The organism is Qipengyuania triglochinis, assembly GCF_054655615.1.
The window spans coordinates 1-229488 of record NZ_BAAHND010000003.1; the positions used below are offsets into that span (position 1 = coordinate 1).

The 229488-nt window shown below is 60.3% G+C and carries 208 protein-coding genes, 3 tRNA genes and 1 riboswitch (1 of these 212 only partly in view); of the genes, 104 read left to right on the forward strand and 107 right to left on the reverse strand.

From position 1 onward, the window contains the following. Window positions 1-72 precede the first annotated feature (72 nt). Window positions 73-2781 (reverse strand): TonB-dependent receptor, encoded by a 2709-nt coding sequence (locus tag ACYQ0G_RS11795; protein ID WP_460102874.1) that lies wholly within the window; start codon window positions 2779-2781, stop codon window positions 73-75. Window positions 2782-2979: 198 nt separating this feature from the next. Here ACYQ0G_RS11795 and infA point away from each other — a divergent pair, with 198 nt between their 5' ends. From infA to ACYQ0G_RS11825, 6 genes are all read left to right on the forward strand, one after another. Continuing rightward, window positions 2980-3225, forward strand: coding sequence for a translation initiation factor IF-1 (infA, locus tag ACYQ0G_RS11800; protein ID WP_007163491.1), 246 nt, complete (start codon window positions 2980-2982; stop codon window positions 3223-3225). A gap of 18 nt (window positions 3226-3243) precedes the next feature. Continuing rightward, complete coding sequence (locus ACYQ0G_RS11805) at window positions 3244-3819, forward strand: Maf family protein (RefSeq protein ID WP_460102877.1); 576 nt, start codon at window positions 3244-3246, stop codon at window positions 3817-3819. After that, on the forward strand, window positions 3812-4771 hold the full coding sequence (locus ACYQ0G_RS11810; RefSeq protein ID WP_460102879.1) for an Rne/Rng family ribonuclease: 960 nt from the start codon (window positions 3812-3814) through the stop codon (window positions 4769-4771). Before ACYQ0G_RS11805 ends, ACYQ0G_RS11810 begins: the two co-directional genes overlap by 8 nt. Then, on the forward strand, window positions 4764-4943 hold the full coding sequence (locus tag ACYQ0G_RS11815) for a DNA gyrase inhibitor YacG (protein WP_460102880.1): 180 nt from the start codon (window positions 4764-4766) through the stop codon (window positions 4941-4943). The genes ACYQ0G_RS11810 and ACYQ0G_RS11815 overlap by 8 nt, the downstream gene beginning before the upstream one ends. A gap of 88 nt (window positions 4944-5031) precedes the next feature. Next, window positions 5032-5107: transfer RNA gene (locus ACYQ0G_RS11820), tRNA-Phe, on the forward strand. 164 nt (window positions 5108-5271) lie between these two features. After that, a complete protein-coding gene (locus tag ACYQ0G_RS11825) occupies window positions 5272-6567 on the forward strand; it encodes a cation:proton antiporter (protein ID WP_460102881.1) in 1296 nt (431 codons plus the stop codon). Here ACYQ0G_RS11825 and ACYQ0G_RS11830 read toward each other — a convergent pair. From ACYQ0G_RS11830 to ACYQ0G_RS11840, 3 genes are read right to left on the reverse strand one after another with little or no spacing between them, the layout of a single operon-like run. Further along, window positions 6564-7820: an adenosylmethionine--8-amino-7-oxononanoate transaminase gene (locus tag ACYQ0G_RS11830; protein ID WP_460102883.1), complete on the reverse strand. Its 1257-nt coding sequence runs from the start codon at window positions 7818-7820 to the stop codon at window positions 6564-6566. The two genes, ACYQ0G_RS11825 and ACYQ0G_RS11830, sit on opposite strands and share 4 nt — an antisense overlap. Beyond that, complete coding sequence (gene bioD, locus ACYQ0G_RS11835; protein ID WP_460102884.1) at window positions 7817-8437, reverse strand: dethiobiotin synthase; 621 nt, start codon at window positions 8435-8437, stop codon at window positions 7817-7819. The genes ACYQ0G_RS11830 and bioD overlap by 4 nt, the downstream gene beginning before the upstream one ends. Beyond that, a complete protein-coding gene (locus ACYQ0G_RS11840) occupies window positions 8434-9579 on the reverse strand; it encodes an 8-amino-7-oxononanoate synthase (RefSeq protein ID WP_460102886.1) in 1146 nt (381 codons plus the stop codon). The genes bioD and ACYQ0G_RS11840 overlap by 4 nt, the downstream gene beginning before the upstream one ends. Before the next feature lie 141 nt (window positions 9580-9720). Between ACYQ0G_RS11840 and purC the strand changes: the two genes are divergently transcribed. Next, the gene (purC, locus tag ACYQ0G_RS11845; protein ID WP_221542036.1) at window positions 9721-10527 is read left to right on the forward strand and encodes a phosphoribosylaminoimidazolesuccinocarboxamide synthase; all 807 of its coding nucleotides are present in this window, start codon (window positions 9721-9723) and stop codon (window positions 10525-10527) included. Here purC and ACYQ0G_RS11850 read toward each other — a convergent pair whose 3' ends face one another. Next, complete coding sequence (locus ACYQ0G_RS11850; RefSeq protein ID WP_460102888.1) at window positions 10528-11409, reverse strand: diacylglycerol/lipid kinase family protein; 882 nt, start codon at window positions 11407-11409, stop codon at window positions 10528-10530. It abuts the gene before it with no gap. Window positions 11410-11573: 164 nt separating this feature from the next. Here ACYQ0G_RS11850 and ACYQ0G_RS11855 point away from each other — a divergent pair, with 164 nt between their 5' ends. Further along, window positions 11574-14456 (forward strand): M16 family metallopeptidase, encoded by a 2883-nt coding sequence (locus ACYQ0G_RS11855; protein ID WP_460102890.1) that lies wholly within the window; start codon window positions 11574-11576, stop codon window positions 14454-14456. Window positions 14457-14522: 66 nt separating this feature from the next. On the opposite strand, the gene ACYQ0G_RS11860 is transcribed toward ACYQ0G_RS11855, so the two are convergent. After that, window positions 14523-16679 carry a TonB-dependent receptor gene (locus tag ACYQ0G_RS11860; RefSeq protein ID WP_460102891.1) on the reverse strand — a complete coding sequence of 719 codons (2157 nt, stop codon included), beginning with the start codon at window positions 16677-16679 and terminating at the stop codon, window positions 14523-14525. Between the two features lie 364 nt (window positions 16680-17043). On the opposite strand from ACYQ0G_RS11860, the gene purS reads away from it, so the two are divergent. Together purS and purQ are read left to right on the forward strand one after the other, a co-directional pair. Beyond that, window positions 17044-17277: a phosphoribosylformylglycinamidine synthase subunit PurS gene (gene purS / locus ACYQ0G_RS11865; protein ID WP_460102893.1), complete on the forward strand. Its 234-nt coding sequence runs from the start codon at window positions 17044-17046 to the stop codon at window positions 17275-17277. Next, window positions 17277-17954 (forward strand): phosphoribosylformylglycinamidine synthase subunit PurQ, encoded by a 678-nt coding sequence (purQ, locus tag ACYQ0G_RS11870; protein ID WP_460102896.1) that lies wholly within the window; start codon window positions 17277-17279, stop codon window positions 17952-17954. The genes purS and purQ overlap by 1 nt, the downstream gene beginning before the upstream one ends. An 18-nt stretch (window positions 17955-17972) precedes the next feature. Here the strand turns inward: purQ and ACYQ0G_RS11875 are convergent, their stop codons facing one another. From ACYQ0G_RS11875 to ACYQ0G_RS11885, 3 genes are all read right to left on the reverse strand, one after another. After that, complete coding sequence (locus tag ACYQ0G_RS11875) at window positions 17973-20294, reverse strand: putative bifunctional diguanylate cyclase/phosphodiesterase (RefSeq protein ID WP_460102898.1); 2322 nt, start codon at window positions 20292-20294, stop codon at window positions 17973-17975. Window positions 20295-20434: 140 nt separating this feature from the next. Continuing rightward, window positions 20435-22258 (reverse strand): glutamine--fructose-6-phosphate transaminase (isomerizing), encoded by a 1824-nt coding sequence (gene glmS, locus ACYQ0G_RS11880; protein WP_460102900.1) that lies wholly within the window; start codon window positions 22256-22258, stop codon window positions 20435-20437. A 54-nt stretch (window positions 22259-22312) separates the two neighbouring features. Next, window positions 22313-23215 (reverse strand): DMT family transporter, encoded by a 903-nt coding sequence (locus ACYQ0G_RS11885; protein WP_460102902.1) that lies wholly within the window; start codon window positions 23213-23215, stop codon window positions 22313-22315. Between the two features lie 182 nt (window positions 23216-23397). Here ACYQ0G_RS11885 and ACYQ0G_RS11890 point away from each other — a divergent pair, with 182 nt between their 5' ends. After that, on the forward strand, window positions 23398-24924 hold the full coding sequence (locus ACYQ0G_RS11890) for a TadA family conjugal transfer-associated ATPase (RefSeq protein ID WP_460102904.1): 1527 nt from the start codon (window positions 23398-23400) through the stop codon (window positions 24922-24924). Window positions 24925-24927: 3 nt separating this feature from the next. Here ACYQ0G_RS11890 and ACYQ0G_RS11895 read toward each other — a convergent pair whose 3' ends face one another. Further along, window positions 24928-25152: a hypothetical protein gene (locus ACYQ0G_RS11895; RefSeq protein WP_460102906.1), complete on the reverse strand. Its 225-nt coding sequence runs from the start codon at window positions 25150-25152 to the stop codon at window positions 24928-24930. 134 nt (window positions 25153-25286) lie between these two features. Between ACYQ0G_RS11895 and ACYQ0G_RS11900 the strand changes: the two genes are divergently transcribed. Together ACYQ0G_RS11900 and ACYQ0G_RS11905 are read left to right on the forward strand one after the other, a co-directional pair. Beyond that, window positions 25287-25418 (forward strand): entericidin A/B family lipoprotein, encoded by a 132-nt coding sequence (locus ACYQ0G_RS11900; protein ID WP_460102907.1) that lies wholly within the window; start codon window positions 25287-25289, stop codon window positions 25416-25418. A gap of 12 nt (window positions 25419-25430) precedes the next feature. After that, on the forward strand, window positions 25431-25562 hold the full coding sequence (locus ACYQ0G_RS11905; protein WP_221542048.1) for an entericidin A/B family lipoprotein: 132 nt from the start codon (window positions 25431-25433) through the stop codon (window positions 25560-25562). Between the two features lie 33 nt (window positions 25563-25595). Here the strand turns inward: ACYQ0G_RS11905 and ACYQ0G_RS11910 are convergent, their stop codons facing one another. The 12 genes from ACYQ0G_RS11910 to ACYQ0G_RS11965 all read right to left on the reverse strand — a co-directional run bounded on the left by ACYQ0G_RS11910 (window position 25596) and on the right by ACYQ0G_RS11965 (window position 35031). After that, entirely contained in the window at window positions 25596-26219 is a 624-nt protein-coding gene (locus ACYQ0G_RS11910) for a DUF938 domain-containing protein (RefSeq protein ID WP_460102909.1), read from the reverse strand. 7 nt (window positions 26220-26226) lie between these two features. Continuing rightward, window positions 26227-26697, reverse strand: a complete 471-nt coding sequence (locus ACYQ0G_RS11915; RefSeq protein ID WP_460102911.1) for an ABA4-like family protein — start codon at window positions 26695-26697, stop codon at window positions 26227-26229. An 11-nt stretch (window positions 26698-26708) separates the two neighbouring features. Further along, on the reverse strand, window positions 26709-27404 hold the full coding sequence (locus tag ACYQ0G_RS11920) for an NAD(P)H-binding protein (protein WP_460102914.1): 696 nt from the start codon (window positions 27402-27404) through the stop codon (window positions 26709-26711). After that, window positions 27397-28557 (reverse strand): deoxyguanosinetriphosphate triphosphohydrolase, encoded by a 1161-nt coding sequence (locus ACYQ0G_RS11925; protein ID WP_460102916.1) that lies wholly within the window; start codon window positions 28555-28557, stop codon window positions 27397-27399. Before ACYQ0G_RS11925 ends, ACYQ0G_RS11920 begins: the two co-directional genes overlap by 8 nt. A gap of 105 nt (window positions 28558-28662) precedes the next feature. Continuing rightward, complete coding sequence (locus ACYQ0G_RS11930; RefSeq protein WP_460102918.1) at window positions 28663-29370, reverse strand: aspartate/glutamate racemase family protein; 708 nt, start codon at window positions 29368-29370, stop codon at window positions 28663-28665. Window positions 29371-29404: 34 nt separating this feature from the next. Then, entirely contained in the window at window positions 29405-30406 is a 1002-nt protein-coding gene (locus ACYQ0G_RS11935) for an alpha/beta fold hydrolase (protein WP_460102920.1), read from the reverse strand. 226 nt (window positions 30407-30632) lie between these two features. Next, window positions 30633-30974, reverse strand: coding sequence for a hypothetical protein (locus ACYQ0G_RS11940; protein WP_460102922.1), 342 nt, complete (start codon window positions 30972-30974; stop codon window positions 30633-30635). A 4-nt stretch (window positions 30975-30978) separates the two neighbouring features. Next, the gene (locus ACYQ0G_RS11945; protein WP_460103358.1) at window positions 30979-32460 is read right to left on the reverse strand and encodes an NAD(P)(+) transhydrogenase (Re/Si-specific) subunit beta; all 1482 of its coding nucleotides are present in this window, start codon (window positions 32458-32460) and stop codon (window positions 30979-30981) included. Window positions 32461-32585: 125 nt separating this feature from the next. After that, on the reverse strand, window positions 32586-32870 hold the full coding sequence (locus tag ACYQ0G_RS11950) for an NAD(P) transhydrogenase subunit alpha part 2 (RefSeq protein ID WP_460102924.1): 285 nt from the start codon (window positions 32868-32870) through the stop codon (window positions 32586-32588). A 128-nt stretch (window positions 32871-32998) separates the two neighbouring features. Beyond that, entirely contained in the window at window positions 32999-33571 is a 573-nt protein-coding gene (locus ACYQ0G_RS11955; RefSeq protein WP_460102926.1) for a fasciclin domain-containing protein, read from the reverse strand. Between the two features lie 199 nt (window positions 33572-33770). Next, entirely contained in the window at window positions 33771-34892 is a 1122-nt protein-coding gene (locus ACYQ0G_RS11960; protein ID WP_460102928.1) for an NAD(P) transhydrogenase subunit alpha, read from the reverse strand. Between the two features lie 13 nt (window positions 34893-34905). After that, a complete protein-coding gene (locus ACYQ0G_RS11965) occupies window positions 34906-35031 on the reverse strand; it encodes an aa3-type cytochrome c oxidase subunit IV (RefSeq protein ID WP_460102929.1) in 126 nt (41 codons plus the stop codon). A gap of 199 nt (window positions 35032-35230) precedes the next feature. Here ACYQ0G_RS11965 and ACYQ0G_RS11970 point away from each other — a divergent pair, with 199 nt between their 5' ends. Beyond that, on the forward strand, window positions 35231-36646 hold the full coding sequence (locus tag ACYQ0G_RS11970; protein ID WP_460102931.1) for a sigma-54-dependent transcriptional regulator: 1416 nt from the start codon (window positions 35231-35233) through the stop codon (window positions 36644-36646). Window positions 36647-36777: 131 nt separating this feature from the next. Further along, window positions 36778-37557 (forward strand): SDR family oxidoreductase, encoded by a 780-nt coding sequence (locus ACYQ0G_RS11975; protein WP_460102933.1) that lies wholly within the window; start codon window positions 36778-36780, stop codon window positions 37555-37557. Here the strand turns inward: ACYQ0G_RS11975 and folP are convergent. The 4 genes from folP to ACYQ0G_RS11995 all read right to left on the reverse strand — a co-directional run bounded on the left by folP (window position 37554) and on the right by ACYQ0G_RS11995 (window position 42462). Then, on the reverse strand, window positions 37554-38666 hold the full coding sequence (gene folP / locus ACYQ0G_RS11980; RefSeq protein ID WP_460102935.1) for a dihydropteroate synthase: 1113 nt from the start codon (window positions 38664-38666) through the stop codon (window positions 37554-37556). The two genes, ACYQ0G_RS11975 and folP, sit on opposite strands and share 4 nt — an antisense overlap. 178 nt (window positions 38667-38844) lie before the next feature. Next, window positions 38845-40167, reverse strand: a complete 1323-nt coding sequence (locus tag ACYQ0G_RS11985) for a chloride channel protein (protein WP_460102937.1) — start codon at window positions 40165-40167, stop codon at window positions 38845-38847. A gap of 78 nt (window positions 40168-40245) precedes the next feature. Then, window positions 40246-41217 (reverse strand): sensor histidine kinase, encoded by a 972-nt coding sequence (locus tag ACYQ0G_RS11990; RefSeq protein ID WP_460102939.1) that lies wholly within the window; start codon window positions 41215-41217, stop codon window positions 40246-40248. A 90-nt stretch (window positions 41218-41307) separates the two neighbouring features. After that, window positions 41308-42462 carry a site-specific DNA-methyltransferase gene (locus ACYQ0G_RS11995; RefSeq protein WP_460102941.1) on the reverse strand — a complete coding sequence of 385 codons (1155 nt, stop codon included), beginning with the start codon at window positions 42460-42462 and terminating at the stop codon, window positions 41308-41310. Window positions 42463-42767: 305 nt separating this feature from the next. Between ACYQ0G_RS11995 and ACYQ0G_RS12000 the strand changes: the two genes are divergently transcribed. Then, on the forward strand, window positions 42768-43748 hold the full coding sequence (locus tag ACYQ0G_RS12000; protein ID WP_460102943.1) for a sensor histidine kinase: 981 nt from the start codon (window positions 42768-42770) through the stop codon (window positions 43746-43748). A gap of 29 nt (window positions 43749-43777) precedes the next feature. Here the strand turns inward: ACYQ0G_RS12000 and ACYQ0G_RS12005 are convergent, their stop codons facing one another. Together ACYQ0G_RS12005 and rnhB are read right to left on the reverse strand one after the other, a co-directional pair. Next, window positions 43778-44695 (reverse strand): oxidoreductase, encoded by a 918-nt coding sequence (locus ACYQ0G_RS12005; protein WP_460102946.1) that lies wholly within the window; start codon window positions 44693-44695, stop codon window positions 43778-43780. Beyond that, window positions 44692-45318, reverse strand: coding sequence for a ribonuclease HII (gene rnhB / locus ACYQ0G_RS12010; RefSeq protein WP_460102948.1), 627 nt, complete (start codon window positions 45316-45318; stop codon window positions 44692-44694). The genes ACYQ0G_RS12005 and rnhB overlap by 4 nt, the downstream gene beginning before the upstream one ends. Between rnhB and ACYQ0G_RS12015 the strand changes: the two genes are divergently transcribed. From ACYQ0G_RS12015 to ACYQ0G_RS12040, 6 genes are all read left to right on the forward strand, one after another. Next, on the forward strand, window positions 45317-46501 hold the full coding sequence (locus tag ACYQ0G_RS12015; protein ID WP_460102949.1) for a PQQ-dependent sugar dehydrogenase: 1185 nt from the start codon (window positions 45317-45319) through the stop codon (window positions 46499-46501). The genes rnhB and ACYQ0G_RS12015 overlap by 2 nt on opposite strands. 48 nt (window positions 46502-46549) lie before the next feature. Next, complete coding sequence (locus ACYQ0G_RS12020; protein WP_460102951.1) at window positions 46550-47092, forward strand: GNAT family N-acetyltransferase; 543 nt, start codon at window positions 46550-46552, stop codon at window positions 47090-47092. A gap of 49 nt (window positions 47093-47141) precedes the next feature. Continuing rightward, window positions 47142-47690: a DUF1285 domain-containing protein gene (locus ACYQ0G_RS12025; protein WP_460102953.1), complete on the forward strand. Its 549-nt coding sequence runs from the start codon at window positions 47142-47144 to the stop codon at window positions 47688-47690. After that, complete coding sequence (locus ACYQ0G_RS12030; RefSeq protein ID WP_460102956.1) at window positions 47687-48280, forward strand: CoA pyrophosphatase; 594 nt, start codon at window positions 47687-47689, stop codon at window positions 48278-48280. Before ACYQ0G_RS12025 ends, ACYQ0G_RS12030 begins: the two co-directional genes overlap by 4 nt. A gap of 114 nt (window positions 48281-48394) precedes the next feature. Beyond that, a complete protein-coding gene (locus tag ACYQ0G_RS12035) occupies window positions 48395-49570 on the forward strand; it encodes a CCA tRNA nucleotidyltransferase (RefSeq protein ID WP_460102957.1) in 1176 nt (391 codons plus the stop codon). 260 nt (window positions 49571-49830) lie between these two features. After that, complete coding sequence (locus ACYQ0G_RS12040; RefSeq protein ID WP_460102959.1) at window positions 49831-50370, forward strand: hypothetical protein; 540 nt, start codon at window positions 49831-49833, stop codon at window positions 50368-50370. 98 nt (window positions 50371-50468) lie between these two features. Here ACYQ0G_RS12040 and parC read toward each other — a convergent pair whose 3' ends face one another. Continuing rightward, entirely contained in the window at window positions 50469-52766 is a 2298-nt protein-coding gene (gene parC / locus ACYQ0G_RS12045) for a DNA topoisomerase IV subunit A (RefSeq protein ID WP_460102961.1), read from the reverse strand. A gap of 99 nt (window positions 52767-52865) precedes the next feature. Between parC and ACYQ0G_RS12050 the strand changes: the two genes are divergently transcribed. Together ACYQ0G_RS12050 and ACYQ0G_RS12055 are read left to right on the forward strand one after the other, a co-directional pair. Beyond that, window positions 52866-53423, forward strand: a complete 558-nt coding sequence (locus ACYQ0G_RS12050) for a type 1 glutamine amidotransferase domain-containing protein (RefSeq protein WP_460102963.1) — start codon at window positions 52866-52868, stop codon at window positions 53421-53423. 154 nt (window positions 53424-53577) lie between these two features. Then, window positions 53578-55215 (forward strand): mechanosensitive ion channel family protein, encoded by a 1638-nt coding sequence (locus ACYQ0G_RS12055; RefSeq protein WP_460102965.1) that lies wholly within the window; start codon window positions 53578-53580, stop codon window positions 55213-55215. 35 nt (window positions 55216-55250) lie between these two features. On the opposite strand, the gene ACYQ0G_RS12060 is transcribed toward ACYQ0G_RS12055, so the two are convergent. From ACYQ0G_RS12060 to ACYQ0G_RS12070, 3 genes are all read right to left on the reverse strand, one after another. Continuing rightward, complete coding sequence (locus ACYQ0G_RS12060) at window positions 55251-55577, reverse strand: 2Fe-2S iron-sulfur cluster-binding protein (protein ID WP_460102967.1); 327 nt, start codon at window positions 55575-55577, stop codon at window positions 55251-55253. Further along, on the reverse strand, window positions 55574-56668 hold the full coding sequence (locus ACYQ0G_RS12065) for a cysteine desulfurase family protein (protein WP_460102969.1): 1095 nt from the start codon (window positions 56666-56668) through the stop codon (window positions 55574-55576). Before ACYQ0G_RS12065 ends, ACYQ0G_RS12060 begins: the two co-directional genes overlap by 4 nt. Before the next feature lie 141 nt (window positions 56669-56809). Then, window positions 56810-57856, reverse strand: a complete 1047-nt coding sequence (locus ACYQ0G_RS12070; RefSeq protein WP_460103361.1) for a cysteine desulfurase family protein — start codon at window positions 57854-57856, stop codon at window positions 56810-56812. 130 nt (window positions 57857-57986) lie between these two features. Between ACYQ0G_RS12070 and ACYQ0G_RS12075 the strand changes: the two genes are divergently transcribed. Continuing rightward, window positions 57987-58643 (forward strand): alpha/beta hydrolase, encoded by a 657-nt coding sequence (locus ACYQ0G_RS12075; protein ID WP_460102970.1) that lies wholly within the window; start codon window positions 57987-57989, stop codon window positions 58641-58643. 160 nt (window positions 58644-58803) lie between these two features. Further along, window positions 58804-59493 carry an energy transducer TonB gene (locus tag ACYQ0G_RS12080; RefSeq protein WP_460102972.1) on the forward strand — a complete coding sequence of 230 codons (690 nt, stop codon included), beginning with the start codon at window positions 58804-58806 and terminating at the stop codon, window positions 59491-59493. Window positions 59494-59513: 20 nt separating this feature from the next. On the opposite strand, the gene ACYQ0G_RS12085 is transcribed toward ACYQ0G_RS12080, so the two are convergent. Next, complete coding sequence (locus tag ACYQ0G_RS12085) at window positions 59514-59723, reverse strand: hypothetical protein (protein WP_460102974.1); 210 nt, start codon at window positions 59721-59723, stop codon at window positions 59514-59516. A 121-nt stretch (window positions 59724-59844) separates the two neighbouring features. Between ACYQ0G_RS12085 and ACYQ0G_RS12090 the strand changes: the two genes are divergently transcribed. The 3 genes from ACYQ0G_RS12090 to ACYQ0G_RS12100 are packed head-to-tail and all read left to right on the forward strand — an operon-like array spanning window position 59845 to window position 63504. Next, window positions 59845-60222, forward strand: a complete 378-nt coding sequence (locus ACYQ0G_RS12090) for a DUF3597 domain-containing protein (RefSeq protein WP_460102976.1) — start codon at window positions 59845-59847, stop codon at window positions 60220-60222. A 38-nt stretch (window positions 60223-60260) separates the two neighbouring features. Then, window positions 60261-62099: a DUF885 domain-containing protein gene (locus tag ACYQ0G_RS12095; protein WP_460102978.1), complete on the forward strand. Its 1839-nt coding sequence runs from the start codon at window positions 60261-60263 to the stop codon at window positions 62097-62099. Between the two features lie 58 nt (window positions 62100-62157). Beyond that, window positions 62158-63504, forward strand: a complete 1347-nt coding sequence (locus ACYQ0G_RS12100) for a DUF1570 domain-containing protein (protein WP_460102979.1) — start codon at window positions 62158-62160, stop codon at window positions 63502-63504. A 215-nt stretch (window positions 63505-63719) separates the two neighbouring features. Here the strand turns inward: ACYQ0G_RS12100 and ACYQ0G_RS12105 are convergent, their stop codons facing one another. After that, complete coding sequence (locus ACYQ0G_RS12105) at window positions 63720-64541, reverse strand: glutaminyl-peptide cyclotransferase (protein WP_460102981.1); 822 nt, start codon at window positions 64539-64541, stop codon at window positions 63720-63722. A 175-nt stretch (window positions 64542-64716) separates the two neighbouring features. Beyond that, window positions 64717-66306, reverse strand: a complete 1590-nt coding sequence (locus ACYQ0G_RS12110) for a phosphoenolpyruvate carboxykinase (protein WP_460102983.1) — start codon at window positions 66304-66306, stop codon at window positions 64717-64719. A gap of 183 nt (window positions 66307-66489) precedes the next feature. On the opposite strand from ACYQ0G_RS12110, the gene ACYQ0G_RS12115 reads away from it, so the two are divergent. The 7 genes from ACYQ0G_RS12115 (at window position 66490) to ACYQ0G_RS12145 (ending at window position 71731) form a co-directional block, all read left to right on the forward strand. After that, the gene (locus ACYQ0G_RS12115) at window positions 66490-67239 is read left to right on the forward strand and encodes a response regulator (protein WP_460102986.1); all 750 of its coding nucleotides are present in this window, start codon (window positions 66490-66492) and stop codon (window positions 67237-67239) included. Next, the gene (locus tag ACYQ0G_RS12120) at window positions 67232-68800 is read left to right on the forward strand and encodes a sensor histidine kinase (protein ID WP_460102988.1); all 1569 of its coding nucleotides are present in this window, start codon (window positions 67232-67234) and stop codon (window positions 68798-68800) included. The genes ACYQ0G_RS12115 and ACYQ0G_RS12120 overlap by 8 nt, the downstream gene beginning before the upstream one ends. After that, entirely contained in the window at window positions 68797-69255 is a 459-nt protein-coding gene (locus ACYQ0G_RS12125; protein ID WP_460102990.1) for an HPr kinase/phosphorylase, read from the forward strand. The genes ACYQ0G_RS12120 and ACYQ0G_RS12125 overlap by 4 nt, the downstream gene beginning before the upstream one ends. Continuing rightward, window positions 69252-70148, forward strand: coding sequence for an RNase adapter RapZ (gene rapZ, locus ACYQ0G_RS12130; RefSeq protein ID WP_460102992.1), 897 nt, complete (start codon window positions 69252-69254; stop codon window positions 70146-70148). The genes ACYQ0G_RS12125 and rapZ overlap by 4 nt, the downstream gene beginning before the upstream one ends. A 64-nt stretch (window positions 70149-70212) precedes the next feature. Then, entirely contained in the window at window positions 70213-70638 is a 426-nt protein-coding gene (locus tag ACYQ0G_RS12135; RefSeq protein WP_460102994.1) for a PTS sugar transporter subunit IIA, read from the forward strand. Further along, window positions 70635-70913, forward strand: coding sequence for an HPr family phosphocarrier protein (locus tag ACYQ0G_RS12140; protein WP_460102996.1), 279 nt, complete (start codon window positions 70635-70637; stop codon window positions 70911-70913). The genes ACYQ0G_RS12135 and ACYQ0G_RS12140 overlap by 4 nt, the downstream gene beginning before the upstream one ends. Window positions 70914-70915: 2 nt before the next feature. Continuing rightward, window positions 70916-71731, forward strand: coding sequence for a TrmH family RNA methyltransferase (locus tag ACYQ0G_RS12145; RefSeq protein ID WP_460102997.1), 816 nt, complete (start codon window positions 70916-70918; stop codon window positions 71729-71731). Window positions 71732-71756: 25 nt separating this feature from the next. Here ACYQ0G_RS12145 and ACYQ0G_RS12150 read toward each other — a convergent pair whose 3' ends face one another. The 4 genes from ACYQ0G_RS12150 to recR all read right to left on the reverse strand — a co-directional run bounded on the left by ACYQ0G_RS12150 (window position 71757) and on the right by recR (window position 75057). Then, entirely contained in the window at window positions 71757-72068 is a 312-nt protein-coding gene (locus ACYQ0G_RS12150) for a PilZ domain-containing protein (protein ID WP_460102999.1), read from the reverse strand. Between the two features lie 117 nt (window positions 72069-72185). Continuing rightward, complete coding sequence (locus ACYQ0G_RS12155; protein WP_460103363.1) at window positions 72186-73625, reverse strand: DNA recombination protein RmuC; 1440 nt, start codon at window positions 73623-73625, stop codon at window positions 72186-72188. 205 nt (window positions 73626-73830) lie between these two features. Beyond that, a complete protein-coding gene (locus tag ACYQ0G_RS12160; RefSeq protein WP_460103001.1) occupies window positions 73831-74397 on the reverse strand; it encodes a peptide deformylase in 567 nt (188 codons plus the stop codon). Window positions 74398-74460: 63 nt separating this feature from the next. Further along, window positions 74461-75057 (reverse strand): recombination mediator RecR, encoded by a 597-nt coding sequence (gene recR / locus ACYQ0G_RS12165; RefSeq protein WP_460103002.1) that lies wholly within the window; start codon window positions 75055-75057, stop codon window positions 74461-74463. Between the two features lie 53 nt (window positions 75058-75110). Between recR and fmt the strand changes: the two genes are divergently transcribed. The 3 genes from fmt to ACYQ0G_RS12180 all read left to right on the forward strand — a co-directional run bounded on the left by fmt (window position 75111) and on the right by ACYQ0G_RS12180 (window position 77959). Further along, window positions 75111-76019, forward strand: coding sequence for a methionyl-tRNA formyltransferase (gene fmt, locus ACYQ0G_RS12170; RefSeq protein WP_460103004.1), 909 nt, complete (start codon window positions 75111-75113; stop codon window positions 76017-76019). Further along, window positions 76016-76765 carry a tRNA pseudouridine(38-40) synthase TruA gene (gene truA, locus ACYQ0G_RS12175; protein ID WP_460103006.1) on the forward strand — a complete coding sequence of 250 codons (750 nt, stop codon included), beginning with the start codon at window positions 76016-76018 and terminating at the stop codon, window positions 76763-76765. The genes fmt and truA overlap by 4 nt, the downstream gene beginning before the upstream one ends. Window positions 76766-76849: 84 nt before the next feature. Continuing rightward, a complete protein-coding gene (locus ACYQ0G_RS12180; RefSeq protein ID WP_460103008.1) occupies window positions 76850-77959 on the forward strand; it encodes a zinc-binding dehydrogenase in 1110 nt (369 codons plus the stop codon). A 1-nt stretch (window position 77960) separates the two neighbouring features. On the opposite strand, the gene ACYQ0G_RS12185 is transcribed toward ACYQ0G_RS12180, so the two are convergent. Next, window positions 77961-78953: an asparaginase gene (locus tag ACYQ0G_RS12185; protein WP_460103010.1), complete on the reverse strand. Its 993-nt coding sequence runs from the start codon at window positions 78951-78953 to the stop codon at window positions 77961-77963. Between the two features lie 68 nt (window positions 78954-79021). Between ACYQ0G_RS12185 and ACYQ0G_RS12190 the strand changes: the two genes are divergently transcribed. Next, window positions 79022-79097: transfer RNA gene (locus ACYQ0G_RS12190), tRNA-Val, on the forward strand. Window positions 79098-79115: 18 nt separating this feature from the next. On the opposite strand, the gene ACYQ0G_RS12195 is transcribed toward ACYQ0G_RS12190, so the two are convergent. The 4 genes from ACYQ0G_RS12195 to ACYQ0G_RS12210 form a co-directional block, all read right to left on the reverse strand. Further along, window positions 79116-79259, reverse strand: coding sequence for a DUF2474 domain-containing protein (locus ACYQ0G_RS12195; protein WP_460103012.1), 144 nt, complete (start codon window positions 79257-79259; stop codon window positions 79116-79118). Further along, window positions 79259-80266 carry a cytochrome d ubiquinol oxidase subunit II gene (cydB, locus tag ACYQ0G_RS12200; protein WP_460103014.1) on the reverse strand — a complete coding sequence of 336 codons (1008 nt, stop codon included), beginning with the start codon at window positions 80264-80266 and terminating at the stop codon, window positions 79259-79261. Before cydB ends, ACYQ0G_RS12195 begins: the two co-directional genes overlap by 1 nt. After that, window positions 80256-81713: a cytochrome ubiquinol oxidase subunit I gene (locus tag ACYQ0G_RS12205; RefSeq protein ID WP_460103016.1), complete on the reverse strand. Its 1458-nt coding sequence runs from the start codon at window positions 81711-81713 to the stop codon at window positions 80256-80258. Before ACYQ0G_RS12205 ends, cydB begins: the two co-directional genes overlap by 11 nt. A gap of 115 nt (window positions 81714-81828) precedes the next feature. Then, window positions 81829-82386, reverse strand: coding sequence for a TlpA family protein disulfide reductase (locus tag ACYQ0G_RS12210; RefSeq protein WP_460103018.1), 558 nt, complete (start codon window positions 82384-82386; stop codon window positions 81829-81831). A gap of 16 nt (window positions 82387-82402) precedes the next feature. Here ACYQ0G_RS12210 and argH point away from each other — a divergent pair, with 16 nt between their 5' ends. The 4 genes from argH to ACYQ0G_RS12230 all read left to right on the forward strand — a co-directional run bounded on the left by argH (window position 82403) and on the right by ACYQ0G_RS12230 (window position 86113). Beyond that, window positions 82403-83776, forward strand: a complete 1374-nt coding sequence (gene argH, locus ACYQ0G_RS12215; RefSeq protein ID WP_460103364.1) for an argininosuccinate lyase — start codon at window positions 82403-82405, stop codon at window positions 83774-83776. A gap of 5 nt (window positions 83777-83781) precedes the next feature. Beyond that, window positions 83782-84018, forward strand: a complete 237-nt coding sequence (locus ACYQ0G_RS12220; protein WP_460103020.1) for a hypothetical protein — start codon at window positions 83782-83784, stop codon at window positions 84016-84018. Between the two features lie 62 nt (window positions 84019-84080). Next, on the forward strand, window positions 84081-85343 hold the full coding sequence (lysA, locus tag ACYQ0G_RS12225) for a diaminopimelate decarboxylase (RefSeq protein WP_460103023.1): 1263 nt from the start codon (window positions 84081-84083) through the stop codon (window positions 85341-85343). Then, window positions 85343-86113, forward strand: a complete 771-nt coding sequence (locus tag ACYQ0G_RS12230; protein ID WP_460103025.1) for a precorrin-2 dehydrogenase/sirohydrochlorin ferrochelatase family protein — start codon at window positions 85343-85345, stop codon at window positions 86111-86113. Before lysA ends, ACYQ0G_RS12230 begins: the two co-directional genes overlap by 1 nt. Here the strand turns inward: ACYQ0G_RS12230 and ACYQ0G_RS12235 are convergent. After that, window positions 86110-87240, reverse strand: coding sequence for a MarR family transcriptional regulator (locus ACYQ0G_RS12235; protein WP_460103027.1), 1131 nt, complete (start codon window positions 87238-87240; stop codon window positions 86110-86112). The two genes, ACYQ0G_RS12230 and ACYQ0G_RS12235, sit on opposite strands and share 4 nt — an antisense overlap. Between ACYQ0G_RS12235 and obgE the strand changes: the two genes are divergently transcribed. From obgE to ACYQ0G_RS12250, 3 genes are read left to right on the forward strand one after another with little or no spacing between them, the layout of a single operon-like run. After that, window positions 87239-88294 carry a GTPase ObgE gene (gene obgE, locus ACYQ0G_RS12240; RefSeq protein ID WP_460103029.1) on the forward strand — a complete coding sequence of 352 codons (1056 nt, stop codon included), beginning with the start codon at window positions 87239-87241 and terminating at the stop codon, window positions 88292-88294. The genes ACYQ0G_RS12235 and obgE overlap by 2 nt on opposite strands. 5 nt (window positions 88295-88299) lie before the next feature. Continuing rightward, a complete protein-coding gene (gene proB, locus ACYQ0G_RS12245; RefSeq protein ID WP_460103030.1) occupies window positions 88300-89421 on the forward strand; it encodes a glutamate 5-kinase in 1122 nt (373 codons plus the stop codon). Then, window positions 89418-90323: an NAD-dependent epimerase/dehydratase family protein gene (locus ACYQ0G_RS12250; RefSeq protein WP_460103032.1), complete on the forward strand. Its 906-nt coding sequence runs from the start codon at window positions 89418-89420 to the stop codon at window positions 90321-90323. Before proB ends, ACYQ0G_RS12250 begins: the two co-directional genes overlap by 4 nt. Window positions 90324-90327: 4 nt before the next feature. Here the strand turns inward: ACYQ0G_RS12250 and ACYQ0G_RS12255 are convergent, their stop codons facing one another. The 9 genes from ACYQ0G_RS12255 to ACYQ0G_RS12295 all read right to left on the reverse strand — a co-directional run bounded on the left by ACYQ0G_RS12255 (window position 90328) and on the right by ACYQ0G_RS12295 (window position 98654). Further along, window positions 90328-91083, reverse strand: a complete 756-nt coding sequence (locus ACYQ0G_RS12255) for a phosphoadenylyl-sulfate reductase (RefSeq protein ID WP_460103034.1) — start codon at window positions 91081-91083, stop codon at window positions 90328-90330. Beyond that, window positions 91080-91526: a DUF934 domain-containing protein gene (locus ACYQ0G_RS12260; protein WP_460103036.1), complete on the reverse strand. Its 447-nt coding sequence runs from the start codon at window positions 91524-91526 to the stop codon at window positions 91080-91082. The genes ACYQ0G_RS12255 and ACYQ0G_RS12260 overlap by 4 nt, the downstream gene beginning before the upstream one ends. Further along, window positions 91519-93150: a nitrite/sulfite reductase gene (locus ACYQ0G_RS12265; RefSeq protein WP_460103039.1), complete on the reverse strand. Its 1632-nt coding sequence runs from the start codon at window positions 93148-93150 to the stop codon at window positions 91519-91521. Before ACYQ0G_RS12265 ends, ACYQ0G_RS12260 begins: the two co-directional genes overlap by 8 nt. Further along, window positions 93150-93446: a DUF2849 domain-containing protein gene (locus ACYQ0G_RS12270; protein WP_221542116.1), complete on the reverse strand. Its 297-nt coding sequence runs from the start codon at window positions 93444-93446 to the stop codon at window positions 93150-93152. Before ACYQ0G_RS12270 ends, ACYQ0G_RS12265 begins: the two co-directional genes overlap by 1 nt. After that, window positions 93443-94198 (reverse strand): uroporphyrinogen-III C-methyltransferase, encoded by a 756-nt coding sequence (gene cobA / locus ACYQ0G_RS12275; RefSeq protein WP_460103365.1) that lies wholly within the window; start codon window positions 94196-94198, stop codon window positions 93443-93445. The genes ACYQ0G_RS12270 and cobA overlap by 4 nt, the downstream gene beginning before the upstream one ends. 97 nt (window positions 94199-94295) lie before the next feature. After that, window positions 94296-95351 (reverse strand): mechanosensitive ion channel family protein, encoded by a 1056-nt coding sequence (locus ACYQ0G_RS12280; RefSeq protein ID WP_460103041.1) that lies wholly within the window; start codon window positions 95349-95351, stop codon window positions 94296-94298. 13 nt (window positions 95352-95364) lie between these two features. Next, window positions 95365-96576 carry a cystathionine beta-lyase gene (gene metC / locus ACYQ0G_RS12285; RefSeq protein ID WP_460103044.1) on the reverse strand — a complete coding sequence of 404 codons (1212 nt, stop codon included), beginning with the start codon at window positions 96574-96576 and terminating at the stop codon, window positions 95365-95367. A 71-nt stretch (window positions 96577-96647) separates the two neighbouring features. After that, window positions 96648-97475: a sulfurtransferase gene (locus tag ACYQ0G_RS12290; protein WP_460103046.1), complete on the reverse strand. Its 828-nt coding sequence runs from the start codon at window positions 97473-97475 to the stop codon at window positions 96648-96650. A gap of 51 nt (window positions 97476-97526) precedes the next feature. Continuing rightward, on the reverse strand, window positions 97527-98654 hold the full coding sequence (locus ACYQ0G_RS12295; protein ID WP_460103048.1) for a hypothetical protein: 1128 nt from the start codon (window positions 98652-98654) through the stop codon (window positions 97527-97529). A 102-nt stretch (window positions 98655-98756) separates the two neighbouring features. Between ACYQ0G_RS12295 and queF the strand changes: the two genes are divergently transcribed. Continuing rightward, window positions 98757-99215, forward strand: a complete 459-nt coding sequence (queF, locus tag ACYQ0G_RS12300; RefSeq protein WP_460103050.1) for a preQ(1) synthase — start codon at window positions 98757-98759, stop codon at window positions 99213-99215. Next, window positions 99215-100096 (forward strand): DUF1499 domain-containing protein, encoded by an 882-nt coding sequence (locus ACYQ0G_RS12305; RefSeq protein WP_460103051.1) that lies wholly within the window; start codon window positions 99215-99217, stop codon window positions 100094-100096. The genes queF and ACYQ0G_RS12305 overlap by 1 nt, the downstream gene beginning before the upstream one ends. Before the next feature lie 6 nt (window positions 100097-100102). Here ACYQ0G_RS12305 and ACYQ0G_RS12310 read toward each other — a convergent pair. Together ACYQ0G_RS12310 and ACYQ0G_RS12315 are read right to left on the reverse strand one after the other, a co-directional pair. Then, window positions 100103-100178, reverse strand: a tRNA-Ala gene (locus ACYQ0G_RS12310). 54 nt (window positions 100179-100232) lie between these two features. Further along, a complete protein-coding gene (locus ACYQ0G_RS12315) occupies window positions 100233-101150 on the reverse strand; it encodes an ABC transporter permease (protein WP_460103053.1) in 918 nt (305 codons plus the stop codon). 74 nt (window positions 101151-101224) lie between these two features. Between ACYQ0G_RS12315 and ACYQ0G_RS12320 the strand changes: the two genes are divergently transcribed. Both ACYQ0G_RS12320 and ACYQ0G_RS12325 read left to right on the forward strand, forming a co-directional pair. After that, the gene (locus tag ACYQ0G_RS12320) at window positions 101225-101920 is read left to right on the forward strand and encodes a GcrA family cell cycle regulator (RefSeq protein WP_460103055.1); all 696 of its coding nucleotides are present in this window, start codon (window positions 101225-101227) and stop codon (window positions 101918-101920) included. Between the two features lie 63 nt (window positions 101921-101983). Further along, the gene (locus ACYQ0G_RS12325; protein WP_460103057.1) at window positions 101984-102517 is read left to right on the forward strand and encodes a DUF1993 family protein; all 534 of its coding nucleotides are present in this window, start codon (window positions 101984-101986) and stop codon (window positions 102515-102517) included. Here the strand turns inward: ACYQ0G_RS12325 and ACYQ0G_RS12330 are convergent. Next, a complete protein-coding gene (locus ACYQ0G_RS12330) occupies window positions 102514-103194 on the reverse strand; it encodes a spermidine synthase family protein (RefSeq protein ID WP_460103058.1) in 681 nt (226 codons plus the stop codon). The two genes, ACYQ0G_RS12325 and ACYQ0G_RS12330, sit on opposite strands and share 4 nt — an antisense overlap. A gap of 99 nt (window positions 103195-103293) precedes the next feature. Between ACYQ0G_RS12330 and ACYQ0G_RS12335 the strand changes: the two genes are divergently transcribed. Beyond that, entirely contained in the window at window positions 103294-104397 is a 1104-nt protein-coding gene (locus ACYQ0G_RS12335) for an NAD(P)-dependent alcohol dehydrogenase (protein WP_460103060.1), read from the forward strand. Window positions 104398-104471: 74 nt separating this feature from the next. Here ACYQ0G_RS12335 and pnp read toward each other — a convergent pair whose 3' ends face one another. The 12 genes from pnp to pspF all read right to left on the reverse strand — a co-directional run bounded on the left by pnp (window position 104472) and on the right by pspF (window position 117313). Then, complete coding sequence (gene pnp / locus ACYQ0G_RS12340; RefSeq protein ID WP_460103061.1) at window positions 104472-106766, reverse strand: polyribonucleotide nucleotidyltransferase; 2295 nt, start codon at window positions 106764-106766, stop codon at window positions 104472-104474. Between the two features lie 177 nt (window positions 106767-106943). Next, on the reverse strand, window positions 106944-107213 hold the full coding sequence (gene rpsO / locus ACYQ0G_RS12345; RefSeq protein WP_460103064.1) for a 30S ribosomal protein S15: 270 nt from the start codon (window positions 107211-107213) through the stop codon (window positions 106944-106946). Between the two features lie 5 nt (window positions 107214-107218). Then, window positions 107219-108139 carry a tRNA pseudouridine(55) synthase TruB gene (truB, locus tag ACYQ0G_RS12350; protein WP_460103066.1) on the reverse strand — a complete coding sequence of 307 codons (921 nt, stop codon included), beginning with the start codon at window positions 108137-108139 and terminating at the stop codon, window positions 107219-107221. Beyond that, window positions 108136-108825: a site-2 protease family protein gene (locus ACYQ0G_RS12355; RefSeq protein ID WP_460103069.1), complete on the reverse strand. Its 690-nt coding sequence runs from the start codon at window positions 108823-108825 to the stop codon at window positions 108136-108138. The genes truB and ACYQ0G_RS12355 overlap by 4 nt, the downstream gene beginning before the upstream one ends. Before the next feature lie 38 nt (window positions 108826-108863). Then, window positions 108864-109469, reverse strand: coding sequence for a thymidine kinase (locus tag ACYQ0G_RS12360; protein WP_460103071.1), 606 nt, complete (start codon window positions 109467-109469; stop codon window positions 108864-108866). Between the two features lie 112 nt (window positions 109470-109581). Next, window positions 109582-109983, reverse strand: coding sequence for a 30S ribosome-binding factor RbfA (gene rbfA / locus ACYQ0G_RS12365; RefSeq protein ID WP_460103072.1), 402 nt, complete (start codon window positions 109981-109983; stop codon window positions 109582-109584). Continuing rightward, a complete protein-coding gene (locus ACYQ0G_RS12370) occupies window positions 109983-110519 on the reverse strand; it encodes a DUF1697 domain-containing protein (protein WP_460103074.1) in 537 nt (178 codons plus the stop codon). The genes rbfA and ACYQ0G_RS12370 overlap by 1 nt, the downstream gene beginning before the upstream one ends. A gap of 21 nt (window positions 110520-110540) precedes the next feature. Further along, window positions 110541-113108: a translation initiation factor IF-2 gene (gene infB / locus ACYQ0G_RS12375; RefSeq protein WP_460103075.1), complete on the reverse strand. Its 2568-nt coding sequence runs from the start codon at window positions 113106-113108 to the stop codon at window positions 110541-110543. Window positions 113109-113128: 20 nt separating this feature from the next. Further along, window positions 113129-113872 carry a DUF448 domain-containing protein gene (locus tag ACYQ0G_RS12380; protein WP_460103077.1) on the reverse strand — a complete coding sequence of 248 codons (744 nt, stop codon included), beginning with the start codon at window positions 113870-113872 and terminating at the stop codon, window positions 113129-113131. Next, complete coding sequence (gene nusA / locus ACYQ0G_RS12385) at window positions 113853-115517, reverse strand: transcription termination factor NusA (RefSeq protein ID WP_460103079.1); 1665 nt, start codon at window positions 115515-115517, stop codon at window positions 113853-113855. Before nusA ends, ACYQ0G_RS12380 begins: the two co-directional genes overlap by 20 nt. Continuing rightward, complete coding sequence (rimP, locus tag ACYQ0G_RS12390; RefSeq protein ID WP_460103081.1) at window positions 115517-116074, reverse strand: ribosome maturation protein RimP; 558 nt, start codon at window positions 116072-116074, stop codon at window positions 115517-115519. Before rimP ends, nusA begins: the two co-directional genes overlap by 1 nt. Window positions 116075-116287: 213 nt before the next feature. Further along, on the reverse strand, window positions 116288-117313 hold the full coding sequence (gene pspF, locus ACYQ0G_RS12395; protein ID WP_460103366.1) for a phage shock protein operon transcriptional activator: 1026 nt from the start codon (window positions 117311-117313) through the stop codon (window positions 116288-116290). 156 nt (window positions 117314-117469) lie between these two features. Between pspF and ACYQ0G_RS12400 the strand changes: the two genes are divergently transcribed. The 12 genes from ACYQ0G_RS12400 to ACYQ0G_RS12455 all read left to right on the forward strand — a co-directional run bounded on the left by ACYQ0G_RS12400 (window position 117470) and on the right by ACYQ0G_RS12455 (window position 121899). After that, a complete protein-coding gene (locus ACYQ0G_RS12400) occupies window positions 117470-117622 on the forward strand; it encodes a hypothetical protein (protein WP_460103083.1) in 153 nt (50 codons plus the stop codon). Then, window positions 117595-118524: a phage shock protein PspA gene (pspA, locus tag ACYQ0G_RS12405; RefSeq protein WP_460103369.1), complete on the forward strand. Its 930-nt coding sequence runs from the start codon at window positions 117595-117597 to the stop codon at window positions 118522-118524. The genes ACYQ0G_RS12400 and pspA overlap by 28 nt, the downstream gene beginning before the upstream one ends. 3 nt (window positions 118525-118527) lie before the next feature. Beyond that, the gene (gene pspB / locus ACYQ0G_RS12410; protein ID WP_221542142.1) at window positions 118528-118824 is read left to right on the forward strand and encodes an envelope stress response membrane protein PspB; all 297 of its coding nucleotides are present in this window, start codon (window positions 118528-118530) and stop codon (window positions 118822-118824) included. Continuing rightward, window positions 118821-119198, forward strand: a complete 378-nt coding sequence (pspC, locus tag ACYQ0G_RS12415; RefSeq protein WP_460103085.1) for an envelope stress response membrane protein PspC — start codon at window positions 118821-118823, stop codon at window positions 119196-119198. Before pspB ends, pspC begins: the two co-directional genes overlap by 4 nt. A 25-nt stretch (window positions 119199-119223) precedes the next feature. Next, on the forward strand, window positions 119224-119532 hold the full coding sequence (locus tag ACYQ0G_RS12420; RefSeq protein ID WP_460103087.1) for a hypothetical protein: 309 nt from the start codon (window positions 119224-119226) through the stop codon (window positions 119530-119532). Further along, window positions 119532-119867: a hypothetical protein gene (locus ACYQ0G_RS12425; protein WP_460103089.1), complete on the forward strand. Its 336-nt coding sequence runs from the start codon at window positions 119532-119534 to the stop codon at window positions 119865-119867. Before ACYQ0G_RS12420 ends, ACYQ0G_RS12425 begins: the two co-directional genes overlap by 1 nt. Beyond that, window positions 119867-120178, forward strand: a complete 312-nt coding sequence (locus ACYQ0G_RS12430; RefSeq protein WP_460103090.1) for a hypothetical protein — start codon at window positions 119867-119869, stop codon at window positions 120176-120178. The genes ACYQ0G_RS12425 and ACYQ0G_RS12430 overlap by 1 nt, the downstream gene beginning before the upstream one ends. Then, window positions 120178-120474, forward strand: a complete 297-nt coding sequence (locus ACYQ0G_RS12435) for a hypothetical protein (RefSeq protein WP_460103092.1) — start codon at window positions 120178-120180, stop codon at window positions 120472-120474. Before ACYQ0G_RS12430 ends, ACYQ0G_RS12435 begins: the two co-directional genes overlap by 1 nt. Beyond that, window positions 120471-120731, forward strand: coding sequence for a hypothetical protein (locus ACYQ0G_RS12440; protein WP_460103095.1), 261 nt, complete (start codon window positions 120471-120473; stop codon window positions 120729-120731). The genes ACYQ0G_RS12435 and ACYQ0G_RS12440 overlap by 4 nt, the downstream gene beginning before the upstream one ends. A gap of 41 nt (window positions 120732-120772) precedes the next feature. Further along, window positions 120773-121009, forward strand: coding sequence for a hypothetical protein (locus tag ACYQ0G_RS12445; RefSeq protein ID WP_460103097.1), 237 nt, complete (start codon window positions 120773-120775; stop codon window positions 121007-121009). A gap of 133 nt (window positions 121010-121142) precedes the next feature. Further along, the gene (locus ACYQ0G_RS12450; protein ID WP_460103099.1) at window positions 121143-121550 is read left to right on the forward strand and encodes a SufE family protein; all 408 of its coding nucleotides are present in this window, start codon (window positions 121143-121145) and stop codon (window positions 121548-121550) included. A 1-nt stretch (window position 121551) separates the two neighbouring features. Next, window positions 121552-121899 (forward strand): YbaN family protein, encoded by a 348-nt coding sequence (locus ACYQ0G_RS12455; protein ID WP_460103102.1) that lies wholly within the window; start codon window positions 121552-121554, stop codon window positions 121897-121899. A 66-nt stretch (window positions 121900-121965) separates the two neighbouring features. Here ACYQ0G_RS12455 and ACYQ0G_RS12460 read toward each other — a convergent pair whose 3' ends face one another. Genes ACYQ0G_RS12460 through ACYQ0G_RS12470 form a run of 3 tightly spaced genes read right to left on the reverse strand, consistent with a single transcriptional unit; the run spans window position 121966 to window position 123699 of the window. Next, the gene (locus tag ACYQ0G_RS12460; RefSeq protein WP_460103104.1) at window positions 121966-122466 is read right to left on the reverse strand and encodes a sterol desaturase family protein; all 501 of its coding nucleotides are present in this window, start codon (window positions 122464-122466) and stop codon (window positions 121966-121968) included. Then, on the reverse strand, window positions 122463-123368 hold the full coding sequence (locus ACYQ0G_RS12465; RefSeq protein ID WP_460103106.1) for a fatty acid desaturase: 906 nt from the start codon (window positions 123366-123368) through the stop codon (window positions 122463-122465). Before ACYQ0G_RS12465 ends, ACYQ0G_RS12460 begins: the two co-directional genes overlap by 4 nt. Then, window positions 123277-123699: an acyl-CoA thioesterase gene (locus ACYQ0G_RS12470; protein WP_460103107.1), complete on the reverse strand. Its 423-nt coding sequence runs from the start codon at window positions 123697-123699 to the stop codon at window positions 123277-123279. The genes ACYQ0G_RS12465 and ACYQ0G_RS12470 overlap by 92 nt, the downstream gene beginning before the upstream one ends. Window positions 123700-123788: 89 nt before the next feature. Here ACYQ0G_RS12470 and leuC point away from each other — a divergent pair, with 89 nt between their 5' ends. The 10 genes from leuC (at window position 123789) to ACYQ0G_RS12520 (ending at window position 132964) form a co-directional block, all read left to right on the forward strand. Beyond that, window positions 123789-125225 carry a 3-isopropylmalate dehydratase large subunit gene (gene leuC / locus ACYQ0G_RS12475; RefSeq protein ID WP_460103109.1) on the forward strand — a complete coding sequence of 479 codons (1437 nt, stop codon included), beginning with the start codon at window positions 123789-123791 and terminating at the stop codon, window positions 125223-125225. Window positions 125226-125264: 39 nt separating this feature from the next. Beyond that, a complete protein-coding gene (locus tag ACYQ0G_RS12480; RefSeq protein WP_460103112.1) occupies window positions 125265-125423 on the forward strand; it encodes an isopropylmalate isomerase in 159 nt (52 codons plus the stop codon). After that, window positions 125423-126034 carry a 3-isopropylmalate dehydratase small subunit gene (gene leuD, locus ACYQ0G_RS12485; protein WP_460103114.1) on the forward strand — a complete coding sequence of 204 codons (612 nt, stop codon included), beginning with the start codon at window positions 125423-125425 and terminating at the stop codon, window positions 126032-126034. The genes ACYQ0G_RS12480 and leuD overlap by 1 nt, the downstream gene beginning before the upstream one ends. Next, entirely contained in the window at window positions 126031-127029 is a 999-nt protein-coding gene (locus ACYQ0G_RS12490; RefSeq protein WP_460103116.1) for an NADPH:quinone oxidoreductase family protein, read from the forward strand. The genes leuD and ACYQ0G_RS12490 overlap by 4 nt, the downstream gene beginning before the upstream one ends. A gap of 70 nt (window positions 127030-127099) precedes the next feature. Continuing rightward, window positions 127100-127426 (forward strand): DUF1476 domain-containing protein, encoded by a 327-nt coding sequence (locus tag ACYQ0G_RS12495; protein ID WP_460103118.1) that lies wholly within the window; start codon window positions 127100-127102, stop codon window positions 127424-127426. A gap of 4 nt (window positions 127427-127430) precedes the next feature. Beyond that, window positions 127431-127664 (forward strand): BolA family protein, encoded by a 234-nt coding sequence (locus ACYQ0G_RS12500; RefSeq protein ID WP_460103119.1) that lies wholly within the window; start codon window positions 127431-127433, stop codon window positions 127662-127664. 39 nt (window positions 127665-127703) lie between these two features. Next, window positions 127704-128036, forward strand: a complete 333-nt coding sequence (gene grxD / locus ACYQ0G_RS12505; RefSeq protein ID WP_460103122.1) for a Grx4 family monothiol glutaredoxin — start codon at window positions 127704-127706, stop codon at window positions 128034-128036. A 376-nt stretch (window positions 128037-128412) separates the two neighbouring features. Continuing rightward, on the forward strand, window positions 128413-129099 hold the full coding sequence (locus ACYQ0G_RS12510) for an NUDIX hydrolase (RefSeq protein WP_479685289.1): 687 nt from the start codon (window positions 128413-128415) through the stop codon (window positions 129097-129099). A 202-nt stretch (window positions 129100-129301) separates the two neighbouring features. Continuing rightward, on the forward strand, window positions 129302-131833 hold the full coding sequence (locus ACYQ0G_RS12515; protein ID WP_460103126.1) for a glycoside hydrolase family 3 protein: 2532 nt from the start codon (window positions 129302-129304) through the stop codon (window positions 131831-131833). A gap of 99 nt (window positions 131834-131932) precedes the next feature. Next, the gene (locus tag ACYQ0G_RS12520; protein ID WP_460103129.1) at window positions 131933-132964 is read left to right on the forward strand and encodes a glycoside hydrolase family 5 protein; all 1032 of its coding nucleotides are present in this window, start codon (window positions 131933-131935) and stop codon (window positions 132962-132964) included. A gap of 79 nt (window positions 132965-133043) precedes the next feature. On the opposite strand, the gene ACYQ0G_RS12525 is transcribed toward ACYQ0G_RS12520, so the two are convergent. Next, a complete protein-coding gene (locus ACYQ0G_RS12525) occupies window positions 133044-134702 on the reverse strand; it encodes a glycoside hydrolase family 43 protein (RefSeq protein ID WP_460103130.1) in 1659 nt (552 codons plus the stop codon). Between the two features lie 91 nt (window positions 134703-134793). Here ACYQ0G_RS12525 and ACYQ0G_RS12530 point away from each other — a divergent pair, with 91 nt between their 5' ends. The 5 genes from ACYQ0G_RS12530 to ACYQ0G_RS12550 are packed head-to-tail and all read left to right on the forward strand — an operon-like array spanning window position 134794 to window position 140448. Then, window positions 134794-135918 (forward strand): fumarylacetoacetate hydrolase family protein, encoded by a 1125-nt coding sequence (locus ACYQ0G_RS12530; protein ID WP_460103132.1) that lies wholly within the window; start codon window positions 134794-134796, stop codon window positions 135916-135918. A 57-nt stretch (window positions 135919-135975) separates the two neighbouring features. After that, entirely contained in the window at window positions 135976-136761 is a 786-nt protein-coding gene (gene xylB, locus ACYQ0G_RS12535; protein ID WP_460103134.1) for a D-xylose 1-dehydrogenase, read from the forward strand. Next, a complete protein-coding gene (locus ACYQ0G_RS12540; RefSeq protein WP_460103136.1) occupies window positions 136761-137636 on the forward strand; it encodes an SMP-30/gluconolactonase/LRE family protein in 876 nt (291 codons plus the stop codon). The genes xylB and ACYQ0G_RS12540 overlap by 1 nt, the downstream gene beginning before the upstream one ends. Then, window positions 137633-139543 (forward strand): sialate O-acetylesterase, encoded by a 1911-nt coding sequence (locus tag ACYQ0G_RS12545; RefSeq protein ID WP_460103138.1) that lies wholly within the window; start codon window positions 137633-137635, stop codon window positions 139541-139543. Before ACYQ0G_RS12540 ends, ACYQ0G_RS12545 begins: the two co-directional genes overlap by 4 nt. Before the next feature lie 56 nt (window positions 139544-139599). Beyond that, window positions 139600-140448, forward strand: coding sequence for an aldose 1-epimerase (locus ACYQ0G_RS12550; protein WP_460103140.1), 849 nt, complete (start codon window positions 139600-139602; stop codon window positions 140446-140448). Between the two features lie 28 nt (window positions 140449-140476). Here the strand turns inward: ACYQ0G_RS12550 and ACYQ0G_RS12555 are convergent, their stop codons facing one another. From ACYQ0G_RS12555 to ACYQ0G_RS12565, 3 genes are read right to left on the reverse strand one after another with little or no spacing between them, the layout of a single operon-like run. Next, window positions 140477-142258 (reverse strand): IlvD/Edd family dehydratase, encoded by a 1782-nt coding sequence (locus ACYQ0G_RS12555; RefSeq protein ID WP_460103142.1) that lies wholly within the window; start codon window positions 142256-142258, stop codon window positions 140477-140479. After that, entirely contained in the window at window positions 142255-143367 is a 1113-nt protein-coding gene (locus ACYQ0G_RS12560) for a LacI family DNA-binding transcriptional regulator (protein ID WP_460103144.1), read from the reverse strand. Before ACYQ0G_RS12560 ends, ACYQ0G_RS12555 begins: the two co-directional genes overlap by 4 nt. Window positions 143368-143410: 43 nt before the next feature. Next, window positions 143411-145477 carry an alpha-glucuronidase gene (locus ACYQ0G_RS12565; protein WP_460103146.1) on the reverse strand — a complete coding sequence of 689 codons (2067 nt, stop codon included), beginning with the start codon at window positions 145475-145477 and terminating at the stop codon, window positions 143411-143413. Between the two features lie 104 nt (window positions 145478-145581). Between ACYQ0G_RS12565 and ACYQ0G_RS12570 the strand changes: the two genes are divergently transcribed. The 3 genes from ACYQ0G_RS12570 to ACYQ0G_RS12580 are packed head-to-tail and all read left to right on the forward strand — an operon-like array spanning window position 145582 to window position 151564. Then, window positions 145582-147987, forward strand: a complete 2406-nt coding sequence (locus tag ACYQ0G_RS12570; protein ID WP_460103148.1) for a glycoside hydrolase family 3 N-terminal domain-containing protein — start codon at window positions 145582-145584, stop codon at window positions 147985-147987. Next, complete coding sequence (locus ACYQ0G_RS12575; RefSeq protein WP_460103150.1) at window positions 147984-150371, forward strand: glycoside hydrolase family 3 N-terminal domain-containing protein; 2388 nt, start codon at window positions 147984-147986, stop codon at window positions 150369-150371. Before ACYQ0G_RS12570 ends, ACYQ0G_RS12575 begins: the two co-directional genes overlap by 4 nt. Beyond that, window positions 150371-151564 carry an endo-1,4-beta-xylanase gene (locus ACYQ0G_RS12580; protein WP_460103152.1) on the forward strand — a complete coding sequence of 398 codons (1194 nt, stop codon included), beginning with the start codon at window positions 150371-150373 and terminating at the stop codon, window positions 151562-151564. The genes ACYQ0G_RS12575 and ACYQ0G_RS12580 overlap by 1 nt, the downstream gene beginning before the upstream one ends. Window positions 151565-151744: 180 nt before the next feature. On the opposite strand, the gene ACYQ0G_RS12585 is transcribed toward ACYQ0G_RS12580, so the two are convergent. Beyond that, complete coding sequence (locus ACYQ0G_RS12585; protein WP_460103153.1) at window positions 151745-155053, reverse strand: TonB-dependent receptor; 3309 nt, start codon at window positions 155051-155053, stop codon at window positions 151745-151747. A 247-nt stretch (window positions 155054-155300) separates the two neighbouring features. Here ACYQ0G_RS12585 and ACYQ0G_RS12590 point away from each other — a divergent pair, with 247 nt between their 5' ends. Genes ACYQ0G_RS12590 through ACYQ0G_RS12600 form a run of 3 tightly spaced genes read left to right on the forward strand, consistent with a single transcriptional unit; the run spans window position 155301 to window position 159432 of the window. Continuing rightward, window positions 155301-156878: a tryptophan halogenase family protein gene (locus ACYQ0G_RS12590; protein WP_460103155.1), complete on the forward strand. Its 1578-nt coding sequence runs from the start codon at window positions 155301-155303 to the stop codon at window positions 156876-156878. Then, a complete protein-coding gene (locus ACYQ0G_RS12595; RefSeq protein WP_460103156.1) occupies window positions 156878-158410 on the forward strand; it encodes a tryptophan halogenase family protein in 1533 nt (510 codons plus the stop codon). Before ACYQ0G_RS12590 ends, ACYQ0G_RS12595 begins: the two co-directional genes overlap by 1 nt. Continuing rightward, a complete protein-coding gene (locus ACYQ0G_RS12600) occupies window positions 158407-159432 on the forward strand; it encodes a cupin-like domain-containing protein (protein ID WP_460103158.1) in 1026 nt (341 codons plus the stop codon). Before ACYQ0G_RS12595 ends, ACYQ0G_RS12600 begins: the two co-directional genes overlap by 4 nt. On the opposite strand, the gene ACYQ0G_RS12605 is transcribed toward ACYQ0G_RS12600, so the two are convergent. The 3 genes from ACYQ0G_RS12605 to ACYQ0G_RS12615 all read right to left on the reverse strand — a co-directional run bounded on the left by ACYQ0G_RS12605 (window position 159401) and on the right by ACYQ0G_RS12615 (window position 163894). Further along, entirely contained in the window at window positions 159401-160876 is a 1476-nt protein-coding gene (locus ACYQ0G_RS12605) for a tryptophan 7-halogenase (RefSeq protein ID WP_460103160.1), read from the reverse strand. The two genes, ACYQ0G_RS12600 and ACYQ0G_RS12605, sit on opposite strands and share 32 nt — an antisense overlap. Further along, entirely contained in the window at window positions 160873-162414 is a 1542-nt protein-coding gene (locus ACYQ0G_RS12610) for a tryptophan halogenase family protein (RefSeq protein WP_460103161.1), read from the reverse strand. The genes ACYQ0G_RS12605 and ACYQ0G_RS12610 overlap by 4 nt, the downstream gene beginning before the upstream one ends. A gap of 73 nt (window positions 162415-162487) precedes the next feature. Next, the gene (locus ACYQ0G_RS12615) at window positions 162488-163894 is read right to left on the reverse strand and encodes a sugar porter family MFS transporter (protein WP_460103371.1); all 1407 of its coding nucleotides are present in this window, start codon (window positions 163892-163894) and stop codon (window positions 162488-162490) included. 122 nt (window positions 163895-164016) lie between these two features. Here ACYQ0G_RS12615 and ACYQ0G_RS12620 point away from each other — a divergent pair, with 122 nt between their 5' ends. Both ACYQ0G_RS12620 and cobU read left to right on the forward strand, forming a co-directional pair. Then, entirely contained in the window at window positions 164017-165579 is a 1563-nt protein-coding gene (locus ACYQ0G_RS12620; RefSeq protein ID WP_460103163.1) for an aldehyde dehydrogenase (NADP(+)), read from the forward strand. A gap of 187 nt (window positions 165580-165766) precedes the next feature. Further along, window positions 165767-166285, forward strand: coding sequence for a bifunctional adenosylcobinamide kinase/adenosylcobinamide-phosphate guanylyltransferase (gene cobU / locus ACYQ0G_RS12625; RefSeq protein WP_460103165.1), 519 nt, complete (start codon window positions 165767-165769; stop codon window positions 166283-166285). Here the strand turns inward: cobU and cobD are convergent. From cobD to ACYQ0G_RS12695, 14 genes are all read right to left on the reverse strand, one after another. After that, window positions 166266-167267, reverse strand: coding sequence for a threonine-phosphate decarboxylase CobD (gene cobD / locus ACYQ0G_RS12630; protein ID WP_460103167.1), 1002 nt, complete (start codon window positions 167265-167267; stop codon window positions 166266-166268). The two genes, cobU and cobD, sit on opposite strands and share 20 nt — an antisense overlap. Then, on the reverse strand, window positions 167264-168211 hold the full coding sequence (gene cbiB / locus ACYQ0G_RS12635) for an adenosylcobinamide-phosphate synthase CbiB (protein WP_460103169.1): 948 nt from the start codon (window positions 168209-168211) through the stop codon (window positions 167264-167266). The genes cobD and cbiB overlap by 4 nt, the downstream gene beginning before the upstream one ends. Further along, complete coding sequence (locus tag ACYQ0G_RS12640; RefSeq protein ID WP_460103372.1) at window positions 168208-169668, reverse strand: cobyric acid synthase; 1461 nt, start codon at window positions 169666-169668, stop codon at window positions 168208-168210. Before ACYQ0G_RS12640 ends, cbiB begins: the two co-directional genes overlap by 4 nt. Window positions 169669-169675: 7 nt before the next feature. Continuing rightward, window positions 169676-170449: an ABC transporter ATP-binding protein gene (locus ACYQ0G_RS12645; RefSeq protein ID WP_460103171.1), complete on the reverse strand. Its 774-nt coding sequence runs from the start codon at window positions 170447-170449 to the stop codon at window positions 169676-169678. After that, entirely contained in the window at window positions 170446-171423 is a 978-nt protein-coding gene (locus ACYQ0G_RS12650; protein WP_460103173.1) for a FecCD family ABC transporter permease, read from the reverse strand. Before ACYQ0G_RS12650 ends, ACYQ0G_RS12645 begins: the two co-directional genes overlap by 4 nt. Beyond that, window positions 171420-172259, reverse strand: coding sequence for an ABC transporter substrate-binding protein (locus ACYQ0G_RS12655; protein ID WP_460103175.1), 840 nt, complete (start codon window positions 172257-172259; stop codon window positions 171420-171422). Before ACYQ0G_RS12655 ends, ACYQ0G_RS12650 begins: the two co-directional genes overlap by 4 nt. After that, window positions 172259-174151, reverse strand: coding sequence for a TonB-dependent receptor plug domain-containing protein (locus tag ACYQ0G_RS12660; protein ID WP_460103177.1), 1893 nt, complete (start codon window positions 174149-174151; stop codon window positions 172259-172261). The genes ACYQ0G_RS12655 and ACYQ0G_RS12660 overlap by 1 nt, the downstream gene beginning before the upstream one ends. A gap of 159 nt (window positions 174152-174310) precedes the next feature. After that, a riboswitch (cobalamin riboswitch) is annotated at window positions 174311-174531 on the reverse strand. A gap of 32 nt (window positions 174532-174563) precedes the next feature. After that, the gene (cobO, locus tag ACYQ0G_RS12665; RefSeq protein WP_460103179.1) at window positions 174564-175169 is read right to left on the reverse strand and encodes a cob(I)yrinic acid a,c-diamide adenosyltransferase; all 606 of its coding nucleotides are present in this window, start codon (window positions 175167-175169) and stop codon (window positions 174564-174566) included. Beyond that, on the reverse strand, window positions 175166-175699 hold the full coding sequence (locus ACYQ0G_RS12670) for a histidine phosphatase family protein (RefSeq protein ID WP_460103181.1): 534 nt from the start codon (window positions 175697-175699) through the stop codon (window positions 175166-175168). Before ACYQ0G_RS12670 ends, cobO begins: the two co-directional genes overlap by 4 nt. Then, window positions 175690-176442 (reverse strand): adenosylcobinamide-GDP ribazoletransferase, encoded by a 753-nt coding sequence (gene cobS, locus ACYQ0G_RS12675; RefSeq protein ID WP_460103183.1) that lies wholly within the window; start codon window positions 176440-176442, stop codon window positions 175690-175692. The genes ACYQ0G_RS12670 and cobS overlap by 10 nt, the downstream gene beginning before the upstream one ends. After that, window positions 176439-177440: a nicotinate-nucleotide--dimethylbenzimidazole phosphoribosyltransferase gene (gene cobT, locus ACYQ0G_RS12680; RefSeq protein ID WP_460103185.1), complete on the reverse strand. Its 1002-nt coding sequence runs from the start codon at window positions 177438-177440 to the stop codon at window positions 176439-176441. The genes cobS and cobT overlap by 4 nt, the downstream gene beginning before the upstream one ends. Window positions 177441-177542: 102 nt before the next feature. Further along, complete coding sequence (locus tag ACYQ0G_RS12685) at window positions 177543-178376, reverse strand: pirin family protein (protein ID WP_460103187.1); 834 nt, start codon at window positions 178374-178376, stop codon at window positions 177543-177545. After that, a complete protein-coding gene (locus ACYQ0G_RS12690) occupies window positions 178373-179353 on the reverse strand; it encodes a glutathione S-transferase family protein (protein ID WP_460103190.1) in 981 nt (326 codons plus the stop codon). The genes ACYQ0G_RS12685 and ACYQ0G_RS12690 overlap by 4 nt, the downstream gene beginning before the upstream one ends. An 11-nt stretch (window positions 179354-179364) precedes the next feature. Further along, window positions 179365-180846: an aldehyde dehydrogenase family protein gene (locus ACYQ0G_RS12695; protein WP_460103191.1), complete on the reverse strand. Its 1482-nt coding sequence runs from the start codon at window positions 180844-180846 to the stop codon at window positions 179365-179367. A gap of 135 nt (window positions 180847-180981) precedes the next feature. Between ACYQ0G_RS12695 and ACYQ0G_RS12700 the strand changes: the two genes are divergently transcribed. The 13 genes from ACYQ0G_RS12700 (at window position 180982) to ACYQ0G_RS12760 (ending at window position 202390) form a co-directional block, all read left to right on the forward strand. Further along, on the forward strand, window positions 180982-182148 hold the full coding sequence (locus ACYQ0G_RS12700) for a Gfo/Idh/MocA family protein (protein ID WP_460103194.1): 1167 nt from the start codon (window positions 180982-180984) through the stop codon (window positions 182146-182148). A gap of 136 nt (window positions 182149-182284) precedes the next feature. Further along, complete coding sequence (locus ACYQ0G_RS12705) at window positions 182285-183745, forward strand: efflux transporter outer membrane subunit (RefSeq protein ID WP_460103197.1); 1461 nt, start codon at window positions 182285-182287, stop codon at window positions 183743-183745. Beyond that, a complete protein-coding gene (locus tag ACYQ0G_RS12710; protein WP_460103199.1) occupies window positions 183742-185040 on the forward strand; it encodes an efflux RND transporter periplasmic adaptor subunit in 1299 nt (432 codons plus the stop codon). Before ACYQ0G_RS12705 ends, ACYQ0G_RS12710 begins: the two co-directional genes overlap by 4 nt. A gap of 7 nt (window positions 185041-185047) precedes the next feature. After that, complete coding sequence (locus ACYQ0G_RS12715) at window positions 185048-185758, forward strand: ABC transporter ATP-binding protein (protein WP_460103201.1); 711 nt, start codon at window positions 185048-185050, stop codon at window positions 185756-185758. An 8-nt stretch (window positions 185759-185766) separates the two neighbouring features. Then, complete coding sequence (locus tag ACYQ0G_RS12720; RefSeq protein WP_460103375.1) at window positions 185767-186963, forward strand: ABC transporter permease; 1197 nt, start codon at window positions 185767-185769, stop codon at window positions 186961-186963. 167 nt (window positions 186964-187130) lie between these two features. After that, complete coding sequence (locus ACYQ0G_RS12725) at window positions 187131-188807, forward strand: BCCT family transporter (protein ID WP_460103203.1); 1677 nt, start codon at window positions 187131-187133, stop codon at window positions 188805-188807. 401 nt (window positions 188808-189208) lie between these two features. After that, the gene (locus tag ACYQ0G_RS12730) at window positions 189209-191695 is read left to right on the forward strand and encodes a TonB-dependent receptor (protein WP_460103206.1); all 2487 of its coding nucleotides are present in this window, start codon (window positions 189209-189211) and stop codon (window positions 191693-191695) included. Window positions 191696-191778: 83 nt separating this feature from the next. Next, the gene (locus tag ACYQ0G_RS12735) at window positions 191779-193737 is read left to right on the forward strand and encodes a tetratricopeptide repeat-containing sulfotransferase family protein (RefSeq protein ID WP_460103209.1); all 1959 of its coding nucleotides are present in this window, start codon (window positions 191779-191781) and stop codon (window positions 193735-193737) included. 166 nt (window positions 193738-193903) lie between these two features. Further along, complete coding sequence (locus tag ACYQ0G_RS12740) at window positions 193904-197455, forward strand: autotransporter domain-containing protein (protein WP_460103211.1); 3552 nt, start codon at window positions 193904-193906, stop codon at window positions 197453-197455. A gap of 88 nt (window positions 197456-197543) precedes the next feature. Then, window positions 197544-197978: a hypothetical protein gene (locus ACYQ0G_RS12745; RefSeq protein ID WP_460103213.1), complete on the forward strand. Its 435-nt coding sequence runs from the start codon at window positions 197544-197546 to the stop codon at window positions 197976-197978. A gap of 429 nt (window positions 197979-198407) precedes the next feature. Beyond that, window positions 198408-198635, forward strand: coding sequence for a hypothetical protein (locus tag ACYQ0G_RS12750; RefSeq protein WP_460103215.1), 228 nt, complete (start codon window positions 198408-198410; stop codon window positions 198633-198635). Between the two features lie 57 nt (window positions 198636-198692). After that, window positions 198693-200972, forward strand: coding sequence for a TonB-dependent receptor (locus tag ACYQ0G_RS12755; protein ID WP_460103217.1), 2280 nt, complete (start codon window positions 198693-198695; stop codon window positions 200970-200972). Next, window positions 200972-202390, forward strand: a complete 1419-nt coding sequence (locus ACYQ0G_RS12760) for a PepSY-associated TM helix domain-containing protein (protein ID WP_460103218.1) — start codon at window positions 200972-200974, stop codon at window positions 202388-202390. The genes ACYQ0G_RS12755 and ACYQ0G_RS12760 overlap by 1 nt, the downstream gene beginning before the upstream one ends. 37 nt (window positions 202391-202427) lie before the next feature. Here the strand turns inward: ACYQ0G_RS12760 and ACYQ0G_RS12765 are convergent, their stop codons facing one another. From ACYQ0G_RS12765 to ACYQ0G_RS12800, 8 genes are all read right to left on the reverse strand, one after another. Further along, entirely contained in the window at window positions 202428-203723 is a 1296-nt protein-coding gene (locus tag ACYQ0G_RS12765) for an Nramp family divalent metal transporter (RefSeq protein ID WP_460103220.1), read from the reverse strand. Window positions 203724-203784: 61 nt separating this feature from the next. Further along, window positions 203785-205665 carry an ABC-F family ATP-binding cassette domain-containing protein gene (locus tag ACYQ0G_RS12770; protein WP_460103222.1) on the reverse strand — a complete coding sequence of 627 codons (1881 nt, stop codon included), beginning with the start codon at window positions 205663-205665 and terminating at the stop codon, window positions 203785-203787. Window positions 205666-205799: 134 nt separating this feature from the next. Further along, the gene (locus ACYQ0G_RS12775; protein WP_460103225.1) at window positions 205800-207722 is read right to left on the reverse strand and encodes an FUSC family protein; all 1923 of its coding nucleotides are present in this window, start codon (window positions 207720-207722) and stop codon (window positions 205800-205802) included. 325 nt (window positions 207723-208047) lie between these two features. Then, window positions 208048-209484 carry an efflux transporter outer membrane subunit gene (locus ACYQ0G_RS12780; protein WP_460103227.1) on the reverse strand — a complete coding sequence of 479 codons (1437 nt, stop codon included), beginning with the start codon at window positions 209482-209484 and terminating at the stop codon, window positions 208048-208050. Between the two features lie 11 nt (window positions 209485-209495). Beyond that, entirely contained in the window at window positions 209496-212684 is a 3189-nt protein-coding gene (locus ACYQ0G_RS12785) for an efflux RND transporter permease subunit (protein ID WP_460103229.1), read from the reverse strand. 50 nt (window positions 212685-212734) lie between these two features. Beyond that, window positions 212735-214063, reverse strand: coding sequence for an efflux RND transporter periplasmic adaptor subunit (locus ACYQ0G_RS12790; protein WP_460103231.1), 1329 nt, complete (start codon window positions 214061-214063; stop codon window positions 212735-212737). A 224-nt stretch (window positions 214064-214287) separates the two neighbouring features. Beyond that, window positions 214288-214887, reverse strand: a complete 600-nt coding sequence (locus ACYQ0G_RS12795) for a TetR/AcrR family transcriptional regulator (protein WP_460103378.1) — start codon at window positions 214885-214887, stop codon at window positions 214288-214290. 98 nt (window positions 214888-214985) lie between these two features. After that, window positions 214986-215603, reverse strand: coding sequence for a flavin reductase family protein (locus ACYQ0G_RS12800; protein WP_460103233.1), 618 nt, complete (start codon window positions 215601-215603; stop codon window positions 214986-214988). Window positions 215604-215908: 305 nt separating this feature from the next. Between ACYQ0G_RS12800 and ACYQ0G_RS12805 the strand changes: the two genes are divergently transcribed. Further along, a complete protein-coding gene (locus ACYQ0G_RS12805; protein WP_460103235.1) occupies window positions 215909-217477 on the forward strand; it encodes a DUF5597 domain-containing protein in 1569 nt (522 codons plus the stop codon). Further along, on the forward strand, window positions 217474-220287 hold the full coding sequence (locus ACYQ0G_RS12810) for a TIM-barrel domain-containing protein (RefSeq protein WP_460103236.1): 2814 nt from the start codon (window positions 217474-217476) through the stop codon (window positions 220285-220287). Before ACYQ0G_RS12805 ends, ACYQ0G_RS12810 begins: the two co-directional genes overlap by 4 nt. 119 nt (window positions 220288-220406) lie before the next feature. Here the strand turns inward: ACYQ0G_RS12810 and ACYQ0G_RS12815 are convergent, their stop codons facing one another. Genes ACYQ0G_RS12815 through ACYQ0G_RS12830 form a run of 4 tightly spaced genes read right to left on the reverse strand, consistent with a single transcriptional unit; the run spans window position 220407 to window position 226101 of the window. Beyond that, window positions 220407-221675 (reverse strand): TolC family outer membrane protein, encoded by a 1269-nt coding sequence (locus tag ACYQ0G_RS12815; RefSeq protein ID WP_460103239.1) that lies wholly within the window; start codon window positions 221673-221675, stop codon window positions 220407-220409. Continuing rightward, entirely contained in the window at window positions 221668-224094 is a 2427-nt protein-coding gene (locus tag ACYQ0G_RS12820) for an ABC transporter permease (RefSeq protein WP_460103241.1), read from the reverse strand. The genes ACYQ0G_RS12815 and ACYQ0G_RS12820 overlap by 8 nt, the downstream gene beginning before the upstream one ends. A gap of 13 nt (window positions 224095-224107) precedes the next feature. Then, window positions 224108-224788 (reverse strand): ABC transporter ATP-binding protein, encoded by a 681-nt coding sequence (locus ACYQ0G_RS12825; RefSeq protein ID WP_460103243.1) that lies wholly within the window; start codon window positions 224786-224788, stop codon window positions 224108-224110. A 17-nt stretch (window positions 224789-224805) separates the two neighbouring features. Beyond that, window positions 224806-226101 carry an efflux RND transporter periplasmic adaptor subunit gene (locus ACYQ0G_RS12830; protein ID WP_460103244.1) on the reverse strand — a complete coding sequence of 432 codons (1296 nt, stop codon included), beginning with the start codon at window positions 226099-226101 and terminating at the stop codon, window positions 224806-224808. A 147-nt stretch (window positions 226102-226248) separates the two neighbouring features. On the opposite strand from ACYQ0G_RS12830, the gene ACYQ0G_RS12835 reads away from it, so the two are divergent. Both ACYQ0G_RS12835 and ACYQ0G_RS12840 read left to right on the forward strand, forming a co-directional pair. Beyond that, window positions 226249-227463 carry a sigma-54-dependent transcriptional regulator gene (locus ACYQ0G_RS12835; protein WP_460103246.1) on the forward strand — a complete coding sequence of 405 codons (1215 nt, stop codon included), beginning with the start codon at window positions 226249-226251 and terminating at the stop codon, window positions 227461-227463. Next, window positions 227460-228593 carry a sensor histidine kinase gene (locus ACYQ0G_RS12840; RefSeq protein WP_460103248.1) on the forward strand — a complete coding sequence of 378 codons (1134 nt, stop codon included), beginning with the start codon at window positions 227460-227462 and terminating at the stop codon, window positions 228591-228593. Before ACYQ0G_RS12835 ends, ACYQ0G_RS12840 begins: the two co-directional genes overlap by 4 nt. A 233-nt stretch (window positions 228594-228826) precedes the next feature. Here the strand turns inward: ACYQ0G_RS12840 and ACYQ0G_RS12845 are convergent, their stop codons facing one another. After that, window positions 228827-229488: the end of an ABC transporter permease gene (locus ACYQ0G_RS12845; RefSeq protein ID WP_460103249.1), read on the reverse strand. It continues 721 nt past the right edge of the window; the window shows 662 of its 1383 coding nt (coding positions 722-1383); the start codon falls outside the window, past its right edge; it ends in the stop codon at window positions 228827-228829.

The following is a 229488-nucleotide window of genomic DNA, read 5'->3' on the forward strand; positions in this document are numbered from 1 at the left end:
AATTTCAAGTGGGGGGGGGGGCCGGGGGGGGGGCGGCCGCCCCCCCCACCCCCCCCACGGCCTGATCCTGCCCTAAAACGCCTTGCGGATATCGATGCCCAAGTAACGCCCTGTCGGGTCGATCCGGAAGGGTTCATAGGCAGTGGGCACATCGCCATTCCCGTCAGTCACGCGGCGGCGCGCATCGAAGACATTGTCAGCGACCAGCGACACACGCAGCCCATCGAGCCAGCCGTCTTCCTTCTCGAAGACCTCGCCCAGATTGGCGAACAGGCGCAGATCGAAGGTCGCAAGATCGGAGAAGAACAGGTCGCTCGACCCGGGGAAGTCGCCACCCCTCAGAGTGGCATCACCGACATATTGTCCCGAAAGGCGCAGGCCATAGCCCTGCCAGAAGATACCGCCTTCAAGCCGCGATGTGTGACGCGGCAAGGCGCCGCCACCCAGCACGAAGCCGTCAAGCTGATCAAAAAGCGGACCGTCTTCGGACAACAGGACTTCGTTTTCCAGCGTGACATCGTGGCTGAGGCTGAGGAAGTACCGCGCGCGCTTGTCTTCGCGATCGCCGCCGAACATCATGCCACCGCCACGGCGCCCGCCGCCTTGCGCGTTCTGACCGCCTTCGGCGCTGCACATGCGTTCGCGCATGGCCTTGAGCTTTTCAGCATCGATTTCGCCATCCTCGTTTTTCAGCCGGGCGAGCATCTCTTCCGGCAGATCGTCGAGCTTTGGCGGATCGGCGCAGATCGCGGTTCGGATAGCCGCGAAACGCTCGCCGCGCTGTTCGGCATCCGCACCGCAAAAGCTTGCGCGGGCAGAAGCGATTTTCTGCGGATCGGGATTGCCATTTTCGTCGAGCAGGCGCGCGCGGAACATCTCGGGTATCTGCGACAGATCGGGCGTCTCGCCTTCCGGCGTGTCGCAGAAGACCTTGCGTACCGCTTCCATGCGAGCCGGGTCGAGGCTGAGTGTAGTCGCGCCGCTTGAACGGCCCTCAGCACGTTCACCGCGCGGGGCGGATTGCGGCTCTTTCCCGATCTCCCCGCGTGTGTTCAGCCCGAAGGAAAGGATGCGGCTGCGGGTCTGGTAGAGCGTGAGCGGACGGCGATCGATGGCAAGCAATTCACCCGCATCATTGCGGTCGACACGGTCGGGAAACGCCTGTTCGAAAGCCGAACTGAAGCCCGGCGATGAGGTTACGTCACGCGAACGGTTGATGCCGTAATCGACATTGAAACGGGTGTTCTCCCAGAACGGAAGTTCCCAATTGGCGCTGAATTTCCAGTCGGACTGCGTTTCTTCCTGAAGATCGGGATTGCCGCCCGTGATCACCGTCGCCAGCACGGTCTGCCCGGTCCGGTAATCGAATACGGTGGAATTCAGCTCGTCGATGCGCGGGCTGCCCAGATTGGTCAGCGACGGGGCAACCTGACGCCAGATGCGCGTCCCGCTGAGACTGAGATTCTCGAACGGCGACCAGTTGACGCCGAGCGACCAGTTCGCGAGCGTGCCGAAATCGGATAGATCGTCCACCCCGGCGACAGCAGTCACGCCGATATCCCCCAGCGCACCCAGCGGATCCCCCCGCCGCGCAACCGGGAGATTGACCGTCAGGCCCGCGCCAAGGCGGCGGCGGGAGAGTCCGAGATCAGCGTCGCTGCGCGTGTCTTCGCTTTCGATCCGGTTCCAGTCGAGGTTAAGATCGAGAGTGGTGCTGAGTTCGCCCGCCGGCAATGCAAGCGGAAAGCCGTTGAGGGTGAGCTTGTTGGCAGTCGTGTAATTGCGGCTGCGTGCGGTATCGAAGCCAGTGGCATCGTTGCGGTCGATTTCGGTCAGCGCGCGCGTGTAATTGTTGTCGCTGGTGAAGGTGGCGATCCAGTCGCCCAGCGGCTTGTTCACGCTCAGCCCGGTGGAGAAGCTGTCGGTATTGCCGCGCCGTTCGAGAGGCGTCGTGCCATCGATCGCCAGCCCGGATAGGCTGCGGGTCTCGTTATGGCCGAAGGTGCCGTTGAGGTTGAAGGAGGTTCCGCTGTCGATGAAGGCACGGGCATAGTTCGCCTCTGCCTGCACGCCGAAGGTATCCGAAATCAGGCTGCGAAATGGCGCTTCTTCGGGCGCCCCAGCGGGTGTTACGTCGCGCTCGGCCTCGGTCAGCGGGCTGCGGTCTTCCGCCTCAACACTTATATTGAGCCTGCCCTTCTCGCCGATTCTGAGCCAGGTCGCTTCCTGTTCGTTACGCGAATAGCCGCCGATACCGGGCTGTTCGTATTCGACTTCCGCGGTCAGGCTCTGGAAATCGGGCTTAAGCACGATGTTCACCACGCGCTGGTCGGCCGAATAGCCGAAGCGCTGGGCGACTTCCTCCGGAAACACCTCCACCTTGGCGACCGCCTCGGGGGGATAGCTGCGGAACTCGCGCCAGCTGGATACGCGAATACCATTGATCAGGAACACGGGCCGCCCGCCCCCGCGCCCCCCCCTGGCGCCGCTGCCGGTCGCAGGTTCGATGGCAGCGATCAGGTCGGCGATGGAATTGGCGCCGAAGGCAGCGATATCGGCCTCGTTATATTCGGCGATCGGCGGTTGATCGACAATCAGCTGTCCCTTGAGCCTAGTGCCGTAAACCACGATATCGCCATCTTCGACGGTCGGTTCGTCGCTGGCGGGGGCCGGACGCTGTTCCCCAGTAGGCTGTTCCTCTTGTGCCATTGCAGAAGGGACCTGCCATACCCATATGGCAGTGAGCGCGAGAAGCGCGGATTTCCGGGATTTGTGGATCATCAGGATCTTCCGATTTCTTGTCGTTGCCCCCTCGCCTCGTCTGATCGACGAACCGCAGGGTCGGCACAAGATGGGTTAGCGTAACATTTCGTCGCAGCAGGCTTGCACGCGGCTGAATGCCACACTCTTTCCTTTTATCCCGCCTCCCGCTATGGGCGCGCGACAATACTCGACCAACTGCATGACTTAAGGACACGAATGGCCAAAGAAGAACTTCTCGAAATGCGCGGGCGCGTTGTGGAACTGCTGCCCAACGCCATGTTCCGCGTCGAGCTCGAGAACGGCCACGAAGTTCTCGGCCACACTGCCGGCAAGATGCGCAAGAACCGCATCCGCGTGCTGGTGGGTGACGAAGTGCTGTGCGAGCTGACGCCTTACGATTTGACCAAGGCGCGGATCACATATCGCTTCATGCCGGGACGCGGCGGCCCCGGTCCCCAGTAAAACCTGCAGTAAGTCAGATTGGGCCAGCCCACTCTCATTCTTGCATCCGCCAGCCCGCGCCGCCGCGAATTGATCGCGCCGCTCGGTGTTGTGCCCGGCGCCATCAATCCTGCCAATATCGACGAGACGCCTGCCAAGGGTGAGCTTCCGCGCGCCTATGCCAAGCGGATGGCGCGAGAAAAGGCCGAAGCTGCCGCGAGCAGGGATGGCTTCGTTCTGGCAGGCGATACGGTGGTGTCGGTTGGACGCCGCATCCTGCCCAAGGCAGAGGATGAGGCGACGGCGCGCGAATGTCTGGCCCTTCTTTCCGGGCGCAGGCACCGGGTGCTTTCCGCGATCGCCCTGCGAGCACCCGACGGGACCTTGCGTGAGCGATTGAGCGAGACCATCGTCATGTTCAAGCGGCTCTCGCCGGACGAGATCGATGCCTACATCGCGAGCGGCGAGTGGGACGGCAAGGCCGGGGGCTACGCCATTCAAGGCATCGCCGAGGGGCTTATCAGCCGCATTCAGGGAAGCCATTCAGGCGTCGTCGGCCTCCCGCTTTACGAAACGCGCACGCTGCTGAAGGCAGCCGGGTTCGCAATTGCCTGACAACGGGCCCGCATGGGTCGTCGAAGACGGCGTGGGCGAAACCCGCGCTCTCCTGATCGACGGAGACAAAGTGCTGGCCGCCAAACTACGCTGGCCGGGCGAACTCTATCGCGGGCAGGAACTGACTGCGAAACTTGCCAGCAAACGCGGTGCCCGCGGCACTGCCATCACCGCCGAAGGCCGCGAACTGCTGGTCGACCGGCTCCCTCGCGAGGTGTCGGAAGGCAGCGAGCTGGATCTGGTGGTGACCCGCGCGGCGCTCACCGAACGCGGACGCTACAAATTGCCCTCCGCTCGCCTGGCCTCACAGCTATCGCCCGTAACCGATCCGATCGAGACGGGCAAACGTGTTCATCGCTTTCCGCCAGGAATGTGGGAGGATGTCTGGCAGGCCGCGAGTGCGGGCGAAGTGGCCTTCGATGGCGGATCGCTGCTGTTTGCCGTGACGCCGGCCATGACGCTGGTCGACATCGATGGCGCTCTCGATCCGCGCTCGCTTGCCTTGGCTGCAGTCGAACCGCTGGCACGCTCGCTAGCGGACTTCGATCTGGGTGGCTCGATCGGGATCGACTTTCCTACTCTAGAAGCCAAAGCCGAGCGCAAGGCCGTGGACACCGCATTGGGAGACGCGCTGGGCGACTGGTCGCACGAACGCACCGCCATGAATGGCTTCGGCTTCGTGCAATTGGTCGCACGGCTCGAAGGGCCATCACTGCTTCACCGCTTCGCCACCTCGCGTCTGGGTATGGCGGCCCGCATGGCGCTGCGCCGCGCGGAAGTGGTCGAGGGCGCTGGGGAAACCCTGCTTACCGTGCATCCCGCGCTCAAAGCCAAGCTAAGGCCCGAATGGCTGGCCGAGGTCGAGCGGCGCACCGGCAGGCCGCTGCGGATAGAAACCGATCCCGGTCTTGCCATCGAGGCGGCGGCTGCCCAGATCGTGGGCCATGAATAAAGTCTGCCCGATCTGCAAGAAACCACGCGTGGAAGAGCATAAACCCTTCTGCTCCAACCGCTGCCGCGACCGCGATCTCGCCCGGTGGTTCGGCGATGGCTATGCCCTTCCCGGACGGCCCGCCCTGCCCGAAGAAATCGCTGCGGAAGTGGTGAAGCCGCAAGACGATTGAATTAGGCCCTTGCCAAGCACGCGCGCCTTCGCCATAGGCGCCCACTCCAACCGCTGGTGAGCCTTCGGAAAGGCCTCAGCGACGGTAAGCCCGGGTAGCTCAGTTGGTAGAGCATGCGACTGAAAATCGCAGTGTCGGCGGTTCGAATCCGTCCCCGGGCACCACTTCTCTCCATGATACGCGACTGCACCGATCCGGCTTGCTGCCGGATGTGTTGATGCCTTTGGGCCAGCCGCAATGTGACCGGTAGTTACGGGCGTCCACAGGCGTGCTTCCCGTAACGCGATCTCCGCGCTATCCCCCGTGGATGCACGAAGAAACCGCGACCATGCTTTCCGCCTTCGATATAGCTGCCCTGCTCGTGGTGGCTGCGGCACTGCTAGGCTGGTTCAACCACCATTTCATCAAATTGCCGCATGTCATCGGCCTGACCGTGATGGGCGCGCTGGCAGCAATCGGGCTGATGGTGGCCGATCGGGTAATCCCCGGCATCACCCTGTATGATCAGGTGACCGAATTCCTCCAGCAGATGAATTTCACCGAGACACTGCTGCAGGGAATGCTCAGCTTTCTCCTGTTCGCCGGGGCGCTCCACGTCGATCTGGACCGGCTGAAAACGGCGTGGTTGCCCGTCCTCCTTCTTTCGACTTTAGGTGTGGTCATATCCACCGTCCTCGTTGGCGCCGCGATGTGGGGCGTGGGCTCGGTTCTGGGGCTGTCCTTCGCGCCTATCTGGTATTTCGTCTTCGGCGCTCTCATCGCCCCAACGGATCCGGTTTCGGTACTGGGCGTGCTGAAGGAGGAGAACGTCCCGCAATCCCTTCAGAGCGCGGTTGCCGGCGAAAGCCTGTTCAACGATGGCGTCGGCATCGTCGTCTTCATCATTCTTCTCGGCGCAGCGGTCAGCGGGAACGAGTTCTCCCTTTCGGAAGGCGCGCGGCTGTTCGCGATCGAAGCTGGCGGCGGTATCATCGTCGGCCTTGTTGCCGGTTACTTCGGGTACCGCGCGATGGCCGGAATGGATGAATACACTCTGGAAGTGCTCATTACGCTCGCCGTAGTCATGGGCGGCTATGCCTTGTGCAGCGAACTTCATATCTCCGGCCCACTGGCTATGGCTGTTGCGGGTCTTCTGATCGGCAACCAGGGCGTGACCTTTGCGATGAGCGATGTGACGCGCGATTATGTCATCAAGTTCTGGGAACTGGTGGACGAGGTGCTGAACTCGGTGCTCTTCCTGCTGATCGGGCTGGAAATGATCGTGCTCACCATCACCGGTGAAGTCCTGCTCTTCGGCCTGCTGGCCATCCCGCTGACCCTGATTGCCCGTGCAATCGGCATTTTCGTTTCGACCAAGACCATTCCCGCTGCCCGCCTGCAAGACAAAGGTGCGGGCCGCGTATTGTGGTGGGGTGGCCTGCGAGGCGGGATTTCGGTCGCGCTCGCTCTGTCGCTTCCGCCGGGCGAAACCCGCGACTTCATCCTGGCCGGCACCTTTGCCGCTGTGTTGTTCAGCGTGCTGGTCCAGCGCGCGACGCTGGGCATGCTGATTGACAAGCTCAAGGACGACAAGGCCCCGGCGATCGAAGGCGACGGCAAGCCCACCGCCCCATCAATTCACTAGGCTTGGGCCAGCTCGTCCGCTGCCGCGCCGATTTCGCCCCACACGCGATCAAGGTCGCCATCCTCAATGCAATAGGGCGGCATAACGTAAACCGTATTGCCTAGAGGCCTGAGCAGAAGACCCGCCTCGCGGAACCGACGCAGCAATCGAGGGCCGAGGTCGGAAAGGTAGCTACCTTCTGCATCGCCAACTTCGAGAGCCGCGATCGTGCCGCAGCGCCGCGAGTTGCGCACCACCGGATGGCCAGCAAGCTTGGAAAGGTGCTGCTCCTGCTTCGCGCCGAGGGCGGCGATCCTTTCCAGCACAGGCTCGTCGCGCCAGATCGCAAGGTTGGCATTCGCTGCTGCACAGGCAATGGGGTTCGCCGTATAGCTGGACGAATGATAGAAGGTGCGCTTCCGGTCTGTCGAATGATGCGCGTCCCAGATCGGTTCGCTCGCCATCGTAACCGCCAGCGGCATGGAACCGCCGGTCAGGCCCTTCGAAAGGCACATCATGTCGGGTACGACATCGGCCTGCTCGCAAGCGGTGAGCGTTCCTGTCCGGCCCCATGCAGTCATGACTTCATCGGCGATGTACAGCGTACCGTGCCTCGCGCAAATCTGGCGCATTTCGGCCAGAACATGCGGAGGATACATGAGCATCCCGCCTGCCCCTAGGACGAGTGGTTCGACGATGAATGCCGCGGCTCCTTCTGCGCACTCTCGCTCCAGAGCATCGAAGGTTGATTGAGGATTGTCTGCAGGGAAAGGCACCCTCCCGACATCGAACAACATGGGCGCATAGGCAGCATTGAACACACCGCGCGCGCCGACCGACATCGCCCCGATGGTATCCCCATGATAGGAGTGCTCCATCACGACGATGCGTTTGCGCTCTCCGCCCCGATGCTTCCAGTAGCCCAAGGCCATTTTCAGGGCGACTTCCACCGCCGTGGATCCGCTGTCGGAGAAGAAGGCGCGACTGAGTTCACTCGGTAGAATACGCGAAAGTTCGCGCGCCAAATTCTCTGCCGGTTCATGAGTCCACCCGGCAAAAATCATCTGATCTAGCTTACCGGCCTGTTCTGCAATGGCGGCGGAAATGCGAGGATTGCAATGACCGTGGGTCGTGACCCACCAGCTCGAAATGGCATCCACGATGCGGCGACCGTCACCAGTATGAAGGATAGCTCCTTCGGCCCGCACGATCAGCGGGATAGGGTCGCCGAGGCCATGCTGCGTGAACGGGTGCCAGACGGGCGATTGTGTCATTTAAAATCCGAGATATCGAAGTTGTTGGCAAATGCAGTGGCAAGGGATGGTGCATCGAGAGTGGCCAGAAATGGCAGGCGCCCAAGCCGACGAACATTGCCCAAGCGGCTGATCGTAGCCTCGCTGTCCTCGACCGCGTCGCCGATAAAGGTAACGCCATGCACAGACACACCGCGCGAGCGCAGCGCCTCCAAGGTCAGCAAGGAGTGGTTGATGGTACCGAGCGAGGTGCGCGCAACGACGACGACCGGCAGATCCCACCGCGCGAACATATCGGCGTAAAGGAGGTCCTCATTTAGAGGTACAAGAGCCCCGCCCGCGCCCTCAACTATCAAAGGCCGCTGCGGTGGAAGGGCGAGGCGATCGGGGTCGATCCTGACGCCATCAATCTGCGCGGCCAGATGCGGCGAACAAGGCGTGGTGAGCCGATAAGCTTCAGCAATTATTCGATCGGGCGAAAGCGCCGCCAATTTTGCTACGCGCGAGAGATCACCTTCCTCTTCCAAGCCTGCCTGCACCGGCTTCCAGTAATGAGCGCCGAGCGCTTGCGTCAGCGCTGCAGAAAACACGGTTTTCCCGATTTCCGTGTCGGTTCCGGTAACAACATATGCGGTCATCGAATTATCTCTTCCAGAGCGCCACCCAAGGCGTCGATCTCGTCTCTTACTACATTCAGGGTCAAGGAAATGCGCAGTCGGCTGCTGCCTTGGGGTACTGTGGGCGGCCTAATTCCCCGAACATCGAAACCGCGTCTTTGCAAGGCTTCAGCGGCGGCCATCGTGCGAGCTTCGCTGCCGAGTACGAAGGGCATGATCTGAGATCCGGTTTTTTGGATGCCCAGGGAGGTGAGGCGCTCGCCCGCGTAGTTTACCAGGGAGGCCAAGCCCTCTCTTCGCTCAGGTTCTTCCGCCACGATCTTCAAGGCTTCCCGCACACAGGCCGCCATCAATGGCGAAGGCGCAGTGGAGAAAATGAAGCCCCGAGCGCGATTGACCAGATGATCGCGCATGATGGCGGGCCCGCACAAAAGCGCTCCTTCGCATCCCAAGGCTTTGCCACAGGTGCGCAAGACAATGGAGTTGGTTCGGCCATCCAGATCGGCGGCCAGCCCTCTACCCCCCTCACCCCAAACGCCCGTAGCATGGGCATCATCGGCATAGAGCACGGCACCGTAGCGATCTGCGAGTTCCAGAAGATCGGTCAGCGGCGCACGATCGCCATCCATGCTGTAGAGGGTTTCAACGGCAATCCACGGAGTGCCTGCTGCACTGTTGTCTCGCCAGTGGCGAAGCACATCGGCAAAAGCTTGCACATCATTGTGAGCAATGCTGCGCGTCTCAGCCCGGGCAAAGCGCATGCCTTCATGCGCGCTCGCATGGATGAGTTCATCGTAACAGATGATGTCCCCGCGCTGCGGCAAAGTTGAGAGAAGCGCACTGTTGGCAGCGTAGCCGCTAGCCATAAACAATGTGCTTTCACATCCGAAGAAGTTGGCGGCCTCCATCTCCAGCCGTTCATGCTCCGGGTGGTTGCCCCGCAATAGCCGCGACCCTCCCGATCCAACCGAAACGCCTCGCCCCATGGCCTCGCCGACAGCAGCCTTCAGTCGCTCGCTGTCCGCGAGTGCCAGATAATCGTTCGAAGAGAAGTCGATCCCGGTCGGTGTACAGAGTGAGCGCAGCCGGGACAATTCCCGCAACCCATCCAGGTCGCCCGCCAGTTTTGCGAAGGGACTGCGCAGTGTTTCCGCTTTTTCCATGTGCGCTCCCGCTAACGGGGTCATGCCGCGCCTGCAATTGCTTTCGCCGCTCACGCTCTGTATGGCCCCGCCCACATTACGGTGCGGGGTTGCGAGTGGCGATTCTGCGGCCGAAGGCTTTTCCAGCGAGGGAACATACGCATGGCACGTCGCCGCCAGATCTACGAAGGTAAGGCCAAGATACTCTATGAAGGTCCCGAGCCGGGCACGATCATCCAGTATTTCAAGGATGATGCGACCGCCTTCAATGCCGAGAAAAAAGGCACGATCAACGGCAAGGGCGTGATCAACAATCGCATCAGCGAATATGTGTTCACCCGCCTTTCGCATATCGGCATCCCGACCCACTTCATTCGCCGCCTCAACATGCGCGAACAGCTGGTGCGTCAGGTTGAGATCATTCCGCTTGAAGTTGTGGTCCGCAACGTCGCCGCAGGGTCGCTCAGCAAGCGGCTTGGCGTGGAAGAAGGCGAGCTTCTCCCTCACACATTGATCGAATATTGCCTCAAGGACGATGCGCTGGGCGATCCGAAGGTCTCGGAAGAGGAAATCGCCTGCTTCAACTGGTGCAGCCATGAAGAAATGCAGGACATGTCGTCCATGGCCATCCGCATCAACGACTTCCTCTGCGGGATGTTTGCCGCCATCGACATCCGGCTGGTTGACTTCAAGCTGGAGTTCGGCCGGATCTGGGACGGAGACTACAGCCGCACGATCCTGGCAGACGAGATCAGTCCGGACGGTTGCCGCCTGTGGGATATCAACACCGGCGAAAAGCTCGATAAGGACCGGTTCCGCCGGGATATGGGCGGCGAAAGCGAAGCCTATCAGGAAGTCGCGCGGCGGCTTGGGCTGTTGCAGAACGAGGACAACGGCCCCGGAGAAGTACTGGACATGAACGCACACCGCGGCCGGCTGCGCAGTCCCGCGAAGCCCGCCAAGAAGTGATTAGACCACGTATCGCAAGGTGAGGCCGCTAGGCGCGATTGCATAGGCGCAATCCGGCATGTGATCGCCATCGACCTGCACGGGGGTCACGCAACGGTCGAACTCTATCCTACGGCAGGAGCGGACATTTGCCTTGGCAAAGCGCTCCACAGGAAGGCCGAGCATTGCTGCAAGACTGAGGGCCATGATGCGTAGTCGTGTGCCCTCACCCACCGTGATGAGTTCCACCGAATCTGCATGTAGAGCCGCCTCGGGACTGAGGCGGAAAGGACCTGCATAAAGCGCAGCGTTGGAGACGATCACTGCCTCCGCCTCGCCTGCAAATTCCTCTCCATCTACCGTTGTTCCGCGAATACGCATCGGAGCACGCGGCCATTCGCGCAATTGCTGCATCATCGCGACGACATAGGCGTAGCGCCCGATCCGTTTTTTCAGTTCCCCCGATACCCGAGCGACCGCGTGGCTATCAGGCCCTATCGAGAGGCACGATACGATAGGCATGTCTCCCAGCCGGTAAAGCGGCGCCTCCACCCAGCCTTCCGGCCCACGCGCCCACGCGCCGGCCAGCTTTTTGGCGAACGACTTTGGATTGCGGGGATAGTTCAATTCGCGCGCCACAAGATTGATCGTTCCCGAAGGTGCAATTGCCAGCGGAATTCGATCGGCATCGGCTCCTAGCGCCTGCACTGTATCGCGCAGCGTTCCATCGCCGCCGTGAACACATACAAGGTCGGCAGTTCCAGACAGGACTGTCCCCTCAGCAGTTGTCGGCAGTACGTTCACTTCGAACCCAGAATCCACAAGTGCGGACGCCAGTTTATCACAAACGTCTTGGCTGAAACTTCCTGAGACAGGGTTGAAGACGAGGTCTAGCTTGGTCACCTGATGCTCCTACCCGCAGGAGCGTTCAACGCAACCGCCGGGAATTCTTGCTGCCTTCAAGAGCCGGAGAAAATGGGAGATTCCAGCTTTCACTACCCACTTCTTTTATCCTAGCACCGAAACCGATGAACCTGCGAAACGGCAGCTAGGATGGGGATACAGATATGACACGCAAGAAACTCGCTCATGTGCTGGCAGCGCTACCGCTTTTCGCACTCACCGTTCCTGTAGGAGTATTCGCCCAAGATTCCGGGGGCGCGTTAGTCACGGCCTCACCATCGGGCGAAACAGCATGGGGGATACCGGTTTACGACATACCGGCTGATGCCGATGTGCGCTTCGGCGTTTTGCCCAATGGTATGAAATACGCGATCGCGCATAACGAGACTCCGGAGAACACGGCAGTAGTCCGTTTCGGTTTCGATGTCGGCTGGGTGGATGAGCGCGAAGAAGAACTCGGACTGGCTCATGTCATCGAACACATGGCGTTCAACGGATCGACCAATGTCCCTGAAGGCGAGATGATAAAGCTGCTCGAGCGGCTCGGCCTCGCATTCGGGGCTGACACGAATGCTTCGACCGGTTTCGAAGATACGATCTACAAGCTCGATCTCCCGCGGGTGGATGATGAACTCGTCGATACAGCCTTGATGCTGATGCGCGAGACTGCGTCCGAAATCACCATCGCGGATGAAGCGGTCGATCGTGAGCGGGGCATTATCCAGTCTGAAACGCGCACCCGCAACAATTACCAAATTCGCAGGCTCAAGGATTACTTCAATTTCGTCGCCCCCAATACTTTATATGCAAAGCGATTCAGGGCTGATGGAACAGTAGAGAACATCGATACCGCTCCCGGTTCCGTCGTCCGGGATCTCTACAGACGCTATTATCGCCCGGATAATGCAACGCTGGTCGTAGTCGGCGATGTCGATCCGGAAGCGATCGAAGCCAAGATCGTCGATAAATTCTCCAGCTGGCAGGCGCCCGCCGCACCGATTGCCGAAGTAGACAAGGGCTTGGTCGATATTCAGCGCGGCCGGGCAGCAGGAAATTTCGTCGATCCAGATGTGCCCTACATCGTGACCATCGATCGTTTTGCTCCTTATAAGGAACGCGAAGAAACCATTGCCGAATTGCGCCAGCAGTTGCTCATCAATCTCGGCACCATGATCCTCAATCGCCGTTTCCAGCGAATTGTCACCAGCGAAAATGCGCCAATCGTCGGTGGGAGCGCCAGTGCCAGCGACTTTTTCGACATCAACCGGCAGGCCACAATGCAAGTACAAGCCAAGGAAGGCGAATGGCAGCAGGCGTTGGCAGTTGCCGAACAGGAATGGCGGCGTGCGGTCCAATATGGTTTCACGACCGCCGAACTGGCCGAGCAATTGGCCAATCTTGAAAAAGCCCTGCGGGACGGGGCCGCACAGGAAGGCACACGGCCTAACCAGCAGCTCGCCGACACGATCCTGGCAACTTCGCGCGCCGAAGATCTGTTCGTCAAGCCGAGCACTTATTACGAGCTGTTCGAACGCTTGAAGCCTGAATTGACCGCAGATGCCGTGAGCGCTGCTCTGGCCGATCATTACACGCTTAGCGATCCTCTAATCCATGTTTCGACCAAGGAACCAATTGCGAACGCGGAAACCACCATTCTCGCAGCCTACGATACTTCACAACGGCTGGCTGTGTCTGCGCCGGAAGACAGTGATGTCGCCGAATTCGCTTATGCGCCCTCCACAAGCACTGCGAAAATCGTATCGGACGCTGTCATCGATGACTTGGGAATCCGTACGATTCGGTTTGCCAACAATGTTCTGCTGAATCTCAAGCAGACCACTTTCGAAGACGACACCTTGCGGTATTCGATACGCGTGGGTTCCGGCCAGTTGGCATTTCCGGATGACGATCTTGCCGAAGCCGTTCTGCTCTCGAACCTGAGCGCCCAAGGCGGTCTCGGACAGCACAGCTTCGATGAGTTGCGGCAGATTTTTGCAGGACAGAGCCTTACTTACGGCTTCAACGTTGCCGAGGACAAGTTCGTGGTGTCCGGCGCCGGGACCATGGCCGACCTACCAGCGCAAATGCAATTGAGCATGGCCTATCTGACCGATCCAGGCCTTCGCCCCGAAATGATCAGCCAGTGGCTCGGCCTGATCCCGCCTTTCATAGCGCAAATCGATTCGACTCCGCAGGCGGTGGCTCAGTTCAAAGCCGGCGAAGTCGTAACGGGAGGAAATCCCCGCTTCGCATTTCCGGACCAAGCCGAACTAGAAGCTGTAAGCGCAGATCGTGCACGCGAGCTTATTTCGGGGGAACTCGCCAGCGCACCGATAGAAATCGCGGTAGTAGGTGAATTCGACATGGATGCGGTCATCGCAGCCGTCGCATCGACCTTTGGCAGCCTGCCAGCTCGCAAAACAGAACTCGCGCCGCATGAACAGCGCCGAATGGCCAGTTTCACCAATGATCGCGGCGAGCGCGTATTGACCCATGCGGGGGCTCCGGATCAGGCTCTGGCGCTCACCTATTGGCCCACGACCGACGATGCTGACGCCCAGGAAGAGGCGACGCTGGAGCTGCTTGCCCGCATCCTGCGTCTCGAAATGACGGATACGATCCGCGAACAATTGGGAGCATCCTATTCGCCCACCTCCGGCTCATCGATGTCTAATATTTATGATGGGTACGGCACGTTCTCCACCTCGGTTATTGTCGAACCGTCACAGGCGTCAGAAGTCTTCGGGGTTGTCGATCAGCTGGCAGAAAAGCTGCGTACCGCACCGGTGGACGAGGACACGCTAGCCCGCGCGCGTAAGCCACTGCTCGAGCAGATCGCGCAGGCGAAGAAAAGCAATGGCTGGTGGCTCGGCGTTGCCGACGACGCGCAGTTGGAGGCGGATCGGCTCGACCGCATCCGTACGCAAGAGGCGCGCTACAATGCGGTCACGCCACAAATGCTTCAGCGGGCGGCGCAGGAATATCTCGATCCTGCCCACGCCTTGCGGATCCGCATCGTGCATGAATCATTGGCCGACAGTCAGTAGGAACGACATCCATAAAAAAGGGCTGCGAGGAAATCCCTCGCAGCCCCTTTCGTTTTTTTGCGTGACTTAATGCTGGAAGCGAACGGAGACCCCGATCACGCGTGGATCGTTTACGAAAGCGGTATTGTTATTGAAATCGATACCGCCCTTTACATTGTCCTCGTTGGTGATGTTTCGAGCGAAAAGCGCCAACTCCAGACTCCCGTCGAACTTGGCATAGCCGATCCGCAGCCCGCCTTCGATCTGGTCTTCCGCGTTGAATTCGGCACTTTCGTACAGAAAGAAGTTCGTCGCGCCTTGGTAAGTCCAATCGGTGTAGGCGAAAAGCTCACCCTGCGCAGAAATTGGAACGGCATAACGCGCTGTAAGATCTGCGATCCATTCCGGAGCGTTGGGGAACGGGTTTCCGTCGACCAGCGCACGGCTTGTGCCGCCGATGTCCACCAGCGGATCAAGAACCGTACATTGCAGACAGGTGCCCACCGCCAGCTGATCGTCCTGAATTTCGGTCTTGTTCCAGCTTGCACCGCCCGTGATCAGGAAATCGGGCGTGACCTGAAACGCGGAATCCATCTCGAATCCGTAACCGCGGCCTTTATTGGCATTTACGAGCTGGACCAGATTGTCGGCTCCTCCGATTGCCGAAAACTGCGGATCGTCGATCGTGTAATAATAGCCTGCTAGGTTGAACCGAACACGACGGTTGAGAAGCTCGGATTTGAGACCGGCCTCATAGCTCATGATCTTTTCGCTGGTCGCGATGGAGGGCGGATTGAAGAAAGCAACGTCGCGGCCCTGAATTGTCGGCGCACGAAAACCACTGGCCACGCGAGCATAGAAGCTTGCATCCCCCGTCAGTTCATAAAAGGCAGCAAGGTCCCAACTGATGCGCTCGTCCGATACGGACCGCGCTTGCGGATCGGCAGCGTCACGTACGAAGAAATCCTTGTCGTCCTCTGTATAGCGCAATCCGCCTGTAAGCTTGAGTTCGGGCGTTACTTCGCCTGTTACCTGGCCGAATACGGCCCAGCTTTCGTTGGTGTGGTTCACTGTCACTGGCGGAGGGAAATCGAACCCGACTGTTGTCACGTCGAAATCGCTATCGAAATAGAACCCGCCAATCTGCCATTCGAAAGCTCCGCCAATATTGGAGGCAAGACGAACTTCCTGGGTGAACTGGTCGAGCGACAACGAATCCTTCGTGTCCGACTGGAAAGGGATGACGCCGGGACCATCGACCGCGTTGCCGCCATCGATGTCACCGCGGCTCGAGCCTTCACTGTCGGCCCAACTCGTGATGCTGGTCAGCGTTGCGAAGTCAGAATCGTATTCGGCTTTGAGCGTCGCGATTTCCGCTTTGTATATCGCTTCATTGCCGCCGCCGGCGTCATAATAGACAGTATCGCGGTCATAGTTGTCGTTCAGATCGTTCGAACCGGGACCAAGGATGTTCGCCCGGAAAAGAGTCGACGTGCCATCGAGATCGCGGACCGAATAGCTGCCGAGGATAGACAGGCGATCGGTTGGCGTCAGCAATAACTGAGCGCGGCCCGCGATATCGCTATAAGCACCGTAAGCGTTTTTCTCGCCGGTAAAGCCATTGTCGACCCAGTCATCGCGCTGCTGCCAAAGGCCCGAGAGACGCACGGACGCAATTCCCGGGACCAGCGGAACGGTTACGCCGCCGTCGATCGATACCGTGTCGAAGCTGCCATAGCTGAGTGATCCAGTGACCGAGAACTCGTCCCCCGGCTTGGTCGTGTCGATCTTGACGATACCGGCCGGAGTATTGCGTCCGAATAGCGTACCTTGCGGGCCACGCAGGACTTCGATGCGCTCTACGTCGAAGATGGGGAAGCTCTTGAGCGACACGTTTTCGAGCACGACGTCGTCCATGACAACCGAAACCGGTTGAGATGCCGCAAGGTCGAAATCCGTATTGCCGAGTCCGCGTATATAAAAACGCGGAGCAGCGCGGCCATTGGAGCTTTCAACGAACAGCCCGGGTACCCGGCCGGCGAGAGCGGTGATATCCGCTCCGGCGTCGAAGATCGTCCTCGCTGCATCCGCAGAGATTGTGGCAGCAGAAACGGCGACGTCCTGCAGATTTTCTTCGCGGCGGTTGGCCGTGACGACGATGACATCGAGCATCGAATTGTCGGGCTGTTCGGCACCGGTGGCGTCGATGTCGGAACTGTCGACGCTTTGCTGTGTCTGGGCCATTGCTGGCTGTGCACAAGCGATTGCAAGCACGCTCGCCGATAGGGAACGGAGAATAAAGGAGCGGTCAATCATCGGAGAGATAATCCTTTTGACCCGGTACGCTAAAATTCGAGAGCGCGGGGCTGGTGGACGGAAATGTAAATTGACCCAGACGCCTGTAATGAGAACGTCACAAAATTGCAGTTCCGAAAGTCCTCAAAGGCGTGGTTTTCCTCCTATGTTGCAATGCAGCAACATTTAATTGACCTAGGTTGACGGCTTACCGTTTCTTAATTGGTGGATTTCTCGCCAAGCTTGCTCTCGGAGCCCGTTGACGGCATAGGCCCGCGCAATCTGCCAACACGGTAAAACCGAAAGGCCGCTAATGAAGATTCGCGTTCTCGTAAGCCTCAAGCCCGGCGTGCTCGACCCTCAGGGACGTGCCGTGCACCATGCGCTCGAAGGTTTAGGCTTCAAGGGTGTCGACGATGTTCGCATCGGCCGCACAGTGGAACTAGATGTCGCTGACGATACTTCCGACCAAGCATTGAACGACATGTGCGAGAAGCTGCTCGCCAACACTGTGATCGAAAATTACAATATCGAGAAGCTGGGCTGATGGCTTTTCGTTCGGCAGTCATCACCTTCCCCGGCTCGAACTGCGACCGCGATATGGCCGTGGCGCTGGAACGGGTTTCGGGCGCTGCTCCGGTCCGCGTTTGGCATGGTGAAGCCGAATTGCCCGATGGACTGGATTTCATAGCGCTTCCCGGTGGCTTCTCCTACGGCGACTACCTGCGATCGGGCGCAATGGCGGCGAACAGCCCGATCATGCGAGAAGTGGTCCGTGCCGCCGATCGTGGGATACCAGTTCTGGGTGTTTGCAATGGGTTCCAGGTCCTGACCGAAGCGCGCCTGCTGCCGGGCGCACTGATGCGTAACGCGAGCCAGCATTTTATCTGCCGAACGGTGTCGTTGAAGGTCGAGAATTCCCAATCACTGTTCACTCAGGGATACGAGGCCGGGCAGGAAATCCGGATACCGGTCGCGCATCACGACGGAAATTACTTCGCCGACGACGCCACTTTGGACGAATTGGAATCTGAAGGCCGTGTCGCATTCCGCTATGTCGAAAATTGCAACGGATCGCAGCGGGATATTGCAGGCGTTCTCAACAAGGCCGGCAATGTGCTTGGCATGATGCCCCATCCGGAACGCGCAGTGGATGCCGCGCATGGTGGAACAGATGGTGCCGCACTATTTGAAGGTGCAATGAACGCGCTGGCCAGCGCCTAAACGCTGTTACAATCGCCGCTAGGCGATCTTGCGAGTATCCGAAACGCGGCGATCGAAAATGCGGCGGACATCTTCGGACGGCATCGGCCGGCCGAAATGGTACCCCTGGATTTTGGTGCAACCCAGCTGGCGGATCAGCTCAGCCTCCTCCTCGTTTTCAACACCCTCTGCCGTGGTCGACATGCCGAGACTGTCCGCCATGGCGACGACCGCGCGGATGATCGCGAGACTTTCCGGACTATTCTGAGCCGCTCCCTGCACGAAACTGCGATCGACCTTGATGGTGGTGAACCGCAATTTCCGAAGATAGCCGAGGGACGAATACCCTGTCCCGAAGTCATCCAATGCTACCGAACAGCCTAAAGCCATGCACTGCTCGAGGGCCTTCCGCGCGACATTGGCGTCACGCATGAAAATACTCTCAGTAACCTCTATTTCGAGACGCCGCGGATCCAATCCGCTGTGTGAAAGGGCACGCACCACAGTGCCGGCAAAGTCTGGCTCTACCAACTGTTCCGGCGAGACATTTATGTTGACCTTGACGTGTTCTGGCCAGTTCTGCGCAGCTTCGCGGCAAGCTTCGCGCATCACCCAAGTTCCGATCGGAACGATCAGGCGCGTATCTTCCGCCAGGGGAATGAATTTGGCTGGGCTTACAAAGCCGTGCTCTGCGCTGTCCCAGCGAATGAGAGCTTCGAAGCTCACAACCTGTTCCGACTGGGCGTCCACTACAGGCTGGTAATGCAATACGAATTCGTTTCTCTCCAATGCGCTGCGCAGCGAGAATTCGAGCACTCGCCGTTCCTCCGCATCGAAATGCAAGGAAGGTTCGAACTCGAAATGAACCCCGCCACCTTCGTCCTTGGCACGATAGAGCGCGAGATCCGCATTTCGGAGCAACTCCTCGACTTTCTGACCATCACGGGGGCCGATGCATGACCCTACGCTGGCTCCGACATAAAGGACCTGATTGTCGAGATAATAGGGCATCGACAGCGTGGCGATTATTTCTCTGGCTAGGGCATCAATACGATGGCGATCGCTCGCGTCGCGAATCACTACCGCGAATTCGTCACCGCCAAGCCTTCCGCACAATTCACCTTCGCGCATCAGCGGCAGCAGCCGTGCCGCAACCTGTCCCAGCATTCGGTCGCCGACAAGGTGTCCCAGCGAGTCGTTAATAGCCTTGAAGCGATCGAGATCGATCATAAGGAGCGCACAGCGCGAGCGCCACCTTTCAGAGTAAGCTAGTGCCTGCGATAAAGATTCATTTACCTGTGTGCGGTTGGGCAACTGGGTCAGGGTATCGTAGCGAGCGAGATATTCGATCTTTTCGCTACTTTCACGCTGCACGGTGACGTCAGAACCTACGCCACGGAACCCCAGCCATTGCCCGTCTTCGTCGAACATGGGTGTGCCCGACATTTCCCACCAACGCAGTTTCTCGCCGGCCGTTACTTTTACGATCAGATTGGAGAAACTTTCTTTCTTTTTGAGCTTATCAGCCAATTCATGCAGACTTCCGTGAAACTCGCCCGACTTCCAACCATCGCCGGAGATGAGTTGTAAGAGCGACTTCCCCTCGATTTCGGAAATTTCGCCGCCAATCGCATAGGCGAGCCGCGGGCTTACGGAGCGCAAGCGGCGATTTGTATCGATCTGCCACAGCCAGTCGGCCTGACCATCCTCGAATTCCCGCAGCAGCATCGAGACGGTTTCGCTCTTCTCGTGCATTTCCAGCTCGGTCGTGTGCATGTCCCAAGCTGCGCGCGCGCATTCGATCACGCCGAGGCAGCCGAAGGCTGCTGTGGCTACAATTATCGCTGCAATCCCGAAGTAACCGCTGGCTATGGCGGTGACCAGCATTCCCGTACATGCACTTAGGGTGAAGGCAATGATCGTGAGAGGCGCACAAAAGCGACTGACCGAACCGACCATCACGACGAACGCGAGAAAGGCCCACAACTGCGCGACTATTCCTTGCGCACCTGTGAAAACGAAAACGCCGAGCCCCCCGGACCAGATCGCTCCCTTGGCGGCCCCCATCAGGGCGTGGCGCCGCAATTCGGCGCTAGTGAGCGTGCGCTCATCTGCATCCTTCAATTTGCGATCGAGCACGAAGCCCATTGCAAGAACACTGCCCAAGAGGCCAGCCCATGCCCATAACAACGGATGAGGGACGCGCGACCAGCACAGCCATAAAACCGCACACATCGCGATTCCGTGTATGAGAACGCGGGTGTAGGCTCGCTGGGCAACGAGTTGATATCGCTTTCCATGGAAACGGCCAAAGTCGCCACGATCTGGATCTTCCAATCCGATCACCTGCCGAATGCTCATGGCCGAGCTATCTATCGATGGCATGTTTTTCGCTTCGCTCACGCGGTTGCAATTAAGCTTAAAAGGTTATTTCCCGGTAAAATTCCGCGGGTGCCAACATTTGTACGTTGGATCGATTAACCAAGAACGCGAGAAACAATCTATTCGACGGTCACCGATTTGGCCAGATTTCTAGGCTGATCGACATCGGTACCCTTAACGCAGGCGACGTGATAGGCCAAAAGCTGCACAGGGATCGCGTAAACCAGCGGAGCGATCAGCGGGTGTACCTCGGGCATTTCGATGGTCGCGATGCAACCTTCACCCGCCTCCTCGAGACCTCTGGCATCCGAGATCAGCACGACTTGACCCCCACGAGCGCGCACCTCTTCCATGTTGGAAATGCTCTTTTCAAAAAGCGGGCCTGAGGGAGCTAGGACGATGACCGGCACGGCGTCATCGATAAGTGCTATCGGGCCATGTTTCATTTCGCCGCTGGCATAGCCTTCGGCGTGAATATAACTTATTTCCTTGAGCTTAAGCGCACCTTCGAGTGCCAATGGGAAGTCGGGACCGCGCCCCAGATAAAGAACATCGCGGGCAGGAGCGATGAGATGGGCCATGCTGGCGATATCGTCATCGTGGTCCAAGGCTTTATTAAGGCACGCGGGCGCCTCGAGAAGGTGGGCAACAACCTGCTGTTCTTCTTCTCGGCTCATTAGCCCTTTCTTAACCGCCATGTGAGCTGCCAAAGCTGCCAGAACGGCAAGTTGGCAGGTGAACGCCTTGGTGGAAGCAACGCCAATTTCCGGTCCGGCATGGGTCGGCAAAAGCAAATCGGCCTCTCGTGCCATAGTGCTCGTGGGCACGTTCACCACGGCGCCGATCGTCTGGCCGTTTTCCTTGCAATGGCGGAGTGCGGCCAGGGTATCGGCCGTCTCACCGCTCTGAGAAATGAATAGCGCGAGGCCGCCGTCTTCCAAGACCGGTTCGCGATAGCGGAACTCTGATGCGACATCGATATCGACCGGTACGCGAGCGAATTGCTCGAACCAGTACTTGGCGACCATGCCTGCATAATAGGACGTGCCACACGCCACGATCGTGATACGCCGAATAGACGAGATGTCGAAATCGAACTGCGGAAGCGCTACTGAATTATCGGCCTGGCGCAGATAGGAAGAGAGCGTTTGCGCCACGACCGTGGGCTGCTCGAATATCTCCTTCTGCATGAAGTGACGATAATTGCCCTTTTCGACGGCTGCAGCGGAAGCGCCGGATGTTCTGATTTCGCGTTCGACGACGCTCCCGTTTTCGTCACGGATGGTCACGCCGCCACGCTGGACAACGACCCAATCCCCTTCTTCCAGATAAGAAATCTGTTGCGTCAGCGGAGCGAGAGCCAGAGCATCCGAACCCAGATACATTTCGTCCGAGCCGTAACCTACGACCAATGGTGAACCGCGGCGCGCACCGATGATAATGTCCGGATGAGACCGAAAAACGATTGCGAGTGCGAAAGCGCCCCGCAGACGCGGCAGAACCTGTGCGACGGCGTCTTCTGGTGTCGCGCCATTTTCGACCCCAATCGAAACAAGGTGCGCGACTACTTCGCTATCTGTGTCGCTTTCGAGCGTGCGGCCCTTGTCGCGCAGTTCCGCCCGCAGCTCCTTGTAATTTTCGATGATCCCATTGTGAACAAGCGCTACGTGATCGGTCGCGTGCGGGTGGGCGTTCTTAGCCGTCGGCGCGCCGTGGGTCGCCCAACGCGTATGGGCAATACCAATGTCACCGGGCGCAGGGTTTTTGACGAGTTCTTCAACGAGATTGTTGAGTTTCCCTTCGGCCCGGCGGCGGATCAGTTCTCCGTCATCGATCGTACAAATACCGGCACTATCGTAGCCGCGGTATTCCATCCGCCGCAGCCCGTCGACAAGCCGATCGACTACGGCGTTCTTGCCCACGATTCCGATAATTCCGCACATATTTAGAGACCCTTCAGATTAGCAAAATCCGCTATAACGCCTGTGGCTTATCGATCAATCGGCGCGCGCCATGATCCGCTTCTGCGGGGTGGTCCACCACAATATCAATCCGGCACCGATGATGATCGCTGCGCCGGCCAACGTTACTATGTCCGGCACATCACCGAACCACCACCAGCCCAATACCGTGGCAACCAGCATCTGGATATACGTAGTGGGAGCAATGGTCGCGGCCCCTGCCCGCTGAGTACCGATGTACACCAGCCAGTGTGCACTGCTCGCGGTGCAGGCCACGAACGCGCAACGCGCCAGAACCGTCCAGTCCGGTACACCGAGCCGCAAACTGTCAATTCCCGAGATGTGCCCCCCAAAGGCTGCTATCAACAATATGGGCATCGCGACCACTTGCACGTAAGCCTGCATCGAAAGGGCACTACCCTGGCCCGCGCTTGCCCGATTGGCGATGATCATCAGGGCAAAGAAGGTGGCAGAAAGCAGCGGCAAAAGAGTAACAATTCCCAATGCTGCAAGGTTGGGGCGTAATATCAGCGCGACTCCCACCAGCGCGATTAGAGAAGCTCCCCAGACCGCTGGCCGAACTTTTTCTCCAAGCAACGGTGCACTTAATAGGGCGACGATCACAGGGGAAACAAAGGCCAGAGCCATCGCAGTGGCCAGAGGAAGAACGAATATAGCCGAGAAAAAGCAGAGTGTTGCCGCGGCCAGACAAAAGCCGCGCGCAGCTTGCAACCGAGGATTGCGTGGCCGGAATCCCTTTCTCCCCTCTTTCACTCCCAATAATGCGGACAGCCCGGCTGCACCCAAAGCGAAACGCATGGCCGCCACCCCGAGTGGTGAGAATTCACCAGCCATTGTTTTTATGACAGCATCGCCGACGCTCAACAGAGCGAAGCCACATAAAGCGATGATAATGCCGCTTCGTTCGGAAGGCTGCATGAGATCAGGTTCTTTTATGAAGAAGAGAAGGTTCGCCGCATCGCGGCAAATGTCTTTCCGATCAAGTCCGAGATTAGGGAAAAATCAAGGTTTCCGAATTATTCACCAAAGCTGCAAACGCACCATTGCCCTTGAGAACATAGGGCGCGGCGCATGGAAATATCAACGCTGAGGATTAAGCGATGAGTGCATTCGGGCGAAAGAACGGACCTGCAGGAATGGGCGCGGGAGCGCGGCCGCAGTTCGGTGTGGCTCGCCCGATGTCCGGCGTAGCGAGCCCAGAAAAGGGGCCGATACGCGAAAAAGGCGGTGAACAGTTCCCGCCCCTTCCACAAGATCCCCCCTCCCCGGGAGGAGCGCCGGCGTCGCCGCAGAACAGCGACGCGATGTCCCGTCTCGACGAGCGCATGAATACTGTCCATTCCGGCGAATCGGAGGTGGGCGGGTTCGAGGCATCAGTTCACAAGATCAAGGAGCAGGTGCTTCCGCGGCTCCTCGAGCGCGTAGACCCGGAAGCGGCCTCCACTCTCTCAAAAGATGAGCTTTCGGAAGAATTCCGGCCCATCATCATGGAAGTGCTCGCGGATCTCAAGGTTACGCTGAACCGGCGCGAACAGTTCGCGCTGGAAAAGGTTCTGGTCGACGAACTGCTTGGCTTCGGTCCGCTGGAAGAGTTGCTCAACGATCCCGACGTAACCGATATCATGGTCAACGGTCCCGACCAGACCTACATCGAAAAGAAGGGCAAGCTCACCATCGCCCCGATCCGCTTCCGGGACGAGACCCATCTTTTCCAGATCGCGCAGCGTATCGTGAACCAGGTCGGCCGCCGCGTCGACCAAACAACACCGCTGGCCGACGCCCGCCTGAAGGACGGTAGCCGTGTAAACGTCATCGTGCCACCGCTCTCGCTCAAGGGTACGGCCATCTCGATCCGTAAGTTCTCCGAGAAGCCGATCACACTCGATATGCTCCAGGGCTTCGGATCGATGAGCGAGAAGATGTGTACCGCGCTCAAGATCGCGGGCGCCTGCCGGATGAACATCGTGATCTCGGGTGGTACGGGTTCGGGTAAGACGACAATGCTCAATGCCTTGTCGAAGATGATCGACCCGGGCGAACGCGTGCTGACGATCGAGGACGCCGCCGAACTTCGGTTGCAACAGCCGCACTGGTTGCCGCTCGAAACGCGCCCGCCGAACCTTGAAGGACAGGGCGCAATCACCATCGGCGACCTCGTGAAGAACGCCCTGCGTATGCGACCCGACCGCATCATTCTGGGCGAAATTCGTGGCGCGGAATGTTTCGACCTTCTGGCCGCCATGAACACGGGCCATGATGGTTCGATGTGTACGCTTCACGCCAACAGCCCGCGCGAATGCCTTGGCCGTATGGAGAACATGATTCTCATGGGCGATATCAAGATCCCGAAAGAGGCCATCAGCCGTCAGATCGCTGAGTCGGTCGATCTCATCGTCCAGGTCAAACGTCTTCGCGACGGTTCTCGCCGCACGACCAACATTACCGAGGTGATCGGGATGGAAGGCGACGTGATCGTGACCCAAGAATTGTTCAAGTTCGAGTATCTGGACGAAACCGACGATGGCAAGATCATCGGCGAATTCCGGGCTTCGGGTCTGCGCCCCTACACACTCGAAAAAGCACGTCAGTTCGGCTTCGACCAAGCGTATTTGGAAGCTTGCCTTTAAAGTCTAGCCGCGCAACATCCCGGGTATCGCTACTGCCAGCAGGCCCCCGCCTATTACCGCGAAGGTGAGGAACAAACCGGTCCACGGCATCCAGCCGATCCGGTCGATGCGCGCCCGGCGGTTTCGGCGGCGATCCATGACAAGCGTGAAAAGAGCCAGCATCAAAAAGCCCGCCCCCCACATGGAAAGGATGTCGGCGTCGCTGGCGAAGGTGAGAAACTCGTGCATCGGCGCGCCATATGGTGTGGATTGGAGAGAGCGCCAAGGCTAACGTTCAGCTTTAACCGAACGGAACGCGTATTATGGAAAGGCGTTGTTAAGCCTCAGAAGGCCACCAACAGGTTCTTCGAGAAGGAAAACCTATGATCAAGAAACTCTTACTCGCGTTTGGCGCAACCTCAATCGCTTTGACCGCAGCGGCCTGCAACACCGTTAAGGGTGTCGGCAGGGATATCGAATCCGTTGGCAATGCCGGTGAAGACGCGATCGACTAAGGATCGATTTCAATGACCAGAAAACTGACGCTTCTCATTTCTGCCTTGACCATGTCGGTGGTGGTGGCTGGCTGCAATACGGTCAAGGGCTTGGGCGAGGACATCCAGTCCGTCGGTCGTGCCGGAGAAGAAGCAATCAACTGAGGCCAGTCGACTGGTTGTCAGGTAACGCCCGCCCTAACCGGCGGGCGTTTCGGTTTTGGGGGTAGCGTTCTTTCGGTAAACAAGTACCAAGTTATTGGCCGGCATTTGGTATCGAGCGGTTCGCTCGAACCCAGCCGCATTCGCCACCGAATCCACGTCATCCAAGTTCCGCAGCCCCCATTCGCTGTCGCGGCGCCTTAGATCGGCGTCGAATGCGATGTTTGAAGGCGCTGTTTCGACATCATTCTCTAGATAGGGTCCGTAGAGTATCAGGGGAGCGCCCTCTGTAAGCAGTTCTGCGCCGCCGCGGAATAGTCCGGCCGTTGCGGCCCATGGACTGATGTGGATCATGTTGATGCAGACGACTGCTTCAGCTCTGTCTACCGGCCAGACCGTATCACGCACATCCAACAGCAACGGCCGCTCAAGGTTGGGAAGACCTGCTTCACGAGCCCATTGCTCTGTCGACGCCAAAGCATCGGGATGCGGATCGGTTGGTTGCCACTGAATGGACGGGAAGCGGCGCGCCATGAAGACCGCATGTTCACCAGTGCCGCTAGCAACCTCAAGCACCGACCCAATCTCGGGAAGTTCTTTCGAGAGAACATCGGCAATGGGTGCGGAGTTGCGAGCAACTGCAGGTGATACGCGTTTCATGCGATCCTCATCGAGGAACTCGCAGATTGCTTCTTACCCCACCGGCCCGCGCTCGCCGTTCCCGGATGATCAGCCAAAGCAACAGTCCCAAGGGACCAGCAAGAAACGTGGCGAGCAAAATGGGCGCCTGCAACAGGCGCCCAAACGCCTTCGCATCAGCATCCCGTACAATCCAGATGCCGACGAACAGGTCGAAAGCGAGATAGTGGATCCAGCCAATAGTTACCCCGGCATCGGTAGCAAAGATCGACCGAATTCCCTCGATCGAGCCGAAATCCATACCCGACGAGTTTCCCCCCGACGATACGAAGAAACCGGTAAGTACGCCCGCCAGTGACACCGTGTAGGTGAAGCAAATCAGACCCACCCCCAGATAGAGGGCTGCCGAAAGCAATGCTGGCCAGCGCGGCAGGAAAATCAGAGCAGCCCACATCACCAAGGCGAGAACGTTAGCTGCGGCGAAAAGATTGTCCCACATTTCGATGTCTCTCAATCCTCGACCAGCGTCGGCAATGAATGAGCCGCCCGCATAATGGCGTCGTTATCATGGACGAACCTTCCCCGCGCGGCCCGCTTCGCCAGAGAGAGGGCAGCCTTCGCCACAAGTTCGGCGTCAATTCCGCGATATTGCCGATATTTGCCGTGCATGAAGAGGTTGGCAATCGGTGAGGCAGCAATGCCCAACCGCTCTGCAGTGCGACGATCATTATCGCGGCTCCCAACCAGCAGGCCGGGACGCAGAATATCGAGACGATTGAAACGCAGCCGCGTCAGATCACGCTCAACCTCGCCTTTCACGCGGAGGTAAAAGGTTTTCGACGTAGGGTCTGCCCCAACCGAACTAACATGGACAAACCGCTCAACCCCGTTGTCCAGCGCCGCATGTGCCGTCTGAAGCACGAGATCTTGATCCACAGCACGAAACGCCGCCTCGTCCTCGCCTGCCTTTTTCCATGTGGTTCCAAGTGCGCAAATGACCGCCTTTGGACGCAAAGCCTCAAATATTTCACCCCATTTGGCAGGATCGGCAACGAAGTATTCAATCCTGATACCATGAGGAAGGTTGGCTTCGCGCCGTGCAACGGCCTGAATGCGGACGTCCTCTCTACCCACACATGCTTCGAGGACCTTGCCTCCGACCAAGCCGGTTGCACCGACAAGACAGAGGCGCAGCGCATCAGACATTGGATAGGCCTTCCGGCGCACGACCATAGATTTTCCGGCACTGGTCGATCGCGAAACGGTCGGTCATGCCCGCGATGAAATCAGCGATATGCCGGCTCTTCTCCGGTTCGCTTGACGGTAATCTTTCGAACCAGTCGTCGGGCATGGTGCTGGGTTCCTGTTGATATGCGACGAACAGCCGCGCCACGACATCGCGGGCCTTTTCTGCCGTGGCGATCTGTTCGGCATGATAATACAGGCGTTCATACATGAATTTCTTAAGCCGCCGTTCCTCGTTCGCCAAATCGGGCGAGAAGCCGGCCAGTTGTCGGCCCGCGCCGCGAATTTGCCCGATATTCTCGATCCCTGATACATTGGCGCGGGTGTGGTCGATCACGTCGTTCACCATCAGCCCGATCTGGCTGCGGATCAGTTCGCGCAGCTGAATGTCGCGGGTGACGTGAGGGAAGCGCCGTTCGACCTTGCGGAACTGATCCGCCAGGAAATCGAGCTCCATCAGATCGTCGATATCGAGGAAGCCTGCACGCAAGCCATCGTCGATATCGTGATTGTCATATGCGATGTCGTCAGCGACAGCGGCGACCTGCGCTTCGAGCGAGGGCCATTCTCCCAGTTCGAGCGGAAAGGCGCCGTCGACTTCAGCGAGTGCCCAGTTTGCGGCCTCGACCGGTCCATTGTGCTTCGCCATTCCCTCGAGCATTTCCCAGGTCAGGTTCAGCCCGACGCGATCGGGATAGGGGCTTTCCAGCCGCGCAAGGGTGCGAATGCCATGCGCATTGTGATCGTAGCCTCCGGCATGGCTCATCGCCTCTTCCAGCGCCTTTTCTCCGGCATGGCCGAAGGGCGGGTGCCCTATATCATGCGCAAGGCAGAGCGCCTCGGTCAGATCCTCGTCCAGCCCCAGCTCACGTGCGATCACGCGACCGATCTGTGCCACCTCGATGCTGTGAGTGAGGCGGGTACGGTAATGGTCGCCATCGGGCGCGACGAAGACCTGTGTCTTGGAGCGCAGGCGGCGGAACGAGATCGAGTGGATGATCCGGTCCCTATCCCGCTGGAATTCGCTGCGCGGCCCGCGCGCGCCGTCGCGGTCTTCGATGAATTCGCGCCCGCGCGATGTGGCGGGGTCGGCAGCGTAAGGGGCTTTTTGCATGTGCGAGCGGCTTAGGTCAGCCGACTCATCGCGACAACGTGAACGAAAAGCGAACCTTCCCGCTTTTCGGCAGGAAGGTTCGCACTATCGGGCAAAAGCCCGGTTCTAGCCGAAGATCCAGTCAGCCGCGGCGCGGCAGTGGATGTCGGTGGAATCGAACACCGGCAGGACATTGGCATCGGTATCGACGACCAGTTCGAGTTCGGTGCAGGCCAGCACGATGGCGTCGGCGCCTTGCTTGTCCTTCATGGTGATCAGGCTCTTGAGCGCCCGTTCCGCATCGCGGGTCACGCGGCCCAGCATCAGTTCCTTGTAGATGATGCCATCGACCAGTTCGACATCGCCCGGATCGGGCGGCAGCAGATCGACGCCGTGCGAGACCAGCCGCTGGCGATACCAGCTTTCGGTCATCACGAAGCGCGTGCCCAGCAGCGCAGCGCTTTCGCACTTCGCCTCGGCCATCGCCTCGCCCACTGCATCGGCAATGTGGATCACCGGGATCGAGATCCCTTCGGCCACGCGGTCATAGACCTTGTGCATGGTGTTGGCCGCGATCACGAGGCCTTCGGCACCGGCGGCTTCCAACTTGCGGGCGCTTTCGACGAGGATCGAGGCAACACCGTCCCAGTCATCGGAGTTCTTGGCCGCGGCAATGCGCGAATAGTCCAGGCTTTCGATGACCATCGGCGCGCTGGCCATGGGCTGCGCCCGTTGCTGGACCAGCTTGTTGATCCGTTCGTAATAGGCGCGGGTGGAAATCCAGCTCATCCCGCCGATGAGACCCAATGTGCGCAAAGTCCGCGCTCCCTTCATGTTTGTTACGCCGCCCCTGTGCGGCCCCTCATGTTCAAGGGGTTAGAACGGACTCGGCACCTGCCGGTTCCGCGATCGGCAGATCGGGCGGAACAAGCGCCTCCGGCAGCCAGATCGCCAGGTCGGTGGCGCTGCGTTCCGCCGCCTCTTCCATCGGCAGATGGCCCACCTGGTCATAGGCAACCAGCGTGGAGCGCGGCAGATGCCGATCATACCAAAGCGCCGCCTCATAAGGGATCAGCGAGTCCTCCTTGCCCCAGATGATCAGCGTGGGCACCTGAACCCGCGCCAGATCCTTTGCATCGAAACTGCTGCGCGGCGTGCCGAACCGCTTGCGGGTGGCGCCGCGATTGCCCGGATAGCGCGCCAGTTCCCAATAGCGATCGATGGCAGCATCGGTAACGATGGCCTGATTGGACACGCTCTGCCGCAGGCTCTTGGCAACCAGGCTGCGCGGCAACAGCTGGCTCATAATGTCGCCCACCACCGGCACGCCCGCCAGCGTGAAGGCGACATTGCCGCCCCCTTCCCGCTTCACCGGCGCGCCTGCGGCATCGACCAGCACCAGCGCGTCGAGCCGCCACGGCTTGGCGATCGCGTAGGCCATGGCGATGCCGCCCCCCATCGAATTGCCCGCCAGCGTGAAGGTGTCGACACCAAGCTTGGCAGTCACCGCGTCGATATCCGCGCCGAATGCTTCGGGGCTATAGTCATCGTCCGGCGCGGGGCCGGTCAGGCCGTGGCCGCGCTGGTCGAAACGGATCACGCGGTAATCCGCCTTCAGCATGTCGGCCCATTCCTGCCACGTGTGCAGGTCGGAGTTCGATCCGTGAAGCAGCACGATCACCGGCGCATCGCGCGGCCCTTCGTCGCGGACATGGATCGCCCGCCCTTCCCCAACCGGGATGAACTGCGACGGGGCCGCGCCGTATTTGGCGCGCATCGCCGCAGGGTCGGTATCGGGTACGCGGAAGACCAGCACGGCGATCACAAGCACCGCGACCAGAATCAGCAGACCGCGCCAGACCCACTTCATCGACCCCCTCCCCGTTCAGCTTCGCACGCCCATTCCTGAAGGATGGAGCGGCTGGAGCACAGTCCAGGGGAGAAAATCCCCGCTACGCATCGGGTGCCCCCACAGCCTGGTTTGGTCATGCTCATGACGGGGAAGATAGGCGAATTGGTCAGGAGTAGGAAAGGGCCGAAGCGGCCTTTGCCCCCGCCCCATCCCGTTCTCATGATCGCTTTCGTGCGCTACCGGCCTAGCGGAAAGTGAAGGAGCAGATCGCGGCAGAGGTGCCGACCACCTCAATCGCTTCGGGATCGTCCACCCTCCGCAGCCGCTCGAGAAATTCAGCCATGGTCAGCGGCACGTCGCTTTCGCCCTCGCGCGCCTGCAAATTCTCCAGCTTGCGCAATTGGTTAAGCGAAAGGCGTTCCGACATGCGCTGGCCCATGCAGGCGGCCACCGGCTGGGGAATACCCTTGTCGACCAGCGTGGTCTCGATCCTGTCGGAAGTGACCTGCTCCACCCCGCCAAGAGCCCCCCACAGAAACAGGCCGCCAATGGCGAGCAGGGCGATGATAATAATGATTTTACGCATGAATTCAGTCGAGTGCCTTCACGATTTCTTCGACCATCTTCTTGGCATCTGACAGCAGCATCATGGTCTGGTCCATGTAGAAGACGTCATTGTCCACGCCCGCATAGCCCACCCCGCCCATGCTGCGCTTGATGAAGAAGACCTGTTTGGCCTTGTCCACATCGAACACGGGCATGCCGTAGATGGGGCTGGACTTGTCCGTCTTGGCCGCCGGGTTCACTACGTCGTTTGCCCCGATGATGAAGGCTACGTCCGCCTGCGCGAATTCGCTGTTGATGTCTTCCAGCTCGAAGACGTTCTCGTAAGGCACCTGCGCTTCGGCCAGCAGCACATTCATGTGCCCCGGCATACGCCCGGCAACGGGGTGGATGGCGTATTTCACCTCCACGCCCTTTTCCTCCAGGACATCGGCCATTTCGCGCAGCGCGTGCTGGGCCTGCGCCACCGCCATGCCATAGCCGGGGATGATGATGACCTTTTCCGCCTGTTCCAGTATGAAAGCCGCATCGGCCGCGCTGCCCTGCTTGTAGGGGCGCTGTTCCTTCGCCTCGCCACGGGCACCGCCGCTATCGTCCGCGCCAAAGCCGCCTGCGATCACGCTGATGAAGCTGCGGTTCATGGCGCGGCACATGATGTAGCTGAGGATCGCGCCCGAGCTGCCCACCAGCGCGCCAGTGATGATCATCGCCGTATTGCCCAACGTGAAGCCCATCGCCGCTGCGGCCCAGCCCGAATAGCTGTTCAGCATCGACACCACGACCGGCATATCCGCCCCGCCGATCGGGATGATCAGCAGGAAGCCGATCACGAAGGCCAGCACGGTCAGCGCAATGATCAGCGGCATGGTTTCGGCGGGCGCTGCCATGGCGAACAGCGCAGTCAGTGCGATGATGGCAACCAGCGTGCCGAGGTTGATGACATGGCGCGCGGGGAGAAGGATAGGCGAACCGCTCATCCTGCCCGACAGCTTGAGGAAGGCGATGACCGAGCCGGAGAAGGTGATCGCGCCGATAGCGATGCCCAGGCCCATTTCGACTTTGGAGACCGCGCCGATCTGCATGGGCAGACTGTAGTCCGTGCCGATCGTTTCCATCGGCACCAGCAAGCCGAATGCGCCCGGGTTGAGATAGGCCGCCCAGCCCACCAGCACTGCGGCAAGGCCGACGAGCGAGTGGAAGGCCGCGACCAGCTCGGGCATCGCGGTCATGGCGATGCGCCGCGCGATGGTGATGCCGATGATTGCGCCGATGGCGATGGCGATGAGGATTTCGCCGAGGTTCGCGATATCGTGCGTCACAAGCGTCGTCACCACCGCGATCAGCATGCCCACCATGCCGAAGCGGTTGCCCGTTCGGCTCGTCGCGGGGGAGGACAGGCCGCGCAGCGCGAGGATGAAGAACACGCCCGACACCAGATAGGCGAGCGCGACCCACGGGTTCACCGCCTCGCCGGTTGCGGCATGGGCAGGTGTGGCAAAACCAAGCATCGTCATCGCGAGAAGCGCAGCGACGACGCGATCCATCGACCGGCCGCGAGGCTGCTCGGAATGGTCATGGATTGCCGCAGCGACTACGTCGCCTCGCAATGACGAGGTGGAGAGGAAGCGCGTCATCACTTCTTCTCCTTCTTCTTGTACATCGCCAGCATCCGCGCCGTCACCGCAAAGCCGCCGAAGATGTTCACGGATGCGAGGACGATACCGAACAGCCCCAGCCACTTCGCCCCCGGCACATCCGCCGCCGCCGCCGCGATCAGCGCACCGACGATGATCACGGAGGAAATCGCATTGGTCACCGCCATCAACGGCGTGTGCAGCGCGGGCGTGACCGACCAGACCACGTAATAGCCGACGAAACACGCCAGCACGAAAATCGACAGGATCGAAATGAAATCCATCTGTCCGCCCCTTCCCTTGAACTTGCCCGATGTTGTGCAAGAGGATGGGAGCAAAGTCGAGCGCCGAAACGAACAGGGCCGCCAATGCACTCTGCACTCGCGGCCCCGAACTATCGTCTGAAGATGAATTACATGGTCGGCGTCAGCACACCGTTCACGACATGGATCACGCCGTTCGACTGCATGACGTCGGCCTGCGTGACATAAGCGGAACTGCCGTTCTTGCCCATAATCATGACATTGCCGTCACGCATGGTGAAGGTCAGCGGTTCACCCTCGACCGTGGTGACCGTGGCCGTTCCATTGCCGGCGCGGATGCGATCCATCAGATCGGCTGCGGTCACGCGGCCCGGGACGACGTGATAGGTCAGCACTTTCTGCAGCGCAGGCCTGTTGCTGTCCATCATCAGCATGTTGCGGGTCGCTTCGGGCACACGGGCAAAGGCCGCGTCGGTCGGAGCGAAAACGGTAAAGGGTCCCGGGCCCGAAAGCGTGTCGACCAGTTGCGCCTGTTTCACGGCAGCGACAAGCGTGGTGTGGATCGGCGAATTCACCGCGTTTTCGATGATGTTCTGATTGGCATACATGGCCGCGCCGTCGACATAAGCGACATCGTTATCCATTCCGCCATTCATCGTGGTTGCGCATCCGGCGAGTGTCAGTGCCGAAGCAGCGATGCCTGTTAGAAGTACTTTGTTCATTATAGGGTCCCTTTTCATCTCCCGACCCCATTACGGTTTAGCGATCACTAATGTTCCGAAAGGTAGGGAGTTAGGGTCCCGCCCGAATGGCTTGTCGCGCTTACCGACCCGCCATCATGGGAAGAGAGGCGGCGGCTCGATCCATTTATCCGCATTGGAAGGTGGCGATGCTGAACGACAGCCCTGATCGTTAAGCGTTTCAGTTTACCAAGCGTTCGTTCACCACTTTGCCGCCCTGCGTCAGCCGCACGGCATCGCCGATTTCCTCGTCGAGCACCGGTTTGCCCGCCTCCTTGTCCCAGAAGGCCGAGAGGAAGTTGTAGAGATTGCGCGCAAACAGGGCCGAGGCGTCGGCGGCGAGATGCCCGGCGGTGTTCGAATAGCCGACGATCTTTACGCCATGCTTCTCCACTACCTCGTCCGGTTTCGACCCTTCGACGTTTCCGCCCTGCGTCACGGCGAGGTCGAAGATCACGCTGCCCGCTTTCATGCTGGCGATCTGCGCGTCCGAGATCAGTTTCGGTGCGGGTCTTCCGGGGATCAGCGCGGTGGTGATGACGATGTCCTGCTTGGCGATATGGCCGGACACCAGTTCGGCTTGCGCCTTCTGGTATTCCTCGCTCATCTCGGTGGCATAGCCGCCCGAGCCTTCGCCCTCGATGCCCGCGACTTCCTCGACGAACACCGGCTTTGCGCCCAGCGACTGGATCTGTTCCTTGGTGGCCGAGCGCACATCGGTGGCGGAAACCTGCGCGCCGAGCCGCTTGGCCGTGGCAATCGCCTGAAGGCCCGCCACGCCCACGCCCATGACGAAGACCTTGGCAGCCTGCACCGTACCGGCGGCAGTCATCATCATCGGGAATGCCCGGCCATATTCATTGGCCGCCGTCAGCACCGCCTTGTAGCCTGCCAGGTTCGACTGGCTGGACAGCACATCCATGCTCTGCGCGCGCGTGATGCGCGGCATGAATTCCATCGCCAGCGCTTCGAAACCGCCCTTGGCATAGGCTTCGACACGCTCTTTCTCGCGGAAGGGATCGAAGGTCGCCGCGACCCAGGCGCCCGGCTTCGCGCCGGCCAGCGCCATCACGTCGGGCGCCTGCACGCCGAGCACGATGTCCGCGCCTTCCACCGCCGTGGCGGCCGGAACGACTTCGGCCCCGGCCTCGCGATAGGCTTCGTCGGTGACGGAGGCGGCGAGACCCGCCCCCTCCTCTACCGCGATCGTGGCACCCAGGGCGGCGAATTTCTTCACCGTTTCGGGCGTGATTGCGACCCGGCTTTCACCGGGCGCCCGCTCCTTCAGTGCCGCGATCCGCATCCGCCTCGCGCGCTTAGCTGGCGATCATCAGGACGACGATGGCAGCGATGGCCACGATGAGCGGCACTGCCCATTTGAGCATTCCGATGAAAGAGCCGTAAGTCTTTTCGTGAGCCTTGCGGTCGTTGGCGGTTTCCATGTCGTGTACCCTTATCGATGTGATTGTTGCAGCTGGCGGTCTAGAATGGAGTGCTTCGCTCGACAAGAGCGTTAGCCCTGTTGGCTGCGCGTCGCATGATTCCAGGGGGGGGTGAGGGTTAATCCGCTCTTTACCGAACCCTTATAGAGGTTAGGGTCGTTAGGGGAGCGGGCAGAAGATGAATTGGGGAGCACGGAAAATGGCAGGGCTGGAAACCAGACTGCTCATGCTGATCGACGAGGATGCACCTCAGCTCAGCTGTATCTCCCCCATCGCGGAGCATGAGGGGTTCGATATCCTCACCGCGAAAACCTACGCGGCAGCGCTGGAAACGCTAGGCGCGGAAGATGGTCCGCAAATCGACATCCTGATGTTCGACGGCGAAGTCGCCGGGGACAACGCCCGAACATTCATCCAGCAGGTCCACGATCTCCAGCAGGATTGCACGGTGCTGGTCATCGGCAACCGTAACGCACCCGAGATCGTGTTCGATGCGATGCAGGCCGGCGCGAACGACTATCTGGTCAAGCCGATCAGGCCCGAACGCCTGACCACGGCCCTGCGGAATTCCAGCCTCGTCGCCCTTCCCCGCGACGAACTGCTGCCGCTGTCGGAAAAGCTCGTCTCCATTCTCGAATTCGATGCGATGGTTGGCTCCGACGCGCAATTCCGTATCGCGCTCGCCAAGGCGGCTGCCGCCTCGCGGGGCAATGGCCATGTCCTGGTCGAAGGGGAAAGCGGCACCGGCAAGGCCATGCTGTTGAAAGCGATCCAGCACTCTTCAGCGCGGGCCAAGGGGCCCACAGAACTGCTCGAATGCGCGGTACAGCAGCCCGATATGCTCGAAGCGCTGATCTTCGGCCGCGAGAACGGCGCGGTGCCAAACGCGCCCGAAAGGCAGGAGGGCATTCTTGCCCGGTGCGACGGCGGGACCGTGATGATCGGATCGATCGACGCGCTTCCGTTTCCGCTACAAGAGCGATTGGACGCTGCGCTCGAAACTGGCATCGTGCGTCCATCCGGGGCGGCTCACGGCTTCAAGATCGACGTACGCATCCTGGCGACTTCGCAGCAGCCGCTCGATGAACTTGTCGAGGACGGCCTTTTCTCGCCTGCGCTTTACGAGAAACTGTCCCTCACCAATATCGTGATGCCCCCTCTACGGGAAAGGACCGGCGATATTCCCGCGCTCACGCGTTTCTTCCTCGCGGCTTTTGGCGAGGTCGACGGAGTGAAGCACCACTCCATCGCCGATAGTGGCCTTTCGCTGCTCGAAGCCTATGACTGGCCGGGCAACGTCCGCCAGTTGCAGAACGTCCTGTTCCGCGCCTGCATCAACGAACAACGCGAGGCGCTGACTGCGCACAGTTTCCCGCATCTCAGCGAATTGCTGGGCGATGCCGATCGCGGGGAAAGCCGGGCGCGTGGTCTGGGCGTGCTACTTTACAAGGAAGACGGCAACCTCCGCACGCTGGCCGAGATCGAGGCCGACGTCATCCGCATCGCCATCGGCCAATATCACGGCAAGATGAGCGAAGTCGCCCGCCGTCTGGGCATCGGCCGGTCAACCCTCTATCGCAAGCTGCAGGAACTCGGGATCGACAATCCGGGCTGATCGCGCCATGATGCGCGCGCACAAAGAGGAGCAAGTCAGGTGAACTAAGGCAACCGCCATGGCGGATATTTCATGCTTCCGGCCCGCATTGGCCGGACCGCCAGACCTGATTCCTTTTCGAAAGACACCTCATGCAAAAACTGAACGACATGCTCTGCGTGGTTACCGGCGGTGCGCGCGGCATTGGCGAGGCCGTTTGCGCCGCCTTCCTGGCAGAAGGTGCGCGCGTGATCCTGACCGACATCGACCAAACCGCCGGTGCTGCCACTGCCGACCGGTTGGGCTGCGAATTCCACCGGCTGGACGTGGCGAGCGAAGCGGACTGGACCGCGCTGCAGGACCAGCATCCCGCAATCGACGTGCTCGTCAACAATGCCGGCATCACAGGCTTCGAGACCGCCACCGCGCCGCACGATCCCGAAACTGCCAGTCTGGCTGACTGGCGCCGGGTCCATGCCGTGAATACAGACGGCTGCTTCCTCGGCTGCCGCTATGCGCTTCAAGCCATGAAAGCGCGCGGTGCGGGTTCGATCATCAACATCTCCTCACGCTCCGGCATGGTCGGCATTCCCGGTGCGGCGGCCTATGCCGCGAGCAAGGCAGCGATCCGCAACCATACCAAATCGGTGGCGCTTTACGCCGCGCAGCAGGGCTGGCGCATCCGCTGCAATTCGGTTCACCCCGCTGCCGTGCTCACCCCCATGTGGGAGCCCATGCTGGGGACCGGGCCGGAACGCGAGGCTACCATGGCCGCGCTGGTCGCGGATACCCCGCTCAAGCGGTTCGGCACGCCCGAGGAAGTGGCCGCGCTCTGCGTCTACCTCGCTTCGCCCGAGAGCGCTTACATGACCGGCACGGAACTGACCCTGGACGGCGGCCTGCTTGCCGGAAGCGCAGCTTCTCCCGGCTAGCCCGGCAGATCGCCGAAATCGGTCAGCGCCGCATCGCGCAGGCCGCGCCAGACATTGCGTGCCTGCACCGTTTCCGCGACATCGTGGACGCGGTGCAGTTGCACACCCGCATCCATGCCTTTGAGCGCCAGCGCGACACTGCCGCCCAGACGCTGGTCGGCAGCCGCCTCATTCGAAAGCGCTCCGATCAGTCGCTTGCGGCTGGCCCCCAGAAGGACGGGATGGCCCAGCGCATGGAGCAGCGGCAGCGCGTTCATAAGCGCCAGATTGTCGGCCAGCGATTTGCCGAAACCGATGCCCGGATCAAGCAGGATACGGCCCGGGGCTACGCCCGCTTCCAGCGCCGCATTGCGCCGCGCCCGCAGCTCGTCGAACACGTCCAACACCACGCTGGCGTAGTCGCCGCCCTCGTGCAGGTCCTGCCCCGTGCCGGGCGCGTGCATAAGCACCACCGCGCATTTCGCGCCCGCAACCACCTCGGCGCTTCGCGGATCATGGGTGAGGCCCGACACATCGTTGATCAGCGTGGCACCGGCAGCAAGGGCAGCCTCCATCACCGCGGCCTTGCGCGTATCGACACTGACCGCGGCGCCCATCCCGGCGCACATTTCGATGGCAGGGACCACGCGCTTGATCTCGTCGCCTTCCCAGACCGCTTTTGCACCGGGCCGCGTACTTTCGCCGCCCACGTCGATGATCGCCGCACCGGCCTCGATCATCGCAGCGGCCTGTCCGCGCTGCGCATCGGGATCGTCCATGAAGGACCCGGCATCGCTGAAGCTGTCAGGCGTGACGTTGAGAATACCCATGATTTGCGGCTGGTCGAGGCGGACGGTCCGCGCCCCCAGTTCCAGCGGCGGATGGGCCAACGTTAGGTTGGACCACTGGCGTTCCGCCTCGCCCCCAACCGCATCGGGCAACTGGCCCAGCACTTCTGCGATCGTGTCGGGCGCGGCGAGCCAACGCTCGACGATCTGGCCATCGCGGCGCAATATCACCGCGAACCGGCTGGCATAGACCATGCCGCCGGCAAGCCGCATGGCATTGCCGTGTTCGCTCTGCGGGCCGGGAACGAGGCCGATGGGGCGGATGTAGATGCGATCAGTCATTGTTGGATTGTCCTAGGGCATTTCCAACAGGATGGAACACATGGAGCACGGTCTTGGTGAGAAAATCCAAGGCCCATATGCGTACAGCGAACGCGGCCAGATTGCTGCGATCAATACCAGTATGAAACGTCCTGCTCATGCCCCTTCGCCTAGCGCGAGCGCCGCGTGTAGGACAGCCTCAATCCGGCTGCTGCTCGCGCGGGTCCTTCGCCATGAAACCACGCGAAAGGGCTAGGTAGAGCTTCTCGCGGCATACCATGCTGCCTGCCCAGTCTCCGATCAGAGCGGTTGCGAACAAAGGCAGGATCACGTGGCTGCTGCCGGTCGCTTCGCCCAGGATGATGACTGCGGTCAATGGTGCCCGCACGACACCGGTGAAATACCCTGCCATGCCGAGCAGCACTATCAGCCCGGCTTGTTCTGCCGGGAAAAGCGGTGTCAGGATCTGGCCGAAACCGGCCCCAGCCGCCAGCGAGGGCGCGAAAATTCCGCCGGGTATCCCGCTGGCACTGGTCGCCAGGGCGGCAATGAACTTGGCCGGGCCGAACCAGTAATCACCCTGCTCGCCTTCGAGCAGAGAAGTAGTCGGTTCGTATCCCGTACCCGCCGCATCTCCATCGGTCAGGAAGATCAGCAGGCCGACGATGGCACCGCAGATAAGCGCCGTGAGCAGTGGCCGCCCGCCCAGCAGCGCCGACCAGCGCCCTTCGGGACCGCGCAGCATCAGGAAGGCACGCGAGAACAGTCCGCCCAGCACCCCGCCGAAAAGCCCGGCCAGCGGCGCGGCGATGAGCACGGTCGATAATGGCAGACTGCCCTGAAGCAGGCCGAAATAGATATAATCGCCAGCCAACCCCTGAGCGGTGAGGCCCGCGATCATGACTGCACCCATCACCAGTACGGCGACGCGCTGTTCATAGGCGGTGGCAAGCTCCTCAATGGCAAAGGCAATCCCGGCCAGTGGCGTGTTGAATGCCGCCGCGACCCCGGCTGCCCCGCCCGCAATGACCACGCCGGGCGTAACGCGCAGCCGGAACAGCCGGTGGATCTGGACCATGATGGATCCTGCCAGTTGCACGGTCGGCCCTTCGCGCCCGACCGATGCACCGCCGCACAGGGCAACCACGGTCAGCACGATCTTGGCAATCGCCGCGCGCAGCGACATGAGCGCGCGCGCCGCAGGCCCCATCGGATTGCGGCTGGCGGCCATGACCTGCGGAATGCCCGAACCACCAGCCTCGCTCGCAAAGCGGCGGGTAAGCGCTGCGACGATTACGAAGGTGACCGGGGTCAGGACGAGCGGTAGCCAGACGTATTCGCTGCGAACGGAAGAAAAGAGAGCCTGCGCATGGTCGCCCAGCTCTGCAAACAGCAGCGCGGCAAGCCCGATCAGCACGGCCGAGACCAGCATGGCCATGCGCCGCTTCCAGTCTTCGGCGCTGACCAGTTCCTGCGGCATCTTGCCATCGAGGAAACGAGGTCTGCGCGGAAGGAGGGCCATTGCCGCCCCCCTATGCCGCCTGCGGGGATTCGTCCAGCGCGGCGCACCGACCGACCGGTGGTCTGAAAATCGAAGAGGCTAAACCAGCTTCAAGCAGATATCGCATTCCACGCCGGTAGTGGGGAAGCGCAGGTCGATCTGGCCTGCAGAACCGATGGCATCGGCGATCAGGGTCGATCCAAAGCCATTGGCCTCGCACGCTTTTACCGGCGGTCCGTCGAATTCGCGCCATTCGATGAGAAGCATCTCGCCTTCGCGGCAGATGTCGACCCGGATCCGGCCCTCCTCGTTGGACAGCGATCCGTATTTCAGCGCATTGGTCGTGAGTTCGTGGAAAATGAGGGCGAGGCCCTGTCCGATTGCGCCGGTAAGCGGCACTTCGTCCTTCACCGTTATTTCGACGCGCTGGTCCAGATTGGGCAAGGCCGCGACTTCTGCGTCGAGGATAGCGCTGGGGGTCAGCGAGGCCGAGCCATCGCCCACCAGCAGCTGGTGGCTGCGCGCAAGGGCGCTGACGCGTCCCTCGAGCGCATTGGCGAAGGTGGGCAGATCATCCGCCTTGCGCGATGAGAGCCGCACGATCGACTTGATCACCGAGAGCATGTTGCGCACGCGGTGGTTGAGTTCGTCCGTCAGCAGCCTCAGCCGCGCTTCGCGCTGCTTGGTCTCGGTAATATCGATAACATGGCCGATAATCTTCTCGACCTTGCCGCCGTCCGTAACGAGCGGCTGTCCTGCAGCGCTGATCCAGCGCTTGTCACCGTGAGCATCGCGAATAGCGCAGTCGAAAGACCAGATGCTCTGGCTGGCTATGGCCGCGCGCTGCTTAGCCTCGACCTCGCTGCGCTGATCAGAAGCCACGTGGTCGATGAACATGTCGAATGTCCACTCATCCAGCGGCTGGTCATAGCCGAAAATGGCATCGTGCCTTCGATTGCGGACCGCCACTCCGCTCGCAATGTCGAGCTCCCAGATGCCGATCTGTCCTGCTTCGAGGATTAGGCGCAGGTGATCGGCGCTGAGTTTTTCAAATGGTAGGACATCGGGCATTGCGGCGGACGCGTAAGCAAAGCCGCGACGCAAGTCATCAAAATACGTTAAATTCCGGTCCTTGATTACCGGCCAGTGATGTTAAGTCGCTCAATCCTCGACCGCGAGCAGGTAAAGCTGGCGTGCAGCATCGATGGGCTTCACCTCGCCTTCCACCTCGTAATGCCAGAAGGTCCAGCCGTTGCAGCTGGGCGCGCCCTGCAAGTCCTTGCCGAGGCCGTGGATGCTGCCCGTTTTCTTCTCATGGGCGAGCGAGCCATCGGCGCGCACCGTCGCGGTCCAGCGGCGTTTCTTGTCGAATACCTTTGTGCCGGGCGCGATGAAGCCGTTCTCGACCAGAGCACCGAAGGCTACCTTGGGGGCGCTGCGCCCAGCCTGCATGGTGGTGAGCGCGCTTTCGTCGAGCGGGAGTTCCTTCTCGATCCGCTTCAGCGCGGCGTCGCGATAATTGCCCTCGCGCTCGCAACCGATCCACTGGCGGCCCAGGCGCTTGGCGACCGCGCCGGTGGTGCCGGTGCCGAAAAACGGATCGAGCACGACGTCGCCCTTCTCGGTGGTCGAAAGCAGCACGCGATAAAGGAGTGCCTCCGGCTTCTGCGTCGGGTGGACCTTGTGGCCGCCTTCCTTCAGCCGTTCGGCCCCGTTACAGATCGGCAGGACCCAATCGCTGCGCATTTGGAGCTCGTCGTTGAGCGTCTTCATCGCGCGGTAGTTGAAGTGATACTTCGCCTTTTCTCCCTGCGAACACCACAGCAGCGTTTCATGGGCGTTGGTGAAGCGCGTGCCGCGGAAATTGGGCATGGGGTTGGACTTGCGCCACACGATATCGTTGAGGATCCAGAAGCCCAGATCCTGCAGGATCGCGCCGACGCGGTAGATGTTGTGATAGCTGCCGATCACCCACAGCCCGCCATCGGGCTTGAGGATGCGCTTGGCCTCGGTCAGCCACTCGCGCGTAAATTTGTCGTACAGCGCGAAGCTGTCGAACTGGTCCCAATGATCGGTGACCGCATCGACATGGCTGCCATCTGGCCGGTTGAGATCGCCGCCCAGCTGGAGGTTGTAGGGCGGATCGGCAAAGACCAGATCGACGCTCGCGCTCGGGATCGAACGCATCGCTTCGATGCAGTCCCCATCGAGGATCTGCCCCACTGGCAGATCGCGTGCGATTTCGCCCGTGACCGGCTTCGCTTTTGCTTTCGCAACCGTCTGGCTGCGCGTTTTCGTGGTCTCGAGGACCGCCATCACATTACCCCCGCTTGAAGTTATCCACAGGGTGAGTCCAAATGGATTCCGGGTCAAGTCAGATATTTAGGTAACGCGTTGCAAGACGATGTTAACCATGCGGGAACGAAACGAGTCCCCCACCAGATATAGAGTCCGACAGCCGCGCGCAGACTCCAGATACTGGGGTGTGTCTTTCCGGACTCGGATCGCAACTTTTGCTTCCGCACGCGGATCCGCCAAAATCCGCCAAACTTGCAAAATCGCCTCGACCTATCATATCAAGATACTGAATTGAGGGGCGTTTTTAACAAATGATGCAATCGATGGAACAGCGCGGTAGCGCTGACGAGCATCTCGACATGGCTGTGGCCGCCGGTCACATCGGGATCTGGGAACTGGATACCGTCACGGGCAAGGCGTGGCGCAACCTCACGCATGACCGTATCTTCGGCTATGAAACGCTGCGCGACAGCTGGACCTTCGATGATTTCCTCGACCACATCGTGGAAGAGGATCGCGAGGAGGTCGAAGCCACTTACTCCGCAGCGCTTGCTGATGGGGTGGACTGGGCCTTCCAGTGCCGCATCAAGAGGGCCGATGGGCTTGTCCGCTGGATCGATGCGCATGGTCGGCATTTTCCCGGCGATGACGGAAAGAATGACCGGCTGATCGGCCATGTGATCGACATCACCGAAACCAAGCGGGCGGAAGAGCATCTGCGGCTGGTTACCGCCGAGTTGAACCACCGGCTGAAGAACATCATCGCCTCGATCAGCGGACTGGTAGGCGTGGCAACAAGGCAGGAAGGAGACCGGGCCGAGATCGCAGAAACGCTGAAGGCGCGGCTGGCGGCAATCGGCAGAAGCCACGATCTTGCCTATCGCGACAGAAGCACGATCGTTTCTCTCAGACATATCCTGCAGTCAGAACTGGATGCCGCGCCGAAGCTTGCCTCGCAGTTCCGGTTCGACATCGATCCCGAGCTTCACGTCAGAGCGTCGCTCGCGGAGCGGCTTACATTGGTGCTCCACGAATTGATGACCAATGCGATCAAATACGGGGCGCTCTCCACGGACGATGGCCGCGTCCATCTCGATACCCGAGCCGGGTCGGACGGAGAAGTCATCTTGGAATGGGTGGAACGCGGTGGTCCCGCAGTTACCGAGCCTTCGGGTCAAGGCTTCGGCAGCAAGCTAATCCGCAGCTCGCTGAGCGCAGACGCGACGGTGGAGCAGACATTCCCGCCTGAGGGTGCAAAATGTACGATCACATTTCCTGCCAGCGCGTTCGTGCAGAAGGAATGATACCAGCGCTTGCGCCGCAACGAGCAGGCTCAGTTTGCCGCGGCGAGTTCCGGGTCGACACCGGTCAGCTCGATCGATTTCGCCCAAAGCCGCCCAGCCAACAACGGATCCTGCGCGGTTTCGGTAGGCACGGCAGGCCCTGAAACTGTTCCGCTCATCTCGCGGAAACCATAGGGTCCGAAGAATTCCCCGCCCTCTACACCGGGATCGGTCGCCGCTTGCAATGCCGGAAGCGCGCCTTCTGCAGAAGAGTTCAGGAACAGGCCGATCGCAGGGCCGAACAGTTTGCCTGCCACGCCCATGTGCCGCGTGAGATCGGTCTGCGCGATTCCCGGATGGGCTGCGACCGATTTTACCGATGAGTTCGCCGCGCGAAGTCGACGATCAAGTTCGAAAGCGAACAGCAGGTTCGACAGCTTGCTCTGCCCGTAAAAGGTGTTGCGCGAATAGCCTTGCGCTGCATCGAGATTATCGAAATCCAGCGCGGCGCCGCGATGGGCGAGCGAAGATTGGCTCACCACCCGGCCGCCGCCATTGTCGGCCAGCTTGTCGAGCAAGAGGCCGGTGAAGGCGAAATGGCCGAGGTGGTTGACCGCAAACTGCAATTCGCAACCGGTCGATCCGTGCGACAGGGGCGGAAACATGACGCCCGCGTTGTTGATCAGCAAATCGATGCGGTCTTCCTTGCCCGCCTCTTCGGCGGCATCGCGCACCGACGCGATATTGGCGAGGTCGAGATGAAGATAGGCGAGATCGGCGCGCTCGGGACCGCTGGAAATGTCATCCATCGCGGCATTCGCCTTGTCCGCATCGCGGCAGGCCAGCACCACTCTTGCGCCTTTTCGTGACAGACCCCGTGCGATTTCCAGCCCTATGCCGGTGTTGGCCCCGGTAACGATAGCGGTCTTGCCCGTGAGGGTTGGAATATCGGAAAAAGCAAAGGTCACGCGAACATCTCCATCTGGCTGACCGGGGCGAAGCTGCGGCGGTGCAGCGGGCTCGGTCCATATGTTCGCAATGCTTCCATGTGCTGGGCCGTTCCGTAGCCCATGTTGCGATCCCATCCATAATGGGGATACGCAGCGGCCGCCTCGCGCATCAGGCGGTCACGATATTCCTTGGCCAGGATACTAGCGGCAGAGATGCAGGCTTCCTTGCCATCACCGCCGACGATGGCGCGTGCAGGCCAGCACCATTCCGGCCGACGACCGGCGGGCGTGAGATTGCCATCGATCAGGACTTCTGCGGGTTCCGCGCCCAGCGCCTGAATGCAGCGCTGCGTCGCCAGCGTCATTGCCAGCATGGTTGCGCCAAAGATATTGAGGCGATCGATTTCGTCAGGATCGACCACCGCCAACCCCCAGGCGCAGCGACGCTGAATCTGTGGTTCGAGCTTGGAACGCTTCACTGCGGAAAGTTTTTTGGAATCGTCGAGCCCGCCAGGACATGGCTTGCACAAAACCACCGCAGCGGCCACCACTGGTCCGGCCAGGGGACCGCGCCCGGCCTCGTCCACGCCCACAATGAGCGGAGCCGTGCCTAAACCTTTCTCGGGAGTTGATGAAAACATGAAGCGACTATCCGTTATTGCCGCCACCCTATCGCCTGTCGCGCTGCTCGCAAGTTGCGGAAGCGGATATTCCACCGGAGAACCAACTGGCGAGGCAGTTTCGACCCCCAGCCAGAATGGCGATTTCGAGGGCGAATTTGCCATCACCGAACATGGCACCTTCAACGAACCCTGGGCTTCGGCCTTCGTACCCGGCACGCAAAAGCTGTTCATCACCGAAAAGCCCGGCACTGCGAAGGTATACGATGTTGCCACCAAGCGCACCGCGACGGTCAGCGGCCTTCCGCAGGTCGATTACGGCGGTCAGGGAGGCCTTGGCGATGTCGCTTTCCTGCCATCGGAAAGCAGCAGTTCGATCAATGGCCGTACCATCTATCTCAGCTGGGTCGAAGCCGGCAGCGGCGATACGCGCGGCGCGGTCGTCGGGCGTGGTCAGTTGACCTGTTCACAAGCAGACGCCTGCAGCATTCAGGGCCTCGATATCATCTGGCGTCAGACGCCCAAGGTGACCGGGCGCGGGCATTATTCGCACCGCATCGTTTTCAGCCCGGACGAACAATATATGTTTGTGACCAGCGGTGAGCGTCAGAAGAAGGATCCAGCACAGGATCGCTCGAACACGCTGGGTACGATCGTCCGCCTCAGCCTCGACGGTTCTCCTGCTGCGGGCAATCCCTTCGCCGGTGAAGGCAGCCCGACCGACGAAATTTGGACCTATGGCAATCGTAACATGCTGAGCATCGATTTCGACAGCGCAGGCCGCTTGTGGGAGATCGAGCACGGTCCTCAGGGTGGTGACGAACTGAACCTGGTCGAGCCTGGCAAGAATTACGGCTGGCCGGTACGCTCCAACGGCATCAATTACGACAACTCCAACATTCCCGATCACACGGCCGATGACGGTTTTACCAAGCCGGTCATCAGCTGGTCCCCCGTTATCGCGCCGGGTAACATGATCTTCTATCGGGGCGACCTGTTCCCCAGAATGGATGGGGATCTGATCGTGGCGGGTCTGAAGACCCAAGCACTGATCCGCGTAGCCGTCGATGGAACCGATGCACGTGAAGTTGCGCGTTACGACATGGGTGAGCGCATCCGCCAGGTTGTCGAAGGGCCGGACGGCGCCCTGTGGGTGCTGGAAGACGGCGAGGGCGGCCGCTTGCTGGAGCTTCGCCCCGAATAAGGCGATTTTGTTCGACAGCTTTGGGCTGCGCCCCTAACGGCGCGGCCCATGGCGACTCTGGTTCCCCTCGACGCAATCGACCCGGCTCTGGTCGAACAACTTCTCGACGCTGCTTTCGGCGATGGCCGCCATGCGCGAACGGCCTACCGTATCCGCGAAGGCGTGGGGCATTTGCCGGGCCTAAGTTTCGCCGCGCTGGACGATGACGATTATCTCGCCGGGTCGATCCAGCTGTGGCCCGTGGCCCTCACCGATCCCAAGGGCCGCCCTCATCCCCTGATCATGGTCGGCCCGGTTGCCGTCATGCCCGGCCGCCAGGGCGAAGGCTTCGGCAAGGCGCTGATGGCCGCCAGCCTCGGCGCGATCGATGCCGCTTTCGAGGACGGCGCCCCGCCCTATCCGCAAGTGATGATCGGCGATCCGGATTATTACGATCGCTGGGATTTCACCGCCGAGCATACCGGCGGATGGCATTGTCCGGGACCGTTCGAACGCGAACGTCTGCTTCTGCGGACCGGCAATCCTGCCATCCTGCCGCCCGAAGGCATGCTGGGCCCGTGGACGCCGGAAACGAGCCAGGCGGCCGGCTGACGCATTCGCTTGCGCGGCACGAAGCGCCGCGTCATCCATTGGTGCAACGATGGTCTATACCCCGCCCCCCGAACTCGCCGGAATGAGCCTTGCCGATATCGCCGAGGCTGTGGCCGAGCGCCGTCTGCCGCCGGTCGAACAATGGTCTCCCGACAATGTGGATGACAGCCACATGGTCATTCGCGCCGATGGCACCTGGCTTCATGACGGCAGCCCCATCACCCGCCCCGCCATGGTCCGCGCCTTTTCCGGCCTGCTGAACCGCGAGGAAGATGGCAGCTACTGGCTAGTGGTGCCCTATCAGAAGCTTTCGATAAAGGTGGATGACGCCTGTTTCATTGCCACTGACGTCAGCCGCAAGGACGGCGATCTCGCCTTCCGTCTGAATACGGACGAACTGGTGGTGGCAGGGCCGGACAACCCGATCCGTGCGCAGGGCGATCCTGACAACCCGGCCTTATATGTGCATGTCCGCCGTGGCTGCGAGGCGCGCCTGAACCGCTCCACCTACGAACAGCTGGCGCAGATCGCCTTGGCCGAGAGCGATGACTGGACCGTAACCAGCGGCGGCGATAGTTTTTCCCTCATCCCCGCATGAGCGCCATATTCGAGCGGCTGACTGACCTGTTTACGCAGGGGCACGAGCGTGATGTCGCCGATCTGCTGACCGATGCGACCTTCGCCGATCTCGATCGTACTGCCGATGCCGCTGTGCTGATCGCGGTCACCGAATGCGACAATCCCACTGTCCTGCTCACCCAGCGCCCGCGCACCATGCGCGACCATCCCGGCCAGGTCGCTTTTCCGGGTGGCAAGATCGAGGAAGGCGAAGACGCGGTCGAGGCTGCCTTGCGCGAAGCATGGGAAGAACTCGGCATCGAAGGCGAGAAGGTCCGCGTAATCGGCACCACCGACCGTTATCAGACGGGTACGGGGTTCGACATCACTCCGGTGCTCGCAACCGTGCCAGCCGATCTGGCCATCCGCCCCGACCCGCGCGAGGTCGAAAGCTGGTTCGAGGCACCACTGGCCAAGCTGATGGACCGTTCCGCATGGAGCGAGAACGAAGTATTCTGGAAAGGTTCGATGCGCCGCTATTACGAGATGGACCACGAAGGTTATCGCATCTGGGGTGTCACCGCCGCCATCTGCATCAATCTGTCGCGTCGTCTGGCGTGGTTCGATTAGAGCAACAGCCATAATCCGTTCGCACTGAGCTTGTCGAAGTGCCGCACTTCACTTAGGCGCTGCGCTCGAAGAAAGAGCGGTGCTTCGACAAGCTCAGCACGAACGGAACGAAGGTTGGCCACTTTACCCCAAGCAGACTGGACGAAGCGCGACGATCTGGCGCAGCTTATCGCTGCGCTTGGCGCGGACAATACGCGCTATGTCGGCGGAGCCGTGCGCGACAGCCTGCTGGGCAAGGACATTCACGACATCGATTGCGCAACCCCGCTGCATCCGGCCGAGGTCATCGACCGTTGCAAGGATGCAGGGATACGGACCATCCCCACCGGCATCGACCATGGCACGGTCACAGCGATCCTCCCGCACGGCAATGTCGAGATCACCACGCTGCGCCGCGATGTTTCCACCGATGGCCGCCGCGCCACGGTCGCCTTTGCGACCGAGTGGAAAGAGGATGCTTCACGCCGCGATTTCACCATCAACGCGCTCTATGCCCACCCGGAAACGCTGGAGATCGACGACTATTTCGGCGGTGTGACCGATCTGGAAGCAGGCCGGGTACGCTTCATCGGCGATGCGCGCGAGCGGATCCGGGAAGACCATCTTCGCATCCTGCGTTATTTCCGTTTCCAGACCCGCTTTGGCGATGACTGGGACGATGAAGCTACCGCAGCGTGCGAAGAACTTGCCTCGACGCTGAAGGGCCTGAGCCGCGAGCGGGTTGGCTGGGAATTGCAGAACCTGCTCGCTTTGCCCGATCCTTCGCCAACCGTCTTCAAGATGCGCGAACTCGGCGTGATGCAGCAAGTGCTGCCCGAATGCAGCAAGCGCGAGGCGGAGAACCTTGCTCAGCTCGTAAAGACCGAGCGCGATTATGAGATCAGTCCCGACGCGATGCGCCGGCTGGCCGCGATGCTGCCCCCCGTTCCGCCGGTCGCCGAGGCAGTATCCGCCCGCCTGCGGCTTTCGCGAAGCCAGCGCGAACGGCTCGCCTGCGTCGCGGCACGAGACACGCGCGATATGAAGGGCCCGCTCGCACTTGCCTATTATGAAGGGGTAGACTGCGCACGTGATCGCCTGCTCATTCTTCGTTCCGATCCCAGTATGCTGGACGATTGGGTAGCGCCGCAACTCCCACTCAAGGGCGGCGAGATCGTTGAACGGGGCGTTGCCAAAGGACCGCAGGTCGCGCGTATGCTGCAAACGGTGGAGCGGCGCTGGGTAGATGCAGGATTTCCCGATCGCAAGCACGTCCTTGCCATGCTGGACGAGGTTCTGGCCGCGGAATGATGCAGCGCAAAACCACAGATTACGTCCTTCAAAACACCATCTTCAGCTTCGCTTAAGCTGCGGTGCAGCATAAGGCTTGGTGAAGCGGTTGCCTCTCGGGGACCGGTTTGCCATAGAGCAGGTCGTTTCCTCGGAGGGGGAACTGGCGGCCTTTGACAGAGACTTACAGTCTTCCCGCCGCTCTAACAATTCAGATTTGTCCGCCGGGCGTCCTTTTGCGCGCAGCGGACCCGTAAGTTCAACACGTCCAGGAGATACACATGAAATTCGCGAAGCTGGCCATCGCCTCCGTCGCTCTTGCTGCAACCCCAGCGCTTGCCAACGACCAAGTCGTCAGCGGCGCCACCGTGACCGGCCCCGAAGGCAATGCCGTGGGCACAATCGTTGCAGTCGAAAACGGCACCGCCGTCCTCGACACCGGCAAGCACAAGGTTCCGCTGGCTGTCGACATGTACGGCCAGGGCGAAACCGGCCCAACCATCACCGTGACCCAGGCGCAGCTCAACAGCATGATCGATGCTCAACTGGCCGAAGCGTCTGCCAAGCTCGACGCCGCACTTGTTCCTGGCGCCACCGCCATGGATGCGGAACAGGCTCCGCTCGGAACGATCGTTTCGGTTGAAGGCAATAACGTGGTTGTCGCCCGCGGCGGTGACGAGACCAAGAAGGTCGCCCTGCTGCGCGAACACTTCGCGGCCACCGACAACGGCCTTATCGCCCTGCTGACCAATGCCCAGATCGATGCGGCAATGGCGCAGGCAGCTGCCGCAGCACCGGCTGCCGACGGTGCAGGTCAGTAAACACTAGTCAGAGCTTCTCTGGAGCCACCGAAAAATCCAGAGAAATCCCCGCAAGGGGACTTGGGCCGGAAGCGATCACCGCTTCCGGCCTTTTTTTGTCAGCTGAAGGTATTGTCGCGGGGGAAGCCTTGTGGCGGCAACCGTCCGGCGCCGCCGCGCGCGACCTTCCACTGCCACATCTCGGTTTCTGTCCGGGTGCGGCCTTCCTTGCCGCCCATGGTCCAGCTGAGCCCTTCTTCCATCGTGAACGTAGTGGCATCGGAAAGCCCGCCATCGCGATAGTTCTGCAGCTTGTTGCCCTGCCCGCGCGTCATCTGTGGCAGTTCTTCCAGATTGAACACCACCAGCTTGCGGTTCTCGCCCACCACGGCAACGTGATCGTGCGCCTTGTCGATCGGCCGCGCCACGCGCAGCACCGCCTTGCCGGGCAGGTTCACTACCTGACGGCCTTTGCGGGTTTCGGCCAGCAGATCATCGGTTACGGCGGCAAAGCCCTTGCCCGTGCTTGCCGCCAGCAACAAACGCTTGCCCGCTTCGTGCACGATGACCGAGATGATGTGGGCGGTGGTCTCTATATCCAGCGTATTGCGCACCGGTTCGCCGAAACCGCGCGCGCCGGGCAGCTTATCCGCGCCGAGCGTGAAGAAACGGCCCTGATCGGTGGCGAGCAGCAATTTGTCGGTAGTCTGCGCATGGAAGACGAAAGCCGGGCCGTCGCCTTCCTTGTATTTAAAGTCCTGATCCAGGGGCAGATGCCCCTTGGCACCGCGAATCCAGCCCTTCTGCGACAGGATGATCGTGACCGGTTCTTTCTCGATCATCGCATCCATGCTGAATTCCACCGCCGGGGCAGCTTCTTCGATGGTGGTACGGCGGCGGCCGAGATCGGTATCCTCGCCATATTCCTTGCGCAGCGCATTCAGATCGCGCTTCAGGCGGGTGCGCTGGCGGGCCGGACTGCCGAGCAGCTTTTCCAGCTCGTCCTGCTCTTTCAGCAGCTCGTCCTTCTCGTTCCTGAGCTGCATCTCCTCCAGCTTGCGCAAGCTTCGCAGGCGCATGTTGAGAATGGCTTCGGCCTGCCGGTCGGTCAGGCTGAACTCCGCCATCATCACCGGCTTTGGCTCGTCCTCGGTCCGGATGATCTCGATCACCCGGTCGAGGTTGAGGAAGGCAATGATATAGCCTTCGACCAGCTCAAGACGCCGGGCGATCTGGTCGAGGCGGTGCTGGCTGCGACGTTGCAGAATGTCGATCTGGCTGGCGATCCAGTTGTCGAGCAGTTCCTTTAGCCCCATCACCATCGGCGTGCGGGTCGCATCCAGCACGTTGAGGTTGAGGCCGAACCGCGTCTCCATATCGGTGAGCTTGTAAATGCTCTCCTTCAGCAATTCCGGATCGATATTGCGGCTGCGCGGGATCAGCACGATGCGGATCTGCTCGTCGCTCTCGTCGCGAACATCTTCGAGGATGGGCAGCTTCTTGTCCGAGATCGCCGCCGCGATCTGCTCGATCAGCTTGCCCTTGGCGACCTGATAGGGAATTTCGGAAATGACCAGCTGCCACTGCCCCCCGCCAAGCCGTTCGACACCCGCTTCGCGATCTTCGGCCTTCTCAGCCTCTGCCGCATGGAAGCGGCCGCGCACGCGGAAGGATCCGCGGCCGGTTTCATAGGCATGGCTGATGGTCTGCGCGCTTTCCGGCACGACACCGCCAGTGGCAAAGTCGGGCCCCTTGAAGATTTCCATCAGCCGCGCGTGTTCGACATGCGGATTGTCGATCACTTCCAGCGTCGCATCCACGATCTCGGCGACGTTGTGGCTCGGGATGTTGGTGGCCATGCCGACCGCGATCCCGCTTGCCCCGTTGGCCAGCAAATTGGGGAAGAGGCCCGGCATGATCTCCGGCTCTTCTTCCTCGTTATTGTAGGTCGGGATGAAATCGACCGTACCGGCGTCCAGCCCTTCCATCAGACGCATCGCCGTCTTCGTTAGGCGCGCTTCTGTATAACGATAGGCGGCGGCGTTATCGCCATCGATATTGCCGAAATTGCCCTGCCCTTCGACCAGCGGATAACGCAGCGCGAAGTCCTGCGCGAGGCGCACCATTGCATCGTAAGCGGCCGTATCGCCATGCGGGTGATATTTACCGATCACCTCGCCCACGACGCGGGCCGATTTCTTGAACCCGCTGGCCGGATCGAGTTTCAGCTGCCGCATGGTCCATAGCAGGCGCCGATGGACCGGCTTCAACCCGTCGCGCAGGTCCGGCAGCGAACGCGCCGTAATCGTCGACAGAGCATAGACGAGATAGCGTTCGGACAGCGCGGAATCGAAGGGCGCGTCGACAATAGCGTCGAACGGATCAGCGCCGGAATCGTCAAGGTTGGTAGTGGCCATGAAGCCTGCCCTATCAGAGCCACGGCTCACCTGTCACCGCGGAACGGCACGTCATCCCCACACGTTGCATGGGTAACACGAAATCGAAGGAATACACCCATGACCAAGCACGTAATGATCCTCGCCACTGACGGCTTCGAACAATCGGAATTGATGAAGCCTAAGGCCAACCTCGAAAACGCCGGTTTCAAAACGACCGTTGTCAGTCTCGAAAAGGGCGAAATCAAGGGCTGGGACCAGAAGGACTGGGGCGAAAGCGTTGCTGTAGAGAAGACGGTCGATGAAATCGCCGACTGTTCGGGCTACGACGCGCTTCTCCTTCCCGGTGGTCAAATGAACCCCGACATCCTTCGCATGAATGATCGTGCCGTCGCGATTGTCCGCGAATTCGGAATGGCAAACAAGCCCGTTGCAGCAATCTGCCATGCGCCATGGCTTCTTGCAGAAGCCGACCTTGTGAAAGGCAAGACTGTAACAAGCTGGCCTTCCATCCGCACCGATCTCAAGAACGCGGGCGCAAATGTCGTCGATCAGGAAGTTGCTGAAGATGGCAATTTAATTACCAGCCGTAATCCCGACGATATTCCTGCATTCAGCAAGGCATTGATTGAAAAGCTAGGCGCCACTGCTGATAAGAGCGCGATGGAAGCCGCCTAACTGATTTGAAATCACTCGGAACCCCGCTGTCGCTGACGGCGGGGTTTCGTATTGCGTGGGACCCATTTCAATCGCAATTCATTAGAGCGGCATGGGGAATTCATTCAATCGCACGATAAAAAGCCTGTTTCTGTTGATATTGGCATGCTTCGCCATGCCCCTTGCGGCTCAAGCCAGTCGGGAAGTCGCTTCGGGTTCGGAAGCCTATGTTTACGAAATCGAGCGCCTCCAGAATGCAACTCCGCCCGGAGAAACCCCTCTCGATCTCGATACGCCCCTGGGGCTACTCGAAAGCTTCATGGCTGCTGGCGAGCGTGAAGAATGGTCGAAGGCTGCCGCGGCTCTTGACCTGGCCAATGTCGAAGGCAGTTCTCGCGAACCGGAGGTGCTAGCAGCTGAGCTCTATGATTTGCTGAATCGATCGCTTGTAGTTGACTGGGGCAGCCTGCCCGATCGCCCTGATGCAGTCGATACAAAGACAACTTCCAAGGATCCCATGGCCGGCGTCCCTCGCCGAAGCCTGACATTAGGAGTGCTTGAACTCTCGAATCGAACCGTGCCGATCCGTATCTCTCGCGTTCTTGCGCCCGGAACCGAGCCTGTCTGGGTTTTCAGCCGGCAAACCGTCGAGAACGTCCCCGCGCTCTACGATATTTACGGCCCAACGAATTTCGAGAAGTCACTGCCTAATTCGCTCCGCAAACAGGCTTTCTGGACGCTGGCATGGTGGGAGGTCATCGCCTTGCCGCTCATCCTCCTGGCGGCAGCGCTTGCGGCTGCGCTGACCTATCTCGCTATCGATCGCCTCCGGAAAAGGCACGACGAGGAATCGAAGTTCCACAGCGTCCTGCAGGCGATCCATCTACCTGCCACTTTGCTCGCCTTTGCAGGTACGTTCGCGATAGTCAGGGCTACCTTCTTCAGGCTTTCGGGGCCGGTCAAGGATCTGCTCGACCCCCTTCAGCTCATCCTGATTATCCTCGCAATCATTGGCATCGCGCTATCGGTAATCGAGGCGCTGTTCGATCTAGCTACATCACGGCGGACGAAGGAACTCGAAGCGCCGGACAATAACGAAGATCGCAATTTCTACACCAAGATGAGCGCCATTCGGCGTATCGTTACCGTTCTAATACTTCTTGCCGGGATCGGCTTCCTGCTGGTCGCGAGCAATCTGTCGAATACTCTCGGGTTTTCCATTATTGCTTCAGCGGGTGTTCTTGGCATCGTACTGGCCTTCGCCGCGCGGAAAGTTCTGGGCGACATCATGGCGAGCGTACAGATCGCTTTCGCTCAGACCGCCCGGATCGGCGATGCCATCTTTTTCGATGGACAATGGTGCTTCGTCGAAAAGATTGGTTTTACCCATTTGCGTCTGCGGACATGGGACGAACGCCGCGTTATTGCCCCTGTCAGCGACTTTACCAGCAACAGTTTCGAGAACTGGACCAAGCAGGATGCCTCTCTGATGATGCATGTCGAGCTTGAACTGGATAACCGGGCTGACGTCGAAAAACTGCGCGGTCCATTCCGCGAATTCATCGAAAACGATGAAGATGTGGTCGATCCAGAAGATGCGGAATGTCAGGTTGTTTCGCAAAACGCAAAAGCCATGGTGGTGCGTTTCATGGCACGATCATCCGATCCCAAGTGCGGTTGGGACATGCATTGTCGCCTGCGCGAGCATATGCTTGCGGCCGCTTCCCGGCTGGATGCAGCTTCCGGCAACGAACCTGTCCCCGCCTTTATCCCCAGAGAACGTGAAGTCCGCATGGATGCGACAGAAGATTAAGCTCTCTGCTTATTTCAGTGATCCTGACGCCCCTTTTACCGGGACATATCGTGGCTCTCGACGGGAATGGATACGGTCAAACCTTCTAGATCAGGGGTTAGGACGATCTGGCAGGACAATCGGCTCGTCCGGCGAACACCGGCGGCCAAGTCGAGCATGTCCTCCTCTTCCTCGCTAGCTTCGGGAATCCGGTCGAACCATTGGCTGTCGACGACCACATGGCAGGTCGAGCATGCCATCTGCCCTTCGCACGTTCCCTCAAGCGGCATTCCGGCAGCCTGGGCGACGCGGAGAAGCGTATTGCCCTCTTGACATTCGGCAACGACGCGATTGCCTTCGCTGGTGATGAAATAAACCTTCATAGTGAACCTTGCGCCTTTGCAGCTTCGTTGATGGTCCGGCCCGCTTCTTCAATTTCCTCAAGCGTCGTGTAGCGGCCGAACCCCAGCCGGATCGAACATTTCGCCAGTTTCTGAGGCAAGCCGATCGCCTCCAGCACATGGCTGGTCCGGCCCGATCCGCTGGCACAGGCCGAACCGGCAGAGAACATGACATTGCGGCACTCGCTCATCAGCCGGTTCACATCCAGCCCGCCGCCATTGGGGCCGCGCGGACGGATGTTGAGATTACCGTGATAGCGCGCCTCGGCGCTGCCGTTCAGATCCCAGTCCTCGAATATCTGCGCGGCGCGTTGCCAGAGCTTCTGCACATGTTCGGCATCCTGCTCCATCCGGTCTTTCGCCTCTGCGGCCGCCGCGCCCATTCCCGCGATCAGGGCCGGGGAAAGCGTGCCCGACCGCAGGCCGAATTCCTGCCCGCCGCCGGTCTGCACTTCTGCAAGCTCCACCCCGTTGCGCACCCACAGCGCGCCCACGCCTTTGGGGCCGTGGAACTTGTGCGCGCTGATCGCGATCATATCGGCGCCGGTCACTTCGATCTTGCCATAGGCCTGCACCGCATCGCAGAAATACAAGGCGTTGTTTTCCTTGGCCTTGCGATGCCATTCGACCGTGGGCTGGATCGTCCCGATTTCGTTATTGACCTGCATCAGGCACACGAGCCGCGTGTCCTGCGGCAAATCCTGCTTGGTATTGCACTGCCCGTTCTTGGCAACGTTGAGGACGTGGCAGGTGCCTGCGTCGCGCGCCGTGTCCAGCACCGCGGCATGTTCGATGGCCGACACCGAAACCGTCCCGCCCGTACCGCTGCCGCGAATGGCCAGATTGATGGCTTCGGTTGCCCCGCTGGTGAAGATCACCCTGCCCCCGCCGGGAAACAGCGCGGCGACCTGATCGCGGGCGAACTCGATCGCTGCCTTCGCCTGACGGCCCATCTTGTGCGGCGAATGCGGATTGCCGAAGCCAGTTCCGCCCGGCCCGTCGAGCCAGCGCAGCATGGCATCGCGCGCTTCGGGGGCGAGCGGGGTGGTGGCTTGGTAATCGAGGTAAATCATCGGTGCGCAAACGTCCCTATCCGTTCGCCCTGAGCTTGTCGGAACCGCAGGTGGGCAAACGCCCTACGGCCGTACTTACTGCGGGTGCCGCGCCAGTCAAAAAGAACAGCGGTGCTTCGACAGGGTCAGCACGAACGGACACTACTGTTTCGCCAATTCAAGCCACACCGCGCAGAACCGTTCCACCTCTTGGCGCGAGGTACTCCAGCCGAAGCTGGCGCGGATTGTGCGGTCGGCGATTTCGGGTTCGACCTGCATGCCCTGCAGCACGTGGCTGGTCTTCATCGTGCCGGACGAACAGGCAGAGCCCTGGCTGACCGCGATCCCTGCCATGTCGAACCGCATGACCTGCGCACTGCCGCTCATCCCGGGCATTGCAATCGCGCGGACGAAGGGCGTGGGGTTGGAAAGCCGGTCGGAAAGCCAGGTGCCGCCCACCTCGCGGCATTTCTGTGCCAGCGCGCCGAGCGGTTCGAGAACGGCCGCATCGATATAGGGTTCGCCGCAAGCCTCCAGCGCCGCCGCCATGCCCAGCGCGCCGGGCATATTCTCAGTCCCGCGCCGATAGCCGCGTTCCTGCCCACCGGCGGGATCAAGCATGGCGAAATCCCTCACCAGCAGCGCACCGACACCGATCGGGCCGCCGAACTTGTGCGCTGACACGATCGCCATCTCGCAGTCCGGCAGCACAAGCTTTCCGGCGGACTGCGCGCAATCGGCCAGCAGCATGCCGCCGGCACCGCGCACGATATCGGCAATGGCCGCCATATCCTGCCGATTGCCGGTTTCCGAATTAATCTGCTGCACCGCTACCAGCGGGCGTTCGCGCTGCACCGCTTCGGCCAGCAATTCCAGATCGAGCGCGCCATCCGTCTGCACGAACAGCCGTTCGGCATCCGGCGCGGCCTTCAGCACGGCATCATGTTCGATCGCCGAAACCAGCCGCGCCCCGGCCTTGGCATGGTTCAGCGCCAGCGCCGCCGCCTCGCTCGCGCCGCTGGTGAAGATCACTTCCCCCTCCCAGCCAAGCGCGCGCTTCACCCGCTCGCGCGCATCCTCCAGCGCGGCGCGGGCCTTGCGGCCTTCGGCGTGCGGACTGCTGGGATTGGCCCAGCGGGCGAAGCCTTCTTCCATCGCCGCCCGCGCTTCGGGGCGCAGCGGAGTGGTTGCGGCATGGTCGAGATAGATGCGGTTATTGACGGGACATGCTCGAATTTATTGCGATTTCGGTGGTAAACACTATATAGCCCGCGACCCCGCGCAAAGCCCTTCCCGGGATCAGCGCCCCGAAAATTTCTGCCGAGGTACTTTCACCTTCATGCCTACCGTGATTTTTCCCGGCCCCGAAGGCCGCCTAGAAGGCCGCTTCTCTCCTGCCCCCCGGCCCCGCGCCCCCGTGGCGATGATCCTTCATCCGCATCCGCAGGGCGGCGGCACGATGAACGAACAGATCACGCAGCGTCTGTACAAGACCTTCGTGAATCGCGGTTTTGCCACCCTGCGCTTCAATTTCCGCGGTGTCGGCCGCAGCCAGGGCAGCTTCGACAACGGCGTGGGCGAATTGTCCGATGCGGCGTCCGCGCTCGACTGGGTCCAGCAAATTCATCCCGAAGCGCAGGTAACCTGGATTGCAGGCGTCAGCTTCGGCTCTCTGATCGGCATGCAGCTGCTGATGCGTCGGCCGGAAATTCGTGGCTGGCTGTCGATCGGCGCGCCGGCCAGCATGTATGATTTCTCTTTCCTCGCGCCCTGCCCCGCTTCGGGTATCTTCATCCACGGTGCGCAGGATACCGTCGTCCAGCCGAATGCAGTGACCAAGCTGGTCGAAAAGCTGCGCACGCAGAAGCACATCACCGTGCATCACGAAGAAATCCCGCGCGCCAATCACTTCTTCGAGAACGAGCAGGAAGAACTGATGAAGTCGGTCGACAATTATCTCGACTTCCGCCTGGATCCGTCCTGCCCCATCACCTGACGGTTCAGGCATTTCTGATGTAATCAAAAAGGGGCCCTGCGGGGCCCTTTTTATTGCCGCCACACCTGCCGCAGTGATGCAATCCATCAAACCCTTGCCATATGCTCGTAATGTTGTAACATTGCCGAGTCATGGGTTGCAATGGAAGAGGAGGCATCAAATGGCATATGTCGATCAGAAGCAGGGACCATCGCCGGCCGGGCTGGCCGGTGCCATCGTTACACAGGCCGCGATCGGTGCCCTGGTGATTGCGGGGCTGTCGGTGGCCACAGGGGTCGCCGAACCTGAAAAGATCATCGATACCTTCGATCTCCCCAAGGTTGTCCCTCCCTTGCCCGAACCGGAGCCGCTGCCGGAACCGGAAACGACCGCCGAGCCAAAGGTTGAGGCAGACCCGCCGGTCACGGTGCCGAATCCCAAGCTTGAACTCAGCGATGACAAATCGCAGTCTAAAACGACGACCACGATCCCGGATCTTCCACGGTCGCCCGTGCCGATTCCCGTGCCGGAATCGCTACCCGTACCCGCCCCTCCGGCGCCGGTGGCCACTTTCGATCCCGTCAGTGCCAAGCCGCGCAATGATCCGGGCCGATGGCTGGGAGATCGCGATTACAAATCGAGCTGGGCCCGGCGCGAGCTGACCGGCGTCGCCAAATTCCAGTTGGACATCTCGAAGGCCGGGGCCGTGACCGGCTGCCGTATCCTGGGCTCGACCGGGCATTCCGAACTGGACCAGGCGACCTGCTCGCTGGTTACCAAGCGTGCGAAATTCGAGCCTGCCCGCGGTTCGAATGGCGAACCTGTCGCTGGAAAGTTCGTCTCATCGGTGAGGTGGCAATTGCCCCGGTAATCCGCCGCTTCAAGTGAGATTTAGCGCGAGCCTCGTTCGACCTTGTCGAGCGGGGCTTCGCCGTCTGTGGTGGGCACCGTCCAGATCGCCACATTGATCAGCGCGATGAAGGCCAGTACCACCATGAGGGCGGCGTTCTTCGCATTGCCCGTCCGCCGCCACAGGAAGAATGCGCCTGCCAGCAAGGCAATGGCGGCAAGCACGACGATCGAAAGCACGAGATCCAGCATGCCGCCTGCCTAGCGGGCGCGGTGCGATTCGCGCAATCCATCGGAACGCGCACGTCGGCCTGCCGTTGATCGGGCAAGCATGCGGCATTTCGCCGCGAGCCGTATTACGGAGCATATTCGAATGGGCATTTTCAGCAGCATCAAGGACGCTATTTTCGGGAGGGAAGCAAAAGCCAAGACGCCTCCGGTCCAGACCAAGACAGGGAATGCGTGGGCCGATGCGCCTGTCACCCAGCCCCAGGCAACCCCGGTTGTCGATGTTGAAAACAGCCTCGATTCCATGCCGGGTGCCGATCGCCTGAACTGGCGGACCTCAATCGTCGATCTGATGAAGTTAATCGGGGTCGATTCCTCTTACGAAAACCGCAAGGCCCTTGCTCAGGAACTGGGCCGCCCGGAATACTCTGGCAGTGCCGAAGACAATGTCTGGCTGCACAAACGCACCATGCGCGAATTGTCCGCCAATGGTGGCAAGGTCCCGGCGGAATTTCTCGATTGATTTGACTTGGTTATGAGAGGGGCGCACATGCTCCTCGCATGACCACACCGACATTTAATGCCACCCGCCGCCAACTTCTTGCAGGTCTTGGCGCGTCGACTGCTCTTACCCTCGGCGGATGCGCCACCCTCCCCAGGGGAGCTAGCTCCCAGTCGGTAGACCAACTGCTTGAAAGCGTCGCTTACAATTTACTTCAGCATGAACCTGAGCGCGCCACTGGACTTGGCGTCGACACGGGCGAACATGCGGCGCTCAGAAGCAAACTGGAAGATCAGTCGCCCGCCGGACAGCGAGCCTATGCCGCTACGCTCAAGCAAGATCTAGCGCGCGTTAGTGCATTCCCGCGCGATGGTCTTGATAGCACCAGCATAACCAATCTGGAGGTCGTACAAAGCGCCTATCAACTAGCCTTGGATGGCTTTGCCCTGCCTTATGGTGACACACCAGTCGGCAACTGGCGTACGGCCCCTTATGTCGTAATTCAGAATGTCGGTGAATATATCGGCTTACCCCGCTTCATGCAGTCGACACACATGGTCGAAAGCATGGCAGATGCAGACGCCTATGTTGAGCGCCTCCAGCAGGCTCCCGCCACTTTCGACGGTGAACTGGCGCGGATACAATCGGCACGTCGTATGGGCGTGGTTCCGCCGGATTTTCTGCTCGACAAGACCATCCGGCAGATGGAACAGACCATCGAGAGTGCAGGCAAGGGAGAGCTTTTTGCTGCTGACCTGCGCGCGAAACTTGTGGCCAAAGGCCTCCCCGAAACTCGGGCTGACCAGGCACTTGCGCTTGAACAGGGCCCAATCGCGGAAGCCCTCGGCCGCCAACTTGCGGAACTCAAGGCCGAACGCGCTGTCGCAACCTCGGCCCCAGGCATTTCCGCTCGCCCCTATGGCGATGAATTTTATGCCTGGGCATTACGCAACAGCACGACCACCATTTTAAGCCCTGATGAAGTCCACCAGCAGGGACTTGAAGAACTCGAAGCCCTTCATGCGCGCATGGACCCGATATTGCGTAAGATCGGCTACACCGACGGCAGCGTCGGTGCTCGCATGAGCGCGCTGGCCGAAGACCCACGCTATCAATTCGCTGACGGCGATGCTGGCCGAGAGCAGATCATGGAATTCATCGAAGAGCGCGTTGACTGGATTCGCGCCCAGATGCCCCGCGCATTCAACACTCTGGTCGATCCCAATCTCGAAGTCATGCGCATTCCGGTAGCCGAAGAGGCTGGCGCCCCAGGCGCTTACGGGGGTGCAGGGAGCAAGGACGGTACAATTCCAGGGCGTTTCTGGATCAACCTGCGCACCACCGATCTGCACCGCAAATACGACCTTGCTGATCTTACCTATCACGAGACTATTCCCGGTCATGTCTGGGAAGGCGAATATTCCAACCGCTTACCGCTCATTCGTTCGGTACTGGCCTTCAACCCGTTCAGCGAAGGCTGGGCTCTCTACGGCGAACAGCTTGCGGATGAGTTGGGAGCCTATGACGGTTTCGAGGTGGGGCAGCTTGGCTACCTGCAGTCCCTCGCCTTCCGCGCCTGCCGCATGGTCGTGGATACAGGCCTCCACTCCAAGGGGTGGAGCCGGGAGCAGGGCCGCCAGTTTTTCATCGAGCGCAACGGTTCGAAACCGGAGGAAGTGCAAAGCGAAGTGGACCGATATTGCAGTTGGCCGGGCCAGGCGACCGGCTACAAACTCGGCCACAGCCGTATCGTTGCCCAGCGGGAACGGGCGCAGGCGGCCTTGGGCAGCGCTTACGATTTCAAAGCCTTTAATGATGCCGTCGTCTTGGGCGGCAATGCACCAATGGATGTAATGGAGCACAATATCGGAAAATATATCTCTCAAGCACAGAGCTGATTACTCTTTAAGTTTTTTCCGGACTTGATAAATCCGGAAGAAACAACGGGGGTTGAACGTGCGGGGTAAGCTCTTTCTTCTGGCGACGCTTTTTATCTTTGCGTCACCGGTGCAGGCCAAATGGCATCGCGCCAGTAGCGAACATTTCGTTATCTATGCCGATGACAGCGAAGATGATGTCCGGGAGTTTGCGGAGAACCTAGAAAAATACCACGCCGCAATGGAAGTGGTGACGGGAAGAGAGGTAGATACACCTAGCCCCTCGAACCGCGTCACCATTTTCGCTGTGGGAAGCCAGCGTGATATTCGCAAGCTTGCAGGTTCCGACGACAACAATGTTGCAGGTTTCTATATGCCACGCGCCGGGGCTTCACGCGCATTCGTCCAGGATATTCGAAACAAGAGCGGGTATCCGGATTTCTCTACCGTAGTTTTGCTCCACGAGTATGCCCATCACTTCCTTATTTCTTCATCGCGATATGCGATGCCGCGGTGGCTGAGCGAAGGAGCCGCAGAATTCTTAGCGTCGGCTAGTTTCGGTCGCGACGGCTCCGTCCAAATCGGGCGGCCCGCGATGCATCGGGCCGGAGAACTCGCTTATGCAGACGATGTTTCGGTCGAAGAACTCCTCGATCCAGACCTATATGAAAAACGACGGGGAAACCGGCAGGATGCTTTTTACGGCATGAGTTGGGCTCTCTATCATTATCTGTCTTTCGAAGAATCACGTCGAGGCCAACTGACACAGTATTGGCAACTAATCAGGGAGGGACAATCATCGATCGACGCCGCCGAGAACGCTTTCGGCGATATTAAAGAGCTCGACCGCGAGATTTCCCGATATCTCCGAAAAAGCAGGATGTTTAGCTACAACCTCAAGCCTGACATGATTTCTTATGGGCCCATCTCGATCGAGGAGTTGCCCGAAGGCGAAGCAGAAATGATGGAAGTGCGCATGAGATCGCAGCGGGGCGTCAATCGCGAACAAGCGCTGGAACTCGTCAGCGAAGCGCGAGACGTAGCTGAGAGATATCCCGCCGATCCAGGAGTCCTTGCCGCACTTGCCGAGGCTGAATTCGACGCGGGGAATGATGACGCAGCGATAGCCGCTGCCAATGCCGCGATTGCCATCGATCCATCGCGTCCCAATGCCTATGTCCAGAAGGGGTTCGCTTTATTTCGAAAAGCTGCGGAGGCCGATGATGGAGAGGCCGGCTACAGAGAAGCCATGAGGCCTTTCTCGGCACTCAATAAAATCGAGAATGATCACCCGCTTCCTCTTATCTTCTATTATCGCAGCTTTGTGGCTCGCGGCCCCCCCCAACCGAACAGGCCAGGGCAGCACTCGAACGAGCTTCGGAGCTATCGCCTTTCGATCAAAGTCTCGCGGTCAATGCCGGGATAATGCTTGCTGGCGAGGGAAAGATCGCGCTGGCGCGCCAGACCTTAATGCCCGTAGCTTCAAGCCCCCATATCGGATCACTCGGTGAATTAGCACGCGATACACTGGAGGCGCTAAAGAGCGCAGAAGAAGGCGTCGCGTGGACCCCGACGAACTCGACTACCTTCGAATCCACTCTCATGAATGACGAAGAGGCTGTGGCCCCGAGCAGTTGAAGTTTACCGAACCTCACTTTCGGTTTCGACCAGACTGATCTCGAACAGCGTTGGCCAGAGTTTGCCCGTTACAAACAGTCTGCGGTTCGCCGGATCCCAGGCGATGCCGTTCAAGACAGCGTCGCCCTCTGAATTAGGTATAGCCTGCACGACTGACCGAAGATCGATGAGCTTCCTCACCACGCCATCAGCAGGATCGATAGCGACGATGAACGGTGACATCCAAACATTGGCAAACACCAGACCATCGATCATCTCCAACTCATTAAGCCGCCTCAGCGGGCGTCCATTGAGCGTGACCTCTACACTTCTACGCACTGCATAGGTTTCGGGATCGAGTATACGCAAAAGAGCGCTGCCGTCGGAATGGATCAGGCCTTCAGGAGAGGATGTAAGGCCCCAGCCTTCCAGCGGATAGTCCGAATACGTGGAAACATGTTCAAGTGTATCGGCATTCCAGCGGTGGATCGCGCCGTTACGCCAAGTAAGACTGACAAACTCGTTCTTCCACAGAGCCAAGCCTTCACCGAATTGTTCGCTCGGGATCGCGCTTTCGGCAAGCGCCTTACCTGTGGCGAGATCGACCCTGCGCACGACCGACCGACCTTCCTGCCCCGTACTTTCGAACAAAGCGCCATCGTGCCACACTAGTCCCTGTGTGAACGCTTGTTCGTCATGCGGATAACGAGCGACTATATCGGCAGTGTAGACAGTCGGCCCAGAATATGGTGCCTCCGCGAGACTCGTCGATGGCTCCTGTGCCGTAGCCGCAGAAGGCACTGCGAGCGCAAACAGCAGAGAAGGTAGTGTCTTGCGAAACAGCATCGAGGGAAGATGTGCCTTTTTAAATCTTGCCGCAAGCTGAAGCTAGCAAGACGAGTTGGCGTCGGGGGCAGAAACCACCTTCTATGCGCGATGCCGAAATTAAAACCCCCGGTCCACACCTAAGTATGGCCGGGGGTCTCCTCTCCAACTGTGTGCCCGCAAGCAGGCTATCAGGTCAGGCGGCTGCAGGGGCCGCGTCGCGCACACCTTGGTCGACGTGGGCGGCAAACGGTTCGAAATTATCTACAAACAGGTGAACCAGCTTCGTCGCTGTGCGATCGTATTCTTCCTTGTCGTCCCAAGTGGAACGCGGGTCAAGGATTTCGCTATCGACGCCGGGCACGCTCACTGGAACTTCAAACCCGAAATTAGGATCCTTGCGGAACTCCGCGTCATTAAGCGAACCGTCGAGAGCGGCATTGAGGAGCGCACGGGTCGCCTTGATCGGCATCCGGCTTCCAGTTCCGTATTTCCCGCCAGTCCAGCCGGTATTGACCAGCCAACATTGGGCCCCGCCTTCTGCAATGCGTTTTTTCAGCAGGTTTCCGTACACACTTGGGTGGCGCGGCATGAAAGGTGCCCCAAAGCAGGTCGAGAAAGTCGCCTCTGGCTCGGTGACTCCGATTTCCGTCCCGGCGACCTTGGCAGTGTAGCCGGACAGAAAATGATACATTGCCTGATCCGGCGTCAGACGCGCAATCGGGGGCAGAACCCCAAAAGCATCTGCGGTAAGCATGATAACATTACTCGGGGGCGGCCCCATGTTCTTGTCGGACGTATTCGGGATCGACGAGAGCGGATAGGCACCGCGCGTATTCTCCGCGAGGCTGTTGTCGTCGAGATCAATTTCGCCGTTCTCGTCCATCACCACGTTTTCGAGAACAGTGCCTTCCATCTTGGTAGTGGCATAAATTTCCGGTTCGGCTTCCGGGTTCAGACGGATCATCTTGGCGTAACAACCGCCCTCGAAATTGAAGACCGCCGTGTCGGACCAGCCATGTTCGTCATCACCGATCAGCGTTCGGCTAGCATCTGCGGACAGTGTGGTTTTACCGGTGCCAGATAGGCCGAAGAACACCGCGCTCTTGCCGTCGGGACCAATATTCGCCGAGCAATGCATAGGCATCACGCCCTTGGGCGGCAAAAGGTAGTTGAGAACACCGAAAACGCTCTTCTTCATCTCACCGGCATATTTGGTACCGCCAATAAGGATCAGTTTCTCTTCGAGATTCACTGCAATCACGGTCTCGCTGCGGCAGCCGTGACGTTCCGGATCGGCAGTGAAGCTGGGGAGATCGATGATCGTATATTCCGGCGTGAAGCTGGCAAGTTCCTGTGCCGTCGGGCGGACCAGCAAGGTCCGGATGAACTGGTTATGCCACGCAAGTTCGTTGATGACGCGCACATTCACTCGGTATTCCGGTTGCGAGCCGCCAAAGAGGTCCGCCACGAAAAGATCGCTCTTCTCGGCAACCGCTTTCATGAAGTCTTTCTTCAGCGCCGCAAAATGTTCGGGCTTCATCGATGCATTATTGTCCCACCACACCGTGTCCTCTGTTTCGGCGTTGCGGACGATAAACTTGTCCTTGGCGCTGCGCCCCGTGTGTTTCCCCGTCTCCACTACCAGCGGCCCATGCTTGGCACGGCGCCCCTCGCCCCGCTCGAGCGCGGAGGCAGCCAATTGCTCCGAGGTCAGGTTGGGGTGGATGTTGGCGGCGGTCTCGATGCCCTGCGCGGCAAGCGAGTGGGAAAGCTCGGTGGTCACTGAATTCTCCGGCGCAAAAGAGGCGGTAACGTAACGGGACTCGTCGGCGCATACGAATGCGCCGCTCTTGCCGCTGCCATTACGCGCCGATCATGCGAACGTCAAATCGCATCCGATAGAATTCGCTGGCGATTGAATGGAGCGCGTTGTCTTGCCCCTGCAACTGCGTTAACCGCTGCAATTATGCAAAATGGAGCCGGACAGGGTACGCCCCCTCAGGAAGACGATCGCACGGTCATCGCGCTGGTCGACGACGATCGCAATATTCTCACCACCGTATCGATCGCGCTACAGGCGGAAGGATTCGCAACCCGCGTATACTCGGACGGTGAGGCTGCGCTCTCCGCATTGCTGGGAAATCCGCCAGACCTTGCCATTTTCGATATCAAGATGCCCAAGATGGACGGAATGGAACTGCTTCGGCGACTGCGTGAGCAATCTCCCCTGCCGGTGATTTTCCTCACCAGCAAGGATGACGAGCAGGATGAAGAGGCCGGCCTTCAGATGGGCGCGGACGACTATATCGCCAAACCGTTCAGTCTGCGCCTTTTGCTTGCCCGTATCCGCACTATCCTGCGGCGTTCCGACGCCCGGCGGCCTATGCCTGTCGACCCGGGTGAAGAGCCCGCGGAAATCATTGAGCGCGGCCGGCTGCGGATGGATCCTGCGCGCCATCACGTAACTTGGGACGAGAAACCCGTCTCGCTCACCGTGACGGAATTTCTGTTGCTCGAGGCGCTCGCCGCGCATCCAGGTGTAATAAAGAGCCGCAATCAATTGATGGATGCTGCCTATCCAGACGACGTCTTTGTCGATGATCGCACGGTAGACAGCCATATCAAGCGCATGCGCCGCAAGTTTCGCAGCGTTGATGACGAATTCTCCGCCATCGAAACTTTATACGGCGCGGGCTATAGCTTCAGCGATGGCTGAACGGAAAAGCGTCCTTCGGGGCGATCCAAGGCTGGACAAGCTGCGCTGGTCGCGGCGATTGACGCTCACCAGCCGTATTCTATTTGTGAATGTATTGCCGCTCGTCCTGCTGGGCGGTGGTGTCCTTTATCTTGACAGTTACCGAACCCAACTCCTCGACGAGCGGTTCAAACTGGCATTGGTCGAGGCCCAAATCACGGCTGAGGCTCTCGCGGGCGCTACACCACAGCGTCAAGAAGCCCTGCTGATCCAGATCGGTAAAGAGCAGAGGCTCCGCATCAGGGTCTATGGGCCTGAAGGCAATCTGGAATCCGACAGCTTCCAGCTCGCGCCCCCAAGCTTCGAGCTTCCCGACCCGGCGGATGTAGACCAGACCGATTTTGCTCTGCGCACGGATCGTTGGTTCGATCGCGTGGTTGGCGCCCCCGCCCTGCCCGACTATCGCGAACCCGCCTCCGACAGCGTTGAAGCATGGCCAGAACTGGTTCGTGCCCGCGAGGAAAGCCTGACGCAGATCGTGTTGCGCGATGCGCCAGATGGCACCCATGTCATCAACGCCGCAGCGCCAGTTGGGCTCGATGGCGATACCTTGCTGATTACGCGCAACCCTGTCGATATCACACAGAGCGTCCGCGAAGCGCGCACCACGGTAGCCATGATCGTGTTGCTGTTCCTGCTCGTTTCAACTTTGCTGAGTTTCTTTCTCGCACAAACAATCGTGCGGCCTTTGCGCGAACTGGTGCAGGCCGCCGTGCGCGTGCGCCAAGGTCGTGATCGCCAAGTAGAGGTTCCCCGCCTCCCCGACCGGCGGGACGAGATCGGCATGCTGGCCAGGGCCGTATCAGATATGACCGCCGCCCTGCGACACCGGATAGACGCGGTTGAAAGTTTTGCTGCCGACGTGGCGCACGAAATTAAGAACCCGCTAGCGAGCCTTCGCAGCGCAACCGAATCGCTGGGAAAGGTCGAGGATCCCGAACTGCGGCGCCAACTGCTCGATATTGCGGTACATGACGTACGCCGCATCGACCGGCTGGTAACGGAGATTTCAGATGCTAGCCGTATAGATGCTGAAATGTCGCGTACGGAATTCGAGCGGGTGGACATGGCGGAATTGCTGCGCAATGTTGCCGCCAGCCGTGAAGAGCGCGGCGAAAACGAGGGGCGCATAGTCAACGTGTCCGCCGCCGAAAGCGGACTGGTCGTCAACGGCGTCGGGATTCGGCTGGAACGCATCATGGAGAATTTGCTCGACAACGCCGTTTCATTCTCGCCTGTGGGTGGCTCTATTGACGCAAGCCTAAACCGGCGCGAAGGGCGCGTTATCCTAACAGTGTGCGACGAAGGCCCGGGCATCCCGGAGGAGAAGCGAGAAAAAGTGTTCCAACGTTTTCATTCGGATCGCCCTGAAAGCGAGGATTTCGGCAACCATTCCGGGCTTGGTCTCGCGATCGGTCGGACAATTGCCGAAGCGCACGAGGGAACACTTCATGTTGAGAACCGCGCCGATGCCAAGAACGGCGCATGCTTCGTCCTGAACCTCCCGGCCTTGGCCAAATGAAGACTAAACTCCCTAACGTTACGGCCGTCTCTATCGATGGTCGTGGGCTGCTGATTGCGGGTGAGCCGGGCGCCGGTAAATCCTCGCTGGCTCTTGCCCTGATTGATCGCGGCGCCACGCTGATCGGTGACGATGGACTCATCATCGATGATGAAGACGGCTTTCCCCTCGCCTGCCCGCCAAAGACTACACGCGGTCTACTGGAAGTTCGCAATGTCGGACTGGTTGAATTTACGCCAAGCGAGGCACCCGTTTCGCTGGTGCTGCAGCTTACTACCCTTGCTCCGCGCTACCCTATGGAACTCGCCACCACTAATCTCGGTGGAACAGCGGTTCCGGTCCTCCTGTTTCGCCCCGGCGATGCGACGCAGGCTTTGCGTGCGGAATTCGCGCTCGGCAAGCACGGGCTCCCGCTGCCAGAAACTCTCAACTCTTTCGACGAAGTCGAGCAGTGAACAAGACCGGCGCGACCCAGCAAATCCTTCTGGTCACCGGAATGTCGGGTGCGGGGAAATCGACTGCACTTCAGGTCCTGGAGGATCTCGGTTGGGAAACGCTGGATAATTTCCCCCTGCGGCTCTTAGCAAACCTGCTCGATACCTATGGTGAATCGCAGATGCCCATCGCCATAGGTCTCGATTCCAGGACCCGCGGTTTTGCTCCGCAAGACATCATCCGCGAATGCGAGGGACTGGGAGCACGAGATGGGGTCAATCTGACGACGCTCTTCATCGACAGTTCCGATGGAGAACTACAGCGCCGCTATAATGAAACCCGGCGCCCTCACCCAATGGCTCGTGAACGGCAGGTTGCGGAAGGCATTAGGGACGAACGGAGCCTCCTCGAACCGTTGCGAAATTGGGCCGAAGTCCTAATCGATACGAGCGAATATTCGACCAACCAACTCCAGCAGGTCATCCGTGAACGCTTCGGCGAGAAAGATGTTCAGGGGATGACGATTACGGTGACAAGCTTCGGCTTCGCCCGGGGTATGCCGCCACTTGCTGATCTGCTGTTCGACATGCGGTTTCTCGACAACCCTCACTGGATCGGCGAATTGCGAGACCTGACTGGCCTCGACAAACCGGTGGCCGACCACATCCGCAGCGATCCCGCATTCGACCCTGCGTTTGCCAGCATCTGCAATACACTACTCGAACTGCTCCCGCGGTATGCAGCACAGGATCGGAGCTATTTGAACATCGGCTTCGGCTGTACCGGAGGGAGACACCGTTCAGTATTCAGTGCGGAAGCCGCCGCGCAAGTCTTGCGTGAGGCCGGATTTTCGCCCACGGTTGTGCATCGCAACCTGGAAAGCCGGCCCGCCGATCCGTTCGAGCGCAGCTAGCCCAAGCAATGGTTAATACGCAAAGTCTACAATTTCGATACACGAAACGGATATCGATAACCGCATGATCGGCATGATCCTCGTCACCCACGGCAAACTAGCCGAACACTTCATCGATGCGATGGAGCATGTCGTCGGTAAGCAGGAATCCGTGGCCACCATCTGTATAGGCCCCAATGACGACATGGAGCAGCGGCGAAAGGACATCGCCGATGCCATCGCCAGTGTCGACACCGGAGAGGGTGCGATCATCCTGACCGACCTTTTCGGGGGAACACCGTCCAATCTGGCGATCTCGCTGCTGGATACGGGACGGATCGAGGTCATCGCTGGAATCAACCTGCCGATGCTCATCCGCCTCGCTGGCGCCCGCAAGAGTATGAATGTGGTGGATGCTGTACACGCGGCGCAAACGGCCGGGCGAAATTACATTACCGTGGCAAGCGAATTCCTCGGCCAAGACCTCGATAGCGCGCGGAAAGCAAGTTGAGCGAAGTCAGGAAAAAGGTCGAGGTTGTCAACCAGCGAGGGCTGCACGCCCGGGCAAGCGCGAAATTCGTCGGCGCCGTAGCCGAACTTCCCGACAGTTGCAGCGTGCGCGTGGCGAAAGGTGACAATGAAGCTGCCGGAGGGTCCATACTTGGCTTGATGATGCTAGGCGCCGCCAAGGGTGACACGATCGAAATCATCGTAGACGGCCACAGTGCGGATGCGGTGTTGGCGGATCTTTCCGCGATGGTCGAGGACGGTTTCGGGGAGCCCTGAGAATGTCGGCGGACCGCCGGATAATCACCGGCTATTCAAATCCAACCGTGAAAGCGCTGCGCGCTCTGCGCGAAAAGAAGCATCGCAAGCGTGAGAAGAAGTTCCTCGCGGAGGGGCTGCGTTTGCTTACGGATGCGCGCGAGTGCGGGCACATCCCGGAGATATTGGTTCTGGCCGATAGGCGCGATCCTCATCCCCTGCTTACGGCGCTTGAAGATGCTGTCGATGCGAACGGGGGCGAAGTGATCGAAACCTCGCCGGACATCCTGTCCAAGATCACTGGCAAGGACAACCCGCAAGCTGTTACCGGGGTTTTTGCAGAGTTCGACACGTCTCTCAGCTCGCTGAAGCGGGACGCCTCAAATATCTGGCTCGTTGCGCAAGCCCTGCGCGATCCGGGCAATCTGGGCACTATGCTCCGCACCGGTGATGCGATCGGTGCAGGCGGACTAATCCTGATCGACGATTGCGCCGATCCGTTCAGCGTGGAAGCGGTGAGAGCGAGTATGGGTGCCGTATTCACCCAGGCAATCGCACAGACCGAATGGGCTGAGTTCGAACAGTGGCTGCGACAGGGATCAGGGCAATTGGTGGCGGCGAGTTTACGCGAAGCTCAGCCATATCGCGGCGCGCCCTATGCGGCGCCTTGCTTTGTAATGGTTGGTAATGAGAGCCGCGGTCTGCCTGAAGAATATGAGATGGCTTGCGATCTGAGGGTGACGATGCCGATGATGGGCCGTGCCGACAGCTTGAACGCTTCAGTGGCTGCTGCGGTGCTGGGCTATGAAGTGCTGTCTGGGCTAGGTTTGGATAAGTAGTTTTTTGAGAGACCAGCCTTTCGGATTAACCGAAAGTGCGAAGTTCGTCTGTGCCACCTTCAGCGATGATGTGTTCGAGGACCGCAGGGTAAAGCGGCTGGTCGAATTCCACCCCTGCCTGACGCTTTTCGATCCATCGCACCTTGGCATGCAATGGGCCAATCTTTCCGATGCGCAGCGTGATTGCGTCCCCTACCTCCAATCGCCCGACGATATCGTAGAACTGGCATCCGTATTCGGACAAGTCCTTGATTGATATATCGAAACGGATCCCTGTGCCACGCCGGTATCGCCCCAACGTAGAGATGGAATATCGAGGTTCTCTGCGTAGTTCCATCGGTCTGTTCCGGACCCCCTATCCAGCCGCGACCCAGGATTGCCGTCATTATTAAGGGTAAACGATACCGCAATTTTCTTTAAAAATGACTAATCAAAGGCGGATCGCTCTGATGCGCTAATGATCGTCCTTAATTTGGGCCGCGTCTTCGCTGCTGTAGCGTGGGCCAGCTTCGACGAGCGGCACTTCGGGAATTTCGGCTTTCCCGATCTCAATGCCCTTATCGGCCATTCGTCGACCAGAGGACAGGACGTTGCGCTCGAAACTGCCGACGAATTTGTTGTAATTGTTCACGGCGCTTTCCAGCCCGCCGCCGACGCGTTTGAGATGCTCGGACGCGGCGCGCAGGCGATCGTAGAGTTCGGCACCCATTGCGCCAATTTCCCGTGCCTCGTCGGCCATTTTGTCCTGGCGCCAGACCTGCGCGACCGTGCGCGCGATCGCGACAAGGTTGGTCGGGGTGGCCAACAGCACCTTGTTGCGGAAGGCGAAATCCCACAATTCGGGATCATGTTCGAGCGCGGCCGCCACGAAATGTTCGCCCGGTACAAACATGACGACATAGTCCGGCGCGTCATCGAACTGGCTCTGATACCCCTTGCTGCCAAGCGTCTGGACATGGTTGCGCATCGACTTGGCATGCAAATCGAGATGCCGCTTGCGCTCCTGATCATCCTCCGCCTCGAAGGCTTCCTGATAGGCATTGAGCGAGACCTTGGCATCGATGACGAGCTTCTTCTGCCCCGGGACATTGACGATGGCATCAGGACGCAGGCGCCCCTCGTCCGTTTCGATGGAATGTTCGAGGATGAAATCGGTATGTTCGGACAGCCCGCATTGTTCGAGCACATTCTGCAGCGCGCGTTCGCCCCAGCGCCCGCGCGCCTTAGGGGCATTGGTCAGGCTGTTACCCAGCCGCTGTGCCTCGCGCCGGACCTCTTCCTGCCCGCGCTGCATCTCGGTAATTTGCTGGTGCAGCCGGCCAAAGGCATCGGTGCGCTTTTCTTCCAGCGCGGCGACCTGTTTCTCGTAAGCTTCCAGCCGCTTGCCGACCGGATCGAGCAAGGCGCGCAGCTTTTCCTCGCTGGTTTTCTCCGAATGCCCCAGCCGCTCGTTCGCGCGTTCGAGGAAGGCATCCTGCGCCTTGGTCAAAACGGCAGAGCCGGTGTTTTGAAATTCTCTCAGCAGTTCTTCCCGCGCCTCGATCAAGAGACGTTTCTGCTCGTCGAAATTGGCGGTCTTCTCCTTCAGCGTGGCAAGCTCTGCACCCTGCGCTGCCTTCTCACGACGAAGGGCTTCCATACCCTCTTCATGGATGCGCCGTGTTTCGCGCAGTTCAGCATCGAGCGCATCGGCACGCTGGGCCCGGACAGTCGCATTTTCCAGATCGACAATGGCGCGGCGGAATTTATCATCCAGTTCCCTCGCCTCGGCATCGCGCTCACCATGGCGCGCCTGCCAATCCTTGGCAGGGGCCGAGCCGAAGCGATGGCCGAGAAAATAACCCAGGCCGAGGCCCAGGATGAGGCAAATGATAGCGATTAGAGTCGGATCCATCATTCCAACCTATGGGGAACACATAAGGAACACCAGCCCCGTTTCCAACGGTTTCCCCATGAGAGTGCGTGGCTTCGATATTTGATAGCCCTATTCGCCTGAGCGCGTTCGCGTGGACCAACACCACACGATCAAATTGTCCGACGAAAAAGGCGACCAGCTTCGCGCGGATCGCCTCTTCGAATTCCGGTACTTCTCGAAAGTATTAAGCCGCCTCGCGCAGCTTCTTCAGTTTCTTCAGCGCCATTCCGCGCTTTAGGCGCGATAAATGGTCGATGAAGAGAATGCCTTCCAGATGATCCATCTCATGCTGGATGCAGGTAGCCATCAGACCGTTCAGATCTTCTTCGTGCGTTTCGCCTTCCAGATCCTGATAGCGGACACGGCAGGTTGCGGGCCGGTCGACATCTGCAAAGATATCGGGGACCGAAAGACAGCCTTCCTGATAGGTGGCGAGTTCTTCGGCCGGATCGAGTATCTCGGGATTGATGAAGACGCGCGGCTCTTTCCGGGTGGGATAGTGCACGTGTTCATGGCCGCCGTGATTGCAGACTTCGCCCTCTGCATCTTCGTCCTCAGGCTGAAGGTCGATCACCAGCACGCGCTTGGGCACACCGACCTGAATCGCAGCCAAGCCGATGCCGGGCGCATCATACATGGTTTCGAACATATCGGAGACGAGCGTGCGGAGTTCGTCGTCGAACTCGGTAACCGGTTCGGACACGACTTTGAGCCGGGGGTCCGGCACTTCAAGAATTTCACGGATAGCCATGACAGGTCAAATAAGCGCGAAATGCGCGATTTTCAATCCACTTGGACCGGTCAGAGTGATCGCCTAGCCAAGAGGACGTCTCGCCCTCAAAGCTTGCGCCAGCGTTCCCTCATCCAGATAGTCCAGCTCTCCGCCTACCGGCAGGCCATGTGCGAGCTGAGTTATGCGGACCGGGTATTCGTCCAGCCGCTCAGCCAGATAATGCGCGGTGGTCTGTCCCTCCAGCGTGGCATTCATCGCCAGAACCACTTCGTCCACCCCGCCCTCTTCGACGCGGGAGAGAAGGCTGGCGATGTTCAGATCTTCGGGCCGGATGCCATCGAGTGCCGAGAGCTTGCCGCCAAGGACATGGTATTTGCCGGTAAACAGCTTGGCGCGATCCAGCGCCCACAGGTCCGCCACATCTTCCACCACGCACAGTCCCTTGCCATCGCGGCGCGGGTCGGCGCAGATTCCGCAAGGATTGGTGGTATCGACATTGCCGCAGACATCGCATTCGACCAAAGCTTCGCCCACGGTTGCCAGCGCTTCCAGTAGCGCGGGCAAAGCGCTTTCCCGGCGCTTCACCAGCCATAGCACGGCACGCCGCGCGCTGCGCGGGCCAAGCCCGGGAAGGCGGGCCAGCGCGGCCGCCAGCGTCTCGATCTCTTGCGATGCCATGACCGCACAGATAGGGGCCTTGATGGAACAGAGAAAGACCAGACAGGGACTTCATGCGCATTATCTTCATGGGATCGCCGGAATTTGCCGTGCCGACGCTAGAGGCGCTGGTTCATGCCGCGCATGACGTAGTGTGCGTTTACACCCAGCCGCCGCGCCCCGGTGGTCGCCGTGGCAAGGAACTGACCAAGACGCCCGTGCACCAACTGGCTGACCGGCTCGGGATCGAGGTTCGCCATCCTACTTCGCTGAAATCGACAGAAGAGCAGGAAGCCTTCGCCGCGCTGGGCGCCGATGTCGGCGTGGTCGCTGCCTATGGACTCATTCTCCCGCAAGCTATCCTCGATGCACCCAAGCATGGTTGCCTCAACGTTCACGCCTCGTTGCTGCCCGACTGGCGCGGAGCCGCACCGATCCACCGCTCGATCATGGCTGGTGACGAGGTCACGGGTGTCACGATCATGCAGATGGAAGCAGGCCTCGACACTGGGCCGATGCTGGCCACTGTGCGCACACAGGTAGAGGACAAGACGACCGGCGAACTGACCGAGGAACTGGCTGAATTGGGTGCACAGTTGATGGTTGGCACGCTTATTGACATCGATGCCCTGCACGCGGTCGAACAGGATGACGATGTAGCGAGTTACGCCAAGAAAATCGACAAGTCCGAGGCGCGGATCGACTGGGCGAAGCCTGCCGCAGAGGTACTGCAGCACATTCACGGCCTTTCGCCCTTTCCCGGCGCATGGTTCGACATGGACGGCGTTCGGGTCAAAATATTGCGCGCCGAACTGGCGGACGGATCGGACGAGCCCGGCGCGGTGCTGGACGATGATCTTGCCCTAGCCTGTGGCGATGGAGCCATCCGCCCCACCCGTCTTCAACGCGCGGGCAAGCCGGCAATGGATCGCGCCGATTTCCTGCGCGGCAATTCGGTTTCGAAGGGCGCCGTGCTGGCGTGACCCGCTTCGCGCTCACCATAGAATTCGACGGCACACCTTTCTTTGGCCTGCAACGTCAGGACAATGGGCCCAGTGTTCAGCAGTCGCTCGAAGATGCAGCTTTTCGCGTCACCGGAGAAGAAGTGCGCCTTCATAGTGCAGGCCGCACCGATACCGGTGTCCATGCACTCGCCATGCGCAGCCACATGGATGTTGAAAAGGATATCGCACCTTTCAGGCTGATGGAGGCTTTGAATGCGCAAGTCCGGCCCGACCCGATTGCGGTAACCCACTGTGAAGTGGTCGCCGATGATTGGCACGCCCGGTTTTCGTGCACGGGCCGCAGTTATGTCTATCGCATCGCCAATCGCCGCGCACCGCTGACGCTGGAGCGCAACCGTCTCTGGCAAGTACCGCAAGATCTGGATCACGATGCCATGGACCGTGCTGCGAAGGCACTGGTCGGCCTGCATGATTTCACCACCTTCCGTTCGGTCCAGTGTCAGGCGCAAAGCCCCGTCAAGACGCTCGACCGGCTCGATGTCGAGCGCGTGGGTGACGAAGTGCGCATCCACGCAGCGGCGCGAAGTTTTCTTCATCATCAGGTACGCTCGATGGTGGGCTGTCTTGCGCTGGTCGGCATGGGCCGCTGGCGCGAAGAGCAGATGGCAGAGGCGCTGGAGGCTCGCGATCGGCAGGCGCTGGGGCTCAATGCGCCACCCCACGGCCTCTACTTCATTGAGGCGACCTATCCGGACGATGCCTGACGTAACGGCACCCTAGCCAACTCTCCTTTCGAGGCGTAGCGAGACGACCAAACAGGTTTCAATAACGCACCGAAAGGGAACAGGATGACTACTGGCAAGCAGCTTTTCACCACGCTTGAAAGCGACGGCACGCTCACTCTCGCGATCGAGGAGGTCACCTTCCCCGAGCCGAAAGGCAATCAGGTTCTGGTCAAGATGGAAGCGGCGCCGATAAACCCTTCCGACCTGGCTATTCTGACCGGCGCTGCCGATTTCGAGAACGCCGAATATTCGCCGGGCAAGGTTGTCGCCAAGATGCCCGAACCGTTCAATTCCGGCCAGAAATCGCGGCACGGCAAGAAGCTTCCTGCAGGTAATGAAGGTGCCGGCACCGTTGTCGCCACGGGCGATAGCGACACTGCGAAGGCGCTGATGGGCCAGCGGGTTTCCTGTGTCCCGGGCAACGCGTTCAGCCAGTATGCCATTGCCGATGCGAACATGTGTCTCCCGCTGGGCGATCACAGCGCCGAAGCGGGCGCATCGAGCTTCGTAAACCCGATGACCGCCCTCGGCTTCGCGGAGAATACGAAGATGGAAGGACAAAGCGCCATCCTCCACACGGTCGGCGCATCGAACCTTGGCCAGATGCTCAACCGTATCTGCATCGAAGACGGGCTTGGCCTCGTGAATATCGTGCGCAAGGATGATCAGGCCGACCTGCTGAAATCGCAGGATGCGACTCATGTCGTGAACTCGTCGGGCGATGATTTCATGAAGAAACTTCGCGATGCGATCGAAGATACGGGCGCTTTCTTCGGCTTCGATCCGATCGGTGGCGGCAAGATGGTCGACAGTTGCTTCAAGGCCATGGAGCAGGTCGCAGTGGCGAACATGAAGGAATATTCGCGCTACGGTTCGAACCAGGCGAAACGCATGTTCATTTACGGCCGCCTGGATGTCAGCCCGACCACGCTGACGCCGTCATACGGTTTTGGCTGGACCTTGTCCGGCTGGCTCCTGTTCCCCTTCCTCCAGCAGGCGGGTCAGGAAACGATGGCGCGGATGCGTAAGCGCGTGCTGGACAACCTCACCACCACCTTTGCCAGCAGTTACAAGGCGAAGGTCGATCTTGAGGCGATGCTGACCAAGGATGCCATCCTAGACTATCGCGAGATGAAAACCGGCCAGAAATATCTGGTCACGCCCCAGGGCTGACCTAACGACGGTCGAACTTTTGCTGGATGGCGGCGGGGTCGGTGATCCCGTACGCCAGAAGCAATTGCAGAAGTACGCGCGCTTTCTGGGGGTTCAGGGCACGCGCTGCGATGAAGCCGTTTTCCTCATCTTCCGGCTCACGGTCGACAAGACCTTCGTCGGTTCGGCTAGCCCGGACTACGGGCAGGCCATTGCGAGCCTGGGCAAGCAGAGCCTGGCGAACCGGGTCCGGCATATTGCCCTCTCCCAGTCCGGCAACGACGATGCCCTTGGTCGCCTCGCCAATTTGGCGCCTCACGACCGATTCATCGAGTCCGGCATAGGCGTAGACAATCACGACTTCGGGAAGGTGGTCGCGCCACGCGAATGCCGGCCCCCTGCCCTTCCGCCATGGCGCACCGAACCATTCCAGACTGGCAGGCGTGACGAGACCGATCGATTCGCGCGGAAAGCCACGGAAGGCTTCCGTGCCGCGCGTGCGAACCTTGCGCACATCGCGCGCGGCAAACACCCGGTCCCCCATCACTACGAGTACACCGCGCCCCGCAGCATCCGGGTCGCTGGCAACCCGCACTGCACTGGCGAAGTTCCTCAGGCCATCGTAGCCGACCGCATCGGCAGGCCGCATCGCGCCCACTACGACTACCGGTTTGTCCGCCGGTAATGTCAGGTCGAGCAAGAAGGCAGTTTCTTCCAGCGTATCGGTGCCATGCGTAACGATGATGCCGCGGCAGTTATCGTCAGCCATCGATTCCATGATCGCCGCATGGAGCGGATTCCAGACCGTAGGCCCCATGTCGGCCGAATCGATATTGGCGATCTGACGGCCTGAAAGGTCGGCGCCCAGCCCCAGACCACCGACTTTTTCGAGATAATCTTCGATCCCGATTTCACCCGCGCGATACTCTTTGGCTATCGCAGAACCGGCGATTCCCGCGATTGTGCCGCCGGTGGCAAGGACGGTAAGGCTGGTCGAATTCGTGCTTGTCATCATAAAGCGCACTAGCGGGAATTGATTTATGCGTCACGCACGCTATGTGGCGCTTCACCCGATGCTGGTCGGGGCGATTAGCTCAGTTGGTAGAGCATCTCGTTTACACCGAGAGGGTCGGCGGTTCGAGCCCGTCATCGCCCACCAGTTCAACGCTTCGGGTCTTCATTTCAGCCACAGCCTGAGCCCGTAGGCCACCGCGCCGAGAACGGCGACGCTGGCAATCCAGATCATCACCATCCACCCCACCCGGCGCCAAAGCGGGGCTTTCTCCGCGTCTTCAGCGCCGGAGAGCGGGTCGAACTTCATCAGTGGTAGCCTTCCGTACCCACCTTGCCGCGGAAGACCCAATAGGCCCAGGCGGTGTAGGCAAGGATGAGCGGCATCGTGATTGCCACGCCGATCAGCATGAATATCTGGCTTTTCTCCGGTGCGGCAGCGTCCCAGATCGTCACGCCCGGCGGGATGACATTGGGCCAGATGGTCAGACCAAGACCGGCCATGCCAAGGAAGAACAGCGCGATGGATAGCCAGAACGGCTTGCTGTGCCGCTCCTTGCGGAGCGCCCCCAGCAGCGAAAGCGCAATCACGGCGGTCACGATCGGCACCCATGCGGTGATGTAAATCTCGGGCGCGGTCAGCCAGCGGTCGGAATATTCGGGGTTGAGAACGAGGTTGTAGGCACTGACGGCCCCCATCAGGGCGAGTGTCGCCAGGAACGCTTTCTTGGCGAGTCCACGGGCATGGTGCTGCGCGTCGCCTTCCAGCTTCCAGATCAGCCAGGTTGCACCCAGCAGGGCATAGCCTGCTACGGTGCCCACGCCGGTCAGCAGCGTATAGGGTGTCAGCCAGTCCCACCAGCTGCCCGCATAAGCGCGGTCCTGCACCTCGATCCCCTGCAGCATCGCGCCAAGGATCATGCCCTGCGACATGGCCGCAAGGAAGCTGCCCGCGGTGAAGCTGATGTCCCAGAATTTCTCATGTGCCTTGTCGCGCCAACGGAATTCGAAGGCCACACCCCGGAAGACCAGCCCGAGCAGCATGGCGATGATGAGCGGATAGGTTGCGGGCAGGATCACCGCATAAGCTAACGGAAAGGCCGCAAACAGCCCTCCGCCGCCAAGCACCAGCCAGGTTTCGTTGCCATCCCAGACGGGAGCGATGGAGTTCATCGCCTGATCCCGCTCCTGCCCCGGTTTGAAGGTCGGGAAGAGAATGCCGATGCCGAGATCGAACCCGTCCATCACCACATAGGCGAAGACGGCGAAGGCGATGATGAAGGCCCAGATGACCGTGAGGTCGAAATCAATTCCCATCGGTCGCTTCCTCCTGGCTATCGGGCAGCACGTCCGGGTCAGAGCCCGGGTTCTGGGTCGGTCCCGGGGTAATACCCGCAGTACGGACCGGGCCCTTCTCCGTGCGCTTGACGCCCTTCTCACCAAGGTGCGGCGGATGGCTCATCAGGCGGAGGATGTACCAGGTGCCCACGCCGAAGACGGCAAAATAAACCACCACGAAGGCGATGAGCGAGGTTGCCACGGCCGGCGCGTCGAGCGGGCTGGCGCTGTCCGCCGTGCGCAACACGCCATAAACGGTCCAGGGCTGCCGGCCCACTTCGGTGGTTATCCACCCCGCGATCACCGCCACGAAGCCGGATGGCCCCATGATCACAGCGGCGCGGTGGAGCCAGCTCCAGTCGTAAAGCTTTTTCCGCAACCGCGCGAACAGGCTCCACGCGCCAAGGCCCAGCATCAGAAAACCGATGCCGACCATGATGCGGAAAGCCCAGAACACGGGAAATACCGGCGGCTGATCTTCATCGGCAATCGTGTCCAAACCTGCCAGCGGAGCGTCGAGCTCATGCTTCAGGATAAGGCTGGAAAGCTTGGGAATGCCCACCGCATAATCCAGCCGCTGCTCCTTGTCGTTGGGAATGCCAAACAGATAGAGCGGCGCGCCATCCGGGTGGCTTTCATAATGCCCTTCCATCGCCATGACCTTGGCCGGTTGATGTTCCAGCGTATTCAGCCCGTGCATGTCGCCCGCGAAGATCTGTATCGGCGCGACCAGGGCAGCCATCCACATGGCCATCGAGAACATCTTGCGCGCATGCTGGTTGGTGCGATCCTTGAGCAGGTGCCACGCGCCCACCCCGCCCACGACCAGAGCGGTCGTGAGGTAAGCAGCGATCACCGTATGCACCAGCCGGAACGGGAAGCTGGGATTGAAGACGATGTCGAACCAGCTCGCTTCGGGCAGAAGTTGGCCCGCGTCACTCACGCTCCAGCCGACCGGCGTCTGCATCCAGCTGTTGACCGACAGTATCCAGAATGCGGAAATGAAGGTACCCAGCGCCACCATGAAAGTGGCGAAGAAGTGCAGGCCCTTGCCCACCCGGTTCATTCCGAACAGCATGACCCCGAGGAACCCAGCCTCGAGGAAGAAGGCGGTCAGCACTTCATATGCCATGAGTGGCCCCAGGATCGGGCCCGTCTTGTCGGAAAATACCGACCAGTTGGTGCCGAACTGGTAGCTCATCACGATGCCGGAAACGACGCCCATCGCAAAGGCGATGGCGAAAATCTTCAGCCAATATTTGAACAGATCCTGGTAAAGTTGCTTGCCGGTTTTCAGCCACAGCGCTTCCAGCACTGCGAGATAGCTCGCCAGCCCGATCGAAAACGCCGGGAAAATAAAATGGAAACTCACCGTAAAGGCGAACTGTATGCGAGCTAGCAGAAGCGCGTCGGCATTTTCGAACATGGCTGGAGCCTATAGCGCGAAATTGTCCAAACCGCGATGAAAGCTGTGCATCACATGATGCGCGCGGCGCACCAGCTTATTCTACGCAGTCGGTGAGAACAGCCAAACGGCCGCTCTAACCCGCTAAAGCCTGATCGATAGTCGCGCGAGCTTCCTCGCTTCCCCAGTCGTAATCCCCCCGCACACGCCAGACTTCCTGTCCGCTTGCATCGTAGAGAACCGTGGTCGGCAGCACCGTGTCACCAAGAGCATATCCAAGCCCGGCCTCTGGATCGAGCCACGGCTCGAGATGCTCATAGCCACCCTCCTTGAAGAAAGCGGCAACCTTGTCTGCGCTGCCCATATCCTGGCTGACCGTGACCACTCGCAAATTGTCGCCATAGTCAGCCGCCAAGTCATCGAGCAGGGGCATTTCCTTGACGCAGGGCGCGCACCACGTGGCCCACAGGTTGAGCAGCACGGGCTGCCCCTGCAGCGCCCCGAGATTGAGATCGCGGCCATCCGGGTCCTGCACATTCATCACCGGCATCAGCGTGCCTGCAGTGGAGGTGTCGATTTCCCCGGTTGCCGCATTTGAAGCACCGCTTTCTTGCGCCTGCTCGGGCGCGCTCCTATCGCAGCCGGCAACAGCCAGACCGAGGATACAGACGAACGTGAGCAACAAGCGGGACAATAAGGGCTCCAACAGCATGTGGGGCGGAAGGTTCGCCGAAGGGCCTAGCGCGATCATGCGTGAAATCAACGCCTCAATCCCTTTCGATAAGGCGCTGTGGCGGGAAGATATCGCGGGCAGCCGCGCGCATGTCGCCATGCTGGCGAAGCAGGGCATCGTGAGCGAAGCCGATGCCAAGACGATCGATGACGGACTGCAGCAGGTTGCCGCCGAATATGAAACCGACGGGGTGCCCGAAGACTGGGATCTCGAGGACATCCATATGACGGTTGAATCGCGGCTTACCGAAATCGTCGGCCCGGCGGCGGGTCGCTTGCACACTGCCCGTAGCCGCAACGACCAGGTGGCAACCGATTTCCGCATGTGGGTCCGCACGGCGATGCAGCGCGCCATTGCCGGGATCGACGCGGTTCTCGGCGGACTGGTCCAGCGTGCCGAGGAACATGCCGACAGCATCATGCCCGGCTTCACCCATTTGCAGACCGCGCAGCCGGTCACACTCGGCCATCACCTGCTCGCCTATTTCGAGATGCTGGTCCGCGATCGCTCGCGCTTCTCCGATGCGCTGGCGCGGATGGACGAATGCCCGCTGGGCTCTGCGGCGCTGGCAGGCACCGGCTTCGATCTCGATCGCGACATGACCGCGCAGGCGCTCGGCTTTGCCCGCCCGACGCGCAACAGCCTTGACGCCGTGTCGGACCGGGATTTCGCGCTCGATTACTTGGTGGCGGCCAGCCAATGTTCGCTGCACCTCAGCCGTCTGGCGGAAGAATTCATCATCTGGGCCAGCCAGCCCTTCGGCTTCGTGAAGCTGCCCGACACGCTTTCTACCGGCAGTTCGATCATGCCGCAGAAACGCAATCCCGATGCCGCCGAACTCGTGCGCGGTCACGCGGGCCGCGTGATTGGCTGCGCCACCAGCCTGATGGTGACCATGAAGGGCTTGCCGCTGGCCTATTCGAAGGACATGCAGGACGACAAGCCGCCCGTGTTCGAAGCGGCAGGCCTGCTCGATCTCAGCCTTGCCGCCATGGCCGGCATGGTCGCCGACAGCGGCTTCAACACCGACCGGATGCGCAAGGCGGCCGAGGCTGGACATGCGACAGCCACCGATCTTGCCGACTGGCTCGTGCGCCAGGCCGACGTTCCCTTTCGCGAGGCGCATCATATCACCGGCGCAGCCGTAAAGCTGGCCGACGAGAAGGGGGTCGCTCTGGACAGCCTTGCGATCGAGGATCTGAAAGCCATCGACGAACGGATCGACGAACGGGTTTTCGATGCCCTGTCGGTCGATGCCTCCGTGGCTGCCCGCGCTTCCTATGGCGGCACGGCACCCATCCGTGTAAGGGAACAGGCGAAAGAAGCCCGCAAGCGGCTGGAGGAATTCTGATCTCTATGCGTACAATCGCCATTCTCGGCCTGGCCGCCCTGCTGGGGGCCTGCGGACAGAAAACGGATCTGAAGCCGCTGGCGGGTGAGACCTTGCCCCCCACACCCTATGGCGCGGAAGTGCAGCCGGATTCGCAGGATCTGCTGGCCCTCGACCCGCAGGCTGCACCGGACCGTTCGGTTGAATTGCGGACCCGTTCCGAAGAACGGGAAGACGATCCTTTCGACCTTCCGCCCGAATGAATTGCACCCTCACAAGCACACATTGTTAGACACACCGCTCGGGATTGGGCAGAGGCGCCGGCATGGACCATTTCCAGCTTCGTAACGGCGCACTTTACGCCGAGAATGTCCCGCTTTCCGCGATTGCCGAAGATGTCGGCACGCCGGTCTATGTCTATTCGCGCGCCACGCTGGTGCGCCATGCGCGCGTCTTTCGCGATGCTTTGGCAGAGCTGAAAAACCCGCATATCGCCTTTGCGGTAAAGGCGAACCCTAACCTCTCCGTTCTGCATGTACTCGCCAATGAAGGCTACGGTGCCGACGTGGTGTCGGGCGGGGAACTGCGCCGCGCGCTGGCTGCCGGGATGAAGGCGGAAGACATCGTGTTCTCCGGCGTCGGGAAAACCCACGCCGAACTGCAGGAAGGCCTCGAAGCGGGCATCGGCCAGTTCAATGTCGAGAGCGAGGAAGAAGGCTACGAGCTCGCTGCCATCGCCCGGCGGCTGGGGATGAAGGCCGCCTGTGCCTTGCGGGTGAACCCCGATGTCGATGCGCGCACGCATGAGAAAATCTCAACCGGCAAGCGTGAGAACAAGTTCGGCGTCCCGCTCGACCGGGCGGTGGAAATCTACACTGCGCTGTCGAAGGAAGACGGTCTCGACATGCGCGGCATCGCCGTTCACATCGGCAGCCAGCTTGCCGATCTGGAACCGCTGGAAACAGCCTTCGGGAAAGTCGGCGCGCTTATCGCGGAACTCCGCGATGGCGGCTGCAAGGTCAGCCATGCCGATCTTGGAGGAGGCTTGGGCGTTCCTTACAAGGCTGGCGAAGAACTACCCGCCCCGGCGGAATACGGCGCCATGGTTGCGCGCGTTACCCGCGACTGGGACGTGCAGCTGATGTTCGAACCGGGCCGGGTGATCGCGGGCAATGCGGGTGTCTTGCTGACGCGGGTCATCCGGGTGAAGCGCGGGATCGAGCGGCCGTTCGTCGTGGTCGATGCCGCTATGAACGATCTTGCCCGCCCTGCCATGTACGGCGCTTGGCACGATTTCGAAGCGGTGGAGCCCAGCGGCGCAACGACCGTGGCGCATATCGTGGGGCCGATCTGCGAAACCGGCGATACTTTCGCGATGGACCGCGAATGCGATGAACTTGTTGCCGGCGATCTCGCCGTATTCCGCACCGCCGGGGCCTATGGCGCCACCATGGCGTCGAGCTACAATTCGCGCGGTTTCGTGGCCGAAGTGCTGGTGGACGATGACCGCTATGCCGTGGTGGCAGAGCGGATCGGAGCGGATTCGATCATGGACGCCGAACGCGTGCCCGACTGGCTCGAAGGCTGATGCATTCGCTTCCCCTCTTCCACCGGATCGGGGGTGAGCGTGTCGTCGTGGTCGGCGACGGCGAAATGGCCGATGCAAAAGCGCGGCTTGTCGTGCGGGCGGGAGGCATTCCTTGCCCGGAAACCGAGGCTCATTACGCGCGGCTCGCCTTCGTGGCGCTGGACGACCCGAAGGCGGCGGCTGCCGCGCATTTGCGGCTGAAGCGCGCCGGGTTGCTGGTGAATGTCGCCGACCAACCAGAGCTGTGCGATTTCACCCTGCCCAGCGTGCTCGACCGTGATCCTGTGCTGGTGGCCGTGAGCACTGGCGGTGCTTCGGCGGGGCTGGCCAAGCATCTGCGCCTGCGGCTCGAGCGCCTTCTGCCCCAGTCGCTCGGCGGGCTGGCGCAGGCGCTATCCGATGCACGCGAGGCTATTCGGCGCAAATTCCCCGAAGCTTCGACACGGCGCAGGGCGCTCGACGATGCGCTGGCGGAAGGGGGCGCGCTCGATCCGCTCGAGAGCCGCGAAACTGCCGGCGTCGGGGAATGGCTTGCCAGTCCCGCGACCACTGGCGGCATGGAATTGCATGAATTCGTGTTGGCGAGCGATGATCCCGACGATCTGACCCTGCGCCAGGCACGCCTGCTGGGCAAAGCGGATGCGGTGCTACACGATCCCGCCATTCCCGAAGCGATTCTGGTGCGCGCCCGGGCCGATGCGCAGCGCATTGCCCTGCCCGCCGACCCGCCGGGTGACGGGATCGCCGTGATCCTGCGCCGCAAAGCCTAGGCCGCGACAGCCTCACCCGCAGTAACAAACCCGATCGCCGCGAAATAGCGGGCCATGCTGTCCGCTGTCCTGTCCGCCAGCGCGATATGGGCACGCCTACGGTCATGCGGATCGGGAATGCGGAGCAGCAGGTCGGCTTCGACCATCTGGCCGATCCAGCGCAGTGCCGTGGTGGCGGGAACGCCCGCTGCGATACACAGCGAACTGACGCTGACCTGCTGGCGTTCGGCCCGCGCGGCGGCGAGGTCGAGCAGGATGTCCCACGCCGGATCGGCGAAGAGTTCCGCATCGAAGAAATTGCTGCGCAGCTGCCGGTGGTGGATCAGCTTGCGGATCGTTTCGGCGGGCGGCAACTGGGGCGCCATATCGCGCGCTCTGGTGCCCGGTTCATCGCTTTCGCCGCGGAACGTCTGCCTAGGCGATTCGAAGCGGAAGGCGCCCCCGTCCGCCGTGCGGCCCGCGAAGACCTGCGCCGAGAGCCCTTCCACCCGCTGCGCCACGCGGCCGACCTGTTCGGTCAGGCGCAGCAGCATCAGCCGGTCGGTTTCCGACAGTTCGCGCAGGCGCAGGTTCGGCACGCTGGCCAGCACGCGCCCGATCGCGATCACCCGGTCGGCGCGGCCCGGATCGACCAGGATCTGCGCCGGCGAGATTGTGAAACAGCCGAACACCACGTCGAGCGAGTCCATGATGGTGGAGACGACCAGCTGCGCGCCTGACTTGGCCGCGCGCACATCCAGCCGCGAAAGCAGCGCCATGGCCTGCGCGTCCATTGCCGTGCAATCGACCAGCACCAGATCGCCCAGCGCCCCGCTCGACCCGCTGCCGAATTCATCGAGGCCGCAGCATTCCAGCACGCGGAAGCCCGCGCCTTCGGCATCGGCGCGCATTTCGCCCCGCACCGTGTCGCGATCGGCCAGGATCGTGACCGTCAGCTGGCAACCGGCACCATCGTAAACCGGCTCGTAAGCGAAATCCTGCATCGAATCAGCCCCTTCAAGTTGCAGGAACAGAAGTAGAACAGAGCGTGAATTTGTCAATATCTCACCATGCATGCAGCCCGGATGCGCGCGCCACGCACCACGGCGCTCGCCAAGGGCGGCAAAAGCGATTAGGGGCTGGACCATGCATTTTCTCGACCAAGCCAAGATCTATCTGAAATCCGGCGGGGGCGGCCCGGGTGCGGTCAGCTTCCGGCGCGAGAAGTATATCGAATATGGCGGCCCCGACGGCGGCAATGGCGGCAAGGGCGGCGATATCATCTTCCGCGCCGTGCAGGGCCTCAACACGCTGATCGACTTCCGCTATGCCCAGCATTTCAAGGCACCGCGCGGCTCCCACGGCATGGGCAAGGACCGCACCGGCGCAGGCGCGAACGATCTCATCATCGACGTGCCGGTGGGCACGCAGATCCTGTCGGAAGACAAGGAAGAGGTGCTGGCCGATTTCACCGAAGTGGGCCAGGAAATCGTCTTCCTCGAAGGCGGCATCGGCGGCCGCGGCAATGCGAGCTACAAAAGCTCCACCAATCGCGCCCCTCGCCAGCACCAGCCCGGCATGCCGGGCGAGGAAATGTGGGTCTGGCTGCGGCTGAAGCTGCTCGCCGATGTCGGCCTGCTGGGCCTGCCCAATGCGGGCAAGAGCACGCTGATCAACCAGGTCACCAACACCAAGGCCAAGGTCGGCGATTACGCCTTCACCACGCTGATCCCCAAGCTGGGCGTCGTGCGGCACAAGGGCCGCGAATTCGTGCTGGCGGATATTCCCGGCCTGATCGAAGGCGCGGCGGACGGTGCCGGTATCGGTGACCGGTTCCTGGGCCATATCGAGCGCTGCCGCGTGCTGATCCATTTGATCGACATTGCAGGCCAGGATCCGGCCGAAGCCTATAACACCGTCAATGCCGAGCTGGACGCATATGGCGAAGGGCTGGCCGACAAGCCGCAACTGGTCGCGCTGAACAAGCTCGACCTTGCCGATGCCGAACTGGGCAAGGCCTTTGCCGACGAATTGCTGGCCGCCGGTGCCGACAAGGTGTTCAACATCTCCGGCGCGACCGGCGAAGGCATGGAAGAACTGCTCGACGGCGTTTTGTCCTACCTGCCCGATCGCACCTCCACCGAAACGCAGGCCGAAGAGGTCGAGGACGAGGCCGACGAGCCCGACTGGTCGCCCATCTGACGCCCATGGGCATCGCCAGCCTATCCGATCTCGCGCAGGCGAAGCGCATCGTCATCAAGGTCGGTTCGGCCCTGCTGATCGAACGCGGGCAGGCGCGGGCCGAATGGCTGGCCACTCTGGTCGAAGAGATTGCCGGGCTGGCGAAGAACGGCACGCAGGTTATCGTGGTGTCATCGGGCGCAATTGCGCTGGGTGCGGCAAAGCTGGCCCTGCCCAAGGGCGGACGCGCCAGCCTTGCCGATGCGCAGGCGGCGGCATCCGTGGGCCAGGTCGAACTGGCGCGGCTATGGTCCGAAAGGCTGGCCGATCACGGGCTGACAGCAGCGCAGATGCTGGTCACGCTGGATGATCTGGAAGATCGCCGCCGCTATCTCAATGCCTCCGCCACGCTCGAACGGCTGATCGAGGCCGGGGCGATCCCCGTCATCAACGAGAACGACAGCGTGGCGACGGAGGAAATCCGCTTCGGTGACAATGACCGCCTGTCCGCCCGCGTAGCGCAGGCCGCGCAGGCACAGGCCGTGCTGCTCTTGTCCGATGTCGACGGGCTGTACGATCGCGACCCTGCCGATCCCGAAGCCAGCTTCATCCCCACGGTCGAAGGTGTGACTCCTGAAGTCATCGCCATGGCCACCGGCGATTCAGTATCTGGCATGGGTTCTGGCGGCATGCTGGCAAAGCTGCAGGCCGCCCGCATTGCGGAGCGGGCCGGAATTGCGCTCGCGATCATCAATGGCACGCACAACGCCCCGATCAACAAGGCGCTATTCGCCGGTCGCGGCACGATCTTCCTGCCGCAGGGCGATGAAAGCGCGCGCAAGGCTTGGCTCTCTGGCCGTCTTGCCCCCGCAGGCGTGCTGACAGTCGATGCCGGTTGTACCGAAGCTTTGGCGAAAGGCGCCAGCCTGCTGGCCGCAGGGCTGACCGAAATCGAAGGGGATTTCCGGCGCGGCGATCTGGTGGCGATCTTCGGGGCCAAGGGTGAGCGTCTGGGACAGGGTCTGGTCGAATATACTGCTGCCGAATGCCAATCGATCCTCGGCCTGCGCGAGGAAGAACAGGCGGCAAAGCTCGGCTATTCACCGCGCGCGGCTGTGGTTCACCGCGATCACATGGTGAAGGCATGATCGTTGCGCTGACCGGGGCGACCGGCTTCGTCGGTCAGGCGGTGCTCGATGCGGCTGCGCGGCAGGGTATTGCCGTTCGCGCACTAACCCGGCGGCCGCAGGAAGATCGCGACGGCGTGTTCTGGATTGCTGGCAGCCTAGATGATCCCGCCTCGCTCGAAAAGCTGTGCGATGGCGCGGACAGCTTGGTGCATGTGGCGGGCCTGACCAATACGCCCGATCCGCGTGAGTTCGAACAAGCCAATGTCGTCGGCACGCGCAATCTGCTCGATGCGGCGCGCAAGGCGGGCGTGTCGCGCTTCGTCTTCACCTCCTCGCTCTCGGCGCGTGAGCCGTCGCTGTCACAATACGGCGCCTCCAAGGCGAGCGCCGAAGGCTATGTCGAAACCTCGGGCATGGATTTTACCATCGTGCGGCCCCCGGCCGTCTATGGCCCGCGCGATATCGACATGTTCGAACTTTTCCGCACTGCCAAATACGGCGTCGTGCCGGTGCCGCCCGAAGGCCATACCTCGATCATCCATGTCGACGATCTGGCCGAATGCCTGCTGGCTCTGGCCCCCGCAGGTATCGCGTCCGGCGCCACGCTGGAACCCGATGACGGGCGGCAGGGCGGCTATGAACATGGTGAACTGGCGCGGCTGATCGGCCAGGCGATGGGCCGCCGCGTCTTTGCCCCGCATCTCCCCGGTGCGGTCCTTGGCCTCGCCGCCCGCGCCGATCAATTGCTGCGGCGGGACAAGGCCAAGCTCACGCCCGATCGCGTGGGCTATATGGTCCATCCCGACTGGGTGGCCCGCCCTGCCCGCCGCGTCCCGGAAAATGTCTGGACCCCGCGGCTCGACGGCCCGGCCGGGCTTGGCGCCACGGCGCGCTGGTACGAACGCGAAGGCTGGCTCTAGCCTTTTAGAGGAAGGGTTCTTCGCCCGGTTTGTGAATGCCGCATTCCACCTTGTCCCAGCCGGCCCAGCGTCCGGCGCGCGGGTCTTCACCCTCGCCCACCGGCCTTGTGCAGGGCGAACAGCCGATAGAGGGAAAACCGCGTTCCACCAGCGGATGACGGGGCAGGTCGTGTTCTTCGAAATAGGCGGCGATACGGTCCGCATCCCAATCGATCAGCGGGTTGATCTTCAACCGGCCCTGCTCGTCCGACGTGTCGATCTCTATTCGCGGCAAATTGGCGCGGGTCGATGACTGGAACGCCTTGCGACCGGTCAGGCTGGCATCATAGGTCGCCAGCGCCTTGGCCAGCGGACGCACCTTGCGCAATTCGCAGCAGCCATCGGGATCGTAGGACCAGCGCAGCCCGGTCTCATCGCGCGTCTTCAGATCGTCGAGATCGGGATACAGATTGACGAGGTTGAGGCCGAAGCGGTCCGCCAGCTCGTCCCGATAGGCCAGCGTTTCGGGAAAATGCTTGCCGGTGTCGAGGAACAGCACGGGCACGCTCGGATCGATCCGCGAAACCAGATGCAGCAGCGCGGCACTTTCGGCGCCGAAGCTGGACACGATCGCCGCATCGCCGGCCAGCCCGTCCCGCAGGACCGCGCTCAGCCACTCTTCGGTCTCGCTGCCGCAGAACATGCGATTCAGGCGAATCGCATCATGCTCCGAAAAGCGGGGGGCCGTGTCGAGCCGGTCGATGGCGCGCAGCTGGTTCACGCGTGCCTCTTGCTCCAGATCGTCGTGCGACCGTCGGCAGCCTTCTGGTACACTTCGGGCCAGCGATCGAGCGCGGCTTTCAGATCGCCTTCGTCGAGCGCGCTGTCCGGCTCGAACGCATCGAAGCCGCAGCGGCGCATATAGGCCACCTGGTCCACCAGCACATCGCCCACGGCGCGCAGCTCGCCATCATACCCGGCTTCGCGCAGGATCTGGGCAGAGGAATAGCCGCGGCCATCGCCGAATGCGGGGAAGTTCACCTCCACCAGCGAAAGCCGTTCCAGATGAGGGATAAGCTCGCGCGCATCGTCGCCCGGTTCGATCCGGACGGCGGAAGCGTTGGACTGGTCGAGGAAAGCATCCACGGTCACCGCGCCGTGATCGACCGGCTGATCGTCACGATAGCGGATGAGGCGGTCGGTTTCGGAAGACAGGTCAGCCATAGAGCGCCTCCTTGAAAGGGTTCATGCCGATGCGGCGATAGGTATCGAGGAAGCGCTCTCCGTCCTGGCGTTCGCGTAGATAGACATCGGCGGCGGTTTCCACCGCGTCGACAATGCCCGCCTCGTCGAAGCCGGGGCCGGTGATTTTGGCCAGGCTGACATCTTCGGCCTCGCTCCCGCCGAGAAGGAGCTGGTAATTCTCCACCCCTTTGCGGTCGACGCCCAGGATGCCGATGTGGCCGGCGTGATGATGCCCGCAGGCATTGATGCAACCGGAGATTTTCAGCTTCAGCTGGCCCAGCGCCTCGGTCTTGCCGTTGGCGGCGAAGCGCTCGGATATCTGCTGCGCCACCGGGATCGACCGCGCATTGGCCAGGCTGCAATAATCGAGCCCCGGGCAGGCGATGATATCTTCCACCGTATCGAGATTGGGGCTGCCCAGCCCGGCTCCGTCCAGCGCGGTCCACAGCGCATGGAGATCGGCCTTGCGGACATGCGGCAGGACGATGTTTTGCGTGTGCATCACGCGCAGCTCGTCGAAACTGTAATCCTTCGCCAGGTCGGCCATCAGGCGCATCTGCTCCGACGTGGCATCGCCGGGGATGCCGCCGACGGGCTTCAGGCTGATGACGGCCGACACATAACCGGGTGCCTTATGCGCCACAGTGTTGCGATCGACCCACAGTGCGAAGTCCGGATCGGTGCGATCGATCGTTTCGCTCGCATCTTCCTCGAACAGGGGGTCCTCGAAGAACGTCCGGATGCGTTCCAACTCTTCGACCACCCGATCAAGAGGGTGTTCGGCCAGTTTTCCGTACACTTTTTCAACCGCCTCGGCATAGGCCTCGGCGCCCATTTCATGGACCAGGATCTTGATGCGGGCCTTGTACTTATTGTCGCGCCGGCCTTGTAGATTGTACACGCGCAGACAGGCTTCGGTGTATGTAACCAGCTGATCCAGCGGGACAAATTCCTTGATGCAGGGCGCCACCATCGGGGTGCGTCCCATGCCGCCGCCGACATAGAACTTGGCGCCTAGCTCGCCATCGCGCTCCACGATCTGGATCCCGATGTCATGCAGCCGCATCGCCGCCCGATCGCTGTCGCTGGCAATCACCGCAATCTTGAACTTGCGCGGCAAGTAACTGAATTCAGGGTGGAAACTCGACCACTGACGAAGCAATTCGGCATAGGGCCGCGGGTCGACAACCTCGTCCGCGGCAGCGCCAGCGAAGTGATCCGAACTGATATTGCGGATGCAATTCCCGCTGGTCTGGATCGCATGCATCTCGACCTTCGCCAGATCGGCCAGGATATCCGCCGCATCCTCCAGCTTGATCCAGTTGTACTGGATGTTCTGCCGCGTGGTGAAATGCCCATACCCGCGATCATACTTGTCCGCGATATCCGCCAACGCATGCATCTGCCGGCTGTTGAGCGTGCCATAAGGTATCGCAACCCGCAGCATATAAGCGTGCAGCTGGAGATAGAGCCCGTTCATCAGCCGCAGCGGCTTGAACTGGTCTTCGGTCAGCTTTCCGTCGAGGCGGCGTTGCGCCTGGTCGCGGAATTCCTCCACGCGGGCATCGACCATCGTCTGGTCATATTGGTCGTAAAGATACATCAGATAACCCAGTTGCCGATATCGGGATCGGCCGGTTTGAGGGTGAGGTCCTGCCGCACGGTAGGCCCGAGAGCGCGGACGCGGTCCTTGATATGCGCAGGGCGCGGGCTGCCCTCGTGCAATTCGGCATCGATGGCATAGGGCACGTTAACGCGGCGAGCGGCTTCCTCGCGGCTTGCGATTTCGTCTTCCTTGCCGGTGACATCGACGGCATCTTCTACATGCAACGACCAGTCGCTGCCCGTCCACCAGGTGACGAAGCCGGTCTTCAAATCATTTCCGGTGAGTATTCTCATATCGCCGCCTCCTGCGCGAGAGCCGCCAGCGCATCGTCACGTGCAGTCACTTCGCCAATTACGATAAGTGAAGGGCTGATCACATTTTCGCGCTCCACCAGATCGGGCAAGCCGGCCAACGACGCCCTCAGGACGCGCATAGTTGGCCGTGCACCATTTTCGATGACCGCAACTGGCATTTCGGGCGAAAGGCCATCGGCCATGAGCTTTTCGGCGATCAAAGGCGCAGTCTTCACGCCCATGTAGATCACCAGCGTGCGGCCCTTTCCGGCCAGCCCCGCCCAATCCTGATCCGCCAGCCCCTTGCATTGCCCGGCCACGAAGCTGACGATCGACGAAGCATCGCGGTGCGTAAGCGCGATCTGCGCCGCCGCTGCCGCACCATTGGCCGCACTGATACCGGGTACGATCTCTACCGATACGCCCGCGGCACGTGCAGCTTCCGCCTCTTCACCGCCGCGTCCGAAGACGAAGGGATCGCCGCCCTTCAGACGCAAGACATCCTGCCCGCTTCTTGCAATGGAGATCAGCAATTGATTGACCTCTTCCTGCGGCATCGTGTGCTTCGAACGTCGCTTCGCGACCGAAATCAGTTCCGCACCACGCGGTGCAAGATCAAGAATCGACCGATCGACGAGGCCGTCGTGGACGATGACACGAGCGCTCTCGATCAGCCGCGCTGCGCGCACGGTGAGAAGGTCGGTATCGCCCGGTCCTGCGCCGACGAGATAGATGGTTCCAGCTTTTGCCATGACTGGAAGATGTGCGAGCGAGCGGAACTTCGCCAATCAGAATGCGTGTGCCCCAAGGTAGCGGAGATTTTGAAATCCCCGCTGTAGATGCTCCAACCTAATCTTTTGCAGGCAATTCACCATTACGCGCGGCGAACCACCGATCCAGCTGATCGCTGGAGCGGATGTGGATGTCGCGCTGTGGGAATGGGATCTCCACCCCATTCTCCTTGAAAAGCCACCACAGTTTCTTCAGCACGGCACTCCGAACATTGCCCACACCATCTTCAGGGTCTTGGATCCAGCAGTGGATGATGAAATTGACTGAATTGTCTCCATATTCGCTCATCCAGACCGTGGGCGGAGGAGCCTTCAGTATTCGGTCGCAATTGGCTGCGGCTTCGAGCATCAGCTTTTCGGCCAGATTCATGTCGGCTTCGTAACTTACCCCCACCGGCACCTGCATCCGCACGTTCTTGCTGGAATAGGACCAGTTCTCCACCTGATTGATCATCAGATTTTCGTTCGGAATGAGATATTCGCGCTGGTCACGGGTCGTAACGGATACGGCGCGGACACCGATCTTGCGGATCTGGCCGAAAGTTTCGTTACCAGCCATGTCCGCCACTGCAATGACATCGCCTGGCTTGATCGACTTGTCCATCAACAAGATGATCCCGGCGATCAGATTACCGAAGGTTTTCTGAAGGCCGAAACCGATCGCAAGGCCGAATGCGCCAGAGAACACTGCCAGCGCGGTAAGATCGATACCGAGCAAATCGATGCCGAGGAAAAATGCGGCCGCCCACACGACGATGGTGAGTATCTTTTCGGCCAGCAGTTGCTGCGTTTCGTCCAGCTTGGTGAAACGGCGTACCCCGCGACGTGCAAGCTTGCTGAAGAACCAGGCAAAGAACAGCACACCAGCCACGATCGCAGCGACTAGCAGCACGTCGAGCAGAGAGATCCGCATGTCGCCCATGCTGAGTGCCACCGCATCGAGACCATCCAAGACGGAACCGACCGTTTCATTCTGACTGCCGACCGCTTCCTTGAACCCCTCGGCGGCGGCGACACCGCCTTGATCCGGCGCATTTTCGGCCAGGCTCCAGGCTTGCTCTACCGGAGCTGCGTCTTGGGTAGGAGTGGCAGTGGGGGGTGTATCGCCTTGCACGTAAGTCCCGTATCTATCCCTGATTCATGACCGCGAAGGCCTGCTCCAGATCGGCGATCAGATCGTCCGTATCTTCGAGCCCGATGGATAAGCGTATACCGCAGCGATCCTCAACCCCCCAGCCCTCTTTAGGCCAAGACATCTTCTTGCGGATCGGTTCAACGTCGAAGGGAAGCGCAAGGCTTTCGAAGCCGCCCCAACTGTAGCCTATGCCGAACAGATCCAATGCGTCGATCAGGCGGCAGCGAGCCGCATCGTCCCGCCCACGCAGGACAAAGCTGAAAAGGCCGCACCCTCCAGTGAAGTCACGCTGCCACAGATCGTAGCCCGGCGCGTCGGGGAGCATCGGGCACAACACATGCGCCACTTCGTCGCGCCCGCTCAGCCAGCGTGCAATTGCAAGCGCGCTTTCGCTTTCCTGTTTCAACCGTACGCCCATCGTCCGTAGCCCACGCAGAGCGAGTGCGGCATCGTCAGGCGATACAACATGCCCGAGTTGCTGCGCAGTCTGACGCAAGCGGCGGTGCCATTTTTCGCCTGCGCTGGCAGCACCCATCATCACGTCGGAGTGGCCTCCGACGTGCTTGGTCAATGCCGTGATCGAGATATCGCAGCCGTGCTCCAACGCGGCAAACCCTATCGAGGTTGCCCATGTGTTGTCGATCAACGTTACGGCGCTCTTTTCGCGAGCCACTTGTGCAAGCGCCGGAACATCGCAGATTTCCATTGTCAGGCTGCCCGGATTTTCGAGCATGACGGCCTTGGTCTTTTCGCAGAAGGCAGTGGCGTAGGTGTCTAAATCGAGCGGGTCGAAAAAGCGATGCTCTACTCCGTAGCGCTTTAGCAATCCCATTGCCGTGTTGCGGGTTGGATCATAGGCATTGTCCTGCACCAGAAGTACATCGCCCGCGCGCAAAACTGCCATAAGCGCTCCAACGAGCGCAGCCAGTCCGCTTGGATAGAGCACGGTTCCATCGGCGCCCGGCTCAAGCTCCGTCAGCGCCTCAGCCAAGGCCCATTGCGTGGGCGCGCCCCGCCTTCCGTAGAAGAAGTGGCCATCCGCATTGCTTTTGACGCCTTCACGCAGAGCACCGCAGTCGGAGTAGAGATGCGTACTGGCACGCCAGACAGGGGGGTTGACGACATGCTCTCCGAAGGCGCCGGAACGCCCGCCGGTAACCAGCTTGGTACCCTTACCTATCGCATCGCCCTTATGAGAACTCATTTATGCTCCGGTCATCCTGCGGTTCAGACGCAATTGGCTGTGGCCGTATTCAGCAAGAGAGGTGGCAAGTCTCACTCACCGCTTTCCTTTGGCAATTCGGGATCGCTGCCCCATTCCATCCAGCTGCCGTCATAGAGCTCAACGTCCTCCTTGCCCGTCAATTCCAATCCGAACAGCAAGACCGCTGCGGTCATACCACTGTTACAAGTGGTAACCACTGGCCGCTCAAGATCAACACCAGCGCGCTCGAATTCGGTACGAATGGCATTCCGGTCCTTGTAGGTACCATCGTCATTCAGCAGGCGAACGAAGGGTACATTGCGTGCACCCGGGATATGCCCTTCCGATCCGCTACCTTCCTCGCCTTCGAACCGAGCCGTATCGCGCGCATCGACCACCTGCCACTGCGCGTCCTCAAGGTTCTCGCGGATTTCCTCCTTGGTCCTGATCTCGCGCGTCGGCTCCGGTTCGGTACGGTGGCGCGGCGCGTTTTCTACATGACGTTGGGATAATTCACGGCCTTCAGCCCGCCATTTAGCCAGACCGCCATCTAGAACCGCAAGATTGTCTTCCCCGTACCTATCGAGGATAAACCAGGCACGCGCCGAACTGCGGATCGCGCTGTCATCGTAGAGAATTATCCGGCTTCCCGGTGCGATACCCAGATCACCCATGCGCTCGGCGAACTGTTCGGCGCTCGGCACGGCTTTGGGGACATCGGATTCTTCGTCCACGAAGCTCGCCAGATCGAGAAAGCGCGCACCCGGAATGTGCCCATCCTCGAATTCAGCGCGTGCATCACGGCCCGCATCGGGGAGATGCTGAGTGGCATCGAGGATCACGATGTCATCGGAACTCATCCGCGCGGCAAGCCATTCGGTAGAAACAAGTTTGTCCATGTCCGGCACGCTAGCGTGCGCTTTGAGGACTGTCGATGATGTCGGCCTTCCTTAGTCTAGGGCGCGAGCGGAAATCGGTTCGTAACTGCGAGGCCCTTCATCGATACGGAAGGGCATCACCCTTCCACCGCCGGGCACACCAAGACCTACTACAAAGGTTTTAACCAACGGCTCGGCGGTTGCCCTATCGACGCGCAGGCGCAGAAGGGGCACGAACAGCGCGGCGTTGTTCTGACGGATAGCGCGCACCTGCGAAAGCGGGATCGTTATCTGGCCTTCATACCGGACATTCTGGCCCGGCGCGATGCGGTCGAACTGGTGACGCTTCTCCAGCGGTTGGTTAGCGCTGGCAACCTGCTGCTCCATCGGCACGCCGCCATGCGCAGAAACCATATCAGCCCCGATCGTGACGTTCGACAGTGCTCGGGTAGCCTTGTTGATCAGCGATACGCGGTAGTGAAGCGTAGCGTTCATTACCGAACGCGTAAGTTTGATAGCATCTGTGCGGATATGGATATCGGTTACCGCGATGGGGCCGCCCGAACTAACCATAGGCCGCTCTATCATCGGTGGAGGCGCGCTCCGGCGCCGTCGCGAAAAGGCGTAGCCAAGGCCAAGCAGCGCCAGGACGCTTCCTCCCACGGCAGGCCAGATCCAGTTCGAATTTTCACTTCCGAGGTCGGGCTCCGACGCAGGAACGATCGGGTCGGCTTGGATCGGTGCAGGCGCTGCTGTCGTGTCAGCGGATGGAGGCTCAGCCTGGGATGCTGGCACGACCGGCCCGTTTTCAGCCGGATCAATCGGCGAGCGTTCTTGCGGTGTGGGCGAGGTGCGTGGCTGGTCCTGCGTGGCACGAGGCTGGCGATCAGCTGGTACAACTCGTGTCGGTGCAGGGCGCACCGACGGCGATGGGCTCGGAGCCGGCTGCTCGATTATAGGCTGAACCGGGGCTGTTTGCCGCGGTGTGGGGACTGGAGCGGGAGTGGGGGTCGGGGTGACGATGACCCGTGGGCGTACTGGCACCGCATCGCCCTCGGTATCGACGGGTCCTTGAACGCGCGGAGTCGGCGTAGGCGTCGGATTTGGCGGCAGCTGGAAATCCTGCACACTCTGCGCGAGCAGCGGAGACGGCGCAGCGAGTGTAAGCGCGATGAATGGAAGGTATTTGCGGGTAAACATGGGCGTGGTTGCCTGATTTGATCGGGCCGCTGAATAGGCACTGAAGCCCGCGCTTCCAAGCCCCGCCTTGCGCCAAACCGACATTCGCGGCAGATGCGCTGCATGAGCGACACAGTGACACCCAAATTTCTCGGAGAGAATAGCCCCCTTCCTGCGTCCCCCGAAGACGCGGAACTGGACTATGTTTCGAACCCACGAACCGGACAACTCTACATGGTGAGGTTCGCGGCGCCCGAATTCACTTCATTGTGCCCGGTCACTGGCCAACCTGATTTTGCACATCTCGTGCTCGATTACGCACCCGATGCGACCATAGTTGAATCGAAAAGCCTGAAGCTATTCCTTGGATCTTTCCGCAATCATTGCGGGTTCCATGAGGACGTGACGGTCGGGATCGGCCAACGCCTGTTCGAAGAAATGAAGCCGAAATGGCTGCGCATCGGTGGCTACTGGTATCCTCGAGGAGGCATACCAATCGACGTTTTCTGGCAGAGCGGTGCTGCTCCTGACGGCCTGTGGGTGCCTGATCAGGGTGTTTCGTCATATAGGGGTAGAGGGTGATGCAAGACAAAGATCAGTCGGACCGGGTGACCAAGCCAAACGAAGAGGCCCACTCTAACTCAACACCCGTAATTGAACGCCGCGAGTGGCGCCGTCGCCTCCCCAAATATGCACTCTGGCTTTCACTCGCCGTGCTTGCGTGGTTCGGGCTAGCGGTCTTCGGCCCGAAATTCGGACTGATTGATTGGCGTACGGGCCTGGGGTTCATGATCCGTGACGCTGGAATAATCTTGATTGCAATCGCCGCCCTGGTAGCGGCGGTCGCCTTTCTGCTGGCATTTTTCAAGACACCACGAGGACCTTGGTGGAAGGCTGCATTGGCGTTTGCCATCCCTGCCCTGCTTTTTGTTGGACTTCTGTCAATGAAGTCCCAGGCAGAGTCCGCCCCGCCGATCCACGATGTCGCAACCGATCTGCGGGACCCGCCGGCGTTTTCCGATCAGACCATGGCAATGCGTTCGCAGGCGGGCGCCAATCCGGTAAACGATTATGGCACCCCACTCGGCAGGATCGAGATGTGGGCAAATTCAGATGATAGTGCCCTGAAGGTCAAGAATCACGCCGACATCATTGCAGAAGAATATCCCGAACTGCGCCCGATCGTCCTTGGCCAAGCCAACGACGATGAAGCTCTGGACGCTATCGTCGCGGCGATGGGCGCAATCGGATTGCAGGATGTGCACCGGGTAGCAGGCAGCAACTCTGTCGAGGGCGTGGCCGAGACATTCGCTTTCGGGTTCAAGGACGACGTGGTGGCGCGTGTCGCAGATGGTCAGATAGACTTGCGATCGGTAAGCCGGGTGGGTGTGTCGGACCTTGGTTACAATGCCGCCCGAGTTAAGGAACTGCGTGAGGCGATCGAGGATCGATTGAAGAACTGAACCGCCTGGTGGAGCCGAGCGGGATCGAACCGCTGACCTCGTCATTGCGAACGACGCGCTCTCCCAACTGAGCTACGGCCCCGTTCCAGGTGTATGCGCAGAATTAGCTAACCCAGACGCCAATTTGAAGCATCTCTCAGCTGCGGATTTTCCAGCCCGAAGCAAGGATGCGGTAGACCACGAAGGCGAAGACCAGATTAAAGAGGCCCAGGCCGACAGCGCTATGAATGACGGCCTGATTGGTGTCGCCGATATCACTTTGCCCCAGGAAGCCGAAGCGGAAGCCGCTGATCACATAGAAGAATGGGTTGAAACGGCTGATCGTCTGAAAAAGCGGCGCCAGATTATCGATTACATAGAAAGTGCCCGAAAGGAGGCTCAGCGGCGCAATCACGAAGTTCGTCACTGCGGCATTGTGATCGAACTTTTCAGCCCAGATCGAAGCAAGAAGCCCCATAAGCGCCAACATTACCGCTCCCATCAGGCCGAACCAGACCACTGCCCAGGGATGGGCCGTCGCCAGGCTTACTCCAGGATAGAAAGCCATGGCGAGAGCCACTGCAAACCCGACAGCTACGGCTCGCGTAACTGCGGCAGCCACGATGCCCGTCATCAGTTCGCCGGTCGAAAGCGGCGGCATGAGCAAATCGATGATGGTCCCTTGAATCTTGCCGGAAAGGAGTGAAAAGCTGGAGTTGGCGAAGGCATTTTGCATCATGCCCATCACGATCAGCCCCGGTGCAACGAAAGTTGCGAAATTCACGCCGAGGATTTCCCGGTCCGAACGGCCCAATGCTACGGTAAAGATTACCAGAAAAAGCAGTGTCGTTACGGCTGGAGCCCAGATCGTCTGCGTCTGGACCTTGAGAAACCGGCGAACCTCCTTAATATAGAGGCTCCATAACCCCACGCGGTTGATCCCGGTGATCACCGGTTCTCCGCGTTTCGGGAAACTGCCCCTCCCCTTGCCCGTGATTTCGGTGAAAGAGGCATCCTCGCTGGACTGACCACGGTCGGGATTTACGGCGGGAGAGGGTTGGACTTGATCGGCCATGGCCCTGCGCCTAGGGCCAAGCACTTCCGCTGGCAAGACAGCCGTGGCGGAGACATGAAGGATACAGGATTCGCATGAGCTGGACCGACGAACGGATCGCGACGCTGAAAAAGATGTGGGAAGGCGGTTCAACTGCCAGCCAGATCGCCGAGGAATTGGGCGGTGTCAGCCGTAATGCCGTAATCGGCAAGGCGCATCGTCTTGGCCTCAAATCGCGCCCATCGCCGGTAAAAGCAGCGGAAAAGAAAAAACCAGCGCCCAAGCCCAAGCCAGCGGCGAAGCCCGCTGTAAAAAAGGCCGCACCTCGCCCTGCTGCGCCCCCCGCACCAACGCCTGCGCCAGCAGCTGCCCCCGCTCAACCGACCGCGCAGCCGGCACCAAGAGCGGATGCGGCAATCCCTTCTCAGCCGATGCCCAACAAGAATTCGGACCTTCCCAAGATCGTTTCCGTCGGTCCGGGCGGCTTCTTGCGTCAGGGTCCGGGCGATCAGCAGCCCCCTATCCCGCCGGCCCCGCCCAGGCGCCTCGTTCCGGCAAAGCCCGACCCTTCGATCGCAGACAAGACCAGCCTGCTTGATCTTTCCGACAAGGTCTGCCGCTGGCCGATGGGCCACCCGGGCGAGCCCGATTTCCATTTCTGCGGTGAAGCGGTAAACCCCGGCTTCCCCTATTGCGTCGAACATTGCGGCAGGGCGTATCAGGCACAGCTGCCTCGCGGTGCCCGCCGCCCCCCTCCGCCGCTGCCTTTCGGCGGACCGAGGGTTCGCTAGGAACATATTCGTGGGCCCGTCGGAGCAATTCCGGCGGGCCCTTTTTATTGACCGGAGGATATCTTGGCTTTCGATCTCTACGCCGCCTTCGTACCGACCATCCGCCAACTACTGGACGCTTTGCCCGGCCTGATCGACAAGGGTGAAGCCTTTGCAGGAAACGGTGGCTGCTCGGACGCCGAAATGTATGAAGCCAGATTGGCCGAAGACATGTGGCCACTCCCTTGGCACATACGCTCTTGCTGGATGCATAGTGCCTATGCACTCGACCAGCTTCCCGACGGCGCATTCACGCCCGACTTTACGGACATTCCTACAGACTGGGACGCGATGCGCGCCATGGTTGCTTCAGCTCAGAAACGCATGGATGAATGCAAGCCGGACGAAATCAAGGCGCTCGCCGCGAAAAATATAGACTTCGTGCTAGGCGGCGAGACTCGTTTTTCCCTTCCGGGAGAGCGTTTTCTGCTTGGCTTCAATATGCCAAATTTCCAGTTCCACGCGACCACCTTTTACGGACTTTTGCGGATGAAGGGCGTTCCGCTGGGCAAGCGGGATTACATGGGCAATCCAGCGGGCCCAATGTTCCAGCGCTAAGGCTTTCTTGCGAACCAGATCGTGTGGTGCGGCCCTTTATTGTTGGGCCGCGCCCGCACCCTGCGCTCCTCAACGTCGAAGCCTGCTTCTTTAAGCCGCGTGCGGAACTTATGGTCCGGTGCGGCGGACCAGACAGAAAGCACCCCGTTCGAATTGAGGGCGTCACGCGCCTTGGCAAGACCCGTGCGCGAATAGAGTCGTTCGTTTCCATCGCGCACGATACCGTCAGGTCCATTGTCCACGTCGAGCAGGATTGCATCCCACTTGGCGCATGTACCGTCATTGGCATCGTCGATCAGGGCTGCCACATCGCACAAGACTACTTCGCCACGCGGGTCTTTGAGCGTGTCGCCGGTCAGATGGGCCAGCGGCCCTTTTGCCCATTCAAGAATTTCAGGCACAACTTCTGCGACTACTACTTCCGCGCCCTCGCCGGTCTTTTCCAGAGCCTTGCGGAAGGTAAAGCCCATTCCGTAACCGCCGATCAACACTCGCGGGCTTTTCTTTCCCACTTCTTCCAGCGTCAACTCGGCCAACTGCTCTTCGCTGAATTGCATGCGCGTGCCCATCAGCTCGTTCCGGGCGAGCATGATGATGAAGTCACGGCCGTGACTGACGAGCGTAAGAGTTTCCCCTCCGGGTATATCGGCGGTGGCTATGGTTTCGCGGGGAAGCATTCACGCTCCCTAGCACCGGTCGGCACGCGAGCAACGTCTAATAGCGGAACGAGGCAGGGCCCTCGGTCATTTCCAAGAGCAAGACTTATGGAGAATCTCATGCCCACAAAAGCCCGTGTCGCCGTCATTTCAGAAGCTGGAGCGGATTACGCTATAGAAGAAAGGGCAATTGCCGATCCAGGACCACACGAGGTTCTGATAAAACTGATCGCGACAGGGGTTTGTCACACCGATCTCTCCGTCCAGGCAGGTAATCTACCGACAAACTATCCGGTCGTGCTGGGTCATGAAGGTGCCGGAACGATCCTCAAAGTAGGAGACCATGTGAACGGATTGGCCGAAGGCGACAATGTGGTTTTGTCATACGGGTCATGCGGTCGCTGCCGTCCGTGTCAGGAAGGGGATCCGGCCTATTGCAACGATTTCGAAGCGCTTAACTTCATGAACAAGCGTCAGGGAGAAGACGCACCCGTATTCGATGACGGTCCGAACGCTGCTTTCTTCCAGCAATCGAGCTTCGCGACGCACTCGATCGCGCATGAGCGCAATGTCGTGAAAATCGAGAGCGACGTGGATATTTCCCTGCTCGGCCCCCTTGGCTGCGGCATTCAGACAGGTGCAGGGGCAGTGATGCGTACGGCGCAGCCGCCTGCAGGTTCAAATTTGCTGGTATCAGGCGTAGGTAGCGTGGGTATGGCAGCTGTCATGGGCGCTAAGGTGGCCGGATGCGGCACGATTATCGCAGTCGATACGAATGATGACCGGCTCGAGCTGGCAAAGGAATTCGGTGCAACGCATACGATCACAGCGGGAGAAGGCATCAATGTAGCAGAAGAAGTGCGAGGCATCATTGAGGCCGGCATGGATTACTCGATCGAATGCAGCGGCAACGACAAGGCCGCGCGTGCAGCGCTTGAATCACTAGCGAAGAGGGGCACTTTGGTTGTCGTGGGCGCACCGCCGTCAGGTACCGAGTATGCTTTCGACGCGAACGACCAGATCCTCAGCGGCCGCAAGATCGTCGGCTGTGTGGAAGGTGACGCAAAGGTGAAGCAGTTCATTCCCGAACTGGTCCGCCTGTACCAGCGCGGGCTCTTTCCGTTCGACAAATTGGTTAAGCGCTACCCCTTCAATAAGATCAATGAGGCTGTGCAGGACCTGCACGATGGCAAGGTCTTCAAGCCGATCCTTGAGATGAGCTGAGTTCTACGACGTAATCATGGAAAAGGCCGCGAAGATTTCTCTCCGCGGCCTTTCCGTTGTCTAAGTCAGAAGGGTCAGTCCTTCAGGAAGTCCGGCACGTGGGCTTCACCGCCCCCGTTGTCACCGCCCTTGTCACCGCGGTCACGACCGCCGCCACGCGGGCCACGGCCACCGCCACGGCGATCTCCGCCACGGCCACCGCCGCCGCCACGCGGGCCACGATCACCGCGCGGTTCACGCGGTTCGCGCGGTGGGCGCGTGTCTTCCAGCTCTTCGCCGGTTTCTTGGTCGACCACTCGCATCGACAGACGGACCTTGCCGCGATTGTCGATCTCGAGGACCTTGACCTTGACTTCCTGGCCTTCCGACACGACGTCGGTCGGCTTTTCAACGCGCTCGTTCTTCATTTCGCTGACGTGGACGAGACCGTCCTTGCCGCCCATGAAGTTCACGAAAGCACCGAAATCGACGATGTTGACGACCTTGCCGTTGTAGATCTTGCCGACTTCCGCCTCTTCGACGATGCCTTCGATCCACTTCTTGGCGGCTTCGATCTCATCGGCGTTCGAGGAGCTGATCTTGATCACGCCCTCGTCGTCGATGTCGACCTTTGCACCGGTTTCAGCAACGATCTCGCGGATCACCTTGCCGCCCGTACCAATAACGTCACGGATCTTCGACTTGTCGATCTGCATGGTTTCGATACGCGGAGCGTGCTTGGACACTTCACCGCGAGCACCCGAAAGCGCCTTGGTCATTTCGCCCAGGATGTGTGCGCGACCGGCCTTGGCCTGCTCCAGAGCGGTCTTCATGATTTCCTGCGTGATGCCGGCAACCTTGATGTCCATCTGAAGCGAGGTGATGCCCTTCTCCGAACCGGCGACCTTGAAGTCCATGTCTCCGAGGTGATCTTCGTCACCCAGGATGTCCGACAGAACGGCGAAGTCGTCGCCTTCGAGGATGAGGCCCATGGCGATGCCCGATACCGGGCGTTCGATCGGAACGCCGGCATCCATCATCGAGAGACAGCCACCGCACACGGTCGCCATCGAGGACGAACCGTTGGACTCGGTGATGTCGGACAGGATGCGGATGGTATAGGGGAAATCTTCATGCGCAGGCAGAACCGGGTGCAGTGCGCGCCATGCGAGCTTGCCGTGACCGGTTTCGCGGCGGCTGGTGAAACCGAAGCGACCCACTTCACCGACCGAATAGGGCGGGAAATTGTAGTGCAGCATGAAGTGATTGTACGACAGGCCTTCGAGACCGTCGATCATCTGCTCGGCATCCTTGGTGCCAAGCGTGGTGGTGCAGATAGCCTGCGTTTCACCACGCGTGAACAGCGCCGAACCATGCGTACGGGGCAGCAGGCCAACCATCGCTTCGATCGGGCGAACCTGATCAAGCTTGCGGCCGTCGATACGCTGGCCGTCCTTGAGGATGGCGCCGCGAACGATTTCCGCTTCCAGCTTCTTGACCGCCTTGTTTGCGACCATCTGAGTCTGCGGCTCTTCGTCAGCGAAGGCTTCCTTGGCCTTGGCGCGCGCATCGTTGAGCGCATCCGAACGGGCCGACTTGTCGGTCAGCTTGTAAGCAGCAGCGATGTCGTCACCGACGATGCCGCGAAGTTTTTCCTTGATCGCCGAGGTATCGTCCGAGGTGTCCATTTCCCATGGATCCTTGGCAGCCTGTTCGGCGAGATCGATGATCGCGCCGATGACCTTGCGGCTTTCATCATGCGCGAACATGACGGCGCCGAGCATTTCTTCCTCGGTCAGTTCCTTGGCTTCGGATTCGACCATCATCACCGCGTCCTGCGTCGCAGCGACGACGAGGTCGAGGCGACCGTCTTCGCCGAGTGCATCTTCCAGGCTCGGGTTGAGGACGTATTCGCCGTTCTTGAAGCCGACGCGTGCAGCACCGATCGGGCCCATGAAGGGCACACCAGAGATCGTCAGCGCGGCCGAAGCGGCAATCATGGCGACGATATCGGGCTCGGTCTCGCCGTCATAAGACAGGACCTGCGCGATAACGTTGATTTCGTTGTAGAAGCCTTCCGGGAAGAGCGGACGCACGGGGCGGTCAATCAGACGGGAAGTCAGCGTTTCCTTCTCTGTAGCGCGGCCTTCGCGCTTGAAGAAGCCACCCGGGATACGGCCCGCAGCGGAGAATTTTTCCTGATAGTGAACGGTCAGCGGGAAGAAGTCCTGCCCTTCGCGTACACTCTTGGCGGCGGTCACGGCGCAGAGCACCACGGTTTCGCCATAAGTAGCCAGAACGGCGCCGTCAGCCTGACGGGCGATCTGTCCGGTTTCGAGGGTGAGGGTCTTTCCGCCCCACTCAATCGATACGGTTTTCTTGTCGAACATGTATTTTCCTTGATGACCCGCACGGCCTTATTGCGGTGCGGGGCCTACTGTGCCGGGCAATCCGTCCCGGTCCGGTTCGAGGCGCTTTATCTTGCCTCTGGTTTGCCCCTGCGCCGAATTGCGAAGGTAGCCAATGCGAAAAGGGCGGCCCGTTTGAGCCGCCCTTCCCGAAAACTCTTACTTACGAAGACCCAGCTTCTGGATCAAAGCGTTATACCGCTCGACATCTACCTTCTTGAGGTAGGCGAGCAGGTTGCGACGCTTGTTGACCATCATAAGGAGACCACGACGCGAGTGGTTGTCCTTGTGGTTGGCCTTGAAGTGATCGGTGAGGTTGCGAATACGCTCGGTAAGGATTGCAACCTGGACTTCCGGCGAACCGGTATCGCCTTCGTTCTGGGCGTTGTCCTTGATGATTTCCTGTTTCTTTTCGGCAGTAACCGACATGCATTCTACTCCGCGACATCCGGTAGGTTGAAACCCCGCACGACCTTGGCCGAGCCTCCCTCAAGTTCCATCAGCGCCACCGGAACTTGTCCAAGTTTAGCCATATGAAGCCCGTCGGGTTGGGGCAGTTCCGACAATACCCGGCCCTGGCGGACCGCCTGCGCGCTGTCGGGATCGAGGTGAAGGACCGGGATGTCGTCCAGTCCTGCCTCTAGCGGCAAGAGAAGGTGTTCAAGAGGCGCGCCCTTAGCGATTTCCTCCGCCGAGTCCAGCGAAATCGCTTGTTGCTGCGTGAAAGGGCCAGCCTTTATACGTCTCAAGTAGGTGACGTGTCCGACGCTTCCAAGGGCGGTCGCGATGTCCCGTGCAAGGGAGCGGATGTACGTTCCCTTCGAGACATGGGCGCGCAGCGTTACGGCGCTTGCTTTGCTGTCGAGAACGTCGAGCGAATGGATCGTCGTATCACGCAGCTTCATCTCCACCTCTTCGCCAGCCCGCGCACGGTCATAAGCGCGCTTGCCGTCGATCTTGATTGCGGAATATGCGGGCGGCGCTTGCTGGATCGCTCCGGTGAAACCGGGAAGGATGGCCGCGACGTCTTCGGGCACCGGAATGAGGTCCGAAGTCACCACGACCTCCCCCTCGGTGTCGAGCGTGTCGGTCTGCTCGCCAAAGCGGATGGTAAAATCGTAGATCTTGCTGGCATCGAGCATCCGCCCGGCAAGCTTCGTTGCTTCACCCAAGGCGATCGGAAGCACCCCTTCGGCCAACGGGTCCAGCGTGCCGCCATGGCCCACTTTCGTTTTCCGATATCCGCCCTGCCTAAGAACGCGCTTTACCAGCCCCACGGCCTGTGTAGAGCCAAGGCCGCGCGGCTTATCGAGCAACAGCCACCCATGGGGTGCGGGTTTCGTGCGCTCACTCATGCGATGACGCGCGCAACGCCGTCTGCGACCGAATAGAAAATGCCGGTCAGCCACTCCACGGGCGGAAACAGCGTGTTCTCGATCCAGCGTGTGTCGGGAAAAGCCCAGGTCGCCGCAATCAAAACAACCAGCAGTAGCATGCCCATCGCCTGTAATTTCTGCCAGTGATGCGCCCAGCGCCGGGGCATCAGGCCGCCAACGATATGCGACCCGTCGAAAGGCGGGATCGGAAGCATGTTGAAGAGCGCCAGAAACGCGTTGATGAGGACGAACGCCCCGAAGAGAGTCAGCGACCACTCCGGCAAAGCGATGCCCCAATTCGCGGCGAAACCTGCGAATATTCCGAAGATGATCGCACCGACGAAAGCGAGCAGGATGTTCGTGCCAGGTCCGGCAGCTGCCACTGCCATCATGCCGTAGCGCGGATTATCGAGCCGGTTCTGGTTCACAGGCACCGGTTTTGCCCAGCCGAATACGGGGCCGCCCATCAGCGCCAGCGCTCCCGGCACGAGCAGTGTGCCGATCGGATCGACATGGCGGATCGGATTGAGCGACAGGCGCCGCTTTTCCTTCGCGGTAGGGTCGCCCAGCATGAGCGCGACCCAGCCATGCGCCACTTCATGAAACACGATGGCCACAATCAGACAGGGGATCAGGATCGCCGCTAGGGTAAGGGTATCAAGCATCGAAGCTATGTAGATACGCTAAGTCTGCGGCGCACCCCTTAGCGTGCCTGCGACCCCGAAAAATGATCTGCGCCAGTTCGCTCGACGAAGTGCTTGCGACATAGCGCCACGTAGCGGTCATTTCCGCCGATTTCGGTCTGGGCGCCTTCGCGCACAGCCTTGCCGCTTTCGTCGACGCGCAGATTCATCGTCGCCTTGCGGCCGCAATCGCACACCGCCTTCATTTCCACTAGCTTGTCCGCAATGCCCAGAAGCGCAGCCGAACCCGGGAAGAGTTGACCCTGGAAATCGGTTCGCAAGCCATAGCAAAGCACCGGGATATTGGCTTCGTCGCTTAGCCGAGCGAGCTGCCATACCTGGGTCTTGGTCAGGAATTGCGCCTCGTCGATCAGTACGCAGGCGACTGGCGCTTCGCCATGTTCAGCGAGAACATGAGCCTCGATATCGGTATCGTTCTCGAAACGGTGAGCATCGCTCGACAGGCCGATGCGGCTGGAGATGGCTCCAAAACCCGCCCGATCGTCGAGAGCAGCTGTCCACAGTGACACCTTCATTCCGCGCTCGCCATAGTTAAACGCGGTCTGGAGCAAGGTCGTGCTCTTCCCGGCATTCATGCTGGCGTAGTAGAAATAGAGCTTGGCCATAGCGAACGCCTACCTCATTTCCATCGGCGCGAGGAGCATGGCACCTAGGCAATCCACGGCACGACGGCGTAGGTGCGTGGAAGCCTGCAATCTCGCAGTCGCCTTCAAGCGATCATTCGGCCTCGTCATCGAGATCGCGGACCACCTTGGGGTCGCTTAGCAACTCCTCGATCCGGTCTGCTTCGTCGAAGCTCTCATCTGCCTGGAACGACAGCTTCGGCGCGAATTTCAGGCCCAGACGCTTGGCAACTTCTTTCTGAAAGAAGGCAGTGTTCGTACGCAGCGCTTTCAGCACAGCTTCTTCGTCCTGACCCAGCAAGGGCTTCACGTAAGCCTTTGCATTCCTCAGGTCGGGCGTCATGCGCACTTCGGTCACCGAGATGTTGGACGCGCGAAGGACATCGTCATGCGCCTCGCCGCGCGCGAGCAATTCGGAAAGAATATGCCGGACCCGCTCGCCCACCTTGAGGACGCGGACCGATTGTTGTTCGGGAGTGGACTGATTGCGAGCCATCAGGGAAACTTCTCTATTATGCGTGTCAAAGACCGGATATTCCGGCCCGTACCTTTGCAGCCGAGCCTCCGCTCGATGGAAGGTCCTGTCAATTTGGATCTGCCAACGCGGGAAACGTAATCGATGTGCAAGGCACGGGTTCCGGCAGAGACCTTTTCGTCGCCAGAGCCTTTCAAATCATCGCCCAAGGTATCGAACTGTTGCCTGCTGGGCTGCCCCGTCAGAAAATGGACGTGAACCAATTTGTCCTCGCCATCCCCGGCAAAGGGGTTCTCCTCTAGCGCCAATTCCAGCTCGGCGCGCGTCCGTACGACGGCGAAGGTAGCAATGCCGAATTCGCTTTCGACCGCCTTGGCGATCAAATCCGCGACGCCTTCACTTGAAGGCTCCGGGTGATCGAACAGGACGTTGCCGCTGGCAACGACCGTTTCGACATTCACGAAATCCCGCTTTTCCAACGCCGCCACCAGCTCGGCCATCTTCAGCCGGTTACCACCGACATTGATGGATCCGAGTAGGGCGACGCGGCGATGCATTAAAGTGTGCGTTCACGCGCATTAAAGTGTGCGTTCACGCTCCTCGACCTCGAAGACTTCAAGCTGGTCGCCCGGCTTGATGTCGTTCGTGTCGGCAAGCACGACACCACATTCGAGACCGGCGCGGACTTCGTCCACATCGTCCTTGAAGCGGCGTAGTGAGGCGATAGTCGTGGCAGAGACGATGACGTCTTCGCGCGTGAGGCGTGCGTGAAGCCCCTTGCGGATGACACCTTCTTCGACCAGCAGACCGGCGGCCTTGTCCTTCTTGCCCGAACGGAACACTTCCTTGATCGCGGCACGACCAACGACATGCTCGATCCGCTCCGGACCCAGCTCGCCCGCCATCTCCTTCGCGATTTCCTCGGTCAGGTGATAGATGACGTCGTAATACTTCATCTCCACTCCGTCGCGCTTGACCAGTTCACGGGCCTTGGCGTTGGGACGGACGTTGAAGCCGATGATCGGTGCCTTCGAAGCCGAAGCCAGCTGGACGTCGCTTTCGGTGATCGCACCCACGCCTGCATGCAGGACGCGGACCTTGATCTCGTCGTTCGAGAGGTTGTGCAGAGCCGAGGTGATCGCTTCGACCGAACCCTGTACATCGGCTTTCACCAGTACCGGGAATTCGATGACATTGGCGGCAAGCTTGTTGAACATCGTGTCGAAGCTGGTCGGAGCAAGCGCGGTGCGCTTCTCGGTCGCCTTTTCCTGACGATATTCGGCCACTTCGCGAGCGCGCTGCTCGTTTTCGACAACGGTCAGAACGTCACCAGCACTCGGCACGCCGCCGAGGCCTAGGACCTCGACCGGCATCGAAGGTCCGGCCTTCTTGATCTGCTTGCCCTGGTCATCGACGATCGCACGGACGCGGCCACTCTCGGTACCCACCACGAAGGTGTTGCCCCGCTCAAGCGTACCACGCGTTACGAGCACGGTCGCCACAGGACCGCGGCCCTTGTCGAGCTGCGCTTCGATGACGGTTGCTTCCGCGAGGCGATCGGGATTGGCCTTCAGCTCGAGCAATTCTGCCTGAAGCGCGATCTTGTCGAGCAGATCGTCCAGACCGGTCTTCGCCTTGGCGGAGATTTCGACGTCCTGCACATCGCCCGACATCGATTCCACGATGACTTCGTGTTCGAGCAGACGGGTACGGATGTTGTCCGGATTGGCTTCCGGCTTGTCCATCTTGTTGATCGCAACGATCATGGGGACGCCAGCGGCCTTGGTATGATTGATGGCCTCGATCGTCTGCGGCATGATCCCGTCGTCGGCAGCGACCACAAGCACCACGATATCGGTGATGTTGGCACCGCGCTGACGCATTTGGGTGAATGCGGCGTGGCCAGGTGTATCGAGGAAGGTGACCCTGTCGCCGTTCTTCGTCTTAACCTGATAGCTGCCGATGTGCTGGGTGATGCCGCCCGCTTCGCCTTTCACGACATTGGCACCGCGAAGGGCGTCCAAGAGCGAGGTCTTGCCGTGATCGACGTGACCCATGATGGTCACGACCGGCGGACGCGGCTTGAGCGTTTCTTCCGGATCGACATCCGTATCGGCGGCGATATCGACGTCGGCCTCGGATACCTTCTCGATGTTGTGGCCGAACTGTTCGACGAGCAATTCGGCAGTGTCCTGATCGATCGTCTGGTTGACGGTCACCATCATGTCGAGATTGAAGAGTTCCTTGACTAGGTCAGCCCCCTTCTCGCCCATGCGCTTGGCCAGTTCGCCGACCGTAATCGCCTCAGGGACGACAACATCTCGGACCTGCTTTTCGCGCGGCTTGTTGGAGCCGCCACCTTGCATGCGGCGCTCTTTCTCACGCGCACGCTTGAGCGCGGCGAGGCTGCGCGCACGCCGGCCTTCGTCTTCGTTGAGAGCCTTCTTGACGGAAAGCTTGCCCGACCGGCGCTTGTCCGGTGTTTCCGCGGTGGCGCCGCGAGCAGGCTTCTCTTCTTTCTTCTTCGCGCGTTCAGGCTTCTTGATTTCCGGACGCTTGACCGGAGTGAACCGACGCGGTGCAGGCGCAGAGGCATCTTCACTCTGAGCTTCCGCAACAGGCTCACTTTCTTCGGGAGCTGCTTCCGTCGGGGCAGCTTCTTCGGCTTTTTCAGGCGCTTTGGCAGCGTCTTCGGCGGCCTTCTTCGCCGCTTCTTCTTCAGCCTTGCGGTTTTCCTCGGCGCGCTTCTTTTCGTCCTCGGCAGCCTTGCGAGCGTTCTCTTCTTCGCGCTTGCGAGCTTCTTCGGCCTGACGCAGGCGATCTTCTTCAGCCTCGCGCTGCAGGCGAGCGACGCGCTCCTGCGGCGTCTCGTTGGAAGGAGGTGCCTTCTTGGGCGCAGGCTTCTTCGCCGCAGGGGCCGGCGCCGGAGTCGGCTCGGGTGCGGGCGCCGGAGCAGGTGCGGGCGCAGCCTCGGCGGGCGTCGGGGCCGGAGCCGCTTCGCCCGGTTTCACGAGCTTGCGGCGGCGCTTGACCTCGACCGCCACCTTGTTGGTGCGGCCATGGCTGAAGGTCTGTTTGACCTCGCCCGGTTGCGCGCCCTTGAGGGTAAGCGGTTTACGGGCCGGTTTCTTGTCGTCGTCGCTCATTCTTGCTCGTTTCTCTTCGTTCAATCGTTCGTATCGGTTGCGGCGCGCGAATTCGCACGCCCGGATTCGTCGGGAATTTCCTGTCCCAGATAATGCATCAGCCGCGTCAAGGGCTTGGTTACCCGAGCGGCCGCGGCATCGTTCGCCAGTCCGAAATGGACGACATTGTCGCGGCCCAATGCCACAGACAGAGCGTCGCGGTCCAGAGGCAGGGCCCACCCCCGCTCCCCGCTGCCTTCCGTCTCGCGGCCGACGCGCCACGCCTGATCGAGCTTCTTGCGCCCGTCCTCGCTGGCGTCGCTGGCATGGAAAAGCGCCGAGATACCACCAGAACGGGCAGTCTCGGCAATGCGCTGCGTCCCCAAGATAAGAGCTCCGACGCGCATTTCGAGACCCAGGCGGTCAAGAAAGACGCGTTTGAGCGCATCTTCGATCTTCTGGGGCAGTTCCTCGGGTATCTCGAGATCGCCCGTCTTGAAGGCGCGAGCCAATGCTCCCTTGAGCTTTCCGTTCGCTCGCGCTTCCTCGATCGCAGTGCGTGAGGAACAGACCCACGCGCCCCGCCCCGGTGCTTTTTCCTGCACATCGGGAAGGACGAGGCCGGATGGGGATGCAGCAAGACGCACCAAGGCATCCCGAGATTCCGTCTCACCGGTCAGGATGCACCGGCGCTCCGGGCAGGACTTCTGGGGCCCGGAAGCTTTCCGGGCCTTGCCAGTCTCAGCGATGTCGGACGTCAGGCTCTCATTGGGTGGAGTCCGCATCGGCGGCCTCCTGCGTATCGGTCGTCTCGGCAGCAGCCGGAGCTTCCTCTTCGTCGTCGAACCAGTGGGCACGGGCAGCCATGATGATCTCGTTGCCCTGCTCTTCGGTCAGGCCGTACTCACCAAGCACACCGCCCTTGTCAGCTTCACGCTGCGGACGATCGCGGCGCATCGGCGGGCCATCGGTATTATTCCGGCGACGCGGTGCTTCGCGTTTCTTGGCGATCAGCTCGTCGGTGGCAAGATCGGCCACATCGTCGAGCGTCTTGAGACCGGCCTTGCCGAGCGTGACCAGCATGGCTTCGGTCATATGCGGCAGCTCGGCCAGATCGTCTTCCACACCCAGCTCGCGGCGCTCGGTACGCGACGTCTCTTCCTGACGGTCGAGCGCTTCCTTGGCACGGTTCTGAAGTTCTTCGGCCAGCTCTTCGTCGAAGCCCTCGATCGCCGCAAGCTCGTCGAGCTCGACAAAAGCGACTTCTTCCAATTCGGCGAACCCTTCCGCCACGAGCAACTGCGACAGCGTTTCGTCGACGTCCAGTTCCTCTTCGAACATCTTGGAGCGCTCGGCAAATTCCTTGCTGCGCTTCTCCGAGGCTTCTTCCTCGGTCATGATGTCGATCTGGTTGCCCGTCAGCTGGCTGGCGAGACGGACGTTCTGGCCGCGGCGGCCAATGGCAAGCGAAAGCTGATCGTCAGGGACAACCACTTCGATACGGCCATCTTCTTCGTCAAGCACCACACGGCTGACAGTGGCGGGCTGAAGCGCGTTGACGATGAATGTCGCGCCATCTTCCGACCAGGGGATGATGTCGATCTTTTCGCCCTGCAGTTCCTGCACGACGGCCTGAACGCGGCTACCCTTCATACCGACGCAGGCGCCGACCGGGTCGATGCTGCTGTCATGGCTGATCACGCCGATCTTGGCGCGACTGCCAGGATCGCGGGCAGCAGCCTTGATCTCGATGATGCCATCGTAGATTTCGGGCACTTCCTGCGCGAACAGCTTCTTCATGAAGTCGGGATGCGCACGGCTGAGATAAATCTGCGGGCCGCGATTATTACGCTCCACCTTGGTGATCAGCGCGCGGACACGCTCGCCCACACGGGCGGCTTCACGCGGAATCTGCTGATCACGGCGAATAACGCCCTCGGCGCGGCCGAGATTGACGATCACATGGCCGAATTCGACCGACTTGATCACGCCGGTAATGACTTCGCCCGCACGATCCTGGAATTCGTTGAACTGACGCTCACGCTCCGCGTCGCGGACCTTCTGGAAGATAACCTGCTTGGCAGACTGAGCGTCGATGCGCCCAAGATCCACCGGAGGCAGCGGATCCACGATGAAGTCACCGATCTTGGCATCTGCTTCCAGCTTCTGGGCCGCCTTGAGATCGACCTGCTTGAAGTAGTCTTCCACTTCCTCGACAACCTCGACGACGCGCCACAGGCGAAGATCGCCGGTCTGCGGGTCCAGCTTGGCGCGAATATCGTTCTCCGCGCCGTAGCGGTTGCGGGCGGACTTCTGGATCGCCTCTTCCATCGCCTCGATGACGATGGACTTGTCGATCATCTTTTCCGATGCGACCGCGTTCGCGATTGCAAGGAGTTCTGCCTTGTTGGCGGAAATGGCACTGGCCATCAGTCGTCTGCCTTTTCTTCTTCGATGTCGTCGGCACCGCTCGTGTCGAGCGGCTGGGTGGCGGCGATCAGCGCGTCGGTCAAGACGAGCTTTGCCGAATGTATAAGATTGCGGGGGAAGGAAACTTCTCCCGCCTTGTGATCCTCGATCGTGACCATGTCGCCATCGATACCCTTGAGGTCACCTTTGAGCGTGCGCTGACCGTGAACCTTCTCGACCAGCGAAATCTTCGCTTCGTGCCCGGACCAGTTGGCAAAATCCTTCGCCCGGGTCAGCGGACGGTCGATGCCCGGGCTGGACACTTCGAGGTGATAGGCGCCGGGCACAACCACTTCGCCCTGCTCTTCCAGCTGATCCAGCTTATCTGACACGCGGCGAGAAAGCGCAGCACATTGTTCGATCACAAGCTGTCCGGTTGCCGGATCTTCAGCCATTATCTGGAGGGCTTGCCCACCGTCGCCAGCTTCGGATGCCATCATCTTCACACGCACGAGGTCGAAGCCCAGCGCTTTCGCTTCGGGTTCGATGACTTCGTTCAGGCGGTCGATATCAGCCATTCACACTCCAGCTTCGAATGACGTTGCAGCAACAGCGTATCGTGCCGGCCCCTCGCGGCGCCAGCCCCACAGTGTTGCGACAATGTCGGGATGAAGGGGAGATAGTCGCGAGTTCGCGGAAAGGCAAGGGCTAAGGTCAGGAAGCGCCTATGGTTCGCTCGACAGCACCTTCGATCACTCTTTGACCACACTTACTGCCGATAATTCGCAACATCAGTCGGAATCTGTAAGGCCGTGCTTCTTTATTGCATGGCGCAACTGATCATAGCTCAATCCGAGTGCCTTCGCAGTCTGGCGCTGATTCCACCTATGCTTGCCCAGCGCATGCTCGAGAATCGCCTTTTCATGGGAATCGACAGCAGCCCTCAGATCGTCGATCTCATCCAGCTGAAGTCCATCATCGATCACCTCCGAAGCCGCTTGGTCCCTGCCGGCAGCTGCTGCCGGAGGCATCGGTGCGGGCTTCCATGGGCTGTCGAATGGATCGAAAACGACATGCCCGATCGGATTTGACCAATCGTCCCACCTATATACCGCGCGCTCTACTACATTTCGCAATTCACGCACATTACCGGGCCAGAGGTGCTTCTCCAGCTGCTCCGCCACATGATCGGCGAAGCCTGGCCAAGCTTCCCATCCGAGTTCGGCCCCCATCCGTCTGCCGAAATAATCCGCCAGTACTTCGATGTCTCCTTCGCGCACGCGCAGAGGCGGCAAAGTGATTACCTCAAAACTGAGGCGATCGAGAAGGTCGGACCGAAATTCACCCCGCCTCGCCTTGTCCGGAAGATCTTCATTGGTGGCGGCAACGATCCGTACGTCCACTCTGACTGGGCGGGAAGATCCGATCCGCGTAACCTCTCCGTATTCGACAGCTCGCAAAAGACGCTCCTGGGCGCCCATGGAAAGTGTGCCCAATTCGTCAAGAAAGAGGGTTCCCTTGTCGGCCTCCTCGAACCGTCCCACACGCTGTTTGGTTGCGCCTGTGAACGCCCCAGCTTCGTGTCCGAACAATTCGGCTTCGATCAGGGTTTCCGGCAGTGCGGCGCAATTCATCGTTACCAATGGCTCGCCCCAACGCGTGGACAGGCGGTGGAGGCGCTCGGCGATCAACTCCTTCCCGGTACCCCTCTCACCGATAACGAGGACGGGCCTGCGCATAGGCGCGGCTCTACTCGCCCGCTCAACTGCGTCGAGAAAGGCACCGGACTGCCCGATGAACTGGTTTTCACGCTCCATAGCCAAGACATAGGAAATTTCCCCAAGGCTTGGCAATAGCCGCCAACCCCGATGTGGAGCGAGGCCATAAAATTGGAGGTTTTCCGCGCCTACACGACTTTGGCACGGTCGTTGCTGAATAGGGGGTAACACAAATTCACGTCCAGGGAGGACACCATGTACGATCGCAAGTTCTTCAGCACGACCCTCGGCAAAGCCGCCCTTGCAAGCGTGGCTATGATGACTGCATTCGTCGCTTTGAGTTCGCAGATCACAGTCGCCACCCCGATGCCGATGGTGGCATCGATCCAGCAGATGGAAATAGCGTGACCAATCACAAGCACCCCCTTGGGCCGGAGCGCCTCGTCCCCGAAGAGTCCGAGCACACGTCTCGGCAAAACGGCGCTTCGGCCCGCCCCGAACGGGTAACCTTGTCTCGTCTCGATAGCGAAGTTGAACGGCTCCGCCGTTCGCCTACTCCGACCCAAGACAAACCCCGCAACCGGGGCACAGACTTTTTCTCCAGTGGAGCACCTTTAATGGGAATATTCAGCCGTACCCGCGATATCATCGCGGCCAATTTCAACGATATGCTCGATAAGGCGGATGATCCCCAGAAGATGATCCGCATGATCATCCTCGAAATGGAGGAAACCCTTGTCGAAGTTCGCGCCAGCGCCGCGCGCACCATCGCCGACCAGAAAGAAATGCATCGCCATACGGTGAAGCTGGACAAGCTGCAGGCCGATTGGGGCGAGAAGGCCCAGCTCGCGCTCTCGAAGGATCGTGAAGACCTCGCCCGCGCGGCTTTGGTAGAGAAGAAGAAGGCAGTCGATATGGCTGACCAGCTCAAGCAGGAAATCGCAGTTCTTGATGATGCGCTGCGCGCTTACGAGCAGGACATCACCAAGCTGCAGAACCGCTTGCGCGAGGCTCGCAGTCGGCAGACCGCAATCGCGGCACGCTTGGAAAGCGCGGAAAACCGCGTGAAGCTGCGCAGTCTGATGACGGAAGAGCGTGTGGACGATGCCTTGAGCCGGTTCGACCAGCTTGAGCGACGCGTCGACTATGCCGAAGGGCGTGCGGATGCGCTGAGCATTTCGGACGGTTCGGCAAAACCAAGCTTGTCCGACGAGATCGCCGCGCTGGAAGGCGCCGATGCGATCGATGACGAACTGGCACAGATGAAGAAGGCGCTCGGCAAGACAGACAGCGCCGAGAAGGAGGGCTGATCCATGGAAGAAGTATTTGCCGTCGTAGCGATATTCATCGCCCTGCCGTGGATCGTCCTTCATTACATAACCAAGTGGAAGACATCCGCCACGATCACGACCGACGACGAGGCCTTGCTCGAAGAGCTCTACAACCTCGCCAAAAGGCTGGATGAGCGCATGGATACGGTGGAGCGCCTTGTCGCTTCCGACAATCCCGACTTCCGCCCCGCCCGCCTGATCCATGACAGCGAACAGGATAACCAGCAGCTGCGCGAACTAGAGCAGCTGATCGCCGAGAAAAAAGGAGTTCACCAGTGAACAGCCCCCGCACCACCCTCTATCGTGACAAGCAGAATGCGAAGCTGATGGGCGTATGCTCGGGCATCGCGGACTATACCGGTGTCGACGCCTTCTGGGTTCGGCTCGGGTTTCTCGGCCTGACCTTCATGACCGGCGGATCGACGATCCCGTTCTACTTCCTGGCTGGCATCCTGCTCAACAAGAAGCCTGCCCATCTCTACTCGGAGCCTGACGAGCAGCGCTATTGGCAGCGTGTTCGCCAGAGCCCCAAGCGCACGGCCCGCGAAATTCGCGCGAAGATGAAGGACGTCGATCGCCGCCTGGCCGACGTGGAAACATTTTACGTCAGCAGCAACCCACGCCTGAATGCCGAAATCGAACGGCTTCGGTAAAGCAACTTATTAAAGGGGGAATACCGTGTTTGACTGGGCATATCTGATCCCGCTGGCGCCTTTCCTGATGGTAGCTTTCATCGTGTGGTCCAAGAACCAGCGCGCCTTGGAAGAAAAGCGTATCGAAGCGACCGCCGCTCAAACCGCTGAACATACCGCACAGCATGTCAGCCGCATCGTGGAACTGGAGCAGCGGGTGCAGGTTCTCGAGCGGATCGTAACTGACCGCGGTTATGATGTGGCCACCCAGATCGAGGCCCTGCGCGATCAGCGCGAAGTTGAGGACAAGGGCAGCGGCGTTCCTCTGGATGTCAAGCAAGGGGAGCGTGCGTAATGGATTTCGGAGACCCCTCTTTCATCATCGCCATTATCGCCGTCAGTACCGGTGGATGGCTGATCAACAACTGGATCAGGGCCAAGCACGGCTATTCTCTCGAGAACGAATGGGGCGGGATGACCGAACCGGCTGATACCGCGGAAACCAAGCGCTTGCGCGCTGAGAACCGCGAACTGAACGACAAACTCGACACCATGCAGGATCGCATGGTGGTGCTGGAGAAGATCGTTACCGATCGTGGCTATTCGCTAAGCGAAGAGATTGAAGCGCTACGCCACGATTCATCTCACACCGGCGTTCCTGTGAACGCGCGGACATCGGAGAAGTCGTGATGCCTATCGAAATCACATCGGAAGTCGTAGCGATGATCGGAATTGCTGGGGTTGCCGGCTGGGTCTTCACCACATGGTTGCGGATCAAGAATGGCTATCCGCTCGAGAACAGCTGGGGCAAGGCAATCTACCCGAAAAACGATCAAGCGATCGAACGCGTCAAGCTACTCACGCAGGAAAACGCCGAATTGCGCGCAGAACTGGGTTCGCTCAAGGATCGGCTCGGCAATGTCGAACGGATCGTCACGGACAGCGGATACCAACTTACCAGTGAGATCGAATCTCTCCGCGCCAAGCGGGAGGCGAACTGATGGATCCGGACCTCCTTCTCATATTCGGCTTTATCCTCGCGATCATCATGATGGTGCTGCCATTCGCCTACATCGTAAATCAGCGCGTGCAGGAACATGAAGCTCGCAAGCTTGAGCTTGAAGCGCGAAAAGAGGAAGCGAAAGCCGAACAGCTGCGTTTTTCCAAGGGCGACTATTACAAGATGGAGGAGCGTGTTCGCGTGTTGGAACGCATCGCCACCGAAAGGAACGACGTGCTTGCTTCACAGATAGACGAACTGCGTCTCTTGGACACAGCTGAGGAGAAAAGAGCGTGAGCGGTTGGGCACTCGTAGCTCTAGTGGCCATCGTGGTCTGGGGAATTGTCCAGATGCGCAAGCCACGACCAGCAGAGGACGTGCAAGATCATGCTCCTGAAGTCCGCGACGACGTCGCCCAGCAGGAAATCGAAGAATTACGCGAACGCATCAAGGTGCTCGAACGGATTGCCACGGATGGGAATTCGCCGAGCGCCCAGGAAACAAAAAGAATTTCCGCCGAAATCGAAGCTCTGCGCGACAAGCGGGCCGATTGAAGCGGTAGGGATAGACACTGGTTCAAGGAGGACATGGGGAAATGTTCGAGCCGACAATCACAATTGCAGCGGCGAGTCTTACTGGCCTAGTCATCGTGGCAGCAGCTTTGCTGCGAGGGTGGCAGGGATGGCTTGAGCTCAAGCGCCGCGAACTGGAGGGCCATTCGCCTCCCCGTTCGGAAGAAGGATCCACAATTGGCGCAGCCCGGATCGAGCTGGCCGACTTGAAGGAGCGGATTAAAAAGTTGGAAGCAATCGCCAGCGGGGTCGACCTGTGAACCAATCCGCTTCCCGTTCGTCCTGAACGTATCGTAACGAAATCGATCAACTGGCATCTGGCGGATTTTTGCCTTAGCGCCCCGCCGCACCACGAGATCGAAATTTCGATATAAACAGAACGACGGAGTGTCCGTGAGAAGTCTCGACGATATCCAGGAAGAATATGAATTTCTCGAAGGCGATGAACGCTATCGCTTGCTGATCGAGCTCGGGCGCGAACTGGATCCCATGCCGGATGCGCTCAAGACTGACGCCACACTGGTACGCGGATGTTCCGCAAGTGTCTGGGTCTATCCGACCGTCGAGGCCGATGAGCTCCACTTTCTTGCCGACAGCAACGCCGCCATAACAAAAGGCATCGTCGCTCTGGTTATCTCCGCTGTACAAGACAAGCCGGCTCGGGAAGTTGCAGCGATGGACATTCATCACGCGCTCGCCCCCTTCGACCTGAAGAACCAGCTTTCGAGCAATCGTACCCAAGGGGTTCCGAACATGATTGCACTGGTCCAGGAACACGCCTCGCGCATCGCGACAAAATAAGATGCGTCATGTGTACCGCATATTAGGCTATATTGCGGTGGGCCTTGGCGCGATCGGGGCCATCTTGCCCATCATGCCGACAGTACCGTTCTTGCTTCTGGCGGTTTACTTCTTCGCCCGTTCAAGCCCCGAACTGGAGCAGAAGATCCTCGATCACCCGCATTGGGGGCCGCAGGTGAAGGACTGGCGCGATCGGCGCGCGATCAGCCGGTCATCGAAAACCATCGCCATAGGCGCTATGGCAACCGGTGCGATCTTCACCTATTTCACGCTTGGCCATCCCTGGTATCTAATTTCTGTAGCGATTTTAGTAATCGCAGGAAGCTGGATCGCCACCAGAAATGAATGAGCGCAGGGCCATCACCGGAGAGTTCATGGATAAGCTCCTGACGTCAGAAGCCATTGAGAGTGGACTTCAAGCCCCGGCGCTTTCGCGCACCACTGCCTCTCCTGCCTCACGCTGACGTCGCAGTTCTGCTTTCAACTTGGCGGGTTCCTGAGCAAAAACAAAGCCGAAGCTGACGCCACCCTCTCTGCCGATGGTCGCGTGGTGAAGTTTGTGGGCCTGAACCAAACGCTTGGCATAGCCGCTCTTCGGCACCCACCGGAAATAACGCTGATGCACCAGGCCGTCGTGGACGAAAGTATAGATGAGCCCATAGCAGGTGATACCGAAGGCTATCCACCACAGCAGATCCGACCAGACATAACCGATGGCGAACATCGCGAAGACAATCGTGCCGAAGGTTACTGCGTAAAGATCGTTCTTCTCGAACGTGTTATCGTGCGGTTCGTGGTGATCCCTGTGCCACCCCCAGCCCCAGCCATGCATGACATATTTGTGCGCCCACCAAGCAAATATCTCCATTCCGACAAGGGAAAGGAAAACGGTGAGAAGGATGGCTGGAACGGTCATGCTGTCACTTGTTGGTCGCTGGATACCCACCGGCGTGCTGCCGGCAATTGCCACCACGGCACATGAGGTGCGAGGTGATGTTCGTGATGATAGCCGAAATGGAAGCAGGTGGCGAGAGACGCCATGGTCCCGAACTTGTCGGACCTCGCATTATGATGATCAGCAAAACGATCGTCACGATGTCGGTGGGGACGGAAGGTGCCGAAATAGAACAACTGCATTGATGAAGCGATCGCCGGAACGCCGTAGAGCAGCACGATCTTTTCCACTGGCACGCCAAATGCCAGCCAGTAAGTAAGCACTACGGTGAAGACGAAAACCACCGACTGCCAACCGAAATAGCGCTTCAAAAATTCGGCATACCAGGGCCAGAAATGCGAAGGATGATCCGCGCTGAAATCGGGATCGTCCGCACTTCCCGGCGCCCGATGATGGGCGAAATGCGCGTCTCGCATTCGTCGCCACGAAAAACCGGCATAGATGAAAAGGAGAAGGCCCCCGATAATGTCATTTATCCGACCGCCACGGGGAACGAGTGAACCATGCATCGCATCGTGGCTGACAATGAACAGCCCCACGGAAAGCCAGCATTGTATTAATACTATCGCGAGAGCGAGTGGAATGGTCGCCCAGCGCAACTCGAAAAAGAACATGGCATACGCGTGTAGGCACGCCCAACCGACAACGATGGCAAAAGCCAAAGCCAGACCAGTCACCGCCTGGCGACGGACCGATAACGGCATCCTCGCGACCTGATCTGTATCTCGCATGCCGCCTATATAGGATGTACGGCTGCCCAGCGCAAAAGACTTAGTCGGTGGCGACACCGCTCTTGCGACAGATACCAAAATACTTCTCCGCCACATCGGCGCTGATGCGCGCGGGACGGTGACTGTCGGCATCAAGGCAGCACCACATGCTTTTAACCTCAGCCAGCACGTCTTCGCCACGGCGAATCACTGTGTTGTAGAAACTGCGCGCGCCCTTGATCTTTTCCAGCACCGTTTCCGCGATAACCTCGTCATCGAGAAAGGCGGGTTTGCGATAAGTGATCTCATGCTTGAGAGCGACCCAAGCCTTGCTCGCCACTTCCTCTGCAGGCGCCAGCTTCTGCCAATGCGCCAGAACCGTGTCCTGCACCCAATTTAGGTAGCGCGCATTGTTCACGTGCCCCATGAAATCGATATCGCCGGGAAGGACTTTGATCGGGAAGCTGAATGGCTTTGCTGACATGAATGTAAGTAAAGCACAGAAAGGTTAAGTTTGGAAGACTCTGGATTTGCCTTTTTGCCCCCGGAGCAATCCGGGACCACAAGGTTGTCATGGCGACCAAACCACGGACACTTTACGAAAAAATCTGGGATGCCCATGTCGTGGAGCGGCATGACGATGGCACCTGCCTGATCTACATAGACCGGCATCTCGTGCACGAGGTGACCAGTCCACAAGCCTTCGAAGCGCTCCGCCTTGCAGGCCGGAAGGTCCGTCGCCCCGACCTTACGCTAGCCGTGCCAGATCACAACCTGCCCACCACCGCCCGCCTGGACACCGCCGGTAAGCGTCTTCCCATTGAGGACAAACAGAGCGCGGCCCAGCTCGCCGCGCTGGAGCGTAATGCACCGTCTTTCGGTATCGATTACATCGATGCTGTCGCGCCTGAACAAGGCATCGTTCACGTTGTGGGGCCCGAACAGGGCTTTTCCTTGCCCGGATCAACCATCGTATGTGGCGACAGCCACACTGCCGCGCATGGCGGAATCGGCGCACTCGCATTCGGGATCGGCACTAGCGAGGTCGAACATGTCCTGGCCACACAAACGCTTCTGCTGCGGCGAAGCAAGACGATGGAAGTGCGGGTCGATGGCGCGCTTGGTCCGGGTGTGAGCGCAAAGGACCTTATTCTCCACGTCATAGGCATTATCGGTACCGCTGGCGGGACGGGCCATGTAATCGAATATCGCGGCGAAGTTTTCGAGAAGATGGGCGTGGAAGGCCGCCTGACCGTCTGCAATATGAGCATCGAAGGCGGAGCGCGCGCCGGCCTGATTGCCCCCGATGATACCGTGTTCGCCTATCTCAAAGGCCGTCCCTACTCGCCGACAGGAGACGCTTGGGAGAAGGCTGTCGACTGGTGGCGGTCGCTCACTACCGATGAGGGCGCTGCATTCGACAAGAGCGTGGTGATCGATGCCTCTGATATCGAACCCACCGTAAGCTGGGGAACGAGTCCCGAAGACGTGGTGGCTATTGGCGGCACCGTCCCCTTCCCCGACAGTTTTGCCGATCCCGCCAAGAAGGAAGCTGCCCTCAAAAGCTTAGATTATATGGGGCTCGAACCAGGAACTCCGCTCGAGACCGTCCCGGTCGAGAATATCTTCATCGGCTCATGCACCAACAGCAGGATCGAAGATCTTCGCGCAGCTGCGGAGGTTCTCAAAGGTCGGGCCAAAGCCGCGAATGTGCGCTGGGCCATCGTGGTGCCGGGATCCGGACTGGTGAAGCGCCAAGCCGAACAGGAAGGGCTTGATCGCATATTCACCGATGCCGGTTTCGAATGGCGCGAACCGGGCTGTTCTGCCTGCCTTGCAATGAACCCCGACAAGGTTCCGCCGGGCGAGCGCTGCGCCTCCACGTCGAACCGCAATTTCGTGGGAAGGCAGGGCCCGGGCGCGCGTACTCACCTGCTGAGCCCGGCGATGGCCGCAGCAGCAGCGGTGACCGGGCGCCTCACCGATGTTCGAAAACTGATGGGCACATGACCCCTTGCCCTCACCCAAACCACATACCATGAGGGGCGCATGACCAAACTCCCCAAAGGCAAGGCCGCCATCGCTGGCGCCATCGGTTCCGCCGCTATCGCAGCAGCGCTTCTCTATGCGAACAAGCGCCGCGAAAAGAAGAACAAGCCGCACCAGCCGGGACCAATCCCCTCAGGCGAAAACCCGGAGACAGATTGATGAAACACGTATCGACAATCCACGGCCGCGCCATTCCGCTGGGCCTGAAGAACGTCGATACCGATGTCATCATTCCGGCGCACTGGCTCAAAACGGTCAGCCGAGAAGGGCTTGGCCGGGGCGCGTTCGAAACGATCCGCCAGTCACCCGGCAATCCCTTCGATGTCAAGGATTTCGCAAATGCCCCGATCCTTATAGCGGGTGACAATTTCGGCTGCGGGTCCAGCCGAGAGCATGCTGCCTGGGCTATGCTGGACATGGGCCTTACCGCAGTCATAGCCCCAAGCTTTTCAGACATATTTTCCGGCAATGCCTTCAAAAACGGTATCCTCGCAGTCGAATTGCCGCAGGAACAGGTCGATCGGTTACTCGAAGTCGCACGCGAATATCCGTTGACCATCGACCTCGAAAATCAGGTTGTCACCACCCCCTTCCAGGATCGATTTGCATTCGAGATCGATCCTTTTCGCAAGCATTGCCTGACCAACGGCCTTGATGAAATTGGCCTGACGCTGGAGCGGGATGCCGAAATAGAAAAACACGAAACAGAGCGTGCAGCCAGACTACCTTGGCTAGACGCGCCACGAAAAAACCGGAGAGAATACGCATGAAAGCAGTCCTGTCGAAGGAAACCGGCGGTCCCGACACTCTTGTTGTCGAGGAGGTCGAAGCTCCCACCCCAGGCAAGGGTGAAGTGCTTATTAAGGTTGCCGCCTGCGCCATCAATTTTCCCGACACACTGATCATCCGCGACATGTATCAGTTCAAGCCGCCCCGTCCCTTCGCTCCGGGAAGCGAAATCTCGGGCACGATCGAAGAGCTTGGCGAGGGTGTGGAAAATTTCGCGGTCGGCGATCGCGTAATCTGCGGGCTGGGCAATGGCGGGTTGCAGGAAAAGGTCACTACACCTTCTGCAAAACTGTTTAAGGTCCCCGAGGGCATAGACCTGGTCCAGGCTTCCGCCCTCCTGATGACCTACGGAACCACGATCCACGGTCTCAAAGATCGGGGCGATATCAAGGAGGGGGAAACCGTCCTCGTATTGGGCGCGGCAGGCGGTGTTGGCCTTTCCGCAGTGGAGCTCGCAAAGGCTTACGGCTGCCGCGTCGTTGCCGCCGTTTCGACCGAAGAGAAAGCCGAGGTTGCACGAAATGCGGGGGCCGACGAGGTGGTGATCTATCCCCGCGCGCCTTTCGACAAAGACACCTCGAAAAAGCTGGCGAATGACTTCAAGGAAGCCGTCGGCTCGGATGGCGCGGATATCGTCTACGACATTGTGGGCGGCGACTATTCCGAACCCGCTTTACGATCAATCGCGTGGGAAGGCCGCTTCCTGGTGGTCGGCTTTCCGGCAGGCATTGCCAAAATGCCCCTCAACCTCACTCTTCTGAAAAGCTGCGACATCCGCGGTGTGTTCTGGGGCGCATTCACCGCGCGAGAACCCGAACGGAACAATGCCAACATCGCCGAACTGTTCGATCTTTGGAAGGCCGGGAAGATCAGTCCCCTGGTCAGCGAGACCTACCCGATCGAACGAGCGCACGAGGCAATCACCAAGCTGGAGAACCGCGGCGCGATCGGAAAGCTCGTGGTGACGATGGAATAATCGCGCCTACCTCCTTGCCGCTCGCGCCTTGCGTCCCTATTCGGATGGCAACTTCTTCAAGGGAAATGACATGACCGACTTCAAGGATCGCGAACGCGGAGAGGAAACCAAATTCGCTTTCGATCAGGAAAACGAATTCAAGATCGCCGCGCGCCGCAACCGGCTTTTGGGCGAATGGGCTGCCGAGAAGATGGGCCTCACGGAAGAAGAAACCGATGCTTACAAGAAGGCGGTCGTGCAGGCAGATTTCGAAGAAGCGGGTGACGAAGACGTGGTCCGCAAGCTTCTCGGGGATCTTACGGCCGCCGATTGCGACGTGAGCGAAGCGGACATTCGCGCCAAGCTGGACGACTGTGCCATCGAAGCGCGCCGCCAGTTCATGAGCGACCAGAGGTAATCCTATGCCGATGCCAGCAGAAGACATCGTGGCGCTGATCGAAGCCGCGCTTCCGGGCGCCACGGTCGAGATGCGCGATCTTGCGGGCGATAACGATCATTGGGCAGCCAAGGTCACGGCCCCACAATTTACGGGAAAGACCCGGGTTGCCCAGCACAAGCTGGTATACGACGCGCTGGGTGATCGCATGGGCGGGGAACTCCACGCCTTGCAACTGACTACCGAAGCCCCCAACTGATTCCCTGACAAATTCAGCAATACCAAAGGCAGGGCTCACATGTCCGACGTAAATTCGCGCATCTCCGACATCGTCAAGGAAAACGACGTTGTGCTCTTCATGAAGGGCACGCCGCTCTTCCCACAATGCGGTTTTTCCAGCCGCGCCGTGGCCATTCTCGACCACTGCGGTGTCGCTTACGAAAGCGTCGACGTGCTGCAGGACATGGAAATCCGTCAAGGCATCAAGGCCTATTCCGACTGGCCGACCATTCCTCAGCTATACGTCAAAGGCGAGTTCCTCGGCGGAAGCGACATCATGATGGAAATGTTCGAAGCTGGTGAATTGAAGCAGCTGATGGATGAAAAACAGGTGGCCAAGACCGAGGGCTGACCTTTCTTCCGATTGCGAAAAATAAAACCCGCCCGGGGGACCACCGGGCGGGTTTTTTTATCGGGGAGGCATCGCAAGACCAGAATGCGCGCCTCTAGAAGACTATAGGGACGCACATTCCCATGCAGGGCCTATGCCAGCACCCCTGCTTCCCGCAGAAACCCGACGACTTAGTGGTTAACGGCTACGCAGCAATTTTCCGACATGTAAGGAATTCCGACAGTACCGGAATTTCTTCATCGCTTGGCATTCCAGCTTGTTGCCGCCAGACTGCGCCGCGATGACGAATTTGCAGACCGATCCCTCAGACGGAATACCCGCTGCCACGGTAATCGTATTCCGGGACTCCCCCGGCAGAGGTCCGCCGGAGATCCTGATGACCATCCGATCACGCGAGATGGTCTTCGCTGGTGGTATGGCCGTGTTCCCCGGGGGGCGGGTCGATCCAAGTGACTATGATCTCGGCGCAATGATCGGCGGCCCGCTGGATCCGGAGGAGGCGGCGCATCAGATCGCAGTCTTGCGCGAAACTCTTGAGGAAACTGGGCTAGCCATTGGCCTTTCCGGAGAGATCGACGCAGAAAAAGCCCGTAAGGCTCGCGCCTTTCTGCTTCAGACCGGTGATCTGGCAACCGTACTGGATCATTTCGCTTGGGAGCTGGACCTGGATCAGTTAACCCCATTCGCCCGGTGGTTCCCGAAAAACGAGCGGCTGACCCGCCTGTTCGACACCCGATTTTACATCGCCGATCTGGGGACCGGCGCAGTTGAAATCGAAGCCGATCTTGCCGAAAATACACATCTCTTCTGGACCAGCGCCCAAGGCGCGCTTGATGCAGCGGAGAAGGGTCAAATCAAGATCATCTTCCCTACGCGCCGCAACCTCGAACGGCTCGCGCAGTTCGACAGCTTTGTTGCGGCAAAGGAGCATGCCGAGCGTTTTGAGGTTCGCACCATCACCCCTTTCACCGAGAAGCGCGATGGAAGGCAGTGGCTGTGTATCGACGACGACCTCGGCTATCCCGTAACTGCAGAAGCAATCGAGACTGTCGCAAGAGGGTAAGTCGAGTCTCGCAAGCGCCTGTTGATACCGCTATCATATCACGCGTTTTCCGCGAGCCTTTGCTTTCTGGTTTGGTAGATCGAAGACCTTGCCAGCTTTACCGCAATTGACAGCATAACCGCCGTTTTATAGCGTGATGATAGCGCTCACATGTCGGTGCGCCTGGCCGAGCCAATAGGCAGGCTGTCCAAGGGGAGGAATAATGTCCGTGAAATCCGTCGGTATCGTCGCGCTTTTCGGCGCCAGCGCGCTCCTTGCGGGGTGCTCGACCTATTCGGTCGCGAGCGATCCCCGGGCCGATGCAGCCGGCGCCGCTAGCCCGGCCATCCCCGGCGCCGGCCTTGCCCATCCCGAAATCTGGCCTGCGTATGAGTACCCCGTTTCGGTTCAGCCCGATGACGAAGCGCGTATTACGGCCCTACTCTCCAAGATGACGCTGGAGGAGAAGATCGGCCAGCTCGTTCAGGCGGATCTTTGCTGCGTCACTCCGGAAGACGTCCGCGAATACAATCTCGGATCGATCCTGGTCGGGGGGAACAGCGGCCCCGGCGGCAACGATCTGGCCCCGGCCCCGGAATGGCTGGCGGCGGCTGATGACTTCTATCTTGCTTCCGTCGACAAGAGCGATGGCGGCGTCGGAATTCCGCTGATCTGGGGGACCGATGCCGTTCACGGACACTCCAACATCATCGGGGCGACAATTTTTCCGCACAATATCGGCCTTGGCGCCATGCGCGATGCGGATCTCATCCAGAAGATCGGCGCAGCTACCGCGAAGGAAATTCGCGTGACGGGGCAGGAATGGACCTTTGCCCCCACCGTGGCAGTACCGCAGGATTTCCGTTGGGGCCGCGCCTATGAAGGCTATTCCTCCGATCCCGATCTCGTGGCTTCCTATGTGGGCGCGATGGTCCGCGGATTGCAGGGGCCGCCGTCCAATGACGATCTGCTGGCAGGGCCTTATGTTATCGCCTCGACCAAGCATTTTCTCGCCGACGGCGGGACCGATGGCGGCGTCGATCAGGGCGATAGTTCGATCAGCGAAGAAGAATTGCGCGATATTCATGGCAAGCCTTATGGCCCCGCCATCGCAGAGGGTGTCTCCACCGTGATGGTCAGCTTCTCCAGCTGGCAGGGCAAAAAGATGACGGGCAACCGGTCGCTGGTGACAGGTGTACTGAAGGATCGGATGGATTTCGGCGGGTTCGTGGTGTCCGACTGGAACGCGCATGGGCAGGTCGAAGGGTGCAGCAACGAAAGCTGCCCGCAGGCCCTGATGGCCGGTATCGACATGTATATGGCACCTGATACGTGGAAGCCGATCTATGAAGATCTGCTGGCGCGCGCCAAGGCCGGTACCATACCGATGTCCCGGATCGATGATGCGGTGGCGCGAATTCTCCGGGTGAAGGGCCGTGTCGGCCTGTTCGAAGCAGGCAAGCCGTCCGATCGCCCCTATTCGGGCGATTACGAGGAACTGGGCTCGCCCGAGCATCGCGCCATTGCCCGTGAAGCTGTGCGCAAGAGCCTCGTCCTGCTCAAGAACCAGGGCGTCTTGCCGCTCAAGCCCGGCGGCCGCTTGCTGGTAGCTGGCGATGGGGCCGACGATATCGCCCGTCAGTCGGGTGGCTGGACTCTGAGTTGGCAGGGTACTGGGGTAAACAACAGCCATTTCCCGGGCGCCACATCCATCTGGAGCGGTCTGGATCAGGCTGTTCAAGCAGCAGGGGGCAGCGCGGAACTGTCACCCGATGGCACTTTCGAGACGCGTCCCGATGCGGCCGTGGTCGTCTTCGGCGAAACGCCTTATGCGGAGTTTCAGGGGGACCGCGAAGCACTCGCGCTCGACCCGGAACTGACCGCGCCCTTCGAGACGATGCGCAAGCTGAAAGCGCAGGGAATTCCGGTGGTTGCGCTGATGATCACCGGACGCCCGCTCTATGTGAACCCTGCCCTCAACGATGCCGATGCTTTCGTGGTGGCATGGCTTCCCGGTAGCGAAGGCGGCGGCGTGGCCGACGTTCTCGTCGCGGAAAACGATGGAAAACCGCGCTTCGACTTTACCGGCAAGCTGCCCGCTGCCTGGCCGCGCACCACACAGATCGATGACGGCGTGCTCTACGATTACGGTTATGGTCTGACCTATGCCAGCCAGCCTTCAGATTGGGCCAATTTACCCGAGCTCGACACCACCGAACTGGCGGGAGACAGCCGTTTGTGGTTCAGTGCGGGGGCGCCGGCGGCACGGTGGTCGCTGCTTGTGGGCGGCGGGGACGATGGGGACCAGATCCGCATTACCAATGTGCCGGCCGAAGTTCTCTCGGGCCGGGCGACGGTCACGGCTGACAATTACCTGGTGCAGGAAGGGGCGCGGCGCTTTGCGATCGACTCCGGAATGTCCACCGTCCAGCTCCGCAATTTCGAGCCGGTGAACATAGATCGCGAGACGAATGCCGACGTTATGTTGCTGGTAACATTGAAGGTTTGGGATGCGCCCGACAGTGCGCGGCTCGGCGCGATCGGGCCCGATAGCGAGGGTTTCATCGATCTTGATATGCCCGTTACCGGCGAATATGTGCGCTATGGTATCCCGCTCAAATGCCTCAAGGAACAGGGCGCGGACGTGACCAATTTGACGCAGCCTTTCGTGTTGGAAACGCAAGGAAAGACCGATTACGCCATCGGCGAAGTGCGGCTGGGCAGCGATGCGGAGACCGTTTTGCGTTGCGGATAATGGACCGAACACCCTCTTGATCGGAGCCGATGCGCCCGATCAAGAGGGTTTCTCTCCCGAAAAAGCGGGAGCGGCCAAGACACTGTGGGAGAGAGAAACATGAAACGATTTTTGCTGCGATCATCGATGATCCTGTGCGCCACTTCGCTGGCGACGCAGTCCATTGCGCAAACTCCGTCCGCGCCGGTTGAGCAGGATCCGCTGCCCGTCGGCACCTGCGTCAATCTGGGCAACACGCTGGAGCCTGAGACCGAAGGAGCCTGGGGCGGCGCCACGGTAACCAAGGAAGACATGGAGCGGATTGCCGCTGCCGGCTTCGACACCATTCGCATCCCGGTGCGCTGGCACAACAAGTCGCTGAGCGAGCCGCCCTATACGGTGGACGCGGCCTGGATGGACCGGGTGCAGGAGATAGTCGACTGGGCGCTGGCCGCCGATCTCAACGTGATCCTCAACAGCCACCACTTCGATCCGATCTACGAGCGCCCGCTGGAAGTGGCGCAATGGCACGGCGGCGTATGGAAACAGATCGCCGAGCGGTTCGAAGGCTATCCCGAAGACACTTTGTGGTTCGAGCTGGAAAACGAGCCGCACAATAAGTTCGACCATTCGAACCTGCTGCAGACGCTGGCCCCGGGGCTGGCGGAAATACGCAAGCTTCACCCCACGCGGGCGGTAATCATCGGCGGCGAGAACTGGAGCGGGATCAAATCGCTCGAGACGCTGCCCCTGCCCGAAGATCCCAACATCCACCCGACCTTCCATTATTACGAACCCTTCGCCTACACCCACCAGGGTGCGGAATGGGCCGGTCCGGACATTCCGCCGGTGGGCCGCACCTTCCCCACCGCCGAGGACGAGGCGATGCTGAAACGCGATGTCGCGGCGATCAAGGCATACAAGGCGCGCACCGGCAAGACGCCCTTCATGGGCGAGACCGGCGCGTTCGACCGGCATATCCCGCTGGAAGACCGGGTGACCTATCACCGCACGATCCACGATGCCTTCGCCCCGACCGGCATCGGCATGTGCGTCTGGGCCTATACCAACACCTTCCCCTTTTACGATCACCAGAAAGGGCAATGGCTGCCCGGTATGCTCGAAGCCATCGGCCTGAAGCCGGAAGACTGATTACCCAAGAAAAAGGTGCCCGGCATTACCGCCGGGCACCCCTTCACGCGCGGTCCAGCCCGCACCGTTCGATCAGCCCTTAGCGTTTCGAATAGGCATAGGGGCCGACGACAACGCCGGTGAACAGCCCGGCATGGACCGAGGCGAGCGGTTCAACGTCGATTTCGCCGCCGACGGCCTGCCATTGCGAAGCTCCCTTCGCGCGCCACCAGGCCTGCGCATCGCCTTCCCTGATGGCGAGCTTCAGTTCGATCGGGCCATCCGTGCCCAGCGCCTGCTGGGCCACCAGTTCCCCCTCGTCCGATTGATCGCCATCGGTCCGCAGGCGCACGACCAGCCTGTCCCCTTCCTGCCCGAAGGCGAGGAAATGGCTTTCGTCCATGAAGGCGAGCAGTCCCGCGAAATCATTGGAAGAACCGGGATCGAAATCCACGCTGGTAGTGAAATCAGCGGAAGGATGGCGCATCCGGCGGCCCGTGAAAGCGGGCTTGCCCAAGCTGCCCGCGGCATCACTGCCGGAAATCATGTGCAGGCTGCCATCGCCGACCATCAGCGACTGTTCCGCTGTCGGGTTGCGAATGCCGATCCATTCATCGGATAGCGGCGCGCTGAAATCCTCGCGCCACTGCGACCAGTGGGTGCCCTTGCCCACTGGCAGATTGGGCCGCTTCGCCACCATAGGCACGGCTTCGCCCCGGTCGAGGAAGCGCGGCCAGCCGTCCTTCCATTCCAGCGGCAGCAGGAAGGTTTCACGCCCCAGCAGCGTCGATTGGCCTTCGAAGGGCCGCGTGGCGAGGAAGACGCCCCACCAGCTGCCATCGTCCAGCTGCACGATATCGGCATGGCCGGTCGCCTCCACCCGGTCGGGCCGGTCAGCCGGCATATCGCGCTGGGTCAGGATCGGGTTGAAATCGCCGGGCTCGTAAGGCCCCTTCAGATCGCGCGAGCGATAGATGGTCTGCGAATGCTGGTCCGCCGTGCCGCCTTCCGCAGTCAGCAGGTAATACCAGCCATCGACATGATAGATATGCGGCCCTTCCGCCCAGATCGGATTGGTCGACGGATCGACCCCGCCATCGACCAGCAGCGTGCGTTCGGGCAGCACCTGCATCGTATCAAGATCGAATTGCTGCAGCCACAAGGCGCGGTGGCCTTCATAACGCGGCTCTGTCGGCGGGGCATCGTTATAGACGATCCACGCCGTGCCATCGTCGGCAAAATAGAGCGAGGGATCGATCCCGCCGAAATCGAGCCAGGTCGGATCGCTCCACGGGCCTGCCGGATCATCGGCGGTTATCACGAAATTGTCCCCGCATTCGATGCAGGTGTTCACGATCCAGAACTCGCCATCGTGATGGGAAATGGCCGGGGCGAACAGCCCGCGATTGGTCCCCAGCCCGCTGAAATCCATCTGGCCCGGGCGGTCGATCGCATTGCCGATCAGCGTCCAGTTCACCAGATCGGTGCTGTGGAGAATCGGCAGGCCGGGAAACCAGCTGAACGTGGATGTGACGGCATAGAAATCATCGCCGACCCGCACGATCGACGGATCGGGATGGAAGCCCGGGATCACCGGATTGCGATAGCTGCCTTCCGGGGCAGCGGGCGCTTCGTTCACCGCCTTATATTCCATATAATCGAAACTGGCGGTGGATTTTGCCTGCACCTGCACTGCCGCGCCAGCGGGCAACAGGGCCGCCGCACAGCCGAGCAAAGCGGTTTTGCTAATAAACTTCATCTCTCTCCCTCCATTGACCGCGATGGGGCTTGTTCCCTCGCGGTCTCGTGCTTATGGTAGCGCTATCACAAGGGAGGGCAAGAGCCAGAATATGGCCGACAATATTTCCGACAGCCTGCCAGCCGATTACGAGCGCGGGCGTTTTCTGGGGCGGGCCCAGTCACCCGATGGCCCCTGCGTCATCCTGATCGAACAGGGCAATCTTTACGATCTGACCAACCGCGTTGCGTCCGTTTCCGGTGCCATCGCGCGGCGTGCCTTCGATGGCGGTAAGCTGATCGGCCCCGTGACCGATGGCCTGCCCGAAGGGTGGAGCCTGCTTTCCCCCATCGATCTGCAATGCATCAAGGCCGCTGGCGTTACCTTCGCCCTGTCCGCCATCGAACGCGTGATCGAAGAACAGGCGCGCGGCGATGCGGCGGCGGCTTCCGAAATCCGCGCCCAGCTCGAAGGGAAGGTTGGATCGGGCATCCGCTCTGTCGTGCCCGGCAGCGATGAGGCCATGCAATTGAAGGCCGCGCTGATCGAAGAAGGCATGTGGTCGCAATATCTGGAAGTGGCCATCGGCCCCGATGCGGAAATCTTTTCCAAATCGCCAGTGCTGTCATCGGTGGGCCATGGCGCCGAAATCGGCGTGCGCTCCGATTCCAGCTGGAACAATCCCGAACCCGAAGTGGTGCTTGCCTGCGATGCGCATGGCGAAGTGGTCGGCGCCGCGCTGGGCAATGACGTGAATTTGCGCGATTTCGAAGGCCGGTCTGCACTGCTGCTGTCCAAGGCGAAGGACAATACCGCCAGCTGCTCGCTTGGCCCCTTCATCCGCCTGTTCGACGACCATTTCTCCGTTGACGATGTGCGGTCGGCCAATGTCGATCTTACCATCGAAGGACCCGATGGCTATCGCCTCGAAGGCACCAATATCATGGGCCAGATCAGCCGCGATCCGCTGGACCTGGTGGCCCAGTGCCTGTCCGAACATCATTATCCCGACGGCTTCGTTCTGTTCTGCGGCACGCTGTTCGCGCCGACGCAGGATCGCGATGAAGAAGGCGCCGGCTTCACGCATAAGATCGGCGACAAGGTCACGATCAAATCCGACCGGATCGGCACGCTGCAGAACACAGTCACCACATCGCGCGATGCCGCGCCTTGGGAAATGGGCATTGCGGCCTTCGCCACCAATCTGGCCGGACGCGGACTAATCGACAAAATTTAAGAGCGCCGCGTGCATCGAGAACAGCACGCTTCCGCTTGGGACGAGGATCGTAAGTACATGAATGAAGAGCCCCGCAACGCAGCGCTTGGCGCCGTCTATCCGAGTCTTCGCGGGCGAAAAGTCATCGTCAGCGGTGGGGCATCGGGGATCGGTAAAGGGATCGTGGAAGGCTTCGTGCGCCAGGGTGCGGCGGTGGCCTTCCTCGATATCCTCGAAGAACCCGGCCGCGAACTGGTCGAACGCCTGTCCCCCGATGCCGAGATCGCACCGCATTTCGTGCAGTGCGACATTACCGATTGCGATGGCTATGCCGCCAAGATCGACGGCATCGTCGCCCATCTGGGCGGGTGCGATGTGCTGGTGAACAATGCCGCCAACGATGACCGGCATTCGGTCGAAGAGGTAAGCTCGGACTATTGGGACCAGAGCATGGCGGTGAACCTCAAGCACCAGTTCTTCGCCGCGAAAGCAGTCGTGCCGCACCTGAAGAAAAACGGCGGCGGGTCGATCGTCAACATGGGTTCGATCAGCTGGCATCTCGGCCTGCCCGATCTCACGATCTACCAGACTGCCAAGGCCGCGATCGAAGGGCTGACGCGCAGCCTGGCGCGCGAATTGGGCCGCGACAATATCCGGGTGAACACGGTGATCCCCGGCAATGTCCAGACGCCGCGGCAGATGAAATGGTATACGCCCGAAGGCGAAGCCGAAATCGTGGCTGCGCAGTGCCTCGACGGGCGGCTGCAGCCGGTCGACATTGCGGCCATGATCATGTTCCTGGCTTCGGACGACGCGCGCTATTGCACCGCGCATAATTACTGGGTTGATGGAGGATGGCGCTGATGGCCGATGTAAAGGCAGTACTTCCCGCAGAAACGAAGCTGGGCGAAGGCGTCCTGTGGGATGCCGAACGCCAGGTGGTGTGGTTCGTGGATATCAAGCGGCACCGGCTGTGGCATTTCGATCCCACAAACGGCAGCAATTCCTATGCCAAGGCGCCCGAACAGATCGGCTGGGCGATCCCGGCGGAAGGCGGCAAATTGCTGTGCGGGTTGAAGGATGGCCTCTACCTGTTCGATCCCGAAACCGCCTCGTTCGAAAAGCTGGGCAGCGTGCCGGGCGAACCGGCGACCAACCGGCTCAACGATGCCTGCACCGACCCGTGGGGCCGCGTGTGGTTCGGATCGATGGATGACGGGGAAAACAGCGCCTCGGGCCGGTTCTATGTGTTCGACCGCGGCGATATCCGCGCGGCGGGGCCTTCGGGCATCACCATCACCAACGGCCCTGCGGTGAATGCCGCCGGGGACCGGATCTATTTCACCAATACCAGCGATCAGAAGATCATGGTCGCCGATCTGTCGCCGCGCGGCGTGGGCGAAGCGCGGCCTTTCGCCGATACGGGCGCCCTGTTTCCCGATGCCTATCCCGACGGCCCGGTGGTCGATGCGGAAGGCTATGTGTGGACCGGCGTCTATCTGGGCAGCAAGGTCGCCCGCTTCAGCCCTGACGGCAAGCTCGACACCACGATCGATATCCCCGCGCGCGATGTGACCAAGATGGCCTTCGGCGGGTCCGATTTCCGCACTGCCTATGTCACCAGCGCGACGAAGAACATGACGCCTGCCGATATGGAGCGCTATCCCGAAGCGGGCAGCCTGTTCGCCTTCGCCGCACCCGTCGCCGGGTTCGCGCAGACGCGGGCGAAGCTGGGATGAAGTACCTCCTCCTCGGCACCGCCTTCGCCTCGCTCGCCGCTGCCGCCGCCAGCGCCGCGCCCATACCGGGCCCCGCTTATGGCGATGGCATGGTCCTCCAGCAGGGGCAGCCGATCGTGATTGCCGGGACTGCCGAGGCTGGCTCCACGGTCACTGCGGTAATGGGCGAAACCCGCGCCAGCGCCCGCGCCGATGCGGAAGGTGCCTTCACCGTCACCCTGCCCGCCCGCGCAGCCAGCGCCAGTCCCGCCACGCTCACCCTGACCGACCCGACCGGCGCAACCCAGCTGAAGAATATCCTGATCGGCGATGTGATCCTGTGTTCGGGCCAGTCGAACATGGAACTGCCCGTCACGCGCGCGCTCGATGCGGGCAACCAACTCAACCGCGCGGCGGATGACGGCATTCGCCTGCTGAAAGTGCAGCAACGCACGGCCGCCGTGCCGCAGAACAGCTTCGCCTCCCCCGTCGCTTGGAATGCCGCCGACAAGGAAACCGTCGCGGATTTTTCGGCCGCCTGTTTCTACATGGCCAAGACCCTGCGCGCCGAGCGGCCTGAAGTCCCCGTCGGCCTCATCCACTCGAACTGGGGCGGCAGTGCGGCCCGCGCCTGGCTTTCACCCGAAGCCGTCTCCAACCTCTACGGCGAAGACACGCTCGCCCTACTCCGTGCCTATGAAGCCGATCCGTACCGCGCCACGCAAAGCTTCGCGCCCCGCTGGATGAACTGGTGGCGCGAGCAGGACGGTGGCCGCGAACCGTGGCGTGACAGTTCGGTGCTCGACTGGTCGCCGATCCCGGCCTTTTCCTTCTGGAACGAGTGGACGGGCACCGGACTCGACACCGAACCGCGCGCCAATGTGTGGCTGCGCCAGACGCTGACGCTAACCGAGGAACAGGCCGCGAAGGGCGGGCAACTTTCCATCGGCGCAATCGACGATCTCGACCTCACTTTCGTCAATGGCCAGCCGGTCGGCTACACCTTCGGCTGGGGTGTCGAGCGCACCTATCGCGTGCCCGGCGAAGTCCTGAACGCCGGCGCAAACGAAATCCTGATTGCCGCCAACAATGCCTGGGACATGGGCGGATTCTTCGGCGGACCCGATCGCTTGTTCTTCACCCCCGGCAATGGCGGCGAAGCCGTCCCGCTTGGCGAAGACTGGGAATATTCCGTCGCGCCTTTTCAGGACGTGCCACCGCGCGCACCCTGGGATGCCAATGCCGGTGCGGGCGTGATGCACAACGCCATGATCGCCCCGCTCGGCCCGATGCGGTTGGCAGCGGTGGCCTGGTATCAGGGCGAATCCGATGCCGGTCAGGCCGATTACGACAAGCGCCTTGAAGGGCTGTTCTCTGGCTGGCGCGCCCAGTTCGGCGAGCAGGCCAGAATGCTCGTCGTCCAGCTCGCCAATTTCGGCCAGCGACAGTCACAGCCGGGGCCCTCAAGCTGGGCCGACTTGCGGCAGGAACAGCTCGACGCGGTAAAACGTGATCGCAATGCTGCGCTCGTAACAGCAATCGACCTCGGCGAGCCGAGCGACATCCACCCGGCGAACAAAAATGTGCTGGGCCGCCGCCTTGCAGCCGCCTTCATGGGCCGAGACATGCCGACGCCTGAAAGCGCGACACGCCAGGGCAACCGCGTCATCGTTCAGTTCAGCGGTATCGGCGGCAAACTCGTTTCTTACGGCGGCGCGGCGGTGCTCGGCGTGGAGCTATGCGGCGAGACGCAGGAAAGTTGCCGCTTCGTCCAGCCGGAACTGACGGGTGATCGCATGGTCATCCCGGTCGCCCCCGATGCCCCGGTGACGAAGGTACGCTATGCCTGGGCCGATGCGCCGGTGGTGAACCTCTATGACGGCAATGGGGATGCAATACCCGGCTTCGAACTCGCCATCACAGAATGAGCCTTTGGCCGGATCGGGCTGCGACGATGATGGCATGCAAGGAATAGAGGCCGTCGATGGCTGACATTACCCTGAAGGCGGGTGCGTGGGAGGCCATTATTCGCCCGCAAACCGGCGGCTGTCTTGCAGGTCTTTTCCGCGACCGCCTGCCGATCCTGCGTGAAATGCCCTCGCAATCCAATGAGGTGCTGGCGTCTGCCTGTTTCCCGCTCGTGCCCTATTGCAATCGCATCGCCGAGGGCCGTTTCGCTTTCGGCGACCGGCAGGTGCGGATCGGCCCCAACTTGGCGCCACAGCGGCATCCGCTGCACGGATTTGGTTGGACAAGTTCATGGACCATCGCCCGTCAGGATAGCGGCTCTGCTGTCCTTGAGCATGCCTATGGCGGGGGCGGCGAATGGCCGTGGCCCTATCTTGTCCGGCAGCACATCATGTTGGACGAGGACGGCTGCACCATCATGCTGCAGGTCGAAAACCGCGCCACCGAAGACGCCCCGTTGGGGCTTGGCCTGCACCCTTACTTCCGCCGGTCTGCGACCACACAGGTTTGCTTCGACGCCGAAGAGATGCTGGGCATAGATGCGGAATTTTTGCCCGATGGAAATGTGCACGCGGCAGACGCAATGGCCGAATGGTCGAAGGGCAGCGCGCTGCCCGAAACTCTGGTCGATCACTGCTTCACTGGCTGGAAAGGCCGCGCCACCATCGCAGACGATCAGGGGACCATCACCGTCGCCGCATCGGGCGCCCCCTTCCTGCATATCTTTTCGCCGGACCGATCAAACGAACTCTGCCTCGAGCCGGTGAACCACCCGCCCGACGCGCTGAACCGCGCCAGCGGCTCCGTGCCCAGCGCACCTAAAGGCTGTGCCGTTTCGGTGGCGATGCGGATCGAAGCAGGCTGAGCGCGAAGCCCCGGCCCGCCCCAGATAATCAGTGGTTATGGCGCGGCAGCTTCCTCGATGTGGCGCGATATTTCAGCGCAAAATCCATCACGCCGCCTTCACCAAGCTGGCCGGTCTTTTCACGGAAAAGCTCTTCCCACGGCGTATTGTGCGCGGGCGTTTCCAGAATGCTCTCCTCGGCCAACCGTCGTTCGATCTCCGCATCTTCAACATCGGCGTGGCAGGTGCCTTCGTTGAGATCGACGCGGATGATGTCCCCGGTGCGCAGCCAGGCGAGCCCGCCGCCGACCGCGCTTTCCGGCGAGATATTGAGGATCGAGGGGCTGTCACTGGTGCCCGACTGGCGACCGTCGCCGAGCGTCGGCAGCCATTGCGTGCCCGCACGAATCAGCGCGTCAGGCGGCTGCATGTTCACCACCTCTGCGCTTCCCGGCCAGCCGATCACGCCCGATCCCCGTATGACCAAGATGCAATCCTCGTCGATGTTGAGATCGGGGTCGTTGATCCGGTGATGGTAATCGTCCGACCCGTCGAACACGATAGCGCGCGCTTCGAACACGCCTTCGTGGCTGGGGCGCGAGAGATAGCGGGCGCGGAATTCGTCCGAGATGACCGAGGTCTTGAGGATGCCGAAATCGAACAGATTGCCCGACAGGACGAGAAAGCCCGCCTTCTCCATCAGCGGATTCGCGAAGGGGCGGATCATCTCGCGATCCTTCGTCTCGCGGCCCGTGAGGTTTTCCGCCATCGTGGCGCCCGTACAGGTGCGCACATCGCCTTTGAGCACGCCCGCTTCCAGCAATTCCCACAGCACGGCGGGCACCCCGCCTGCGCGGTGGAAGCGTTCACCTAGATATTCGCCCGCCGGCTGCATGTTGAGCAGTAGCGGCAGATCGTAGCCATGATCCTGCCACACGCTCGGCTCCAGCCGCACGCCCGCATGCGCTGCCATCGCCTGGATATGCGGCTGCGCATTGGACGATCCGCCCAGCACGCTGACTGCGGCGACCGCGTTGAGGAAGGCATCGTGCGTCAGAATGTCAGAGGGCTTCAAATCCTCATGCACCATTTCCACGATCCGCCGCCCGGTGCGATAGGCAACTTGCCCGCGTTCGCGATAGGGCGCGGGGATCGCGGCGCAGCCGGTCAGGCTGAGACCGAGCGTTTCGGCCACCGCGTTCATGGTGCTGGCAGTGCCCATCGAATTGCAATGCCCCGCGCTCGGCGCGCTGGAGGTTGCGCGATTGAGGAACTCTTCCTCGTCGATCTCGCCCGCTGCCAGTTTGCGGCGGCTGCGCCAGATCACCGTGCCGCTGCCGACCAGTTCGCCGTCGTGCCAGCCGTCGAGCATCGGCCCGCCGCTGAGCACGATGGCGGGAATATCGACCGTCGATGCCGCCATGATCTGGCTCGGCGTAGTCTTGTCGCAGCCGGTGGTGAGCACCACGCCATCGATCGGATAGCCGTTGAGCAGTTCGACCAGCCCGAGATAAAGCAGGTTTCGGTCGAGCGCAGCGGTTGGGCGGCGGCAATTTTCGAAAATGGGGTGGACAGGAAATTCGATAGGAATGCCGCCTGCATCGCGGATGCCGTCGCGCGTGCGCTTGGCCAGTTCCAGGTGAATGCGGTTGCAAGGCGAAAGATCGCTGCCGCTTTGCGCGATGCCGATGATCGGCTTGCCGCTGCGCAGTTCTTCCGGAGTGACGCCGTAATTCATGAACCGCTCAAGATAGAGGGCGGTCATGTCCATGCGTTCATGGTTGTCGAACCAGTCACGCGATCTCAGTTTGGCGCCACTGCGCTCTGTCATGGCTTCTCGCCCTTTGGATTGAAGGATGACGCAAGGCTGGGCCCCGCATCGGAATTGCGGCGGATGAGTTCGTAGGGGAAGAGGATCTCCTCGCTCTTCCCGCGCAGCGACCGACTCGACTTGTTATGGGCTTGCGAAATCAGAACCACCGCCTGCGCGGTCATTTCCCGGATCGGCTGCCGGATCGTGGTGAGTTCCGGCCAGATCGAACGGGCCAGCTCGGTATCGTCGAAGCCGCAAACGGTGATATCGTTGGGCACGTCAAGATGGCGACGATGCGCCATGGCCACGGTCGCGGCGGCCATATCGTCGTTGGAGGCGAAGATCGCGGTGGGGCGATGATCCGCGCTCAGCAACTTTTCAGCAGCGACCATGCCGGACCGGTAGGTAAACTGCCCCTGCGCGATCAGGTTGTCGTCGACGGTCAGTCCCGACGCTTCCATCGCTTCGCGATAGCCCTTCAGGCGGCTGCCGCTGGCGATCTGTTCGGGGTTGCCGATGATGAAGCCGATGCGTTCATGGCCCAGGCCAATGATATGGCGGGTCATGTCATAGGCGGCCTGATATTCATCGATCAGGACCGATCCATAGGACCCGCGGGCCTTGCCCGGCCCCACGGCGACTGCGGTTGCTCCCGCCTCCTCGATCAGATCGAGTACGCGCTGATCGTCGCACAGCGGGGGTGGCAGGATGAAACCGCTGATGCCGCCTTCGATCAGGCCCCGGACCAGTTCGCTGCTGTGGGCGACCGCTTCTTGGCTTTGCACGACCAGATAGATGTCGCGGCGGCTGGCTTCTTCCAGCGCCCCCATCAGAAATTCGCTGAGGTAAGATGCAGACGGATTATCGAACAGCAGTGCAATCCTGAGCTGCGATCCCCCGGCAAGAGAGCGCGCCGCGCGGTTGGGCACGTAATTGAGTTTCTTCACGGCAGCGAGGACGGTTTCGCGCGTGTGATCGCGCACATTTTCCTCACCATTGATGACCCGGCTGACCGTCATCGGCGAACACTGCGCTTCGCGGGCAACGTCGGCGATGGTCGGTGCGGTGTTGTTGCGGCGTGCGCTGCGCTTCCGCCTGCTGGCGGCTGTCCCTTCGGTTCCGGTCATGCGCAGAGCCATAAAGCCATGCTTGCAAGATCGGCAAGGGCCATCACTGCCCGGGCGCTTCGGGAAATTGGCGGGCCTTGTAAGCTTCCAGTGTTTCGGCTGGAGGAGGAGACCCGGCGGGCATCGGCAGTCCGTTGACCGATTGCCAGTAAGCAATGGACGCATCGCGCCACCAGCGCGCTTCGGCCTGCTGGATTTTGAGGTTTTCTGCCACAGCGCGATAGCGTTCGGCATCTATCTTTCCGCGCAGACCTGCCCATTTCCGGGCCATGTCATCGACAGTCGCCACCCCGCGATCGTATTCGTGGACCAGTTCCTGCCAAATCGTGCGACCGCTCGGCAGGACATCGTCCCAGGCGACATGGTGGAACCAGAGGAGATATTTCGGATCGATTTCCTTGGGATCTGCCCACTGCGCTGCAACCGTTGGTGCATATTGGGACAAGGCATCCGATCCGCTCTCGGTCCGGTCGAAACCGATGCCCGAACGGTCCGCCCGGTGGTAATAGCAAGGGTTCCATTCCGGCCTCGCCAAATCGCAAACCCACGGGCCCGGCCCGTAATGGTGGCCGGTGTCCATCTGATGCGCAAGACCGAGCGGGGTCATATAGCTCACCACCGCCTCGCGGCTTTCCAGCATCATTGCGGTAATGGTGTCTAGCGCGCCAGGATCGCGGGTGAATGTCTGGGCTGCCCATTCGCTCGCTATTTCTTCGCTCGACAGGTCTGGATCCCAGGCCAGGCGGCCGAACGCATACCAGTTGGCCTGGTCGAAATCCGAACCGCTCCAGTTTCGGTCCGATCCGGTATTGGCGACCCCGGCGATGCCCACCGGCGCGATGATCTGCGCAACCGTTCCGCCGCGGCCGGTATCGGCATCCAGCACTTCCTTCCACATGGGTGCAAGGAAGGCGAGATGGCTTGCGAAACCGAGATATTCCTTCGTGATCTGTGCTTCGAGCATCAGCTTGGTTTCCGGCATCGCGCCGAACATCGGATGGAAGGGCTCGCGCGGTTGAAAATCGACCGGGCCGTTCTTGACCTGCACGATCACATTGTCCGCGAACTGACCGTCGAGCGGGACGAATTCCTCATAGGCCTGCTTGGCGCGATCGTTCTCGTCTTCGGCAGAATAGACAAAGGCGCGCCAGACCAACGTGCCCCGCTTCCCCAGCGCCGTTGCGAGCATGTTCGCGCCATCGGCATGGGTGCGCCCGTAGTCCTGAGGCCCCGGTTGCCCTTCGCTATTCGCCTTGACCAGAAAACCACCGAAATCCGGCACGGCGGCATAGATCTCGTCCGCCTTCGCTTGCCACCATGCACGGACCGCCGGGTCGAGCGGATCTGCCGTTCCGAGACCGCCGATATCACGCGGCGCGCTGAACCGAGCCGACAGGAAGATGCGAATACCGTAGGGGCGCCACGCATCGGCAAGCCGCGCGAGCTTAACGATATAGCGCGGCTCCAGCATGAAGGATTTCGCGTTTACGTTGTTGACCACCACGCCGTTTATGCCAAGCGACGCGTTTGCTCGGGCATAGTCGATCATCCGCTGGTCGAGGCGTTCGGGCAGGTGCCACCAGTCGAAGATCGAGCGTCCGGCATAGCCGCGCTCCACGTGGCCGTCGGGGTTGTCCCAATGGTTGAGCATGCGCATCGGCATCGCCGGAGCTTCTGCGATCGCGATTTCGGAAAGTCGCTTGCCAGTGCTCAATTCACGGAGCAGCGCGAAACTTCCATAAAGGCACCCGAGGTGATCTTCGGCGGCGACAACGAAGGTGCTCCGCCCGGCGTCCAGTTCCGATTCCAGACGATATCCCCGCAGTCCGTCACCGACATCCTCACCGCAATCGAGCAGAACCGTTACCGAACCTGGCTTCGGTTGCTGACCCCTTACTCCCTGAAGACCGGCAAACCCGCGCGACAGCTCGTCCATCGCGATATCGAGAGTCGCGCTCGACGTCGTGCCATTTGCCAGCGCAGCAACCGGCGAATTCGCCTGCAGATCTACCAGCGCCCCGCCTTGCAGGGGCACATAGCGCAGCCACAGATCATATCCGTCTTCGGCATGTGCGGGCGCCGTCCCTGCGGTGCATACCGCCATCGCCATAAACAGGCGTTGAAGCCAGTTGACAAGCCTTCTCCCTCTCATCATGGTAGCGCTACCACAACGGCGGCGGCAGTCAAGTCGCCCCACGGGAGAGGGACAAGATCATGCGTCGAATCAAGCGAACTGCGCTCGCCATGGGCGTCTGCCTGGCAGCGCTCCAGCTTACTTCAGTTACACCCGCGATGGCTCAGGAAGTCGCTGTCGAAAGAGCGATGAAGGATGCACCTTACTGGGATAGCAGCCTGCCGGTCGCCCAGCGGGTCGAAGATCTTCTCGCGCGGATGACGCTTGATGAAAAGGTCGCGCAGATCATCACGATCTGGGACAGCAAGGGCGAAATTCAGGGCCAGGGCGACGACTTCGATCCCTCGAAGGCTTCACGCCGCTTTCCCAATGGTATCGGGCAGATTGCCCGTCCGTCTGACCGGCTCGGCCCATCCAGCCCGCGCGAAGTACCGCGCAGAAATATCGAAGACAGCATCCAGTATGTAATCGACGCGCAGAAGTGGGCAATGGAAGAAACCCGCCTGGGCATTCCGGTTCTCTTCCACGAAGAATCGCTCCACGGCTTCGCCGCCAAGGATGCCACTGCCTTTCCCCAATCGATTGGCCTCGCCAGCACATGGAATCCCGATCTCATCCGTGAGATAAACGATCTCATTGCAGGCGAGGTCCGCGCGCGCGGCGTCCATCTCGTCCTCTCCCCGGTGGTAGACGTCGCGCGCGATCCGCGCTGGGGCCGGATCGAGGAAACGTTCGGCGAAGATCCCTATCTGGTCGGCGAAATGGGCGTGGCTTCTGTCGAAGGCCTGACCGGCATCGGCACGGATCGCAAACTGCGCGATGGCCAGGTCATGGCGACGCTCAAGCATATGACCGGTCACGGACAGCCGGAAAGCGGCACCAATGTAGGCCCGGCACAAATCAGCGAGCGCACGCTGCGCGAGATGTTCTTCCCGCCGTTCGAGCAGGTCGTCACCCGCACGGCAATCGATGCCGTGATGGCAAGCTATAACGAAATCGACGGCATTCCGTCACATTCCAACAGCTGGCTGCTCAATGACGTGCTGCGCGGCGAGTGGGGCTATCAGGGCGCTGTCGTCAGCGATTACTACGCAATCGAGGACATGGCGCGGCTGCACAAGATCGTGCCCGACTACAAGGCGGCCGGCGAACTCGCCCTCACCTCCGGCGTCGATGTCGATCTGCCGGAAGGCGACGGTTTCGAAAATCTGGCTACCAGCGTGCGCGAGGGCAAGGTGTCGATGGAACAGTTGGACACCGCCGTGCGCCGCTTCCTGACGATGAAGTTCAACGCAGGTCTCTTCGATAATCCATGGCCCGATCTTGCCTTGGCTCAGCAGTCGAATGGGCCGGAAGGCGTCGCTCTCGCTCGCAAGGCGGCAGCGCAATCGCTGGTTCTTCTAAAGAATGACGGCCTGCTGCCGCTTTCCCTTCCCGATGCTGGGGCGACGAAGCCGACCATTGCTGTGATCGGCCCGAATGCCGATGTCGCGCGGCTTGGCGGCTACTACGGCGAACCGCGTGCCAGCGTTACTCCGCTGGAGGGTATTCGTGCACTTGTCGGCGACCGCGCAAATATCGTTCATTCCCTCGGGGTAGAGATCACCAAGGGTGATGACGACTGGTGGGATGACGAGGTTGAGCTCGGCGATCCGGAGGAAAACCGGCGCCGTATTGCTGAAGCCGTGGAAGTCGCGAAGGATGCAGACACCATCCTCCTTTTCATCGGTGACACCGAAAAGACGAGCCGTGAGGGCTGGGCCCCCGGCCACCTCGGCGACCGTACCAGTCTCGACCTTGTGGGCGAGCAGGACGAACTTTTCCAGGCGATGAAAGCCCTGGGCAAGCCTGTTGTCGCTGTGCTCGTGAATGGCCGTCCGCCAAGCTATACCGAAGTTGCCGAGCAGGCCGACGCCATCCTCGAAACCTGGTATGCCGGGGAACAGCAGGGCACGGCAATTGCCGATGCGCTTTTCGGTCGTATCAACCCGGGCGGCAAGATGCCCGTAACGACTGCCCGCAATGTGGGCCAGCTGCCCAACTTCTATAACTACAAGCCAAGCGCGCGGCGCGGTTATCTCTTCGATGAGGTAACGCCGCTGTATCCCTTCGGCTATGGCCTCTCTTATACCAGCTTCGATATCGGAGCCCCGGTATTGTCCGCCAAGAGCATTGCGGCAGGAGAGGGCGTCACCGTTCGAGTTCCGGTTAGCAACACCGGCGACATGACGGGTGACGAGGTGGTGCAGGTCTACCTGAGGGACGACATCAGCTCGGTGACGCGCCCGGTCAAGGAACTGGTCGGTTTCCAGCGTATCACGCTCCAGTCCGGCGAAACGCGGCAGGTCGATATCGCCATCGAACCCCGCGCCTTCATGATGTGGGACAGGGATATGGAACGCGTGGTCGAACCGGGTGATTTCACCATCATGGTGGGTCCGAATTCCGAGGACCTGAAAGAAGTAACTCTGACGGTTCGACCATGAGCATGCACCGCAGAGGTGCCTTGAAACTGCTTGCTGGCGGGAGCCTTTCGGCTCTCGCCTTCATGCAGGCGCCTGCGGCTTTCGCCCAGCGCGCAGCCCACTACAAAGACCCGTCCGCACCGATCTCCGTCCGCGTCGCCGACCTCATGGCGCGCATGACTTTGGAAGAGAAGATCGCTCAGATCCGCACGGCTTGGGCTGCCAAGGGGGACATGATCGATGATCTGGCGTTCAACCCTGCAAAGGCAAGCGCGGCCTTTCCCGATGGCATCGGGCATGTAACACGCCCAAGCGACAAGCGCGGCGTACCCGGCATTTCCGGAGCGGCAGGCGGGACGGCGGCCCGGTGGCGGACACCCCGTCAGACGGTCGAGTTCATCAACGCGCTCCAGCGGTGGGCCGTGGAGGAAACCCGGCTCGGCATTCCAGTACTTCTGCATGAGGAATCGCTGCACGGATACATGGCCACAGAAGCCACCATGTTCCCCCAGGCAATTGGTCTTGCCGGATCGTTCGACCTTGATCTGATGCGCCGGGTACAGTCGGTCATTGCGCGCGAAGTCCGCTCCCGCGGCGTGCCGCTGGTCCTTTCTCCGGTCGTCGATATCGTCCGTGATCCGAGATGGGGCAGGATCGAAGAGACATGGGGCGAAGACCCCTATCTCGTCGGAGAAATGGGGGTTGCTGCGGTAGAGGGCCTGCAGGGGCCCGGTAAGTTCGAAAAGCTTCGCGACGGCAAGGTGTTCGCCACGCTCAAGCACATGACGGGTCACGGCCAGCCCGAGGCCGGGAACAACGTGTCGCCCGCTCAGGTAGCCGAGCGCGAGCTCCGCGAATATTTCTTCCCTCCTTTTCGCGAAATAGTTCGCCGCACTTCGGTCGGCGCCGTTATGCCGAGCTATAACGAGATCGACGGCGTTCCCAGCCACGCGAACATCTGGCTGCTTGGCGACGTTCTTCGCGGCGAATGGGGTTTCGATGGCGTGATCGTAAGCGATTACGGCGGCGTCCATGAGCTCGAAACCCTGCACAAGGTAGCCGATAGTCTGGAGGGTGCCGCCCGTCAGTCGCTGGAAGCTGGCGTCGATAGCGAGCTTCCCGAAGGCATGGCCTATGCTACCCTCACGCAAGCGGTGCGCGACGGACGCGTGCCAATAGAGCTGGTCGACATCGCATGCGCACGCATGCTGACGCTCAAATTTCGCGCCGGCCTGTTCGAAGATCCTTATGGCGATTGGGAGCGGTCGGAGCAGATCACGGGCAATGGGGAAGCACGGGCTCTGGCCCTAGAGGCCGCGCGCAAATCGCTGTGCTTGCTCACAAACCGCAATGAGACCCTGCCGCTGAACCGCAACACGATGGGCCGTGTCGCAGTGATCGGCCCCAACCATGCGATCGCACGCCTTGGCGGTTATTCCAGCGTGCCGAAACAGACCATCAGTCTTATTGAAGGGCTGCGTGAGATTGCGCCCGAAGCTGACTTCGTAACCGCACAAGGGGTATTCATAACCACCAGCGAAGATCGCTCACAGGACCTGATCGAACTGGCGGATCGCGAAAAGAATCTCAGCCTCATCGAGGAGGCTGTCGAGCTTGCCAGGACTGCGGATACGATCATTCTCGCAATCGGCGATACCGAACAAACCAGCCGTGAAGGCTTTGCAAAAAATCATCTGGGTGATCGCACCGATATCGATATTGTGGGCGAACAGAATGCGCTGGTCGATGCGTTGGCAGCGCTGGGCAAGCCTTTGATCGTTGCCGCCTATAATGGCAGGCCGCCGAGCTGGCCCAATGTGGTCGAGAAGGCCGATGCCGTCTTGGAGTGCTGGTACCCGGGGCAGGAGGGCGGACTGGCCGTGGCCGAAACTCTTCTGGGAACGGTCAATCCAGGCGCCAAGCTGCCGGTCACGGTGGTGCGCAATGAAGGACAGATACCCTTCTTTTACAACCACAAGCCCAGCGCACGGCGCGGCTACCTGTTCGACAATAAGGACCCTCTGTTCCCGTTTGGTCACGGCCTGAGTTATACCCAATTCGCCATTTCAGCGCCGCGCACTTCGAAGAAAACGTACCGGGCAGATGAGACGATAGAAGTCGCAGTGGATATACGAAATACCGGCTCCCTCGCCGGTGACGAGGTCGTTCAACTGTATATCACGCGGAGCGATGTTTCCGTCACTAGACCGGTGCTGGAGTTGAAGGGGTTCGAACGCCTGACTTTGAAGCCGGGTGAGCAACGCACTATCGCTTTCACCCTGTCACCAAGCCAGCTGGCCTTCTGGAACAGAGACTTCAATGAAGTGAACGAACCGGGCCCAGTTAAACTTTCGGCGGGCAATAGCTCCGTAAACCTCGATTCAATCCTTGTGGAGATCGTCTGATGGCACGGGATTTACGCCTTTCCCGCCGCGAAGCACTGACCGGTCTTGCTGCCATTCCTCTTGTAGGATGCGCTTCGAATTATGGGGGGAGTTCGGTTCTCTCGTCTGATGCCACGGGCGGTGGCTCCCCCTACCCGAAGCCTAGTCTAGATACGCTTGCCCGCAGGAACGGCCGCAGGTTCGGTAGCGCGGTGGCCTCGACACCGGGGCGTACCGACCAGGGATCGATCCAGAACCCGCGTTACATGGAACTCATCAAGGCCGAATGCGGGCTGGTGGTACCCGAAAACGAGATGAAATGGCAAACCGTCCGTCCGACGCGGGACACTTATGATTTCTCACGAATGGATTCCATCGCGGCTTGGGCGAAGCAAAACGACATGGAGCTTCGCGGCCACACGCTGCTCTGGCACCGGCCGCAGTGGTTTCCCGACTGGCTCAATACCTATGATTTTGGCGCCAATCCCTCTGCCGAGGCAGAGAGGTTGCTTGTCGATCATATCAGGACGGTTGCGCGGCGCTACCGTGGGCAGATTACCAGCTACGATGTCGTCAACGAGGCAATCGATCATGATCGCAATGCACCGATAGAAACAAGCCTCAGCCGTGCCATGGGTAGCCCCGAAGCGGTCATCGACCTGGCATTCCATACTGCTCGCGACGAACTGCCTGATGCCCAGCTGGTCTATAACGATTACATGAGCTGGGAGCCGGACCATCGCAAGCATTGCGACGATGTCCTACGGCTGCTCGAAGGTATGGTGAAGCGCGGCGTTCCGGTAGATGCTCTGGGTATCCAGTCACACATCGAGATGTTCTCCATCGATCCGGCAACCGAAGTCGGTCCTTACATTGAGCGGGAATGGCGGCGTTTCCTCGACGAAGTGACCGGGATGGGCCTGAGACTGCTGATCACCGAGTTCGACGTGAAGGACAAGGCGCTGCCGGCCAATATTGCGGAGCGCGATCAAAAGGTCGCCGAGTTCGCGCGGCGCTATTTCGATGTCATGCTCGAATATGGCGATCACCTCGACGATATCCTCGCATGGGGCATGACCGACACCTTCAACTGGTTGCAGTATTTCGAGCCAGCAGAACGGCCTGACGGTCTTCAGGTACGGGGCACACCATACAGCTCAGACTACGAGGCCAAGCCGCTCAGAACCGCAATCGCCGAGCAGCTCAACTTTTAACGGGAGCCCAAATCGCACATAAACCTGCCTGCCGGAACCGGCGGGCAGATATGCTTCGTCCGCATTCTAATTCTACGTAGGGTCGTAGGCGCTGCGTAGACTATAGCTTCAAAGACAGTGACGTAAAAAAGCCGCGCCACCATTAAGGTGACGCGGCTATTTTTCTGCACTTCGTGGCCCCTAGAAATTGCCGCGAATGATGAAGGAGAACCGTCGGTCGTTCATGAAGAAGGAGCGCGGCGCCAGGTCGGACGGATTGCCCGTGTATGCCTGGGTCGTTTTCGTCACTTCGTTCAGCAGGTTCACGCCCTGCGCGCCGATCTTGATGTTGTCGCTAACATTGAAGAATACGGAAGCGTCCAGCTGCCCCGTCGGCTCATTAAAGATCGAATAATAGGGAAAGATCACGTCAGAAGCTGTCAACAAGAAGCGCGATCGCCAATTGTAGGCAGCTCTGAGAGAGATCGGTCCCTTTTCGTAGAAGCCAGCTACGTTATAATTATGCTTCGACAACTGCTCCAGCGGCAAATTGCCGGGTGGAATGGTCGACGGATCAGGCACCTCCCCACCGTTAAGGAACGTGTTCGGCAAGCCGGTGCTGTCGATATAGGTGTAGTTAGCCTGCACACCGAAACCATCGAGTGGCTCAGGCAGGAAATCGAATGTCTGCTGATAGGCGACTTCGAAGCCCTTGATCTTCCCGGTGCCATCGAAATTTGCCGGACCACGGACAAGCACGTCGCGCGTCTCACCGCTTGCATTGCTGATCGTCTCGGGCCTGACCGACTGGAAGAAGAAATTATCGATCGATTTGTAGAACCCGTTGAGGGTCAGCGAACCCACACGCGCGAAGTACCACTCGAGCGTGGCGTCGAATTGCCACGCAGTAGCCGGAAGCAATGTGGGATCGCCGGCGGTACCGGTGAGATTTCCGGAGGTGTCGATGCTCGAGGTAAAGTAATTCCGAATATAGCTGTTTTCCGGCCGGGTAAGGACTTTCGAGCCAGCTAACCGGAAAATAATGTCATCGGTCAGACCGAACTTCAGGTTCACACTCGGAAGGAAATAGTCATATTCGTTGGTGATCGAAGTGTACTGGAAGCTGCCATCAGCAAAAGATTGCAATGCATTGTACTCGCCCTCGCTCAGATTACAGATCCCGCCCGGGCGAACTTCTCCGCCCCCGAGTGCGTCTGGCCGCGATCTAAGTGCACAGCGAACATCATAGGGATCGGCGATATTCAGGGAAGCCGCGGAGCCGGGGCCACGCGAACTGGCCGAACGAACCGATGTGTGAACGTAGCGGACGCCCGCATTACCCGAAAAGCGAATGTCACCAAACAGATCGTCACTGCCGAAGCTGAGCATTGCATAAAGAGCGCTATCGGCCTGGCTTACCGTCTGGACTTCGGATGGCAGGAAAGGCGATCCAGAAATTGCCCCAGGCCTTTGGGCCAGTGGATTCCATGATGGCGAAGCGCCCAGTTCGCGAGCACGGTCCTGTATTGTCAAAAGGTAATCGACCGTATCCTGATAGTCGCCGGTCAAATCCCCGCTGTAGTAAAAAGCGCCCGGGGGACCGGGGACTTCGCCACGGAAGAAGTCCGGAAACTCGTACCGCTCTTGATTGCCGTCTTCAGCCGTATCGCCGAAATTCACCGGCCTGTCGCCGGACCACACTTCGCTCAGCATACCCCAGTTGTATTGCGAGTAGCGAACAGTCTGATCACGGTCCTGAAAACGAGCCCCGAACTTGGCGCGCCGGATGAAGGCGTCATCACCGATTTCGTAATCTAGATCAGCTTGGAATGCGAATTGCTCGCCCTCGCTGTCCTCGGCGTGATCCATCGCCGAACGCCAGAACTGGAACCGAGGATCGTTAAAATATTCCTCTTCGCTGGAGTTCGCCAGAGCGTCTCCGGGCGTAGACCATGTATATCCGAGGAATTGAGGCTTATGCACGATGCCGACCGGGTAATCGCCCGACACATCGAGTTCGTTGTCGGCAAAATTCGATCCGAAAACGCTGAAGTCCAGATTTTCCCTGTGCGATTTTGCATATTGCGCGTCGAGAGAAAGATGGGCGCGTTCCGTCAGCTGGTGCTGAAGATTAAGGCTGAAATCCTGGTTAAGGGTTTCTTCCTCAACCTGTCGGCGTGCCAAGGTATATTGAGATCCGCCAATCGGGACGAACGGAGAAAGAGCGGGGTCACCGCGCCAGCCGTCGCTAACATCAACGATATAGCCTGACTGGAACAGCCCATTCTCATCGTAGACGTAGTCGGTGAATTCACCGACTGGACACTGAGCTCGCGGGGGAACCTCATCATCCGGATTGACCGCATTATTGCTATCTACAATCGGCGGACCATTCGAATTCTGCTGGCAGCCGATGGGGAAAGTTGAATATTCCGAAAGATCGGGGGCAACCTCGTAGGTGTATTCGCCCCAATCGTTGGTTGTATGCGAACGAATATATTCGGCCGTGAATAGGGTACGCTCGTCCAGACTCTCCCACTGCGCAGAGACAGCAAAGCCATCGCGCTTTCGGTCAAACTCCTGCGTCCGGAACTGTGCGCCTACTGGAGCAACGCGGTAATCCGCATAATCGGCAAACCCGTCAGCACCGTCCGCGCCCAGGTCGCCACAGGCTGACCCAGGAGGAGGCAATGCCATGGTGTCGGTCCCCGTAGGCAGGCGAGTGCGACAAATGAAGCGGTCCGACTCATTGGCCAGGCCGACAAGCATTCCATCACGCGTCTGATAATTGGCAACCTGGATTCCGTCGGCTCTGCTTTTCACCTGCGAGAAAGAGCCGCTTACCAGCACACCAAAGCGCCCCGCATCGGTATCCCAAGTATTACTTACCAGAACAGAGCCCGTCGGCGACCATTTATCGACGAAGTCGCTGTAGTTTGCTTCTGCGCTGAATCCGATATGGAAACCGTCACGATCGAACGGCTTGCGCGTGTTGAGATTTACCGTTCCTGCCAGACCGCCTTCGATCATCTCTGCGGTAGCATTCTTATTCACAATTACCGAACCTAAAAGCTCGGAGGGGACATCGGCAAAGTTGAGGGCCTGCCCGCCGACGCCGGCTGCGAATGCCGTACGACCGTTGAACTCAGAGCGGACGAAATTCAGGCCACGAATGACCACGCCTGAACCTTCTACCGAGAAATGGTCCGGATCGTTCGAGCCGGCGAAGCGATTGATCGCGATACCGGGCACGCGCTGCAGAGCTTCGGTGACGGATCGATCAGGCAAAGCGCCGATGTCTTCTGCCGTGATTGCATCGACGATAGTATCGGCGTCACGCTTGATATCCTGCGAATTCGCGAGCGACTGGCGAATGCCGGTTACCACGATGACGTCGTCCGACACCAGAGTGGGGTCCGCACCAACCTGCTGTTCGCCAGCGCCCTCGACTTCCGTCGTTTGCTGACTGTCCTGCGCATAGGCGACAGGCGCTACAGTGGCGCCAGCCACCACAAGCGCCGAAGCACTTGCACGCAAAACTGATTTGAAAAAAACGTCCTGCCCAAATGCAGACGCAGTCCGGCTAGATGTAGCCTCGGCCATTCAGCCCCTCCCATGTTACCGCTACCAATTTAAAGGCAGCTTTCCCTTGCTTCACGCCATTCCTAAAGCGACGTCGGCAAGATGGCAAGGGACCGGGCTTGCCGTAATAAAGAAAATTGTCATATTCCCCGAAAGACGGAGGGGAATGGGCAGGATGGCGTCAGACAATGGTATCGGTACCGGCGGTGGAGGACGCATCAAGCGCGTCGTCATAGTGGGCGGTGGGACTGCCGGATGGATGGCAGCAGCTGCCCTGTCGCGCTTTTTCGACGATGGACAACGAAGCATCGAATTGGTTGAGTCCGATGCCATCGGCACAGTCGGTGTGGGTGAGGCGACCATTCCCCCTTTGGCCAAATTCAATGCAATGCTTGGTATACGAGAGGACGAATTTCTCAGGGAAACCCGGGGAACCTACAAACTCGGGATCGAATTCGTGAACTGGGGCCAGGTCGGCGACAGCTATTTTCATCCCTTTGGCAGCTACGGCCAGCCATTCCATGGCATTCCGTTCCATCAATTGTTCCTGCGAGAAAAAACGCTGAGCGGTAATGAAGGGAAAATTGGTGACTATTCGATGAGCACCGTCGCGGCGCTCAGGCAAAGGTTCGGTCGCCCCTCCCCTACTGCAAAATCCCTCGTGAACCAGATTGCCTATGCTTACCATTTCGATGCCGGGCTCTATGCTGCCTTCTTGAGACGGTTTGCAGAGGATCGCGGTGTGACGCGCACCGAAGGCCGGATCGCGCATGTCGAACAGGATAGCGAGGAAGGGAACGTTACGGCAGTAGTGCTCGAAAACGGCCATCGCATCGAAGGGGAACTGTTTATCGATTGCTCCGGCTTCCGGGGCCTACTGATCGAAGAAACGCTGGAGACGGGCTATGATGACTGGAGCAAGTGGCTTCCCATGGATCGGGCACTTGCCCTTCCCTCCAATGATAATGGATCCCCTCCACCATTTACGCGATCGATAGCTCACGGTGCGGGCTGGCAGTGGCGCATTCCGCTCCAGCATCGCACAGGGAATGGCCACGTCTTTTCAAGCGCTTATATGGAAGAACAGACCGCACTGGACGTTCTTCTCGCGAACTTGGAAGGTGAAGCGCTCCAAGAGCCGCGTAAATTAGCCTTCCGAAGCGGAATGCGGCGTAAGGCCTGGAACAGAAACGTCGTGTCACTTGGCCTCTCCGCAGGGTTCGTTGAACCCCTGGAATCGACGAGCATACATCTGATCCAGAATGGCATCGCCCGGCTGTTTGCGCTTTTTCCCGACAATCCTATCAGTCCGATAGAACGTTATGAGTACAATCGCGGGATGGCCGAATTGTATGAAGACATCCGCGACTTTATCATTCTTCATTACAAGGCGACCCACAGGGAGGATACCGAGTTCTGGCGCTATGTGCGGCATATGCCGATACCTGACAGCCTTTCTCGGAAAATGGATCTCTGGAAGCTTCACGGGAGGGTTTTCCGCGAGAATGCGGAATTGTTTGCCGCGGATAGCTGGATCGCCGTTATGCTGGGCCAGAATGTTTGGCCGGACACTTACGATCCAATCGCCGATACACTGGATGCCGAAAAGATCGCTTCCGCAATGGTACAGATGAGACAGGCCTATAGCGAAACGGCAGATAGGCTGCCCACGCACGAGGATTTCCTTCGTCAGTCTGGTGGCTGGCATCACCGGCAGGATATGCAAATCAAACAGCCGGATTATGAGGCTTGATGCTAGAACCAATCTCCAAAGTTGTCATTCTGGGCGGCGGCACGGCGGGTTGGATGGTGGCCGCTGCACTATCTAAAGCGATGGGCGGCATACCCGATTTCTCGGTAAAACTGGTCGAAAGCGAGGCGATAGGGACCGTCGGGGTTGGTGAAGCGACCATCCCGCAGATAGTCAGTTTCAACCGGCTTCTGGGCATCGACGAGATGGAGTTCTTGCGAGAAACCCACGCAACCTACAAGCTTGGTATCGAATTCGTCGATTGGCTCCGCGAAGGGCATTCGTACATTCATCCGTTCGGTTCGTTCGGCATCGATATGCTTGGTATCGAGTTCAGGCATTTTTGGTTGCGCGGAAAGGAACAGGGCGCATCTGAGACCATCGACAGCTATTCAATCGCCGCGATGGCTGCGAAGGACGGGCGGTTCGATTGGCCGCGCCCCGACATGCCACGCTCACCTCTCTCCCGGCTCGCTTATGCCTTCCAGTTCGATGCAGACCGCTATGCCCGATTTCTGCGAAAGATTGCCGAGGCTAGAGGGGTAGCACGCGTTGAGGGCCAAGTCGCCGATATCCGGCAACACCCCGAAACGGGGTTCGTGACCGGACTAACGCTGGTCGATGGGAAGCAAATCGAAGGTGATTTGTTCATTGATTGCTCCGGCTTTCGCTCGCTTCTGCTCGGTCAGACCCTCAAGGTCCCATTCCTCGACTGGTCAAGCAGGCTTGCTTGCGACAGCGCCGTTGCCGTGCCTTGCAAACTAGGCGGTCGTAACGAGCCGCTGACTCGCTCCACGGCGAGACCCGCTGGCTGGCAATGGCGCATTCCGTTGCAGCACCGCATCGGTAATGGCCACGTCTTTTCTTCTGGCCATATGGAGCGCGATATTGCGACGGAAACGCTTCTAGATAACCTTGATGGAGAACCGCTGGCCGATCCCATACATCTGAGCTTTAAGGCTGGTCGCAGGGCGCGCTCATGGGAGAAGAACGTAGTGGCGCTCGGCCTAGCCGCTGGCTTCCTCGAACCCCTGGAATCCACTTCGATCCATCTAGTTCAGTCCGGCATAGCACGCTTGATGGCGCTTTTTCCGGACAAAGATTTTTCCGCTCTCGAAATTGCCCGCTTCAACGCCGAAACCGAAAAAGAGTACCGGGATATCCGCGACTTCCTGATCCTGCATTATAAGGCGACCGAACGCGATGACTCCGAGTTCTGGCGCTATTGCCGAAATCTGGAGGCACCCGATGGGTTGGCGGAAAAAATTGCCATGTTTCGGAGTTCGGGCCGCATTTTTCGTGAAGACAACGAGCTATTTACCGAGGAAAGCTGGATGGCAGTCATGCTGGGACAAGGTATCGAACCGGATCGCTATCACCCGGCCGCGCGGTTACTCGACGGGCCCGAGACGCTTGATCGCTTGCAACATATCCGAAACGCGATCGCGGGTACCGTCGCGCAAATGCCCACGCAGGACGTTTTTCTACGGCAGCGGGGCGGCGCTATCACTGCAGGCAGAATTGCACCTACATGATGGACCTTCCCGCTCCTGCCGCAATTCGTGAATTTGAGGGTCCGCTCGATACAGAAGGTCTGGAACAGGTTCGCACGAATGGCGAGCCGGTGGTGTTTCGAGGCCTGATCACCCACTGGCCCGCCGTGGAAGCTGCAAGGCGCGGTGACACAGAAATCATCCGATATTTGACGAGGCAGAATTCGTCTCGCGCGGTCAGTGCTATTGCTGCACCTCCTGGGGCAAAGGGGCGCTTCTTCTACACGGATGATCTAATGGGACTGAACTTCGTGACGGCCAAGGGACACCTTTCCCGCTTCCTGAGCGATTTACTTAAAGCAAGCGACATGGACGATCCGCCCGCGATGGCGGTGCAGTCGGAGGATATTGCCAGCCTGATCCCCCATTTCTCACGCGAGAATGGCCTGAGTATTTTAAGCGATATCTACCCGCGTATCTGGATCGGAAACCGTATAAAAGTAGCACCCCACTACGACGCCAAGGAAAACGTCGCCTGCTGTGTTGCAGGATGCCGTTCCTTCACACTTTTCTCTCCAGAGCGTACCGGCGATCTCTATCCCGGGCCCTTCGAGCTGACACCCGCCGGAACGCCTGTCAGCATGGTCGATCTAGAGTCCCCAGACCTTGAACGCTTCCCGCTATTCGCAAGCGCATGGCAGGATGCACGGCAGGCGACTCTGGCACCCGGTGATGCGATCTACATTCCTTATGGCTGGTGGCATGGGGTGCAGTCGCTCGATCCGGTGAGCATATTGGTTAATTACTGGTGGAAACCATCCCAACCTGAGGGGGTCGGAAGTCCATATGGCGGATTACTTCATGCCATGCTCGCCTTCCGCCACCTACCTCCAGATCAACGTGCCTTTTGGAAAACCATTCTCGATTTCTATGTCTTCGAAAGCCACGGCGATCCCGGGAAGCATCTGCCCGATCATGCCAAGGGCATACTGGGCCCGCCTTCCCCCAGCCTGTTTGGGCAGTTGAGGTCGATCATCCGCCGCGCACTGGATAAGCCCGCGTAACGGAAGCTAGCCATTTTTCATATGGCGGCGCAAACGCCAGAGCCTTAGCGACCGTCGCGTCGAATTCGGTCATTGCTTTCTCCTCGTGACGAGAGTCAATTGAGGCGGCCGAGAGTGGAACGCCCGGAGCGAAACCAAGCGCGGTAAGTAACGAAAATTGTTCCTGCGAAGAGAGCGGAAATTCTTCTCGGAATGGCGTGCGGCCGCGACGCGTGAACTGATCGATTAGATTGGTGATATTGGCGTGCGGAGGGCGATCTCCAAAAACCTTGCGCGCCCGAGTACCGGCATAATGCAGAGCCAGGATATCGTGCACATTATCGATCATAAGACCGGCCCGACGATTGTATTCTTCCCGTTCAAGCGGTTCGATTATGCGTCCTGGTAGCAGTTCCAGCAGCAGGTCGAGTTGGCGGTGAGCGAGATCGGCGTGCCAGGGACCAAGCGGCTCGAAACGCGCCCCCGCATCGCCAAGCGCGATCACATTGCCGAGCCAAGGCTGGGTCGCGCGGCCGGGCGAAAGATCGACACCTGCTTCCAAAGATGCACCAAGTGCAGAAAGCACCAGTTGGCGGGGAATGCCCTCACCGACACCAATGACAGTACAAAGGCCTTGCCTTCCTGCCACTTGTGTCTGCCACCCCAGATCCAGCAGCGCGATACGGTCTTCCAGCGCGATGACATGCTGGTTCGGTCGTGCGATGTATATCGTGCGGGTCGGCAGCGTAGCCGACCAGTCGATTGCGGCAAAATCAGGATGGGCAGACAAAAGAACCGCATCAGGCCCGCTGCAATCCACGAAGAAATCCGCCTCTAAGCGGCCTGCCCTATCAATCTTAATCGCGTCGAGCGAACCTGCCTTACTCCAGTCTGTCGCCTTAATCGGACCTGGGGCAAAGCATACTCCTACATCGCGGGCTTTCGCCACCAAGAGTTGATGATAGGCATGTGGATCCCAGCGGAGTGCATAGGGAATGTGGCTCAACGGCGTGACCCGATCGGGCGGGGGCGAGGCGAACCGGCTGGCAGCGCAAAGGCGCTCGGCCAGATAAGGAAATCGCACGGGCAATGCTGGTCCCGCATTGCCAGAGCCACAGTCGCGAGCGAACGCTATTTTCACTTCGGCGGGAAGGCTATCACCGTAGCAGAAGACACCATTTGAACCGAGTTCATCCCACCCCATGAAACGCGTCAGCAAACGGTAACTGCCGCCTGCTTTCTGGACGATTTCGCTTTCTGCGATCCCCAGCCTTTCGTGAAGGGAAGTAGTGAAAGGCATCGCGGTATGGGACCAGTCGGCAAATGAGCCGACGCCCGGCATTTCACCCGCAACGACCAGCTCTGAGGCGGGCGAGGCGCGCTTCAATCCGATTGCGGCAAGTAATCCAAGCGGACCCGCACCGACCACAACGATGCGGCTTGGGGGTTCGCGCGGGACACTCATACCGCAGGGGCTAGTCGCGAGGCATCGGAGCGCAGGAAATCGCGATGGCGCGGCATGCCCTGTACCTCGGCACGCACCGCCTGCCCCAGACGGTCCACAGCGCGGGTCAGTTTCGTCCGATCGAGTGCAGCCGGTCGGGGGTCATGCTGCTCCGGCATCAGGCCTTGGCCGATATACACCGCAACCCAACTCGGTTCGAAAAACAGGCCCTCGGAGTATTTTGCGACCCGGCCGGTCCTGCGCCACAACTTTAGTTTGTCGGCGAGAGTGTCGGGTACCCGCATCGTTCGCATGTCATTCCAGAATTCGGAATCAGCGCGGGTCGTCGCATGGTAGTGCAGGATTAGGAAATCGCGGATCCGGTCGTATTCCATATCTACGAGACGATTGAATTCGTCTCTGTCACTCGCGTCGATAGCGTCGGCCTGGGGAAAGAGTTCGATCAGATAGGTTATCGCCATTTGCGCCAGGTAAATGGAAGTGGATTCGAGAGGTTCGAGAAACCCACTCGCAAGCCCTACCCCGATAACATTACGGGACCACGACCTGCGCCTTCTTCCCGGGCGAAAGCGCAGAATCCGTGGATCGGCTAATGGCTTGCCGTCCACGTGGCCAATGATTGCCTCGCACGCTCTATCTTCACTCACATGCGCACTGGAGAAAACATAACCATTACCCATGCGATGCTGCAGCGGGATCTGCCATCGCCACCCTGAAGGCATGGCTGTGGCCGTGGTATAGGGAGAAATGTCTTCGCTCGAATGCGTACACGGCATGGCTGCTGCGCGGTCGCATGGAAGCCAATGGCTCCAATCTTCCCACTGCTCCCCCAGTTCCTCTCCCAGCAGAAGAGAACGAAAGCCCGAGCAGTCGACGAACAGATCGCCTTCTATTAGACGCCCATCATCCAGTTCGAGGGCCGCCACATCTCCGTTTGCAGTGTTGCGCTGAACTGCGACCACCTTCGCTTCGTGCCGTGTCACACCCGCTTCGGTTGCAAAATTGCGCATGAAGGGGCCGAAGAGCGTAGCATCGAATTGATAGGCGTAACCATAGGTCGAAGCGAGGCTTTCGTCGGCTGCCGGTGGGCGAAACTTGTTCGCCAATGCAGCGGCAACGGCCAGAGAATAGTCGCCAAGCTGACCGGCCTGCCCGTGCCTGTGCAATTCGAGCCAGTAGTGATGAAACGCGACACTATTCAATTCTTCGCCGAAAGAACCGAAGGGGTGAATGTAACTGGTGCCGATCCGGCCGAAATCCCGAAAATCGATGCCGAGTTTATAAGTCGCGTGAGTAGCCTCCATGAAGGCCGCCTCGTCGATACCGAGCGTTTCGATGAACCCCCGAATATGTGGCAGCGTAGCCTCACCAACACCGACGATCCCGATATCTTCGCTCTCGACTAATTGCACATCTACGGCATCGGGGAGCAGCCGCACGAGACCCGCAGCAGTCATCCAGCCAGCAGTACCCCCGCCCAGCACAACCACGCGCCGCTTGCGGGAACCGCCTGACCTGCTCTGGCCGCTCTGCTTCATATGACGAACGGTATCATCACGGGAAGACGCGAACCAGAGTCAGGCACAGGCCGTTGTGAAAGCGCAAGGGCCGCTAGCCCTCCATCTGCTCCAGTTCGAGGCCCTTAGTCTCGCGGACCATCAGCCAGACGAAGACTACCGAGACCGCAGCGCTTATCGCATAGAAGCCATAGGCACCGGTTAGGCCAATACTCGCCAGCATGATCGGGAAGGTCATGGTGATGCCGAAATTGGCGACCCATTGGGCAAAGCCGCTGACCGCAAGACCCGACCCACGGATCTGGTTGGGGAACATTTCGCCCAGCATGACCCACATGACAGGGCCCCAGCTGAAGTTAAAAAAGGCGACATAGATGTTCGCGGCGACCAGTGCTGCCAAGCCCGCACCATCCGATAGCTGCAATTTGCCATCGACAAGCGATCCGCTCATGAACGCGAAAGACATGATCGCGAGCGTCACCGCCATACCGATGGAACCGATCAACAACAGCGGTTTGCGGCCAAGCCGGTCAATCAGGGCAATCGCCAGCAGGACAGCTGCGATCGAGATGGCGCCACTCAGGATATTGATCTTGAGGGCATCGGATTCGCTGAACCCGACGGCCTGCCACAAGACCGCACCGTAGTAGAACACCACATTGATACCGACGAGTTGCTGGAAGACCGCCAGTCCAATGCCGACCCACACGATCCGGCGAACCTTGCGTGTGTTGCGGTCGAGCAAATCGGACAGCCTCGGCGCATGATCGTTGGAGACCGAGGTCTCGATTTCACCGACCTTGCGGTTCGCCGTTTCGTGGCCAAACAGTCGGTAAAGCACCGAATGAGCCTTGTCGCGATCACCCCGGGTGACGAGGTAGCGCGGGCTTTCGGGGATGAAGAATAATGCCAGCAGGAAGATCGTTGCCGGTATCAGTTCCATCCAGAACATCCAGCGCCACGCTTCGAAACCGAGCCAGAACTGGTCGGTCGAAGAACCAGCGAACTCAGCCAGCAGATAGTTCGAGAGAAACGCCGCAGTAAGGCCGACGATGATCATGACCTGCTGCAGACTCGAAAGCCGTCCGCGCATAGCAGCAGGAGTCACTTCGCTGATGTAGGCTGGCGCCAAGACGCTGGCAGCCCCTACCGCAAGCCCCCCGATGATGCGGTAGATGACGAACTCTCCGGACGATCCGGCAATACCCGAACCGTAAGCGCTGATGATGAAGAACGCAGCTGCGATGAGCAGTGTGCGCTTGCGCCCGAGAATATCCGAAAGCCTGCCAGCGACGAAAGCGCCGACCGCGCAGCCCAGCAGCATGGAGGCCACGTTGAAGCCGGTGCCGACTTCATCCGAGTCGAACGCGATCCTCAGACCATCGACCGTCCCATTGATAACACCGCTATCGAATCCGAATAGAAACCCGCCCAAGGTGGCAACTGCCACAATTGCGGAAATCAGCGCCATATTGGCACCTGTCTGCGCTCTCTCCAAAATTCCCTCCCATGCTGTGCTGTTGCACAATCGTGTGTATATGTTAGCGCTACCTTTCACGGAAATTTGCGGCTTTGCAAGTCGCCTTTTCACGAAGACAAATTTGGATCCAGGAGAGAATGGCCATGCTGACAGGCAAAAACTACATCGCGGGCGAATGGCGCAACGGCGATCGCACTTTCTCGGCCGTAGAGGCGGCCAGCGGAGACAAGCTCGATCCCGAATTCGCCGAAGCATCAAAATCCGACGTTGCCGATGCTTGCGCCGCCGCTGCAGAAGCGCAGAAGGTATTCGGCAGCCTGGCGCTCGACAAGCGTGCTACCTTCCTGCGCCTGGCAGCTGACAAGATTGACGCGCTTGGCGACACGCTCACCCAGCGTGCCATGGCGGAAAGCGGCCTGCCCGAAGCGCGCCTAAACGGCGAACGCGGCCGCACGGTCGGTCAGTTGCGGCTGTTCGCCGACGAGGTGGAGAACGGCGCGTGGCAAGGTCTGAGGATCGATCATGCCAACCCTGACCGTACTCCGCCCAAGCCCGATCTGCGCATGCGCAAGATTCCGTTGGGCCCGGTCGCTGTATTCGGCGCCAGCAACTTTCCCCTCGCCTTCTCGGTTGCAGGGGGAGACACTGCCTCTGCCTTTGCCGCGGGCTGCTGCGTCGTGGTCAAGGGGCACCCCGCACACCCCGGAACTTCCGAACTGGTGGGCGGCGCAATTGCCGAAGCCGTCAAGGAAAGCGGTTTGCCAGAAGGGGTCTTCTCGCTTCTGTCCGGTACCGATTTCGAACTCGGCGAAGCTCTCGTGAAGGACTCGCGGATCGCAGCAGTCGGCTTTACAGGTTCGCGCGGTGGCGGGCTGGCGCTGATGGAACATGCTGCAAATCGCGAGGTGCCCATCCCCGTCTTTGCCGAGATGAGCAGCATCAACCCGGTCGTTCTCATGCCAAACAAACTCGCAGAAGCGCCCGATGCCTTGGCGGAAGCCTACGTCGGATCGCTGTCGATGGGGGCGGGCCAATTCTGCACCAACCCCGGCATCGTGCTGACGGTTGAAGGCGAGGCAACCGATCGCTTCATCGCAAAGGCGCGTGAAGCCCTGAGCTCGGTTCCTGCCCAGACCATGCTGACCCAGGGGATCAGCGACGCCTATCGCAACGGTATCAATACGCTTGGAGCGCTCGACGGCGCCGAGCCGGTCGGTGTTGGCGAAGAAGGATCGAGTGCCTGCGGTCGTGCGCAGGTCTATACCGTTTCGGCCTCTGCCTTCCGCAAGAATGCCGGCTTCGAGGAAGAAGTTTTCGGCCCGAGTTCGATCATCGTGCGTTGCAGCGATCTTTCCGAAGTTTCTGCCATTCTCGAAAGTCTGGAAGGTCAGCTAACCGCGACTCTTCACCTGAACGAAGCCGACCATAAGGAGGCGGCAAAACTGCTGCCAGTCCTGGAGCAGCGCGCAGGTCGCATTCTGGCCAACGCTTGGCCGACCGGCGTCGACGTCACCCATGCCATGGTCCATGGCGGTCCTTACCCGGCAACTTCGGATGGCCGCAGCACATCAGTGGGTACGCTGGCGATCGATCGGTTCCTTCGTCCGGTTTGTTACCAGGATCTCCCCGAAAGCCTGCTTCCGGCAGCGCTGAAAGACGACGCAAGCGGCACCCTCACCCGTGTCGATGGGACCTACCAACTTTAAGCTAAGCGAGTTGGACCGAACCTAAGTGATCTGGAAGGCGGGGCAGCAGATGCCCCGCCTTTTTTCCTTTGGGTGTTCGATAACCTCTGTACTAAACAGCCCTATCGCAACTTGACGGCACGAACCCGGTGCGCTGTGCCTCTGTCCATACGATGCTGTTATGAGAACAGTTACAGGACGAGGCCATATGACGGACAATTTGACCCTGCTTCTCGGCGGCGCACGGTCGGGGAAAAGCCGCCGGGCGCTGACCTTGGCAGAGGCGCAACCCGCGCCGCACATATTCGTCGCGACGGCCCAGGCCTACGATACCGAGATGGAAGACCGGATCACGCTCCATCGGGCAGAACGCGATGCACGCTGGATCACTGTCGAAGCGCCTCTCGAATTGCCTGAAACAATTCAGAACCAACAGGAAGGCACGGTGGTCGTAGACTGCTGCACGATCTGGCTGTCGAACCTCATGCTTGGCGATCGGGACGCGAACTCTGCCACCGATGACCTGATCGACAGTCTCAAGAACACAAGAGCCGAGGTGCTTCTGGTGAGTAACGAGGTTGGATCGGGCATCGTCCCTGAGCACCCGCTCGGGCGCCGCTTTAGGGATCAACAGGGGTGGCTCAACCAGCGCTTGGCGGAGGTTTGCGACACGGTGGAATTGGTTGTGGCGGGACTGCCACTTAGCCTTAAACGGCCAGTGCCTTAGCCAATCTGGATAGCGATTGAGGGTCGGGAGGAAGTCCGATACGCAGAGCCTGATTGCAGTTTTCGAACCGACGCACGGCAACGCCGTTCTCCGCTAGACCTCGCCAGACTGCAGCCGCATCTTTAGTTTTGACGTAGCGAAAAAGATCGGTTCCACCCGCGTCTTCAAGGCCCGCGCCAGAGAGAACATGCTGCAGCGCAAGCGAAGCATCGGCCAAACGGCCTCGCGTTTTTTTCTGCCATGTTTCGTCTGCGTAAGCCGCCTGTCCTACTGCAAGCGCAGGTCCCGACACGTCCCAACCGCCGACTTTTTCTCCAAGCTCGTCGAGGACCGCCGGCGGCGCTAGAAATGCGCCAAGCCGTACTCCCGCGAGACCGAAGAACTTGCCGAAAGACCGCAAAACGATCAGCCCTGCGCGACCTGCTGCTGGAGCCATGCTGGCCTCGGGATCGAGTTCGGCATAGGCTTCATCGACTATCAGCCACCCGCCACGTCTAGTAAGCCTTCGCCGTGCTTCTTCCATCTCGCCAACTGACCAGCAATGTCCATCGGGATTATTCGGATTCACAAGAACGACGGTATCGACATCTTCGACCACTTCGAGCGGATCGTCCAATTCCCGCACTTCCACTCCCGCAGCATGCCAGCTGTGTCTGTGATCGGCATAGCTTGGAGACCGAACGGCCACGGAACGCGATCTGAGAATGGCTGGCAGTTGTCGGATGACAATCTCTGTCCCACCGACAGCCCGGCAAGCCTCGGGAGCGCATCCAAACGCGTTCGCCATGGCACCTTCACATGCTTTCCGTGCTTCTTCTGTCGGCAATCGTGTCCACGCTTCTGGCGCCAAAGTTGGCACAAAGTAGGGCCAAGGATTGATACCCGTCGAAAGGTCGAGCCAAGGTTTCGGCCCATGTGGAAACGCGCGCGCCAACACATCGATGCGCCCACCGTGACCTGTGAAGAGTTTGTCGTCATTCACAACGAAACAATCCCGCCCACCGCGAAGAGTGTAAGGCCAATTGCGATGACTGCGCGCCGATAGATTGAGAGCGCTTTTGCCAGATCATGCATGAACGCTTCGCGCCCATCGGCATTCAACCAAGGCTCTTCTCTGAGACCGTTGCCATAACATCGGGGACCGGAAAGCCGGATGTCCAGTGCACCAGCCATCGCGGCTTCCGGCCAGCCAGCATTGATAGAGCGATGGGACGATGCATCGCGAACCATGACTCTGAATGATCGCGCTGACCCGCTTACAAGACCGAACAAGAAACCCGTCAGGCGCGCAGGAACGAAACTGGCAATATCGTCAATCCGAGCGGCTATCTTGCCGAATGCCTCGTATTTCGCATTGCGATGCCCAATCATGGAATCGAGCGTGTTGATTGCTTTATACGCGAACAGCCCACGCAGTCCGAACAGTGCGCCCCAGAACAAAGGCGCCGTTACACCGTCAGACGTGTTCTCCGCCAGGCTTTCTATAGCCGCGCGCGCCATCGCTTGCTCATTCAGCGAATGCGTTTCGCGGCCTACGATCTTGCTCAGCGACGATCGGGCGCCCGGTAACCCATTACGTGCAAACGCCTGCGCAACAGCGGCCACATGATCGTTCAGCGATCGGCTCGCGATTAGACTGGCAGCGACCACTGACTGGATTAGCAAGCCCACCACTCCCGAAGGCGCTAGAACTTCGATGGCTAGTCCTGCCGATGCCGCGATAGAAATCATGAAGAGTGCCGCCATGCCGCCAAGAAGGATGCGAACGGCCCTCCCGCTATTTTCCCGGTTCAATAACCGTTCGGCCCGCGTCACGAGCCAGCCGAACCACCGCACCGGATGGCCGATGCGTTTATCCAGCCTATCGGGCCAGCCGCAAAACGCCTCAAGAACCAGCCCGCCCAGCATGATCCAAGCGGCAGTCATCGCGCCAGTTCGAACAACGCTTTTATATCGAGTGCCGTTTCCACTCCATCCGCAAGCTGATCGAGCGCCCGTTCCACATCCTGTTCGTAGTTCAGCGAACTGGTCCTGCCGCTGCGAATGTTACTCAGCCAGCGGGTCCGAAAGGTATCGCTAGCGAACAATCCGTGCAGATAAGTCCCTATTAGCCGCCCACCCGCGCCCACAGCACCATCATTGGTACCATCATCAAATTGGCAGAAAGGCGCATCGAGAGCAGTACCGGTGGATCGACCCGAATGAATTTCGTAGCCAGTCACGGGCTCGCCATCTGCAAGCGTTTTTCCTTGTATAGGACGAACGGTTTTCTCGCCAGACATAACCGTTGTCATATCGAACAGACCGAGGGCGCAAGCAGCCCCCTTCAATCCGTCACGCCCGTCTGGATCCTCGACCCGAGCGCCCAATAGCTGAAACCCGCCGCACAGGCCCACGATATGCGCCCCGGTACGGAATGCAGCGATAATATCGTGATCCCACCCTTCGCCGCGAAGCATGGCGAGATCCGCCAAAGTGGACTTGGTACCGGTGAGTATGATCGCGTCGCACTTGCGGGGAATGGGTTGCCCGGGAGGAATGAAGCGGAGGTCGACGTCTTCTTCCGCTCGCAAGGGATCGAGATCGTCGAAATTGCTGATCCGTGAGAGCATCGGAACGACGATTACAATTCCCTTCCCTTTTGGCAGACGCCGATCGAGCACCACGGCATCTTCCGCCGGAAGTCTCGAAGCCGATGGAAGCCATGGAACAACGCCAAAAGAGCGCCAACCGGTCCTTTTCTCGATGAAGCGGATGCCTTCGTCGAATAGCGAGAGATCCCCGCGGAACCGGTTTATTGCGAAGCCCGCAATCATCGCAGCATCCTGCGGTTCGATAACGGCCTTCGTCCCGATGATGGAGGCGATGACCCCGCCACGGTCAATGTCTCCAACCAGCACCACCGGGACATCGGCGGCGCGCGCAAACCCCATGTTGGCGATGTCGCCTTCCCGCAGATTGACTTCGGCAGGACTCCCCGCGCCCTCGACGATCACCAGATCATACGTATCGCGCAGACGCTCGAACGCTGCCAGAACGGGAGCAAGCAGGCTTCCACGCTTGGCCATGTACTGCGCTGCCTCCTCGCTTCGCAGCGCAGTGCCGTTGACGACGACCTGTGCGCGCCGATCACCTTCGGGCTTCAGCAGCACAGGGTTCATGTCAGTCGAGGGTTCGAGCCCAGCTGCACGTGCCTGCAGCGCCTGGGCCCGCCCGATTTCTCCGCCATCCGAACAGGCGGCCGCGTTGTTCGACATGTTCTGTGGCTTGAAGGGCGCGACCCTTATCCCTCGGCGATGTGCAATGCGGCACAGGGCAGCGACGAGAAGCGACTTGCCGACGTCCGAACCCGTACCCTGAAGCATGATCGCCCGTGCGCCCATCGCGGAATTACGCTGGCCCTTCGATATCGAGACGCAGCCCTTCGCTCTGCTGCGTGACGCGTGAAGCAATGCCGAACACCTTATGCAACATTTCGGGGGTGCAGGTCTCCTGAGGCGTACCATCCGCAACGATCCGACCCTCATGCATCCATATAACGCGGTCCGCATAGCGCATCGCGAGGTCCAGATCGTGGATCACCGTAAGCACGCCGCGACCTTCGCGAGCCATTTCGGCAAACAAACCCATGGTTTGATGCTGGTGCCGGGGATCGAGAGCGGCGATCGGCTCGTCGGCAACCACCAGCGGTGTCTCCGAAGCAAGCGCGCGGGCGAGGTGAACGCGGGCCAATTCGCCTCCGGACAGAGTATCGGCAGCCCGTTGCTCGAAACCCTCCAGCTGGCAGGCGGCGATTGCGCGGGCCACTGCCCCTTCATCTTCCGGCGAAAGGCGGCCCAGCGCTGCGCCATAGGCAAAGCGGCCCAGGGCAACGATGTCCTCGACCGGTTGCGGCCAGACCAAGGGGCGGGTCTGAGGAAGATACGCCACCCGGCGAGCCCGTTCCAGAGGTGACAGGTCCATGACTGCGCCCCCGCCGAGAGAAGCGCTGCCGGTATCGCTGGGCATCAAGCCAAGCGCGAGGCGCAGAAGAGACGTCTTGCCAGAGCCGTTCGGGCCGATCAGCGCCGTCAGCGTGCCTGCTTTCAGCGAAAAACTGGCATCTGCCACAAGCTGCTTGCCGTCGACGGCATAGCTCAGGTTCCGGGCATCGAGCAGAGTCATGCCAGCCTCCTCCGTGCCGCGATCCAGATGAATACCGGCGCCCCCAACAGCGACGCAACAACACCCAGCTTTAGTTCGCTGTCGGTCGGCAGAACGCGCACGCCGATATCGGCCACGACCAGGATAAATGCGCCGAGCAAGGCGGAAGGTATGAGCAGACGTGCCGGATCATATCGCAGGAATGGCCGCACGAGATGCGGCGCCACGATACCGACAAAGCCAATCGCTCCGGCAAGTGAGACCGCCGCGCCGGTGGCGAGCCCTGCCCCGATGATGACCGCCAGCCGCTGGCGGCGCAGATCGAGCCCCAGCCCTTCGGCTGCCTCGTCGCCCAGCGCCAATGCCGACAAACCGCGCCGCGAGAGCAACAGCACGACAGCACCTGCGATCATGAAAGGAGAGGCAAATGCCAGATCAGCGAAACTGCGATTGTCGACCGTTCCCAACATCCAGTTCACCATATCGGCGAGGCTAAAGGGATTGGGGGCAAGGTTCATCAAGAGCGCCATGATCGCAGCAGAAAAACTCGACAGGCCAACGCCGATCAGGATCAGTGTGACGACCGAGCGAGTCCGGATCGCCGCCAGAGCGACGACCAATGTCGCAAGCAGTGCACCGGCGACCGCCGCCAGTGGCAAAACCAATGGCCCAAAGGCGGCGAAACCAAAATAGAGCACGAAAGTCGCGAATAGGGCGGCCGTTGCGGAGACCCCGAGAATTCCCGGTTCTGCGAGCGGATTGCGAAGGAGGCCCTGAAGCGCGGCACCGCTCATGCCGAGCGCTGCACCTACCATGGCCGCAGCCAGCGCGCGGGGGAGACGGATTTGCCAGACGACCAACCTATCCCCTTCGCTGCCCTGGAAGGCGAGCGCAGCCAGCAAACGGTCGATTGGCAAGGATACCGACCCCAGCGTCACCGAAAGCAATAAGGCCGCTATCAGTGTAGCGCCGAGCATGGCCACAACCCGGTTCACGACGGTTCCTCCGCCGCTGCAGCCAGGGCCTCCACGGCATCAACCACGAACCACCCGCCGCATGCAGTCCACGCCCCTTCCAGCGGCACCACGGGCAAATCCCTCAACTGGGTTTGGGCCACCGGATGACGCGCAGCGCTCCAGTTGTCGACGTGGTTCGTCCCTCCCTCGAAGAATGATGCGGCAATCAGATCCGGCTTCTCGTAAGCGAGCCGCTCCAGCGGAAGCGGATTCCAGCCGGGCCGACCCTGGAAATTATCCACCCCCGCAGCCACGAACAGTTCGTGCACCAAGCTTCCTTCTCCGGTCGTGACGCCCGCTGGTGTCATATAGAGCGCACTCCTTCGTGGGTGTTTTCGTGCCGATATCGCCCGGAGCCGGCTATCCATTTCGGCCACCAATCCTTCAGCTTTTTCGGGTTTTCCAAGCGCGGTCCCGACACGCAAGACTTCGCTGCGAACTTCGTCCAGCGTCTGCGGAAAGCCGATCTGGATCACCGGAACTCCGGGCTTCTCCAGGAAGTTGGCGATGTCATGCCCCCCGCCATAGGTTCGCACCACCAGATCGGGTTGAAGTGCAAGGACATCTGCCGTGCGCGGGCGAACTGTCCGAATGCCCCCGGCTTCCGCCCGCATGTAGGAGAAGCTCTTTTCGGCATCGGGCGACAGAGCGAGTATGTCACCCCGATCAGCGAACTTCAGCACATATTGGTCCGCACAGTAATCGAGGCTGACGATCCGCCGCGGCGCGTCAGAGTCAGCCCTTGGCCCCGGAGCCTGCGCACAGGCTGCGAGGAAAAGGCTTGCCAACGCCGCGAGGATCGCCAGCCGGATCATCAGAGCCGGTAACGCACGCCGCCGAATGCTGCACGTCCAGGCTGGCCGTACCGGAACACGGTTTCATACTCGGTATCGAAGAGGTTCTCGATGCGTCCGAAAACTTCAAGGTTGTCAGTAAGACCGTAGCTCGCGCGAACATCGGTCACGACATACCCATCGAGTTCGCGGCTGTTGCTGGCATTATCGAAGCTGTCGCCGACCATCAGGACGGTCGCACCGATCCCGATGCCGCTTTCCAGTCTGTAATCCACCACTACACTGGCCTTGTCCTTGGCCCGTCGGGGAAGGAAATTGCCGGTCGTCTCATCGACTGCATCGATCGTAGTGTAATTCAACGCAACATCGAAGCCATCGACCGGGCGCATGGCTACGCCAAGCTCCCAGCCATGGGCGGAGGCGAGTTCCGTATTGTCGTAGAAGCCGTAAGGATCGGTGTCGGTCGACACGAACCCGATCAGATTCTTTGAATCGCGTTCGAAATAGGTCGCGCCGACCTGGGCCCGACCGCCGAGAAAGCGATGGGTGAGTCCGACGTCCCAGCTCTCGGACGTCTCCGGCATAAGCGCCGTGTTCCCGTAAACGCTGTATAGCTGGTAAAGCGATGGGGCCTTGAACCCTTCGCCATAGCTTGCCCGCAGCACCGTTGCGCCCGCATTAGGCGAATATGCACCACTGGCGGCGAAGGTCGTTTCGTCGCCATAGGTCTCGTGATCGTCGTAGCGAAGGCCCCCCGTCAGCGAGAGGCCGCTGAATGGGGTGAGGTTGAGCTGGCCATAGGCGCTGTTGAGCCATACATCGGCCTTTTCCGGCGTGCCGCCATAGCTTGAACTGCGGAATTCGGACTCTTCGCGCTCGGCACCGAATACGAGTTCGGCGAAGGTGGTTGCGTCGAAAACGCCCTGATATTCGTAGCGACGGTTTTCGCCATTCGCATCGAAAGTCTCGCTGTCGCTGCCAAAATCGAAATTGCGACGGTCGATATTGGTATAGGCGAAACCCAATCGGTTGCGCATTCGCCCGTCGAGCAGATCAGCCTTGATACCGGCATATCCGACGAAGTCGTTGCGATAGGACACCTCTTGCGTATCCTCGAAACCATCGGCCCCAAAACCGTCGATGTCCGTCTCGCCGTCTGCATAAAATGCGCGCAAATCGACCGAGACGTTATCCGCCAAGGCAATGTCGAGCTTGCCGTTGACGCCAAGGCTTTCGAAACCGTCCTTCTCCTTGCCGCCCCGCGCTTCGCTGAAGGCAGAAATGCCGTCCGTCCGCAGATAGGTCGCGCCGACGCTGGCACCTACGGGTCCGAAGCGACCGGCCACATTGCCGACCAGTTCCGCCGTATCGCGCTCCCCGTATTCCCCGCTCAGAAAGACGCCAAGGTCGTCGCTGGGTTCACGCGTAATCAGATTGATCACACCGCCGATCGCCTGACTTCCGTAAAGCACGCTTTGGGAGCCGCGCACAATTTCAACCCGGGAGATGTTGCCGGTCAGGAGAGTACCGAAGTTGAAACCCCCGCCCGGTGAAGCCGGATCGTTGAGCTTGATGCCGTCGATCAGAACCACGGTCTGGTCGCTATCCGCACCGCGGATGGAAACGCTGGTACTCGTCCCGAGGCCGCCATTGCGGTTGAAGGTGACACCGGGAACCGTACGTAGCAGGTCGAGAACTTCGCTGGGCTGGCGGTTCACGATTTCTGTTTCGCCAATCACGGTTACCGATTCACCGACCTGGCTGATCTCACGACCGGTGCGATTGGCTGTCACCACGATGATCTCGCCATCGGTATCGGTTGCTGCAGGTAAGTCGGTCGATTGCGCGAAAGCGCCGGTTGAACACAGGGCAAGTACAGCCGCTGCGGAAGACGTATAAAATGCGGGTTTCATCAAGAAATCCAAAGCCATACCCGGCAGGGGCTCCGGCGCCCGCCAGGTTAATCGACAGATGGCCACACTGCGACAATCATGGTCGCAGCGCCGGTAACCGGCCTAGCTGCCGTTACTTCGGAAAATAACTTTCCTGTCCCATTGGGCTAGACCCGGCCCCGGACGAACGACGCGACGGCAGGTTTCCTGACTTGCCGATCATCGCCTTCGAACCGCCTTCCCGGAAACGCCTTTTGATGGGCAATCCAGTGGCATAAGTGGTCCGGGGCTCCCGGCTTACAGTTGCGGGCACAGCGTCGGATTTGCCCAACCGGGCTCACCGACTTCCCTCTTAGCTTCAGGCGTTTTGCACCTGAGGCACCGTCTGCCGGCGCCAATGGGCGGAGAGATGGCCGCTGTCAATCCTGCCCGGTCAGAAGTCGAGCCCCTGCTGCGCCCGGATTCCGGCATGGAAGGCGTGCTTGATTTCGCGCATCTCGCTAACCGTATCGGCATATTCGATCAGCTCGGGCTTCGCATCGCGACCTGTCAGGATGACGCGCGTGTTTCCACGGCGCTCCAGCACATCAATCACGGCCTCCGGTGTGAGATAATCGTACCTCAGGGCGATGTTGATCTCGTCGAGCAGGACCAGATCATAATCGCCGCCGCCAATCAGTTCGTCGGCTTTGGCGAGTGCCTTTTCGGCAGCTTCGATGTCGCGGTCGCGATCCTGCGTGTCCCATGTGAAGCCATCGCCCATTACGTGCCAGTCCACCAGATCAGGGAAGCGAGCGAAGAACTGCTTTTCGCCGGTCTTCCACTTGCCCTTGATGAACTGGACCACTGCGACTTTCTGGCCCCAGCCCAAAGCGCGGGCCATGACCCCGAAAGCAGAGCTAGACTTGCCTTTCCCATCGCCCGTGTGGACCAGAACGACGCCGCGCTGCGGATCTTTAAGTTCGCGACGTCGCTTGGCCTGCTCGGCCTGCAGTTTCTTCATCTGCGCCTTGTGTTCGCCCTGCCCGGTTTCGCTCATGTCATCTGGTCCGTTTCGAAGGTGAGAAAATCGCCGAAGTCCAGCTTCAGCTCGTATGGATCGGCATGTCCCAAGGCGGCAGCCATAGCTCGTGCCACTCCGAGGTGACTTACGGCCAGGACGTCGCCCTGATCGTTCGCAATCGCAGTAAGATAGATACTTACGCGTTGCACCAACTGGGCAACACATTCGCCGCCGTGGGGACGAGCGCCCTCGATATCTTCGGCCCACAGATCGATCTCTGCGCGGGGAATATCGTCCCAGCGTTTCATTTCCCATCGCCCGAAGTCGATTTCGCAGAGCCTCGGATCGGCCTGAACTTCGAGACCCAGCATGGGTGCCAGCTCTTCCGCGAGCTCCCGGCATCGGCGCAGCGGACTGGTATGCAATCGGGCAACGGGCCGGTTCAGACGGCTGAGAAGCTGCTCGAGCTCGTCCTGACGCGGGATGTGGGCAGTGATGTCTGACTGTCCATAGCATACGCCACGCGACACCTCCGGCTCTCCGTGGCGCAGCAGGATCAGAGCCATGCGAGCAGGCCGAGATAGAAGCCTATTTCAGATACTTGCTGAACGGCACCAAGGCAGTCGCCCGTGTATCCGCCCAGCTTGCGCTCGAACAGCAGGCGCGTTGCCCCATGGCCTACGCATAGGCCGACTACAGCGCTGACAGCTGCAGCGATGCCAACGAAGAGACCGAAGATTAGCAAAGCAATCAGCCCGGTAAGCCAGGCAACGACCAACCCGTCGCGCGCTATTCCGCCAGCCACGGGATTGGCTATGCCTTCGGGTCGCGCGTAGTTGCTGGTGGCGATCACAACCACTGCCGACAGACGCGAAAGCCCGTGCGCGACGGGTAATGCGGCCAGCGCGCTCCAGGGGAGGATTGAAGAAAGGGCGGCGACCTTCAGGCTCAGGGCGACGAACAATGCCGCGGCCCCGAATGTGCCCAGCCGGCTGTCGCGCATGATTTCCATCATCCGCTCTGGCGCCGAGGCGCCCAATCCGTCGAAGAGATCCGCCAGCCCGTCTTCGTGAAAGGCGCCGGTGGCAAGCAAGGTGGCGGCAGTGGCGAAGATCGCGCCGATAATCCCGCCGCCGATCCCCGATCCCAGCGCGAAGCCGATCGCCCCGATTGCGCCGATCAGGATGCCGACGAGCGGATAGAAGGCGGGAGCGGCTTCGAAGTCGCTTTTTCCAAGAGTTTTCGTACGCACCGGGATGCGGGTGAGGAACATCCAGGCGGCCAGGAAAGCGGCCAGCGGTCTTGTCATGACGCTACGGTTTCAGCGCTGGAGACGCCTGCCTGCGAGAAGCTGGCCATCGAGAAAAGCGAGAGGGCGGCGCGGATGATGGGGACGGCCAGGAGGGCTCCGGTGCCTTCTCCCAGACGCATGTCGAAATCCAGCAGGGGATCCGCATCCAGCCATTCGAGAAGGGCCCGGTGCCCCTGTTCTGCGGAGCGGTGCGCATAGACGAAAGCCTTTGCGCATGCCGGTTCGATTGCCCGTGCCAATGCGGCGGAGGAGGTGGCGATGAAGCCGTCTACGACCACCAGCTTTCCTGCCTCCGCGGCGCCGATCATGGCGCCGGCCATGGTGCCGATTTCGAAGCCGCCGACCTCTGCCAGAACTTCCAGCGAAGCGAGCGCTCCGGTGCGCCTGGCGGCGCGTTCGAGCACGTCTTGTTTGTGCGAGAGGGCGGCATCGTCGAGGCCTGTCCCGCGGCCTACCAGCTTTGCGATTTCGAGGCCGCTGAGCTTGTGGACCACCAGCGTTGCGGCGGAGGTATTGGCAATACCCATCTCACCAAAACAGGCGATTTTTCCTGCCAGATCAACGCCATAGCGGCGCCCCTGATCGACAGCGCGGCGCGCGCAATCGGAGGTCATGGCCGGCCCTTTTACACTGTCCGCAGTGCCTTCGCCGAGCCGCATATTTACCAAGGCGGAGTGGCCCGAAGGAGGCGTTGCGATGCCGCAATCCACCACGGTTACGGGGATGCCCAGAGTGTTCGCGATGGCGTTTGCGGCAGCGCCGCCGGCGAGGAAATTGGCGACCATCTGGCCGGTGACTTCCTGCGGGAAAGCCGAGACGCCATTGGCGGCAATACCGTGATCTCCGGCGAAAATCGTAAGGGTTGCAGCGGCTTGTTCGGTCAGTTCATGGCCCAGCACCGAGGCGGCCTGGACGGCCAGTTTCTCAAGACGGCCAAGCGATCCGACCGGCTTGGTCTTGTCGTCGAGTATGCTCTGCAGGTCTGCCTTCGTCATGCCGTGCGTTTAGCGCAAGGCCTTCGCGATACAACATCACTGTTCCGAAATTGGGCCCGAACACCCTCTTGATCGGCCCGGTCCCAGGCCGATCAAGCCCGGTTAGGCGAATTCACCGCGGCGATAAGCTTCGAACGCGTCGCGAATCTCTTCCTGGCTATTCATCACGAACGGACCATGCGCCACCACCGGCTCTCCGATCGGATCGGCATGGCCGAACAGGATGAGTGCGCCATCGGGTGCCGTCACCTCGATTTCGTCACCATCGTCGAAGCGGGCGAGGCAATGTTCGGGCACTCTGTCATTGCCGATGCGGACCGATCCCTGGACGGAGTAGAACAGGATATTGCGGCCAGCGGGTGCCGGCAGGCTGGCGCTGCTGCCCGGCCGCATATGGACGGTTGCCAGCGCAACGCCGGTCAGCGAGGAAACGGGGGCATCCTCGAAGCCCGAGACGGGTCGAAGCTCGACGCCATCCGCCAGTGAAAGCGAAGGAATCTTCGCCGCCGGGACTTCGATGTAATCGGGATCGGTGAATTTGAGCCTTGCGGGCAGATTGACCCATAGCTGCAAGATTTCCAGCGGCCCGCCATCGCGTTTGAAGCTGTCGGGCGAAAGTTCGGAATGGACGATGCCCGATCCCGCCGTCATCCACTGCACCCCGCCATCGGCCACCACGCTCTGCGCGCCGCTGCTGTCCTGATGCGCGAGGCTCCCTTCCACCATGAAAGTCACCGTCTCGAACCCGCGATGCGGATGCGGGCCGAAGGGCAGGCCGTTGTTGCCCGGCGGATAGCTTTGCGGGCCATGGTGATTGAGAAAGAGGAACGGATCGATCTGCGGCAGGCTTGGCCCGGGCAGCGGCCTGCGCGTGGTCAGATCGGCGATATCGTCACGATAGGCGCGGTGGACTGAGCGAAGGGCGCGTGAAGTCATGCCGTCACCCCTGTGTCTTCGAGGCCCGGCACTTCGGGGCGCGGCCCTGGCGGCACGATGCCATTGGGATTTATATGCTCGTGGCTTTCGTAATAGTGATGCCGGATGTGCTCGAAATTCACTGTCTCGTCCACGCCATCCAGTTCATACAGCCGCCGCGTCAGCGCTGCCAGATTGGGGTAATCGGCAATTCGGCGGCGGTTGCATTTGAAATGCGTGTGATAGACGTGGTCGAACCGGATCAGCGTGGTCCACAGGCGGATATCCGCCTCGGTCAGCTGTCCGCCAACCAGCCAGTCCTGCCCTTCGAGCCGTTGCTCCAGCTTGTCGAGCGTGTCGAACAGAGGCCCGATCGCCTCGTCATAGGCGGATTGCGATGTCGCGAAGCCCGCCTTGTACACGCCGTTATTGACCGCGTGATAAACCTCCTCGTTCAGCGCATCGATCTCGTCACGGTGCGCTTCGGGGTAAAGGTCCAGCTCTGTGGCCCCGACATTGTCGAAGGCACTGCCTAGCATGCGCAGGATATCGGCGCTTTCGTTGTTCACGATGGTGCCTTGCTTGATATCCCACAGCACCGGCACGGTGACATGGCCGCTGAAATCGGGTTTCGCCGCGGTATAGACCTCGTGCAGATTATCGGCATCCAGCAGCGGATCGGGCGTGACGCATTCGCCATCGCGGAAAGACCAGCCGCCTTCCTTCATTAGCCAGTGGACCACCACCAGTTCGATCATGCCTTCCAGCCCCTTCAGCCGCCGCGCCACGGTGGCACGGTGCGCCCACGGGCAGGCCAGGCTGACATACAGGCGATAGCGCCCCAGTTCGGCGGCAAACCCGCCCTCCCCGGTCGGCCCGGCGGACCCGTCGGGGGTTATCCAGTTGCGGAAAGGGCTTTCGGTGCGTTCGAACTTGCCGCTGTCCTCGTCATTGTAATCCCATTCGTCATACCATTTGCCGTCTTTGAGAAATCCCATGTCCCGTCCCCTTACACATCGTCCGCGCTGAACGGATATTGGCGGCGTTCGTGCTGGATGCTGATCCAGTGTGTGCTGGTGAAGGCGTCGATCGCCCATTCGCCGTTGAAGCGGCCGATGCCAGAATTCTTGACCCCGCCGAAGGGGGCAAAGGGGCTGTCGTTCACCGTCTGGTCGTTGATATGCGTCATGCCTGCCTGCACCTGTTTGGCGAAGGCGAGCGCGCGGCCTTCATCGCGGCTGAACACCGCGCTCGACAGGCCCATCTCGGTGGCATTGGCCAGTTCCAGCGCATGGTCTTCATCCCGCGCGCGCTGGATCGGCGCGATGGGGCCGAATATCTCATTGGCGACGAGGCAGCTGTCTTCGCCGACATCGGTGAAGACATGCGGCGGCATGACCAACCCGTCAGGCTCGCCGCCCAGCGCGCAGGTCGCGCCTTCTTCCTTCGCCTTGGCGATCATGTCGGAAATGCCGTCGAACTGGTCGCGGTTGACGATCGGGCCGATGAAGCACTTGGGATCTTCGCGCTTGCCGACCGGCAATTGCTTCACCCGCTCCACGAACTTCTCGACGAATTCGTCGTAAATCGCGTCTTCCACGATAATGCGGTTGGCGATCATGCAGATCTGGCCCTGGTGCATGAACTTGCCCCAGACGCTGGCTTCCACCGCGCGGTCCAGATCGGCATCGTCCAGCACCACAATCGGGCTGTTGCCGCCCAGTTCCAGCTCGACCGATTTGATCCGGTCCCCGTCCAGCGCGGCCTTGCCCACGCCGCGGCCCACAGGGGTGGAGCCGGTGAAGCTGACGACAGAAGGGATCGGATGGCGGATCAACGCATCGCCAATGGTGGAACCGGAACCCGGCAGCACCGAAACCAGCCCTTCGGGCAGGCCCGCTTCCTCGCAAATGGCGGCAAAGATCGTGCCGCCGGTAACGATCGTGTCGCTGGCAGGCTTGATCACCACGCCATTGCCCAGCGCCAATGCGGGGAACAGCGTGCGCGCGGTTAATTGCAGCGGGAAATTCCACGGGCTGATCAGCGCGATGACCCCGGCAGGCTGGCGATAGGCGCGCGATTCCTTGCCCGGAATATCTTCCGGCATGATCGCGCCCTTGACCATATAGGGCAATGTTGCCGCTTCGGAGCGGGCGACCTGCGTCACCAGCATCAGTTCCAGCGCGGCCTTCAGCTTGGTGCCCCCGGCCTCGCGCACGATCCAGCCGGCGATCTCGTCCTTGCGGGCTTCCAGAATGTCGGCAATCGCGTGCATCTTCGCGGCGCGCGCGGCGGGCGGCATGGCGCCCCATTCGCGCTGCGCCTTTTGCGCCGCCTTGCAGGCTTCATCGACATCGTCTTCGGTGGTGGAGGCCACTTCGAAGATGGTGGTTTCGTCCCACGGGCAGATGTTGGCGATCGCATCGCCGCTTGCCTTGCGCCAGCTTCCGCCGACGAAGGATTGATCGAGCTTTTGGTATGTATCGGACATAGTGCCGAAGCGATTGCTTACGGATTAGGTTCCTTTTCGCCACGTGATAGCGCTATCATTTTGCGAAGGGGAAGCTATCGTTGCACCCAACGGGGCCGGTCCATGAAGGCTGGCAGGACACGAGGGAGGAAAAGCATGGCAATGAACCGCCGGGACTTACTGATCGCAAGCGGAGGCGCGCTGACCGCTGCCATGGCCGGGCGCGCGCTGGCGCAAGAGGCGCAAGGACAGCCGATGATGGGCAATCCCACCCTCCCCCTTCCCCCCGAACAGCGGATGGGCTGGGCCGTGGTGGGCCTGGGCAGTTTCGCCGTGGGCCAGTTGATGCCCGCTTTCGGCGATGCCAACCGGTCGCGCCTGACCGCGCTGGTTTCGGGCAATCCGGAAAAGCTGGCCCGGCTGGCCGATACCTACGGTGTCGAGCACACTTACAGCTATGACGATTACGACAGCATTATCGACAATCCCGACATCGACTGCGTGCAGATCGCGCTGCCGGTGGGGCTGCATGCGGAATATACCATTCGCGCGCTGGAAGCGGGCAAGCATGTGTTGTGCGAAAAGCCGATGGCTTCGACCAGCGCCGAATGCGAAGCGATGATCGCCGCCGCGCGCAAGGCGGGCAAGGCGCTGGGCGTGGGCTACCGCGTCCATTTCGAACCGACCAACCGGGCCGCGCTTTCCATGATCACCGGCGGCGAAATCGGCACCATGCGCCATGTGCGCGCAGAGCACGGTTTCCAGGCCGATCCCGAAAACTGGGCGCCGCATCGCTGGCGGCTGGAAAAGCAGCTGGCGGGCGGCGGCTCGATGTATGACATCGGCATTTACGGCATCAACACATCGCTGATGATGCTGGAAGGCGATGCGCCGGTCAGCATGTCGGCCGTCTATGCCTATCCGAAAGACGATGCGCGCTTCCGCGAGGTCGAGGGCGGCGTGGAGTGGCGGATCATCATGCGCAGCGGCGCGGTGGTCTCGGGCTCAAGCTCCTATTGCTATTCCCCCTATCACTCCAAGCAGACCTATATCGGCAGCAAGTCCTCGCTGCGGATGAGCCCGGCGACTACCTATTACGACAATGCGCTGTGGCACGAACAGGGCGGGCGCGAGGTGCAGGTGTCGACCGGCGCGCCCTACACCCAGTTTGCGGGCCAGGTGGATGCCTTCAGCGAAGCCGCGCGCGCGGGCCAGCCGCATGCAACGCCGGGCGAAATGGGCCTGCGCGATATCCGCCTGATCGAAGCGGCCTATCGCAGCGCCGATCAGGGCGGCGTGGCGGTTTCACTGGAGGGGATTTGAATAGGGCGCTGCGGCGCTTTGCAAATTCAAGTAAATCCGATGAATTTCTGACAGTTCCGAAAAATATAGGCAGCCAGACTTGCAATTAACCATCAATCGGGCTTTGTCTGAACAAATGGGATCAAGTGGGGGGTACTTGTTCATTCTTGAGGGACGATTCTGCGCGCTGGGCCGTGCTGCATTGCCGATGGCGGCGGCGATCGGGCTGTCGGCCTGCGCCAGCTTGCGCCCGGCGGTGCCCGAACCGGCGATTACCGTTCCCGCCGCTTGGGCGGAAGCCGACATCGGCACCACCTCGCCCGATCTGGCGCGGTACTGGACATTGCTCGATGATCCGCTGCTGACCGGTCTGGTCGAACGCGCCATCGCCGAAAACCGCGATCTGGCGATCGGCATCGCCCGGCTGGATCAGGCGCGCGCGGGATTGCGCGGCGCACGGGCGGGCTATTTCCCCACCATCAACGGCTCTGCAGGGGCGCGGCGCGATGTCGGCGATTTTGCCGATGACGATCTGCAATTCACCGTGGGCGCCGATGCGGCATGGGAAGTCGATCTGTTCGGCCAGATTTCCGGCAATGTCGCGGCCAGCCGGGCGGACCTCTTGGCAGCGGGCTATTCGCTGGCGGATATCCAGCGGCTGATCGTGGGCCAGGTCGCCAGCCAGGCGATTGCGGCGCGCGCTTTTTCCGAACAGCTTACCATCGCGCGCTCCTCGCTCGCCTTTCAGGACGACAATCTGCAACTGGCGCGCTGGCGCAATCAGGCGGGGCTCGTCTCCAGCCTCGATGTCGAACAGGCGCGCACGCAGCGGGCGCAGACGGCGGCCAGCATACCGCTGCTCGAAAGCAATCTCGTGGCCACGGCCAATGCCATCTCCACGCTGATCGGCGAACCGCCGGGCCGCGTGCTTGCCGCCTTCCGCGCCAGTGAGCCCGAGCCGGTGCCGGTACCCCCGCAGCTCGACGGCTTCGCTGCCCCCGCACAGGTGCTCAGCCGCCGCCCCGATGTGCGCGCGGCCGAGGCCGATGTGATCGCCAGTTCGTCCCGCATCGGCGTGGCGCGGGCAGACCTGCTCCCTGCGCTGCGCCTGACGGGCAGCATCGGGGCCGGCGGTTCGCCGCTGTCCGACATTTTCGACCTCGTCACCGGCAATCTGTTCGCCGGGCTGACCCAGCTCATTTTCGACGGCGGCCGCACCGCCGCGCGGGTGGACAATGCCGAAGCGATCACCCGCGCCAGCCTCGCCGCTTACGAACAAGCGATCCTGCGCGCGCTTGAGGAGGTGGAAAGCTCCGCCACCGACCAGCGCACCGCGGCCGAACGCGTGGCGATCAGCGAGGAAGCGGTGGACGCGGCGGAAAACTCCGCCTTCCTCGCCCGCAGCCAGTATGAGGCGGGCCTGACCGATTTCCAGACGCTGCTGGTGGTCGAAAGCCAGCTGCTCTCCGCGCGCAACCAGCTCGTCAGCGCCCGGGCCGACCGGGCAACCGCCTTCGTCCGCCTGACGCAGGCCTTGGGCGGCGGCTGGAGCGAAACGGATTACAACCTCCCCATTCCCGGCGCGGCAGCCGGGCAGGACGACAGGACAGCGCAATGAGCGAGAGCGATACCGCCACCGGCGAGGATATCGAAAGCTACCTCGAGACCGGCAAGCCGAAGAAATGGTACAAGCGCAAGCGCGTCTGGGCGGGCGTGATCGTCGCCCTGCTGCTGCTGTTCGCGATCTCGCGCTGTGCGGGCGAGGATCCCAAACCGAACTATATCACCAGCGATGTGGTCAACCGCTCGCTCGATCTGGCGGTCACGGCCACCGGCAATCTGCGCCCGACCAATCAGGTAGAGGTCGGCTCGGAAGTATCGGGCCGGATCGACCGGGTGCTGGTCGATGTGAACGATCAGGTTTCGCGCGGGCAGGTGCTCGCTGTCATCAATACCGATGTGATCCAGGACCAGATCGTCCAGAACCGCGCCAATCTCAACGCCGCCCGCGCTCAGGTGGCGCAGGCACAGGCGACGCTCGATGCCGACCGCGCCCAGCTCGAACGCCTGCGCGAGGTGGAGCGGCTGTCGGGCGGGCGCGTGCCATCGGATGCCGAGATGGAACAGGCCGTCGCCGCCGTGCGCCGCGGGCAGGCCGCGATCGCTTCGGCCAAGGCCAATGTCGCCGCCGTGCAGGCCCAGCTTTCCACCGCGCAGACCCAGTCCAACCGCGCCGTGATCCGCGCGCCGGTTTCGGGCGTGGTGCTGGCCCGGCAGGTGGAACCTGGCCAGACCGTGGCCGCCAGCTTCAACACCCCCACTTTGTTCGTGCTGGCGGAAAATCTCGCCACCATGCAGCTGCGCGTCAATCTGGACGAGGCGGATGTGGGCGAGGTGAAAGCCGGGCAGACCGCCGCATTTACCGTGGATGCCTATCCCGGCCGCCGCTTCCCCGCACGGGTCGAACGGGTGGATCTTGCCTCGAACAATATCGCGCAATCCGAACAGCAGATGGCGCAGCAATCGCAGCAGGTGGTGAGCTATGAAGCGCGGCTGATCGTCGACAATCCCGAAGGCCTGCTGCGCCCGGGCATGACCGCGACTGCCACCATCGCCACCGCCAGCACCGGCCAGCGCCTGCTGGTGCCCAATGCCGCGCTGCGGTTCGAGCCCGAGGAGGAAGGCGAAAGCGGCGGCATCTTCGGCAATCCCGAACTCGGTCTAGACCAGAAGAGCGAAGCCAGCATCGGCGTGGGCAGCCGCCAGTCGGTCTACATTGTCTCCGACACCGGCGATCTGGAGAAGATCGACGTGGTCACCGGGCAAAGCGATGGCCGCCTGACCGTGGTGACATCCGAAAAGCTCAAGGCCGGCATGAAAGTGGTGACCGGCATCGGCGCTGGCGGGAATTGAGGCGAAGGTGAGCGAAGCGTCGCTTATCCAGCTTGAAGGCATCACCAAGACCTTCGGCACCGGCCCGGCGGCGTTCCAGGCGCTGAAAGGCGTCAATCTGGCGATCGATCGCGGTGACTTCGTAGCGATCATGGGGCCATCGGGTTCGGGCAAGTCGACCACGATGAACATCCTCGGCTGTCTCGACACGCCGACCAGCGGGACCTTCCGGTTCCGCGGCGTGGAGGTCCAGTCGCTGAGCCGCGATCAGCGCAGCCTGCTGCGCCGCCGCTATCTCGGCTTCGTGTTCCAAGGCTTCAACCTGCTGGCGCGCACCACCGCCCTGGAGAATGTTGAGCTTCCTCTGCTCTATCGCGGCGAACCCAAGAAGGCGCGGCGCGAGGCGGCGGAACGATCGCTGGACAAGGTCGGCCTGCTGCCCTGGGCCAAGCACACGCCCGCCGAACTGTCCGGCGGCCAGCAACAGCGCGTGGCCATCGCCCGCGCGCTGGTATCCGATCCTGACGTGCTGCTGGCCGACGAACCGACCGGCAATCTGGACACCGAACGTTCGATAGAAATCATGGAACTGCTCCGCGATCTCAGCAAGAGCGGGATCACCGTGCTGATGGTCACCCATGAGGAAGAGATGGCCGAATTCGCGCGGACCATCGTCCATTTCCGTGACGGGCTGGTCCAGCGGATCGAGGAAGGCAAGCGGCGCGAGGTGGCGCTATGAGGCTGCGTATGTTCGGCGCCACCTTCCTGCTCGCGCTGCGCGAGATCAGGCGGCACCTACTGCGCAGTTTCCTGACCACGCTGGGCATCATCATCGGCGTTGCGGCGGTCATCACCATGGTGACGCTGGGCAGAGGCCTGACCGCCAATGTGCAGGAAGACATCGCGGGGCTGGGTTCCAATGTTTTCATCGTGTTTCCCGATGGCGTGGACGATCGCCAGCCCGCCCCGTTCGACGACATGGACGTGCTTGCCGTCGAACGCCAGATCCCCGGCGTGATCAATGCCGCCGGATCCTCGCAAATGCCTGCCGTGGCGTTTCACAACGGGCAGGACTGGTCCACCACCGTTCAGGGCGGCGATGCGGCCTTCTTCTCCGCCCAGTCGATCAAGGTGGTGGACGGCCGCGGTTTCTCCGAACAGGAAAGCGATCGCGGCGAAAGCGTGTGCATCCTCGGCCCCAAAGTGGTCGACGAGATTTTCGTCGAGGGCGAAGTGCTGGGCGAAACCATGCGGGTGGGCAATGTGTCCTGCCTGGTCGTGGGGGTGATCGACGAACGCTCGAACGCGGTGGGCGGCGGGCAGGATGCCGACGATGTCGTGTTCATGCCGCTCAAGACCGTGCAGCGGCGCTTCACCGGCGGGACCAACATCCAGTTCTTCGTGGTGAAATATGACGATTCCTACACCAGCGCTTCGATCCAGCAGCAGCTGATCGACCTGCTGCGCGAACGCCGCGTGATCCAGGAAGGCGAGGCGAACGATTTCAACATCATCGACACGGCCGACATCAACGAGACGGTGAACAATGTCACCGGGACCATGACCGCCGTGGTCACGGTGATCGCCGCGATCAGCCTGCTGGTCGGCGGCATCGGCATCATGAACATCATGCTGGTCAGCGTGACCGAACGCACGCGCGAAATCGGCATCCGGCTGGCCATCGGGGCGCTGGCCAAGGAAGTGCGGCTGCAATTCCTGACCGAAGCGGTGGTGCTGTGCTGCTTTGGCGGCCTAATCGGCATATTGCTGGCATTCGGCCTGTCCATAACGCTGGCCAGCGCGATCGACCTGCCGTTCCTGTTCGATCCGACGGTGAACATCATCAGCTTCCTGTTCAGCGCCGCCATGGGCATGATCTTCGGCTATTATCCGGCCCATCAGGCCAGCAAGCTCGACCCCATCGACGCGCTGCGCCACGAATGATCGGCGCGGCCATGAGACCGTTGCAGCACCGGTTTGAGGGCCGATACCAGGCGCTGCGGGCGCTTCTGCGGGGCGCCAATTTGATATTGTGACCGAAATCCGTATGTTGGCGGCGTTCCCACCCGCTGGTCGTCGAACCTGCGGATCTCCACAATAGAGAGAAAACAATGTCTTCCGAGACCAAGAGGGGTATTGCCCCGCCCCTGACCGACCTGCCAATCAGCACCGCCAGCCGGGGCTTTTACGATGGCTTCAGCCGGCAGGTGACCATACCTGCCAAGATCATCGTCAGCCTGATCATCCTGTGGGCGATCTTCTTCCCGGTGCAGGCGAACGAAACGCTGACCGCCGCCAATTCGACCATCATCGCGTCTTTCACCGGCTGGTATGTCTATCTGGTGGCCGCGTTGATGACGACATGCGCCGTGCTGGCCGTGATACCCAAGGTCGGCCGCCTGCGCATCGGCACTGCCGACGAGGGGCCCGAATTTTCCCGCCTGTCATGGTTCTCCATGCTGTTCGGCGCCGGGATCGGGATCGGCATGCTGACCTATTCAACCGGCGAACCGCTGGCGCATTTCTCGAACAATCCGGAAATCATCACGGGCGAAGCCGGGGCGCAAACTGCCGAGGCAGTGCATTCGGCCTATCTCTACACCTTCCTTCACTGGGGATTTGCGGCTTGGGGCACTTATGCTCTGGTCGGGCTTGCGATCGGCTATGTCGCCTATCGCCGGGGCCTGCCGCTCACCATCCGCTCGGCACTCGCGCCGCTTTTCGGGCGCACCATGTCCGGCCCGGTCGGCCATCTCTTCGATGTCGTGGCAGTCGTGGCGACAATTCTTGGCGTTGCCGTGACCATGGGCCTGGGCGTCGAACAATTCGTGGTCGGCCTTGCGCGCGTCGGCGTGGGTGACTGGCTGCTCGATGCGGATGGATCATCTTCGGTTGCCGCCATCGTGGTGGCCCTTACCGTGCTCGTCGGTGCGTCCACAATCAGCGCCCTGTCAGGTGTCGGCAAGGGCATCAAATGGCTCTCGAACATCAATCTTGGCCTTTCCTTCCTGCTGCTGCTGCTCTTCGTGGTGGTCGGCTCCAGCCTTTATGCGCTCGAACTGTTCAGCAGCGGGCTGGTCGATTATGTCGCCCATCTAATCCCGCTTTCGCTGACCATCTTCCATAACAGCGGCCCGTTCGGTGAAGAACTGGTGACCTGGCAGCGGGACTGGTCGGTGTTCTACTGGGCATGGTGGATCGCTTTCGCGCCCTTCGTGGGCATGTTCATCGCGCGCATCTCGCGCGGCCGCACGATCCGCGAATATATCCTCGGCGTGGTGCTCGTCCCCTCGCTCGTCTGCTTCGTGTGGATGACGCTGCTGGGCGGAACGGCGATTGCGCTGGAACTGGATGGTAGCGCGGCAGGAACGATCGTGAACGCTCCCATGGCGGACCAGCTTTACGCAACGCTGGCGGTGCTGCTCGATCCGGGCTTCGCCATGGTGGTGTCCGGCCTGATCGTGCTGCTGCTGATGACCTATCTCGTCACCTCTGCCGACAGCGCGATCCTGATCATCAACACCATCAACGGCGCAGGTGAAACCGAGGGCGAACGTCGCCGTCACATCCTGTTCTGGGGCGCGGCGCTTGCGCTGATCGTGGGCAGCATGCTGGTGCTGGGCGGGATCGAGGCGATCCGCATCACAATGATTATCGGCGCCTTGCCCTTTTCCTTCGTGGTGGCGCTGATGTGCATTTCGATCATCAAGGCGATCTGGTTCGATCTGATCCGAAAAAGTCAGGGCGTTCCCACTACTTTGGCAGGAATGTCCACGGTCGACGACTAGCGCCGTTCTTTCGGGGAACGGGCGAAATCTGTGCTGTTGCAGAAATGTGACAGCACTTTTCGCTTTCCCGGAAAATCGGGACTGCGGGGTGGCCGGGAGCGATCAGCCTTATTAGGTCGCGCCCACTTCACATTCTCACCGCCGTTCACTGGCCGACATCGTCGTGCCGGTTGTGCGGCCTTATGTCCGATTGATGGGGGCTAACCATTCTTAGCAAATTTGTAAGCAGTACGTCCGCTGGCGCACTGGCTATCGCTCTTCTTTCGCCTGCGCCTGCCCAGGCCCAGGCTCAAACCACCGGCACGGCCCAGACCACGCAGCCCGCTGCGAAAAAGCCGCGCACTGGCGGCGTCCAGACCATCGTCGTAACGGCGCAGCGCCGCAGCGAAGATCTGCAGGACGTGCCGGTTTCCGTTCAGGCTCTCGGCGAAGAACAGCTCGACCAGCTGAACATCTCGACCTTCGACGATTATCTCAAGCAGCTGCCCACGGTTACCGCCGGTGGCGGCAGCCCGGGTCAGAGCACGATCTACATTCGCGGTCTCGCCTCGACCACGCCGAACCTGACCACCGCAGGTGTTGCAGGCCTGGCGCCGAACGTGTCGCTCTATCTCGACGAACAGCCGCTGGCCCAGCCCGGCCGTAACCTCGACGTCTATGCCGCCGACCTTGAACGGATCGAAGTCCTCTCCGGCCCGCAGGGTACGCTGTTCGGTGCCAGCTCGCAGGCCGGTGTGGTCCGCCTGATCACCAACAAGCCCGACCTGTCCGGCTTCGATGCCAAGGTCACCATGGGAACGTCCTTCACCAAGGGCGGCGAAGCCAGCTACAATGCGGAAGCCATGCTGAACGTGCCGGTCACCGACAGCCTCGCGCTGCGCGGCGTCGTCTATCTCGACGATCAGGGCGGCTATATCGACAATGTCGCCGGCACCCGCACGGCCCGCGAAAGCGCCCGTTTCCGCCCCGCCGGCACGGTGCGTGACAACGGCGTTCCCGTGGCGCCCAACCGCGCCGGTTTCCAGGCCGATGCCGATCTTTCTGACGTCACCTTCATCGAGGCCAACAATGCCGCGCTGGTCGAAGAAGATTTCAACGACACGCAGTATTCGGGCTTCCGCGTATCGGCGCTGTATGAAGTCTCGCCCGATTGGCAGGTTACGCTGGCGCACAGCCGCCAGAGCCTGGAAAGCGACGGCGTGTTCTTCGCCGATCCGGAACTCGACCTCGACAATCTGGAAATCCAGCGCTTCGAAGACGATCGCCTGGAAGACGATTTCTCCAACACCGCATGGACCGTCGAAGGCCGTCTCGGCATGCTCGACGTGATCTACAACGGTGCCTACACCGAGCGTGAGACCGAGCAGCGCGTCGACTATTCGGACTATCTCTTCGCGGGTCAGTACCTGCCCTATTACATCTGCGATGGATCGGTCAGCTATCCCGGCGATGCGGCCCCCAGCGGCACGTGCCAGGCACCCAATCTCTATGTCGGTTCGAACAGCGAACTGTCGGTCTTCACGCAGGAACTGCGCTTCAGCACGCCTGAAGAAAACCGTTTCCGCGTCACCGCAGGCGGCTTCTATTCCGACCTCGAGCTGAAAGAACGCAACGACTACACCTATCCGGGCAGCGAACTGGCCGAACCATTCGGCGGTTTCGCACCGAATTTCCCGTTCCCGGGTGCCTATCAGTCCGATGCAGGACCGTTCCCTTATGGCGTGATCTTCCGCAACGACGTGAAGCGCACCGACGAACAGTTCGGCATCTTCGGCGAAGCCACCTTCGACATCGTCCCCGATGTGCTGTCGATCACCGGCGGCGCCCGCTACTACAACGTAGCCGTCGATTTCGAAGGCACGGCCAACAGCTCGTTCTGCAACGCAGGCGCGGCTGAAGACGCGAATGCCTTCGGCACCAATCTGTCGGATCTTTATGATGGCGACGGCCAGTACACCTTCATCGGCTCGTGCGATGCCAGCCTGCGTCAGACTTTCGACGTGAACGACACGCTGGAAGACATCCAGGCCGCCGGCCTGACCGCTGCCCAGGCGCAGCAGGTGTTCAACGCCGTGCGCGCTCCCGACAAGGCCAAGACCGACGGCTTCATCTTCAAGGGCACCGTGAATTACACGCCCACCGAAGACCTGCTGTTCTATGCGACCTATTCGGAAGGCTTTCGGCCCGGCCTGCTCAACCGTCCGGGCGGCGCACAGGGCCCCGGTGGCTTCACCGTACCGTTCGAACTGCAATCGGATGAAGTGCAAAACTACGAAGTCGGCGCCAAGACCGAATTGTTTGACCGCCAGCTGCGGATCAACGGCAGCCTGTTCTATGTCGACATCAGCAATCTGCAGACGACAATCTTCGATCCCAGCATCACCAATCTGTTCTTCTCGGACAATGCGGCGAATGCAGAGATCAAGGGCTTCGAAGCCGATTTCACGCTGGCGCCTTACGATCTGGCCGGCCTGACGGTCTCGGGTGCCGTGTCGTTCCTCGACACGGAAATCACCGAGGTTCTCACCCCTACCGACGACGTACAGGCCGGTTCGGACTTGGCTTACGCCCCGTCCTTCCAGGGCAATCTGCGGGTCCGCTACGAATGGGATCTGAGCGACAGCCTCGGTGCGTTCGTGCAGCCTTCGGTGTCGCATTCGGCATCGAAGTTCACGGATATCATCGCGATCAACCGAATCGAACTCGACAGCTACACCATCGTCGATCTGTCGGCCGGCGTGTCCTACGATCAGTGGACCTTCGAGGTTTACGGCGCCAACCTGTTCGATACGCGCGCAGAGATCGCGGGCGATTTCTACTACGATCGCGCTCGGATCGTTACCAACCGTCCGCTGACCGTGGGCGCAAAGGCAACTTTCAGCTACTGATTCAGTAGACTGTTGACTGACGGCGGGGGCGGAGCTTCAAGCTCCCCTCCGCCGTTTGCATTTATACTACCAAAGGGGACGCAGTGGTTTCGCGCGAAGAAGCTCTGAAAGAAGCGCAAGCCGCCCTGCAGGCGCAGCAGTTCGAGCGCGGGCTTGACCTGGCGACCAGCCTTCTGACGAACACGCCCGAAGATGCCGAAGCGCTGTACATCGCGGCAGTCGCGAACCGCTATCTCCGCAATTTCGACGCCGCGGCGCACCAGCTGGACAGGCTTCACGCTGCCGTTCCCGAATATGGCCGCGCCTGGCAGGAAGCCGGCCACCTCGCGCGAGACGGCGGCGATACCGCGAAGGCGATCGAAGCCTACGCACGCGCTGTACGTTTCAACCCCGCCCTTGCCGCAAGCTGGCGAGCGCAGGCCGATCTGCTCGAAGCCGCCGGACGCACCGCCGAAGCCCGCGCGGCGCGCTTGCAGGAACAGCGCATCGCCGATCTGCCGCGCGAACTGCTCGCCGTTACGCATCACTTGCACGAAGGCCGCCCGCTGCGTGCAGAAGAGATCTGCCGGCATTTCCTCCGTCGCCATCCCAATCACGTGGAAGGCATGCGGCTGCTCGCGCAGATCGGTCTCAGGCTGGGCATTCTCGACGATGCCGAATTTCTGCTGGAAAGCGCGGTAACTTTCGAGCCGGAGAATATTCAGCTCCGCCTCGATTACATCGACGTGCTGCGTAAGCGCCAGAAATTCACCCGCGCCCGCGAAGAAGCCGAAGCGCTCTATCGCCGCGATCCCGAAAGCCCGCTGTTCCAGTCGCACCTCGCGATCGAGAGCATGCAGACCGGCGATTATGACCGGGCCTTCACCCTGTTCGAGGAGGTTCTGAATCGGCTTCCCGATGATCCGGCGACGCTCACCTCGCGGGGGCACGCACTGAAGACGGTGGGGCAGCAGGACGAGGCGGTCGCTTCCTATCGCAAGGCCATCGCTGCCCGGCCCGGCCATGGGGACGCCTACTATGCGCTGGCCAACCTCAAGACCTATCGTTTCACCGATGACGAAGTCGCTGCAATGCGCGCGCAGGCCGACCGGTCGGATATTGCATTTATGGACCGCGTCCACCTCGCCTTCGCGCTGGGCAAGGCATATGAAGATCGCAAGGCATACGAGGACTCATTCCGGTTTTACGAGCTGGGCAATACGCTCAAACGGCAGCAGACCGGTTACAGCGCCGACAAGATGACGGCAGAACTCGCCGCCCAGCAGGCTGCCTGTACCCCTGCCCTGTTCGATGACAAAGCGGGCGCCGGTAATGGCGCGCGTGATCCCATCTTTATCGTCGGCCTGCCCCGCGCGGGCTCGACTCTTCTGGAACAGATACTGGCCAGCCATTCGCAGATCGACGGCACGCTCGAACTGCCGAATATCCTGGCGCTGGCGCACCGGTTACGCGGCCGGAAGGTAGGCCAGAGCCGCTATCCCGATATCCTCCACGATATTCCGGCAGAACGGTTCACCGAATTCGGGACCGCCTTTCTGGACGATACCCGCATCCACCGGCAGGGGGCGCCGTTCTTCATCGACAAGATGCCGAACAATTTTCGCCATATCGGGCTGATCCATCTCATCTTGCCGAATGCGACGATCATCGATGCGCGGCGCGATCCGATGGATTGCTGCTTCTCGGGCTTCAAACAGCTCTTCGCCGAGGGTCAGGACTTCACCTACGGCCTCACCGAAATCGGCCGCTATTACCATGACTATACCCGTCTCATGGATCATTGGGACAAGGTACTGCCGGGCAAGGTTCTAAGGGTTCATCACGAGGACGTGCTCGACGATCTGGAGGGCCAGACCCGCCGCATGCTCGATCACATCGGCCTGCCCTTCGAAAGCGCCTGCCTCGATTTTCACCGGACCGACCGCGCCGTACGCACCGCAAGCTCGGAACAGGTACGGCGCCCGATCAATCGTTCGGGCCAGAACGCCTGGAAGCCCTACACTGCGTGGCTTGGCGATTTGCGGGACGCGTTGCAAAGATAGTGACCGACGTAGCCCCGCCTGAAGATGGTGCGTATGTTTGTATCAAATTCATCACAGTTTATATTCGATTAAGAATAAATGACTATTGCGATTATGAAATATTGATTCCGTCCTGAACATGTGTTCATCTTCGACCTTCACCAAACGAAACCGTGAAGGATAACGAATGCCATCAGGTCACCTCGCTCGACGCTCATCCTTTCAGCGCCTTGCTCTCTACACCACTACCGCAACCGCATCCCTGATGGCCTCGGCTGCGGTCCATGCAGAAAGCACCGATGCACCGAACGTTTCGTCGGTTGCGATCAGCGAAACAGGTGCCGCACACGGTCTGGATCTCTCGGTTGGTCCGGTTAATTCCGACGTGCGACTGTCTTCTTCATACCTTAACACTCCGCTGACCGATGCTGGCGTGGTGACCACCGCAGCGGCTGCGCGGACCCCCGATTTTGTCGTAGACACGCCGCAAGTCGTGGTGGAAGGGCCCGGCGAAGGGCATACTCTCAACCCTGACGAACCAGGTTCGATTTTCGATGACGCAGTCGATGTCACTGGCGTTGGCCAGTTCTACCGCGCGGATGGTTTTGTTTGCACCGGCACGTTGATCAATCCGCGCACCGTCCTGTTTGCGGCTCACTGCGTTAATGACGCTGGAGAAGATGGTTTTGGTGCCGCAGTGGGGAATATTCCCGCAGCTTTCGCCTTCCAGGCCGACGCGCTCGATGGCCTCAGATCCTGGATCAGATCGGGCTATTCCTCAGTGCCGGAAGACTATGTCTACAACATCGAGCAGATCCTGTTCGATCCGGACTCGCTCGCGCGGCCTGAAGCACGGGGCTTCCTCGAGAGCGACGTGGCTCTCGCTGCGCTCGACACTCCGGCAAGCGATGTGCCCACATGGGCGATGCTGTTCTCGCCCCTGGCCACGCCAGCCTCGATCGATAGCGTATCGGGCACCGGATATGATGTCCGCGTCGTTGGCTATGGTCGCAGCGGCTATGGCGAAAGCGGGTCATTCCAGGGCACCGATTTCCGTCGGCGCGCCGCCGAAAACGTGCTCGGTGCGCTCGCTTCGCTGAATGATCGGAACGAATGGCTGTTCGGCCCGGGCGATTATGGCTTGCCTCAAAATCTTTACCAGACCGATTTCGACGATCCGAACGGGACCAATCCCTTCGATTTCAACCTCTTCCGCGATGGCGCCCGCGATGTGGAAGGGAGCACTGCAGGAGGGGATTCGGGTGGCCCTCTCATTCTCCAGTCGTCCATGACCGAGCTGGTGATCGGCGTCCTTTCGGGTGGATCGCGTTTCTTTGCCGCCCAGCCCGATTCATCCTATGGCACCAACAGCCTGTACCAGCCGCTCTATCTTCACTGGGACTGGATCGTCGCCAACAACCCTTATCGTTATGCCCAGACCCTGGCAGGCGACGGCAATTGGAGCGATGCGGATCACTGGCAACTGGCGCTCGACCCGAATTACATGATCATCGATCAGAACGGGGACTTCGCAAACGGCGTGCCCGATAGTCCGGGGGCCGGCCTCGAAGGCACCGAGCCGAAATTCGGCCAGGTATGCGATGGCAACTTCTGCCTCGATCTGGCGACAGGCGATATCGTCGATTACGATGGCAATATCCTCGTGCCCGGCGGGTCTGATACCGATCCCGAATTCACCTCGAACTCCATCGGAACCGTGATCCCGGAACGCCTGCTCGATCTCTCCCGCTCGACGGCCGAAAGGAACGCTACAGTCGCTGCAGCCGAGGATATCGCTGCCCTGCCTGAAGCCACTTTCGCCAACGGCCTTCCCGGCGGCAGCGGCTTTGTACCCGACAATGTGGCCTATTCGCCCGAGACCGCCGATAGCGAGCGTGTGAACGCGCGCTACTTCGACGTCACCCTCGCGAATGCCGGAACCACCACGCTCGATACCGACGTCACGATCGACAAGTTCATGATCGCCGGTGCCGAAGCTGCGCTCGACATCACCGCCGACGGAATGCTGACCAGCCTGGTGGACATCACGCAGATGGCCGGCATGATGAATGTCGACGGCACTTTGGCCAGCAATGGTGACTATCTGCTGTTCACCGGCGCGCTGACCGGCAACGGAACCGTACAGACGCCTTACTTCACGAACATGATGGGTATCGTTGCCCCCGGCACGATGGGGACCATTGGCACGCTGACCTTCGAAGGCAACGTCATCCTGACATCCGGCGGCGTCTACAGCGTCGATTTCGACGGCATGGGACAGTCGGACCTCATTTCGGTCGCTGCCACCGAGTTCGACGATGAAGGAAACGCGCTCAACGGGGTTGCCAGTATCGGCGGCACCGTACTGCTGAACCCTGTCGAGGGCTCTATCCTGCGCTCGGGCGATACCTACACGATCTTCACTGCAGAAGGTGGCTACGAAGGGACGTTTGCTTCGCCGGACGTCAGCGCCATTCTGCGGCCGGAATTCACTTATGGCCCGCAATCAGTCACGATCTCCATCGAGGCTGGATCCTATCGTTCGGTTATCGACACCAGCTCGCCGGTTCAGTCCGCTTTCGCTGCGCTTCTCGATCGAAACCGTTCGCAATATGACCAGTACGATGATCTCTTCGGACCGCTCGACCTTCAGGACACGGCATCCATCCGCGATGCGCTCGAGAGCTTCGCCCCGCGCGAACAATCGCTCCGTGGCGCCATGGGACTCGCGGCGGTCAATGTCGGCAATCGCTTGATCCGCGACAGACTGGTGCAACTGGGCGCCAATAACGACATGGGCGGCGGTGTTGCCGTGATAGGTCAACCAAATCAGGTGGCCCGCGCAACTTCGCTGGACAGCGGTAATGTGCCAGCGGCAGAGCGAGCCTATCTGGGTCAGGAGCAGACCGGACTCGCAGAGGACTATAGCGGTTATCTGGCCGGCGGTTACGTCGATGGCGAAGCGTCCGGAATGCCTACTGCAACGCCGCAGGGCCAAAGCAAGTTCGATGGCTTCTACATCGGCGGCGGTCTGGAAAAGGCGATCGAGAATGGCGCGATCGGCATTGCCCTCACTTATATCGATATGGAAGGCAATACGGTGGTGCCCACACACACCGCAGACGCTGAGTTGTATCAGGGTTCGCTCTATGGCGTGACCACGATCGGCGGTATCCGTCTCGATGCCCAGATTAATGCCGGTGCCTATGCAACGGAAACTCGGCGCAGCGTAGCGGCCGGATCGAGCGAATTCGACATCGTCGGAAATGACACAGCCTTTGTGTTCTCTTCCGAGGCTGGCGTCGGCAAGGTTCTCAGCGCAGGCGCGTTCGATATCACGCCTCGCATCGCCTTCCGGGCTGCCCGGATCGACTTCGGTCGTGTGGCGGAACAGGGTGGAGGCCCTGCCCTGTCTTACGAGCTGCCAAGTTATGACAGCTATCAGGCACGCGCCGGGATCAACCTTGCCGGGAAAGGTGGGTTCAGGCCCTTCGTGAACGCCAGCTATGTCCACGACTTCGCGGACCGTCCGGCCCTGTTCGGCGCAAACTTTGTGGGCGGCGTCGGACCGAATGTCGGTTTCGCGCTGCCATCAAGCGATCACAATTGGGCCGAAGTAAGTGGCGGCCTCGGCTATCAGGCTGGCAATGTCGGCTTCTCAGTCGCCGCCGAAAGCACGGTCTGGCGTGATGAGGTGTCCTATCAGAGCTATTACGGTTCGGTCACTTTTGCCTTCTAGGCTAAATACGGAGGGGCGGCCTGCTTGTCAGGTCGCCCCCTTACCTGACATATCGAATGGGCTGAGGACTGAAATGAAGGTAAGAACCTTGGCCATCGCGACCTGCGTTACGCTGGCCACAGCCAGTTCTTCCGCGATCGCCCATCAGAAAACATCCTCTCTCTCACAGTCCGAGAAGCTGCAGGCTATCGTCACCCGTTCATCACAACAGCAGATCGCTCTCTGGCTGAGTGAAACTGATCTCTGGATCGCAAACTACCGACAGGCAGAGGCCTTGCTCGGCAGAGAACTCCTTCGGGGTGGCGACGAAAATTCCTTTCTTCTTCACCGTGCCGAGATCGTAAGGCTCACGTGCAGCGCAGAGCAGGCCGGCACTTCATTTCTCGAAAGAGTCGAAAGGCTGCGTACAGCTCACGAAGACCTACGCCAGTCGCATCGAAATTTCATCGCAACCATGAAAACGATGGCCGCGCGATCCAGTAGCAGCAGAAAACCAGAAACTGCGATCGATGAACCCTATTAAACGTCTGTAAAAATTGCCGTTCCCGATTTTCCTCTTCACCATTAAACCGGACGGAACACGTTCTTGGATGATAGCTTGCCACAGCTAGACTTTATTCCGTTCGTCGAGAAGCGCTTCCCTCTATAAAGTAGCGAAGGTAATGGGCCAAGCGTGCTACCCGGAAGGTCCTTTTCCCGGCTGTTATTGCCACTTGCTGCCTTGGTTACCCTTGTGCAGATGGCAGTGCCGCACGGGTGGATGATCGGTGCTTCGGAGGATGGGGATCCCACCTTTGTTCCATGCCCTACTGCATCGCCGGAACTTGCCCGTTTTGCCCAAACCGGTCGAAATTCCGATGCCGCGCAAGATGAACACAGCAGGCATGGCGGGCATGGACAGCACGCTGCACCGCAAGCTTCGTCGCACGGGGCGCCTGCCGATCATGCCGGCATGGCATCCGATGACGAAGAAAAGCACGACACGCATTCGGCCCTTGCCAGCGTAGTCTGCGATTTCGCTGCATTAAGCGCTTCAGCCACGCTCCCCGATCAACCGTTCATCGAACCTTTGCTGCCCGATGCGCCCGAGGTCTTGGCCGGCATTACTTTGGCCATCGCGCCTGGTCGCGGTCTTGCCGCACCGCCCCCGCCTTCGACGGGACCGCCGCTCACCGCCTGACACTCTACGCTCGATTTGCCGCGCTTTTGCGGCCCTATGCTTTTGTCAGGACAATTAATGACATCGAAATTCAAAAGCCGCGCGCGGTACGGCGCGTCGGCACTCGTTTTGCTATCTTCTCCCGCCTTGGCCAATACTCATGACGCAGCTGCGGAGGCTGCCGACGATAACAGCCCGATCGTGGTGACCGGCACGCTCGAAAGCCGCGAGATGCGTTCGCTCGATACGCCCGCGCTGGGTGTGGCGATCGATGCCGACCAGATCGGCGCGATCAACACCGTCAACGCCGAGGATGTGATCCGCTATGCGCCGAACCTGATCGTCAGGAAGCGCTATATCGGCGACGCCAACGCGACCCTTTCCTTCCGCAACATGCACACCACGCAAACGCCGCGTGCGCTGGTGACAGTGGACGGTTTCCTGATTTCCGATTTCCTTGGCGCAAGCTTCGCAACCGCACCGAAGTGGGCAGTGCTTTCGCCGACCGACATCGCCCGGGCTGAAATCATCTATGGCCCGACATCCGCACGCTATGCTGGCAATTCGCTGGGCGGCACGCTGCGGCTCGAAACCGCGCCGGTCGAGAGCAATGCTATCTCGCTAGGCGCACAAGGCTTCCACCAGAACTACAAGTACTACGACACGGACGAAGACCTTTACGGCTTTGCCGTGAACGGCCAGGCCGATGTTGCGATCGGATCGCGCGGGGGCGTTTCGCTCGCCTATCGTCACTTCGAGAACGAAGGCCAGCCGCAGCAATGGCGCACGGTTTCGCCCGGCACGCCGTTTGCCGATCAGGCGATTGTGGACAATGAACTGGGCTTCCCACTGCGGATCGCGGCGCAGGATAGCACGGTCGACAGCGTCGAGGATCAGTTCCGCCTGCGCGGCAATTACGATCTGGGTGGCGGCTGGGAGCTGCGCGGCCTCGCAGCGCTGCTGATCGACAACGAAACGACCGACGATCCCAAGAGCTTCCTGCGCAACGATGCCGGAGAACCGACCTTCGTCGGCATTTCCGGTGTCACCCGTGGACGAACGCAGAGCACCGAACTGCTCGCCGGGCTTGGCCTTGCAGGCAATGTCGCAGGCTGGGATGTCGACCTATCGGCAAGCCGCTTCGAACTGCTCGACGAGCGTTCCCGCCAGTCGAACGGTGTCGATGTAACGACCGGCATCATTCCAGACAGCGGCATCGTTACCGATGAGGATGCTCACTGGACGAATCTCGAGGCGTCTGCCGAGCGTGACTTCGGCGCGCATCATGTCGCCTTGGGCGCATCCTACGCGGGCTATTTCGGCGCAAGCGAGACGGGCGCCGTATCCGACTGGCGTACCGGCGATCCAAGCGCGATCCGCAACGCCTCGGGCGGGCAGACCCGGCTTGCAGGCGTGTTCATCGAGGATGCGATCACTCTTGCGCCGATGCTCGAAGCCACGCTTGGTCTGCGCTATGAGAACTGGCGCGCACGCGGCGGCTTCCTGCAGGATGGGCCGACCAGGGTGGATTATGCATCACGCACCGAAGATGCCTGGTCGCCAAAGGCGGCACTTACCCTGCGGCCGGACGAGGCGACGGAGATCGTTGCTTCTGCCGCATGGGCCACCCGCTTTCCCACGATTGGCGAGCTCTATCAGGCCGGCCTCATCAGCTACGGCCCGAATGTCGGCGAAATCGATCTGGACGGGTTCGATCCCAACCTCGCTCCGGAACATGGCTTCGACCTCCAGCTCACCGCATCGCGGCGTTTCGACAACGTAAAACTCACGCTCAGCGGTTTCCGCCAGGCGGTGGACGATACGTTGTTCAGCCAGACGATCCTCGTGCCCGGCGCCGAAGATCCTTCCGTGCCGGTCAGCCAGTCGCTGATAACGAATATCGGCGAGGTCGAGACATGGGGCGTGGATGCGATCGTGGCGGTCGAGGACATGTTCATCGAGGGCCTGTCACTGGACGCCAACGTTTCGTGGATCGACGCGAAGATTTCGGACAATCCGCTCAATCCGGAGCTTGAGGGCAATCGCTTCCCGCGTGTGCCTGAATGGCGGGCCAATGCGTCGCTGCGTTATACGGTTTCGCCGCTGCTCGATCTGGCGGCCAATCTGCGCTACCAGAACACGCCGGAGCGCAATCTGGAGAACAACGCCAGCTCGCGCTGCGACACCTATTACTGCGTGTCGCCCTTCACCTTCGTCGATCTGAAATCGACCGTGCATTTCGACGGTTTCGACCTCGATCTGGGCGTCGACAATGTGTTCGATGAGAAGGCCTTCGTGTTCCACCCCTATCCGGGCCGCACCTTCGTGATCGGCCTGCGCTGGAACGGAGGCTTCTGATGAGCAATGCCACCGCCGCAACCGGCACCCCCACCGCCCGGCAGGAACGCTGGTACCGCTCGGTGTGGCGGTGGCATTTCTATGCCGGGCTTCTGACCGTGCCCTTCGTCCTCTGGCTATCGGTGACGGGCGCGATCTACCTGTTCAAGCCGCAGGTGGAGAGCTGGATCGACCGGCCTTACGACAGCCTCGAAGTCACGAATACGCCGCTCGCCCCCTCTGTGCTGGTGGACAGGGCGGAGGGCGCGGTCCCCGGTTCAGTCCTGCACCGCTTCATCCTGCGCGAAGAAGCCGACGATGCGCAGCGCATCGTGGTGGGCGTGGGCGCGGACGAGACGCGCGTCTATCTCCATCCCGACACCGGCGAGGTGCTCAAGACCGTGGGCGAGCAGGACCGCTTCATGCGCGTCATCTTCCGCCTGCATGGCGAACTTACCGTGGGCCGATGGGGCTCGACGCTGGTCGAACTCGCGGCAAGCTGGACGATCATCATGCTGCTTACCGGCCTTTTCCTGTGGTGGCCGCGCGATGCAAAAGGGCTGGGCGGCGTTCTTTATCCGCGATTGAGCCAAACGGGGCGCAACTGGTGGAAGGATCTGCACGCCGTCACCGGCATCTGGGTCGCTCTGTTCGCTGCCGTGCTGATCTTCACCGGTCTGCCCTGGGCCAAGAGCTGGGGCAACTACTTTGGCACTGTGCGCGAGGTCACCGGACAGATCGATGGCCCAGTCGACTGGTCGCGCGGATCAGATGTCGAGCGGCAGGAACGCGCCGCGCTCGATCGCCAGGCGCGCGCGGTGATGGGCGAACATGCAGGGCATGCGGGCATAGGCGCAACAATGGCTGGCGGTCCTGATACAATCTCGGCCCCGGCGCTCCAGCTGGATCGCGTGGTACCCTCTGCCACCCGTTTCTCGCTGCCCGCGCCGGTCGAGATCACCCCGCCTGCGCAAACCGACGCGCCATGGAAAGTGGTGTCGAACACACCCAATCGCCCTCAGCGCACCAATGTCGAAATCGACGGTGCGACGGGATCGGTCGTCGGCCGTGTCGACTTCGCCCAGCGCCATTGGGTCGACCGTGTAGTCGGCTATGGCATCGCATGGCACGAAGGCGCCCTGTTCGGCGTCGCCAACCAGCTCTTCGCGCTGGCGATCCTAATAGCCCTCGTCGCTCTATCGGTTTCAGGCGTGGTGATGTGGTGGCGGCGGCGACCGGAAGGACGCCTGGGCGCGCCCGCGCCAAAGGGCGTACTGCGCCACAGCTGGCTGCTCGTGGGACTTACCGTTGCCTTGGCATTCGTAGTGCCGTTGTTCGGCCTGAGCCTGGCGCTGATCGTCTTGGTCGAGCGGATACTGCTGAGGAACACCGGAGCAAGAGCATTCCTTGGGCTTAGAGATCCGACAGCTCAGTTTTAAAGATGCTAACCCTGCAAAGGTTCTGCTGGTGCGGCCTCTACCCCACCAGCCGGATCACCTGCTGCACGGCGAGCACAATGAACAGAATTGCCGATCCTGCCAATGTAACGTTGGCGATGACACCGTTCCGGGCCTCGGCAGGCAGGCGTGCCGAGTTATTCAGCAACAGCAGCGTGATAGCGAGGAACGGCATGAACAGCGCGCCGAATGCGCCATAGACAATGACCAGCAGGAACGGGCGATCCGCGAACAACAGGACCATTGGCGGAAATGTAAGCCAGGCGAGATAAAAGCGGTAGGCATTGCTGCCCTCATGACCGCCCTCACCCTTCTCCTTCAATTGATACCACCAATCGGAGAAGAACAGGCTCATCCCTTGCCACACGCCTAGCAGCGAAGAGACAGAGGTTGCCGCGAAGCCGACCAGGAAAAGGATCGCAATCGTCGCTCCGAACCGCTCTTCCAGCACATCGGACAAACCAAGCAGGCCCCGATCGCTATCTTCCAGCGCGATACCGGCGGAGTATAGCAGTTCGGCGCCAACGATCATCATGGCTATGACAAAAGTGCCGGTCACTACATAGGCGACCGAATTGTCGACGCGCATCATCGGCAGCCACGGCGTACCGCGCCATCCCTTCGCCTGCGTCCAATAGCCATAGGCAGCGGTCGTGATCGTCCCGCCCACTCCGCCGATGAGACCCAGCGTGTAGAACAATGAGCCTTCCGGCAACATAAAGGTCATGCCGCGCGCCAGATCGGGCAGGCTTGGCGCCACGAGGATCGCGAGGCCGACCATGATCACGAACATCGTGCCGACCAGAAACTTCATGACCGTTTCGAAGGTCTCGTACCGGTTGAACCAGACGAATATGAAACCGAACACCCCTGCGATCATCGCCCAGCTGCGCAGCGACAGCCCCGGGAACAGCGCCGTGAGAGGCAGGGCGGTCGCGCTCATCGCAGTAGCGCCGTAGATGAAGCCCCAGATGATAACGTAGATGCCGAAGTACCAGCTGGTCCAACGCCCGAGTGAGCGCCAGCCAGCCAGAATGGTCGAGCCGGTGGATAGATGGTAGCGTGCGGAACCTTCGGAAAGTGCGATCTTGACGATGCAACCAAGTACGGCAGCCCAAAGCAGTGCATATCCGAAGCGTGAACCCGCGATCAACGTGGCAACGAGATCGCCCGCGCCAACCCCGGTGGCAGCGACAACGATGCCCGGACCAAGATGGCGCCACATCTTTCCTCGCGACGGCGGGCTCTGGCCAGCGTCTGGACCATCGTCATCAGTCGGATTTTCACGCCTGCCGATTTCGCGGTTGGTGGTCATAAATTCCGTCTTTCCAATTCGATTATTGTCCCGGCCCATGATCGTTTATGCCTAAACTAAGTTAGCCATTCTCGATTGCCTCCAGCGCGGATCCGGCTACCAGCCAAGCTTCTTCCGCCTCCGCAAGACGGTCTGCAGCTTCAGCACGCAGCCTCAAGAGGTCTTGGATCTTGTCGCCAGTCTGACCAGCGTCGACAGTGCTGTGTTCGAGGATCAATCGATCCAGCTTCTCGACTTCGCCGCTCAGGCGCGCCACTGCTTTTTCTGCCTTATCCAATTCCGATTTCGCGAACCGCACCTTGCCCGCAGAGTTTGCCCCGCGCGCTGGACGGGAGCCTGCGGCACCGGTGCGCGTGTTATCTTTGTCCTTCTTGGGCTGATTACGGCCCAGGACGAAATCGATGTAGTCCTGCATACTCCCCGCATATTCGCGCGCAGTACCGTCATCGACCAGGAAAAGGCGATCTGCCGTCAGTTCGACCATATGGCGATCATGGCTGATAAGAATAACGGCACCGGAATAGGCATTAAGCGCCTGGATCAGTGCCTCACGCGCATCGACATCCAGATGGTTGGTGGGCTCGTCCAGGATCAGCAGGTGAGGCGCATCGCGTGTGATCAGGGCCAGGGCCAGCCTTGCGCGCTCCCCTCCGGAAAGCTTGTCCACTCGTGTTTGGGCTCGGGGACCGGAAAAGCCGAACCGTCCTAGTTGTGCCCGCACCGCGCCTTGGGCGGCCCCTTCCATTGCGCGGTTCATCAGGTCCAGCGGGGTGTCTTCACCCGCCAGCTCTTCAACCTGATACTGCGTGAAATAGCCCACTTTCATCCGGCCGGGAGCATTTACCTCGCCTTCCGCCGGGTCCAGCTGCGCAGCCAGAAGGCGCGCCATGGTGGTCTTGCCGTTACCATTTCGACCTAGCAGTGCGATCCGATCGTCGGCTTCGATACGGAAGTTCAGGCGCCGTAATATCGGTGGCGCCTCGCCATACCCGACTGCCGCCTTCTCAAGCGTTATCATCGGCGACCGCAATTCTTCCGGATCGGGAAAATCGAAGCTCAGGCTCGGGTCTTCCATCAGCGCTGCGATCGGCTGCATTCGCGCCAGCATCTTTGCCCGTGACTGGGCTTGCTTGGCGGTGGAAGCACGGGCGCTGTTGCGGGCGACATAATCCTGCAGCTTGGCTCGCTGGGCGTCTTGGGAAGCGTTGGCCGCTGCCAATTGTGCCGCACGTTCTGCGCGCTGTTTTTCGAACGCATCGTACCCGCCAGTATAGAGCGTTAACTGGCCGCCCTGCAGGTGCAGGATGTGATCGACCACCTTGTTCAAAAGGTCACGCTCATGGCTGATTACCACCAGCGTGGCCGGATAGGATTTTAGAAAGTTCTCCAGCCACAGCGTCGCTTCAAGATCGAGGTGGTTGGAGGGCTCATCCAGCAACAGAATATCCGGCTCCGAAAACAGCAGCGCACCCAGCGCAATGCGCATCTTCCAACCACCGGAGAAGCTGTCTACCGGTCGTTGCTGCATCTCTTCGTCGAAGCCGAGACCATTGAGGATCTTTGCCGCGCGCGCTGGCGCACTGTAGGCATCGATAGCCAGCAGGCGGTCATGCACATCGCCCATCCGGTCCATGTCGGTGCACGTCTCGAGTTCGGCCAATAGTTCAGCGCGCTCAGTCGCTGCGGCCAGCACAACCTCTTCCGGCGTCATTGTGCCGCTGGGCGCCTCCTGCGCAATATAACCAATGCGGGCGCGCGACGGCTTGGAGATTTCGCCAGCATCAGGTTCGATCTCGCCTATCAAGGCCTTCATTAGTGTGGATTTGCCCGCGCCATTGCGCCCAATCAGGCCTACACGCGCACCCACCGGCACAGTCGCGCTGGCATGCTCGAGAATGGCTCGGCCGCCAAGCCGCACTGTGACACCGTCGATGGTAAGCATGGAGCGCCCCTAACAGCCTATTGCTGCTCGCCAAACGAAAATAGGCGCTGGCCAGCTTTCACAGCGCTGCAGAAAAGATACATTTCCGTATAAAGATTGAGATTGCGCCAGTTGCGCAGGGGTCCTTCGCATCTTCAAAAGCGGAAAGCGCGGCTCTGCATCCTGCGGTCAGTTATGAGACGCGCCGCCCCCGTCAGTGAGCCGGCAGCACCACGACACGCGACAGTGATCGCCTCCTCAGGATTCTCGGTTTCGTGTGGCAATGGGCGCGGTGCGTCGTCTAGTTCCGGAGACGTTTCGTTATGACCAGGAGTACGCAGCCGGACTATCGCTCTTTCCAACTCTGCGACTGCGCCGACAGCGGACGGTTGAAGGCTTTTTGAAGCGGTGCGATCCAGCTGACGTACTGCAAGCGCGATTTCATGCACCCAATAGCTGGTGAGCACGAGTTGGTGCGTGATCTTGTCCCTTTGGCCACTTGCGCGCGCGCCCGGAAAAATACGCAACGGCTGGATTGCTTCCCTCATATTTGCAAGCTTGGTCTCGAAATCATGCAATGCTGCTGTGAGACGCAAACGATCCAGTGGATCCCCAAGCTTGAATGCGGCCAAGACCTTATGGGTAGCATCGAGAAGGTCGTTCAATTGCTCACGCGCGTGGGCATCGGTGCTTTTGGGCAGCACGAACGAGGCGACGATAATCCCGGAGGCGGCACCGATCGCCGTTTCTTCGAGTCTGAGCAGCATCAAGGCATCGGTGAAGCGACCGGTAGCCGAAAACAGCAGAGCGACAAGAACCGTTATGAAAAACGCCATCCAAGTGTAGGACTGAATGAAAGCGTAAAAAACACAGAAGATGGCGAACGGCATCAAGGCTACCGCGAGATAGACGTTTCCGTGCAACAGCCACACGATGCCCATCGCGACAAGAATACCGGCCAGGGTCCCGAAGGTGCGTTGCAATGACTTGGCCAAAGCCTGCCCGCGCGAAAACGTACCCGTAAACATCACGAAAGTGGTGATGACAGCCCAGTACCAGCGATCTGGTGAAAGCATCACACCACCCAGTATCGCCAGTCCCGCGGCCGCCGCAGACTGAACTCCGGGCCGAACGTGAGGTTTTATCGGCGGTGAAGGTGGCAAGCTCCATGATCGGGCCGCGTCGAGATCAGGCGGCATCTGCAATGCCCTCTCCAGATCATCGACCGACGAGCCGATCGATCCGAAAGTGCCTTGGTTCTGCAAGGGCGAGTAATCCGTCAAGGCATCGGAAAGCTTCTGAAGTTGTTCCCGCTCCTTAGCTCCAACCATTTCCGGATTGCCTCGAACCTGAAGCGAAAAACGCTCGGCAATCACCAGAATGGCCAGAAGAGCCTCGGCCAGCGGCCGATGGGCCAGCCGTCCTCCCGATAGGTTCTCCAGTTCATTTTCGGCAACGGTAACCGCTTGAGCTACTCGGGCCAGGTCCCGTTTCAAGCGAGCAACGTTGTCTCCTCCAGCCACATGAGCGGAAGTAGCTAACATCTCGCTCATACGCATCCGGATCGAACTGACCGCCCAGCGCATTCGGCGCCATGGCCTGTGCGGAACGACCAACTGATGCACGATGAGCGCGGAGACCGCACCTATGAGCACTCCACCCCACTGCCAATGAAGCATTGCGGTGTCGGGCTTCAGGAAGGCACCGAAGAAATAGCTGACGTTCGCTGCCAAGCCGACCGGAATCCAAGCTCCTCCGAATTGGCGCGCGTAAGCCGCAATGCCGATGACCAACACGAAGACTACATGATTAAGCCAGCTTGTGTGAAGCAGCGCGGAAAGTGTGAACATCGCGCCCGCTGAAAGCGACAGAGCCGCAATTTTCCCCACCCGCGCACGAGTTTGGTCATCGCTGATTGCCGCGCAGCAGAAGACCGTGACGGGGAACGCGATCAGAAACGCCGTTACCGGAACCCCGAACACGCGATCGATCGAGAAAGTCACAACCATGGTCAGTAGAAATGCAAACATGGCACGCGCAGCGCGCGCGGTTCTCAACATGCCCGGATCGGCACGCACGAGCACCTGCCGTGCATGTGATGGAAGCGCGTTTACGAAGAGGGTCAGGAGTGTCGGCATTGGAATTACCAAGGCAGCAAATCAAGAAGCAACCTACGTCCTCGTTTGCAAAGGCAGGAGGGTGATCGGTACAAGATTGAACAGCGATGGCAAACACAGCAAACTGCGAAAGATCGATACCTCCCGACAGCCTGAAACCTCCAAGTTCCAACTGATGACGATTCACGGTGAAGCGAGCATTGGCCACAGCAATACGGCCGATGTAATCGCAAAGCCGATCAATCCGGAGGCGAAGGCGTCACGGTGAGACTGCCACCAGCGATCTCTATCCTTCTTCATCTTCGCCTTCGAAACTGACCTGCCATCCTCCGCCCAGAGCGCGAAACACTGAAATCTGGTCTTGGGAAACTGCGGCATCTTGATCGGCAAGCTCAGCCCTCGCTTCGGCAAGCGTCCGCTCGGCATCGAGAGTGTCGAGGGAGTTAACCAGCCCCTCTCGGTTTTGAGCGCGAACGATGCGGGCGGCGCGCTCGGCGGATTGGACGGCAGTCACTAGGATACGCCGCCGTTCGAGCGACCGCGCATAATTCGACAGTGCTGTTTCCGCTTCCTGAAGCGCCGCGAGCACTGTTCCGTCGAAGGCTGCCAACGAGCCCCTTGCATCTGCCTCAGCGGCATCGATCTGCGCAAAGATCGGCTCCCGATTTGGGAAGGTCCAGTCGATCAACGGTCCGAGCAGGAAGCCTAGCGGACCTCCCGAAAACAGATCGCCCAGATTTCCAGCGTTCGATCCGATGGATGCGCCTAGGGTAATGCGGGGATAAAGATCGGCGCGGGCAACCCCGATCCTCGCGCTATCGGCTAACGCGCGCTGTTCTGCCGCGCGAACATCGGGACGTCGAGCCAACAGCTGAGCTCCGTCGCCCACAGGAAGTGGCGCAGTGATCTCAAGCGGAACGTCGCGCTTACCGATATCGGCAAGCAATTCTGCTGGCGCACGACCTGTGAGCGTTGCCAGCGCGAATAGTGCTGCCCGGCGCTGAGCCTCGATCGAGGGGATCGCCGCCGACCGTTGTTCCAGCAAAGTCTCGATCCGAGCGACCGCGAGACCATCGGTATAACCGGCATCGTGCCGTAGCTGGGTAAGCCGAAGACTGTCATCCAGAAGCTCGACGATCGATTTCGCCACCCGTAACCGCTGAGCGGCGCTGGCCGCGTCGGCATAGGCTAGGGTCGTATCGGCGACTATTATTACCCTTACCGTATCTGCATCGGCCCGCGCCGCTGCGACATCGCTGCGGCCTGCGGCAATTCCGCTGCTCACTCTACCGAAAAGGTCGATTTCATAAGCAATGTCTGCGCCGACCGAAAACTGGCCGCCATCGCGATCCTGGCCTGGTAAGGTCTGGTCTTCAGGCGTGCGGCCATAACCTGCAGCGGCATTCAGACCCGTTTGGGGCAGACGGTCCGATCGCGCGCCACGCAAAGCTGCGCGGGCCCGGTCGATCCGTGCAACCGACTGCCGGATATCGGTATTTGCGGCAAGCGCATCGGCAATCAATCCGTCCAGGACAGGATCGCGATACAAGTGCCACCAGCCTTCCGGGAGCGGCGCGGCCGATACCGCGCCCAGCTCTGCAGAAAGGAAGGGGCCCGTATCCACATCGGGGTTTGGGACGGAGGCGATGCGATCCGGCCCCGCCGCGCAGCCGGCTAAGGCAAGCGCGAAAACGGCGGGGAGCAGAAGATTACGGAATGTCATCGGTGATAGTCCTATTCGGCAGGCAGCATGGAATGGCCCGCTTCGTCGCGACGACCGCGCCCGCGCAAACCAGCGAACCGGTCACCCAAGGCACGACAGACGACGTAGAAGGTGGGAGTGAAGATCAGTCCGAAGCCGGTCACGCCGAGCATGCCGAAGCACACTGCAGTGCCGAGCGCTTGTCGCAATTCGGCGCCCGCGCCCGTCGCGATGACGAGAGGCACCGAGCCAAGGATGAAAGCGAAGCTGGTCATCAGAATCGGGCGCAGGCGGGTGCGTGCTGCCTCGATTGCAGCGTCGACCGCGGAGAGGGCGTGCAGAGCCTCGCCCTGACGAGCGAATTCAACGATCAAAATTGCGTTCTTAGCTGACAGCGCGATCAGAACGACGAGACCAATCTGAGTGAGGACGTTGTTGTCCATGCCCATGAGATTGACCCCGACCATCGCCGCAAGCAGACACATCGGCACAATAAGAATGATCGCCAGCGGCATGATCAGGCTTTCGTACTGAGCTGCCAGCACGAGGAAGACGAGCAACACCGCCAGCCCGAAAACGTAGATGGCAGTGTTGCCAGTGCTTGCCTGCTGGAACGCTATGCCGGTCCACTCGGTCGAATAACCTTGCGGCACAGTTTCTGCCGCAACCTTTTCCATTGTTATAAGCGACTGACCGGTGGAACTCGTCGGAGCAGTGTCGCCATCAATCGCGACAGCTGGAGCAAGGTTGTAGCGGCTCACGCGGTAAGGGCCGGTAGTATCGGAAATAGTCGCGAGGGATCCCAGTGGCACCATTGCCCCGCTGCCCGAACGGACATGCAGATTTCCGATGTCGCTTACATCATCGCGATAGCTGGCATCTGCTTGGGCAGTTACGCGGTAGGTCCGACCGAGCAGGTTGAAATCGTTGATGAAGGCGCTTCCGAGATAGACCGACAACGTATCGAAGATGTCGCTTGGAGCCACGCCGAGCATCTGCGCCTTGTCGCGATCGATGTCGGTTTTTACGCGCGGCGTACCCGTATCGAAGAAGGTATAGACACCGGCCAGTCCCTCTTGTTGATTCGCTTGAGCGATCACCGCATTCGCGACATCCTGCATTTGGCGATAGCCTTGCCCGGAGTTGTCCTTCAGCATCATGCGAAAGCCGCCGGCTGAGCCGATACCCTGGATGACAGGGGGTTTTACGATCATCAGCCGTGCTTCGTTTATGTCCGCAGTTGCAGCCTGGGCCTTCGCAATCAGTTCGTCGATCGAGCGGCCATTGCCCTGCCTGTTTTCAAATTCGTCGAGTACCCAGTAGGCTGCAGCAGAGCTGGCGGACTGAGTCTGCGTCGTTCCGTCAAAACCGGAGAGCATGACCGTACCGGTGATGCCTTCGATCGGCAGCACGCGCTCGGCAACCTTCTTCATGACAGCATCGGTTCGCGTGGTCGCCGACCCGGGCGGAAGCTGAATCACCGACACGAAATATCCCTGATCCTGTTGCGGCACGAAGCCTGTCGGTGTTGCGGCTAGCGTGAGACCGGTGAGCCCGATCAACATCGCATAGGCAACCATCATGCGCCGCGGCATCGCTACCAATCGCGCTGTCAGGCGCGCATACCAATCGCTGAATCGCTCAAAGCCAGCATTAAATTTCTCGCCTGCTCCCTCAATCGCTCTGCGCCAACGAGGCGCGTCATCCGGCAAGTGTTCATGCGGCTTGAGCAACATCGCGGACAACGCCGGCGAGAGGGTTAGTGACACGAACAGCGAAATAATCGTCGCCGCGGAAATGGTGACGGCAAACTGCTTGTAGAACTCTCCCGACAGACCGTTCATGAAGAGCGTGGGCACGAATACAGCACACAGGACCAGCACGATCGCCACCAAGGCGCCGCCGACCTCATCCATCGAGCGCCGCGCAGCTTCCAGCGGAGTATAACCTGCCTCGATATTGCGTTCGACGTTTTCGACCACCACGATAGCGTCGTCGACAACGATGCCGATCGCCAAGACCAGCCCGAAAAGCGAAAGATTGTTGAGCGAATAACCAAGCATCGCAAGGACGGCGAAGGTTCCAACAAGCGAGATCGGAATGGCAAGCACGGGGATAATGGAGGCGCGCGCCTTCTGCAGGAACACGATGATCACCAGCACCACCAGCACCACTGCTTCGAGCAATGTGTGCAGCACTGCATCGATGCTTTCGGCAATGAATTCGGTTGGGTTGTAGACGATGCGGTATTCGAGCCCCTGCGGAAAATCGGCAGAGAGTTCTTCCATCGTTGCCTTGACCCCCTCCGCCGCGTCGAGAGCGTTGGAGCCGGGCTTCTGGAATACCGGCAGGATCACTGAGTCCATGTTATTAAGATAGGCAGATGTGGCGTAGTCGGTCGCGCCGATTTCAACCCGCGCAACGTCACCGACCCTGATCTGCCGTCCTTGTTCGTCGGTACGGATTACGACGTCGGCAAACTGGGCAGGACTGGTAAACCTGCCCTGTGTCTCGACATTTAGCTGAAAGGCAGATTCTGGGCTTGGTTGCTGGCCGAGCGTGCCTGCCGCGACCTGTACGTTCTGCGCTCGCAGGGCCCGGACGACATCGCTTCCCGTAAGGCCCAGCGTCGCAGCCCGTCCCGGATCGATCCAGACCCGCATTGCCAGTTCGCGCTGGCCGAACATCTGGACGTCACCAACGCCGTCAAGTCGTGCCACTCGGTCCTTGATCCGGGTTTGCGCATAGTTGGAAATGTATTCGCGATCGAGCGAGCCGTCTGGCGAGATCAGGTTTACAACCATCAGGAAGTCGGGCGTCGTCTTGCGGGTGACGATGCCCAATCGTTGAACTTCTTCTGGCAGGCGAGCCTCGGCAATCGCGACGCGGTTCTGGACCAGAACCTGAGCCTCATCGAGATCAGTACCGGGCGCGAACGTTACGGTTATGGTCATGCGCCCGTCGCCGGTTGACTCGCTCGACTGATACAGCATGCCGTCGACGCCATTGATCTCCTGCTCGATCGGGTTGGCCACGGTGTCGGCCACCGTCTCGGCAGATGCGCCGGGATAGACCGCGGTAACGGTTACAGTCGGAGGGACAATGTCTGGATACTGGCTGATCGGCAGGAAGAAGTACGAAATCGCGCCAACGAGAGTCACTAGGACCGCCAGGACACTGGCGAAGATCGGTCGATCGATAAAAAAGCGGGAAATTGACATGGACGCACTCCGGGCGTGAATAAGGGCGTGTGGGGTGCCGCGTGCGCGGATCAGCTAGCGAGGCTGGCGGATGAGGCAGGGATCGCGGCGGGCCCTTCCCTTGCTTTGTCGCCGGCGGGCGCGGCCACTTCGATCCGCCCATTCTGAGCGGTGACCTTCTGGCCAGGCATCGCCATTTGAGTGCCCTTGATAATGACGCGGTCCGAGGGCTTGATACCTCTCTCGATCACGCGGAGTTGCCCTACGATCGGCCCGAGTTCGACTGGCCGACTAGCCACCGTTCCGTCTTTCTCGACCACCAACACCAGCTTGCGTGTCTGGTCTGTGACGATAGCGGTGTCGGGTATCAGCAAAGCCTGGTGTTTACCCCCGGTCGCCAGCCGCATCCGGCCGAAGAGACCCGGCGCGAGGAAGCCATCGCCATTTTGGACAACAGCCCGCGCCCGGATAGTACCCGACTGACTGTCGAGCCCGTTATCGGTAAAATCCAGTGCGCCGTGCCAGCGGTACTCGGTTTCGTCCTGCAGGCGTATTTCAACCGGGGTGCCCTTCTCCAGTCCTTCGCGGCGCGCTTTCAGGAACAGCGCTTCCGAGCCGGTAAATTCGAAATAGACCGGATCGACGGCGTTGATTGTGGTGAGCAGCGTAGCGCTGCTTCCGCCGCCGCCGGATACGAGATTGCCTGCATCGATGCGGCGGTCGGATATGCGGCCGGAAATCGGCGCGCGAACTGTGGTGAAACCAACGTCGAGGGCACGCGCGGACACCCGGGCCTTTGCGGCGGTTAAGACTGCCGCATCGTTTCGCACCTCTGCTTCCAGGCGATCGATTTCGGTACCAGCAATCGCATCTTCGCTAACAAGCCGCTGTGCGCGCGCCAGATTGTCTTTAGATAAGGCAAGCGCGCTTTCGGCGCGCGCAACTTCTGCCCGCGCTTCAGCCAGCGCTGCGCGATATGTGCGCGAATCGATGGTAAACAGGGGGGCGCCTTGTTGTACGAATTGACCATCGGTGAAATGCACCCGTGTGATCTCGCCGGATACTTGGGGGCGAACTTCAACGCTGCGACTAGCCTCGAAACGGCCGACGAACTCATCCCATTCGGTGATTTCTCTTTGCAGCGGATGCGCGGCAGTTACGACCGGCGGTCCTGCGGCCGCGGTAGCTTCAGGCTTGCTGCCCATCAGCCACCAGGCAGCCAAAACGGCGGCCACTAAGGCTATGCCGAGCCAAAGTCGCTTCCGTCGAGGCATGAGAGGTCGGTCAGCAAGACGAACACCTTCTTCCGGGTCAGAACCGTCCAGAATTTCGGCAATGTGCTGGGCGCGGCGCTCTTCAGCGACTTGATCCGCTTGGCGATCGAACGGTGTGTCGAACATGAAATATACCTGACCTTATCGGACAAGCGTCCCCGTCTCCAAAAGCAAGGGCTTTCGAAGCAAAACGCTCGTAATTCGGATGAGCTGGAGACTTGCGGCAACCAGCCGCCGCACAACGAAGTATCGCTGCGTGACTATCTGTACCGATAAGTATGTAATCTGACGTTCAGGTCAAGAGGAATTTATGTACCGCTAGGTATTTTTTAGCGAATCTCAGTGAGAGATCAGCGCGACGGCCAAGAAAGCAATGCAGATTCAGTAACTTGCAGAAGGTCTTGTCTGCTCGCCCCCGATTGCGCTTGAACGGACATGCCCTGCATCAAGGCAAGAAGGTAGCGCGTTATCGCCGTGGCATCGGTCGGTACGACAAATTCACCGGCATCGATGGCGCGTTGCATCCGGTCGACGATTAGTTGTTTTGCAGACTCGGCACGCGCATTCACATCGTCACGAATGGAAGGCTCAATGCTCTGGCACCCGACCGAAGCAATTACGCCCATACAACCTCGGCATTCCCCACCCGTGGCCACATCTACGGCGCCAAGTAACAGCGTTTCGGCAACCGCCCGCGCCGTGGGCGCTGCGATCGCCTCGCCAATATAAGCGAGCTTGTCTTTCTCGTAGAGGTCGAGCGCCAGGATGAAGAGATTCTCTTTATTGCCGAAAGCGGCATACAGGCTCGGGCGGGTAATCCCCATCGCCTCGGTCAGGTCGCTTAGGGAGGTGCCTTCATAGCCCTTCTGCCAGAACAGGCGCAGCGCATGGCCAAGCGCCTCGTCTGTATCGAATTCGCGTGGGCGACCTCGTGTTGCAACCTTTTCCATACTTTTAAGTATAGAACTTCTGCCCAAATTTTCAATGCCGACCGAGATCGGGCGCGGGTGCGGCAGTGTAGCATGGACTTCGCCAAGACCCGACCTGATCAACCAGGACGCCTCATCTTGAACAGCTGGTCTTCCGATATCTCGAAATAGTCGGCCGGGCCGCCACCGCGAGTTATCGGGTGTGGGCGCGCGGTTTGATAGATCCCGTCCTCAAGCATCGCCACGTCGATATGAATGCAGACGGTTTCTCCTATGACCAGCCACTGGTCGAGTTCGATGCCTTCCTTGTTCTCCAGACGGATGAGCTGGCTTAGCCGGCATTCGAAATGGACCGGGCTGCCAGCAACTCGATCGGGTTTCACCATCGCCGATGGTAATGTGGCGAGCCCGGCAAGATCGAACTCGTCGACATCGCCATCCACACTCGCTGAAGTGACGTTCATTTGCTCTGCCTGAGCCATCGTCGCCAGGTTCCAAACGAACTCGCCGGTTTCCTTAACATTGGCCACGGAGTCTTTCCACCCGGACGAAGCGAAGGCAATGAGCGGGGGGCTGTAATTGATCAGATTGAAGAAACTGTAAGGAGCGAGGTTCCTTGCCCCATTAGCGCTCATGGTCGAAATCCATCCGATAGGCCGCGGCGCAACAATAGCGTTCAAGGGGTCGTGCGGCAATCGATGCCCCTCAGCCGGATCGTACGTGTGAAATACCGTCATCTACTGCACTATGCTTGCGCAGCGGTTCGGTTCACGAAAGCAGAGAGTTTGACAGCTTTAACGACGTAATTTTGCATTGGTACAGTTCGCGGAATGTAGCCCACCACAAGAAAAACAAATCGAAGTCCAGCTTTCGGCGGTTTCGGTCATAGGTTTTACACCGTTACCATAAAGTACCTACCTTGTCGGGCGCCACCGAAACCCTTGCAATGCTGCTCAACTTTGCAATGGTAGCGCAAACACGGGAGGGGATGTTGCGATTATTTGCGGTCTTAGCCGGCGTCGTCCTGACGTGTGCGTTTGTCATGCCGGCTGCATCGCGGGTTCCGCATTTCGAGCGGGGTAGCGCTCACACCGCTTTGATCGTCGATGGTGAGCCTTATCTGGCGCTGGCTGTTCAAGCGAATAATTCCTCCAACTATCCAGCCGTGCTGGAACAAGTTTGGCCGATGATGGACCGGCTATACGCGAACACATTGCTGATGCCCGTCGCGTGGGAACAGATCGAGCCGGTAGAAGGGCAATACGATGTCTCTTTCCTCGATACGCTGCTGCAGCAGGCGCGTTTGCACGACAAGCGGCTGGTGCTGCTGTGGTATGGCGCCTTCAAGAACACCACCCCCGCTTACGCGCCTGCCTGGGTGAAGCGCGACGGAGTGCGTTTCCCTCGAATGCGCAATCCCGATGGCAGCGCGCATTACGCGCTTTCGCCTCATGCCGAAGCTACGCGGCAGGCCGATGGTCGTGCCTTCGCGCAGCTCATGCGGCGACTGGCGCAAATCGATCCGCAGCACACAGTGATTATGGTTCAGGTCGAGAACGAGACCGGCAGCTATCGTCTCGCCCGCGATCATGCCGATGGACCAGCGCAGGCTTTTGCCGAGCCGATCCCGAAAGAGCTCGCCGATGGACTGGGCATAGCGCGGCAAAGCTGGAAGGACGCTTTCGGCCCGCGCGCCGAGCAGTTTTTCACGAGCTGGCACATGGCTCGCTATGTCGAACACGTGGCGCAAGCTGGCCTGGCCGAATGGGACCTGCCAGTAATGGTGAATGCTGCACTAGGCGATGCGTTTACAGATGTGGGCGGCGATGTCGGGCCATCCGGTGGACCCAACTGGAACGCGCTGCCGATCTGGCGGATCGCCGCCCCCAGCGTGGATGCCTACGGACCCGACATCTACAACCGCGATGCTGCGTCGGTCATCCGGTATCTCGATCACTATGGTGAGGGCGACTGGCCCCTGCTGGTCCCTGAGATCGGGAATGCGAGTGCCTACGCACGGTTCATCTGGCCGACTCTCGGCAAGGGCGGTGTCATGTTCAGCCCGTTCGGGATGGATGCCACCGGCTACGTCAATCATCCTCTCGGCGCGCCCGAACTGGACGAGGAAACGCTGGAAGCCTTCGCTGCGCCTTATCGCTTGCTGGCTCCCGCAGCGCGCGACTGGGCCCGCGTCGCAATGAACCACCCCACCTGGGGCACTGCCCGTGGGCCGGACGCAAGCGACCAGTTTCATACGATGGGCCGATGGCAAATCGGCGCGTATTACGGCCGCTGGATGTTCGGCGAGGATGAATGGTCGTTCGAAGACCAGCAGGATCATCCGCTGAAAGACGTGCCCACCGGCGGGACCATGATCGCGCAACTGGCCGACGACATTTTCCTGATCACAGGAAGGAATGTGCGTGTGCGCCTGGCGCTGGCTAATCCCGCTACGGGAGAGCAGGCGCAGATTATCGAGGCCCAGGAAGGCAGCTTCGTCGATGGCCGATGGGTGATGCGCCGTCGCTGGAACGGCGACCAGGTGGATTACGGATTCAATTTCGGAAAACAGCCCGTGTGGCTCCGTGTGGAAATGGGAACTTACCGATGAGAATTGCAATCGCCGCGACCGCCAGCATGTTGGCGCTTTCCACTTCGGCCCTGGCAGGCGAGGTGGAGCAGGTCGATCACGGAATGCTGGTGACGACCGATGCGGGTGAGCAGGTACGCGTGCTCGCTTTCGCCGATGGCAGCTTTCGCGTGACAGTGGCCGAAGAAGTAGGCGATGCTGCCGAAAGCCTGATGGTCATCGCCGATGCCGACGGTGATCCGCAGTTCGCTTCATCGGACGGCTGGGCCAGCCTTGTATCAACCGGCGGTACTGCGATGGTGCAAATGTCGGACGGGCGACTGGCGGTTTACGGCCGCGAGGGCGAATTGCTGCTCGACGAGAATGCATCGGCCCGCACCATCACCCCCGTCGAGCTGGAAGGGCAGGAATGGTTCGCCACCCGGGTCCAGTTCAATCGCTCCACGGACGAAGGCTTGTACGGCCTTGGCCAGCACCAGAACCGGCAGATGAACTATAACGGCGAAGACGTGGAGCTGACCCAGCACAATATGTCGATTGCCGTGCCTTACCTCGTTTCCACCCGCGGTTACGGGCTGCTGTGGGACAATAATTCGATTACCCGGGTCGGGGATCCCGAGCCTTATGAGAAGCTCTCGCTCGATTGGCAGGCTGATTACTATCTTGGCGACCGAATGGTTATCTCGCGAGCCGAGGATACAATTGATTATCAATATATTCGCGACCAATCCCGCTGGCCAGCTGAAGCTACCGCTGCAGTGGAAGCAGCCACCACGGGCCAGAATACGGCGGGCAATTCGGTGCAAGAGCAGCGCGTCGTTTGGACCGGCACGTTCACGCCTGAAATCAGCGGCACGCACAAATTCCGGCTCTATTCCTCCAGCTATGTCAGCGTGTCGGCCGATGGCGAAGAAGTGCTGTCACGCTGGCGGCAGAACTGGAATCCCTGGTACCATAATTTCGAACTCGACCTCCAAGCTGGCGAACCAGTCACGCTGCAGATCGACTGGGAACCCAACCAGGGCTACATCGCACTCGAGCATGCGGACCCTCTGCCAGACGCCGACCGCCACTCGGTCAGCTTCGCGAGCGAAGCGGGAAAGGCCATCGACTACTATGTCGTTCCTGCGCCCACGATGGACGATGCGATCGCAGGGTACCGCCGACTGACCGGCAACGCACCAATGATGCCCAAATGGGCGTTCGGCTTCTGGCAGTCGCGCCAGCGCTACAATACGCAGGCTGAATTGCTGGATGTCGTGAGCGCTTATCGCGATGCCGAGATACCTATCGATAACATCGTGCAGGACTGGTTCTACTGGCCTGAAGACAGCTGGGGTTGCCATTGCTTCGATCCCGCCCGCTTCCCAGATCCCGCGGGCATGGTGCGCGAGGTGCACGACCAGGATGCACGGATCATGATTTCGGTCTGGCCGAAGTTCTATCCCAGCACCGCGCACGCCAAGGAGCTGGCAGCGGGCGGGTACCTCTATGAACGGCCGCTCGAGGCGGGTCAGCTCGATTGGGTGGGTCAAGGCTATCCCAACACCTTCTACGATCCCTACGCACAGGAAGCGCGCGAGATTTACTGGCGGCAGATGCGCGAAACATTGATACCGATGGGCTTCGATGCGTGGTGGATGGATGCAACAGAGCCGGACTGGCATTCCAATCTCTCCGTCGAGGAACGCAAGTATCAGATGACCAGCCCTGCCACCGGCGTACCGGGCACGGCGATCTTCAATTCCTATCCCCTCCCCCATGCCGAAGGTGTGGCGAATGGATTGCGTGAGGCGCAGCCGGATAAGCGTCCCTTCATTCTCACCCGCAGCGGTTTCGGCGGCGTGCAGCGCGCGTCGGCTGCACTGTGGTCGGGTGACGTGGCAGCCCGGTGGGACGACCTGCGCGACCAGATCAGCGCCGGCCTCAACCTTAGCCTCGCAGGTGTGCCGCATTGGACGCACGACATCGGCGGTTTCTCGCTGGAAAATCGCTACAGCCAGGAAGACCCCGAACACCTTCCGGAATGGCGCGAGTTGTATACGCGCTGGTTCCAGTTCGGCGCCTTCACCCCGCTGTTTCGCAGTCATGGCGAATATCCGCAGCGCGAGACACCCATCATTGCGGCGCAGGATCCTGCGATGATGGAAAGCCTCACATACTATCACCGGCTGCGCTACGCGCTCATGCCCTATATCTATACCGTCGCCGCGAGCACGCATTACGACGACGCGACGATGATGCGGCCGCTGGTCATGGATTTCGAGAGCGATCGCGCGAGTTGGAAAATCGACGACCAGTACCTGTTTGGTCCCGCACTGCTGGTGGCACCCGTCACCCAATTCGAAGCGCGCGAGCGTGAAGTCTATCTTCCTGCCGGAGCAGATTGGATCGATGCGAACACTGGCCAGCGCCTGACCGGAGGGCAAACGATAACCGCTGCCGCCCCGCGTGAGCGCATGCCTCTCTACGTTCGCGCCGGATCCATCGTGCCCAGCGGCCCAGTCGTTCAATCGACGGCGCAGGATACGGGAGGCGACCTTACTGTGCACGTCTTCTCAGGAGCCGACGGCACCTTCACACTCTACGAAGATGAAGGAACCGACATGGGCTACAAAGATAGCGAATTCACCCACATCCCAATGGCTTGGAGCGAGGCTAAGCAAACTCTGACCATTGGTCAGCGAACAGGCAGCTATCCCGGCATGCACACCCGGCGCAAGATAGGCGTGGTTGTACACAATGGCAGCAGCGATCTGGCAGTATTCTCTAAGGAACCGACTAGGACGATCATCTACGATGGTGATGCCATAGAACTGTCTTTTCGTTAGCGGATACCTTCACGACATTGCTTCTTTCATTCGACGCCTCGGTGGTGACACCGTCAAAACGCCCGTTCAAGCACGGTATCAGAGCCTTGCAACCCTATACTCATCGACGATTTGTTCGATTAGTCCAGATAAGCCTTCCGATTGAGAAGACCCGAGGCTTTAAGCAGCGCAGCCTGCGCAATCAGAACATCACTGCGCGCGCGAGCCAAAGCGAGTTGGGCAGAGCGATAGCTCTGTTCGGAAAGAAGAATATCGAGCGTCGAGCGAAGTCCGTATTCATATTCTGCCCGCACCCCATCGAGCGTCAATTTTGCGGCAATCAGTCCTTCCTCGTTTGCCCGTTCGCGTCGCGTCGCAGCCTGTAGGTCCGCCCAGGCAGTGTCGACTGAGCGGATCGTTTCGCGCGCTACGACGAGGATGGCATAGCGATCCGCCCTAAAGGTCGCTTCGGCTTCTCGTATTTGAGAGGCTACCAGGCTACCACTCACCAACGGAATCCGCAGGGTAATCCCGACCGAGGCAATGTCGTTGTAGCCTCTAAGGTCACCACTCGTTTCACGCACTGCACCGCCATAAGCTCCTGAGAGTCCTACGCTCGGCGAGCCCTCGGCGCGGGCGCGGTCGATCCGCGCTGCAGAAGCTTCGGCAATCCTAAGTCGCTCCAGCAGGCGGGGATTGGAAATCTCGGCATACGCACGCGCGGTTGACAGATCAGCCGGAAGTAGAGACGGAAGGAGAGTAACGTTGTCCAGCGTCCGTGGATCCCGACCTACCACTGCCAAATAGGTTGCCTTTGCACTCGCCGATTCAGCCTCTGCATCGGCAAGGTTGGCGATGACGCTCGAACGCTGCGCTTCGAGTTGCGCGACATCGGTGCGGGTGGCCTCGCCAAGATCAAAGCGAGACTGCGCCTCGCCCACCTGCTGGTCGAGCCGCTCGATCCCGATACGCGCAACCTCGACCGCTTCCTGTGCAAACAGGAGATCCGCATAAGCCGTCACTACCCGCTGCAGCATAACTGCTTCGCTGTCACGCAGGTCTTGCTCTCCTGCCGCAACATCGGCCGATGCTGCACGAACGGAAGAGGAAACGCGCCCTCCGGTCCAGATCGGCAAGTCGGCGTGTAAATTCGCGCTGCCGGAGATGTCCCCACCGGCATCGTCATAGCCGCTATCGGCCGTTGCAAAGAGCGCCGGCCGCCCTTCGGCTCGAGCCTGCTCCGGCGCTTCCTTCAGCGCCTCCTGCCGCGCCTGCGCCTCTGCCAGCGTAGGATTGGTGGCATAAGCTGATGCAATCGCTTCCCGAAGCGTGTCTGCGTAGGCAGGCGCCGAGAACGCTAGCGCCCAACAGGCAAGCGCGGCACCCTTCATCGACAGGCCTTTAATCATGACGCAAGGCCCATGCAGGTGTTGTCCGACTTGCGCGCAAGGACTGACCGAGCACTGTCGAAACGGCGATGGCAATAGCAACCATACTGGCACCAATGAAAAATACAGGGGAAAGCGCGATCCGGTCGTTAAAGCCTGCAAGCCATGTGCGCATGGCCAAATAGGCCAGCGGCCATGCGATCAAGTTGGCAATCAGCACGGGCCGCATGAACTGGCCTACGAGCAGCTTGACGATATCGGTCGATGAAGCGCCGAGCGACTTGCGAATGCCGATCTCCTTCACCCGCCGCGCGGTGTTGAAAGAGGCGAGGCCCCACAGGCCAACAATGCCGATCAAGACAGCTAAGCCGGCGCCAAGAGCGAACAGGCGGGTGGCACGTTCGTCATCCTCATAAAATTGCGTTAGGCGTTCGTCTGCCGTTTCCGCGCCGAAGGGAACTTGCGGCATAAGCCCATGCCAGATCGTTTCCAGCCTATCGCGCAATTCGCGCGGATCGCCGGTGAAGCGTATCGAGGCGACATTGTTACCTGTACGTGTCGGGTCCGAATAGTAGTAGTAATAGGTGGGCGACACAGGCTCCCGCGGACCAAAGAAATTAAGGCCCCCGATCACGCCCACGATAGTGCGTGGGCGCTCGCCGCCCACAGTTTTGCCGACAGCCTCGCGCGGATCGGCGAAGCCGAGCGCGCTTACTGCCTGCACGTTGATGAGCACATTGCTACCCTTCGCTTGATCGCGATTGCTGCTGTCGTCGGCAACCCTTTGGTCGAAGAGTCGGCCTGCGATAAGCCGGGGGCGATAAACGTCAAGGAAACCTGGGCCGAGCACTTCCCACATCAGCGATGGGCCCTCGCCAGGGACTCCCGGTACGTTCACGTTGTCTGCGTTTCGGCTTCCACTACCCCCTACGACGGTATTCGCTACCCCGATGCTCCGCACTTGGGGCAGCGCGTGGACCTGCTCTACGAAGGCGCGTTGCTGGCTAGGTTCAACTAGGCTGTCGCGCAGCGACGTAACGGTCATTAAGCCGTCCCGCTGGAAACCGATATCAGCAGTTCGGGCGTGCTGCGTCTGCGCCACCAAGACACCGGTCGCAATGAGAAACGCGATGGCGAGGCCGAACTGTAGCACGACCAGCGCTTCACGCACACGCGTCCCGGCGCGACCGCCGCCGGGTGAGCGGGATGAGGCGAGGACCGCTGCCGGGCGATAACGCGACAAGACCAGTGCAGGGTAGATGCCGGCGAAGAAACCCGCGGCAACCGTGAGGACGACGAGCGCGGGAATGACTTCGGAATAGGGTATGAAGAGCGACAATCCGCCCGCCGCGTTGATAAGCGGTAGGCCGAGCTCGGCAAGGATCAAGCCCAGCAAGGCCGCGATCGCCACGGTCAGCATCGCCTCCGCCAGGAACTGCCGCATCACTGCGCGGCGATCAGCCCCTAACACCTTGCGCATGGCGACCTCACGTGCGCGCAGCGCAGCGCGTGCGGTAGCCAGATTGACGTAGTTGATGAGAGCGATCAGCAGTGCGAAGGTACCGACGAGACTTAAGGTCACCAGCGTCATCTTGGCGCTCGATGCCGAATTGCCCTGGGGTTCGAGATGATTATCGGCCAAGGGCAACAGGCTCAGGCCCGCGACGTCTGACGCATTCTCGCCGAGGTCGGCGCGCCCCCGCTGATCGACAAAGGCGGGCATCGCCGCATCGTATCTTGCGGCATCGGCAGGATCGGAGACACGCAGATAGGTTTGCAGACTGGTGCTGCCCCAGTGATACCAGTTCGAATTGATATCCGCGATGTTGGCCGGAAGGGGGAGGAGGATGGCTAGCTTGAAATCGGTATTGTCGGGCAGATCCTTGAAAACGCCGGCTACGCGGTAGGGCTTAGGCTCCCACAGGGAAACGATCATGGTCTGGCCGATCGGATCGCTCTGTCCGAAATAGCGTTTGGCCGCACTCTCGCTGATCACCGTGGAGTCCGGTTCTTCCAATGCCTCAGCACCTTCTCCCGCCACAATCGGGAGCTCGAACACATCGAAGAATGATTTGTCGACCATGGCGACATCATCGATGATCGCAGCATTGCCGAGCTGCACGATCCCGCCGCCTTCACCGCCCATTATCCGGGTCCCGACGAGCTCGGGGAAGTCCTCTTGCAGCTGATCGAGCAGTCCGCCCATGGTCTCGGTGTAGCGACCCGCAAAAGGGCTCGATTGGTCCTTCCATTCGGACTGGATGGCGTAGACCTCATCGTAGTGGTGAAGCCACGTTTCGTAACTCGTCTCGAAGCGGACGTAGAGGCCGAGCACAACAAAGACGGCGATACCTAACGCCAGCCCGCCAATATTGAGCGCGGCGTAGAGCTTATGCCGGGTAAGCGAGCGATAGAGCGACAAGAGGGCGAAACGGTTCATCCGTATGTCCTCCTCAAATCGCGCGCATGGCGCTGGCGACAATGCGACCATCGAGCATGTCGATCCGGCGCTTCGCCATGTCGGCGTGGCTGGGCGAGTGGGTCACCATCACGATGGTCGCGCCACTTTCGTTGAGCGCGGTGAGGATGTCCATCACTTGCTCGCCATTAGCGCTATCGAGATTGCCGGTTGGTTCATCTGCGAGAATCAATTTGGGCTGGCCCACAATTGCACGGGCGATGGCCGCTCGCTGCTGCTGGCCCCCGGAAAGCTGGTGTGGAAAATGCCGTGCACGATGGGCTATGCCGACCGTATCCATCGCAGATGCAACCCTATCCGCCTTGTTGCCCGAAACATCCTTGCGATAGGCGAGACCCAGCGCGATGTTCTCCTGAATGGTCAACTCATCGATAAGATTGAAACTCTGAAACACGAAGCCCAGCTGCGCCGCGCGAAACTTGGCCAGCTTCTTTTCGGCAAGCGTGGCGAGATCGATATTGCCGAACCAGTAATTACCTGATGTCGGCCGATCGATCGTTCCTAGCGTGTTTAACAGGGTAGACTTACCGCAACCCGATGGTCCCATGATGGCGAGAAAATCGCCTTCGGCCACATTGAGGTTCACATCGACCAAGGCCGTCGTTTCGACCTCGTCGGAAATGTAACGGCGTTCGATATTGTCGAGCTTGATCACGAAGTTTACCCCTCTTTTCAGCGAATGTTGATTGTATCGCCCTGCACCCTCGCAAGGTTGCTGATGACGATGCGCTGCCCTGGCTCGAGGCCAGACAGGATTTCGACTTGGCGCGGATTGCGGCGCCCGATTTCTACACTTGCACGATGCGCTACGTCGCCATCTGGACCGATAACGAAAACCGACGATCCGCCATCGGTAAGCCATCCTCCGACAGGCGCGATCACTGCAGAAGTTGCGGCTCCAAGCGTGATCCGCACGTCGAGATTCTGCCCGCGATTGAGATATCGTTTTGGTGATGTGTTGAAAGTCAGTTCGATGCGGAACCGTCCTTCACCGACTGTCGGCAGGACCTTCGACACGGTCAAACCCGCGCCTGACGAGGTGCGGGCCTTCTGCCCCACCTCGACCCGACCAAGATAAAATTCGTCTACTTGCGCCTCCAGCTTCCACGCGCCTTCGCTATCTACCTGCCCGGCCGGATCTCCAGGGGCGAGCGTTTGTCCCGGTTGGAGCGGAAAGTTGGTGAGACGGCCCGCCGTCGGTGCCCGGATTGTCAGCGCATCGAGGCTGCCGCGCACCGCGGCGAGATTGCTGCGCAATCGTGTCTTGGTCGCGTCGAGCATCTGACCCTGAGTCGCGGTGATCCCGGCTTCGACGGCGCTGCCATGGCGCAACTGCGAGAGGCGCCGGGCCTGGTAGTCTACCTCTTCCTGGTAACTCTTTACTCCAGCGTCGGAAACGAAGCCCTTCTCGTGCAATTGCTTGCGAATATCGAGATCGCGGCGCGCGCGGACCAGGTCGTATTCGGCAGCGGCCACCTGGCTCGCGCGCTCAACCCGCGAACGCTGGATGCCTAGGTTTTCGGCCGCAACACCACCGAGCTGGCTGGCGATCTGCGCTTCCTGGCTAAGCACGGTGAGTTCGAGATCAGGATTTGCCAGCGTGGCGAGCGCTTGCCCCTTGGTAACCAGCGTGCCGTCCTGCACGTACAATTCTTCGACTTGGCCTCCACTCATCACGCCGACCAATGTGGTCGTTGCGGGAACGACGCTGGCACGCACGGGAAGGTAATCGGCGAAAGCGGCGCGGATGACTTCGCCAGTCTGAAGATTGTCCCCATCGACGTCGGTCGATCCGCTGGGGGGAATCGCGCGCCATCCGGCAACTGCGATCGCCCCAACTGCCATGGTAATCAGCAAACGTTTGTCGCGCCATAACGGGACTTTCGGTTTCTCGACCTTTCGGTCCATCGCGGCACCGCGTGCGGGCGAAGACAAACTGCTGGACTGTTCGGCTCTGTGCGTCATCATGTGCTCAGTATCGCCGAACAGGATCAAAAGACCTAAGTATCTATGATCACTAGTAATCCCCGAAGTGTTTCTGCATTTAACCGTCCATTGCCGGACACTGTGTCCGCAAATGGACAGCAGAGCGAAGCGTCAAGCAAAAAGCTCGGCTTGGCGATTCTCCTGATCGATGATCGACCTGAAGTCGCCAGCGCGATGGAGATCGCTTTCCGCATGGCAGGACACAGTCTGACTGTGGCGCACGAACCGGAGGACGCATTCTCTAAACTCGCCCGAACGCAGTTCGATGGTATAGTCCTCGATCTCAATTTTACCCCCGGCAAGAGCGACGGCGAAGAGGGGCTTGCCTGCCTCCACCGGATCGTGTCAGATGACCCTGGAGCCTGCGTCGTGGTGTTGACTGCGCATGGTGGCGTTCGCATGGCAGTGAAAGCTATGCAGTCGGGCGCGCGAGATTTTGCGGTCAAGCCTTGGAACAACGCCGACCTGATTAGCAAGGTTGAAGCTGCGGTGGGTCGCCAACCGCTCGCAGCGAGCGCAAGCACACAGGTTACCAACCGCAGCATCGCACCGGCCCGCATTCTTGGCAAGAGCCAACGCATCGAGGAATTACGCCGACTGATACGTCGGGTCGGTCCAACAATGGCCGGGGTCGCGATCACTGGGCCGTCGGGGGCGGGGAGAAAGCTGGCGGCAATGGCCGTCCATGCAGCCTCTGCCGATGCCAACAGAAAGCCGCTGCAGATCGATCTGCGCGAAGAGGGCGCACTTGAAGGAATTGAGGATGCAGAGGGGAGCGTGATTCTGCGCTATCCCGAGCGTCTCGACGAGCTCGCGCAGGACCGGCTCGCCATGAAACTCTCCGATAATGTCCGGCCTATCACGATCTCCGACCGGCTCGAAGCGCTATACCCTGCGCTCCGCAGGCGGCTCGGTACAATCGAAATTGCCGTACCCTCTCTTACAGAGCGCCGCGCGGATATTCCGATCCTTGCGCGCCATTTCGTTTCCGATGCAGCGGCTCGCTTTGGGCGCACCTCATCGCGCCTGACCGAAGCGGCCGAAGCTGCCCTGCGCGAAGCCGACTGGCCCGACCAGGTTCGCGGCCTGGCGGCCGAGATTGAGTGTGCTGTTTTGCTGACCGATGATGAGACGATCGATACCAGCTCCCTGTCCATCGCCCAACCACTTGCAGCCAACCGCCCCACTGAACAGGATACTCCCAGCTTCGATCTAAACCGCACCGAAAAGGCGATGATCGTAGCCGCACTGGCTGAGCATCATCACAACGTCAGTCATGCGGCGAAGGCTCTGGGGCTTAGCCGAGGCGCGCTTTATCGGCGGATGGAGCGCCACGGGCTATGATGCTGTACCATCGGCGAGGATGGCGCGCGGTCGGGCTTGGCATCGGCCTGTTCGCCTGCGCATCCGTCGCGGTCTTCGCGTGGGGCACCGGACGCTGGGGCCTGTTAACCGGTGCAGGACTCGCAGGGATATGGGCACTTGCACTCGCGTGGTGGAATTCCGCGTTGGCCCCATCTCTCAAGCCGGAAGGAGAGAGCGAAACGGAAGATAACGAAGTTGCGGTCCATCGCCTGCTGCTCGATGCTGCGCCGACCCCGCTGTTGGCGATCGATCGTGATACGGCACGGGTACTCAACCGCTCTGCACGCGCAGCTTTTGGAGCCGACGACCGCATTGTCCCAGTGCCTCCTCCCCTCCTCGATCCTGCGACTACGACGCTCCGCCATGAGGGGCGGCTTTGGCGAATCGACCGGGTGGAAACTTCATCTGGCGTGACAGTTGCCGCGCTGATCGATGTCGAGCGCGAGGAACTGGCTGCAGAGGCGCGTGCCAGTTCGGATTTGATTGAGGTACTTGGACATGAATTGCTCAACGGTCTCTCACCAATCGTTTCACTGGCAGAGAGTGCGCAAACGGCGGCGGCGCAGGAGCCGGTGGATACTGCGTTGCTGGTCGAAATCTTGGGCCCCCTTGCGCGCCGCGCTGAAGGCTTGCAGCGCTTCGCAAGCGATTACCGGGCGCTCGCCCGACTACCTGAACCAATACTCGCTCCGACTTCACTCGACCAATTCGCGCATGACCTAGCGCAACTTTTTGCGCGGCGGTGGCCCGCCGCATCTCTCAAGCTTGAGGTAGACGACACTGGCGAATGGAGGATGGATCGCGACCAGATGCACCAAGCTGTTTGGGCCCTGCTCAATAATGCTGCCGAAGCGACGATCAAGACCCAGAAGCCTCGCGTCGCTCTGTCAATAGCGCGCAAGAGCAATAAGCTCACAATAACCGTCACCGACGAAGGGGTCGGCATTGCGCCGGAAAGTATAGGCATAATCTTTCGGCCGTTCCACACGACCAAATGCCAAGGCTCCGGAATTGGCCTATCGCTCGCAAGACAAATTGCGCGTGGCCATGGTGGATCGCTGGAACTTACTGGCGTAAATCCTACCACCTTCCAAATAGGCCTCCCGTAAACTCCCTCCATTTCAAGTAGCGCTTTGTAAGTTGGGCCAATGTCGAAGCAAACCGCTAAACTAGAAACTCAGGGTTCGGTCGACGACCAATTGCTTACGCAAGTTGTGGGCATCTTTGTCGATATTCTGAAAATCAAGAATATGAGAGGTCTGCTACGCCACCTGTTGCGAAAAATTCTCCGCCTTTCCCGCGATTAGCCGCTCCCGCAACTTTGGCTCATAATCCCACGCTATTAAGTGCCCCGCGGCAAGTGTGCCCCGTTCACGCCAGAGACACGCAGCGCGCCGAAACCTATTGCTAGCATTGCCAATATGCCGAGAGAAATTAGCGAGCTTATCGTTAGAGTGCCCGTTGCGCTTCTGGCTTCGTATCGTGGGATTTGCGCGAAGTCGGCGTTGGTGAACGCGCGTTCATCGAACATGTACGGGTAGTAGAAGCTGCGAAGTCTGTCGTGGAAGGCCGCGATGCTGTCCTGATAGGCAAGCTGGCCGCGGATATCGGTATCGGCGAGCCGGTGGAGAACATTCATCGTTCCAACGCCGGGTAAGACGAAGCCGAGCGCATCCGTCAGGTCTTCGCGTCGTGCAAGACTCGCGCGATAGGCGGCGACGTCAGCAGCAACCGCTTCATCACCTACCTGATGCATCGCGTAATACCATTTCCAGTGAAAGCGACCTTCAAATTCCTCTTTGCCGCGCCATTCGGGATGGTTGACGAAGAATCGTTCGAACGTTTCGGCTTTGGGAATATCCCAGCCTTTATGGACGACCTCGCGCTGTGCCAGAGTGAGGTCAATTCCTTTGGCAACCGGGACCGTGCGCGCAATAGCGGCATTGGCCAGGGTCGGTATGACAAGCGTGAGTACAATCCAGCACCCGATCATTGCCGCCGCTG

What these genes read in the sequence shown, in the direction of transcription:
- ACYQ0G_RS11795 (WP_460102874.1), bottom strand. Translation starts at nt 2,781, where the DNA reads ATGATCCACAAATCCCGGAAATCCGCGCTTCTCGCGCTCACTGCCATA.
- infA (WP_007163491.1), top strand. Translation starts at nt 2,980, where the DNA reads ATGGCCAAAGAAGAACTTCTCGAAATGCGCGGGCGCGTTGTGGAACTG.
- ACYQ0G_RS11815 (WP_460102880.1), top strand. Translation starts at nt 4,764, where the DNA reads ATGAATAAAGTCTGCCCGATCTGCAAGAAACCACGCGTGGAAGAGCAT.
- ACYQ0G_RS11825 (WP_460102881.1), top strand. Translation starts at nt 5,272, where the DNA reads ATGCTTTCCGCCTTCGATATAGCTGCCCTGCTCGTGGTGGCTGCGGCA.
- ACYQ0G_RS11830 (WP_460102883.1), bottom strand. Translation starts at nt 7,820, where the DNA reads ATGACACAATCGCCCGTCTGGCACCCGTTCACGCAGCATGGCCTCGGC.
- bioD (WP_460102884.1), bottom strand. Translation starts at nt 8,437, where the DNA reads ATGACCGCATATGTTGTTACCGGAACCGACACGGAAATCGGGAAAACC.
- ACYQ0G_RS11840 (WP_460102886.1), bottom strand. Translation starts at nt 9,579, where the DNA reads ATGGAAAAAGCGGAAACACTGCGCAGTCCCTTCGCAAAACTGGCGGGC.
- purC (WP_221542036.1), top strand. Translation starts at nt 9,721, where the DNA reads ATGGCACGTCGCCGCCAGATCTACGAAGGTAAGGCCAAGATACTCTAT.
- ACYQ0G_RS11855 (WP_460102890.1), top strand. Translation starts at nt 11,574, where the DNA reads ATGACACGCAAGAAACTCGCTCATGTGCTGGCAGCGCTACCGCTTTTC.
- ACYQ0G_RS11860 (WP_460102891.1), bottom strand. Translation starts at nt 16,679, where the DNA reads ATGGCCCAGACACAGCAAAGCGTCGACAGTTCCGACATCGACGCCACC.
- purS (WP_460102893.1), top strand. Translation starts at nt 17,044, where the DNA reads ATGAAGATTCGCGTTCTCGTAAGCCTCAAGCCCGGCGTGCTCGACCCT.
- purQ (WP_460102896.1), top strand. Translation starts at nt 17,277, where the DNA reads ATGGCTTTTCGTTCGGCAGTCATCACCTTCCCCGGCTCGAACTGCGAC.
- ACYQ0G_RS11875 (WP_460102898.1), bottom strand. Translation starts at nt 20,294, where the DNA reads ATGAGCATTCGGCAGGTGATCGGATTGGAAGATCCAGATCGTGGCGAC.
- glmS (WP_460102900.1), bottom strand. Translation starts at nt 22,258, where the DNA reads ATGTGCGGAATTATCGGAATCGTGGGCAAGAACGCCGTAGTCGATCGG.
- ACYQ0G_RS11885 (WP_460102902.1), bottom strand. Translation starts at nt 23,215, where the DNA reads ATGCAGCCTTCCGAACGAAGCGGCATTATCATCGCTTTATGTGGCTTC.
- ACYQ0G_RS11890 (WP_460102904.1), top strand. Translation starts at nt 23,398, where the DNA reads ATGAGTGCATTCGGGCGAAAGAACGGACCTGCAGGAATGGGCGCGGGA.
- ACYQ0G_RS11895 (WP_460102906.1), bottom strand. Translation starts at nt 25,152, where the DNA reads ATGCACGAGTTTCTCACCTTCGCCAGCGACGCCGACATCCTTTCCATG.
- ACYQ0G_RS11900 (WP_460102907.1), top strand. Translation starts at nt 25,287, where the DNA reads ATGATCAAGAAACTCTTACTCGCGTTTGGCGCAACCTCAATCGCTTTG.
- ACYQ0G_RS11905 (WP_221542048.1), top strand. Translation starts at nt 25,431, where the DNA reads ATGACCAGAAAACTGACGCTTCTCATTTCTGCCTTGACCATGTCGGTG.
- ACYQ0G_RS11910 (WP_460102909.1), bottom strand. Translation starts at nt 26,219, where the DNA reads ATGAAACGCGTATCACCTGCAGTTGCTCGCAACTCCGCACCCATTGCC.
- ACYQ0G_RS11915 (WP_460102911.1), bottom strand. Translation starts at nt 26,697, where the DNA reads ATGTGGGACAATCTTTTCGCCGCAGCTAACGTTCTCGCCTTGGTGATG.
- ACYQ0G_RS11920 (WP_460102914.1), bottom strand. Translation starts at nt 27,404, where the DNA reads ATGTCTGATGCGCTGCGCCTCTGTCTTGTCGGTGCAACCGGCTTGGTC.
- ACYQ0G_RS11925 (WP_460102916.1), bottom strand. Translation starts at nt 28,557, where the DNA reads ATGCAAAAAGCCCCTTACGCTGCCGACCCCGCCACATCGCGCGGGCGC.
- ACYQ0G_RS11930 (WP_460102918.1), bottom strand. Translation starts at nt 29,370, where the DNA reads ATGAAGGGAGCGCGGACTTTGCGCACATTGGGTCTCATCGGCGGGATG.
- ACYQ0G_RS11935 (WP_460102920.1), bottom strand. Translation starts at nt 30,406, where the DNA reads ATGAAGTGGGTCTGGCGCGGTCTGCTGATTCTGGTCGCGGTGCTTGTG.
- ACYQ0G_RS11940 (WP_460102922.1), bottom strand. Translation starts at nt 30,974, where the DNA reads ATGCGTAAAATCATTATTATCATCGCCCTGCTCGCCATTGGCGGCCTG.
- ACYQ0G_RS11945 (WP_460103358.1), bottom strand. Translation starts at nt 32,460, where the DNA reads ATGCTTGGTTTTGCCACACCTGCCCATGCCGCAACCGGCGAGGCGGTG.
- ACYQ0G_RS11950 (WP_460102924.1), bottom strand. Translation starts at nt 32,870, where the DNA reads ATGGATTTCATTTCGATCCTGTCGATTTTCGTGCTGGCGTGTTTCGTC.
- ACYQ0G_RS11955 (WP_460102926.1), bottom strand. Translation starts at nt 33,571, where the DNA reads ATGAACAAAGTACTTCTAACAGGCATCGCTGCTTCGGCACTGACACTC.
- ACYQ0G_RS11960 (WP_460102928.1), bottom strand. Translation starts at nt 34,892, where the DNA reads ATGCGGATCGCGGCACTGAAGGAGCGGGCGCCCGGTGAAAGCCGGGTC.
- ACYQ0G_RS11965 (WP_460102929.1), bottom strand. Translation starts at nt 35,031, where the DNA reads ATGGAAACCGCCAACGACCGCAAGGCTCACGAAAAGACTTACGGCTCT.
- ACYQ0G_RS11970 (WP_460102931.1), top strand. Translation starts at nt 35,231, where the DNA reads ATGGCAGGGCTGGAAACCAGACTGCTCATGCTGATCGACGAGGATGCA.
- ACYQ0G_RS11975 (WP_460102933.1), top strand. Translation starts at nt 36,778, where the DNA reads ATGCAAAAACTGAACGACATGCTCTGCGTGGTTACCGGCGGTGCGCGC.
- folP (WP_460102935.1), bottom strand. Translation starts at nt 38,666, where the DNA reads ATGACTGATCGCATCTACATCCGCCCCATCGGCCTCGTTCCCGGCCCG.
- ACYQ0G_RS11985 (WP_460102937.1), bottom strand. Translation starts at nt 40,167, where the DNA reads ATGGCCCTCCTTCCGCGCAGACCTCGTTTCCTCGATGGCAAGATGCCG.
- ACYQ0G_RS11990 (WP_460102939.1), bottom strand. Translation starts at nt 41,217, where the DNA reads ATGCCCGATGTCCTACCATTTGAAAAACTCAGCGCCGATCACCTGCGC.
- ACYQ0G_RS11995 (WP_460102941.1), bottom strand. Translation starts at nt 42,462, where the DNA reads ATGGCGGTCCTCGAGACCACGAAAACGCGCAGCCAGACGGTTGCGAAA.
- ACYQ0G_RS12000 (WP_460102943.1), top strand. Translation starts at nt 42,768, where the DNA reads ATGGAACAGCGCGGTAGCGCTGACGAGCATCTCGACATGGCTGTGGCC.
- ACYQ0G_RS12015 (WP_460102949.1), top strand. Translation starts at nt 45,317, where the DNA reads ATGAAGCGACTATCCGTTATTGCCGCCACCCTATCGCCTGTCGCGCTG.
- rnhB (WP_460102948.1), bottom strand. Translation starts at nt 45,318, where the DNA reads ATGTTTTCATCAACTCCCGAGAAAGGTTTAGGCACGGCTCCGCTCATT.
- ACYQ0G_RS12020 (WP_460102951.1), top strand. Translation starts at nt 46,550, where the DNA reads ATGGCGACTCTGGTTCCCCTCGACGCAATCGACCCGGCTCTGGTCGAA.
- ACYQ0G_RS12025 (WP_460102953.1), top strand. Translation starts at nt 47,142, where the DNA reads ATGGTCTATACCCCGCCCCCCGAACTCGCCGGAATGAGCCTTGCCGAT.
- ACYQ0G_RS12030 (WP_460102956.1), top strand. Translation starts at nt 47,687, where the DNA reads ATGAGCGCCATATTCGAGCGGCTGACTGACCTGTTTACGCAGGGGCAC.
- ACYQ0G_RS12040 (WP_460102959.1), top strand. Translation starts at nt 49,831, where the DNA reads ATGAAATTCGCGAAGCTGGCCATCGCCTCCGTCGCTCTTGCTGCAACC.
- parC (WP_460102961.1), bottom strand. Translation starts at nt 52,766, where the DNA reads ATGGCCACTACCAACCTTGACGATTCCGGCGCTGATCCGTTCGACGCT.
- ACYQ0G_RS12050 (WP_460102963.1), top strand. Translation starts at nt 52,866, where the DNA reads ATGACCAAGCACGTAATGATCCTCGCCACTGACGGCTTCGAACAATCG.
- ACYQ0G_RS12055 (WP_460102965.1), top strand. Translation starts at nt 53,578, where the DNA reads ATGCCCCTTGCGGCTCAAGCCAGTCGGGAAGTCGCTTCGGGTTCGGAA.
- ACYQ0G_RS12060 (WP_460102967.1), bottom strand. Translation starts at nt 55,577, where the DNA reads ATGAAGGTTTATTTCATCACCAGCGAAGGCAATCGCGTCGTTGCCGAA.
- ACYQ0G_RS12065 (WP_460102969.1), bottom strand. Translation starts at nt 56,668, where the DNA reads ATGATTTACCTCGATTACCAAGCCACCACCCCGCTCGCCCCCGAAGCG.
- ACYQ0G_RS12075 (WP_460102970.1), top strand. Translation starts at nt 57,987, where the DNA reads ATGCCTACCGTGATTTTTCCCGGCCCCGAAGGCCGCCTAGAAGGCCGC.
- ACYQ0G_RS12080 (WP_460102972.1), top strand. Translation starts at nt 58,804, where the DNA reads ATGGCATATGTCGATCAGAAGCAGGGACCATCGCCGGCCGGGCTGGCC.
- ACYQ0G_RS12085 (WP_460102974.1), bottom strand. Translation starts at nt 59,723, where the DNA reads ATGCTGGATCTCGTGCTTTCGATCGTCGTGCTTGCCGCCATTGCCTTG.
- ACYQ0G_RS12090 (WP_460102976.1), top strand. Translation starts at nt 59,845, where the DNA reads ATGGGCATTTTCAGCAGCATCAAGGACGCTATTTTCGGGAGGGAAGCA.
- ACYQ0G_RS12095 (WP_460102978.1), top strand. Translation starts at nt 60,261, where the DNA reads ATGACCACACCGACATTTAATGCCACCCGCCGCCAACTTCTTGCAGGT.
- ACYQ0G_RS12105 (WP_460102981.1), bottom strand. Translation starts at nt 64,541, where the DNA reads ATGCTGTTTCGCAAGACACTACCTTCTCTGCTGTTTGCGCTCGCAGTG.
- ACYQ0G_RS12115 (WP_460102986.1), top strand. Translation starts at nt 66,490, where the DNA reads ATGCAAAATGGAGCCGGACAGGGTACGCCCCCTCAGGAAGACGATCGC.
- ACYQ0G_RS12120 (WP_460102988.1), top strand. Translation starts at nt 67,232, where the DNA reads ATGGCTGAACGGAAAAGCGTCCTTCGGGGCGATCCAAGGCTGGACAAG.
- ACYQ0G_RS12125 (WP_460102990.1), top strand. Translation starts at nt 68,797, where the DNA reads ATGAAGACTAAACTCCCTAACGTTACGGCCGTCTCTATCGATGGTCGT.
- ACYQ0G_RS12135 (WP_460102994.1), top strand. Translation starts at nt 70,213, where the DNA reads ATGATCGGCATGATCCTCGTCACCCACGGCAAACTAGCCGAACACTTC.
- ACYQ0G_RS12145 (WP_460102997.1), top strand. Translation starts at nt 70,916, where the DNA reads ATGTCGGCGGACCGCCGGATAATCACCGGCTATTCAAATCCAACCGTG.
- ACYQ0G_RS12150 (WP_460102999.1), bottom strand. Translation starts at nt 72,068, where the DNA reads ATGGAACTACGCAGAGAACCTCGATATTCCATCTCTACGTTGGGGCGA.
- ACYQ0G_RS12155 (WP_460103363.1), bottom strand. Translation starts at nt 73,625, where the DNA reads ATGGATCCGACTCTAATCGCTATCATTTGCCTCATCCTGGGCCTCGGC.
- ACYQ0G_RS12160 (WP_460103001.1), bottom strand. Translation starts at nt 74,397, where the DNA reads ATGGCTATCCGTGAAATTCTTGAAGTGCCGGACCCCCGGCTCAAAGTC.
- recR (WP_460103002.1), bottom strand. Translation starts at nt 75,057, where the DNA reads ATGGCATCGCAAGAGATCGAGACGCTGGCGGCCGCGCTGGCCCGCCTT.
- fmt (WP_460103004.1), top strand. Translation starts at nt 75,111, where the DNA reads ATGCGCATTATCTTCATGGGATCGCCGGAATTTGCCGTGCCGACGCTA.
- ACYQ0G_RS12180 (WP_460103008.1), top strand. Translation starts at nt 76,850, where the DNA reads ATGACTACTGGCAAGCAGCTTTTCACCACGCTTGAAAGCGACGGCACG.
- ACYQ0G_RS12185 (WP_460103010.1), bottom strand. Translation starts at nt 78,953, where the DNA reads ATGATGACAAGCACGAATTCGACCAGCCTTACCGTCCTTGCCACCGGC.
- ACYQ0G_RS12195 (WP_460103012.1), bottom strand. Translation starts at nt 79,259, where the DNA reads ATGAAGTTCGACCCGCTCTCCGGCGCTGAAGACGCGGAGAAAGCCCCG.
- cydB (WP_460103014.1), bottom strand. Translation starts at nt 80,266, where the DNA reads ATGGGAATTGATTTCGACCTCACGGTCATCTGGGCCTTCATCATCGCC.
- ACYQ0G_RS12205 (WP_460103016.1), bottom strand. Translation starts at nt 81,713, where the DNA reads ATGTTCGAAAATGCCGACGCGCTTCTGCTAGCTCGCATACAGTTCGCC.
- argH (WP_460103364.1), top strand. Translation starts at nt 82,403, where the DNA reads ATGTGGGGCGGAAGGTTCGCCGAAGGGCCTAGCGCGATCATGCGTGAA.
- ACYQ0G_RS12220 (WP_460103020.1), top strand. Translation starts at nt 83,782, where the DNA reads ATGCGTACAATCGCCATTCTCGGCCTGGCCGCCCTGCTGGGGGCCTGC.
- lysA (WP_460103023.1), top strand. Translation starts at nt 84,081, where the DNA reads ATGGACCATTTCCAGCTTCGTAACGGCGCACTTTACGCCGAGAATGTC.
- ACYQ0G_RS12230 (WP_460103025.1), top strand. Translation starts at nt 85,343, where the DNA reads ATGCATTCGCTTCCCCTCTTCCACCGGATCGGGGGTGAGCGTGTCGTC.
- obgE (WP_460103029.1), top strand. Translation starts at nt 87,239, where the DNA reads ATGCATTTTCTCGACCAAGCCAAGATCTATCTGAAATCCGGCGGGGGC.
- ACYQ0G_RS12235 (WP_460103027.1), bottom strand. Translation starts at nt 87,240, where the DNA reads ATGGTCCAGCCCCTAATCGCTTTTGCCGCCCTTGGCGAGCGCCGTGGT.
- proB (WP_460103030.1), top strand. Translation starts at nt 88,300, where the DNA reads ATGGGCATCGCCAGCCTATCCGATCTCGCGCAGGCGAAGCGCATCGTC.
- ACYQ0G_RS12250 (WP_460103032.1), top strand. Translation starts at nt 89,418, where the DNA reads ATGATCGTTGCGCTGACCGGGGCGACCGGCTTCGTCGGTCAGGCGGTG.
- ACYQ0G_RS12260 (WP_460103036.1), bottom strand. Translation starts at nt 91,526, where the DNA reads ATGGCTGACCTGTCTTCCGAAACCGACCGCCTCATCCGCTATCGTGAC.
- ACYQ0G_RS12265 (WP_460103039.1), bottom strand. Translation starts at nt 93,150, where the DNA reads ATGTATCTTTACGACCAATATGACCAGACGATGGTCGATGCCCGCGTG.
- ACYQ0G_RS12270 (WP_221542116.1), bottom strand. Translation starts at nt 93,446, where the DNA reads ATGAGAATACTCACCGGAAATGATTTGAAGACCGGCTTCGTCACCTGG.
- cobA (WP_460103365.1), bottom strand. Translation starts at nt 94,198, where the DNA reads ATGGCAAAAGCTGGAACCATCTATCTCGTCGGCGCAGGACCGGGCGAT.
- metC (WP_460103044.1), bottom strand. Translation starts at nt 96,576, where the DNA reads ATGAGTTCTCATAAGGGCGATGCGATAGGTAAGGGTACCAAGCTGGTT.
- ACYQ0G_RS12290 (WP_460103046.1), bottom strand. Translation starts at nt 97,475, where the DNA reads ATGGACAAACTTGTTTCTACCGAATGGCTTGCCGCGCGGATGAGTTCC.
- ACYQ0G_RS12295 (WP_460103048.1), bottom strand. Translation starts at nt 98,654, where the DNA reads ATGTTTACCCGCAAATACCTTCCATTCATCGCGCTTACACTCGCTGCG.
- queF (WP_460103050.1), top strand. Translation starts at nt 98,757, where the DNA reads ATGAGCGACACAGTGACACCCAAATTTCTCGGAGAGAATAGCCCCCTT.
- ACYQ0G_RS12305 (WP_460103051.1), top strand. Translation starts at nt 99,215, where the DNA reads ATGCAAGACAAAGATCAGTCGGACCGGGTGACCAAGCCAAACGAAGAG.
- ACYQ0G_RS12315 (WP_460103053.1), bottom strand. Translation starts at nt 101,150, where the DNA reads ATGGCCGATCAAGTCCAACCCTCTCCCGCCGTAAATCCCGACCGTGGT.
- ACYQ0G_RS12320 (WP_460103055.1), top strand. Translation starts at nt 101,225, where the DNA reads ATGAGCTGGACCGACGAACGGATCGCGACGCTGAAAAAGATGTGGGAA.
- ACYQ0G_RS12330 (WP_460103058.1), bottom strand. Translation starts at nt 103,194, where the DNA reads ATGCTTCCCCGCGAAACCATAGCCACCGCCGATATACCCGGAGGGGAA.
- ACYQ0G_RS12335 (WP_460103060.1), top strand. Translation starts at nt 103,294, where the DNA reads ATGCCCACAAAAGCCCGTGTCGCCGTCATTTCAGAAGCTGGAGCGGAT.
- pnp (WP_460103061.1), bottom strand. Translation starts at nt 106,766, where the DNA reads ATGTTCGACAAGAAAACCGTATCGATTGAGTGGGGCGGAAAGACCCTC.
- rpsO (WP_460103064.1), bottom strand. Translation starts at nt 107,213, where the DNA reads ATGTCGGTTACTGCCGAAAAGAAACAGGAAATCATCAAGGACAACGCC.
- truB (WP_460103066.1), bottom strand. Translation starts at nt 108,139, where the DNA reads ATGAGTGAGCGCACGAAACCCGCACCCCATGGGTGGCTGTTGCTCGAT.
- ACYQ0G_RS12355 (WP_460103069.1), bottom strand. Translation starts at nt 108,825, where the DNA reads ATGCTTGATACCCTTACCCTAGCGGCGATCCTGATCCCCTGTCTGATT.
- ACYQ0G_RS12360 (WP_460103071.1), bottom strand. Translation starts at nt 109,469, where the DNA reads ATGGCCAAGCTCTATTTCTACTACGCCAGCATGAATGCCGGGAAGAGC.
- rbfA (WP_460103072.1), bottom strand. Translation starts at nt 109,983, where the DNA reads ATGGCTCGCAATCAGTCCACTCCCGAACAACAATCGGTCCGCGTCCTC.
- ACYQ0G_RS12370 (WP_460103074.1), bottom strand. Translation starts at nt 110,519, where the DNA reads ATGCATCGCCGCGTCGCCCTACTCGGATCCATCAATGTCGGTGGTAAC.
- infB (WP_460103075.1), bottom strand. Translation starts at nt 113,108, where the DNA reads ATGAGCGACGACGACAAGAAACCGGCCCGTAAACCGCTTACCCTCAAG.
- ACYQ0G_RS12380 (WP_460103077.1), bottom strand. Translation starts at nt 113,872, where the DNA reads ATGCGGACTCCACCCAATGAGAGCCTGACGTCCGACATCGCTGAGACT.
- nusA (WP_460103079.1), bottom strand. Translation starts at nt 115,517, where the DNA reads ATGGCCAGTGCCATTTCCGCCAACAAGGCAGAACTCCTTGCAATCGCG.
- rimP (WP_460103081.1), bottom strand. Translation starts at nt 116,074, where the DNA reads ATGGCTGATATCGACCGCCTGAACGAAGTCATCGAACCCGAAGCGAAA.
- pspF (WP_460103366.1), bottom strand. Translation starts at nt 117,313, where the DNA reads ATGGAGCGTGAAAACCAGTTCATCGGGCAGTCCGGTGCCTTTCTCGAC.
- ACYQ0G_RS12400 (WP_460103083.1), top strand. Translation starts at nt 117,470, where the DNA reads ATGTACGATCGCAAGTTCTTCAGCACGACCCTCGGCAAAGCCGCCCTT.
- pspB (WP_221542142.1), top strand. Translation starts at nt 118,528, where the DNA reads ATGGAAGAAGTATTTGCCGTCGTAGCGATATTCATCGCCCTGCCGTGG.
- ACYQ0G_RS12425 (WP_460103089.1), top strand. Translation starts at nt 119,532, where the DNA reads ATGGATTTCGGAGACCCCTCTTTCATCATCGCCATTATCGCCGTCAGT.
- ACYQ0G_RS12430 (WP_460103090.1), top strand. Translation starts at nt 119,867, where the DNA reads ATGCCTATCGAAATCACATCGGAAGTCGTAGCGATGATCGGAATTGCT.
- ACYQ0G_RS12435 (WP_460103092.1), top strand. Translation starts at nt 120,178, where the DNA reads ATGGATCCGGACCTCCTTCTCATATTCGGCTTTATCCTCGCGATCATC.
- ACYQ0G_RS12445 (WP_460103097.1), top strand. Translation starts at nt 120,773, where the DNA reads ATGTTCGAGCCGACAATCACAATTGCAGCGGCGAGTCTTACTGGCCTA.
- ACYQ0G_RS12455 (WP_460103102.1), top strand. Translation starts at nt 121,552, where the DNA reads ATGCGTCATGTGTACCGCATATTAGGCTATATTGCGGTGGGCCTTGGC.
- ACYQ0G_RS12460 (WP_460103104.1), bottom strand. Translation starts at nt 122,466, where the DNA reads ATGACCGTTCCAGCCATCCTTCTCACCGTTTTCCTTTCCCTTGTCGGA.
- ACYQ0G_RS12465 (WP_460103106.1), bottom strand. Translation starts at nt 123,368, where the DNA reads ATGCCGACAGTCACCGTCCCGCGCGCATCAGCGCCGATGTGGCGGAGA.
- ACYQ0G_RS12470 (WP_460103107.1), bottom strand. Translation starts at nt 123,699, where the DNA reads ATGTCAGCAAAGCCATTCAGCTTCCCGATCAAAGTCCTTCCCGGCGAT.
- leuC (WP_460103109.1), top strand. Translation starts at nt 123,789, where the DNA reads ATGGCGACCAAACCACGGACACTTTACGAAAAAATCTGGGATGCCCAT.
- ACYQ0G_RS12480 (WP_460103112.1), top strand. Translation starts at nt 125,265, where the DNA reads ATGACCAAACTCCCCAAAGGCAAGGCCGCCATCGCTGGCGCCATCGGT.
- leuD (WP_460103114.1), top strand. Translation starts at nt 125,423, where the DNA reads ATGAAACACGTATCGACAATCCACGGCCGCGCCATTCCGCTGGGCCTG.
- ACYQ0G_RS12490 (WP_460103116.1), top strand. Translation starts at nt 126,031, where the DNA reads ATGAAAGCAGTCCTGTCGAAGGAAACCGGCGGTCCCGACACTCTTGTT.
- ACYQ0G_RS12495 (WP_460103118.1), top strand. Translation starts at nt 127,100, where the DNA reads ATGACCGACTTCAAGGATCGCGAACGCGGAGAGGAAACCAAATTCGCT.
- ACYQ0G_RS12500 (WP_460103119.1), top strand. Translation starts at nt 127,431, where the DNA reads ATGCCGATGCCAGCAGAAGACATCGTGGCGCTGATCGAAGCCGCGCTT.
- grxD (WP_460103122.1), top strand. Translation starts at nt 127,704, where the DNA reads ATGTCCGACGTAAATTCGCGCATCTCCGACATCGTCAAGGAAAACGAC.
- ACYQ0G_RS12510 (WP_479685289.1), top strand. Translation starts at nt 128,413, where the DNA reads ATGACCATCCGATCACGCGAGATGGTCTTCGCTGGTGGTATGGCCGTG.
- ACYQ0G_RS12515 (WP_460103126.1), top strand. Translation starts at nt 129,302, where the DNA reads ATGTCCGTGAAATCCGTCGGTATCGTCGCGCTTTTCGGCGCCAGCGCG.
- ACYQ0G_RS12520 (WP_460103129.1), top strand. Translation starts at nt 131,933, where the DNA reads ATGAAACGATTTTTGCTGCGATCATCGATGATCCTGTGCGCCACTTCG.
- ACYQ0G_RS12525 (WP_460103130.1), bottom strand. Translation starts at nt 134,702, where the DNA reads ATGAAGTTTATTAGCAAAACCGCTTTGCTCGGCTGTGCGGCGGCCCTG.
- ACYQ0G_RS12530 (WP_460103132.1), top strand. Translation starts at nt 134,794, where the DNA reads ATGGCCGACAATATTTCCGACAGCCTGCCAGCCGATTACGAGCGCGGG.
- xylB (WP_460103134.1), top strand. Translation starts at nt 135,976, where the DNA reads ATGAATGAAGAGCCCCGCAACGCAGCGCTTGGCGCCGTCTATCCGAGT.
- ACYQ0G_RS12540 (WP_460103136.1), top strand. Translation starts at nt 136,761, where the DNA reads ATGGCCGATGTAAAGGCAGTACTTCCCGCAGAAACGAAGCTGGGCGAA.
- ACYQ0G_RS12545 (WP_460103138.1), top strand. Translation starts at nt 137,633, where the DNA reads ATGAAGTACCTCCTCCTCGGCACCGCCTTCGCCTCGCTCGCCGCTGCC.
- ACYQ0G_RS12550 (WP_460103140.1), top strand. Translation starts at nt 139,600, where the DNA reads ATGGCTGACATTACCCTGAAGGCGGGTGCGTGGGAGGCCATTATTCGC.
- ACYQ0G_RS12555 (WP_460103142.1), bottom strand. Translation starts at nt 142,258, where the DNA reads ATGACAGAGCGCAGTGGCGCCAAACTGAGATCGCGTGACTGGTTCGAC.
- ACYQ0G_RS12560 (WP_460103144.1), bottom strand. Translation starts at nt 143,367, where the DNA reads ATGACCGGAACCGAAGGGACAGCCGCCAGCAGGCGGAAGCGCAGCGCA.
- ACYQ0G_RS12565 (WP_460103146.1), bottom strand. Translation starts at nt 145,477, where the DNA reads ATGGCGATGGCGGTATGCACCGCAGGGACGGCGCCCGCACATGCCGAA.
- ACYQ0G_RS12570 (WP_460103148.1), top strand. Translation starts at nt 145,582, where the DNA reads ATGCGTCGAATCAAGCGAACTGCGCTCGCCATGGGCGTCTGCCTGGCA.
- ACYQ0G_RS12575 (WP_460103150.1), top strand. Translation starts at nt 147,984, where the DNA reads ATGAGCATGCACCGCAGAGGTGCCTTGAAACTGCTTGCTGGCGGGAGC.
- ACYQ0G_RS12580 (WP_460103152.1), top strand. Translation starts at nt 150,371, where the DNA reads ATGGCACGGGATTTACGCCTTTCCCGCCGCGAAGCACTGACCGGTCTT.
- ACYQ0G_RS12590 (WP_460103155.1), top strand. Translation starts at nt 155,301, where the DNA reads ATGGCGTCAGACAATGGTATCGGTACCGGCGGTGGAGGACGCATCAAG.
- ACYQ0G_RS12595 (WP_460103156.1), top strand. Translation starts at nt 156,878, where the DNA reads ATGCTAGAACCAATCTCCAAAGTTGTCATTCTGGGCGGCGGCACGGCG.
- ACYQ0G_RS12600 (WP_460103158.1), top strand. Translation starts at nt 158,407, where the DNA reads ATGATGGACCTTCCCGCTCCTGCCGCAATTCGTGAATTTGAGGGTCCG.
- ACYQ0G_RS12605 (WP_460103160.1), bottom strand. Translation starts at nt 160,876, where the DNA reads ATGAGTGTCCCGCGCGAACCCCCAAGCCGCATCGTTGTGGTCGGTGCG.
- ACYQ0G_RS12610 (WP_460103161.1), bottom strand. Translation starts at nt 162,414, where the DNA reads ATGAAGCAGAGCGGCCAGAGCAGGTCAGGCGGTTCCCGCAAGCGGCGC.
- ACYQ0G_RS12620 (WP_460103163.1), top strand. Translation starts at nt 164,017, where the DNA reads ATGCTGACAGGCAAAAACTACATCGCGGGCGAATGGCGCAACGGCGAT.
- cobU (WP_460103165.1), top strand. Translation starts at nt 165,767, where the DNA reads ATGACGGACAATTTGACCCTGCTTCTCGGCGGCGCACGGTCGGGGAAA.
- cbiB (WP_460103169.1), bottom strand. Translation starts at nt 168,211, where the DNA reads ATGACTGCCGCTTGGATCATGCTGGGCGGGCTGGTTCTTGAGGCGTTT.
- ACYQ0G_RS12640 (WP_460103372.1), bottom strand. Translation starts at nt 169,668, where the DNA reads ATGGGCGCACGGGCGATCATGCTTCAGGGTACGGGTTCGGACGTCGGC.
- ACYQ0G_RS12645 (WP_460103171.1), bottom strand. Translation starts at nt 170,449, where the DNA reads ATGACTCTGCTCGATGCCCGGAACCTGAGCTATGCCGTCGACGGCAAG.
- ACYQ0G_RS12655 (WP_460103175.1), bottom strand. Translation starts at nt 172,259, where the DNA reads ATGATCCGGCTGGCGATCCTCGCGGCGTTGGCAAGCCTTTTCCTCGCA.
- ACYQ0G_RS12660 (WP_460103177.1), bottom strand. Translation starts at nt 174,151, where the DNA reads ATGAAACCCGCATTTTATACGTCTTCCGCAGCGGCTGTACTTGCCCTG.
- cobO (WP_460103179.1), bottom strand. Translation starts at nt 175,169, where the DNA reads ATGAGCGAAACCGGGCAGGGCGAACACAAGGCGCAGATGAAGAAACTG.
- ACYQ0G_RS12670 (WP_460103181.1), bottom strand. Translation starts at nt 175,699, where the DNA reads ATGGCTCTGATCCTGCTGCGCCACGGAGAGCCGGAGGTGTCGCGTGGC.
- cobS (WP_460103183.1), bottom strand. Translation starts at nt 176,442, where the DNA reads ATGACAAGACCGCTGGCCGCTTTCCTGGCCGCCTGGATGTTCCTCACC.
- cobT (WP_460103185.1), bottom strand. Translation starts at nt 177,440, where the DNA reads ATGACGAAGGCAGACCTGCAGAGCATACTCGACGACAAGACCAAGCCG.
- ACYQ0G_RS12685 (WP_460103187.1), bottom strand. Translation starts at nt 178,376, where the DNA reads ATGACTTCACGCGCCCTTCGCTCAGTCCACCGCGCCTATCGTGACGAT.
- ACYQ0G_RS12690 (WP_460103190.1), bottom strand. Translation starts at nt 179,353, where the DNA reads ATGGGATTTCTCAAAGACGGCAAATGGTATGACGAATGGGATTACAAT.
- ACYQ0G_RS12695 (WP_460103191.1), bottom strand. Translation starts at nt 180,846, where the DNA reads ATGTCCGATACATACCAAAAGCTCGATCAATCCTTCGTCGGCGGAAGC.
- ACYQ0G_RS12700 (WP_460103194.1), top strand. Translation starts at nt 180,982, where the DNA reads ATGGCAATGAACCGCCGGGACTTACTGATCGCAAGCGGAGGCGCGCTG.
- ACYQ0G_RS12710 (WP_460103199.1), top strand. Translation starts at nt 183,742, where the DNA reads ATGAGCGAGAGCGATACCGCCACCGGCGAGGATATCGAAAGCTACCTC.
- ACYQ0G_RS12720 (WP_460103375.1), top strand. Translation starts at nt 185,767, where the DNA reads ATGTTCGGCGCCACCTTCCTGCTCGCGCTGCGCGAGATCAGGCGGCAC.
- ACYQ0G_RS12725 (WP_460103203.1), top strand. Translation starts at nt 187,131, where the DNA reads ATGTCTTCCGAGACCAAGAGGGGTATTGCCCCGCCCCTGACCGACCTG.
- ACYQ0G_RS12740 (WP_460103211.1), top strand. Translation starts at nt 193,904, where the DNA reads ATGCCATCAGGTCACCTCGCTCGACGCTCATCCTTTCAGCGCCTTGCT.
- ACYQ0G_RS12750 (WP_460103215.1), top strand. Translation starts at nt 198,408, where the DNA reads ATGGCATCCGATGACGAAGAAAAGCACGACACGCATTCGGCCCTTGCC.
- ACYQ0G_RS12755 (WP_460103217.1), top strand. Translation starts at nt 198,693, where the DNA reads ATGACATCGAAATTCAAAAGCCGCGCGCGGTACGGCGCGTCGGCACTC.
- ACYQ0G_RS12760 (WP_460103218.1), top strand. Translation starts at nt 200,972, where the DNA reads ATGAGCAATGCCACCGCCGCAACCGGCACCCCCACCGCCCGGCAGGAA.
- ACYQ0G_RS12765 (WP_460103220.1), bottom strand. Translation starts at nt 203,723, where the DNA reads ATGACCACCAACCGCGAAATCGGCAGGCGTGAAAATCCGACTGATGAC.
- ACYQ0G_RS12770 (WP_460103222.1), bottom strand. Translation starts at nt 205,665, where the DNA reads ATGCTTACCATCGACGGTGTCACAGTGCGGCTTGGCGGCCGAGCCATT.
- ACYQ0G_RS12780 (WP_460103227.1), bottom strand. Translation starts at nt 209,484, where the DNA reads ATGACATTCCGTAATCTTCTGCTCCCCGCCGTTTTCGCGCTTGCCTTA.
- ACYQ0G_RS12785 (WP_460103229.1), bottom strand. Translation starts at nt 212,684, where the DNA reads ATGTCAATTTCCCGCTTTTTTATCGATCGACCGATCTTCGCCAGTGTC.
- ACYQ0G_RS12790 (WP_460103231.1), bottom strand. Translation starts at nt 214,063, where the DNA reads ATGTTCGACACACCGTTCGATCGCCAAGCGGATCAAGTCGCTGAAGAG.
- ACYQ0G_RS12795 (WP_460103378.1), bottom strand. Translation starts at nt 214,887, where the DNA reads ATGGAAAAGGTTGCAACACGAGGTCGCCCACGCGAATTCGATACAGAC.
- ACYQ0G_RS12800 (WP_460103233.1), bottom strand. Translation starts at nt 215,603, where the DNA reads ATGACGGTATTTCACACGTACGATCCGGCTGAGGGGCATCGATTGCCG.
- ACYQ0G_RS12805 (WP_460103235.1), top strand. Translation starts at nt 215,909, where the DNA reads ATGCCGGCTGCATCGCGGGTTCCGCATTTCGAGCGGGGTAGCGCTCAC.
- ACYQ0G_RS12810 (WP_460103236.1), top strand. Translation starts at nt 217,474, where the DNA reads ATGAGAATTGCAATCGCCGCGACCGCCAGCATGTTGGCGCTTTCCACT.
- ACYQ0G_RS12815 (WP_460103239.1), bottom strand. Translation starts at nt 221,675, where the DNA reads ATGATTAAAGGCCTGTCGATGAAGGGTGCCGCGCTTGCCTGTTGGGCG.
- ACYQ0G_RS12820 (WP_460103241.1), bottom strand. Translation starts at nt 224,094, where the DNA reads ATGAACCGTTTCGCCCTCTTGTCGCTCTATCGCTCGCTTACCCGGCAT.
- ACYQ0G_RS12830 (WP_460103244.1), bottom strand. Translation starts at nt 226,101, where the DNA reads ATGATGACGCACAGAGCCGAACAGTCCAGCAGTTTGTCTTCGCCCGCA.
- ACYQ0G_RS12840 (WP_460103248.1), top strand. Translation starts at nt 227,460, where the DNA reads ATGATGCTGTACCATCGGCGAGGATGGCGCGCGGTCGGGCTTGGCATC.